The sequence below is a fragment of the Microbispora triticiradicis genome (assembly GCF_005864065.1).
GTDB lineage: Bacteria > Actinomycetota > Actinomycetes > Streptosporangiales > Streptosporangiaceae > Microbispora > Microbispora triticiradicis.
This window is the reverse complement of sequence record NZ_VANP01000008.1, coordinates 57,672-288,357: the sequence shown is the minus strand read 5'-3', so window position 1 is coordinate 288,357 and position 230,686 is coordinate 57,672. Positions and strand designations below refer to the sequence as shown.

198 protein-coding genes, 4 tRNA genes and 2 pseudogenes (2 of these 204 only partly in view) are annotated in these 230,686 nt (G+C 71.7%); 116 read left to right on the top strand and 88 right to left on the bottom strand.

Annotated elements, in window-relative coordinates:
* The 8 genes from FED44_RS22105 to FED44_RS22070 form a co-directional block, all read right to left on the bottom strand.
* A protein-coding gene (locus FED44_RS22105; protein WP_138461897.1) for an SH3 domain-containing protein crosses the window boundary here: on the bottom strand, positions 1 to 621 show its 5' portion. The gene continues 66 nt to the left of window position 1, outside the view; only the first 621 of its 687 coding nucleotides appear in the window; the start codon lies at positions 619 to 621; the stop codon falls past the left edge of the window.
* 152 nt (positions 622 to 773) lie between these two features.
* The gene (locus FED44_RS22100) at positions 774 to 2,918 is read right to left on the bottom strand and encodes a multicopper oxidase family protein (protein ID WP_138461896.1); all 2,145 of its coding nucleotides are present in this window, start codon (positions 2,916 to 2,918) and stop codon (positions 774 to 776) included.
* Entirely contained in the window at positions 2,915 to 3,373 is a 459-nt protein-coding gene (locus FED44_RS22095; RefSeq protein WP_133306013.1) for a DUF6220 domain-containing protein, read from the bottom strand. The genes FED44_RS22100 and FED44_RS22095 overlap by 4 nt, the downstream gene beginning before the upstream one ends.
* 263 nt (positions 3,374 to 3,636) lie before the next feature.
* Complete coding sequence (locus tag FED44_RS22090) at positions 3,637 to 4,188, bottom strand: hypothetical protein (RefSeq protein ID WP_138461895.1); 552 nt, start codon at positions 4,186 to 4,188, stop codon at positions 3,637 to 3,639.
* Between the two features lie 172 nt (positions 4,189 to 4,360).
* Entirely contained in the window at positions 4,361 to 5,410 is a 1,050-nt protein-coding gene (locus tag FED44_RS22085) for a glycosyltransferase family 9 protein (RefSeq protein ID WP_138461894.1), read from the bottom strand.
* A gap of 97 nt (positions 5,411 to 5,507) precedes the next feature.
* Positions 5,508 to 6,344, bottom strand: coding sequence for a glycosyltransferase family 2 protein (locus FED44_RS22080; protein WP_138461893.1), 837 nt, complete (start codon positions 6,342 to 6,344; stop codon positions 5,508 to 5,510).
* An 82-nt stretch (positions 6,345 to 6,426) separates the two neighbouring features.
* Positions 6,427 to 7,575: a cation diffusion facilitator family transporter gene (locus tag FED44_RS22075; protein WP_244302137.1), complete on the bottom strand. Its 1,149-nt coding sequence runs from the start codon at positions 7,573 to 7,575 to the stop codon at positions 6,427 to 6,429.
* Positions 7,568 to 7,975, bottom strand: coding sequence for an ArsR/SmtB family transcription factor (locus FED44_RS22070; RefSeq protein ID WP_244302135.1), 408 nt, complete (start codon positions 7,973 to 7,975; stop codon positions 7,568 to 7,570). Before FED44_RS22070 ends, FED44_RS22075 begins: the two co-directional genes overlap by 8 nt.
* A gap of 189 nt (positions 7,976 to 8,164) precedes the next feature.
* Between FED44_RS22070 and FED44_RS22065 the strand changes: the two genes are divergently transcribed.
* Positions 8,165 to 8,929, top strand: coding sequence for a lytic polysaccharide monooxygenase (locus FED44_RS22065; protein ID WP_111701068.1), 765 nt, complete (start codon positions 8,165 to 8,167; stop codon positions 8,927 to 8,929).
* 72 nt (positions 8,930 to 9,001) lie between these two features.
* On the opposite strand, the gene FED44_RS22060 is transcribed toward FED44_RS22065, so the two are convergent.
* On the bottom strand, positions 9,002 to 9,634 hold the full coding sequence (locus FED44_RS22060) for an Ohr family peroxiredoxin (RefSeq protein WP_208759118.1): 633 nt from the start codon (positions 9,632 to 9,634) through the stop codon (positions 9,002 to 9,004).
* Between the two features lie 127 nt (positions 9,635 to 9,761).
* Here FED44_RS22060 and FED44_RS22055 point away from each other — a divergent pair, with 127 nt between their 5' ends.
* Complete coding sequence (locus FED44_RS22055) at positions 9,762 to 10,712, top strand: Gfo/Idh/MocA family protein (RefSeq protein ID WP_138461892.1); 951 nt, start codon at positions 9,762 to 9,764, stop codon at positions 10,710 to 10,712.
* Between the two features lie 53 nt (positions 10,713 to 10,765).
* Here FED44_RS22055 and FED44_RS22050 read toward each other — a convergent pair whose 3' ends face one another.
* From FED44_RS22050 to FED44_RS35925, 3 genes are all read right to left on the bottom strand, one after another.
* Complete coding sequence (locus FED44_RS22050; RefSeq protein ID WP_138461891.1) at positions 10,766 to 11,545, bottom strand: class I SAM-dependent methyltransferase; 780 nt, start codon at positions 11,543 to 11,545, stop codon at positions 10,766 to 10,768.
* 188 nt (positions 11,546 to 11,733) lie between these two features.
* Positions 11,734 to 12,327 (bottom strand): TetR/AcrR family transcriptional regulator, encoded by a 594-nt coding sequence (locus tag FED44_RS22045; protein ID WP_111701070.1) that lies wholly within the window; start codon positions 12,325 to 12,327, stop codon positions 11,734 to 11,736.
* A 128-nt stretch (positions 12,328 to 12,455) separates the two neighbouring features.
* Entirely contained in the window at positions 12,456 to 12,593 is a 138-nt protein-coding gene (locus tag FED44_RS35925) for a hypothetical protein (protein ID WP_167521557.1), read from the bottom strand.
* Between the two features lie 232 nt (positions 12,594 to 12,825).
* On the opposite strand from FED44_RS35925, the gene FED44_RS22040 reads away from it, so the two are divergent.
* From FED44_RS22040 to FED44_RS22010, 8 genes are all read left to right on the top strand, one after another.
* Positions 12,826 to 13,623 carry a class I SAM-dependent methyltransferase gene (locus FED44_RS22040; protein ID WP_138461890.1) on the top strand — a complete coding sequence of 266 codons (798 nt, stop codon included), beginning with the start codon at positions 12,826 to 12,828 and terminating at the stop codon, positions 13,621 to 13,623.
* A gap of 137 nt (positions 13,624 to 13,760) precedes the next feature.
* Positions 13,761 to 14,576 carry a glycerophosphodiester phosphodiesterase gene (locus FED44_RS22035; protein ID WP_138461889.1) on the top strand — a complete coding sequence of 272 codons (816 nt, stop codon included), beginning with the start codon at positions 13,761 to 13,763 and terminating at the stop codon, positions 14,574 to 14,576.
* Between the two features lie 61 nt (positions 14,577 to 14,637).
* Entirely contained in the window at positions 14,638 to 14,760 is a 123-nt protein-coding gene (locus tag FED44_RS38170) for a hypothetical protein (RefSeq protein ID WP_259402575.1), read from the top strand.
* Between the two features lie 88 nt (positions 14,761 to 14,848).
* Positions 14,849 to 15,994, top strand: coding sequence for a YcaO-like family protein (locus FED44_RS22030; protein WP_167521556.1), 1,146 nt, complete (start codon positions 14,849 to 14,851; stop codon positions 15,992 to 15,994).
* Positions 15,995 to 16,099: 105 nt separating this feature from the next.
* Positions 16,100 to 18,217 carry an NACHT domain-containing protein gene (locus FED44_RS22025; protein ID WP_138461887.1) on the top strand — a complete coding sequence of 706 codons (2,118 nt, stop codon included), beginning with the start codon at positions 16,100 to 16,102 and terminating at the stop codon, positions 18,215 to 18,217.
* Entirely contained in the window at positions 18,214 to 19,341 is a 1,128-nt protein-coding gene (locus FED44_RS22020) for a zinc metalloprotease (protein WP_208759117.1), read from the top strand. The genes FED44_RS22025 and FED44_RS22020 overlap by 4 nt, the downstream gene beginning before the upstream one ends.
* 4 nt (positions 19,342 to 19,345) lie before the next feature.
* Complete coding sequence (locus FED44_RS22015) at positions 19,346 to 19,654, top strand: hypothetical protein (RefSeq protein WP_138461886.1); 309 nt, start codon at positions 19,346 to 19,348, stop codon at positions 19,652 to 19,654.
* Complete coding sequence (locus FED44_RS22010) at positions 19,651 to 21,753, top strand: S1 family peptidase (protein WP_244302133.1); 2,103 nt, start codon at positions 19,651 to 19,653, stop codon at positions 21,751 to 21,753. Before FED44_RS22015 ends, FED44_RS22010 begins: the two co-directional genes overlap by 4 nt.
* Here FED44_RS22010 and FED44_RS22005 read toward each other — a convergent pair.
* Both FED44_RS22005 and FED44_RS22000 read right to left on the bottom strand, forming a co-directional pair.
* The gene (locus FED44_RS22005) at positions 21,741 to 22,808 is read right to left on the bottom strand and encodes a spore photoproduct lyase family protein (RefSeq protein WP_138461885.1); all 1,068 of its coding nucleotides are present in this window, start codon (positions 22,806 to 22,808) and stop codon (positions 21,741 to 21,743) included. The genes FED44_RS22010 and FED44_RS22005 overlap by 13 nt on opposite strands.
* Positions 22,809 to 22,846: 38 nt before the next feature.
* Positions 22,847 to 23,602, bottom strand: coding sequence for a DNA-formamidopyrimidine glycosylase family protein (locus FED44_RS22000; protein WP_138461884.1), 756 nt, complete (start codon positions 23,600 to 23,602; stop codon positions 22,847 to 22,849).
* A 150-nt stretch (positions 23,603 to 23,752) separates the two neighbouring features.
* Here FED44_RS22000 and FED44_RS21995 point away from each other — a divergent pair, with 150 nt between their 5' ends.
* The 3 genes from FED44_RS21995 to FED44_RS21985 all read left to right on the top strand — a co-directional run bounded on the left by FED44_RS21995 (position 23,753) and on the right by FED44_RS21985 (position 25,552).
* The gene (locus tag FED44_RS21995) at positions 23,753 to 24,163 is read left to right on the top strand and encodes a histone-like nucleoid-structuring protein Lsr2 (RefSeq protein WP_111701080.1); all 411 of its coding nucleotides are present in this window, start codon (positions 23,753 to 23,755) and stop codon (positions 24,161 to 24,163) included.
* A gap of 198 nt (positions 24,164 to 24,361) precedes the next feature.
* Complete coding sequence (locus FED44_RS21990) at positions 24,362 to 24,775, top strand: hypothetical protein (protein WP_138461883.1); 414 nt, start codon at positions 24,362 to 24,364, stop codon at positions 24,773 to 24,775.
* A 171-nt stretch (positions 24,776 to 24,946) separates the two neighbouring features.
* Positions 24,947 to 25,552, top strand: coding sequence for a DUF1707 SHOCT-like domain-containing protein (locus FED44_RS21985; protein ID WP_111701138.1), 606 nt, complete (start codon positions 24,947 to 24,949; stop codon positions 25,550 to 25,552).
* 127 nt (positions 25,553 to 25,679) lie between these two features.
* Here FED44_RS21985 and FED44_RS21980 read toward each other — a convergent pair whose 3' ends face one another.
* The 3 genes from FED44_RS21980 to FED44_RS21970 form a co-directional block, all read right to left on the bottom strand.
* Positions 25,680 to 27,086, bottom strand: a complete 1,407-nt coding sequence (locus FED44_RS21980; protein ID WP_138461882.1) for an AMP-binding protein — start codon at positions 27,084 to 27,086, stop codon at positions 25,680 to 25,682.
* A 312-nt stretch (positions 27,087 to 27,398) separates the two neighbouring features.
* Entirely contained in the window at positions 27,399 to 28,475 is a 1,077-nt protein-coding gene (locus FED44_RS36535; RefSeq protein ID WP_187405975.1) for a hypothetical protein, read from the bottom strand.
* Between the two features lie 256 nt (positions 28,476 to 28,731).
* Positions 28,732 to 30,882, bottom strand: coding sequence for a peptidase domain-containing ABC transporter (locus tag FED44_RS21970; protein ID WP_138461881.1), 2,151 nt, complete (start codon positions 30,880 to 30,882; stop codon positions 28,732 to 28,734).
* 244 nt (positions 30,883 to 31,126) lie between these two features.
* Between FED44_RS21970 and FED44_RS35920 the strand changes: the two genes are divergently transcribed.
* The 4 genes from FED44_RS35920 (at position 31,127) to FED44_RS21960 (ending at position 33,664) form a co-directional block, all read left to right on the top strand.
* A complete protein-coding gene (locus tag FED44_RS35920; RefSeq protein ID WP_165900703.1) occupies positions 31,127 to 31,282 on the top strand; it encodes a hypothetical protein in 156 nt (51 codons plus the stop codon).
* A 12-nt stretch (positions 31,283 to 31,294) separates the two neighbouring features.
* On the top strand, positions 31,295 to 31,447 hold the full coding sequence (locus FED44_RS35915) for a hypothetical protein (RefSeq protein ID WP_165900704.1): 153 nt from the start codon (positions 31,295 to 31,297) through the stop codon (positions 31,445 to 31,447).
* A 134-nt stretch (positions 31,448 to 31,581) separates the two neighbouring features.
* A complete protein-coding gene (locus FED44_RS21965) occupies positions 31,582 to 32,571 on the top strand; it encodes an MvdC/MvdD family ATP grasp protein (protein WP_138461880.1) in 990 nt (329 codons plus the stop codon).
* Between the two features lies 1 nt (position 32,572).
* Positions 32,573 to 33,664 carry a TIGR04500 family putative peptide maturation system protein gene (locus tag FED44_RS21960; RefSeq protein WP_138461879.1) on the top strand — a complete coding sequence of 364 codons (1,092 nt, stop codon included), beginning with the start codon at positions 32,573 to 32,575 and terminating at the stop codon, positions 33,662 to 33,664.
* 171 nt (positions 33,665 to 33,835) lie between these two features.
* Here the strand turns inward: FED44_RS21960 and rox are convergent, their stop codons facing one another.
* The gene (gene rox, locus FED44_RS21955) at positions 33,836 to 35,263 is read right to left on the bottom strand and encodes a rifampin monooxygenase (protein WP_138461878.1); all 1,428 of its coding nucleotides are present in this window, start codon (positions 35,261 to 35,263) and stop codon (positions 33,836 to 33,838) included.
* 381 nt (positions 35,264 to 35,644) lie between these two features.
* Between rox and FED44_RS21950 the strand changes: the two genes are divergently transcribed.
* A complete protein-coding gene (locus tag FED44_RS21950; RefSeq protein WP_208759116.1) occupies positions 35,645 to 36,385 on the top strand; it encodes a dienelactone hydrolase family protein in 741 nt (246 codons plus the stop codon).
* A gap of 137 nt (positions 36,386 to 36,522) precedes the next feature.
* Here the strand turns inward: FED44_RS21950 and FED44_RS21945 are convergent, their stop codons facing one another.
* The gene (locus FED44_RS21945) at positions 36,523 to 37,806 is read right to left on the bottom strand and encodes an MFS transporter (RefSeq protein WP_138461876.1); all 1,284 of its coding nucleotides are present in this window, start codon (positions 37,804 to 37,806) and stop codon (positions 36,523 to 36,525) included.
* A gap of 44 nt (positions 37,807 to 37,850) precedes the next feature.
* On the bottom strand, positions 37,851 to 39,107 hold the full coding sequence (locus tag FED44_RS21940; protein ID WP_111701090.1) for an ATP-grasp domain-containing protein: 1,257 nt from the start codon (positions 39,105 to 39,107) through the stop codon (positions 37,851 to 37,853).
* 516 nt (positions 39,108 to 39,623) lie between these two features.
* On the opposite strand from FED44_RS21940, the gene asnB reads away from it, so the two are divergent.
* The 10 genes from asnB (at position 39,624) to FED44_RS21890 (ending at position 53,240) form a co-directional block, all read left to right on the top strand.
* On the top strand, positions 39,624 to 41,444 hold the full coding sequence (gene asnB, locus FED44_RS21935; protein ID WP_138461875.1) for an asparagine synthase (glutamine-hydrolyzing): 1,821 nt from the start codon (positions 39,624 to 39,626) through the stop codon (positions 41,442 to 41,444).
* 48 nt (positions 41,445 to 41,492) lie between these two features.
* On the top strand, positions 41,493 to 42,371 hold the full coding sequence (locus tag FED44_RS21930; protein ID WP_111701092.1) for a TauD/TfdA dioxygenase family protein: 879 nt from the start codon (positions 41,493 to 41,495) through the stop codon (positions 42,369 to 42,371).
* Positions 42,368 to 44,050 (top strand): GMC family oxidoreductase, encoded by a 1,683-nt coding sequence (locus FED44_RS21925; protein ID WP_138461874.1) that lies wholly within the window; start codon positions 42,368 to 42,370, stop codon positions 44,048 to 44,050. Before FED44_RS21930 ends, FED44_RS21925 begins: the two co-directional genes overlap by 4 nt.
* Positions 44,047 to 45,306 (top strand): ATP-grasp domain-containing protein, encoded by a 1,260-nt coding sequence (locus tag FED44_RS21920; protein ID WP_111701094.1) that lies wholly within the window; start codon positions 44,047 to 44,049, stop codon positions 45,304 to 45,306. Before FED44_RS21925 ends, FED44_RS21920 begins: the two co-directional genes overlap by 4 nt.
* 29 nt (positions 45,307 to 45,335) lie before the next feature.
* A complete protein-coding gene (locus FED44_RS21915) occupies positions 45,336 to 46,703 on the top strand; it encodes a hypothetical protein (protein WP_138461873.1) in 1,368 nt (455 codons plus the stop codon).
* 28 nt (positions 46,704 to 46,731) lie between these two features.
* Positions 46,732 to 47,427, top strand: a complete 696-nt coding sequence (locus FED44_RS21910; protein ID WP_138461872.1) for a class I SAM-dependent methyltransferase — start codon at positions 46,732 to 46,734, stop codon at positions 47,425 to 47,427.
* A gap of 15 nt (positions 47,428 to 47,442) precedes the next feature.
* Complete coding sequence (locus FED44_RS21905; RefSeq protein WP_138461871.1) at positions 47,443 to 48,735, top strand: diaminopimelate decarboxylase; 1,293 nt, start codon at positions 47,443 to 47,445, stop codon at positions 48,733 to 48,735.
* Entirely contained in the window at positions 48,732 to 49,559 is an 828-nt protein-coding gene (locus FED44_RS21900; protein ID WP_111701098.1) for a 2,3,4,5-tetrahydropyridine-2,6-dicarboxylate N-succinyltransferase, read from the top strand. The genes FED44_RS21905 and FED44_RS21900 overlap by 4 nt, the downstream gene beginning before the upstream one ends.
* Positions 49,556 to 52,162: an aminotransferase class I/II-fold pyridoxal phosphate-dependent enzyme gene (locus FED44_RS21895; protein WP_138461870.1), complete on the top strand. Its 2,607-nt coding sequence runs from the start codon at positions 49,556 to 49,558 to the stop codon at positions 52,160 to 52,162. Before FED44_RS21900 ends, FED44_RS21895 begins: the two co-directional genes overlap by 4 nt.
* A 79-nt stretch (positions 52,163 to 52,241) precedes the next feature.
* A complete protein-coding gene (locus FED44_RS21890) occupies positions 52,242 to 53,240 on the top strand; it encodes an RNA polymerase sigma-70 factor (protein WP_138461869.1) in 999 nt (332 codons plus the stop codon).
* On the opposite strand, the gene FED44_RS21885 is transcribed toward FED44_RS21890, so the two are convergent.
* Positions 53,156 to 54,076: an SDR family oxidoreductase gene (locus FED44_RS21885; protein WP_111701101.1), complete on the bottom strand. Its 921-nt coding sequence runs from the start codon at positions 54,074 to 54,076 to the stop codon at positions 53,156 to 53,158. The genes FED44_RS21890 and FED44_RS21885 overlap by 85 nt on opposite strands.
* Before the next feature lie 376 nt (positions 54,077 to 54,452).
* On the opposite strand from FED44_RS21885, the gene FED44_RS21880 reads away from it, so the two are divergent.
* The 3 genes from FED44_RS21880 to FED44_RS21870 all read left to right on the top strand — a co-directional run bounded on the left by FED44_RS21880 (position 54,453) and on the right by FED44_RS21870 (position 58,124).
* Entirely contained in the window at positions 54,453 to 54,656 is a 204-nt protein-coding gene (locus tag FED44_RS21880) for a cold-shock protein (protein WP_111701102.1), read from the top strand.
* A 174-nt stretch (positions 54,657 to 54,830) separates the two neighbouring features.
* Entirely contained in the window at positions 54,831 to 56,264 is a 1,434-nt protein-coding gene (locus FED44_RS21875; protein WP_138461868.1) for an AAA family ATPase, read from the top strand.
* Between the two features lie 369 nt (positions 56,265 to 56,633).
* A complete protein-coding gene (locus FED44_RS21870; RefSeq protein WP_138461867.1) occupies positions 56,634 to 58,124 on the top strand; it encodes a non-reducing end alpha-L-arabinofuranosidase family hydrolase in 1,491 nt (496 codons plus the stop codon).
* A gap of 127 nt (positions 58,125 to 58,251) precedes the next feature.
* Here FED44_RS21870 and FED44_RS21865 read toward each other — a convergent pair whose 3' ends face one another.
* Positions 58,252 to 60,006: a glycoside hydrolase family 15 protein gene (locus FED44_RS21865; protein WP_138461866.1), complete on the bottom strand. Its 1,755-nt coding sequence runs from the start codon at positions 60,004 to 60,006 to the stop codon at positions 58,252 to 58,254.
* Positions 60,007 to 60,191: 185 nt separating this feature from the next.
* Between FED44_RS21865 and FED44_RS21860 the strand changes: the two genes are divergently transcribed.
* From FED44_RS21860 to FED44_RS21810, 11 genes are all read left to right on the top strand, one after another.
* Positions 60,192 to 60,566, top strand: a complete 375-nt coding sequence (locus FED44_RS21860; RefSeq protein WP_138461865.1) for a DUF488 domain-containing protein — start codon at positions 60,192 to 60,194, stop codon at positions 60,564 to 60,566.
* Between the two features lie 440 nt (positions 60,567 to 61,006).
* A complete protein-coding gene (locus FED44_RS21855) occupies positions 61,007 to 62,065 on the top strand; it encodes a ketoacyl-ACP synthase III family protein (RefSeq protein WP_138461864.1) in 1,059 nt (352 codons plus the stop codon).
* A complete protein-coding gene (locus tag FED44_RS21850) occupies positions 62,065 to 63,057 on the top strand; it encodes a 3-oxoacyl-ACP synthase III family protein (RefSeq protein ID WP_111701108.1) in 993 nt (330 codons plus the stop codon). Before FED44_RS21855 ends, FED44_RS21850 begins: the two co-directional genes overlap by 1 nt.
* Positions 63,058 to 63,110: 53 nt before the next feature.
* Positions 63,111 to 63,998 carry a Phenylacetic acid catabolic protein gene (locus tag FED44_RS21845; protein WP_138461863.1) on the top strand — a complete coding sequence of 296 codons (888 nt, stop codon included), beginning with the start codon at positions 63,111 to 63,113 and terminating at the stop codon, positions 63,996 to 63,998.
* The gene (locus tag FED44_RS21840) at positions 63,999 to 65,102 is read left to right on the top strand and encodes a Phenylacetic acid catabolic protein (RefSeq protein WP_138461862.1); all 1,104 of its coding nucleotides are present in this window, start codon (positions 63,999 to 64,001) and stop codon (positions 65,100 to 65,102) included. It begins immediately after the preceding gene.
* A complete protein-coding gene (locus tag FED44_RS21835; protein WP_111701111.1) occupies positions 65,099 to 65,584 on the top strand; it encodes an iron-sulfur cluster assembly protein in 486 nt (161 codons plus the stop codon). The genes FED44_RS21840 and FED44_RS21835 overlap by 4 nt, the downstream gene beginning before the upstream one ends.
* On the top strand, positions 65,581 to 66,321 hold the full coding sequence (locus tag FED44_RS21830; RefSeq protein ID WP_111701112.1) for an SDR family NAD(P)-dependent oxidoreductase: 741 nt from the start codon (positions 65,581 to 65,583) through the stop codon (positions 66,319 to 66,321). Before FED44_RS21835 ends, FED44_RS21830 begins: the two co-directional genes overlap by 4 nt.
* Positions 66,318 to 67,118 (top strand): enoyl-CoA hydratase/isomerase family protein, encoded by an 801-nt coding sequence (locus FED44_RS21825; RefSeq protein ID WP_138461861.1) that lies wholly within the window; start codon positions 66,318 to 66,320, stop codon positions 67,116 to 67,118. Before FED44_RS21830 ends, FED44_RS21825 begins: the two co-directional genes overlap by 4 nt.
* A gap of 5 nt (positions 67,119 to 67,123) precedes the next feature.
* A complete protein-coding gene (locus FED44_RS21820) occupies positions 67,124 to 68,827 on the top strand; it encodes an AMP-binding protein (protein ID WP_138461860.1) in 1,704 nt (567 codons plus the stop codon).
* A 294-nt stretch (positions 68,828 to 69,121) separates the two neighbouring features.
* Positions 69,122 to 70,420, top strand: coding sequence for an MFS transporter (locus tag FED44_RS21815; protein ID WP_167521555.1), 1,299 nt, complete (start codon positions 69,122 to 69,124; stop codon positions 70,418 to 70,420).
* 61 nt (positions 70,421 to 70,481) lie between these two features.
* A complete protein-coding gene (locus tag FED44_RS21810) occupies positions 70,482 to 71,714 on the top strand; it encodes a cytochrome P450 family protein (RefSeq protein WP_111701115.1) in 1,233 nt (410 codons plus the stop codon).
* Positions 71,715 to 72,229: 515 nt separating this feature from the next.
* Here the strand turns inward: FED44_RS21810 and FED44_RS21805 are convergent.
* The 10 genes from FED44_RS21805 to FED44_RS21760 all read right to left on the bottom strand — a co-directional run bounded on the left by FED44_RS21805 (position 72,230) and on the right by FED44_RS21760 (position 84,589).
* Complete coding sequence (locus FED44_RS21805) at positions 72,230 to 73,534, bottom strand: flavin-containing monooxygenase (protein ID WP_138461858.1); 1,305 nt, start codon at positions 73,532 to 73,534, stop codon at positions 72,230 to 72,232.
* A gap of 25 nt (positions 73,535 to 73,559) precedes the next feature.
* Positions 73,560 to 74,549 carry a zinc-binding dehydrogenase gene (locus tag FED44_RS21800; protein WP_208759115.1) on the bottom strand — a complete coding sequence of 330 codons (990 nt, stop codon included), beginning with the start codon at positions 74,547 to 74,549 and terminating at the stop codon, positions 73,560 to 73,562.
* Between the two features lie 18 nt (positions 74,550 to 74,567).
* Positions 74,568 to 76,061 (bottom strand): aldehyde dehydrogenase family protein, encoded by a 1,494-nt coding sequence (locus FED44_RS21795; protein WP_208759114.1) that lies wholly within the window; start codon positions 76,059 to 76,061, stop codon positions 74,568 to 74,570.
* Entirely contained in the window at positions 76,058 to 77,590 is a 1,533-nt protein-coding gene (locus tag FED44_RS21790) for a GMC family oxidoreductase (RefSeq protein ID WP_138461856.1), read from the bottom strand. Before FED44_RS21790 ends, FED44_RS21795 begins: the two co-directional genes overlap by 4 nt.
* A gap of 24 nt (positions 77,591 to 77,614) precedes the next feature.
* A complete protein-coding gene (locus FED44_RS21785) occupies positions 77,615 to 78,823 on the bottom strand; it encodes an MFS transporter (RefSeq protein WP_208759113.1) in 1,209 nt (402 codons plus the stop codon).
* Entirely contained in the window at positions 78,820 to 79,911 is a 1,092-nt protein-coding gene (locus FED44_RS21780; protein WP_167521554.1) for a cytochrome P450, read from the bottom strand. Before FED44_RS21780 ends, FED44_RS21785 begins: the two co-directional genes overlap by 4 nt.
* A gap of 248 nt (positions 79,912 to 80,159) precedes the next feature.
* The gene (locus FED44_RS21775) at positions 80,160 to 81,509 is read right to left on the bottom strand and encodes an aspartate kinase (RefSeq protein ID WP_133306016.1); all 1,350 of its coding nucleotides are present in this window, start codon (positions 81,507 to 81,509) and stop codon (positions 80,160 to 80,162) included.
* Between the two features lie 41 nt (positions 81,510 to 81,550).
* Complete coding sequence (locus tag FED44_RS21770; RefSeq protein WP_111701122.1) at positions 81,551 to 82,663, bottom strand: 3-dehydroquinate synthase II family protein; 1,113 nt, start codon at positions 82,661 to 82,663, stop codon at positions 81,551 to 81,553.
* A gap of 45 nt (positions 82,664 to 82,708) precedes the next feature.
* A complete protein-coding gene (locus FED44_RS21765) occupies positions 82,709 to 83,545 on the bottom strand; it encodes a 2-amino-3,7-dideoxy-D-threo-hept-6-ulosonate synthase (protein ID WP_111701123.1) in 837 nt (278 codons plus the stop codon).
* 30 nt (positions 83,546 to 83,575) lie between these two features.
* Entirely contained in the window at positions 83,576 to 84,589 is a 1,014-nt protein-coding gene (locus tag FED44_RS21760; RefSeq protein ID WP_167521553.1) for a ParB and winged helix-turn-helix domain-containing protein, read from the bottom strand.
* 257 nt (positions 84,590 to 84,846) lie between these two features.
* Between FED44_RS21760 and car the strand changes: the two genes are divergently transcribed.
* Positions 84,847 to 88,308, top strand: coding sequence for a carboxylic acid reductase (gene car / locus FED44_RS21755; protein ID WP_208759112.1), 3,462 nt, complete (start codon positions 84,847 to 84,849; stop codon positions 88,306 to 88,308).
* Here the strand turns inward: car and FED44_RS21750 are convergent.
* Positions 88,305 to 88,940: an HAD family hydrolase gene (locus FED44_RS21750; RefSeq protein ID WP_208759111.1), complete on the bottom strand. Its 636-nt coding sequence runs from the start codon at positions 88,938 to 88,940 to the stop codon at positions 88,305 to 88,307. The two genes, car and FED44_RS21750, sit on opposite strands and share 4 nt — an antisense overlap.
* 95 nt (positions 88,941 to 89,035) lie before the next feature.
* Here FED44_RS21750 and FED44_RS21745 point away from each other — a divergent pair, with 95 nt between their 5' ends.
* On the top strand, positions 89,036 to 89,623 hold the full coding sequence (locus FED44_RS21745; protein ID WP_165900708.1) for a TetR/AcrR family transcriptional regulator: 588 nt from the start codon (positions 89,036 to 89,038) through the stop codon (positions 89,621 to 89,623).
* On the opposite strand, the gene FED44_RS21740 is transcribed toward FED44_RS21745, so the two are convergent.
* Both FED44_RS21740 and FED44_RS21735 read right to left on the bottom strand, forming a co-directional pair.
* Positions 89,624 to 90,730: an acyl-CoA dehydrogenase family protein gene (locus FED44_RS21740; protein WP_138461853.1), complete on the bottom strand. Its 1,107-nt coding sequence runs from the start codon at positions 90,728 to 90,730 to the stop codon at positions 89,624 to 89,626.
* A complete protein-coding gene (locus FED44_RS21735) occupies positions 90,727 to 91,743 on the bottom strand; it encodes a ScbA/BarX family gamma-butyrolactone biosynthesis protein (protein WP_167521552.1) in 1,017 nt (338 codons plus the stop codon). Before FED44_RS21735 ends, FED44_RS21740 begins: the two co-directional genes overlap by 4 nt.
* A gap of 240 nt (positions 91,744 to 91,983) precedes the next feature.
* On the opposite strand from FED44_RS21735, the gene FED44_RS21730 reads away from it, so the two are divergent.
* Together FED44_RS21730 and FED44_RS21725 are read left to right on the top strand one after the other, a co-directional pair.
* Positions 91,984 to 92,634: a ScbR family autoregulator-binding transcription factor gene (locus FED44_RS21730; protein ID WP_165900710.1), complete on the top strand. Its 651-nt coding sequence runs from the start codon at positions 91,984 to 91,986 to the stop codon at positions 92,632 to 92,634.
* A gap of 36 nt (positions 92,635 to 92,670) precedes the next feature.
* Positions 92,671 to 93,684 (top strand): aldo/keto reductase, encoded by a 1,014-nt coding sequence (locus FED44_RS21725; RefSeq protein ID WP_138461851.1) that lies wholly within the window; start codon positions 92,671 to 92,673, stop codon positions 93,682 to 93,684.
* A 19-nt stretch (positions 93,685 to 93,703) separates the two neighbouring features.
* Here FED44_RS21725 and FED44_RS21720 read toward each other — a convergent pair whose 3' ends face one another.
* Entirely contained in the window at positions 93,704 to 96,505 is a 2,802-nt protein-coding gene (locus FED44_RS21720; RefSeq protein ID WP_138461850.1) for an ATP-binding protein, read from the bottom strand.
* Between the two features lie 179 nt (positions 96,506 to 96,684).
* On the opposite strand from FED44_RS21720, the pseudogene FED44_RS38315 reads away from it, so the two are divergent.
* Positions 96,685 to 97,005, top strand: a pseudogene (locus FED44_RS38315) (GntR family transcriptional regulator); the annotation flags it as partial.
* 1,284 nt (positions 97,006 to 98,289) lie between these two features.
* On the opposite strand, the gene FED44_RS38165 reads toward FED44_RS38315, so the two are convergent.
* Positions 98,290 to 101,142 (bottom strand): ATP-binding protein, encoded by a 2,853-nt coding sequence (locus FED44_RS38165; protein WP_138461848.1) that lies wholly within the window; start codon positions 101,140 to 101,142, stop codon positions 98,290 to 98,292.
* A gap of 265 nt (positions 101,143 to 101,407) precedes the next feature.
* Between FED44_RS38165 and FED44_RS21705 the strand changes: the two genes are divergently transcribed.
* Positions 101,408 to 102,235 (top strand): hypothetical protein, encoded by an 828-nt coding sequence (locus tag FED44_RS21705; RefSeq protein WP_138461847.1) that lies wholly within the window; start codon positions 101,408 to 101,410, stop codon positions 102,233 to 102,235.
* A 37-nt stretch (positions 102,236 to 102,272) separates the two neighbouring features.
* On the opposite strand, the gene FED44_RS21700 is transcribed toward FED44_RS21705, so the two are convergent.
* From FED44_RS21700 to FED44_RS21680, 5 genes are read right to left on the bottom strand one after another with little or no spacing between them, the layout of a single operon-like run.
* Complete coding sequence (locus tag FED44_RS21700; protein WP_111701440.1) at positions 102,273 to 102,878, bottom strand: response regulator transcription factor; 606 nt, start codon at positions 102,876 to 102,878, stop codon at positions 102,273 to 102,275.
* Positions 102,875 to 103,978, bottom strand: coding sequence for a sensor histidine kinase (locus tag FED44_RS21695; RefSeq protein ID WP_167521551.1), 1,104 nt, complete (start codon positions 103,976 to 103,978; stop codon positions 102,875 to 102,877). The genes FED44_RS21700 and FED44_RS21695 overlap by 4 nt, the downstream gene beginning before the upstream one ends.
* A gap of 10 nt (positions 103,979 to 103,988) precedes the next feature.
* The gene (locus FED44_RS21690; protein WP_167521550.1) at positions 103,989 to 104,747 is read right to left on the bottom strand and encodes an ABC transporter permease; all 759 of its coding nucleotides are present in this window, start codon (positions 104,745 to 104,747) and stop codon (positions 103,989 to 103,991) included.
* On the bottom strand, positions 104,744 to 105,505 hold the full coding sequence (locus tag FED44_RS21685) for an ABC transporter permease (protein ID WP_138461844.1): 762 nt from the start codon (positions 105,503 to 105,505) through the stop codon (positions 104,744 to 104,746). The genes FED44_RS21690 and FED44_RS21685 overlap by 4 nt, the downstream gene beginning before the upstream one ends.
* Positions 105,502 to 106,428: an ABC transporter ATP-binding protein gene (locus tag FED44_RS21680; protein WP_138461843.1), complete on the bottom strand. Its 927-nt coding sequence runs from the start codon at positions 106,426 to 106,428 to the stop codon at positions 105,502 to 105,504. Before FED44_RS21680 ends, FED44_RS21685 begins: the two co-directional genes overlap by 4 nt.
* Positions 106,429 to 106,592: 164 nt before the next feature.
* On the opposite strand from FED44_RS21680, the gene FED44_RS21675 reads away from it, so the two are divergent.
* Complete coding sequence (locus FED44_RS21675; RefSeq protein ID WP_138461842.1) at positions 106,593 to 107,924, top strand: penicillin-binding protein; 1,332 nt, start codon at positions 106,593 to 106,595, stop codon at positions 107,922 to 107,924.
* A 167-nt stretch (positions 107,925 to 108,091) separates the two neighbouring features.
* Complete coding sequence (locus FED44_RS21670; protein WP_138461841.1) at positions 108,092 to 108,508, top strand: hypothetical protein; 417 nt, start codon at positions 108,092 to 108,094, stop codon at positions 108,506 to 108,508.
* Positions 108,509 to 109,112: 604 nt separating this feature from the next.
* On the opposite strand, the gene FED44_RS21665 is transcribed toward FED44_RS21670, so the two are convergent.
* Positions 109,113 to 109,185: transfer RNA gene (locus tag FED44_RS21665), tRNA-Arg, on the bottom strand.
* Between the two features lie 156 nt (positions 109,186 to 109,341).
* On the opposite strand from FED44_RS21665, the gene FED44_RS21660 reads away from it, so the two are divergent.
* Positions 109,342 to 109,857 carry a hypothetical protein gene (locus tag FED44_RS21660; protein WP_138461840.1) on the top strand — a complete coding sequence of 172 codons (516 nt, stop codon included), beginning with the start codon at positions 109,342 to 109,344 and terminating at the stop codon, positions 109,855 to 109,857.
* Positions 109,858 to 109,994: 137 nt separating this feature from the next.
* The gene (locus FED44_RS21655) at positions 109,995 to 111,110 is read left to right on the top strand and encodes a D-alanyl-D-alanine carboxypeptidase family protein (RefSeq protein WP_138461839.1); all 1,116 of its coding nucleotides are present in this window, start codon (positions 109,995 to 109,997) and stop codon (positions 111,108 to 111,110) included.
* A gap of 13 nt (positions 111,111 to 111,123) precedes the next feature.
* On the opposite strand, the gene FED44_RS21650 is transcribed toward FED44_RS21655, so the two are convergent.
* From FED44_RS21650 to FED44_RS21630, 5 genes are all read right to left on the bottom strand, one after another.
* Positions 111,124 to 111,717, bottom strand: a complete 594-nt coding sequence (locus tag FED44_RS21650; protein WP_138461838.1) for an SAF domain-containing protein — start codon at positions 111,715 to 111,717, stop codon at positions 111,124 to 111,126.
* A 13-nt stretch (positions 111,718 to 111,730) separates the two neighbouring features.
* Positions 111,731 to 112,534 carry an S-methyl-5'-thioadenosine phosphorylase gene (locus tag FED44_RS21645; RefSeq protein ID WP_138461837.1) on the bottom strand — a complete coding sequence of 268 codons (804 nt, stop codon included), beginning with the start codon at positions 112,532 to 112,534 and terminating at the stop codon, positions 111,731 to 111,733.
* Between the two features lie 71 nt (positions 112,535 to 112,605).
* Positions 112,606 to 112,947, bottom strand: a complete 342-nt coding sequence (locus tag FED44_RS21640) for an FmdB family zinc ribbon protein (RefSeq protein WP_138461836.1) — start codon at positions 112,945 to 112,947, stop codon at positions 112,606 to 112,608.
* A 128-nt stretch (positions 112,948 to 113,075) separates the two neighbouring features.
* A complete protein-coding gene (locus FED44_RS21635; RefSeq protein WP_244302131.1) occupies positions 113,076 to 114,581 on the bottom strand; it encodes a potassium/proton antiporter in 1,506 nt (501 codons plus the stop codon).
* Between the two features lie 31 nt (positions 114,582 to 114,612).
* Positions 114,613 to 115,188 carry a 5-formyltetrahydrofolate cyclo-ligase gene (locus FED44_RS21630; RefSeq protein ID WP_138461835.1) on the bottom strand — a complete coding sequence of 192 codons (576 nt, stop codon included), beginning with the start codon at positions 115,186 to 115,188 and terminating at the stop codon, positions 114,613 to 114,615.
* 24 nt (positions 115,189 to 115,212) lie between these two features.
* On the opposite strand from FED44_RS21630, the gene galU reads away from it, so the two are divergent.
* The 10 genes from galU (at position 115,213) to FED44_RS21580 (ending at position 122,310) form a co-directional block, all read left to right on the top strand.
* A complete protein-coding gene (gene galU, locus FED44_RS21625; RefSeq protein WP_111701425.1) occupies positions 115,213 to 116,118 on the top strand; it encodes a UTP--glucose-1-phosphate uridylyltransferase GalU in 906 nt (301 codons plus the stop codon).
* Between the two features lie 5 nt (positions 116,119 to 116,123).
* Complete coding sequence (gene glp, locus FED44_RS21620; protein WP_138461834.1) at positions 116,124 to 117,308, top strand: molybdotransferase-like divisome protein Glp; 1,185 nt, start codon at positions 116,124 to 116,126, stop codon at positions 117,306 to 117,308.
* Positions 117,305 to 117,841 carry a cyclic pyranopterin monophosphate synthase MoaC gene (gene moaC / locus FED44_RS21615; RefSeq protein ID WP_262367129.1) on the top strand — a complete coding sequence of 179 codons (537 nt, stop codon included), beginning with the start codon at positions 117,305 to 117,307 and terminating at the stop codon, positions 117,839 to 117,841. Before glp ends, moaC begins: the two co-directional genes overlap by 4 nt.
* On the top strand, positions 117,795 to 118,325 hold the full coding sequence (locus tag FED44_RS21610) for a MogA/MoaB family molybdenum cofactor biosynthesis protein (protein WP_138461960.1): 531 nt from the start codon (positions 117,795 to 117,797) through the stop codon (positions 118,323 to 118,325). The genes moaC and FED44_RS21610 overlap by 47 nt, the downstream gene beginning before the upstream one ends.
* A gap of 61 nt (positions 118,326 to 118,386) precedes the next feature.
* Positions 118,387 to 119,028 carry a GNAT family N-acetyltransferase gene (locus tag FED44_RS21605; protein ID WP_111701422.1) on the top strand — a complete coding sequence of 214 codons (642 nt, stop codon included), beginning with the start codon at positions 118,387 to 118,389 and terminating at the stop codon, positions 119,026 to 119,028.
* 113 nt (positions 119,029 to 119,141) lie between these two features.
* The gene (locus FED44_RS21600) at positions 119,142 to 119,711 is read left to right on the top strand and encodes a hypothetical protein (RefSeq protein WP_138461833.1); all 570 of its coding nucleotides are present in this window, start codon (positions 119,142 to 119,144) and stop codon (positions 119,709 to 119,711) included.
* 20 nt (positions 119,712 to 119,731) lie between these two features.
* Positions 119,732 to 120,298, top strand: a complete 567-nt coding sequence (locus FED44_RS21595; RefSeq protein WP_138461832.1) for a hypothetical protein — start codon at positions 119,732 to 119,734, stop codon at positions 120,296 to 120,298.
* 350 nt (positions 120,299 to 120,648) lie between these two features.
* Positions 120,649 to 121,386, top strand: coding sequence for a divisome protein SepX/GlpR (gene sepX, locus FED44_RS21590; RefSeq protein ID WP_138461831.1), 738 nt, complete (start codon positions 120,649 to 120,651; stop codon positions 121,384 to 121,386).
* A gap of 50 nt (positions 121,387 to 121,436) precedes the next feature.
* Positions 121,437 to 121,513 (top strand) — tRNA-Ala (locus FED44_RS21585).
* A 527-nt stretch (positions 121,514 to 122,040) separates the two neighbouring features.
* A complete protein-coding gene (locus tag FED44_RS21580; protein WP_341868637.1) occupies positions 122,041 to 122,310 on the top strand; it encodes an IS3 family transposase in 270 nt (89 codons plus the stop codon).
* Between the two features lie 1,060 nt (positions 122,311 to 123,370).
* On the opposite strand, the gene FED44_RS21575 is transcribed toward FED44_RS21580, so the two are convergent.
* Positions 123,371 to 124,147, bottom strand: coding sequence for a helix-turn-helix domain-containing protein (locus tag FED44_RS21575; RefSeq protein WP_138461829.1), 777 nt, complete (start codon positions 124,145 to 124,147; stop codon positions 123,371 to 123,373).
* A 515-nt stretch (positions 124,148 to 124,662) separates the two neighbouring features.
* Here FED44_RS21575 and FED44_RS21570 point away from each other — a divergent pair.
* Positions 124,663 to 124,896 (top strand): hypothetical protein, encoded by a 234-nt coding sequence (locus FED44_RS21570; RefSeq protein WP_138461828.1) that lies wholly within the window; start codon positions 124,663 to 124,665, stop codon positions 124,894 to 124,896.
* Positions 124,897 to 125,336: 440 nt separating this feature from the next.
* Positions 125,337 to 126,140, top strand: a complete 804-nt coding sequence (locus FED44_RS21565; RefSeq protein ID WP_138461827.1) for a GNAT family N-acetyltransferase — start codon at positions 125,337 to 125,339, stop codon at positions 126,138 to 126,140.
* A 99-nt stretch (positions 126,141 to 126,239) separates the two neighbouring features.
* Here the strand turns inward: FED44_RS21565 and FED44_RS21560 are convergent, their stop codons facing one another.
* Entirely contained in the window at positions 126,240 to 126,782 is a 543-nt protein-coding gene (locus tag FED44_RS21560; protein ID WP_138461826.1) for a hypothetical protein, read from the bottom strand.
* 241 nt (positions 126,783 to 127,023) lie between these two features.
* On the opposite strand from FED44_RS21560, the gene FED44_RS21555 reads away from it, so the two are divergent.
* From FED44_RS21555 to FED44_RS21545, 3 genes are all read left to right on the top strand, one after another.
* Positions 127,024 to 127,647: a TetR/AcrR family transcriptional regulator gene (locus FED44_RS21555; protein ID WP_244302129.1), complete on the top strand. Its 624-nt coding sequence runs from the start codon at positions 127,024 to 127,026 to the stop codon at positions 127,645 to 127,647.
* Positions 127,644 to 128,018, top strand: coding sequence for a VOC family protein (locus FED44_RS21550; protein ID WP_138461825.1), 375 nt, complete (start codon positions 127,644 to 127,646; stop codon positions 128,016 to 128,018). Before FED44_RS21555 ends, FED44_RS21550 begins: the two co-directional genes overlap by 4 nt.
* A gap of 160 nt (positions 128,019 to 128,178) precedes the next feature.
* Positions 128,179 to 129,030: a cellulose-binding domain-containing protein gene (locus FED44_RS21545; RefSeq protein ID WP_111701410.1), complete on the top strand. Its 852-nt coding sequence runs from the start codon at positions 128,179 to 128,181 to the stop codon at positions 129,028 to 129,030.
* A 56-nt stretch (positions 129,031 to 129,086) separates the two neighbouring features.
* On the opposite strand, the gene FED44_RS21540 is transcribed toward FED44_RS21545, so the two are convergent.
* Positions 129,087 to 130,424 (bottom strand): hypothetical protein, encoded by a 1,338-nt coding sequence (locus FED44_RS21540; RefSeq protein WP_111701409.1) that lies wholly within the window; start codon positions 130,422 to 130,424, stop codon positions 129,087 to 129,089.
* A 102-nt stretch (positions 130,425 to 130,526) separates the two neighbouring features.
* Positions 130,527 to 132,134, bottom strand: a complete 1,608-nt coding sequence (locus tag FED44_RS21535) for a dolichyl-phosphate-mannose--protein mannosyltransferase (protein ID WP_111701408.1) — start codon at positions 132,132 to 132,134, stop codon at positions 130,527 to 130,529.
* Positions 132,135 to 132,278: 144 nt separating this feature from the next.
* On the opposite strand from FED44_RS21535, the gene rsmI reads away from it, so the two are divergent.
* Positions 132,279 to 133,106, top strand: a complete 828-nt coding sequence (gene rsmI / locus FED44_RS21530; RefSeq protein ID WP_111701407.1) for a 16S rRNA (cytidine(1402)-2'-O)-methyltransferase — start codon at positions 132,279 to 132,281, stop codon at positions 133,104 to 133,106.
* Here rsmI and FED44_RS21525 read toward each other — a convergent pair.
* The gene (locus FED44_RS21525; protein WP_187405974.1) at positions 133,076 to 134,572 is read right to left on the bottom strand and encodes a hypothetical protein; all 1,497 of its coding nucleotides are present in this window, start codon (positions 134,570 to 134,572) and stop codon (positions 133,076 to 133,078) included. The two genes, rsmI and FED44_RS21525, sit on opposite strands and share 31 nt — an antisense overlap.
* A 293-nt stretch (positions 134,573 to 134,865) precedes the next feature.
* Here FED44_RS21525 and FED44_RS21520 point away from each other — a divergent pair, with 293 nt between their 5' ends.
* The 5 genes from FED44_RS21520 (at position 134,866) to FED44_RS21500 (ending at position 140,937) form a co-directional block, all read left to right on the top strand.
* Entirely contained in the window at positions 134,866 to 136,095 is a 1,230-nt protein-coding gene (locus tag FED44_RS21520) for a glycosyltransferase family 2 protein (protein WP_208759110.1), read from the top strand.
* A 123-nt stretch (positions 136,096 to 136,218) separates the two neighbouring features.
* Complete coding sequence (gene metG / locus FED44_RS21515; RefSeq protein ID WP_111701405.1) at positions 136,219 to 137,805, top strand: methionine--tRNA ligase; 1,587 nt, start codon at positions 136,219 to 136,221, stop codon at positions 137,803 to 137,805.
* Positions 137,806 to 137,807: 2 nt separating this feature from the next.
* Positions 137,808 to 138,665, top strand: a complete 858-nt coding sequence (locus FED44_RS21510) for a TatD family hydrolase (protein ID WP_111701404.1) — start codon at positions 137,808 to 137,810, stop codon at positions 138,663 to 138,665.
* Between the two features lie 155 nt (positions 138,666 to 138,820).
* On the top strand, positions 138,821 to 139,693 hold the full coding sequence (rsmA, locus tag FED44_RS21505; RefSeq protein ID WP_111701403.1) for a 16S rRNA (adenine(1518)-N(6)/adenine(1519)-N(6))-dimethyltransferase RsmA: 873 nt from the start codon (positions 138,821 to 138,823) through the stop codon (positions 139,691 to 139,693).
* 206 nt (positions 139,694 to 139,899) lie between these two features.
* A complete protein-coding gene (locus FED44_RS21500) occupies positions 139,900 to 140,937 on the top strand; it encodes a M4 family metallopeptidase (RefSeq protein WP_111701402.1) in 1,038 nt (345 codons plus the stop codon).
* A 17-nt stretch (positions 140,938 to 140,954) separates the two neighbouring features.
* On the opposite strand, the gene FED44_RS38310 is transcribed toward FED44_RS21500, so the two are convergent.
* A complete protein-coding gene (locus tag FED44_RS38310; RefSeq protein WP_138461824.1) occupies positions 140,955 to 144,092 on the bottom strand; it encodes a serine/threonine-protein kinase in 3,138 nt (1,045 codons plus the stop codon).
* A gap of 187 nt (positions 144,093 to 144,279) precedes the next feature.
* On the opposite strand from FED44_RS38310, the gene FED44_RS21490 reads away from it, so the two are divergent.
* From FED44_RS21490 to FED44_RS37525, 3 genes are all read left to right on the top strand, one after another.
* Entirely contained in the window at positions 144,280 to 145,206 is a 927-nt protein-coding gene (locus FED44_RS21490; protein ID WP_138461823.1) for a 4-(cytidine 5'-diphospho)-2-C-methyl-D-erythritol kinase, read from the top strand.
* Positions 145,207 to 145,264: 58 nt separating this feature from the next.
* The gene (locus tag FED44_RS21485) at positions 145,265 to 147,100 is read left to right on the top strand and encodes an ABC-F family ATP-binding cassette domain-containing protein (protein ID WP_138461822.1); all 1,836 of its coding nucleotides are present in this window, start codon (positions 145,265 to 145,267) and stop codon (positions 147,098 to 147,100) included.
* A gap of 481 nt (positions 147,101 to 147,581) precedes the next feature.
* Complete coding sequence (locus FED44_RS37525; protein WP_244302128.1) at positions 147,582 to 149,150, top strand: trypsin-like serine peptidase; 1,569 nt, start codon at positions 147,582 to 147,584, stop codon at positions 149,148 to 149,150.
* 128 nt (positions 149,151 to 149,278) lie between these two features.
* Here the strand turns inward: FED44_RS37525 and FED44_RS21475 are convergent, their stop codons facing one another.
* From FED44_RS21475 to FED44_RS21460, 4 genes are all read right to left on the bottom strand, one after another.
* On the bottom strand, positions 149,279 to 149,665 hold the full coding sequence (locus tag FED44_RS21475) for a VOC family protein (RefSeq protein WP_111701397.1): 387 nt from the start codon (positions 149,663 to 149,665) through the stop codon (positions 149,279 to 149,281).
* A 132-nt stretch (positions 149,666 to 149,797) separates the two neighbouring features.
* A complete protein-coding gene (locus FED44_RS21470; protein ID WP_244302127.1) occupies positions 149,798 to 151,315 on the bottom strand; it encodes a trypsin-like serine peptidase in 1,518 nt (505 codons plus the stop codon).
* 526 nt (positions 151,316 to 151,841) lie between these two features.
* A complete protein-coding gene (locus FED44_RS37520) occupies positions 151,842 to 153,512 on the bottom strand; it encodes a trypsin-like serine peptidase (RefSeq protein WP_244302126.1) in 1,671 nt (556 codons plus the stop codon).
* A 325-nt stretch (positions 153,513 to 153,837) separates the two neighbouring features.
* On the bottom strand, positions 153,838 to 154,374 hold the full coding sequence (locus FED44_RS21460; protein ID WP_111701396.1) for a MarR family winged helix-turn-helix transcriptional regulator: 537 nt from the start codon (positions 154,372 to 154,374) through the stop codon (positions 153,838 to 153,840).
* A gap of 82 nt (positions 154,375 to 154,456) precedes the next feature.
* On the opposite strand from FED44_RS21460, the gene FED44_RS21455 reads away from it, so the two are divergent.
* Positions 154,457 to 155,215 carry a trans-aconitate 2-methyltransferase gene (locus tag FED44_RS21455; RefSeq protein ID WP_187405973.1) on the top strand — a complete coding sequence of 253 codons (759 nt, stop codon included), beginning with the start codon at positions 154,457 to 154,459 and terminating at the stop codon, positions 155,213 to 155,215.
* Positions 155,216 to 155,323: 108 nt separating this feature from the next.
* On the top strand, positions 155,324 to 156,784 hold the full coding sequence (locus tag FED44_RS21450; RefSeq protein WP_138461821.1) for a CYTH and CHAD domain-containing protein: 1,461 nt from the start codon (positions 155,324 to 155,326) through the stop codon (positions 156,782 to 156,784).
* A 12-nt stretch (positions 156,785 to 156,796) separates the two neighbouring features.
* Here the strand turns inward: FED44_RS21450 and FED44_RS21445 are convergent, their stop codons facing one another.
* The 4 genes from FED44_RS21445 to FED44_RS21430 form a co-directional block, all read right to left on the bottom strand.
* Positions 156,797 to 157,666: an NUDIX hydrolase gene (locus tag FED44_RS21445; RefSeq protein ID WP_138461820.1), complete on the bottom strand. Its 870-nt coding sequence runs from the start codon at positions 157,664 to 157,666 to the stop codon at positions 156,797 to 156,799.
* 32 nt (positions 157,667 to 157,698) lie between these two features.
* Positions 157,699 to 159,795 (bottom strand): RNA degradosome polyphosphate kinase, encoded by a 2,097-nt coding sequence (locus FED44_RS21440; protein ID WP_138461819.1) that lies wholly within the window; start codon positions 159,793 to 159,795, stop codon positions 157,699 to 157,701.
* Positions 159,796 to 159,920: 125 nt separating this feature from the next.
* Complete coding sequence (locus FED44_RS21435) at positions 159,921 to 160,937, bottom strand: TetR/AcrR family transcriptional regulator (RefSeq protein WP_111701444.1); 1,017 nt, start codon at positions 160,935 to 160,937, stop codon at positions 159,921 to 159,923.
* A gap of 169 nt (positions 160,938 to 161,106) precedes the next feature.
* Positions 161,107 to 162,045: an acyl-CoA desaturase gene (locus FED44_RS21430; RefSeq protein WP_138461818.1), complete on the bottom strand. Its 939-nt coding sequence runs from the start codon at positions 162,043 to 162,045 to the stop codon at positions 161,107 to 161,109.
* A 427-nt stretch (positions 162,046 to 162,472) separates the two neighbouring features.
* Here FED44_RS21430 and FED44_RS21425 point away from each other — a divergent pair.
* From FED44_RS21425 to FED44_RS21415, 3 genes are all read left to right on the top strand, one after another.
* Positions 162,473 to 162,546 (top strand) — tRNA-Gln (locus FED44_RS21425).
* A gap of 166 nt (positions 162,547 to 162,712) precedes the next feature.
* Positions 162,713 to 164,188, top strand: coding sequence for a bifunctional UDP-N-acetylglucosamine diphosphorylase/glucosamine-1-phosphate N-acetyltransferase GlmU (glmU, locus tag FED44_RS21420; RefSeq protein WP_138461817.1), 1,476 nt, complete (start codon positions 162,713 to 162,715; stop codon positions 164,186 to 164,188).
* A gap of 234 nt (positions 164,189 to 164,422) precedes the next feature.
* Positions 164,423 to 165,400, top strand: coding sequence for a ribose-phosphate diphosphokinase (locus FED44_RS21415; RefSeq protein WP_111701391.1), 978 nt, complete (start codon positions 164,423 to 164,425; stop codon positions 165,398 to 165,400).
* A gap of 58 nt (positions 165,401 to 165,458) precedes the next feature.
* Here FED44_RS21415 and trpS read toward each other — a convergent pair whose 3' ends face one another.
* Entirely contained in the window at positions 165,459 to 166,547 is a 1,089-nt protein-coding gene (trpS, locus tag FED44_RS21410; protein ID WP_138461816.1) for a tryptophan--tRNA ligase, read from the bottom strand.
* 429 nt (positions 166,548 to 166,976) lie between these two features.
* Here trpS and FED44_RS21405 point away from each other — a divergent pair, with 429 nt between their 5' ends.
* Both FED44_RS21405 and pth read left to right on the top strand, forming a co-directional pair.
* Entirely contained in the window at positions 166,977 to 167,576 is a 600-nt protein-coding gene (locus tag FED44_RS21405) for a 50S ribosomal protein L25/general stress protein Ctc (protein ID WP_111701389.1), read from the top strand.
* Positions 167,577 to 167,655: 79 nt separating this feature from the next.
* Positions 167,656 to 168,267 carry an aminoacyl-tRNA hydrolase gene (gene pth, locus FED44_RS21400; RefSeq protein ID WP_111701388.1) on the top strand — a complete coding sequence of 204 codons (612 nt, stop codon included), beginning with the start codon at positions 167,656 to 167,658 and terminating at the stop codon, positions 168,265 to 168,267.
* A 52-nt stretch (positions 168,268 to 168,319) separates the two neighbouring features.
* On the opposite strand, the gene FED44_RS21395 is transcribed toward pth, so the two are convergent.
* The 6 genes from FED44_RS21395 to FED44_RS21370 all read right to left on the bottom strand — a co-directional run bounded on the left by FED44_RS21395 (position 168,320) and on the right by FED44_RS21370 (position 177,439).
* On the bottom strand, positions 168,320 to 169,651 hold the full coding sequence (locus tag FED44_RS21395; protein WP_111701387.1) for a UDP-glucose dehydrogenase family protein: 1,332 nt from the start codon (positions 169,649 to 169,651) through the stop codon (positions 168,320 to 168,322).
* A 122-nt stretch (positions 169,652 to 169,773) separates the two neighbouring features.
* Positions 169,774 to 170,976 carry a right-handed parallel beta-helix repeat-containing protein gene (locus tag FED44_RS21390; RefSeq protein ID WP_208759109.1) on the bottom strand — a complete coding sequence of 401 codons (1,203 nt, stop codon included), beginning with the start codon at positions 170,974 to 170,976 and terminating at the stop codon, positions 169,774 to 169,776.
* A gap of 3 nt (positions 170,977 to 170,979) precedes the next feature.
* Positions 170,980 to 172,941, bottom strand: coding sequence for a right-handed parallel beta-helix repeat-containing protein (locus FED44_RS21385; RefSeq protein WP_167521548.1), 1,962 nt, complete (start codon positions 172,939 to 172,941; stop codon positions 170,980 to 170,982).
* Positions 172,938 to 175,253, bottom strand: coding sequence for a right-handed parallel beta-helix repeat-containing protein (locus tag FED44_RS21380; RefSeq protein ID WP_138461814.1), 2,316 nt, complete (start codon positions 175,251 to 175,253; stop codon positions 172,938 to 172,940). The genes FED44_RS21385 and FED44_RS21380 overlap by 4 nt, the downstream gene beginning before the upstream one ends.
* The gene (locus FED44_RS21375) at positions 175,254 to 176,471 is read right to left on the bottom strand and encodes a glycosyltransferase family 2 protein (RefSeq protein WP_208759108.1); all 1,218 of its coding nucleotides are present in this window, start codon (positions 176,469 to 176,471) and stop codon (positions 175,254 to 175,256) included. It abuts the gene before it with no gap.
* A 365-nt stretch (positions 176,472 to 176,836) separates the two neighbouring features.
* Entirely contained in the window at positions 176,837 to 177,439 is a 603-nt protein-coding gene (locus FED44_RS21370; RefSeq protein WP_138461812.1) for a 3'-5' exonuclease family protein, read from the bottom strand.
* Between the two features lie 350 nt (positions 177,440 to 177,789).
* On the opposite strand from FED44_RS21370, the pseudogene FED44_RS21365 reads away from it, so the two are divergent.
* The 7 genes and pseudogenes from FED44_RS21365 to FED44_RS21335 all read left to right on the top strand — a co-directional run.
* A pseudogene (locus FED44_RS21365) lies at positions 177,790 to 178,431 on the top strand (sugar transferase); the annotation flags it as partial.
* A gap of 2 nt (positions 178,432 to 178,433) precedes the next feature.
* Complete coding sequence (locus FED44_RS21360) at positions 178,434 to 179,207, top strand: 3'(2'),5'-bisphosphate nucleotidase CysQ (RefSeq protein ID WP_117409262.1); 774 nt, start codon at positions 178,434 to 178,436, stop codon at positions 179,205 to 179,207.
* A 10-nt stretch (positions 179,208 to 179,217) separates the two neighbouring features.
* Entirely contained in the window at positions 179,218 to 180,132 is a 915-nt protein-coding gene (gene cysD / locus FED44_RS21355) for a sulfate adenylyltransferase subunit CysD (RefSeq protein ID WP_117409245.1), read from the top strand.
* The gene (gene cysN / locus FED44_RS21350) at positions 180,132 to 181,394 is read left to right on the top strand and encodes a sulfate adenylyltransferase subunit CysN (protein ID WP_117409246.1); all 1,263 of its coding nucleotides are present in this window, start codon (positions 180,132 to 180,134) and stop codon (positions 181,392 to 181,394) included. The genes cysD and cysN overlap by 1 nt, the downstream gene beginning before the upstream one ends.
* Before the next feature lie 173 nt (positions 181,395 to 181,567).
* Positions 181,568 to 182,491 (top strand): sulfotransferase, encoded by a 924-nt coding sequence (locus tag FED44_RS21345; RefSeq protein ID WP_244302125.1) that lies wholly within the window; start codon positions 181,568 to 181,570, stop codon positions 182,489 to 182,491.
* Positions 182,488 to 183,408 (top strand): glycosyltransferase family 2 protein, encoded by a 921-nt coding sequence (locus tag FED44_RS21340; protein WP_117409247.1) that lies wholly within the window; start codon positions 182,488 to 182,490, stop codon positions 183,406 to 183,408. Before FED44_RS21345 ends, FED44_RS21340 begins: the two co-directional genes overlap by 4 nt.
* Positions 183,408 to 184,274, top strand: coding sequence for a WecB/TagA/CpsF family glycosyltransferase (locus FED44_RS21335; protein ID WP_208759107.1), 867 nt, complete (start codon positions 183,408 to 183,410; stop codon positions 184,272 to 184,274). The genes FED44_RS21340 and FED44_RS21335 overlap by 1 nt, the downstream gene beginning before the upstream one ends.
* A 62-nt stretch (positions 184,275 to 184,336) precedes the next feature.
* Here the strand turns inward: FED44_RS21335 and FED44_RS21330 are convergent, their stop codons facing one another.
* The 6 genes from FED44_RS21330 to FED44_RS21305 form a co-directional block, all read right to left on the bottom strand.
* Complete coding sequence (locus FED44_RS21330; protein WP_117409249.1) at positions 184,337 to 184,585, bottom strand: hypothetical protein; 249 nt, start codon at positions 184,583 to 184,585, stop codon at positions 184,337 to 184,339.
* A gap of 154 nt (positions 184,586 to 184,739) precedes the next feature.
* Positions 184,740 to 185,096 carry a hypothetical protein gene (locus FED44_RS21325; RefSeq protein ID WP_117409250.1) on the bottom strand — a complete coding sequence of 119 codons (357 nt, stop codon included), beginning with the start codon at positions 185,094 to 185,096 and terminating at the stop codon, positions 184,740 to 184,742.
* The gene (locus FED44_RS21320; protein ID WP_117409251.1) at positions 185,093 to 185,554 is read right to left on the bottom strand and encodes a prevent-host-death family protein; all 462 of its coding nucleotides are present in this window, start codon (positions 185,552 to 185,554) and stop codon (positions 185,093 to 185,095) included. The genes FED44_RS21325 and FED44_RS21320 overlap by 4 nt, the downstream gene beginning before the upstream one ends.
* Positions 185,555 to 185,653: 99 nt before the next feature.
* Entirely contained in the window at positions 185,654 to 186,508 is an 855-nt protein-coding gene (locus FED44_RS21315) for a bifunctional 5,10-methylenetetrahydrofolate dehydrogenase/5,10-methenyltetrahydrofolate cyclohydrolase (RefSeq protein WP_117409252.1), read from the bottom strand.
* A complete protein-coding gene (locus FED44_RS21310; protein ID WP_244302124.1) occupies positions 186,505 to 187,152 on the bottom strand; it encodes a cyclodeaminase/cyclohydrolase family protein in 648 nt (215 codons plus the stop codon). The genes FED44_RS21315 and FED44_RS21310 overlap by 4 nt, the downstream gene beginning before the upstream one ends.
* A gap of 67 nt (positions 187,153 to 187,219) precedes the next feature.
* On the bottom strand, positions 187,220 to 188,182 hold the full coding sequence (locus FED44_RS21305) for an EamA family transporter (protein ID WP_138461811.1): 963 nt from the start codon (positions 188,180 to 188,182) through the stop codon (positions 187,220 to 187,222).
* Between the two features lie 97 nt (positions 188,183 to 188,279).
* Between FED44_RS21305 and FED44_RS21300 the strand changes: the two genes are divergently transcribed.
* The 4 genes from FED44_RS21300 to FED44_RS21285 all read left to right on the top strand — a co-directional run bounded on the left by FED44_RS21300 (position 188,280) and on the right by FED44_RS21285 (position 191,249).
* A complete protein-coding gene (locus FED44_RS21300; protein ID WP_138461810.1) occupies positions 188,280 to 188,780 on the top strand; it encodes a MarR family winged helix-turn-helix transcriptional regulator in 501 nt (166 codons plus the stop codon).
* A gap of 107 nt (positions 188,781 to 188,887) precedes the next feature.
* Positions 188,888 to 190,186: a Fic family protein gene (locus tag FED44_RS21295; RefSeq protein WP_208759106.1), complete on the top strand. Its 1,299-nt coding sequence runs from the start codon at positions 188,888 to 188,890 to the stop codon at positions 190,184 to 190,186.
* A 26-nt stretch (positions 190,187 to 190,212) separates the two neighbouring features.
* A complete protein-coding gene (locus tag FED44_RS21290) occupies positions 190,213 to 190,773 on the top strand; it encodes a flavoprotein (RefSeq protein ID WP_138461809.1) in 561 nt (186 codons plus the stop codon).
* Between the two features lie 110 nt (positions 190,774 to 190,883).
* Positions 190,884 to 191,249, top strand: coding sequence for a hypothetical protein (locus FED44_RS21285; protein ID WP_138461808.1), 366 nt, complete (start codon positions 190,884 to 190,886; stop codon positions 191,247 to 191,249).
* On the opposite strand, the gene FED44_RS21280 is transcribed toward FED44_RS21285, so the two are convergent.
* From FED44_RS21280 to FED44_RS21250, 7 genes are all read right to left on the bottom strand, one after another.
* The gene (locus FED44_RS21280; RefSeq protein WP_138461807.1) at positions 191,239 to 192,531 is read right to left on the bottom strand and encodes a hypothetical protein; all 1,293 of its coding nucleotides are present in this window, start codon (positions 192,529 to 192,531) and stop codon (positions 191,239 to 191,241) included. The two genes, FED44_RS21285 and FED44_RS21280, sit on opposite strands and share 11 nt — an antisense overlap.
* A 232-nt stretch (positions 192,532 to 192,763) precedes the next feature.
* Entirely contained in the window at positions 192,764 to 193,678 is a 915-nt protein-coding gene (locus FED44_RS21275) for a sulfotransferase (RefSeq protein ID WP_138461806.1), read from the bottom strand.
* On the bottom strand, positions 193,675 to 195,195 hold the full coding sequence (locus tag FED44_RS21270) for a lipopolysaccharide biosynthesis protein (RefSeq protein WP_187405972.1): 1,521 nt from the start codon (positions 195,193 to 195,195) through the stop codon (positions 193,675 to 193,677). Before FED44_RS21270 ends, FED44_RS21275 begins: the two co-directional genes overlap by 4 nt.
* Positions 195,196 to 195,262: 67 nt before the next feature.
* Positions 195,263 to 196,120, bottom strand: a complete 858-nt coding sequence (locus FED44_RS21265) for a sulfotransferase domain-containing protein (protein ID WP_138461805.1) — start codon at positions 196,118 to 196,120, stop codon at positions 195,263 to 195,265.
* Between the two features lie 67 nt (positions 196,121 to 196,187).
* The gene (locus FED44_RS21260; protein ID WP_117409260.1) at positions 196,188 to 197,420 is read right to left on the bottom strand and encodes a hypothetical protein; all 1,233 of its coding nucleotides are present in this window, start codon (positions 197,418 to 197,420) and stop codon (positions 196,188 to 196,190) included.
* Positions 197,417 to 198,970 carry a hypothetical protein gene (locus tag FED44_RS21255; RefSeq protein ID WP_244302123.1) on the bottom strand — a complete coding sequence of 518 codons (1,554 nt, stop codon included), beginning with the start codon at positions 198,968 to 198,970 and terminating at the stop codon, positions 197,417 to 197,419. The genes FED44_RS21260 and FED44_RS21255 overlap by 4 nt, the downstream gene beginning before the upstream one ends.
* Positions 198,967 to 200,313, bottom strand: coding sequence for a Wzz/FepE/Etk N-terminal domain-containing protein (locus tag FED44_RS21250; RefSeq protein ID WP_138461804.1), 1,347 nt, complete (start codon positions 200,311 to 200,313; stop codon positions 198,967 to 198,969). The genes FED44_RS21255 and FED44_RS21250 overlap by 4 nt, the downstream gene beginning before the upstream one ends.
* 295 nt (positions 200,314 to 200,608) lie before the next feature.
* Here FED44_RS21250 and FED44_RS21245 point away from each other — a divergent pair, with 295 nt between their 5' ends.
* The 4 genes from FED44_RS21245 to FED44_RS21230 all read left to right on the top strand — a co-directional run bounded on the left by FED44_RS21245 (position 200,609) and on the right by FED44_RS21230 (position 205,277).
* Complete coding sequence (locus FED44_RS21245; protein ID WP_244302122.1) at positions 200,609 to 201,772, top strand: glycoside hydrolase family 26 protein; 1,164 nt, start codon at positions 200,609 to 200,611, stop codon at positions 201,770 to 201,772.
* A gap of 166 nt (positions 201,773 to 201,938) precedes the next feature.
* Positions 201,939 to 202,799 (top strand): alkaline phosphatase family protein, encoded by an 861-nt coding sequence (locus FED44_RS21240; protein WP_117410527.1) that lies wholly within the window; start codon positions 201,939 to 201,941, stop codon positions 202,797 to 202,799.
* Positions 202,800 to 202,803: 4 nt separating this feature from the next.
* Positions 202,804 to 204,231, top strand: a complete 1,428-nt coding sequence (locus FED44_RS21235; RefSeq protein ID WP_138461803.1) for an MFS transporter — start codon at positions 202,804 to 202,806, stop codon at positions 204,229 to 204,231.
* Between the two features lie 23 nt (positions 204,232 to 204,254).
* Positions 204,255 to 205,277 (top strand): TolB family protein, encoded by a 1,023-nt coding sequence (locus FED44_RS21230; protein WP_138461802.1) that lies wholly within the window; start codon positions 204,255 to 204,257, stop codon positions 205,275 to 205,277.
* 89 nt (positions 205,278 to 205,366) lie between these two features.
* Here the strand turns inward: FED44_RS21230 and cysC are convergent, their stop codons facing one another.
* A complete protein-coding gene (gene cysC / locus FED44_RS21225) occupies positions 205,367 to 206,590 on the bottom strand; it encodes an adenylyl-sulfate kinase (protein WP_341868636.1) in 1,224 nt (407 codons plus the stop codon).
* Positions 206,591 to 206,901: 311 nt separating this feature from the next.
* Here cysC and FED44_RS21220 point away from each other — a divergent pair, with 311 nt between their 5' ends.
* On the top strand, positions 206,902 to 208,026 hold the full coding sequence (locus FED44_RS21220) for a carbon-nitrogen hydrolase family protein (RefSeq protein WP_138461800.1): 1,125 nt from the start codon (positions 206,902 to 206,904) through the stop codon (positions 208,024 to 208,026).
* A 69-nt stretch (positions 208,027 to 208,095) separates the two neighbouring features.
* Here FED44_RS21220 and FED44_RS21215 read toward each other — a convergent pair whose 3' ends face one another.
* Complete coding sequence (locus FED44_RS21215; RefSeq protein ID WP_165900950.1) at positions 208,096 to 208,827, bottom strand: methyltransferase domain-containing protein; 732 nt, start codon at positions 208,825 to 208,827, stop codon at positions 208,096 to 208,098.
* Positions 208,828 to 209,056: 229 nt separating this feature from the next.
* Here FED44_RS21215 and mfd point away from each other — a divergent pair, with 229 nt between their 5' ends.
* From mfd to FED44_RS21170, 9 genes are all read left to right on the top strand, one after another.
* Positions 209,057 to 212,566: a transcription-repair coupling factor gene (gene mfd, locus FED44_RS21210; protein WP_117410522.1), complete on the top strand. Its 3,510-nt coding sequence runs from the start codon at positions 209,057 to 209,059 to the stop codon at positions 212,564 to 212,566.
* 53 nt (positions 212,567 to 212,619) lie between these two features.
* Positions 212,620 to 213,258, top strand: coding sequence for a SurA N-terminal domain-containing protein (locus FED44_RS21205; protein WP_133306213.1), 639 nt, complete (start codon positions 212,620 to 212,622; stop codon positions 213,256 to 213,258).
* 34 nt (positions 213,259 to 213,292) lie between these two features.
* On the top strand, positions 213,293 to 214,282 hold the full coding sequence (locus FED44_RS21200; protein ID WP_138461799.1) for a nucleoside triphosphate pyrophosphohydrolase: 990 nt from the start codon (positions 213,293 to 213,295) through the stop codon (positions 214,280 to 214,282).
* Between the two features lie 82 nt (positions 214,283 to 214,364).
* Positions 214,365 to 215,645: a phosphopyruvate hydratase gene (eno, locus tag FED44_RS21195; protein WP_117410519.1), complete on the top strand. Its 1,281-nt coding sequence runs from the start codon at positions 214,365 to 214,367 to the stop codon at positions 215,643 to 215,645.
* Positions 215,646 to 215,783: 138 nt separating this feature from the next.
* A complete protein-coding gene (locus FED44_RS21190; protein WP_244302121.1) occupies positions 215,784 to 216,257 on the top strand; it encodes an FtsB family cell division protein in 474 nt (157 codons plus the stop codon).
* A gap of 109 nt (positions 216,258 to 216,366) precedes the next feature.
* On the top strand, positions 216,367 to 216,930 hold the full coding sequence (locus FED44_RS21185) for a DUF501 domain-containing protein (protein WP_138461947.1): 564 nt from the start codon (positions 216,367 to 216,369) through the stop codon (positions 216,928 to 216,930).
* Positions 216,927 to 217,853, top strand: a complete 927-nt coding sequence (locus FED44_RS21180; RefSeq protein ID WP_138461798.1) for a Ppx/GppA phosphatase family protein — start codon at positions 216,927 to 216,929, stop codon at positions 217,851 to 217,853. Before FED44_RS21185 ends, FED44_RS21180 begins: the two co-directional genes overlap by 4 nt.
* A gap of 214 nt (positions 217,854 to 218,067) precedes the next feature.
* On the top strand, positions 218,068 to 218,397 hold the full coding sequence (locus tag FED44_RS21175; RefSeq protein ID WP_117410517.1) for a PadR family transcriptional regulator: 330 nt from the start codon (positions 218,068 to 218,070) through the stop codon (positions 218,395 to 218,397).
* Positions 218,394 to 219,476: an HAAS signaling domain-containing protein gene (locus tag FED44_RS21170; RefSeq protein WP_138461797.1), complete on the top strand. Its 1,083-nt coding sequence runs from the start codon at positions 218,394 to 218,396 to the stop codon at positions 219,474 to 219,476. The genes FED44_RS21175 and FED44_RS21170 overlap by 4 nt, the downstream gene beginning before the upstream one ends.
* A gap of 4 nt (positions 219,477 to 219,480) precedes the next feature.
* Here FED44_RS21170 and FED44_RS21165 read toward each other — a convergent pair whose 3' ends face one another.
* Positions 219,481 to 220,686 carry a cytochrome P450 family protein gene (locus FED44_RS21165; RefSeq protein ID WP_182883334.1) on the bottom strand — a complete coding sequence of 402 codons (1,206 nt, stop codon included), beginning with the start codon at positions 220,684 to 220,686 and terminating at the stop codon, positions 219,481 to 219,483.
* A gap of 230 nt (positions 220,687 to 220,916) precedes the next feature.
* On the opposite strand from FED44_RS21165, the gene FED44_RS21160 reads away from it, so the two are divergent.
* The 8 genes from FED44_RS21160 to FED44_RS21125 all read left to right on the top strand — a co-directional run bounded on the left by FED44_RS21160 (position 220,917) and on the right by FED44_RS21125 (position 227,903).
* The gene (locus tag FED44_RS21160) at positions 220,917 to 221,717 is read left to right on the top strand and encodes a uracil-DNA glycosylase (protein ID WP_138461795.1); all 801 of its coding nucleotides are present in this window, start codon (positions 220,917 to 220,919) and stop codon (positions 221,715 to 221,717) included.
* Positions 221,718 to 221,880: 163 nt separating this feature from the next.
* Entirely contained in the window at positions 221,881 to 223,239 is a 1,359-nt protein-coding gene (locus FED44_RS21155; protein ID WP_117410464.1) for an NAD(P)/FAD-dependent oxidoreductase, read from the top strand.
* Positions 223,240 to 223,514: 275 nt separating this feature from the next.
* Positions 223,515 to 223,587 (top strand) — tRNA-Leu (locus tag FED44_RS21150).
* A gap of 353 nt (positions 223,588 to 223,940) precedes the next feature.
* Complete coding sequence (locus FED44_RS21145) at positions 223,941 to 224,909, top strand: Clp protease N-terminal domain-containing protein (protein WP_138461794.1); 969 nt, start codon at positions 223,941 to 223,943, stop codon at positions 224,907 to 224,909.
* Complete coding sequence (locus FED44_RS21140) at positions 224,906 to 226,009, top strand: asparaginase (RefSeq protein WP_244302120.1); 1,104 nt, start codon at positions 224,906 to 224,908, stop codon at positions 226,007 to 226,009. The genes FED44_RS21145 and FED44_RS21140 overlap by 4 nt, the downstream gene beginning before the upstream one ends.
* Before the next feature lie 126 nt (positions 226,010 to 226,135).
* The gene (locus FED44_RS21135; RefSeq protein ID WP_316246846.1) at positions 226,136 to 226,978 is read left to right on the top strand and encodes a Bax inhibitor-1/YccA family protein; all 843 of its coding nucleotides are present in this window, start codon (positions 226,136 to 226,138) and stop codon (positions 226,976 to 226,978) included.
* Positions 226,979 to 227,210: 232 nt separating this feature from the next.
* Positions 227,211 to 227,429 carry a DUF4287 domain-containing protein gene (locus tag FED44_RS21130; RefSeq protein ID WP_117410461.1) on the top strand — a complete coding sequence of 73 codons (219 nt, stop codon included), beginning with the start codon at positions 227,211 to 227,213 and terminating at the stop codon, positions 227,427 to 227,429.
* A gap of 63 nt (positions 227,430 to 227,492) precedes the next feature.
* The gene (locus FED44_RS21125) at positions 227,493 to 227,903 is read left to right on the top strand and encodes a PPOX class F420-dependent oxidoreductase (RefSeq protein ID WP_117410460.1); all 411 of its coding nucleotides are present in this window, start codon (positions 227,493 to 227,495) and stop codon (positions 227,901 to 227,903) included.
* A 51-nt stretch (positions 227,904 to 227,954) separates the two neighbouring features.
* Here the strand turns inward: FED44_RS21125 and FED44_RS21120 are convergent, their stop codons facing one another.
* From FED44_RS21120 to FED44_RS21110, 3 genes are all read right to left on the bottom strand, one after another.
* The gene (locus FED44_RS21120) at positions 227,955 to 229,172 is read right to left on the bottom strand and encodes an acetyl-CoA C-acetyltransferase (RefSeq protein ID WP_138461793.1); all 1,218 of its coding nucleotides are present in this window, start codon (positions 229,170 to 229,172) and stop codon (positions 227,955 to 227,957) included.
* Positions 229,173 to 229,268: 96 nt separating this feature from the next.
* On the bottom strand, positions 229,269 to 230,633 hold the full coding sequence (locus FED44_RS21115) for a PQQ-binding-like beta-propeller repeat protein (RefSeq protein WP_117410458.1): 1,365 nt from the start codon (positions 230,631 to 230,633) through the stop codon (positions 229,269 to 229,271).
* A 47-nt stretch (positions 230,634 to 230,680) separates the two neighbouring features.
* Positions 230,681 to 230,686 carry the final stretch of an SGNH/GDSL hydrolase family protein gene (locus FED44_RS21110; RefSeq protein WP_117410457.1) on the bottom strand. The gene runs 930 nt beyond the window's last position, so 6 of the gene's 936 nt are visible here — the last part of the coding sequence; the start codon falls outside the window, past its right edge; the stop codon is at positions 230,681 to 230,683.

Here is a 230,686-nt window from a genome sequence, read left to right as displayed (position 1 = left end):
CACCCAGCCGTGGTCGGCGGCGCAGGCTCCGGCGATGTTGCCCTGGGCCGGGCTGATCTTCCCGACGGGGACGTGACCGAGCCCCGCGCTCTCGCGGACGTTGAGGTAACCGCCCTTGTGCACGTGTTTCAGGCGGTAGGCGCACGACAGCGAGGGCCGGCCGCTGAGATCGAGCCTGTGCAGGTAACGGGCGGAGGCGAAGCCCGACGCGCCGTCGGCGGCTCTCACCGCGATCCAGCCGTGGGTGACGGCGCAGGCCCCGGCGAAGCCCCCGTCGGACACCCGCAGCCTGCCGACGGGGGCGTGCCGGCGCCCCGCGCCCCCGCGTACGTGGAGAAAACCTCCCGCGCTCACGCCCCGGAGGCGGTAGGCGCACACGCGTCCGGGGGCCTGCCCGGCCTGGCGCGCGGCCTCCTGGCGGGGGCCGGCGGCCGCGTGCCGCCCGGGGCGCTCCGGCGGGCGGACGGCCTCCCGGTGCGGCACGGTGGCCACGGATCCGCCCGGTGCGGGCGGCCGGGCCGCCGTGAAGCCGTACGCGGGATGGCCGAGCCACTCCGCCGAGGCCCACCCCGCCGAGGCCCACACCGCCAGCGCGGGAACGACGATCCTGGCCACTCTCACGATCTCTCCCTTCGGGTCGCGTCGCTCGACGCCCGGCGAGGGGACCCAGGCCTGCTCCACTCACCCGAAGTTGTGATCTGATTACCGTGCGTTTACACCTCGCCCGGCGCTGAGGCCGCATTCTTTACCCGGCTTCGCATCCGGCGCGGTTCTCACCCGCCGTGACCGCCGTGGAAGGGCGTGGTCACCCCTTCGTACGCCAGGTGCAGCATCATCCCCAGGTCGGCGTGGCTGAGGTTGTGGCAGTGGTTCATCCACAAACCGGGGTTGGCGGCGCGGAACGCGACCTCCCACACCTCCCCGGGCCGTACGTCGAAGGTGTCGAGCCACAGAGGGCTCCCGGTGGGGGCGCGGCCGTCACGCGCGAGCACCAGCACCCGGTGACCGTGGAGATGCCAGGGATGGGTGTCCCTGCCCCGGTTGACCACGGTGAGACGGACGAGGTCGCCCTCCGCGACCACCTGGGTGGGCACGTGGGGATAGGCGCGGCCGTTGATCGTGTGCGCGTAGATGGGCAGTCCGTCCCCGAGCGCGAGCCCCCGGTCGAGCACGAGCGTGAACCGCCGGTCGAAGTGGGACCGCGACGTGTACGGCGTGGACGCCGGCGTGCCGTACCGGGTGAGGTCGAGCTCCGGCCACCCGGCCGCCGCCGCGGCGTCCTCGGCGTCCGTGACGTCGCCGGGGTGATCGGAGCGGGCGGTGGGGCCCGCGGTGCGCTCGGCGCCGGGAGCGTCGTCGGTTGCGGGGCCGTTCCCGGCGCCGTTCCCAGTGCCGTTCCCAGTGCCATGACGGGGGCCGTGACCGGGGCCGTTCGCCGTGGTCGTGAGCCGTACGGCCTCGGTGCGGTCGTCCACCCGCAGGACCACCGGGCCGGACGGCATGGTGAAGGCGAGGTCGTACCTGCCGCCCGCCGGGAGCCTCAGCCCGGCCCGGCTCAGCGGGCCCGGTCCGCTCAGGTCCGTGCCGTCCACCGCCACCAGCCGGTAGACCGTGCCGGCCAGGGTGAACCGGTGCGGGGTGTTGTCGGTGTCGACCAGGCGCAGCCGCACCGGTGTGCCCGGCGCCACCTCCTGGAGGACGGGCTTGTCGTGGTCGCCCACCACGGTCGTGCCCGCGAAGGTGTGCACGGGAAGCGTGAGATCCACGCCGGTGGTCGCGGACCCTCTCGGCTTCACGACGAGCATGCCGTAGAGGCCCATCCGTACGCCGATATCGGACACCTCGTGCGTGTGGTACCAGTAGGTCCCCGTCTGGGCGGCGACGAACCGGTAGACGAACTCACCGCCCGGCGGCACGGCCTCCTGGGTGAGCCCCGGCACGCCGTCCTCTCCCGAAGGCACGTCGTAGCCGTGCCAGTGCAGGGTCACGCCCTCCGTGATGTCCGCGTTGCGCAGCCGCACCTCGACGAGGTCGCCCTGTTCGGCGGTGATCGGGGGACCGGGAACCTGTCCGTCGAAGGTCCAGGCGGCCACCTTCCGGCCCGAGGACAGCGTGACCGTCGCCGTCCGCGCCGTCAGCGTGAACCGGCGTACGGTCCCGCCGGGCGCGGGCGCCGACGGTCCGCGCAGATCCGTGACCGGGCGGACGGGAACGGATGCCTGGGTGGACATGTCATGCCCCGGCATGTCGTGGCCGCCCTCGGCGGTGGCCGGGGCGACGGCTCCGGCGGTGGCGGCGACCGGGGTGGCGGCTTCGGCGGTGGCGGCTCCCGGGGTGGCGGCTTCGGCGGTGGTGGCGGGGAGGAACGTGAGGGCCCCGCCGGCCAGGGCGGCGACGACCGTCGCCGCCGTCGCCGCACGCAGCAGCGGGACCCGCGGGGTCATCGCCCGCCAGGTCAGCAGTACGGCCCCCGCGACGACGGCCAGGAGGATGAGAGCGCTGCCGGGCTCCGCCGGGTACCCCAGCAGGAACGTCTGGACGGGGCCGGCCGCCGCCGCGTACCCGGCCCCGAGCAGGGGGACCACCACCGCGGGCGACCTCGCGGCGTCCCGGCCGGCCTCCGAGGCCGCGCGGGACGCGGCCAGCAGACGCGGCCCGGCCGTCACGGCGGCGACGACACTCGCCGTCAGGAGGAGCGGCAGGGCGATCGCGACCTTCTCCTGGACGAACCACCAGCCGGCCCCGGCCAGCGCGAGAACGGACCCGGCCCGGGCCGGTGACGCGACCAAGGCCCCCGCCATCAGGGCCGCGGCCGTCCTCGGGCGTCGGGCGGCGGCCGCCGCCCCCGCGCCCACCCACGCCGCCGCGGCCAGGACCGAGACGAGCAGGTCGAGCACCATGAGCCGGTCGGTGGTCACGACGCGCGCACCGCCGGGCCGTCCACAGCGCCTTCCTCGACCTGCTCGGGGCCGGCCGACGCGAGCCGCCGGGCCCGGCCGAACACCGTGCCGCAGACGCCCAACACCGCCATGCCGTTGAGGGCGTGCAGCCCGAGGATCGCCAGGGAGAGCGGGGTGGTGTTGCCCGCGGCGTCCTCGAACGCGCCGCCGAGCGCGACGATCAGCGCCTGTACGACGACCAGCCCGACCGGCAGGACGGTCAGGCCGATCAGCCGTCCCGGCGCCCGGGCCGCCGCCGCGGCGGCGGTGGCCACCAGCGACAGCACGGGGATGACCAGCATGCCGTTCATGCTGTGTGCGGCGAACGAGGAGTCGTCCTGTGGTTTGTCGAACGCGCCGACTGCCGCGAGGTACATCTGGACGACGGCGGCGGCGAGCAGCAGTCCCGCGAATACGGCGTAGACCTTGCGCACGGCGGTGCTCCCTTCGATGAGCGGACTGTGGGGATCACCGGGATCGTGTCCCATGTCGAACCGGCGCGTCGTCCCTCCGTGAGAGACACGTCGGCTACCGCTCGGGGAGTACGCGGGCGGGTCTTCCGCCCGGCCGCGTACTCCCCGGCGGCGCTCCGATCGTCGTCGCCGGGGGCCGCCCGCGTCGTCGCACGCCGGAAGGCGCTTGCGGCTACCGCCGCCGCATCAGCGGCGCGTCCCACTACCGCTCGGGGAGTACGCGGTCACTGCGGCCAGTTGGCGATGATGCCGGGGGTGATGGCGTCGCTGTGGCAGTTCAGCGTCGCGCGGCGGGCCCGGTCCACGACGCAGACCTTGACGTCCACGCGCTTGATCTGGCCGTCCGACGACAGCCGGAACGTACTCCGGGCCGCGCAGGTCGTCCGCGGCAGGGCCCAGCCGGTGCCGCCGCCGACGTAGTGGAAGCGCGCCCGGACGTAGGCGCAGTGGCCGCCGTGCGCGTCACGGTCGTGGAGGCTGCCGGAGACGACGAAGGTCTCCGCGCTGAACCGGGTGATCCAGACGTCGGCCTTGGCGTAACCGCGGTGCCCGGCCCGCGACCGCACCGGCCCCCAGTGGATGAGCGGCGCCGCGGCGGACCGGGTCCTCGTGGCCGACGCCGTGGTGGTCTGTGCCGGGGCGGCCTGTGTCGGGGCAGCCTGGGTCAAGGCGGCCTGGGTCGCGGTCCTGGGCGTGGCGGCGTGGGCCGGAGCGGCCAGCGGGCCCAGGGCCGACACGGCCGCCAGCAGTCCGCCGATGACGAGGTTCTTGCTCATGTCGGCCGACCCTAGGGCCGGAGCCTTGGAGGGACCTTGCATTCGTCTTGTCCCCGGACAGTGCGGGCCTGCCGCCTCCGCGCACCGGCCCGCGCACCGGCCCGCACGGCTCCCGCGGGCGTCCTCCCGGACGGAGGGCCGGTGTGGACCAGGCGGTGCGGTGACAGGTTCGTCATCCGCCGCGCAGCAGGTCTTCGGCCTGTTCCACCACCTCGTCGACCGTGACCCCGGTCACCCACGACTCGTCGTGCGGGCACCGCCCCGCACGCGGGTCGAGCCCGCTGACGCCGCAGACCGGGCACTCGGCTGTCCAGGACATCAGGGACCGATGCCGGGTGCGGGTGAGCGGCCCGGCGTTGATGAGGTTGCCGCACCAGTAGACGCCCACGGTCGCTGTCCCCACCGCCGCGGCCAGATGCCGCGGGCCGGTGTCGTTGGAGATCACCAGGTCGCACCGTTCGTAGAGCGCGGCCAGGCCGCCGATGCCGAGGGTGCCGACGGCCGTGATGGCGGGCCGCCGCATCGCCGCCGCCACCTTCTCGACCACCTCGCGCTCCGCCTCGACACCGGTGATCACCACAGGCCGGCCGAGCCGGTCGGCGGCCTCGGCGAAGTGACGCGCCGGCCAGCGTCGCCGCGGATCGGTCGCCCCCGGGTGGATGGCCACCAGGCCGGGCGGCGGCTCGCCGTACACGCGGGCCAGTTCGGCCCGGTCGGCGTCGGTCACGGCGATCCGCGGATCGAGCACCTCGGACGTCCCACCGACCAGCGCCGCCACCTCCAGGTAGCGGAGGGTCTCGTGCTGGAAGTAGACGTACGGCACCCAGAGGTCGAGCCGCTCGGCGTCCGGCGAGCACAGCCCGGCCGTGACCCGGGCGCCGATCGCCCTGACGAACGGATTCGAGTAACGGCCGCCGCCGTGGATCTGCACGGCGAGGTCGAACCGCCGCTCGCGCAGTTCCTCGAACAGGCTCTCCGGGGCCGCGTGGCCGCTCGCGGCCGAGGAGACGCCCGAGATGGGCGGCAGGGCGACGACGTCGTCCACCGGCCCTGGCCTGTCCTCCAGGAAACGCGCGTGCCAGGACCTGGCGAGGAGGGTCAGCCGCGCCCCTGGGTAGGCCCGGCGCAGCGCCTCCAGGGCGGGCATGGCGAGGACCAGGTCACCGAGGGCGTTGGCCCGCAGGACCGCGATCCGGCCCACCCCCTCGATCACGCCGCCCATCGCCGTACCCGTCGCCGGGGCCCCGTCTCAGGGCCGATCACCGTCCCCGTCGCGGTGCCGGTCGCGGTGCCGGTCGGCGGGTCGATCGGCGCGGCCATCACCGCGCCCCTGCCGCCGCCTCGAAGACGTAGTCGTAGCACTCGGCGCCGCGGTCGGTGATCGTCGTCGGCAACTCCAGGTGGTAGGCCCGGCTCGGCAGCAGTCCCGCCCCGCCGTACCTCTCCATGACGCGCAGCTGCGCGGCCACGTCCTCACCCGCGTGCCGGGGCGGCACCGAGCGCCAGAAGTCGAACCCGCCGCACTCCAGCAGCCGTTCCCGGTCGTACAGCACGCAGCCGCCGATCCATGCCACCTTGTACGGCCGCCACTCGCGGGGGCCCGGGGCGCCGATGTGCTCCTGCGCGAGGTGCAGCGGATTGGACGCGTTGTGCAGGGTCCACCGCCGCCAGGCCGGCGACTCCCGGCGCACCCGCTCGGGCCGTACGCCGCCGGTCCACTCCTCGTACGGCGCGAGTTCGGCCGGGCGTACGTCGTCGCGGTAGGACAGCCCGTGCAGCGCGAAGCCGACGAACCCGCAGCGCAGGCCGTTCATCGCCGCCAGCAGGACCTCGATCGCCTCCGGCTCCAGCCAGACGTCGTCGTCCAGGTAGAGCGCGAGCCGCCGGTCGGCCCGGTCGAGCAGGAACGCCCGCTGCTCCGCCATGCCCCGCGCGGGCAGGTGACGACGGACGTCCACGGGCCGGTCACGGTGGCCGAGGATCCGCACCTGCGCGGCCACCAGCCGGTCCCCGGCGACCGGCTCCCGCGACTGGTCCGAGATCACGACGCGGAACCCCGGCGCGGTCTGCGCCGCCAGACCCGCCAGCGTGACGGCGAGCGCACCGGGGCGATCCCTGGTGGGCACGAGAACGTCGAGGTCGGACGGGGTGAACATGCGCGGCTGATACCCCTGGGGTCGTACGGCAAACAGCGCCGCCGAGCGGCCGCCCTGCGGACGGACTGAGGGAAGGCGGCGGTCAGGTGGGGTGGTCGGAGAGGCGGTCGGGGCGCCGGAAACTGATCCGGCGGCGTCCCGGGCACCCGTTCGGGCCGCGTTTGCCGGTGGTGTCGTCGGACGGCTGCGGCCGCCCGTTCGTGTGCGCCGGGCCGTGGGCCTCCGCGCAGTGGGGCTCGGCCGGGCCGCCGATGGCCAGCAGGTCCGGAGGGGCGTGGTCGACCTGGAGGGTGGTGTGGGCGATGCCGTACTCGTCGTGGACCATCCGCTGGGCGGCCTGCCGTACGGCGTGGCAGTCGGAGCCGGGGGCGACCAGGATGTGCGCGGACATCGCCGGGTAGCCGGAGGTGACCTCCCAGATGTGGAGGTCGTGCACCTCGACCACGTGCTCCAGGGCGGCGGTCCTGCGGCCGATCTCGGCCGGGCTCATGCCCGCGGGGGCGGCCTCCATGAAGACCCGGCCGGAGTCGCGCACCAGGCCCCACCCCGCCTTGAGCATCAGGGCGGCCACGACCAGCGCGGCCAGGGCGTCGGCCCGGCTCCAGCCGGTGGCCCACACCACCGCGCCGGCGGCCGTGGTCGCGATGAACGCGAACAGGTCGTTCAGGATGTGCTGGAAGGCGCCCTCGACGTTGAGGCTCGACCGGTTCGCCCTGCTCAGCAGCCAGGTCGCGGCGAGGTTGACCACGATCCCGGCGAGACCCGTGGCGACCACGTACGCGCCCGCGACCTCGGGCGGCTCGATCAGCCGGCGTACGCCCTCGTAGACGAAGTAGACGCTGAGCAGCAGCAGCGTGATGCCGTTGATCTGCGCGGAGATGATCTCCGCACGTTTGAGGCCGTACGTGAAGCCGCCCTGGGGCGGCCGGGCGGCGATCCGCATGGCCACGATCGCGAAGGCGATCGCGATCGCGTCGGTGAGCATGTGCCCGGCGTCGGAGACCAGGGCGAGGGAGCGCGCGACGAAACCGATGACGACCTCGACCGCCATGAAGCCGAGGATGAGCACCAGCGCGGCGGTCAGCAGCCGCCGGTCGGCCTCGGCGCTGACCGCGTGACCGTGCCCGTGACCGTGCGCATGCCCGTGCCCTTGTGCCTGTCCCGTCCCGCGCCGGTGTCCCTGCGGGGGTTCGTGCCCTGTGCCGGTTACACCCATGCCGGTCTCACCCATCGTCTCGGTCCTTCTCCTCATGCGTGATGTGCGTGATCGCCAGATCGAACAGCAGTCGCACGTGCGAGTCCGCGAGGCGGTAGTAGGCCATCCTTCCCGTACGCCGTACCTTCACCACGTTGTGGGCCCGCAGCAGGCGCAGGGCGTGGGACGCCGCGGACATGCTGTGCCCGGTGGCCGCGGCGAGGTCGCACACGCACATCTCGCCGCCTTCGAGCAGCGCCGCGATCAGCCGCAGCCGTCCGGGGTCGGACAGCAGCCCGAAGATCTGCGCCAGGTCCTCCATCGTCTCCGGGCCCGGCATGACCCGCCTGACGCTCTCCACCCGGTCCGCGTCGACCACGGGGAGCGCGCAGGAATCGGCGGTCTCGATGTCCACAACGATTGAACGGTCGTTCACATGAAGAAGTTTAGGTGACCGGACCATGCTGTCAACGACGCACCGCCCCGGATGTCCGCTGAAGGGGATGGTGATGGACCGATCCACCCAAGAGGATCTTAATTCCGCAGGTGGTGGCAGCAATTGGGCCTTCACTGTTAGGAAACCTTCTTTTATATTTGCGCCACCCCCAGCAGTGAGGAGCACCACATGCGAAGAGCGCTGACCTTCCTCGCGACGGCGTCGGTCGTCATCGGTGCCACCGTGTTCATCGCCTCGCCCGCTCAGGCGCACGGGTACATCTCGTCGCCGCCGAGCCGGCAGGCGATGTGCGCGCAGGGCCGTGTCCCCAACTGCGGCGACATCGTGTACGAACCCCAGAGCGTGGAAGGACCGAAAGGGCTGCGCAGCTGCAGCGGCGGCAACGCCCGGTTCGCCCAGCTCGACGACGAGAGCAGGCCGTGGCCCGCGACCAGCGTCGGCAACACCGTCACCTTCACCTGGTCGCTGACCGCCCGCCACTCGACGAGCACGTGGGAGTACTACATCGGCGGCACGCGGATCGCCGTCTTCGACGACCACGGCGCGCAGCCGCCGGCCACCGTCAGCCACAGCGTGAACCTCGGCGGCCGCACGGGCCGGCAGAAGGTCCTCGCCGTCTGGAACGTGGCCGACACGACGAACGCCTTCTACGCCTGTGTCGACCTCCAGATCGGTTCGGGCGGGACGCCCAGCCCGAGCCCGTCCCCGACGCCGCCGCGCACCCCCTCGCCCAGCCCGTCTCCCAGCGCCTCTCCCACGCGCAGTCCCTCGCCGACCCCGACCGTTCCGGGCGGCACCTGGGCGGCCGGTACGGCGTACAAGGTGGGAGACCGGGTCACCTACGCGGGCGTGACCTACCGGTGCATCCAGGCGCACACCGCGCTCACCGGCTGGGAGCCGCCGAACGTCCCGGCGCTCTGGCAGCGGGTCTGACCCTGAGCCCGGCTGCTCTGACGCGGACCCGTGCTCCCCGTGGGCACGGGCCCGCGTACGGCCGTACGCGATTCAGGCGACGTGGACGTGGACCTCGGCGCCGTGCGCGAAGGCCCGGGAGTACGGGCACATGCGATGGGTCTCGTCCACCAGCCGCCGGGCGGTCTCGGGTTCGACCCCCGGCAGGCGTACGGTCACGTCCGTACTGATCGTGTAGTCGTCGGCGGCGCCCCGCTTGCGCAGCGTGACGGAGGCGTCGACGGTGGCGTCGGCGGTCCGGGTGCCCTGCCGTCCGGCGACCAGGGCCAGCGAGTTGTGGAAGCACGACGCGTACGCCGCCGCGAGCAGTTGCTCGGGGTTGGTCTCCCCACCGGGCCCGCCCAGCTCCGGGGGCGCCTTGATGCGCACGTCGAGCAGGCCGTCGTCGGAGGCCACCTTCCCCAGGGCGGACGAGGCGCGGGCCGTGTAGAGGCCGTCGTACGATCCGTCGCCCCCGCGCTCGCCCCGCCGCTCCCGCCCCGGCCCGCCTTCCCGGGCCGGTCCCGGCCGCGCCGCCTCGCCGGTCCGCTCACCTGTCCGGTCCTCCGGCCGGTCGTCCGGATGCATGAGCCCGGTGAGCTCCGCCTCCACCCCGGGGCCCGAATAGTCGGGCCCCGGCGCCCGGTCGCCCGGCCGGTGAGTGAATCGCCGTATTTCCTCGCTCATCGCGTTTCCCCCGTCATGGATCGGCGGGTGGCCTACCCCCCTGATCTGCCCAATATCGGAATCCAGGGGCAAAAATTCACCTGTGCTACCGTCCCCGCAGGATCTGGGCGACGAGGAGTGGATCGGTATGAGCGGTGTTCGGTGGGGCATCCTCGGCACGGCGAACATCGCCGCCTGGGCGTTCCTCCCGGCGTTGCGCGAGGCGGGCGGCGGCACGGCCGCCGTCGTGGCGGGTCGCGACCTCGCACGGGCCGAGGCGTTCGCCGGGCAGAACGGTGTCGAGCGTGCCGTGCGCGGGTACGAGGCCGTGATCGAGGACCCGGACATCGACGCGGTCTACGTCCCGCTCCCGAACGCCCTGCACGCGCAGTGGACGATCGCCGCCCTGGAGGCGGGCAAGGCCGTGCTGTGCGAGAAGCCGCTGTGCCTGACGGCCGCGGAGGCCGAGAACGTGATCGACGTGGCTCGCCGGTCGGCCCGCCCGCTCTGGGAGGCGTTCGTCTTCCCGTTCCACCCGCAGACGGCCCGGCTGCGCGACCTCCTCGAACAGGGCGTCATCGGCGACCTGCGGGAGATCTGGTCGTCCTTCCACTTCCGGCTTGAGGGCGCGGAGAACATCCGGCTCGACGCGGCCCTCGGCGGCGGCGCCCTCTACGACGTGGGCTGTTACTCCGTACGGTTCGCGCAACTGCTGTTCGGCCGCGAGGCCGTGGCCGGTCACGCCGCCACCGTCAAGGGCGAGGCAGGGGTGGACATCGAGACCGCCGGAGTGCTCGAATTCGATCCCGGCCGCCTGCTGCTGAGCTGCAGCTTCGACCTGCCGTCCACGACGTACGCCCGGCTGGTCGGCACCGGCGGGGAGATCCGCCTGACCAATCCCTTCCACCCGAAGCCGCACGACGTGCTGGAGGTCTGGCGCGAGGAGCGGCTGGTCGAGCGGCACGAGCCGGGGGAGGGTTCGACGTTCTCCTGGGGCATCCGCCACATCCACGAGGTGCTGCGTGGCGAGGCCGAGCCCCGGCACACCGCCGTCGACGACTCCCTCGGCACCGCCCGCGCCCTGGACCTGCTCCGCTGACCCCACCCTGCCCCGGTCTCGAAGCCGCCTTCACCGCGCCGCCCGGCTGACCGTCAGCCGAGCTTCCGTGCGAGGGCGAGCTGGGTGAGGTAACGCTTGACGATGCGCCCGCCGTAACGGCCGTCGATGAGAGCCGCGATGCAGCCGAGCAGTCCCGTGCGGGCCTCGTCGGGCAGGGCGCGGTGGCCGGAGTAGGTATTGAGCAGGTCGAGATACTCCCGCGTCGTGTAGGCGTGGTCCCACTCGTAGCGATGGAACCGCACCGGCCCGAAGCGGCCGGAGTCGTCGATCTCGCCGCTGTCGTACGGGATGTCGTTCGCGGGCGTCAACCGCAGACCAGGCGGCGTGGCGGGGTCCCACCGCTCGTAGCAGCGCTGCACCTCGGCGAAGAAAGCCTCGCTGCCACCGGCGACGTGCTCGGTCGAGACGACGGCCAGCAGGCCGTCCGCCCGCAACGCGTCGGCCGACCTGCTCACGCGTGTGGCCGGGTCGAGCCAGTGGAAGCTGGTGGCGGCGAAGACGACGTCGAACCGCTCCGGCGGCAGCGGCCACTCCTCGAAGGCCGCGTTGACCACCTCCACGCCGGTGAACCGGGCGAGCTTGCGGCGGGCGAGCGCCGCCATCTCGGCCCCCAGTTCGACCGCCGTGACCGCGCAGCCACGCCCGGCGAGGGCGACCGTGGCCTGACCGGTGCCGCAACCGATCTCCAGCACCCGGCTGCCTTCGGGAATGTGCTCGAACATCGCGGCCGGGTAGCCGGGCCGCGTCCGGTCGTACAGGGCGGCGTCCTCGGTGAAGGTTCGGCGCAGTATCAGCCGGTCGTCGTCGTTCACGCCCGGCTACCAGGGCAACGGGTTTCGCGGTTGAAGAGCGCCGGCCTCGTCACACCAGGTCACGTTACCGGCCACGCTCCTGACGATCACGTGGTTATTCCGGGTGGCACCTTGATCGGCTGCACCGGCCCGGCCGGGGCCCCGAGGCGCTCTGTGCCGACGGCGCGCAGGGCGGGAGGGTTCGCGGCTCAGTCGCGTACGACACCGGCGATGACGGTGTTCACCATCTTGTGCACGGCGTCGGCCTGGGGCGGACCGCCGTCGCGGTCGGCGAACAGCAGGTGTGAGGCGCCGAGCAGCGTGGGAGCGAGCGTGTCGACGTCGGCGTCCGCCGCGATCCGGCCCAGATCGCGCTCGGCGGCGAGGTAGGCGGCGAGCATGGCCGCGGCCTCCGTCAGGAGTGGAAGGCCCTGGCCGGGCCTGGCCTGACGTAACCGGGCGCGCAGGCCGTCCCGGGAGATGATCAGGCCGACTACCGCGACGGCGACCGAACCGAACAGGTCCGTCAGCACGTCGGTGAGGTTGCCGGCGACGGTGCCGGTCCCGGCGGACTCGCGCAGAGCGGCGGCCTGCCGGTCGATCCTGGCGATGCCGTCGAGCACCAACTCGGCGAGGAAGGCGTCGAAGTCGGCGAAGTGCCGGTGCAGGACACCCTTGGCGCAGCCCGCCTCGGTGGTGACCGCCCGGCTGGTCAACCCACTCGGTCCGTCCCTGAGCAGCACGCGCTCGGCCGCGTCGAACAACTGCGTGCGTACGTCGCGGAGGGCCACTCCCGTCGGCACCGTTCGTCCCTCCTCTCCGCCACGATCGACTTTACCGGTGCCGCCTCCTCGGTCTTCGAAGCTGGAGGACCGAGTGTGCGACTCCACCACCGTGGACGGATACGAAGGTCGGGTCGTCGCCGGGTCTGCTACTCGGTGAACAACTCCTGGGCCGAGGTGACGGTGACGGCCCGGCGTACCCAGGTCCGCAACTGGTCCAGATCCTGACAGCGGCGGATCCGCTCGCGGACGTCGTCGGGAACCTCCAGGCCCCGGGCCTCCAGCACGTTGAGGATCGCGTCGCTCTCGCCTTGGCGAGCCAGTGGGAGAAGTGCTTCTCGCCGAGGTGCTCGAAGTCCTGAATGGTGGTCACCATCTCCTCCAGACGCTTGGTCGTCACTATGGGTAGCGAGTTGAATACTTCCCACCCGGGCGGCCGTGAAGGGCGGGTCGGTTCGAAAACAACTCCAAGGGTGAACGCCGTTGACGAGTGGGCATGTGCCCACTATAAGTGGGCACATGCCCACTTTTGAAGGTGCACCCCACAAGGCCAGGCAGATGGCGGAGTCGTTCGGTGAGGACGCCGAACGGTACGACCGCACCCGGCCCGCCTATCCCGAGGCCATGGTGGAGCGGATCGTCGCCGCCAGTCCCGGGCCCGAGGTCCTCGACGTCGGCTGCGGCACCGGCCTCGCGGCACGGCAGTTCCGGTCGGCGGGCTGCCGGGTGCTCGGCGTCGAACCCGACGCGCGGATGGCCGCCTTCGCACGCCGCGGCGGGATCGAGGTCGAGGTGGCGACGTTCGAGGCCTGGCACCCCGCCGACCGGACGTTCGACGCGGTCGTCGCCGGGACGGCCTGGCACTGGGTCGATCCGGTCGCCGGCGCGGTCAAGGCCGCCGAGGTGCTGCGTCCCGGTGGCCGGCTGGCGGCGTTCTGGCACGTGTTCGAGCCGCCGCCCGCCGTGTCGGAGTCCCTCGCCGCGGTCTACCGGAAGGTGTTGCCCGGCTTCCCGCCACAGGACGGCGCGCGTCCGAAGTCGGCCCTCGACGGATACCGGCCGCTGCTGGACAAGGCCGCCGACGGCATCCGGGAGGTGGGCGCGTTCGGCGAGCCCGAGGAGTGGCGGTTCGACTGGCAGCGGTTCTACACGCGCGATGAGTGGCTGGACCAGTTGCCCACGTCCGGCCTGCTGACCCGGCTCCCGCCGGACACGCTGTCGGAGATGCTCGCCGAGGTCGGGGCCGCGATCGACGCGATCGGAGGCGGCTTCACCGTCGCCTACGTCACGGTGGTGGTCACCGCCGCGCGCCTCTGACCCGTACGGCGAAATGTCCGGAGACGGACGTGATGCTCATCGAGACGGCACCCGGCCGCCATCGGGAACTCAACTCGGTGTAATGGCGCGTGGTCAGGTTCGGGTCGTAGGACGCTTCCCGACACCCGAGGAGAACCATGCGCCGGCGACTCGGCCTTATCGTCGCACTCGTCCTGACCCTTCTCACCCTCGTCGTTCCGGCCGCGGCGGCGTCGCGGCCGCTGGTGGTCGCTCATCGCGGCGCGTCGGCGTACGCGCCCGAGAACACCGTCGCCGCGTTCCGGCTGGCCCGTGACCAGGGCGCCGACATGTTCGAACTCGACGTGCAGGAGACCGCGGACCATCACCTGGTGCTGATGCACGACACGACGCTCAGCCGTACGACCGACGTGGAGAAGGTCTTTCCCGGCCGGTCGCCGTGGCGGGTCGGCGACCTCACGCTGGCCGAGATCCGCGGGCTGGACGCCGGCTCGTGGTTCTCCCGGAAGTACGCGGGAGAGCGGGTGCCGACGCTCGGCGAGACGCTGCGCGAGATGCGCGGCAGCGGGCTCGGGTTGCTGCTGGAGATCAAGGAGCCCCGGCTCTACCCGGGAGTCGAGGCCCGGGTGGCCGAGGAGATCGGGCGTGACACGGGCTGGCGGGGCCGGATCGTGGTGCAGTCGTTCGACTGGGAGTCGATGCGCCGGTTCCACCGCCTCGTGCCCGGGGTGCCGATCGGCCTGCTGGGCACGCCGCCGGTCGCGGACCTGCCCCGCCTGGCGGCGTTCGCCGACCAGATCAACCCGCCGTACGCCGGTGTCACGGCCGGCTACGTCCGCCGCGTCCACAGGCTGGGGATGAAGGTCCTCACGTGGACGGTGGACGCGCCCGCCGCCGTACGCCGCCTGACCGGCGCGGGTGTGGACGGCGTCATCACCAACAGGCCGGACGTCGTACGGGAGGTGGCCGGTTGATGGTGTTGGCCTGACCCGGACGCGGGCAGATGTCCCTCCCGCCTGTTGAAGGGAGCAGCCCATGGGACGCGGCGTGGACTTCGCCAGAGCCGAGTCGCTGGACGACGTCGAGCAGGAGCTCACCGAGGCCGAACGCGAACGACTGCGCGAGATCACCGAGGAGCGCGACGAGAACGCCGGTTAGCGCGGAGCGGGTCGTCCCGCTTCCGGAGGCCGTACGCCGGGCCGGTGCGGCCCTCGCGCATCTGGGCCTGACGCCCGACCTGGTGGACATGGGCGAGGGCCGTGAGCCGGCCGCCTGGCACTGCCGCCTGCGGGGGCCGGACGGTGTCCCGGCGCCGTCGGCGGAGGGCATGGGCAAGGGACGGCGCGCGGAGGCCCGTGCCGGCGCCCTGTTCGAGGCGCTGGAGCACTACCTGACGGGCCCGGCGCTGTTCGACCCGGCGGCGGTGGAACCCGTCGAACCGGCCAGGATCGCGGCCGGGCCGCTGCGGGCGGACGCGTCCGCCGTCCTGCTCGACGGCCGATGCGCCGCGCCGCTGGCCTGTAACCGGTACCAGGGACCCGGGGGCGCCGTCCCGGTGCCCCTGTTCCTGTCCGCCCCCTGGTACGTCGAGGCGGACGCGGCGCGGCTGCGCGAGCGGGCCGGTGACGCCCACGACTACACCGGTCTGATGAGGTACAGCTGCAACAGCGGATCGGCCGTGGGCGTCACCGCGACGGAGGCGCTGCTGCACGCCCTCAACGAGACGATCGAACGCGACGCGCTCTCCCTGCTGCTGGTGCGCGCCTTCCTCGGCACGGGCGAACGGCCGTCGGTCGTCGATCCGCGCACCCTGCCGCCCGAGCTCGCCCGCGCCCACGCCGTGGCCGGTCAGGTCACCGGAGCGCCCGTCCACCTGCTTGACATCACCAGCGATTTGATGGTCCCCACCATGCTCGCCTACGTCGCGCCGACGCCGGACCGCCCGCACCGGCGCGGAGCCGGAACCTCCCTGAGCCCCGCTCACGCCGCATGGCGGGCGCTCACCGAGCTTGTGCAGACCACCGTGGGCGAGCGCATCCAGCGCCGGGGGGACGCGGAGCGGCTCGCCCGGTATCCCGAACTGCTGGCGTGCGGGCGTTTCGACCTCACCGAGCATCTGCACGCGGCCCGTACGGTTCCCTTCCCCGAGGACGGAGCGCGGCCGGGCCGTCCCCGGGACCAGCTCCGCGAAGTGGCCGCCCGCCTCGGCGCGCGCGGCTACGCACCGCTCACGCGTACGGTGGCCGTTCTCCCCGGTTGGATAACGGCCGTGCACGTCGTCGTGCCGGGCCTGGAGCGCTTCATGCTGGTCGTGGAGGGCAACCTCGTCCTGCCCGGCCCCCGGGGACGGGCCGCCGTGCGGCATGCCGTACGGGCCGGAGACGGGTGTTGATCTACCAAGGGCTTGACCTCCCCGCGCGCGGGTGTACGAGCACTTTCCCACACTGGGCGGATTCCCTTCTTACGCTTCCGGCAGAGCGGTTCGCATGATGGCCTTGTGGAGAGGTCGAGGTGGCATCGACGGCACCACATGTGGACCTCGGTGGTGCTGGGGGTCCTGCTCCTGGTTCTGGCGGTGCGGCTCAAGTTGTTGGTCGAGGATTTGGAACTGCCGGAACAGGGGGCCCGCAATATATCGATGAACGTCGGGGTGCTCATGACCGCGGCGAACAGCGTCATCGAGCTGATGAAAGGGGGCCTCCAGTTCCTGTCCCAGTGGCGCACGTCCAGAAAGCCTCCGTCGGCCCCCGCCCAGAGCGACGTCGACAACGCCAAGGACGTCCTCGCCGGTCTCGTGGCCGAGCAGTGGAGGGACGAGACGATCCTGCGGTCGCTGGCCGATCCCGAGCCCATCCCGGTGCCGTGGAGGTCTACGGAGCACGCCGAGCTCATGGACCACCCGCGGCTGATCGCCAAGGACTTCGTCAGCTTCCCCAGCCTGAGCGCGGACCTCGCCGGAATGGCGGCCGAACTCCGGGCGCTGCGCAGCCGCCGCCTGGTCATCCTCGGAGGCCCGGGGTCGGGCAAGACGACCCTCGCCGTGCAACTGCTGATGGAACTGCTCCGGACGCGGCTGCCCGGTGAGCCCGTTCCCGTGCTGCTGTCGGCGGCACGCTGGGACGCCGAGGTCCATCCCCGATTACAGGACTGGCTGGCCGACTGCATCGCCGTCGACTACCCGGCGCTGACGGCGGACGAGTTCGGTCCTGACGTCGCGAAGACCCTGACGGCGCGCGGCGGGGTCCTGCCGGTCATCGACGGCCTGGACGAACTGCCGGGACAGGCGCGGGCCGGGATCCTCCTGGCGCTCAACCACTCGATGAGCGACCGCGACCAGTTGATCCTGACCTGCCGTACGGAGCAGTTCGCCGAGTCCGTGGACCTGATCGGAGACGTGCTCACCGCGGCGGCGGTCATCGAGCCGGGGGAGATCACCGCCGAGACGGCCGCCGACTACCTCCAGGCGTGCCTGCCGCCCAGGCCGCACCCCGCCTGGCTTCACGTGCTCGACGCGCTGAGGAAGGGGATCGCGCCCGCCCTGGCCGAGGTCACCGCGACCCCGCTGGGGCTCTGGCTCGTCCGCTCCGCCTATGTCGTCAGCCGCCAGGACCCCGCGCCGCTGCTCGAACTCGGGCGGGCGGACGCGGCCCGTCTCTACGACCACCTGTGCGACCGGTTCATCCCCGCCCTCGTCGGCTCGCGTACCCCCGCCGCGGACGCGGACGAGCCGTTCCGGCCCCGGCACTCCTGGGACCCGGAGCACGTGCGGCACTGGCTCGCCTACCTGTCGGGCCAGCTCCTGACCCCCGGGGAGGACACGCGCAACGTCGCCTGGTGGCACCTGGCGCGGTACGCCTCCACCGGGACGGTCCGGCTCATGGTCAGCGTCGTCAGCGGGGTCCTGGTGGGCCTCTCGATCGCGGCGGTGGCGCACGCGCCGCGCGCCGGAGCGTTGTTCGGCCTGGTGTCCGCGCTCGCCGTGCTGGTCATGACGAGATCGTGGTTCACCGAGCCGCCTGGTCACGCCGAGTTCCAGGTGCGCGGACGGCTGTCCCTGCTCGGCCGCACGCTGGCGGAAGCCGTCGTGGCCGGCCTGCTGGGCGCGCTCGTGGGCGGGCTGATGAGCCACAGGGCCGGCGGGGCGCTCAAGATCGCGCTGCTGTCCGGGCTCACATACGTGCTCACCGTCGGCCTGATCCGGTGGGTCGAGCATCCGACCAGCAGCACGACGGCGCGCTCCCCCCGGTCGACCTGGCGCGCCGACCGCAACCTCACGCTCATCCGGGCGCTGTGCGGGCTGGGCGTCGGTCTGACGGTCGCAGCCGTCGGCCTGGTGGCCAAGCTGAATCCGCCGGCCGTGCTCGCGGGCGGCCTGCTGCTCGGGCCGCTGTTCGGGCTCATACTCGGCAGCCACCACGCCTGGCTCGCCTACACGCTGACGATCCCGCGGCTCGCCAGGCGCGGACGGCTGCCGCTGCGCGCCATGTGCTTCCTCGACGACGCCCACCGCCTGGGCCTGCTGCGCACCGAGGGGCCGTTCTACCAGTTCCGCAACGTCGAGTTGCAGCGGCGCCTGGCGCGTGACCACATATTCGAGCGTAAGGACTCGCCATGACCGAACCGACGAACGCCCGGTTCCCGGCCCGCGACCTGTGCGGGACGATGCTGGTGCACCGCAGGCTGCTCAACGAGAGCATGACCTATCGGGCGCGGCGCGCGGCGATCGAGACCCGGGCCCTGCGGTACGAGCAGGGGCGGCGCGCCCCCGTCCGGACCGAGGTGCTGACCATCCCGGTCGTCGTGCACGTGGTGCACGACCGGGCCGTGCCGGCCGACGACATCGCCGACGAACAGATCCACAGCCAGATCGAGGCGCTCAACCGGGACTTCCGCGCGGCGAATCCGGACGTGGCGAAGGTGCCGGACGTGTGGAAGGCCCTGGTGGCGGACGCCCGGGTGGAGTTCCGCCTGGCCACGCGCGGGCCCGACGGCGAGCCCGCGACGGGGATCGTGCGCGTCGCCACCGACCGGCACGACTTCACCGTGGACGACGGCGTGAAGTCGGGCGCCACCGGAGGGTCGGACCCGTGGCCGAGCGACGAGTACCTGAACCTGTGGGTGTGCCGGCTTCGCGGGGGCCTGCTCGGGTACGCCCAGTTTCCCGGCGGCCCGCCGCAGACCGACGGCGTCGTCATCCTCAACACGGCCTTCGGGACGACGGGCACGGCGGCCCACCCCTTCGACGGCGGCCGTACGGCGACCCACGAGATCGGCCACTGGCTGGACCTCTACCACATCTGGGGAGACGACGACGGCGCCTGCACGAGCGACGACAAGGTCGCCGACACGCCGAACCAGGCGGACGCGAACTACGGGCTGCCGGCTTTTCCCCGCGTCACCTGCGGCAACGGCCCGAACGGCGACATGTTCGTGAACTACATGGACTACACCGACGACGCCGGCATGTTCATGTTCACCCGGGGGCAGGCCGCGCGGATGAACGCCTGCCTGGAGGGCGTGCGGGCCTCTTTCCTCGTCTCGCCGGCGGCGAAGGAGGCACCCGCGAAAGAGGCGCCCGCCAAGGAGGAGCGCCTCACGCGGGCGATGCCGGAGACGTGGCGTCCCAGCCACGACGGGGACGTGGAGCGGCTGCTCCAGGACAGCGAGCGGCTGACCACCGAGGTGCTGAACGACATCCGCGCCGCGATCGGCATGGTCGGCGGCCACACGGACGGGTGAGCCCGTGACGGAACCGGACATCGGCATCGTGGGGGAGTGGCTGCACTCCTACGAGGAGGACACCGGCGACGCGGAGGTCTACCGCCCCGCGCGCCATCCGTTCCGGCCCTCTCGCCGTCCGCGCCGGGGCCTGGAGTTCCGGGCGGACGGCACGTTCGTCGAGCTCCGCCCCGGCCCCGCCGACCGCCCGCGGCCGGTGACGGGCCGCTGGCACGCGCGGGAGAGCGGCGTGCGCGTCGTCTTCCCCGAAGGCGGGCGCACCGACCTCACCGTGCTGTCCTGCCAGGACGGCGTGCTGACGATCGCGAAGTGACGGGAGACGCCGTGGACATCGCCGACGAGGTCCGGGAGAAGGGCCTGCGCCACGCCAGGGCGGCAGCCGTACGGTATCGCCGCAGCGGCACGGTCCGGGACGAGGTGCGCCGCAGGCAGAGTGAGGGCGACGCCTTCCCCGACTCGCCGGACCTGCTCGCGGCCCGTGCCGCCCGGCTCGTCCAGCGTCAGGGAGTGCCGGTCGAGGCAGTGATGGAGGCCACCCGGGGCGTCCGCCTGGACCGGCCCGCGATGCACGAGCGCATCCTCGGCGTCGCCAAGGACCTCCAGGCGTGGAGCTTCCTGCCGCGCGGGGCCCGGGCGGCCCGCACCGTCGCCAGGATCTCGGTGAGCGAGAACGGCCGGGAGCTGCCGATCGGTACCGGCTTCCTGGTCTCGCCCCGGCTGCTGCTGACCAACCACCACGTCCTCCCCTGCCCGGAGGCCGTACGGCAGGCGTTCGCCGAGTTCGACGCCCAGGTCGGCGTGGACAACACGCCTGAGGTGGCCAAGCGGTTCACCCTCGATCCGGACGCGTTCTTCGTGGCCGACGAGGGCCTCGACTTCGCCCTCGTCCTGGTCGCTCCCGAGGCCGGCGGACGGCCGGCGGGGGAGATCTTCGGCTGGAACACGCTCAGCGCGCAGCCGGGCAAGCTCGTCATCGGCGAGCCGGTGAACATCGTCGGCCATCCCGGCGGCCGGTTGAAGGAGATCTCCATCCGGGAGAACCGGCTGGAGGTCCGTCTGGACGACTTCCTGCAATACCAGACCGACACGGAGCCGGGCAGTTCGGGCTCGCCCGTGTACAACGACCAGTGGGAGGTGACGGCGCTCCACCATGGCGGCGTGCCGAGGACCGACGACCAGGACCGCATCCTCCGTCGCGACGGCCAGGTCTGGCAGGCCGGTGACGGCGACGACGCCGTGGACTGGGTGTCCAACGAGGGCGTGCGGGTCAGCTCGATCCTGCGGCACCTGGTCACGCTGCGGCTCGACGGCGCGTGGACGGCGCTGCTCGCGGAGATGGGGCCGGAGTCGGGGCTCCAGGACGGCCGCGCCGCAGGGTCGGCTCCCACCGCGTCACCCGTGACGGCGCCGGCGGGGCCGGCGGAGTCCGCGGCCACGCGGCCGGTCATGCGGGGCTCGTCAGAGGCCACCACGGTGTCTCCTGACGAGCCCGGCACGACGGGGCTCTCCGCGGACTCCGCGGCGTTCGGGGGTGCCCTGCACCTGGTGTTCCTGCACGGCCGAGGCCAGCAGGGACGCGACCCCGAGCACCTGCGCCGTTACTGGACGGCGGGCCTGAACGGCGGGCTGACCCGGGCGGGACTGCCCACGATCACCCCGGGGGACGTCTGCTTCCCCTTCTACGGCGACCGGCTCGCCGAAGCCCTGCGGCCCTCCCGCCCCGCGCCGCACTCCCTTGAGGAGATCTTCGCCGACCCGGTCGACGCGGCGGCTCCCGTGCTCTACGGCACGAGACGGCTGTACGAGCAGCTGATCGTGGAGGCCGCGGCCAGGGCCGGGATGCCCGGAACCCGGCCGACGGGCGGGGAACGGGCGGACCTGGTGCACGGTGGGTTGAGCTGGCTGGCGGCCGTCACCGACCTGGACCGGCTCGCCATCGCCGCGATCTTCGCGGACGTGGCCGCCTACCTGGGTGACGAACGGGTCCGGGAGGCCGTGCTGGACACGGTGCTGCGGGAGACGCCCCGCGGTCCGCTGGTGATCGTCAGCCACAGCCTGGGCACGGTCGTCGCGCTGGACCTGCTCATCCGCCTCGGCCCGGCCGTGAACGTCGGCCTGCTCGTCACCGCGGGCAGCCCGCTCGGCCTCGACACCGTGTACCGGAGCCTGCTCGCCGGCGGCCCGAAGCGTCCCGGCCAGGTGGCCCACTGGTTCAACGCGTGGTGTCCCACCGACCCGGTCACCGTCGGATGCCCGCTCGACGACGACTGGCAGGGCGAACTCGTCGAGACGTGCGTCACCAACCCCTTGAGCCGGGTGCACGACGTGGAGGAGTACCTCGCGCACCCCGAGGTCGCACGCGAGATCGGCGCGGCCCTCCCCGCCGCGTACGCCCGCGGTCAGAAGGCGTAGCGGACCCGGCAGTACGGCAGCCTCTCGGCGATCAGGCCGGTGAGCGCGGTGACGTAGCGGCCCTTTTGGCCGATCTTGTAACGGACGTTCCATCCGCCGGTCTGCGAGCGCTTGGGCTGCTGGAGGTCGGGACGCCACAGCACCTCCTCGGCCTTGGGATGCCAGCCGAGGTTGACCTCGTGCAGGCGGTCGTTGTGGGTGAGGAAGATGACCTCGGCGGCGAGCTGCGCGCGCGCCGCCGGGCCCAGCGCGTCGTCGAGCTGCCCGAGCAGCTCGGCCCAGTCCTCCAGCCAGCCGTCCCGTACGACGACGGGGCTGAAGTTGACGTGCACCTCGTATCCCGCCTCGACGAAGTCGTCGATGGCCGCGATGCGGTCGGCGACGGGCGAGGTGCGGATGTCCAGCAGCTTCGCGTCCGCGGCCGGCATCAGGCTGAACCGGACGCGCGTACGGCCGCGCGGGTCCCAGCCGAGCAGGTCGCGGTTGACGTACTTGGTCGCGAAGCTCGCCTTGGCGTTCGGCAGGTCGCGGAACAGGTCGACGAGGTCGCGCACGTTGTCCGAGACGGTCGCGTCCACCGAGCAGTCGGAGTTCTCGCCGATGTCGTACACCCAGGCGTGCGGATCGACCTGGTTGGGCTCGGGCTTGACGCCCTGCCGTCCCGCGTGCCGGGCGAGATAGCCGGTGATCTTGTCGATGTTCGCGAACACCGTGATCGGGTTGCTGTAGCCCTTGCGGCGCGGCACGTAGCAGTACGCGCAGGCCATCGCGCAGCCGTTCGCGGTGGAGGGCGCGATGAAGTCGCTCGACCGGCCGTTGGGCCGCGCGGTGAGCGACTTCTTGACGCCGAGGACCAGAGCCTCCGTCTTGATCCTGACCCAGCGGGAGACGTTCGACTCGTCCCCGTACAGCTCGGGGATCCGGTGGTGCGACTCGATCTCGACGCGCTCGGCGTCGGGGAACCGCTGGAGGATCTCCTTGCCGCGCGGCAGTCCGGCCGCGGCGGGCTCGACGTAGAGGCGGCGGATGTCCAGGAGCCGGTGGCCTTCGTTCACCTGGGTGTAACAACCTGGCGGTGGCGTGACTTCCCAGGTCAGGGGGCATATGCGGGCTGGTCGAGGGGGCACGCGTACGCCGTCCTCGCGGCCAGCGTCCAGGTGCGGACGGCGGTCCCGCAGCGGCGGCAGCGCTCGCGTTTGTAGACCCAGCGCTCGTCCGGCGCGTCCGGGTCGCTGACCACCTGCCCCGCGTCGCGGCCCAGCGCGAGACAGCGCACGGCGGTGTCCCAGAGCCGCCCCGCCGCCTCCGCGCCGATGCCGGCGGCGCGGGGATCGAGGCCCGTGAGGAAGAGCAGCTCCGCCCGCCAGGCGTTGCCGATCCCGGCCCACACCCGCTGGTCGAGCACGGCCGCGCCGACCGGGGCGGGGGCCGCGAGCAGGCGCCGTACGGCGTCCTCCCGGTCGGCGTCCCCGCGCAGGGGGTCGGGGCCGGTCGCGGCCCTGAGCGCGCGAAGCCTCCCCTCGTCGAGCGGTTCGCACCGCATCGGGGCGATCAGGTCGAACGCCACCTCGCCGGTGGCCAGGCGAAGCCGGGTGCCCCGGCGCGGCTCGGCCGAGGGGTCGTCGTACCGCAGGAAGAGGCCGCGCATGCCGAGGTGGACGTGGATGGGCGGGGCGCCCTCCAGCCAGTAGAGCAGGTGCTTGCCGAGAGCCTCCACGCGCTCGACGGCCCTGGCGTCGTACGGTGCCGCGTCGAACCTGCCCTGGGGACTGGTGGCCCGGACCAGGCGCCCGGCGAGCGCCTCGTGCTGCTCGCGTGCGTGACGATGGACCAGATGCCCTTCCGGCATGCCCTGGCCCTACCCGCCCCGCCTCCGAAGTCACCCCCGGTCGTCCCGCCGGAGAGCGGCGGGCGGCGGGTGACCAGCGCGAGCGGGATACCCCGCGAGTAGGATGCCACGGTCCGGAAAGACGTAGATCCACCTGGGAAAGGGCGGCACGTGGCGCAGAAGGTGATACTGGTTGACGACCTCGACCACTCCGAGGGCGACGACGTGGCGAGACGGGAGTTCCCGCTGCTGAACCGGACCTTCGCCATCGACCTGTGCGACGAGAACCACAAGCGACTGAACGAGGCGCTCGCCTTCGTCGAGGAAGTCCTGGAGAACGCCCGTGAGGTGAAGCAGGCGTCGCGCGCGAAGAAGGCGGCGGACGCGTCGCCGCGCCTGCGCGGTCACACGCTCACCGACGTCCGCGAGTGGGCCCGTGAGCAGGGGCTGGAGGTGCCCGCGCGCGGGAAGGTGCCCGACGAGATCCTCGAACGGTTCGTCGCGGCCCACCCCGGCGCCGCTCCGGAGGAGACCCCGGAGGAGCCGTCCACCCACGGCGCAGATTCGGACATTTCGGGATAAACGACGCATAAGTGGACTTAGAATGCCCCATTGCTCACAATGGGGCATCAAACACGGTAAATCACCGTTTATCGGTCATTCGGCCTGGAAACCATGCAAGCGCGGGGTGATGGCGGCTTAACGGTCGAACTCAACGACATAGCACTCTGGAGTGCATGTCGTGCAATCAGGCAGTTGATCCTTTAGAGGGGGACACGAATGCCCAAGCTCAAGAAGGTCATCGCCGGATTCGCATTCTCCACCGCGCTCGCCGGTGGCGCTCTCGCGGTGAGCGCCGCGGCCGCGGCCGCGGCGACCGCTCCAACCGAATACGGTTACTCGAGCCCGGGCGAAGAACTGTTGTTCAACAACACCTTCGACAACAGCTTCAACAACTGGCGCAACACCGCTCGGAACCCCTGCGGCACCACCGGGTACGGCGACGGCTACACCACCGTGGGTGTCAACAACACCTTCGACAACAGTTTCAACGACTGGCGCAACGCCTCCTCCTTCGGGGAGCCGTGCGGCAGTGTCATTCCCTCCTGGAATGACTGCTGGTGGGACAACTGTCTCTGGGCCAACGCCATCTGGGGACCCGACTGCCGCGAGCGTTGCGGCCGTTGCGACTAGACACCGGTGGAAGGTGCCCCTCCGCGGAGCGCGTGGAGGGGCACCGGCCGCGGGTCGTCCGGTGTCCCGGCACCACGGCGGGGCGTGCGTCGGGCGCCGCGGTTCGGCGGGATCGCGTCGCGCGTACGTCCGGCTCCCTGACGGGGGCCGAGGAGAACTATCGTGACCATCATGGATAACCCCCCCGAGCGTGGCGACTCGCAGATGTCGCACCTGCGTGCCTCGGACAGCAACAGGGAGCAGGTCGCCGCCCTGCTCGGCGAGGCTCTGAGCAACGGTCAGCTGAGTCACGAGGAGTACTCCGAGCGCCTGGACACCCTCTACCAGGCGAAGACCGTGGGAGAGCTCGACGTGCTCACCCACGACCTGCAGGTCGACCGGCGCCGTCCGGCCGCGACCCCGGTGTCCTACCATCCCGACGCGACCTCCGAGCCCGAGAGCGTCGTCGCCGTCTTCGGTGGCGCCGTACGCAAGGGCCGCTGGAGGGTACGGCGGCGGACCAAGGCGCTCGCCGTCTTCGGCGGGGTGCAGTTCGACCTGACCTCCGCCGAGTTCGAGGCGAAGGAGGTCGAGATCACGGTCAACGCGATCTTCGGCGGCGCCGAGATCATCGTGCCCGAGGGGGTCGAGCTGCGCTGCCACGGGACCGGCATCTTCGGCGGTTTCGACGTGCAGAACGGCCCGGACATCGATCCCTCCGCGCCGGTGGTCGTGGTGCGGGGCCTGGCGTTGTTCGGCGGGGTGAGCGGCAGGGCCGGGCGCAGGCGCGGCCGCTGAACCGCGCCTCTCCGGGGAACGGCGGGCCGGCACGGGCCGTCCGCGACGGATCACCGCCTCCCGATGAGGCGGCGGTGATCCCGCCCGGATCCCGCCGGTGCGCTCGCCAGTGGTCCGGCCGGTGTGCTCACCGGCGGCCGAGTTCACCCTTGACGACCTTGCCCAGCCGGTTCTTGGGCAGCTCCGGCACGAAGCGCACCTGCCGGGGCCGCTTGTGGACGGACAACTGGGTGGCGACGAAGTGCACGAGCTCGTCGGCCGGGACCGCGTCCGCCACGACGTAGGCGTGGATCTGCTCCCCGAGATCGTCGTCGGGGGCGCCCACGACGGCGGCCTCGCGCACCGCCGGATGCGCCAGGAGAGCGTCCTCCACCTCGGCGGCGCTCACCTTGAAGCCGCCGGTCTTGATGAAGTCGGTCGACGCCCTGCCCATGATCCGGTGGACGCCGCCGGGCCCGACGACCGCCAGGTCGCCGGTGCGGAACCAGCCGTCGGCGGTCATCGAGGCCGCCGTGGCCTCCGGCGCGTTGGTGTATTCCGTGAACAGGCTCGGCCCCCGCACCTCCAGCTCGCCCAGGGCGGAGCCGTCATGGGGCAGGAGGTCGCCGTCCTCCGCCACCAGCCGCGTCTCCACGCCGGGCAGGGCGGTCCCGACCCAGCCGGGCGTCTGGTGCTCTCCCGCCCGGCCGCTGAGCGTGACCAGGGTCTCGGTCATCCCGTACCGGTTGAGCAGGGCGTGCCCGGTGAGGGCCCGTACGTTCTCGAACAGGGCAGGCCGGAGCGGAGCGCTGCCGGAGACCAGCAGCCTGGCGCCGCGCAGGGCCCGCGCGGACTCCGGGTCCTCGCAGACCCGCGACCACACGGTGGGGACCCCGAAGTAGACCGTCCCCGGCGCCCCGGCGTACGCGCGGGGGGCCGGCCGTCCCGTGTGCACCAGGGCCGAGCCGGTGTGGAAGGCGCCGAGCACGCCGAGGATCAGGCCGTGGACGTGGAACAGCGGCAGCCCGTGGACCAGCGTGTCCTCCTCGGTCCACGCCCACGCCTCGGCGAGCGCGCCGAGGTTGGCCGTGATGGCGCCGTGCGAGATCCGAACGCCTTTCGGGCGGCCCGTCGTGCCGCTGGTGTAGAGCACCAGAGCGGTGGAGCCGGGCTCCGGGCCGGGGAAGGAGGTCTCCGCGCCCGCGACGTCGTCCACGGGGACGACGGGGACGCCGAGGGCGCCCGGGTCCGCCAGCGCGCCCTTCGCCGCCAGCATGAGCGCGGGGGCCGAGTCGCGGAGGATGTGGTCGCGCTCCATGGGCCCGGCGTCGGGGGGCACCGGGACGACCGGGACGTTCGCGAGCAGTCCCGCGACCACCGCGATCACGGTGTCCATGGTCGGCGTGGCGTGGACGGCGACCGCGGAGGCGCCCGCGATCCCGCCGGCCACGGCGCTCGCGGCGCGCAGCAGCTCGGCCGGCGCCAGTGCGTCGTCCCCGAGCCGTACGGCGGCGGCGCCGTCTCTTCCGGCCGCCTGTCGAAGTCCTTCCAGCATGGCCTGCGTCACCTTTCGTCGGTACTTCGAGGGTGGCACGGAAGGCATGCGCCGGGCGGAGTGCCGTACTGCCGAGGGCGGCCGCGCGTCCGCGCGTTCACCGGGATCGTGCCAGTAGTGGGACGGAGGGCCGGAGCCGGGCCGCTGCCGCTCGTGGATTCGCGCCCGCTCCGATCCGCCGGCAGCGGCAGTATAGGCGGCCTCCTCCCGCGCGCCGGGCATGGCGGCCTCCCGGCGTCCGCGGCGTATTCTCGCGCCGGACAGCCGGAGGCCGGCCCTCCCGCGAAGGCGAGGGCCGGCCGTATGGGGTGATCAGGACCCGGACGGGGCCGGGGCGTCGGTGGGCGTCGGCTCAGGGGTGGGAGACACGGTGTCGGCAGGCGTCTCCGCCGGGGCGCTCGGGGTGGTCGGGACGGTCGGGGTGTCGGTCGGGGTGTCGGTCGGCGCCGTGGGCGTCACCGTCGGCGTCGGGCAGGGCTCGGGAGTGCGCCAGGCGGGCTTGCCGGAGCGCCAGTGCGGGAAGTACGGCGAGATCTTGCCGAGGTTCCACAGCTTCTTGCTCGGCCGGGAGAGATCGAAGACGTAGGCGGCCGCCGCGGTCTCCCCCTGAGAGGCGGCGGGTGACGGTTCGGTCTTCGGCGCGACGGTGTCCGCCTGCCCCGGTACGGCGGGGGCCGCCGGAGCCGTCGACGTCTGCGGATCGGGCGTGGGCGTCTCCCCGGGGGGAGCCGGCGTGCTCTCGGGAGGCGTGGGCGTCGCCTCAGGGGGAGTGGGGGTGGTTTCGGGAGGAGCCGGTGTGCTCTCGGGTGGTGTGGGGGTCTCCTCGGGAGGCGTGGGCGTGCTTTCCGGGGGAGTGGGCGTGGCTTCGGGCGGGGTCTGCGGAGCGGGCTCCGCGGCGACCACGGAGACCCAGGCGTCCTGCCGGATCTCGCCACCGCGGCGGCCCGTGAACACCCGCGTCGAGTCGTCGACGGAGTACGACCGCTCGAAGCCGTCCTGGCTCCGGATGGTGACCGAGCCCTCGGCCACGGCGACGGCCTGCCCGGTCTGGGTGAACACCGTGACGGTGTCGCACCTGTTCCTGGCCGGCACGACCATCTGGCCGTGCAGTACGCCGAGGAACGGGCCCACCAGAGGCACCTCGGTGGTGGTCTCGGCCGGGAGGTCCACCGGCGTGGGGGTGATCGTCACGGTGGCCGTCACCACGGGCTCCGGAGCGTCGGCCGGCGGGGTGACGGGAGCGGCGGAGGCCGCCGCCACTCCGACTCCGCCGGTCGCGGTCAGCACGAACGCGGTGGCGAGGATCATGGGGTGGGAGATGCGCCTGCGTGGTCCGCCCGGGCCGGACGATTGTCCTTCCTTCGGGCGGCGGGGGTTGGTCGGCGTCACCGTTCCTCCATATCGTGCGGTGTGATGGTTTCCGCCGGACTGGCGGCGGCCGGAGCGCGTTGCTCCGCTACCCGACAGTGGCGATCGTTGTATTTGTTGTCAAACCGTGTCTCTTCCGTGGGTTTGTGGAGACCTTTCCCATCTAGCCCGAATCCATGCGGACCGATCTGCGGCAGGGCGGCGGGCCGGCGGCTTTTGGGCAGGTCGGAAGGGTGGAAAGCGAAGTGAAAAATCTTCGTACGGCTCTGCCGCCCGGTCACGACTCCGGTGACGCACCGGCCAGGCGCGCGTACGGCCCGCCCGCCCGCAGCAGGTCGGCGTGACCGCCGGCCTCCACGACCCGGCCGGCTTCCAGCACGAGGATGAGATCGGCGTCCAGCACCGTGCTCAACCGGTGCGCGATGACGACGCGCGTCATGTCCAGCCCGGCGAGGTTGGCCTCGATCGCCGCCTCCGTCGCCGTGTCGAGGTGGCTGGTGGCCTCGTCCAGGAGCAGCAGCCTCGGCCTGGACAGCAGGGCCCTGGCCAGGGCGATCCGCTGCCGCTGCCCTCCGGACAGGCCGCCCCCCTCGGCGAGCAGGGTGCCGTACCCCATCGGCATGGCCGTGATGTCGTCGTGCACGCAGGCGAGGCGGGCCGCCTCGGCGATCTCCTCGGCCGACGCGCCCGGGGCGTTCAGTGCGATGTTCTCGGCGATCGTGCCGGTGAACAGCACGGGTTCCTGCGGCACCACCGCGAACTGGCGGCGAAGCGCGCCCGGGTCGAAACGGGAGGCGGGGACGCCGTCGTAGCGGATCTCGCCCTCGGCCGGGGCGAAGAGCCCGAGCAGCACCCGGGCCAAGGTGGTCTTGCCCGAGCCCGACCGGCCAACCAGGGCGACCTTCCGGCCCGCCGGCACCTCCACGCTGACGTCCCGCACCACCCAGGGCGCCTCCGCCGTGTACCGGAAGCCCACGCCCTCGGCGCTGACGCGGCCGCTCACCTCGGTGGTCACCGCGCCCGGGGGGACCGCCTCCGCCTCGGCGTCCCAGACGTCGGCCAGGCGGTCCACGTACGGCCGGGCCGCCTGGAGCGACTGCAGGCCGCTGATCAGCGAGGACAGCAGGGAGAGCGCGACGGCCGCGAGCGCCTGCAGCGCGAGCATCTCCCCCAGGGAGATCTCCCCGCCGACGACCTGCCGCGCCCCGACCCAGACCAGGACCAGCGGGGCCGTGAACCTGATCGCGTCGAACACCGCCTGCTGCAGGCCCTGGGCCCGGCTGCTGCGCCCGGCCCGGCCGACGTACACCGCGAGCAGCTTCGTCCACCGGCTCCGGACGCGGGGTTCGGAACCCGAGGCCTTGATGCTCTCGATGCCCCGCACCACCTCCACGAGCCGGCCCTGGACGTCGCTGCGCGTGTCCGCCTCACGGCGGGCCAGGTCGCTCACGTGCCGCCGGGTGGCCAGCAGCAGGGCGATCTGGGCCGCCGCGAAGGCCAGCAGGCAGACGCCGGTCAGCGGGCTGCGTATGGCCACCGTGACCAGGTATCCCAGCGCCAGCGGGCCGTCGAAGACCGCGAGGAGGGCCTGGCCGATCACGATCTCCCTGATCAGCACGGTGCCCATGACCTTGTTGGACAGGTCCACCGACGTCCGCCCGGCGAAGAACCGGAACGGCGCCGTGAGCAGGCGGGTCGCGGTGATCTCCAGCAGGTCGGCGTCCGCGCGGACGCGCAGGGCCGCGAGCGTGAACGCCCGCAGCACCCCGACCGCCGTGTGCGCGGCGAAGACCGCGAGCAGGCCCGCGCCGAGGGCGGTGATCAGGTCCCGCTCGCCCGAGAGGACCACCCGGTCGACGATCAGGCCGGTCAGGGCGGGCAGGACGAGCCCGAACGCCTGCGTCAGGACGCTGAGCAGGGCCAGCAGGGCGACCAGGGACCGCCGCGCGGCGAACGCCGTACGGAGGAACCGGAGCCACGAGCGGCTCCGCGCGTTCCCGAACCGTCCTCGGGTGAACTCCGGCCCCGGTTCGAAGAGGAGCACCACTCCGCTGAAGGACTCGGCGAACTCCTCGTCGCTGATCCGGTGGCGTCCCGAACCCGGATCGGCGATGGTGACGCGCCCGCGCCCGAGGGCCTCGACGACGACGAAGTGGCGCGACTCCCAGTGAGCCACGGCGGGCAGGGGAACCTGCCGGATCCCGTCCGCGGGCAGCGAGAAGGCACGGGCGGTGAGGCCTCGCCGGCGCGCCGCCCGGATGAGTGAGAGAGCGTTCCCGCCGTCGCGCCCGATCCCCATCTCGTCCGCGAGCGCGCGGACCGTGGTGTGGTGACCGTGCGCGCCGAGGACCATGGCGAGGCAGGCGGCGCCGCACTCGGTCATGGAGTCCTGGAACAGCAGCGGCACCCTCGTGCGATTGAACCTCATGGTTCCCGCAGTGTTCCGTCGCCCACTGCGCGGTGACTTGGATCACCCGGCGTGGGGACCGGCCGCGAGGGCCGGGTTTCCACGCCGCGGGAAGGCCGCGAGAGGGCCGGGCCCGCCCCCCGACCTGTGGTTGCAGCGGTGCTCAGCCCCCCTCCAATCTGCTCGCAAGACGATTCCAAGATCTTCCACCGAGCCTTGAGGCGCGGGAGCCGTCCCGGCTCCCGTACGGAAGGAGGGAGATCAGATGGGCAAGGACCTGCGCACGGAGCTGCGCGACATCTCCGAGATCGGCGCCGAGCTGGACGAGAGCCGGCTCCAGGGGATCAACGGCGGCATGGACCCCGAGGGGGCCTACAGCCACACCGGCCTGTACGCCAGCCGCGACGACGTCTACTGCTAGGGAGACACCGGAATGACTGTGCGGACCGTTCTCGCCGACATCGACGCCGTCGGCGCCGAACTCGACGAGGAGACCCTGCGGGGCATCAGCGGCGGCATGTGGCCCGAGTACAACACGGGCTCGTACGGCGGCAACATGTGCTCCTGGGACGACATCGCCCTCTGAGCGGCCCTTCGAAGCGCTTCCCGAAGCGCTCTGTGAAGCGCCTCTGAATCGCTTCTGAACCGTCGCCGAGGCACGGGGCGGGAGCGCCCGCGGCGGCGCTCCCGCCTTCCACCGTGATCACGAAAGGCCCGGCCTTGCCATCTCCGCACGTTCTCGTCCTCACGGGTGAGGACGATCCCCACGCCGACCGCGTCTGCGCGCTGCTCGCCGGGCGCGGCGCGCGGGTCACCGTCTTCGACCCCGGTGGCTTCCCCGTCTCCTGGAGGGTGGAGGTCGGCTACGCGGCGGACGGCCGCATGACGCCGCGCCTCCTGAGGGGCGGTGCGGAGGAGATCGCGCTCGACACGGTCACCGCGTTGTGGTGGCGCCGTCCCACCCCGCCCGCGCCGCATCCGGAGATAACCGACCCGGCGGTCGCCGCGCACGCGGCCAGGGAGTGCCAGAGCCTGCTCAGCGACCTGTGGGAGCACCTGCCGTGCCCGCAGCTCCCCGCCCGCGAGTCGGTCTGGCGCCGGTCCGGCCAGAAGGCCTCCCAGCTCGCCCTCGCGGCGGAGCTCGGCTTCGCCGTACCGGACACGCTGATCACCACGGACCCGGAGTCGTTCTTCGAGTTCCACGAGCGGCACGACGGCCGCGTCATCACCAAGACGTTCCACATCCCCTTCATCGAGCGCGTCGGCGACGGCCTCACCGTCACGCGGCTCAGCGAGCAGGTGTCGCCCCGCGACCTGGCGTACGCCGACGGGCTGCGGTTCTGTCCCATGATCGTGCAGGAGCGGGTGGACAAGCGCCTGGAGCTGCGCGTCACCGTCGTCGGCCGCCGGATCTTCGCGGCGGAGATCCACTCCCAGGTGTCCAACCGGTCGAGCGTCGACTGGCGGCGCTACGACACGCGGGTCACCCCGCACCGCCCGCACCGCCTGCCGGACGACGTCGCGACCCGGTGCCTCACCCTCATGGAGCGGCTCGGCCTCGCGTACGGGGCGATCGACCTGATCCTCACCCCCGAGGGCCGGCACGTCTTCCTCGAGGTGAACCCCAACGCGCAGTGGCTCTGGGTGGAGCACCTCACCGGCCTCCCGATCAGCGAGGCCATCTGCGAACACCTCCTGCGAGGAGCCTGACGTGGCGCTTTTCCCCGACCACCTGCTGAACGACGCCCTGGCCTTCCTGCGCCGGATCTCCGGCGCCGAGCCGGCCGACGCCAGGCGCCTGCTGGACGACCTGCGGGCCGCGCACCCGAACGTGCCGATGCGCCTCGTCTGGCAGCGCGACCATCCCGGCGGGAGCCACCACTACGACCTGCTGATCCCGGCGCCGGACGGCACGGTGTCGGTCGCCTTCGCGCCGGCGCGGGCCGTACCGTGGCCGCTGCGCGGCAGCCAGAGCGCCGGCGAGCAGGTCGTCGTCCGTGTAGACGGCGCCGACGTCAGGATGGAGCAGGCCATGGCGGTGCTCGACGGGCTGTGGGGGGACAGTTCGCTGGCCGTCCGCCTGGTGAACGCCGCCTTGGTGGAGCAGGAACTGGAGCGGGAACCGGTCGAGCTGACCGCCGAGGAGCTTCAGGAGGCCATGGACGCCTTCCGGCGGGCCCGCGGCCTGCTCACCGTGCGGGCCACCCGTGACTGGATGACGGAGCGCGGGCTGGACCACGCGGCGCTGGAGGTGATCGTCCACCAGGAGGCCGCCATCGCCCGGCTGCGTCGCCGTGTGGCCGGTGAGGACGCCGCCGGGCTGTTCGCCGCCGATCCGGGCGGCCACGACCGCCTGAGCGTGATGCGCCTGCGGTATCCCCACCTCGAAGCCGCCCGGGCGGCGGCCGCGCGGCTGCGGGCCGAGGACGCCCGCGCGGCGATCTTCGCGAAGGCCGCCGAGGAGGCCTTCGAGTACGGCGCGGACGTCCGGCCGGCGCTCGTGTACCGCCGCGAACTCGGCCCGGAGGCCGCGGGCGCCGGGGCCGGGGACGTCGTCGCCGGCAGCGGGCCGGAGCCGCTGGTCACCTGCGTCCTGGAGGTGCGCCCCGCCGTCCTCGACGACGAGACCCGGCAGGCGATCGAGAACCGGATCTTCGACGACTGGCTCGCCCGCAGGCGGGCCGAGGCGAGCGTCGAGTGGATGTGGGGCACCGCGCGGCGGACCGGCTCCGTCACCCGGGCGCTCCGGGTGCCGGACGGATCGCACGGCGCCTCGGAGGCCTCCCCGGCCGCCGGAGGGTGACGATCCCGGGAACCGCCGCGTGACCACCATGAGAGCCTCCACCGGATGCGTCCGGCCGACGTCGCGAGGACCGCCGCCGTCGGCCCGCATGCAGCCCACCGAGGCACTCGGAACAGTCTGAACCAGTCCCGCTTCCGCCCACCGGTCATCCGCGCGAGCCGTACGGGGCGTTCAGCCGCGCGGCGCGCCGAACCACCTGGGCAGCCGATCGAGCAGGCCCGCCTGATCCTCGCCGGCCCACGCCACGTGACCGTCCGGCCGCAGCAGTACGGCGGGCACGTCCAGCTCCTCGCTGACGTCGGCGGCGTAGTCGACCCGATCCGCCCATCCGGCGACCGAGAGCCGGCCGGTCTGGTCGAGCAGCAGTCCGCGGCCGCCGCGCGTGAGCTCGTAGAGACGCCCGCGCTTCAGTGTCACGTCCCGCATCCGTCGGCCGAGCAGTTCGTGCCCCTCGCCGAAGTCGTAGCGGATCCCGATCGCGGTGATCTTCTCGGCCAGGCGCCGTCTCACCTCTTCGAAGTCCATCAGCTCCGACACCAGGCGGCGCACCGCCTGGGCGCCCGGCTCGGTGGACAGCAGCTCCATCTGCGCGCGGGTGTTGTCCAGCACGTCGGCGGCCACCGGGCGCCGTTCGGTCTCGTAGCTGTCCAGCAACCCCTCCGGTGCCCAGCCGGCGATCTCGGCGGCCAGCTTCCAGCCGAGGTTGAACGCGTCCTGGATGCCGAGGTTGAGACCCTGCCCCCCGACCGGCGGGTGGACGTGCGCCGCGTCGCCGGCCAGCAGCACCCGGCCCACCCGGTAGCGGTCGGCCAGCCGGGTGGCGTCGCCGAAGCGGGAGAGCCGGCGGGGGGAGTGCACGCCGAAGTCGGTGCCGGCGACGGCCCGCAGCTGCTGCCTGAAGTCCTCCAGGGTCGGCGGGACCGAACGGTCCTCGGCCACTCCGGCGGCGGGCACGACCACGCGGTACACCCCCTCGTCGAACGGCGCGAGCCCGAACCGCTTCTGGGTGGCGCGGACCTCGGCCACGACGGCGGCCACCGTCTCCGGCGGCACGCCCACCTCCATCTCGCCCAGCAGCGTCTCGACCCTGGTGGGCTCGCCGGGGAAACCGACGCCCAGCAGCTTGCGCACCGTGCTGCGGCCGCCGTCGCAGCCGACGAGGTAGCGCGCGCGCAGCCGCGTGCCGTCGGCCAGTTCCGCGGTCACCCCGTGCTCGTCCTGACTCAGCCCCGCCAGCGCGCGGCCGCGCCGGATCTCGGCGCCCACCTCGGCGGCGTGCTCGCCCAGCAGGCGATCGGTGATGGTCTGCCGGACGCCGAGGACGTAGGGGTGCGCGGTGTCCAGCCGTTCGGGCGAGGGCTTCTCGATGGCGGCGAAGAAACCGCCGACCGGAGATCTGCGGCCGTGCGGGAGGAACCGCTCCAGCAGGCCGCGCTGGTCCAGCACCTCGATGCTGCGCACGTGCAGGCCCAGCGCCCGGACGAACCCGGTCGGCTCCGTCTCCTTCTCCAGCACGACCACCCGCACGCCGTGCAGCCGCAGCTCACCGGCCAGCATCATGCCGGTCGGCCCGCCACCGGCGATGATCACGTCGATCATGAATCCCCCATACGACAAGGTCCCGCTCCCTGTTCGGACGGAGATTCTGCGGTACGACCGGGGTCTTGCCGCAAGCCCCCCGGTGCGCTATAGCTTGAAAGTGGCGGGGGATCGCCTTTCGCGGCCACCCCATTCGCGCCACCCCCCTCACACCGACACGAGTTATCCGGCTGCCCGTATTCGCGGTGAAACGGTTGGGCGGGATGGTCTGGGGCTGGTAGCGTGCGGGTGATCGTGACATGCCGCGAGGAGGTGAGACCCATGAACGTTGTGTCGATGGGGTGCTCCCTCTCGTCATCACGGTCGGGCGACTGACATAAGGAGTCGCCGGGAGCGCCTGGACAACAAGCACTCCCGGAAAGCGACAACCTAATGCCTTCTGTGCATTTCACTTCGGAAGAAACGTCGAACGGCGTCATCGCGCGCGGATTCACCGTGGGCGAGGTCCCCGGCATGCTCTGGTCGCCCGAGTCCGGTTCCGGCCGCGCGCCGCTGGTGCTGCTGGGGCACGGCGGCGGCCAGGACAGCAGGGCGCCGGGGATGGCCGGCCGCGCGGCCCGCCTCGTGGGCGACGGCGGTTTCCACGTCGCCGCCATCGACGCACCCGGTCACGGCGGACGGCCGCGTACGGAGGACGACGAGCGGGAGATCGCCGCGCTCCGGCGGGCTATGGCGGCGGGCGAGCCGGTCGGCCCGATCGTCGTCACCTTCAACGCCGGCATCGCCAGGCGTGCGGTGCCCGAGTGGCGGGCGACCCTGGACGCCCTCCAGGAACTGCCGGAGATCGGCGCCGGCGGGCCGGTGGGCTACTACGGCGTGAGCATGGGCACCGCGATCGGGCTGCCGCTGACGGCGGCCGAACCCAGGATCACCGCGGCGGTGCTCGGTCTCTACTCCTACGACGAGGCCCTGGCCGAGGCGGCGGGACGGATCACGGTGCCGGTCGAGTTCGCGCTCCAGTGGGACGACGAGCTCGTCCCGCGTGAATCCGGCCTCGCCTTGTTCGACGCGCTGGCCTCGAAGGAGAAGACGCTGCACGCCAACGTGGGCGGGCACCACGAGGTGCCCGGGTTCGAGGCCGACAGCGCGGTCCGGTTCCTCACCCGGCATCTGCGGGGGTAGGCACCTCACCGGCCCGAGGGGGCGCGGGATCGGCGGCCGGTCGCCGATCCCGCTTCCCTGTCGTTCCACGCCTGGGACACGTCGGCCGTCGAGGAGCCCGCCGATCCAACCCCGCGAGCCGACTCTCCAAGGTCTCGTCAGTTGAGGTCGGTGGCGGGCCGGGGCGTCGCCCGCGCGGCGGGGGCGGTCTCGTGGGCCGGCGTCCGGACCCCGAACCACATGCCGAAGAACCCGGCCACGCCGAGCCCGGCGCACATGAGCCAGACGAGCGCGCCGTCGTACTGGAAGAGCGCCGTGCCCACGGCGGGTCCCACCGCGTACCCGATGGTGTGGCAGGCGGCGAAGGCGCCGATGTAACGGCTGCGCAGGTGTCCCGGCGCGGCCAGCGCCGGATAGGCGTTCGACGACGGCGCGCTGACGATCTCGCCCATGGTCCAGATCAGCGCGCCGGCGAAGAGCAGCCAGACGCCGGCCGAGACGCCGGCCAACGCGAGCCCCCCGCCGATGAGCAGCGTCCCCACCGAGATCGCCGTCCGCATCGGCAGCCTCTGGACGTACGGGGTCAGCGGCAGTTCGAGCAGGATGACCAGGGCGCCGTTCAGGGCGACGACGGCGCCGTAGACCGCGGTCGGCAGGCCCCGGTCCCTGATCTCCAGGGGGAGGACGGCCTGATACTGCACCTCGGCGAGGGCCGTCGCGAACATCGCGGCGAGGACGAGGAGATAACGGCGGTCCCGCAGGACCGCGCGGTAGCCGCCGCGCGTCCCGTCCTCGTGCCGGACGGCCTGCGCCGCCTCGCGCCCGGGCCGGCCTCCGGGCAGTACGAACATCGCCGCCACCGCGAAGACGACACTCGTGATCGCGTCCGCGAGGAAGACCGCGCGGTAGCCGAATCCGGCCAGCCACACGCCCAGCAGCGGGGCGAGGGTCGCGCCGACGTTGAGCCCCAGGCGGCTCGCCGCCGTGGTGATCACCAGCCGGCGCGGCGGGGTCAGCTCCGACAGCATCGTCGTGGAGGCCGGCCGGTAGAGCTGGGTGACCGCGCCGATCGCCAGGCTGATCCCCAGCAGCGGCAGGTAGCCGGTCACGAAGCCGACGGCGCCGACGCCCACGCCGGACAGCGCCATCGAGGCGACGATCACGTTCCGCGCCCCGAACCTGTCGGTCGCGGCGCCGCCCGTCACCACCCCGGCGATCGCGCCGAGGCCGAACGCCGTGAGCGCGCCGCCCGCCTCGGCCGGGCGGTAGCCGAGCCCGGTGACGTAGAGCACCAGGAAGAGCGAGACGAAGCTGCCCATCCGGTTGACGGCGATCCCGCAGAGGAGGGCGAGCACGGGAGGGGGCAGTTCGCGGAGCGTCCGCAGCACGCCGGCGCGCTCGTCCCCCTGCGGCGCCGCGACGGGGGGCTGGTCCTCGGACACGTCCTCACTCCTCGCTCTCTCCACCGGACGGGCTGTGTCGCCTCTCAGACGGAGACGACCTTCCGGGCGGCGTGCGGGGGGTCGCCCTCGAACCGCGCGGCCCGCTCGGCCCGGTCGAGCACCTCGTCGCACTCCTCCGCCGTACGGCCGCGGGCGATGAGGAAGCCGTACCGGGCGATGGCGCCGTCGGGCGGCAGGATCAGCGGTGTCCCCGGGCCGGCGACCGCCACCGACGCCAGCAGCCCCGCCTCGGGATCGGGCTCGGGCATCTCCACCCGCCGCGCCACGCAGGTCTCCGGCGGATAGAGGAACCGGATGCCGACCGCACCGGCCCCGTGCGCGGTCACGTCGGGCCGCACCCCCAGGGCGAGGTCGGCCGCGACCACCCCGGAGTCGACGCCGTTGGCCAGCAGCCCGAGGTAGGGGATGAGATCGCCGCCGAGCCGGCCGTTCACCTCGATCAGCGCGTAGCCCTCGGAGGTCAGCTTGACCTCGGTGTGCGTCGTGCCGTGGGTGTAGCCGAGGGCGCGGTGCGTGTCCGCCAGCAGCCGCAGCAGGTCCGCGTCCCGAAGCAGCGGCTCGTCGGCCAGCACGACGTGCCCGGTCTCCTCGAAGTACGGCTCGCCGCCCAGGCGCTTGCGGGCGACCAGGTAGGGCAGGTACTCGCCGTCGTGGACCGCCGCGTCGACGCTGATCTCGGGCCCGGCGAGGAACTGCTCCAGCAGGATCTCGTCGTGGCCGGGCATCCCGCTCTGGCGTGCCGTACGGCTGACGCCGACCGCCCAGCCGAGCTCGGCCTCGCCGGCGACCTTCACCACCCCCTGGCTCGCGCCGAGGCCCCGGGGCTTGGCCACCAGGGGGAACCCGATGCGCCCGGCCGCCGCCGCGGCCTCCTCCGGGGTCGCGACGAGCGCGTGCCGGGGCTGCCTGATCCCCGCCCGGTCGAGCAGCCGCCGCGTCGTCGGCTTGTCGCGTACGGCGGTCACGGCCTCGGGGGCGGGCCCGGGGAGGCCGAGCTCGGCCGCCACCCGGGCGGCGGCCTCGATCACCGCCTCGTGGTAGCTGATCACGCCGCGGACCGGTGTCCGCGCGGCCAGCTTCCGGGCCGCGGCGACGACGGCCTCCGGATCGAAGACGTCGACGACGGTGCTGCCCGCGATGTACGGGGTCTGCCAGGAGGGCCGTTCCGTCTCGAAGAGCCAGACCGGCCCGCCGCGCTGCGCGATCGAGGCCAGAAGGTACTCCCTGTAGTGCGGGAACCCACTTGCCATGACAAGGAGCACTCCGTCGGAGTTCGCCATGTCTTCTCCCTGTGGTAGCGGCGTCGGCGGGCGCGCGGTCACGGTCGGCGCTTTATCCCGCGCAGCCCACGATACGAGGACGAACGTACCCGGAGAGAATATCCGTCCGGTTTCCGCTTCCGGCAGGACCGTAATAAATCTAACAATCGCCGTCTGAGCTGCCGCTTCGTCCGGCGTACGACGCGCCTGTGGGTCGTTCGACAGGTGCACTATTCCGCTATCCGGCTTGTACGGAATGCGTGTGACGTGTGTCACTTCGAAGGTCTATTGCGGCCGCTTGTCCGGTACGTATACTTCCGAACGGCGTCATCGTTTTGCGTGATGAACAGATGTCCACTGGCTGCGGCCGGCGATTCATCGTCGTCGGCAGGTTATTGGTCGACGATATTTCCGGCAATTCTCGCTCCGCTATCCGATCGCTCTTTCCGCCTGCACGGTGTCTCTATATTCCGGTAAACCGCCGGCCGCGTTCACGGCCGGTATTCGCCTGCGAATTGACGAGTAAGGAAACATCGATTGAGTGGATTCGTTGGCTGGATGGATTTCAGGCGCGACCTCGGCGCGCAGGAAGACGTCCTCCACGCGATGGCCGACACCATGCAGCACCGCGGTCCCGACGCGAAGGGGCTCTGGCTGTCGCGGCACGCGGCGCTCGGGCACCGGAGGCTCGCCGTGGGCGACACGGCGGGCGGCGCGGCGGGCGGTGACGCCCAGCCCCTGACGGCGGAGATCGGCGGCGAGACGGTGGCCGTCGTCCACGCCGGTGAGATCTACAACGCGGCCGACCTCGGCGGGGGATCCTCAGAAGAGGTGCTGCTGCGCTCCTACCTCCGCTGGGGCGACCGGCTCGCCGAACGGCTCGACGGGATGGGCGCCTTCGCCGTCTGGGACGGCAGGTCGCGGCGGCTGCTGCTGGGCCGCGACCGCATGGGCCTCAAGCCCCTGTACTACTTCGCGTACCCGGGCGGCATCCTGTTCGCCTCGGAGCCGAAGGGCATCATGGCCAACCCGCTGTTCGAGGCGCGCCTCGACCCGGCGGCCCTCCCGATCGTCCTGCAGCCGCGCCTCACCCTGCCCGGCGAGACGCCGCTGGCCGGGCTGCGCGAGGTCCCGCCCGGCCACGTCGTCATCTGGTCGGAGGACGGGCCGTCGCCGCGCCGCTACTGGCGGCTGTCCAGCGAGCCGCATCGGCACTCGTTCGAGGAGACCACCCGCCACGTGCGTGAACTCCTTGAGGACGCGGTCGGCCGGCAGGTCCCCGCCTCGGGGCCGTGCGCCGCCATGCTGTCGGGCGGCGTCGACTCGACCTCGGTCGCGGCGCTCGCCGTCCGCGCCCTGGCGGCCCGGGACGGCAGGAGTCTCGACACCTTCTGCGTCCGGTTCGAGAGCGACTCCGCGCACTTCTCCCCGACCGAGCTGCGGCCCGAGGTGGACGCGCCGTACGCGGCGGACGCGGCCGAATTCATGGGCAGCCGCCACCACACCGTCACCGTCGGCCTGCGCGACCTGCTGGACGCCGTCCCGGCCACCCGCCGCGCCCGCGACCTGCCGGGCTGGGGGCAGTTCGACGCCTCGATGTACCTGCTCTTCCGCGAGATGCGGGAGATCGGCCCGGTCGCGATGTCCGGCGAGGCCGCGGACGAGATCTTCGGCGGATATCCGTACTTCTTCAAGCCGGAACTCGTCAACCGCGACGGTTTCCCGTGGATGGGCGACGGCCCCCGGCTCGCCGACTACCTCTCGCCGGAGATGCGGGAGATGGCCGACCCCGTCGAGGACGAGCGCGCCCGGCTATCCCAGCTCCTCTCGGAGGTGCCGCGGCTGCCCGGCGAGGACCCCGAGAACGCGCGCATGCGCGAGGTGCTCCACCTGGGCATGTCCGGGCCGCTCGCGGTCGTCCTCGACCGCAAGGAACGGATGAGCATGGCGTCCGGCCTGGAGGTGCGCATCCCGTTCTGCGACCACCGGCTCATCGAGTACGTCTGGAACGTGCCCTGGTCGATGAAGTCCCGGGGCGGGCTGAAGGGCCTGCTGAAGGCGGCCATGGCCGACGTCCTGCCACCCGGCACCCTGAACCGGCGGAAGAGCGCCTATCCCCATGTGCACAACCCGGAATACGACCACGCGCTCATCGAGGAGGCGACCTGGATCGTGAGCGACGAGCGCTCTCCGATCGGCCGGATGTTCGACCGGCCGCGCCTCGCGGAGTTCATCCGCGGGATCGCCGCCGACCGGCTCCGGCCGGACCTGCCCGGCGGGACGAGCGCGCCGCACATGCTCATCCAGCTCGTCGAGATGCGCAGGTGGATCGAGGACTACCAGGTGTCGCTCGGCTGACGAGCGCCGTAGCGATGTGAACGCAGGCAACACCGAGGGAGCTGCGCCATGCTCGAACTGGTCCCCATCACCGACTCCATCGGCACGGAGGTCCGCGGCGTCGACGTCACCGGCGACATATCGGCCCGCGACTTCGACCGCATCTACCAGGCCTGGATCGACACCTGCCTCCTGCTGTTCCGCGGCCAGAAGATGACCCCGGAGCAGCAGATCGCGCTCACCAGGCGTTTCGGTGAGATCACGACCTACACCCGCTCGGAGTTCAACGAGCCCGAGCACCCCGAGATCCTCGTGCTGTCGAACATCACCCGGGACGGCAAGCCCATCGGGTCGGCCTACAGCGGCCGCGTCTGGCACAGCGACGGCCACTACCTCTCCGACCCGCCGGCCGGGACGATGCTCTACGCGATCGAGGTCCCGCCGGAGGGCGGCGACACCTGGTTCGCCAACATGATGGCGGCGTACGACGCCCTGCCGGCCGCCATGAAGGAACGGATCGACGACCTCAAGGTCGTCATCAGCCGGGTGCAGTCGCGGCCGTACAACTATCCCGACCGTCCGGCGCCGACGCCGGAGGAGCGGGCGGCGTGGGTGGACATGCGCCACCCGATCGTGCGCCGGCACGAGGTGAGCGGCCGCAACGCCCTCTACAGCGGCGGCAACGTCCCGTGGCGCATCGAGGGGATGCCGGAGGCCGAGAGCGCCCCGCTCGTCACCTTCCTGCAGGAGTTCTCGGTCCAGCCGCGCTTCACCTACTGCCACAGGTGGCAGCCGGGCGACATCCTGCTGTGGGACAACCGCAGCGCTATGCACCGGGCCACCCCCTACGACTACGAGGCGTATCGCCGCCTCATGCACCGCACGACGATCGCCGGTCACCTGTCCACCGGCAGCCCGGTGCCGGTCGGCGAGGCCATCGCCTCATGAAGACGTACGACTTCGTGATCGTCGGCGCCGGGGCGGCGGGCTGCGTGCTCGCCGGCCGGCTGACCGAGGACCCGTCCGTCAGCGTGCTCCTCCTGGAGGCGGGGCACGAGCGGCGCAGCCCGCTGCTGTCGATCCCCGCCGCCGAGACCATCCTGATGGGCAACCCCAGGTACGACTGGTGCTTCGAGACCGCACCCGACCCCACCATCGACGGCCGCAGCGTGCGCATCCCGCGCGGGCGCCTGCTCGGCGGCTCGAACGCGATCAACGGCATGATCTACGTGCGGGGCCAGGCGGAGGACTACGACGACTGGGCGCGGCTCGGCAACCCGGGCTGGTCCTGGGCCGGCGTCCTGCCGTACTTCCGCAGCCTGGAACGCGTGACCGGGATCGGCGGGGAGACGCGCGGCCGGGACGGACTGATCGCCGTCGGCCCGCCGCGCGACCGCGACGAGTTGTGCGACGTCTTCCTCGCCGCGGCGGCCAAGGCGGGCTACCCCGCCAACCCCGACTACAACTCCGGAGACCAGGAGGGCTTCGGCTACTACCAGGTCAACCACGACGGCGGACGGCGGTCGTCGGCCCTGGGGACCTACCTGAAGCTCGCCCGGCTCCGGCCGAACCTCACCCTTCTCACCCGGGCCCACGTCACGGGCCTGCGGTTCGACGGCACCCGCTGCACCGGCGTGACGTACGTGCGGGACGGCGAGACGGAGCGGGCCGGCTGCGCCAAGGAGGTGATCGTCAGCGCCGGCGCGGTGCAGTCCCCTCAGCTCCTGGAGCTCTCCGGGATCGGCTCCCGCGACGTGCTCGGCGGTCTCGGCATCCCGGTCGTGCACCACCTGCCGGGCGTCGGCGAGAACTTCCGCGACCATTTCGCGGCCCGCCTGCGGTGGCGGGTGCGGCGGCCGATCACCTTCAACGAGCGCAGCCGCGGGCTCGCGCTGGCGCGGGAGGTCGCCACCTACCTGACCTCCCGCCGGGGCCTGCTCAGCCTGCCGATCGCGCTCGGCTTCGGCTTCGTCCGCTCCTCGCCGGAGGAGACGCGGCCGGACATCCAGTTCCACTTCGCGCCGGCCAGCTACGGCCCCGGGTCGAGCAGGCGGCTCGACACCGCTCCCGGCATGACGCTCGGCGTCTACCCGCTGCGCCCGGAGTCGTCCGGCTCCATCCACGTCCGCTCGCGCGACCCGATGGCCCCGCCCGAGATCCGCCCGCGCTTCCTGGAGTCCGGCATGGATCGTTCCCGCCTCGTCGCCGGGATCAGGATCGCCAGGGAGATCGTGGAGAGCCCGGTGCTCGACCCGTACCGGGGCGACGAGCTGACGCCGGGGAGCGGCGTGCGGACCGACGACGAACTGCTCGCCTACGCCCGCGCCCACGGCGACACCTCCTATCACCCCGCCGGCACCTGCCGGATGGGCGACGACCCCATGGCGGTGGTCGACCACCGGCTGCGCGTGCACGGGGTGGAGGGGCTGCGGGTGGTGGACGCGTCCGTCATGCCGACGCTGGTCTCCGGCAACACGAACGCCGCGAGCCTGATGATCGCCGAGAAGGGCGCGGCGATGATCCTGGCCGACCACGGGCGCGGCGGCCCGCACGCCGCCTATGAGCGCGAGAGCGCGGCGGACGAGCGCCCGGGCACCGGCCCCCACGTCACGAAGGACACCACATGAGCACGTCACCACGGCAGGTCCTGGTCATCGTCGACGGCTACTCGTCCGGCTCGCAGCTGCCGGGGGTGATGGCGGAGCACGGCTGGGACTGCGTGCACGTGCGGGCGTCGGCGAGCCTGCCCGAGTACTTCCGGGCCACCTACCGGCCCGGCGACTACCTCGCCGAGTTCGACAACGACGGGGACATCGAGGCCCTCGCCCGCGAGGTCGGCGCGTACCGGCCCGCGGCCGTGCTGCCGGGCACGGAGAGCGGCGTGATCGTCGCCGACCTCCTGGCGGCCGCGCTCGGCCTGCCGGGCAACGACCCGTCGTCCAGCGCCGCCCGGCGCGACAAGTACGAGATGCACAATCGCCTGATCGGCGCGGGCCTGCCCGCCATGGACCACTACCTGGCACACGACCTCGGCGGGCTGCTCGCCTGGGCGAAGGCCGGCGCCTGGCCCGTCGTCGTGAAGCCGCCGGCGAGCGCCGGCACCGACTCCGTGACCTTCTGCGCGGACGAGGGCGAGCTGGAGGAGGTCTTCCACCGCCTGCACGGCGCGGTGAACCAGCTCGGCGAGCGCAACGACGCCGTGCTCGCGCAGCGGCTGCTGTCGGGCCAGGAGTACTTCATCAACGGGATCAGCGGAAACGGGCGGCACGTCGTCACCGAGATCTGGCGGACCGACAAGGTGCCGGTGCCCGGCGCGGGCCTGATCTACGACCGCAGCGTCCTGTTCGACCCGGTCGACCCGGAGATGAAGCGGATCGTCGACTACGTGAAGGCGGTCCTCGACGCCCTGGGCGTGCGGTACGGCGCCCACCACACCGAACTGATGGTCACCGACCGGGGGCCGGTCCTCATCGAGTGCGCCTCGCGCCTGTCCGGCGGGCTCAACCGGCCCGCCGCCAACCACGCGGTGGGCGCGAGCATGCTCGACCTGGCCGCCCGCCTGGTCGTCGAGGGCGAGCCGTTCGCCGCGCGGCTCGCCGACGAGCAGAAGGGGCTGCACGCCCCGCTGTGGCAGGTCCAGTTCATCTCGGCCCAGTCGGGGACGGTGACCCGGTCCCACTACGAGGAACTGCTGGGAACCCTGGAGAGCACCACCTGGATCCAGAAGGCGCCGAGGGCCGGTGACACCGTCACGCGGACCACCGACCTCTACTCGAGCCCCGGCATCGTCTTCATGAGCCATCCGGACCCCGAGGTCCTGCAGGCCGACTACCAGACCGTACGGCGATGGGAGCGCGAGGGCCGGCTCTTCACCACCGGCTGACGCGGCAGACAAAGGATGGGAGTGCAACGGTGACCGGACAGCCCCCCGCTGATCGCTTCGACTACACGGCCAACCTCGCCAGGGCGACGACCTACGGCGACCATCGCAACGCCTTCTGGCCGCCGTCCGACCGCTACGAACTGCGGCGGCTCGACCTCGCGGACGCCGCCCCCGCCCTCGGGCCGGCCTTCCTCCGCGACCTGGCCGCGCTCGGCGCGGCCGTGGAGGACGAGTGGCGCACCGTCAAGACCGTGGGCGCGCCCGCCCGGACCCGGCTCCCCGACCCGCTGCCCGTCGCCGAGGCGATGCGCCGGATCGGCGGGCACCTGCCCGGGGAGGTGGACCGCCGGGCGCTCGCCCTGCGGGCGGACGCCGTCCAGCACGGCTACACCGACGACATCCTCCAGGAGCTCGTCGGCGTCGAGGAGGACGTCGCGGTCGTCGCCGGCCAGATCTCCACCTGGTACGGCAAGGACCTGCGGGGGCTGCCGACCGCGTTCGCCTGCCGCCGGGACCCCGAACGCCAGGCCGACGTGGCCGAGGCCCTGACGTACCAGGAGGACGTCGCGAAGTATCTCGCCCGGCTGCACGCCGACCTGCGGCTCGGCGACGTGCCGGCGTTCGCGGCGACCCGGCTGTTCTTCATGGCCGGGGAGGGCGCCCTCCACCCGAAGCACATCGCCTACTTCCTCCCGGAGGACGAGGGGGTGAAGCGCTCGCCGTTCAAGAAGACCTACTACTTCGGCAACACCCACCGGGCCATGGTCGAGGGCTTCTCCGGGCCGCTCGCGGCGCGGCACCTCGACCTGGGCGAGCCGTACGAGCCGGGCGGGGAGCGCTTCGCGCGGATCCCGGCGCTCGGTGTGTTCGGCCACGAGCTGGGGCACAGCGTGCGCCGCCCGGCCACCGCCTACAAGGAGCTGAACGCCGCCGACCGCTGGGCGTCGGTCGTCCTCCAGGAGGTCGCGGCCGACGTCTTCGGCATCCTGATCCTCGCCGACGTGTGGGCGCCCCGCATGGACCTGTCCGGCGCCGACGCCGTCGCCTACTACCTGGGGGAGTGCCTGCGGTACGTCGACCGCGGCCTCGGCCACTTCCCCGACAGCGACGGCATGTTCCTCCAGTTGTCCTACTTCGTGCAGCTGGGCGCGCTCGCCCTGGAGGACGGCCGCCTGAAGGGCGACCCGGAGGTCGTCCTGGCGGGGCTGCGCTCGCTGGCCCGGGTCCTCGCGGACGCGCTGCTCGCCGGCCGGGGCGAGCCCGCCGTCGCGCTGTACGGCGCCTACGGCCCGGCGAACCCCGCGCCACTGCTGCCCCTGATCGAGGAGATGCGCTCGCGTCCCCTCCGTTCCGTCGACTACCTGCAGGAGCACCTCCACGCCCACGGCGACGCCTGACCAGGACGCCTGACCAAGGAGAACGCACATGACCCAGACCCGACAGGCGCTCGACGCGGTGCGCGAGTACTACTGCACGCAGCGCGAGGTCGGCGGGGCCGAGGCCACCATCTACGACATATGGGAGAGCGGCGGCGCGTACAACGACTCCATCACCCCCTCCACGTACGTCCCCGAATACCGCTCGCACATGGTCCTCAAGATCCTGTCGCTGACCGCGGACGGCTCCGGCGTCTTCTCCCTCGGCTGCGGCAACGGGTTCGTCGAGGCCGACCTCGTGCACTGCGACCGGAAGGTCAGGGCGATGGACTACAACGAGGAGGCGGTGCGGCTGACCCGGCAGAAGGGCGTCGACGCCTTCACCGCGGACTACTTCGCGCTGACGGCGGCCGACGTGGGCGACGCCGAGGCGGTCTACGCCGACGGCCTGCTCGGCCACCTCTTCGACCCCGTGGAGGAGCTGCGGCCCGCCCTCGGCAAGCTGGAGAGCCTGGGCCTGCGGTCCGGGACGCGCCTGGTCTTCTCCAACGACGCGCCGCGCGACCGGCACGTCGCCTTCGCGCCGCACGAGCGGGTCGAGGGCTTCTGGTTCGTCTCGAAGGACTACCTCCAGGACACCCTGTCGTCGTTCGGGTTCGAGCCGCTGGAGAGCTACTACTTCCCCTATCTGCGGCCCATCAGCGGCATGCGCAACCGCACCATATGCGTCGCGCGGGTGCCGTGACCGAGGAGGACCAGCGTGCCGATCTCTGACGGGTTCGCCCGCAAGCTCCTGCCCGTGCTCCCGGACGTCGTGGCCGCGTACGGCACGCCGTTCCACATCTACGACGCCCAGGGGATCATCGAGACGTACCGGGGGATGGTGGACGCCTTCCGGGGCGAGCCCTACCGCCAGTACTTCGCCGTGAAGGCCCTGCCGAACCCCGCCGTCCTCTCCCTGCTGCACCGGGAGGGCAGCGGGCTCGACTGCGCGTCCCCGATCGAGCTGGAGCTGGCCGCCCGCGTCGGCGCGGTCGGCGACGAGGTGATCTTCACCTCCAACAACACCCGGCTCTCCGAGTACCGCGCCGCCCTGGAGGCGGGGGCGCTCATCACGTTCGACGACCGGTCGTTCCTCGGCAAGGCGGACGTCCTGCCGGAGACGGTGGCGTTCCGCGCCTCGCCCAACGGGCTCGCGGCGGGCTCGTCCCTCATGGGCGACCCGACCGGCTCCAAGTTCGGCGTGCCCCTGGACGAGCTCCCCGACGCCTACCGCGAGGCCCGGCGGCGCGGCGTGACCCGGTTCGGCATCCACGGCATGACCTGCGCAAACGAGCTGGACGTCGACCGGGCCATCCGGGCGGCGGTGGACGTCGTCGAGCTGGGCGCGCACGTGGCCGAGACCGCCGGAGTCGACATCGAGTACGTCAACGTGGCCGGCGGCCTCGGCATCCCCTACCGTCCGGAGGACAAGCCGCTCAGCTTCACGGCGTACGCCGACGCCATCGTGGCCGCGCGGCGCCGGTGCTTCCCTCAGCGGGCCCCGCGCATCCTCATGGAGTGCGGGCGGTACGTCACCGGGCCCCACGGCGTGCTGGTGACCCGGGTGGTCAACCGCTGCCGCAAGGGCCGCGAGATCGTCGGCGTCGACGCGTCGATGTCCGCGCTCATGCGCCCCGCGATGTACGGCGCGTACCACCACGTCAGCCTGCCCTTCGCCCGGGGGCGGGAGCGGTCGCGGTTCGACGTGGTCGGCTCGCTCTGCGAGAACATGGACAAGTTCGCGATCGACCGGATGCTGCCCGATCCCCGTGAGGGGGACATCGCCCTCGTCCACGACACCGGCGCGCACGGGCACGCCATGGGCTTCACCTACAACGGCCGGCTGCGACCGGCGGAGCTGATGATGACCCCCGGCGGCGACGTCGTCGAGATCCGCCGCGCCGAGACCGTCGACGACTACCTGGCCACGGCCCGCTGGCAGCCGGAGCCGGTGCCGATCGCGCCGCCGGCCGGCCTCCCGAACCACGAGCACGAGGAGCGAAGCCTGTGAACGAAGCCGCGGTGGAGGCCGCCTGGGAACGGCGCGCCGAGCTGACCGAGGCCGAACTGGCGGTCCTCGCCCCGGAGATCGAGGCCGGTCTCGGCGCGCTCGACCGCGGCGAGCTGCGCGCCGCCCGCCCCCTGGGCGAGGAGTGGGTGGTGGACACCTTCGTCAAGAAGCTGATCCTCCTGTCGTTCCTCACCGGCCGGAGCGAGATGGCCGAGGCGGGCCCCGGCCGCCCCCGGACCTTCGACAAGGTGCCCCTGAAGTTCGAGACCTGGAAGGAGCCCGACTTCCAGGAGGCGAGGATCAGGGTCGTCCCCGGCGCCGTCGTCCGCTTCGGGGCGTACGTCGCGCCGGGCGCCGTGCTGATGCCCTGCTTCGTGAACGTCGGCGCGTACGTGGGCCCGGGCACCATGATCGACACCTGGGCCACGGTCGGCTCCTGCGCGCAGGTCGGCGCGCGGTGCCACATCTCCGGCGGCGCCGGCCTCGGCGGCGTGCTGGAGCCGATCGGCGACGACCCGGTCGTCATCGAGGACGACGTCTTCGTCGGCGCCCGCAGCGAGATCGCCGAGGGCGTGCGGGTGCGCCGCGGCGCGGTCGTCGGGATGGGCGTCTACCTGGGCCGCTCGACGCCGATCGTCGACCGGGCCTCGGGCGAGGTGACCTACGGGGAGGTGCCGGAGAACGCCGTGGTGATTCCCGGGGCGCGCACCGACCCGCGCCGGCCCGGCCTCTCGACGTACGCGGCGGTGATCGTCAAGTACGCCGACGAGCGGACCCGGGGCAAGACCGCGCTCAACGACCTCGTACGGGACCTGGACCGGTGACCACCGCCCGGAGCGCGTTCGCCCTGCTGCGCGACCTGCTCGACGGCGTGTCCCCGCCGGCGGACCGGGAACCGGTGCGGCTCCACCTCGGCGAGTCGCGGCTCGTGACGCCCCCGCTCGCGCCCGGCCTGCTGGACGACGCCGAGGGGTGGACCCGCTATCCGCCGCTCGGCGGCACCCCCGAACTGCGGGCCGCCTACCGGGGCTGGCTGGAGCGCCGTTTCGGCGTGCGGCGGGGGGTGGACGACGAGGCGATCGCGATCGAGCCGACCCCCGGCACCAAACAGGCCGTCGCGGCCGCCGTCGGCCTCGCCGTCACGTCCACCAGGGCGCGGGCCCGCCGCGACGGCGAGACGCCCTCGGTCGTCATGCCCAACCCCTTCTACCCGACGTACCTCGCGGGAGCCGAGGCGGCGGGAGCCCGGCCGGAGTTCTTCGCCGGGGGCGACGGCCCGGCCGCCGTCGCGGCGGCCGTGGACGCCGCGCGTTCCCCCGTCGCCGCCCTGATCGTGTGCAACCCCGGCAACCCGGAGGGGGAGATCCTGCCGGAGGAGGCCCTCGGCGAGATCACGAAGATCGCCGCCACGGCCGGCGCGCTGCTCGTCGTCGACGAGTGCTACACCGACCTGTCCACCGGCCGCGAGCCCCCGGGCTACCTCTCGCTGGTGGAGCACGGCTCGGTCGCGCCCGGACGGTTCCTGGTGCTGCACAGCCTGTCGAAGCGGTCCGCGGCGCCGGGGCTGCGCAGCGGCTTCGCCGCGGGTGACCCCGCCACGGTCGCCGCGTACGCCGCCCACAACCGGGCCTGCGGAGTCTCCAGCCCGCTGCCCGTCTGCGCGGCCGCCGCCGCGCTGTGGTCCGACGACGCCCACGTTGCGCGGCTGCGGACCGCGCTGGCCCGCAACTGGGACCTGGCCGACGAGATCCTCGGCGGGCTCCCCGGCTATCGCAGGGCCGAGGCGGGCTTCTTCCTCTGGCTTCCGGTGCCGGACGACGAGGCGGCGGCCCGGGACCTGTGGCGCGACCAGGGCCTGTCCGTCATGCCGGGCCGCTATCTCGCGGCCGAGGGGCCGTACGGCGTGAACCCGGGGGCCGGGCACCTGCGCGTCGCCCTCGTCCACGAGGAGACGGTCATGCGTGCGGCGCTCACCCGGCTGCGCGACGGCCTCGGCCACGGCGGTCTCGCGGGCGACGGTCACGCGTCCGCCGCCGGTCCCGGCCGCGGTGCGGTGGAGGTGGCGACGCGGCGGGCGGAGGAGGCCGCTCCGCCTTCGCCGGGCGAGTCGTCACCGACGGCGACGGCGATCGCGCAGCGGCTGATCAGGTTCCCCACCGTCAACCCCCCGGGCGACGAGGCGGACTGCGTCGGCTGGATCCGCGACCTGCTCGACGCCGCCGGGCTGGAGACGCGGCTGCTCGCGGCGGACCCGCGCCGCCCGAACCTCGTCGCCCGGCTGCCCGGCCGGGGCGCCGAACCACCCCTGCTGCTCCAGGCGCACGCCGACGTCGTCCCGGTGGAGGGGCAGTCCTGGACCCGCCCGCCGTTCGGCGGGGAGATCGCCGGCGGCGAGCTGTGGGGGCGCGGGGCCGTCGACATGAAGGGCCAGCTCGCGATGATGCTGGCGGCGCTGCTGCGCATGCGTGCGGCGGGCGAGGAGCCGCCCGGTGACGTCATCCTGGCCGTCGTCCCCGACGAGGAGGCCGGGAGCACGGTGGGGGCGCGGTTCCTCGTGGGCCGGCACCCGGAGCTGTTCGCCGGGGTCAGGCACGCGATCGGCGAGGACGGCGGAGCCGAGCTGGGCCTCGGCGCGTACGCACGCGTCCATCCCGTCGTGGTGGGGGAGAAACGCACCTGCTGGGTCCGGGCGACCCTGCGCGGGCCGGGCGGGCACGCCTCCCGGGTGCCGTCCGCCGACGGCGCCGTACGCAAACTCGCCCGGCTGCTCGACGCGATCTCCGACGGCGGCCTCGGCGTCCGGCTCACCCCGGTCGTCGACCACATGCTGGGCGAACTCGCGCGGGCGCTGCCGCCCGAGGCCGGCCGCGCCGTCGAGGCGTTCCGGGCCGACCCCGGGAACGCCGCCCTCCTGGCCGGGCTGGGCGACACGGCCTCCCGCTATCTCCAGTCGCTCGTCCGGCACACGGTCACCGCCACCGTGCTGCGCGGCGGCACGGTGACGAACGTGCACCCCTCCGAGATCACGGTCGAACTCGACGGACGGCTGCTCCCCGGCGACTTCTCGACGGAGGACTTCCTCGCCGGGCTGCGCGCCCGCGCCGGCTGCGAGATGGACGTCGAGATCCTCGTGGAGGGCGAGAAGAGCCCGCCACCGCGACTCGGCGGCTTCTACGACCGGCTCGCCGCAGTGCTCAGGGACAGGGACCCGGGCGGCGTCCCGGTCCCCGTGATCACGCCCGCCTCGACCGACGCGCGGGTCTTCCGCGGGCTCGGCATCGAGTGCTACGGCTGGATGCCGCTGCTGCACGGACCCGAGGTCGTCTACCGCGACCGCCTGCACTGCGCCGACGAGCGCGTCTCGGTGCGGGCACTGGAGTTCGGCGCCGACTGCTTCCACACCCTGCTGAAGGGCCCCTGGAGCTGAGGGATCCCCCGTCGAAGCCGCGAGATGGGCGAGTGAAAGGCTGGACGGGTCCATCGCCGGCGGAACGGGAGCCATCGTCATGGGGGACACCGGATCGGGGAGACACGTCCGCGATGTGGACGATCTCGACCAGGCGGCGGCCGTCTTCCAGAGCGTGCGGCCCCGCCTGTTCGGGATCGCGTACCGGATGCTGGGCAGTTCCACCGAGGCGGAGGACCTGCTGCAGGACGTCTGGATGCGCTGGCAGGCCTACGACCGCGACACCGTGGCCGAACCGGGAGCGTTCCTGGCGACGGTGACCACCCGCCTCGCCCTCAACGTCCTGCAGTCCGCCCGGGTCCGCCGCGAGACGTACGTCGGTCCGTGGCTCCCCGAACCCGTCGACACCCGCGACGACCCCCACCTCGGCGCCGAGCGGGGCGAGGCCCTGGGCTTCGCGGTCCTGCTCCTGCTGGAGCGGCTCACCCCCACCGAACGCGCGGCCTACGTGCTGCGCGAGGCGTTCGACTACCCCTACCGGCAGATCGCCGAGATCATCGAGACCAGTGAGGCGGCGGTGCGGCAACTGGTCAGCAGGGCCCGCAAGCACCTCGCCTCCAAGCGCCGGGCGCCGGTGACCAGAGCCGAGCAGCGCAGGCTGCTCGGCGCCTTCGTCACCGCCGCCCGCTCCGGCGACCTCGCCGCGCTGGAGCGGATCCTCGCCGCGGACGTGGTCAGCTACTCCGACGGCGGCGGCGCGGTCCGCGCCTCCCGCATCCCCGTGGTCGGCGCGCTGCGGGTCGCGAAGTACGTCAGGGCGTTCGCGGACCGCTTCTGGGCCGGGGCCGAGGTGGAGTGGGCCGACGTCAACGGGCAGGCGGCGGCGGTGCTCCGCCGTGACGGCGAGGTGTTCACCGTGCTCACCGTCAACGCCTCCGACGAGGGCATCGACCAGGTGCTGTGGATGATGAACCCCGCCAAGATCGCCGCAGTCTCCCGCGCGGACGGGCCGGGTCAGGAGGGGAACTCGACCCCGGCCAGCCGCTCGGAGACGTCCCACAGCCGGGCCGCGTCGGACCCGGGCCGGACCGATCGGTAGAGGGGCAGCTCCGTGGGGCCGCCCGTGAACTGGCCGATGCCGTCGGGGCCGTACAGCCGACCGCCCTGGGCGTCCGGACTGGTGGCCGCGTACAGGGCGGGCAGCAGCCCGGCGCCGACCGGCTGCACGAACAGACCCAACCGCAGGAGCCGGGTCATGATCCGCTCGTACGGCGCGGAGCGGGCGCGGCCGAGGTTCGGCCCGGACGCGTAGAGGTTGGTCAGGGTCGTGCCGGGATGGGCGACGTTGCTCACGACGCCCCACCCGCCGGCCCTGCTGCGCCGGTCCAGTTCGAGCCCGAAGAGAAGGTTGGCCAGCTTCGACTGACCGTACGAGCGGACCGGCGAGTACTTCCGCTCGCTCTGCAGGTCGGCCCAGTCGATCTTCGCCGAGCGGGCGGCGCTGCTGGTCATGGTGGTGACCCGCGCTCCGCGCAGGCGCAGCAGCGGCAGGAGCCGTGCCACCAGCGCCAGGTGGCCGATGTGGTTGGTGCCGAACTGCAGCTCCAGGCCGTCCGCGGTGGTGTGCCGGGAGGCGGGAGCCATCACACCCGCGTTGTTGATCAGGATGTCGATCGGGCGGGCCTCGTGCCGAAGGGCGTCGGCGAGCTTCGCGACCGACTCCAGCGAGGCCAGGTCGAGCTCACGAGTGGAGATCACGGCCTCCGGCGCGGCCGCGTGGATCCTCTGGAGCGCGGCGGCGCCCTTGGCGACGTTGCGGACCGGCAGCACCACCTCGGCTCCGGCCTGGGCCAGGCGTGTGGCCAGGCCGAGACCGAGACCGTCGCTGCCCCCGGTCACCACCGCCAGCTTCCCGCTCAAGTCGGGTACTTCCATTGCGAGCCCCCCTGGTCGCCACGAGATTCCGTTCGCTGAGCAAGGACAGGACGGTCTGCCCGTCTGTGACGCGTGTGTCCGTCATCACAGATCGAGAGGCTCCCTCACCTACGGGCCTGTGCCTTCGGCCGCTGGAGGGGCGCGGCCCGCGGGGCGCGTACGGGGTTTTGCAAAAGGGGGGCGCGAGAACCGCGTCGCGGCGTGTAATGTCGAGACAGAGGTTGTGTCGAAGTACCAGTATGCGTTGAAACGCTTGCTGAGTAGTGACAGCGGGCGTTGCCGTACGGAGCCGAGGCTTTCCCGAGGCGGTCGGTCGCAGCAGCCCGAGGGACCACACCCGTGGCCCTCGAGATCGTCTCATGAAGGAGAAAGCAGTATGGCCCAGGGAACCGTCAAGTGGTTCAACGCCGAGAAGGGCTTCGGCTTCATCGCCCCCGACGACGGCACTCCGGACGTCTTCGTCCACTACTCGGCCATCGACAGCCGCGGCTACCGCTCGCTCGAGGAGAACCAGCGGGTCGAGTACACCGCCGGCCAGGGCGCCAAGGGCCCGCAGGCCGAGCAGGTCCGCCCGCTCTAAGCAGCGCTTCGCACCGCCGATGCCGGGCCCACCGAGGTGAGGCCCGCGCCATCCGACGGCATCCGGCCCCGGGCTCCTCACGGAGTCCCGGGGCCTTCGTCATTTGGTGAAGCACGCCTGATCCGGTGAAGTACGGTTGAGTCAACCGTAGTTCGCTCAAGTACACTTCGACCTGTGCGTAAGCCCCAGCATGTGTTCGACCGTGAGCGAGAGTGGGCGGGCCTGGTCTCGTTCGCTTCGGAAGCGAGCCCGGGAGCTCGGCTCGGCGTGGTGAGCGGCCGCCGCCGCCAAGGGAAGAGCTATCTCCTGCAGGCCTTGGCGAGCAGCATGGGCGGCATCTACTTTCCCGCGCTCGAGGTGACCGAGGCGGTGGCGCTGCGCCTCTTCGCCGATGAACTGATCAGGTTCACCGGCGCTCCTGTTCCGGCCTTCCGCGACTGGATCGACGCCATTCCCTACCTCTTCGGCGCGGTACGAGATCGGCCGGTGCCTGTCGTGCTGGACGAGTTTCCGTACCTCGTCAAGGCGTCTCCAGAGCTTCCCTCGATCATCCAGCGGGAGCTGGGCCCAGGCGGCTCGGGAGCCGGCAGCATGGCCCGGGTACTGCTCTGCGGTTCGGCGATGTCGGTCATGGGCGGGTTGTTGTCCGGTACGGCTCCGCTTCGCGGGCGCGCGGGACTGGAAGTGGTCGTCAGGCCCTTCGACTACCGTCAGGCGGCCCGCTTCTGGGGCATCGGCGACCCGCGTCTGGCGGTCCAGGTCCACGCGGTGGTGGGCGGGACACCGGCCTACCGAAGGGAGTTCGTCCGTGGCGACGTCCCGGCCGGACCCGCGGATTTCGACGACTGGGTGATCAGATCGGTACTGAACGCCGAGGTCCCGTTGTTCAGGGAGGCCCGCTACCTCCTGGCGGAGGAGACGGAGATCCGCGACCCGTCGCTCTACCACTCCGTCCTCGCCGCCGTAGCCGACGGCAACACGACGTCAGGGGGGATCGCCGGCTACGTGGGGCGCAAGTCCAACGAGATCGCGCATCCGCTCCGCGTCCTGGAGGACAGTCATCTCCTGGTCAAGGAACGCGATCTCTTCCGTCCGAACCGGAGTTACTACCGGGTGGCCGAACCGCTCATCACGTTCTACCAGGCGATCATGGTCAGGGAGTGGGCACGGCTGGAGCGTGGGGACGCGGCGACGGTGTGGCGGGGCAGCAGGGCACGTTTCCTGTCGCAGGTCGTCGGCCCCCACGTCGAGGTGCTCTGCCGCGAGTACGCCCTGCATGCCGATGCCGCGGCCGGTGAGGTGGGGAGCGGAGTCGTACCGGATCCGGCCAACCGCACACAGATCGAGATCGATGTCGCCGTCCTGGCACCCGCGGATCACGGACGCCCACGGCGGGTCCTCTCGCTGGGTGAGGTCAAGTGGGACAGGGTCATGGGAGCCGAGCACGTGGCCCGGCTCCGCCGTGCGCGCGACCTGCTCACCGCCAAGGGGTACGACACCCGTGACACGGTGCTCACGTGCTACTCGGGCGCGGGCTTCACCGCGGAGCTCGGCGCCCGATCAGGGGGGGACGTACGCCTGATCACACTCGGCGACCTCTACGATTGATCAGTCGCCTACCCCGTCGCCCGTGGTCCTGGAGCTCACCTTCTGCCCTCCCCGGAGGCGGCCTTCAACAGGACCTGGCGAGGTCGGCGCCGGCGTGGCGCACATGTGAAAGTTTCATCACGAGGCTGTCGCGCATGCTGTGCGGGTCGGGCCGGTAACGCCAGATGAACGCGTCCCTGAAGGCCGAAGCGTCACCGGACCTCTCGATCGGCCTCTTGACGCCACCCGGTGTCCCCTAGTTTGCTCCGCCATTACCACCACCGACATCGACGCCCGTGGACGCGACCTCTCGTGCCACAGAAAATGTTAGCGCTAACAGCACTTCGTACGACCCAGGCCTCCGCCTCGACCCACCCTCAGGAGTAGACGATGCATTCACCCCCCATCCGTTCGGCCGTCGGCCGGTGGCGTTCCCATGTCACCGTGGCGGCGCGTGTGTCCGCCGCGCTGGTGACGGTGCTGGCCGCGGCGCTTGTGTCGGCGGCGCCCGCGTCGGCGGCGGCGGCGCCGCTGGTGGGCGTCGGGTCGGGCCGGTGCCTCGATGTGGTGGGCAACACCGACGCACAGGGAACCGGTCTGCAGATCTACGACTGCAACGGCCAGGCCAACCAGGCGTTCGAGTTCACCTCGTCGGGGGACCTGCGGACGTTCAACGGCACGCGGTGCGTGGACGCCTACGGTCAGGGCACCGCGAACGGCACCAAGGTGGTCATCTGGTCCTGCAACGGCCAGGCCAACCAGAAGTGGCGCCTCAACTCCGACGGGACGATCACGGGCGTGCAGTCGGGCCTGTGCCTCGACGTGAGCAACTACGGCACGGCCAACGGGTCCGCCGTCTACCTGTGGACCTGCCACGGCGGGACCAACCAGAAGTGGACCACCTCTGGCGGCCCGTCCCAGTCGCCGTCCGCGTCGCCGTCCGCGTCGCCGTCTGTGACGCCGACCGGCACGTGCCCGCTTCCGTCGTCGTACCGCTGGACCTCGACGGGCGCGCTGGCGCAGCCGAAGTCCGGCTGGGTGTCGCTCAAGGACTTCACCAACGTCACCTACAACGGCAAGCACATCGTGTACGCCACCACGCACGACACCGGGTCGACCTGGGGTTCGATGGCCTTCAGCCCGTTCACGAACTGGTCGGACATGGCCTCGGCCACCCAGACCAAGATGAACTCCTCCACGGTCGCGCCCACGCTGTTCTACTTCGCCCCCAAGAACATCTGGGTGCTCACCTACCAGTGGGGCGGGACCGCGTTCTCCTACCGCACCTCCAGCGACCCGACCAACCCCAACGGCTGGGGTGCGACGCAGACCCTGTCCACCGCGAACATCGGCGGTGGGGGCACCGGCCCGATCGACCAGACGCTGATCGGTGACGGCCAGAACATGTACCTGTTCTTCGCCGGGGACAACGGCAAGATCTACCGGCAGAGCATGCCGATCGGGAACTTCCCGAGCAGCTTCGGCTCCAACTACACCCAGATCATGAGCGACTCGACCAACAACCTGTTCGAGGCGGTCGAGGTCTACAAGCTGCAGAACCAGAACAAGTACCTCATGCTCGTCGAGGCGATCGGCTCGCAGGGTCGCTACTTCCGCTCGTTCACGGCCGACAGCCTGAGCGGGTCGTGGACGCCGAACGCCGCCAGCGAGAGCAACCCGTTCGCCGGCAAGGCCAACAGCGGTGCCACCTGGACCAACGACATCAGCCACGGTGACCTGGTCCGCAACAACCCCGACCAGACCAAGACGGTCGACCCCTGCAACCTGCAGCTGCTCTACCAGGGCCGCAGCCCCAGCTCCAACGGCGTCGACTACGGTCTCCTGCCCTACCGCCCGGGCGTCCTGACCCTGCAGCGCTAAGGCATTACACAGGTCCCGCCTCCAAGCCCTGACAGGTGAGGGTGGACCTGAAACGGGCGGGCTCGGCACAAACGCCGAGCCCGCCCTCGTCATGTTCAGCCCCAGGTCATCCTGCCGTCGGGCGGTGTCAGCAGAGCGCGAGGGCCGTGTGGATCAGGTGGAGGTGGGTGAACGCCTGAGGGAAGTTGCCCAGATGGCGCCCCTGGACGGGGTCGTACTCCTCGGGGAGCAGGCCCACGTCGTTGGTGAGGGCCAGCAACCGCTCGAACAGGTCCACGGCCTCGTCCTTGCGGCCGACGAGGTCGAGCGCTTCGGCCAGCCAGAAGCTGCAGGCGAGGAAGGCGCCCTCGGCTCCGGGCAGGCCGTCGATCTCGTTGCCCTCGGAGACCGGATAACGCAGCACGAAGCAGTCGGTCATCAGCTCGCGTTCGATCGCGTCGATCGTGCCGACGACCCGGGGGTCCTCAGCGGGCAGGAAGCCGACGATCGGGATGAGGAGCAGCGCCGCGTCGAGTTCGCGAGAGCCGTACGACTGGGTGAACGTGCCGCGTCCGGGATCGAAGCCCCTGTCGCAGACCTCGGCGTGGATCCGGTCCCGCATGGCCCGCCAGCGCCTGAGGGGACCGGTGTGGCCGAGCTCCTCGATCGCCCGGACCTGCCGGTCGGCCGCCACCCACGCCATGACCTTGGAATGGACGAAGTGCCGTCGCGGGCCGCGGACCTCCCACAGGCCCTCGTCGGGCTGGGTCCAGCAGCGCTCCAGGAAGTCCATCAACCGGCAGACGATGGTCCAGGCGTAGTCGTGCGGCGGCATCCCCAGCTTGCGGGCCCGGTAGAAGCAGTTGAGGACCTCGCCGTAGACGTCGAGCTGAAGCTGGCCGGCCGCGCCGTTGCCGATCCGCACCGGCCGGGAGCCCTCGAACCCGGGAAGCCAGTCGAGCGTCTGCTCCGGCAGGCGCCGTTCGCCCGCCACGCCGTACATGATCTGGAGGTCCTCCGGACGGCCGGCGATGGCGCGGAGCAGCCAGTCGAGCCAGGCGCCGGCCTCGGTGACGTATCCGGACTCGGTCAGGGCGTCGAGTGTCATCGCGGCGTCGCGCAGCCAGCAGAATCGGTAGTCCCAGTTGCGTACCCCGCCGAGATGCTCGGGCAGTGACGTGGTGGGAGCCGCCACGACGCCGCCGGTCGGACTGTAGGTGAGCGCCTTGAGCGTGATGAGGGAGCGGATCACGGTGGCGCGGCAGCGGCCCGGGAGCCAGCAGCGGGAGGCCCACTCCTTCCAGAACCGGCTGGTCTCGACGAACTGCTCGCCGGGGTCGATGATGCCGGGTTCCGGCTGGTGCGAGGGGTGCCACGTGAACACGAACGACCGGCGTTGCCCGGCGGCGATCGTGAAGACGCCGGTGTGCCGGCCGCCGCTGCCCTTCAGGTGGACGGGAGTGTCGATCCAGACGGAGTCGGGCCCGCCGATGGCGTGGAGGCGGCCGCCCAGGCGGCGGGCCCAGGGGACGATGCTGCCGTAGTCGAACCGGATGCTGATCTCCGTGGTCATGCGCACCGTCCCGGACAGGCCCTCCACGATCCGCACCAGGGCGGGGTTGGCGTGCCGGGGAGGCATGAAGTCGATGACCTTGACGGTCCCCGTGGAGGTCTCCCACACGGTCTCGAGGATCAGCGTGTCGCCGGCGTACGCGCGCCGCGTCGCCATCTCGTGCCCGGCGGGGGCCAGCCGCCAGAACCCGTTGGACTCGTCACCGAGGAGCTTGGCGAAGCATGCGGGGGAGTCGAACCGGGGAAGGCAGAGCCAGTCGATCGATCCGTCGCGACCGACGAGAGCGGCCGACTGCGTGTCCCCGATGAGGGCGTAGTCCTCGATCCGCATGTGGACCACGCTACTCGCCGGGTGGCGCGTCACCCTCCGGGCGTGTCCTCGTCCTCTTGTGAGGGACCTGTGCCACCGGACGTCATGTCTTCGTGAACAGTGCGGGTCCGCGGCCTGGTTGCAAGACGATCCCGTCGCGACGTCAACTGACTCATATGGGTGCCGGCCGGCCGGGGAGCACTGCCATGAGCAAGGACATCACCTACCGCAGGATCTACGAGGAGTCCTCACCCGAGGACGGCAGAAGGGTGCTCGTCGACCGCGTCTGGCCTCGGGGGATGCGCAAGGCGGACGCGCATCTCGACGAGTGGCTGCGTGACGTCGCCCCCTCCACCGAACTGCGCCGCTGGTACGGACACGAGCCCGGCCGCTTCGCGGAGTTCCGCCGGCGCTACCTCGCCGAGCTGCGCGAGCCCGCACGGCGGCAGGCCGTGGACCATCTGCGGGACATCGCCGGCCACGACAGGCTGACGCTGCTGACCGCCACCCGCGACGTCGAACACAGCCAGGCCGCCGTGCTCGCCGAGTGGCTGACCGACCCCGGGAGCTCCAGGGCCTGACGCGATCGTCCGGGAGCACGGCGTACCGCACCGGTGCCCGTGCCCTGTTAACCGCCACGACGCAAAAAATACCATCCGACAGGTATTTTCGCGGCTGGGACGGCATGGCTCCCCGTTGTGCAAGTGAGGATGTCCCCCAGTTACACACTTCCGAGGCCAGTGGTGCCTGTCAGGCCAGCGTAGGCCGCCTGTCGGTCCCGGGTGACGCCGTTCGCAAAGTTACATACCTACGCGAAGGTATGCGATAGTGAGCGAGAAACCACCGGTGACTCAGGGCACCAGTGTCAGCTCCCAAGTGGTGAACGACCGCGCACACCGCGCTCCGTCAGGCACGGCGCGCCCACATCCCCCGGCCAGACGAACCGCCGGCCAGCCCCCGGCGTCCGCCTGCCCGAAAACCCCCGATCACCCCACGGATCCCGAGCTTTCGAAGGAACCTGATGAAATTCGGAAACAATCTGCGGATCAAGACCGCCACCTCGTGGCTCCCGCCGGGCCACGAGACCGTCGAGGACGCCGTCACGGCGGGCAAGCTGGCCGCCTCGGACGTCGAGCGGCTCGGACTCACCCAGCTGCCGGTCTCGGCCCAGTGGTCCGGCCCCGAGATGGCGGTGGCCGCCGCCCGCGACGCGATCAGCCGGGCGGGCTGGAGCCCGTCCAAGGTGGGCCTCGTGCTGCACACCTGGATCTACCACCAGGGACACGACATGTGGTCGCCACCGCACTATGTGGCGAACGAGCTGGGCACTCCCGACGCCCTGTCGTACGCCGTCCAGCAGGGCTGCAACGGCGGCGCGATGGCCCTCCAGGTGGCCGCGATGCACCTGGCCGCCGACCCCGGGCTCGGCGCCGCGCTCATCACCACCGGAGACCGATTCCTGCCGCCCGGTTTCGACCGCTGGGCCTGCGACTACGGCTTGGGCTTCGGTGACGCGGGGTCCGCGGTGCTGCTGCATCACGGCGACGCGGGACCCGACGACTACGCGCTCGTGTCCATGGCCACCGAGACCGCCGCCGAACTCGAGCTGATGCTCCGGCACGGCGACGACTTCAGCCCCACGCCCTTGTGGCACAACGAGTACATCGACCTGCGCCGTCCGAAGAAGTCCTATATGGCGGTGCACGGCAAGGAGAGGTTCAGCGAGATCGCCAGCCGGTCGATCCGCAAGGTGATCGTGGACAGCGTGCACGACGCGGGGCTGCGGCTCGACGATCCCCGGATCAAGTACATCGCGCTGCCGCGGCTCGGAACGGGCCTGCTGGACGGCATCTACATGCCGGTGCTGGACGAGGTGCTGAAGGCCGAGGCGCTGTGGTTCGGCGCGGTCACCGGCCACATGGGCTGCGGGGACTTCCTCGCGAACCTGGCCGACCTGCGGGACCAGATGCCGCTCGAGCCGGGCGACTTCGCGCTGGTGATCAGCGGCGGGGCGGCCTGGACCTGGGCCTGCGCCGTCGTGCAGGTGCCGGAGGAGCGGATACCGGAAGGGGACGTCTGATGGCTCTGGGGCTCCTCGGCCTGGGCGGTCATGTTCCGCCGGTGGTCGTCGCCAACGCGCAGGTCGCCGAGTGGGCCGGCGTGGACGAGAACTGGATCGTCGAGCGGACCGGCATTCTGGAACGCAGGTACCGCGAGCCGGGCACCGCCACCTCCGACCTCGCGTTGAACGCCGCCCGTGAGGCGCTGGCCGTACGGCCCGGGGCGGCGGATCGGCTCGGGCTGATCATCGTGGGCACCTCGACGCCCGACCAGCCGCAGCCCTCCACCGGAGCGATCCTGCAGGACAAGCTCGGGCTGTCCGGTTTCCCGGCGTTCGACGTCAACGCGGTGTGCTCCGGCTTCCTCTACGCACTGGCGGTCGCCGACTCGATGATGTCGGCGCGGCTGTCCGGGCAGGGCGGCGAGTACGCCCTGGTGGTCGGCGCGGACGTCTACTCCTCGCTGATGGACCCCGCCGACCGGCGCACCGTCAGCCTGTTCGGCGACGGGGCCGGGGCGGTGCTGCTCGGTTCCGTGCCCGAGGGGTACGGCGTCCTGGACTGGCGCCTGGTCACCCACGGCGAGTACCGCGATCTGGTCGAGGTGACGGCCGGCGGCACCCGCCGGCCGCTGGACGCTCAGGCCCGGGAGGCGGGGGAGCACCTGTTCCGGATGAAGGGCCGTCCCGTACGCGAGTACGCGATGCGCACCCTTCCCAAGGTGATCGGCGAGGCGCTCGACTCGGCCGGGCTGCGGCTGGAGGACGTGGACCGCCTCATCCTGCACCAGGCCAACACCCGCATGGTCGAGGAGTGCTACCGCGAGCTGGGCGTCGACCCCTCCCGGGTACCGCTCACCGCTCCGCGGTTCGGCAACACCGCCGCGGCCTCCATCCCGCTCACCCTCCGCACGGAGCACGAACGCCGTCCCTTCAGGCGCGGCGAGCTCCTGGTGCTGGCCGGTGTGGGCGGCGGCATGACCGCTGGAGCCGTCGTCGTCCGCTGGTACTGAGCCCGCCGGACCTCCGCCGGAAACCGGGCAAGCGCTGCGAAAAGGAGAGAGATATGCCGATGGCGACCGCGGCGGGGCACCGCTGCTACGAGCTGTGGGATCCGATGCCTGACGAGGTGCGGGAGGGCGCCAGGCGGTTCGCCGCCGTACAGGCGCTCAACGAGCTGGTGGGCGTGCTGCAGTACGTCGAGTGGCTGGACCGCGCCCCCAGCCACACCAGGCGGCAGATGCTCATGGCCAAGATCCAGGACGAGGTCGGTCACGGGCACGTGGTCGCGCGCGTCGCCGAGGACCTGGGCATGCCGCGCGAGCAGATCCTCCTCGACTACCTGGAGGGCCGTACGCGGATCCACAACATCTTCCATTACTCCTTCGCGACCTGGGAGGAGGTCGGCCCCGGGCTGCTCCTGACGAACTCGGCCGCGATCACGCAGTTCCAGTCCCTGGCGAAGGGCGTGTACCTGCCGTACGCCCGGGCGCTGCGCAAGGTCGAGCGCGAGGAGTCCTTCCACTACCAGCACGCCCTGGACCTGACCCACGAGATCCTGACGCACGGTGACGCCGAGCAGCGCCGCCGGGTGCAGGAGGGGTTCGAGCTGTGGCTGCCGCGAATCCTGGCCTACCTCGGGCCGCCCGACACCGACACCCTGCACACCAACCGGATGTGGCAGGTCGGCCTCAAGCCGGACGGCAACGACGAGGTACGCCAGGCCTGGCTCAACAAGATCATCCCGGTGGTCCGGAAGCTCGGTCTGCACGTGGACCCATCGTTGGTCCGTCAGGCGCCCTCGGGCGAGTGGGAGTTCGAGATGCCCGACTGGGCCCAGGTGAAGAAGGTCATCGCGAACGGCGGGCCGTCGTCGCAGCGGCGGCTGGACTGGGTGCGCAACGCCCTGGACCGCAACGCGCCGTACCGGCGCGCGCTGCAGGGGGTGGCGTGAATGCCGCACATCCCGACCGACTCCGACGTCTACGAGGTGTTCGCGCAGAGCGGCCACGGCACGGCTCTCAACCATGTCGGTTCCATCGTCTCGCCGCGCCCGGACGCCGCCTGGCACCTGGCCAAGGAGACCTACGGACGCCGCGACGACCTCGTCAAACTCTGGGTGGTCCGCCGCACCGACATGATCGTCTCCAGCGCCGGCGACCGCGATCTGCTCGCCGCCAAGACCCGGATGCCGTACCGCCAGCCCGGCTTCCCCACCGCACGCCGCCGCGACCGCTCCGCCGCCCCGCCTGCCGTCGCCGCCCCGCCGGAACGCCGCGACAGCGGTCTGACCGAGCGCCGCGACGACGCACGCGAGCCCGGGCTCACCGACCTGTGGCTGGCGCTCGCCGACGACCTGTTCGTCCTGGGCAACCGGCTGGGCGAACGCATCGTCGACTACATCGACCTGGAGGAGGCGCTGGCGGTCGGCTCCATCGGGCAGGAGGCGCTGGCGCACGCCGGGACGATCCTGGTGCTGTGCGGCTTCGACCAGCCTGCTGTGGATGCCCGGTTCTTCGACCGGGCGCAGGCGCAGTGGCAGGTGTCGCGCGTCGTCGAGCGGCTCACCGACTGGCCGTCCCTGGTGGCCGGCGGCCTCGTTATCGCCGCGGCCGTCGCCGTACTCGCCGAGCGGACCGCGGAGGCCGAGCCCGGCGCGGAGTGGCTGCCCGCGATCAGCGCCATCCGCGATGAGCAACTGGTCCACCTGGACCACTGGCGGCGGTGGGCGCGGGCGCTGGCCGCCTGGCCCGAGACCCGGACGGAGTTCGCGCGTGCCTACGCCGAAGTGACCGAGTGCGCCGGCGACATGTTCGGTGCCCGGCCGCAGTCGCAGGGACAGGGAGTTCCGGCGGCCGCGCCGCCCGCCGGTCCGGCTCTGGCCGTGACACTGCACGAGCGTCTCGCCGCGCTGGTCGGCGACAACGGCGGACCCGGATCGCGCCTGCCGGACGGCCCGCGGACGCGGACCTGGGGCGTGGGCGGGAGCGCACTGGCCGACTCCCTTTCCCGTGGTCGCGCAATCCGTGACCACTACGCCCCGGGGGTGTTCAGTTGAACGCCGACCAGCTCGCCGACGTGGTCGCCGGCGTGAGCGATCCGGAGATCGACGTGGGTCTGCGCGACCTCGGAGTGCTGCGCTCGGTGTCGCTGACCGACGGCCGGATCCGCGTCCACCTGACCCCCACCCGGCTCAGCTGTCCCGCCGTCGGTGAGATCGCCCGGCGGGTGCGGGCCGCGCTCGCCGAGGCGGCACCGGGGCACGGGATCGAGGTCGTGTGGGAGCGCGGCGCGTGGCAGCCCGCGGCGGTGACCGCCGCCGGCCGGGACGCGCTGCGCAGGGGCGGCTATCGCGTGGCGGGCACCGCTCCCAGGTGCCCCTACTGCGACAGCGAGGACGTCGAGCAGGCCGGCCGCTTCGGCGGAGCGGTGTGCAAGGTCCCCTACGACTGCCGCGGCTGCGGCTCGACCTTCGATGTGATCGGCACGGCCGGCTGCAACGCCATGCTCCCCACCCCCGTGAGAGGAGGGTCACGATGAGACTCAGCGGAAAGACCGCCGTGATAACCGGGGGCTCCCGGGGCCTCGGCCGGGCGATCGCGGAACGCTACCTGCAGGAGGGGGCGCGGGTGGTCTGCGCCGCCCGCAACCCCTATGACATCAAGGAGGTCCTCGATCTCGCACCCGGCCGCTGCGCCTACGTCCCCGTGGACGTCACCAGTGACGAGTCGGTCGCCGCGCTGATGGACGAGACCGTCGAACGCTTCGGAGGCATCGACATCCTGGTGGCCAACGCCGGCGTGAGCCGGGACGGGCGGGTGGACCGGCTGCCGGTGGCCGACTGGCAGGACATGGTGACGACCAACCTGACCGGGGTCTTCCTCTGCACCAGGGCCGCCGTCCCCCACCTGGAGCGCAGCGGCGCCGGCCGGATCGTCAACGTCTCGTCCAGCATGGCGACCCGGGTCGCGATCGGCGCCGCCGGATACTGCGCCACCAAAGCCGCGGTGGAGATGTTCACCAGGGTCAGCGCGATCGAGCTCGCCCCACGCGGCATCCTCGTCAACTCCCTGGCCCCGGGAATCCTCGACGAGGGGATGGGCCAGCAGCTCACCGGCAACGACCGGATCTGGTCGCGCTACAAGACCAGGCTGGCGCTCGGCCGGCCCGGCCACGCCGACGAAGCCGCCGACGCGGCGGTCTTCCTGGCCGGACCCGAGTCCTGCTACGTCAACGGCCATGTGCTGGAAGTGAACGGAGGCCTGCTGTGGTCATGACGTTCACTCCCGAGGTCGAGCACCCCGCCGTGTGGCTGGACGTTGACGGCGCGGTGGGCGTCATCCGTCTCGACCGGCCGCCGCTCAACGTGCTCGACCGTGCGGCACAGGCGGCGTTGCGCCTCGCCGCCGAGCGGGCCGCGACCGACGAGCGGGTCCGCGCAGTGGTCGTGTACGGCGGGCCCACGGTCTTCTCGGCGGGGGCCGACATCAAGGAGATGGCCGCGATGACGCACGCCGAGATGGTCGGCCACGCGGCGGTGCTCCAGGCGGCCTTCGACGCGGTCGCCGCCATCCCCAAGCCGGTGGTGGCCGCGATCAACGGGCCCGCTCTCGGCGGCGGCTGCGAGCTGGCCCTGACCGCCGACGCGCGCATCTGCGGCAGCGAGGCGCGGCTCGGGCTCCCCGAAGTCCTGCTCGGCGTCATCCCCGGAGCGGGCGGCACCCAGCGGCTGCCCCGGCTGATCGGTCCGGCGAGGGCCAAGGAGCTGATCTTCAGCGGGCGCCAGGTGGGCGCGAAGGAGGCGCTGGAGATCGGCCTGGCGGACCAGGTCGTGCCGACCGACCAGGTACTGGACAGCGCACTGCGCTGGGCGCGGCGCTTCGAGACGGGCCCGGCGCTGGCCCTCCACGCGGCGAAGACCGCCATAGACGCGGGCCTGGCGACCGATCTGGCCGCCGGGCTCGCCATCGAACGGTCGGTGTTCGCCGGACTGTTCGGCACCCAGGACCGTACGAGCGGCATGCAGGGGTTCATCACCGAGGGCCCTGGCCGCGCACGCTTCACCGGGAGGTAGTCACCATGAATCCAGCGACCGTCGAGTTCCAACGCGCCCGCGACCACCTGCTGTCCTCCTACGGGGACCTGCCGCGCGCCCGGGCCTTCCCCAGGCCCGAGGTGGGACAGGATTTCAGCTGGGTCGCGGACTGGTTCGATGTGATCGCCCAGGGGAACGACGCCGTCGCGCTGCGCGTGGTCGACCTCGACCAGCGGGGAGAGGTCGTCGCCGACACCGCGCTGAGTTTCGCCGAGCTGGCCGAGCGCTCCCAGCGGGCCGCCCGGTGGCTGCGGGCGGCCGGCGTACGGCGGGGTGACCGCATGCTGCTGATGCTCCCCAACCGGGTGGAACTGTGGGAGTGCCTGCTGGCCGCGTTCCGTCTGGGCTGCGCCGTGATCCCCGCGTCCGTCCAGCTCACGCCCGACGACCTGGCCGACCGGCTGGAACGCGGTGGCGTGGGGCACGTCGTCGCCGAGGCCGGTCTCACCCCCAAGCTGGCACGTCTGAGCGGCGGACGCACGTGCATCGCCGTCGGCGGCCAGGTGCCGGGCTGGCTGGACTACCAGGGGGCCTATGCCGCCGAGCCGCTCCGGGAGGCGGTGCGGACCCGGCCCGAGGAGCCCTCGCTCATCTACTTCACCTCGGGTTCGACCAACCGTCCCAAGCTGGTCGGGCACACGAGCGTGAGCTATCCGATCGGCCACCTGTCGACCATGTACTGGATCGGCATCCGGCCGGGCGACGTGCACCTCAACATCTCCTCGCCCGGGTGGGGAAAGCACGCCTGGAGCAACCTGTTCGCCCCCTGGAACGCGCAGGCGACGGTCATGGTCGTCAACCAGCCGAGGTTCGCCGCGCGTCCGCTGCTCGAAATGATGTCGCGCTACGCCGTGACCACCTTCTGCGCGCCGCCCACCGTCTGGCGAAGCCTGCTCCAGGAGGACCTCACGCAGTGGCCGATCTCGCTGCGCGAGGCGGTGGCCGCCGGGGAACCGCTGAACGGGGAAATCGTGCGCCGCGTCCGCGAGGCGTGGGGGGTGACGGTACGGGACGGCTACGGGCAGACCGAGACCACCGCCCAGATCGGGACTCCGCCGGGCATGGAGAGCGTCGACGGGGCGCTGGGCTGGGCACTGCCGGGCTACGAGGTGGCGCTGCTGGACCCGAACACCGGCGCTCCCATCCCGGACGGCCCCGGGGAGGGCGAGATCTGCCTGCCGCTGGCCAGCCGCCCGCTCGGCCTGATGAGCGGATATCTGGGCAACTCCGAGGCGACCGCATACTGCACGCGCGGCGGCTACTACCACACCGGCGACATCGCCACCCGGGACGCCGACGGCCTCTTCCGCTACACCGGGCGGGGCGACGACCTCTTCAAGGCGTCCGACTACCGGATCTCCCCCTTCGAGCTGGAGAGCGTGCTGCTGCGGCATCCGGCCGTCGCCGACGCCGCCGTGGTGCCCTCACCCGAACCGCTGCGACTGGCCGTGCCCAAGGCGTACGTGGCGCTCGCCGCCGGCTACCGGCCGGAGGCCGAGACCGCACAGCTCATCCTCGCCCACGCCCGCGACCAGCTCGCGCCGTACAAGCGGATCCGCCGCATCGAGTTCGCCGAACTGCCCAAGACCGTCACCGGCAAGATCCAGCGCACCGAGCTGCGGCGGCGGGAGGAACAGCGGAGTTCGCGGTCGGCGCAGGAGTGGTGGGAGGAGGACTTCCAGAACTAGGTCGTGTCTGACAAATCAAGCCCTGCTACGCGTGGCCCAGGCGGCGCCTCGCTGCGTTGTCGTCGTCGCCGATAACGCTGTTATCGGCTCCTCCTCCGCCTTGCGATGCATCCACCTGGATCCCCGCTCGCGACGGGCAGCATTTGTCAGACACTCCTTAGCCCCCCGGCGACGTGAGCGGGCTGTGCGACGGGCGCGCGTTCCCCCGCACAGCTCGCCCGCCCGGGCCGACTACTCCCCGGAGACGAAATGAATGCCGTCATCATAAGCAGGGGCCAACGCAGACGAGCCGTGTTGAGCAGCCTCATCGGGAACAGCATCGAATGCTATGAATTCCTCGTCTACGGCACCTTCTCGACGCTCTACTTCAACAAACTGTTCTTCCCTTCGTTCGACCCCGCCACCGGCACCCTGCTGTCCCTGTCGACGTTCGCGGTCGCCTTCGCGGGACGGCCGCTCGGTGCCTTCGTGTTCGGGCACTTCGGAGATCGGATCGGCCGCAAGGCGACGCTGGTCACCACGCTTGTCATGATGGGCGGCGCGACGGTCCTGATCGGCCTGCTGCCCACCTACGCCACCATCGGTGTCGCCGCCCCGATATTGCTGAGCGTCCTCCGGTTCATCCAGGGATGCTCCCTCGGCGGAGAGTCGAGCGGTGGGTTCCTGATGGCGCTGGAGAGCGCTCAGCCGAACAGGCGGGGCTTCCTCACCGCCGTCGTCGGCACCGGCAACGCCTGGGGACTGCTGCTGGCCAACGGCGCGCTCCTCCTCGTCACCGCGTTGCCGGACCGGCAGGTGCTGTCGTGGGGATGGCGACTGCCGTTCATCTTCAGCGCCGTGCTCGTGGGTGTCGCCCTCCACGTCCGGACGCGGCTCGCGGAAACCCCCGAGTTCGAGCGGTCGAAGGCCGAGGGCGCCGTCAGGAACCGGCCGGCGATCGACGTTCTGTCACGGTACGGTCTGATCACTCTGGGCGCGTCGCTGTCGATGCTTCCCATGTTCCTGGTGTTCTACCTCGGGTCGGTGTTCTCGCTCAAATACGGCGCGGCCATCGGTGTGGGCCGGCCCGTCATGCTGGTGCTGCTCGTCGCGTCGTGCGTCTTCCTGATCGTCGCCATGCCGTTCTTCGGCTGGCTCAGTGATCTCTTCAACCGCAAGGCGGTCTTCGTCGGCGGCGTCGTCGCCATGACGGTGGCACCGTTCGCCTGGTTCCCCTTGCTGGACACCAGGTCCTTCCCTCTGATGGCTCTCGGTTTCCTGCTGCTGTTCGCCGGGTTCGCCGCGAGCTACGGCGTGCAGGGGGCGTTCTGCGCCCGGCTGTTCCCCACGGTCGTGCGGTATTCCGGCATGTCCATCAGCTACAACGTGGGTGGGCTGCTCGGCGGCGCCGTCAGCCCGATCATCGCCGCGGCACTGCTCGACAGGTTCCACAGCTGGACGCCGATCGCCGTCTACATGGCAGCCGCCGGCGTGATCGCTCTGGCCGCTTCGGCGTTCCTGCGGGAACGCTCCGACAGCACGGCCGTACGGCGTGCCGCCGTACCACCACCTGCGACCGCCACGTCCCCCGGCCTCACGACCGCCAGAAGCTGATTCCACGCCTCAGGCGGAACCGGTGGAGGTCTCCGTGCAATCTCCAGTGAGGGAGTACCGCATGTCGTCCTTGTCCGCTCCCAGATGTCCTGTTCTCGATCCCACCGGCGCTTCGGTGCACGCCGAGGCCGCCGCGTTACGCGCCGAAGGGCCGGCGGTGCTGGTGGAGCTTCCCGGCCCCGTCCGCGCCTGGGCGATCACCCGGCACAGCGTCATCCAGGCGCTCACGAACGACCCGCGCGTCTCGCGCGACTCCCGCCGGCACTGGCCCGGTCTGGCCGACGTGCCCGAGGGCTGGTCGCTCGCCGCGCTCACCATGCAGGAGAGCTTCTTCAACTTCTACGGAGAGGAGCACCGCAGGTCCCGGCGCCGCGTCGCGCCCTCGTTCTCGCCGCGGCAGGTCGAACGGATGCGTCCGCGGGTCCAGGCGACCGCGGACCGCCTGGTCAAGGCGCTGGCCGCCCTGCCCCCCGGGGCCACCGCCGACGTGCGCCACGCCCTGGCGCTGCCGCTGACCATCACCGTCATCTGCGACCTGTTCGGCGTCCCCGAACACATGCGCGCGGGGATCGGCAGCGGAATCGACGGGGCGCTGAACTCCTCGCTCGACGCGGAAGAGGCGGTGGCCGCCCACACCGCGCTGTACGACCGGCTCGGCGAGCTGCTGCGGTACAAGAGGGAGCATCCAGCCGACGATCTGACCAGCGACCTGCTCCTGCCGGCCGAGCCCGGCGCGGAGCCGATGTCCGAGGCCGAGCTGCTCGGCACCCTCTTCCTCATGATCGGCGCGGGTCATGAGACCACCGTCAACCTCATCACCAGCGCCGTCCAGGCCCTGCTCACCCATCCCGAGTACCTCACCCGGATCCACGAGGGCGCCATCGGCTGGCAGGACGTCATCGAGGAGACGCTGCGCATCGAGGGGCCGGTCATGCACATGCCCATGCGCTCCGCGCTGGAGGACATCGACCTCGGTGAGGGCGTGGTCATCCGCAAGGGCGACGCGATCACCATCGGCTTCGCCGCCGCCGGCCGCGACCCGGAGCTTCACCCGCACTGCCCGGAACGCTTCGACCCCACACGGGACGGCAAGGAACACCTCGCGTTCGGCCACGGACCCCACTTCTGCCTCGGCGCGCACCTCGCCCGCCTGGAAGCGGAGGTCGCCCTGACCACGCTGTTCAACGAGCTGCCCGATCTCACCCTCGCCCACCCCGGAGAGCAGCCCGCCCGCCTGACCTCGTTCATGATCAACGGCCCCGTGGGCCTGGAGGTCGTCCCCCACCCGGCGTGACCGCACGGACTCCGGCCGCCGGAGGCGCACCGCGCCTCCGGCGGCACAGTCATGCCGTCACCCGTCCCGCCCAGCCTTGTCGTACGTCGCGCCGGAGGCGTGCATGGGAGCTCGTGCCGGAGGCGCGCGGGGAAACGTGCGCCGAAGCCGTGGGGAAACGGGGCCGGCACAGTGGCACCCGCGCGGTGGCAGAGGAACGCGGACCCGGTCCCGGATGGGGAGACCTGTCGGCGTCGGCGCGGTCCGTGCGGAGAGCTCGGCGGCGGACCAGCGCTGGGAGGCCGGGGGGTTCCTGCCGGGGACGAGAGGCGTCAGCGGGAGCGTGGGGCGTCGGTGGGAACGCGAGGCTTCGGGCAGGGAGCGTGGGGCGTCGGTGGGAACGCGAGGCTCCGGGCGGGGAGCGCCGGGTGTCGGCGGGAGCATGGGGCGGGAACGCGAGGCTTGGGCAGGAACGCGAACGAGGCGGCGATCTGGTCGATCGCCGCCTCGTTCACCCTCGTCGCTCTGCCGATACGTCAGGTCCACAGCCCGCCGATCGCCATGGGCGAGCGGTGGCGCAGGGTGTTGTCCATCTGGATGTGCCGGGCGACGCGCTCGGCCTGGTTGCGTGTGGCGGCGATGAGCAGCGGCATCACCGACCCGGCCTCGGGCAGGCCCGCGTAGTACAGGCCCGGCAGGGTGCCCATTCCCCTGCGGTGCACCGGCAGGCCGTCCTGGTCGAGCGCCTCGGCGGGCAGGATTCCGTAGTCGGGCACGAAGCCCGTCGCCCAGATGATCGTCGTGATGTCGTTGGCGACCAGGTCCAGCGTGCCGCCGTAGTCCTTGATGAGCGAGGGGTCGTACTCGGGGGAGGGATCCGCCGCGGGAACGACCAGCCCGCGCTGCTCGATCGCCGCGTCGATGGCCTTCAGCAGCTCGCTCTCCTTGTCGGCGGCCGCCTGCGCCACGGCGCGGACGTTGTCCTCCAGCACCAGCACACCGCCCTGCGCGCCGCGGACGGAGCCGACGAGCGTGACGCCCTTCGCCGCCAGGATCGGCAGGCTCAGGTCCTGGCCGCCGTCCTTCCCGCTGAGCACAGACACCCCGGGCAGCACGGGGGAGTCACCGCGTCCACCCGACGCGGTCTCGAGGTTGCCCTCCGGCAGCAGCAGCTGCAGCCAGTCGAGGATCTGCGCGCCACGGTAACGCCGGGGCGCGGTCTTGTGCCCTCCGACCGCGAGGTACACGTCCCGGCCGGCGTCGCGGAGGTCGTCCGCGATCTGCTGGCCGCTGTTCCCCGCGCCCACGATGAGAACCGCGCCGCTCGGCAGGGACTCCGGGTTGCGGTAGTAACGCGCGTGCAGCTGGGTGACCGAGAGGTCCACGCCCGCGGCCACCTCCGGCACACGTGGCGAGGAGTACCCGCCGAGCGCCGCGACGACGTTGCGGGCTTCGACGACGTCGCCGTCGTCCAGGCGGACACGGAAGCGCGCGCCCTCGTGGAGCGCCTCGTCGATCGGGAACTCGACCATCCGGACACCGGTGTGCTCGCGGACCTGAATGCCCATCGCGGCCACGTAGCTCCGGAGACGTCCGGCCACCTCCCGGGCCGGCATGTACCCTTCGGGATCGTCCCCGTCGTACGGCCAGTCGGGAAAGGCGACCGTCCTGTTCGGCGTGTTGACGCGCAGGCTGTCCCAGCGCTCGTTGGCCCACGCCTGGCCGATCTCGCCGCGCTCGATCACCAACGCCTGGTAGCCCAGCCGGGAGAGCGCGCCCGCGACCGAGCATCCCTGCTGACCGCCGCCTATCACCACTGTCTCGGCGAACTCCGTTCCCATCCGTCCATTCCTCTCCGCAGCGAAATCAGAACTTGGTCCCGGGCAGCACGACGACCTTCCCGGTCGCCTGGTCGTTCTCCATGTGCCGGTGCGCCTCGACGATGTCGTCGAGGGCGAAGACCCGGTCGATGTTGGGCCGGTAGACGCCGGCCTCGACCTCGCCGACGACCCGTTGCAACACCGGCGCACCGGCGGCGCCCTTGAGGCTGTCGCTGTGGAAGGCCGTGAGTCTGGTACCCGGCGGGATCATCGCGATCGGTTCGAACTCCCGGATCAGCCAGCCGCTGAGCGAGCCGGCCACGCACACCGTCCCGCCGCGGCGCACCAGTTTCAGTGAGTCCGGCACCGTGGCCGTTCCGATCAGGTCCAGGACGTAGTCCGGGCCCTCGGGCCAGACCCTGTGCACGACGTCCGCCAGTGATCCTCCGTCGTCCAGGAGCACGTGGTCGACGCCGACCGCTCTCAAGGCGTCCATCTTCTCCGTACGCCGGGTCGTGGCCGCGGTGCGGAGACCGTGGGCGGAGGCGATCGAGGCCGCCGCCATGCCGACCGACGAGGTCCCGCCGCGGATCAGCAGGCGGCCGGGCGCGCCGGGCACGACGCCCAGCGCGTCCAGCGAGCCCTGCGCGGTCAGGTACGTCTCCGGCAGCGCGGCCAGCACGTCCCAGGGCAACGTGGTGGAGATCGGCATGAGCAGCGAGTTCGGCAGCAGCGCGTACTCCGCGTATCCGCCGTCGAACTCACGGCCCATCTCGCCCATCACAGCCGCGACGGTCTGGCCGACCGGCAGCGCGGCGTCGGTCGAGTCCGCCACCGTTCCCACGCACTCGATCCCGAGCACCCGCGGGAACTTCACGTTCGGCGAATGCCCCTGACGGGTCCTCAGCTCGGATCGGTTGAGACCCGCGCCCTCCACCCGGACCAGGCTCCAGCCGTCGCGGACCGGAGGCATCGGCAGTTCGCGGATCTCGAGTACCTCCGGGCCGCCCGCCCGGACACAGACCGCTGCGCGCATCGTCGTGCTCATTTCGGTTCAGCCTTCGGTGAGGACCTCGAGCGACGGCGCCCAGCGCGGAATCTCACCGCGGCCGGAGGGCAGTCGCAGACTGCGAGCGTAGCTGTACTCCTGCAGCGTCTCGATGGCGTGCTCGCGGCCGTATCCGCTGGCGCCCACGCCGCCGAACGGGGTGCCGGTGAACGAGCGGTTGTAGTGGTTGACGAACACGATGCCCACGCGCAGCTCCCGGCTGAACCGCATGGCGCGCTCGGTTTCGCGGGTGAACACGCCGGCGACCAGGCCGAACTCGGTGCCGTTGGCGATGCGGACCGCCTCGGCCTCGTCCCGGAACGGGATCACGCATACGACGGGGCCGAAGATCTCCTCCGTGGCGATGCGCATGTCCGGGGTGACGCCGGTGAACAACGTGGGCGGGACGTAGTAGCCGTCCGCCAGCTCCGGGTCGGCGGGCAGCGCCGCCTGGGCCGCGATCGTGGCGCCTTCGCGGACGCCGAGGTCGATGTAGTCCAGCACGCGCTGCCGCTGCTCGGGGGTCACGAGCGGTCCGACGTGCGTGCCGGCGTCCGCGCCGTCGCCGACCTTCAGCCGGTTCACGGCGGCCGTGAGCCGCCGGACGACCTCCTCGTAGCGGTCGACGTGGACCAGCACGCGCGAGGCGGCGGTGCAGGCCTCGCCCTGGTTGAAGTAACCGCCTTCCACCGCCCACGGCACGGCCGAGTCGAGGTCCGCGTCTTCGAAGATCACCAGGGCGTTCTTGCCGCCGAGCTCCAGCAGAGTCGGCGTGAGGTTCTCCGCGGCGGTCCGGATCACGGCCTGGCCCGTGGTGGGCGCGCCGGTGAAGGAGACCTTGCCCACGAGCTTGTGTCCGGCGAGCCGCGCCCCGACCGCACCGGTGCCGGGCACGATGTGCACGACGTCATCCGGGAGGATGGACTGGGCGATCTCGGCGACCCGCATCACCGACAGCGGCGCCTGCTCCGGCGGCTTGATGACCACGGCGTTGCCGGCCGCGAGCGCGGGGGCGAGCTTGCCGGCGGTGTGCAGCGGGGGCCAGTTGAACGGGATGATGGCGCCGATGACGCCGAAGGGCTCGCGCAGCGTGATGTCGATCATGCTGCCCGAGTCGCGCGCCTGGCTCGGGATCGCCTCGCAGAGGCCGGCGAACATCTCGAAGATGGTGGGTGCGCCTTCGAGGTCGAAGTTCCGCGCCTGGGTGAAGGGCTTGCCGTTGTCGCTGGACTCCAGCGCGGCGATCTCGTCGGCGTTCTCGCGGATCGCCTGGGCGACCTTCCACAGCCACTTGCCGCGCTCGCGCGGCGTGCGGGCCTTCCACGCGAAGTGCGCCTCGTACGCGGCGCGGACCGCCTGGTCCACCTGCTCCGCGCCCGCACCCTGGATGACGGCCAGCGGCCTGCCGGTCGCCGGATTGTGCACCGTGAACCGGTCCGCCTCGTCCTGCGAGGACCAGCGCGTCCGCACGATCTGAGCGGTTTCGAACGTCGTAGTCACGACAGCCTCTCTTTCAGCACCGAGGCGATCCGCTCGGCGATCACGATGGTCGGAACGTTGGTGGCCACGCGCGGCATCGCCGGGAACACCGAGGCGTCCGCGACGGTGAGTCCCTCGACGCCGTAGACGGCGCCGTCGGTGTCGACGACGGCGTCCGGATCACGGTGCGGACCCATCCGCATCGTGGAACTTCCGTGGTTGTAGTGCGCCGGCGCGCGCCGGACCGCGTCCGCGAGCTCCTCGTCGCTCACGCCCGGACCCGGCACCCGCTCGTCCACCAGCAGGTCGGCGAGCGGCTGGGTGCGCGCGATCCCGCGGGCGATGCGCACGGCGTCGGCGACCCGTTCGGCGTCGTCGGCGACCGTGTAGAGCCCGAGATCGATGATCGGCGCGTCCTCCGGGTCGCGTGAGGCGAGCCGCACGGTGCCCCGCGAACGGGGCTGGACGCAGGAGACGAAGAAGACCATGTCCCAGCCGGTCGGGTGGTTCTCGACCGGCGGAACGATCATGGCGGGCAGGCTTCGGGTCGGCACCGCCGCCGAAGGCAGGATCTGCACGTCGTAGTCCGGCTCGCCCGGTCCCGCGGCGACGCTGAGCACGCTGCCGAACATCTGCCGCGCGCCGTCCCGCGGCGGCTTCGCGACGTGGATGTTCCAGAAGGCGGGGTGTTCGGTGAGGTTGCGCCCCACGCCCGGGAGGTCGGCCAGCACGTCGATGCCGTGCGCCGCGAGCTCGGCGCGGTCTCCGACGCCGGAACGCATGGCGATGAGCGGGGTGCTGTAGGCGCCGGCACTGAGCACGACGTGCCTGGCGTCGATCTCCTCCCCGGAGGCGAGCCGGACCCCGCGGGCCCGGGTGCCCCGGAAGAGCACCCGGTCGACCGGCGCGTCGCCGCGCACCCGCAGGTTCGGCCGGTGGCGGACCGGGTTGAGGTAGCCGACGGCCGTGCTCAGCCGCAGGCCGTCGGCCGCGCTGAGCGGAGTGTGCGCGAAGCCCGGCGCGCCCGGCGCGTTGAAGTCGCCGACCGTCGGATATCCGAGCCGTGCGCTCGCCTCTCCCATCGCCGCGACGTGCGGGCCCAGGTCCGCCGCCGTGCTCAGCGTGATGCGGTACGGCCCGCCGAGGCCGTGGAACTTCTCCTCGCCGTACGGGTAGTGCTCCATCTTCTTGTAGAAGGGGAGCATCTCCGGGTAGCCCCATTCGGGCCCGGCCAGGTCCGCCCACGCGTCGTGATCGGACGGCCGGGCGCGCATCGCCACGCAGACGTTGACGGAGGAGGATCCGCCGATGATCCGGCCACGGGGGACCGGCACCTCGTTGCCGAACTCGTCCGGGACCGATCGATAACCCCAGTCGTAGGAGTACGGCGCGTAGTGGGCGTCGGCGACCTCCGCCGGCAGTTCCTCGACGGTCGCGAAATCGGGTCCGGCCTCCAGGAGCAGGACGGACAGCCGCGGATCCGCGCTCAGCCGGTTGGCGAGGACGCAACCGGCGGATCCGCCGCCGATGACGATGACGTCGTAGGTCATGATCACTCCTCCGTCGACGCGGTCCTACACGTACCGGGGGCGGCCGACGACGAACCCGAGGACCAGGTCGACGGCGAAGACCACGGTGAGCATGACCATCGGGACGGCCCAGCCGCCCGTGGAGCCGTGCAGCACGCCGAACAGGAACGGGCCGCCGATGGCGATCAGGTAGCCGAAGCCCTGCGACATGGCCGAGATCCCGGCGGTCTCGGCCGCGGTGCGGGTGCGCAGCGCGAACAGGCCGAGCGCGATCGGGAACACGCCCATGCCCGCCCCCCACAGGAGCGACCACAGCCACGGCACCGACGTCGGCGAGACGAGCATGCCGATCGTGCCGACGATCTCCAGGCCCACGAGCCCGGCGATCCACCAGGACTGGCTGCGGCTGCGCATCGCGGCCGGCACGACCACCATCGTGACGGGCAGGGCGGCCGCGACCAGCAGGGCGAGCAGCAGACCCGACTCCTGCTTGCTGATGCCCGCGCCCGTGAACACGTTCGCGGCCCAGCCCATCAGGACGTAGGAGCCCGCCGCCTGCAGCCCGAAGAACCCGGTGATCAGCCACGCGAGCGGGCTGCGCAGCAGCAGCGTGCGCTCCGCCGGTGCGGCCGGGCTCGCGCCGAGCAGGCCGGTGCGGCGCGTTCCGGCGATCCAGACCAGCAGCGCGCCGATGGACAGCAGCGACCACGCGGCCAGGGTGACCCGCCAGCCGCCGATCTGTTCCTGCAGCCAGGGGGTCGCCGCCGCGCCCACCCCGCCGCCGACCATCAGGGCCACGGTGTAGACCGTGGTCAGCAGCGGGATCCGCTGGGGGAACGCCTGCTTGACCACGACCGGGATGAGCACGTTGCCGATGGCGATGCCGGACGCCGCGACGAACGTGCCGGCCAGCATCACCCACGGGCCGCCCACGACCCGCAGCAGCAGTCCGGCGGTGAGCACGACCAGACCGGCGCCGACCGCCCGGGCCAGGCCGAGCTTGCGGGCCGCCAGCGGTGCCGCCGCGGCGGCGATGCCGAAGCAGAGGGTGGGTACGGCGGTGAGCACGCTCGCCCAGAGCAGGGAGGCGCCGAGCGACCGGCGCACCTCGTCGAGCAGCGGGCCGACGGTGGTGATGGCGGGACGCAGGTTCGCCGCCGCCAGGGCGACGCCCACCATCAGTAGCGGCGTCCCGACCATGGCGGCGTTCCTCTCGACCGCCACCGGCGCGACTTCTTGTTCCTGCGTAGTCACAGTGTTGCCTCCTTTACTTGCGATACGTCCCATTGCAGGTGGAGCTCGTCGAATCCACGCGCGATGACCAGCCGCTCCCGGCTGCGCGCGTTCGCGGGCCCCAGACGCAGTCCGGGCAGGCGGTCGAACAGCAGTGGAATGGCGATCTGCAGCTGGAGCCGGGCCAGCCCGGCGCCGAGGCAGGTGTGGATGCCGCGGCCGAAGGCCAGCATGTTGCGGCCGGCCCTCGGCCTGATGTCGAACGTGTCCGGGTCGGCGAGCACGCGCTCGTCCCGGTTCGCGGCGCCGAAGTGCACCATCACGCGGTCGCCGGGCCGCAGCCGGCGGCCGGCGAGCTCGGTCTCCGCCGTGACGGTGCGGAAGAGGCCCTGGACCGGAGACTCGAACCGCAGGATCTCCTCGACCATCGCCGCGGGTGTCACCTCGCCCTCGCGCAACGCCGCGAGCTGAGCCGGATTCTCCAGCAGGCTCACCAGGCCGTTGCCGATGGAGCGGGTGACCGTGACGTGCCCCGCGATGATCAGGTTCATCACGATGCGCATGAGCTCGACGTTGTCGAGGCCGTTCTCGCCGTGGTCGGCCGCGAGCGACGCGATGAGCCCGTCGCCGGCCCGCCCCGGGTCCAGCAGCATCCCCATCACGTGGTTCTGCATGGCGATGACGTCGCGGGCGCAGGCGGCCCGCTCCGCCACGTCGCCGCCGCCGACGGACAGCTTCAGCCAGCTGTGGCTCCACTGCCGCAGCAGCGGCACGTCGCCGGCCGGGACGCCGAGGATCCGCGCCATGACGGACAGCGGCAGCGGCCACGCGTAGTTCTCGATGATGTCGGTGGAACCGGCGGCGGCGAACCGTCCGATCAGCTCCTCGCCGGTCGCCCTGATGAAGGGTTCGAGCTCGGCCACCCGCCGCGGCGTGAAGACCCGGTTCACCGCCACGCGCAGCCGGGTGTGCTCCTCGCCGTCGCTCTCGGTGAGATTGGGCGTCAGCGACCAGCCTTCGGCCAGGATCTGCTTGACCTCGTCGGCCTCCGGCCCCGCGGTCGCCTTCACCGCGCTCTCGGAGGAGTACGTCTCCGGATCGTGGGCCACGCGTACGACGTCTTCATGCCGTGTGACGACGAAGACATCCAGATTCTCGTCATGGAATACAGGGCATCGATCGCGCATCTGCGTGTACGTCGGATACGGGTCGGCCAGTTGGCTGTCAGATGTGGGGTCGAATGTCGGCATAGTCATCGGGGTCGCTCCGCTTGGTGGCTTCTCGTCCGGGCACTGCTCGGCCGGGGTGCTGGGCCGGCCGGTGGGGGGGACCGGCCGGCCCAGTCGCGGGGTGCGGTTCAGTCGGCCGCGGCCAGCGCGGGCACGTTGGCACTCAGCTGTCTGCGATCGGTGGCCCACAGGGGGGTGCTGTGCATCTCGGGCACCGCGGGTTCGTGGACGAAGGTGTCGTGCACGCTCTGGGTCGCCTCGGCCAGGCCGCTCTCCCCGGTCAGCACGCTGAGCCTGTTGGACGTGACGAGCAGATCGGTGCGCGCGGCGCCGACCGACCGCAGTGCTTCGAGCAGTCGCAGCGGCGAGCCCGGCAGCTGGCCTATTCCGAGGCCGACGACCGAGAGCCGGGCCAGGTTGGAGGTCCAGTGCACCTCGTCCAGGCGGCTTCCCCGGTAGGCCTCGGCCAGCAGCGCGCGCGCCTCCTCCACGCTCTCCGCGGGCAGGGTGATCGCGAGGTCGCCGGCGTCCTCCGTCCCGAGACTGCCGTAGCGGCGCAGTTCGACCTCGATCTCGCGTTCGGCGAGTCCGCGCAGGATCCGCACCGCGTGGTCCGCGGTGATCTGGCGCAGCACGCAGCGCACGAGACCGGTCTTGGTGGCCACCCCCGCGATCGCGGGGACCTCGCCGAGTGCGGCCGGTGTCCAGGAGTCGCCGGACACCGCCATCGCGGCGGTGCGGCGGCGATATCCGACCCAGGTCTCCGGGCCGCAGGCGGTGTGGTTGGACCGCACCTTCAGGTCGACGCCGTGGGTCCGCGCGTAGTCCACGGAGTCCGCGGCGAGCACCTTGGCTCCGCTCACCGCGAGCTCGGCCATCTCCTCGTAGAGCAGGGCGGTGTGGCGCCGGGCGCCGTCGACCTTCCTGGGGTCGGCGGTGTAGACCCCCGCGACATCGGTGACGATCTCGCAGTGGTCCGCGCCGAGCGCCGCCGCCAGGGCCACACCGGTGGTGTCCGAGCCGCCCCGGCCCAGGGTGGTGCAGGGCCCTCCGGCACCCGCCTCACCCTGGAAGCCCGCGACGACGGGGATCGCTCCCTTGCGGAGATCCTCCTTGAGCCTCCGCGGATCCACCTGCTGGATCGTCGCCCGGCCGTGGCGGTCGTCCGTACGGATTCCCGCCTGGGCGCCGCTGAACGACCTGCTGGGTGCGCCCTGGCGGTTCAGCGCCATCGACAGCAGCGCGGCGGACACGGCCTCGCCCGTGCTGAGCAGGGCGTCGAGCTGGGCGGGATCCGGCCGGTCGGACACCGAGGAGGCCAGTTGCAGCAGCCTGTCGGTGGTGCCGCCCATGGCGGACACGACCGCGACGACCTCGTGCCCGTCCGCCCGCGCCGCGAGGATCTGCCGTGCCGCCTCGAAGACCTTCTCGGGCGTGGCGACCGAGGTTCCGCCGTACTTTTGCACAATGAGCGCCATCTCACGCACTCTCTTCCTTCGGAGCGGAGCCGGCTCGGGCCTTACTGCTCGTGCAGGAACTCACGGATCGCGTATCCGACGTGCCGCTGGTCGGTCATGGTGTGCCCGAGGATGTGGTCGCCGGGGCGCAGCTCGGTGAAGTTGTGGACGCTGCCGCCGGCGCCGAGGGCGCGCACGTGCCAGTCGTCCTGGCCGACCATGTTCACGACGTCGCCGGACGCGGTGCGGGCCTCGATCTGCAGCATCGGGCGGGTCTCCATCTTGATCCGGCACACGATCACCCGGCGCACGCCGCCGTTGGTGTTGACGGCCAGGATCTCCGAGCCGCAGCGCAGTTCGGACAGGTAGCGGGTGCGGTTGCCGGGCGTCAGGGTGTAGGAGCTGAGGGCGGCCGCGTTCACCCGGAAGGGGCGGGTCGGCATGTACGGCAGCGGGTGGGTCTCGCTGCTGACCAGCATCAGGCCGGTCGAGTACGAGCCGACCAGGATGCCCTCGTTGGGCTGCATGTGGGAGCAGGTGTCCACGCACACCCGGTCGCCGAGCCCCAGGTGCGTGAGCTTGACGATCTCCAGCGGCTCCAGCTCCAGCGTCTCGGCCTCGCCCTGGCACACGCGCACCAGCTCGGAGGCGTCGCCGACCCGCCGCGGGGCGAGCAGCACCGCGTCGGAGCCGCGCTCCAGGACGCCGATGGTGACCATCGCGTCCTCGACGTCCTCGACCACGGTGACGATCGAGCCCTTGGCCTTGTCGGCGGCCGCCAGCAGGATCTCCAGCGGGATCTTGCTCGGGTCCTGGCGGAACTCGACCAGGGTCAGCTCCGCCTCGTTCGCTATCTTGCAGGCGAGCTGCAGCGTCTCCTCGCCCAGCACCTTGACCAGGACGCCGGTGCGCAGGCCGGGCCGGACGCCCTCGAACTTCTCGGCGATGCTGTGGTCGGCGATCAGGATGTCGACCACGCCGACGAGCTGGTCGATCAGGGTCGTGGGGGTCTCGCCGGTGACGACGGCGGCCTTCTCCAGGGTCGGCGGGACCTTCGCGGCGAGCTCGGGGTCGTCCAGCACGACGGCGCCGATGCCGAGATGTGTGCTCTCTTCGATGACGGCGGTGGCGAGTTCGGAGGAGAGGCCGCGGAGGTCGATCCACGCTGTTTTCATGTTCGCACCTTCGGTCGTTAGTCGGTCGTGAGCGGGTGGTGCCTGTCAGGCCACTGTCGCGCCGGCCAGGGCCAGGTCCAGGGGAGTCAGGGTCTTGCGGGAGCCGAGTCCGGCGTGGACTCGCTGGGCGACCGACCGGGCCAGCTTCCCGGGGTCGGTGGCGCGGAATATGTTGCGGCCGACCGCGACTCCGAGCACGCCGGACTCCATCACGCGGTCGATCAGGGTGAGAAAGGCGTCGGTGTCGCCGACCACGCCGCCGCCGGCGGTCACCACCGGGATCGGGCTCGCCTCCACGACCTCGCGCATCGTGACGGGCGAGCCGGTGAACGGGAGCTTCACGATGTCGGCGCCGAGGTCCGCCGCGACGTTCGCCGCGTGCGCCAGCAACGTGGGATCGGCCGGGTCCGCGATGCGGGGGCCGCGCGGGTAGATCATCGCGAGCAGCGGGACGCCCCAGCGTGCGCACTGGTCGGCGACCAGGCCGAAGTCGGCCAGCTGCTCGGCCTCGTTGCTCGAACCGAGGTTGATGTGCACGCTGACACCGTCCGCGCCCAGCGCCACGGCCTCGGCCACGGCGCCCACCAGGGTCTTCGCGTCAGCGTCCGGCGCGTGCCTGGTGCTGCCGCTCAGGTGCACGATCAGGGCCAGCCGCCCGAGCAGCTCGGTGGGAAGGAAACGGACCCGGCCCTTGTGGACGACGATCCCGTCCACGCCGTTCGCGGCCATCGCCGTGACCAGCCCGGTGAAATCGGCGGCGGACGACACCGGCCCGTCCGCCAGTGAATGATCGAGCGGAACCAGGAACGCCGTCCCGGAAGCCGAGTGCAGAATCCGCTGGGTCCGTAGGTTCTTTCCAGACCAACCGTACGCTTCTGCCATCTCTTGACACCCCATTTCCAGTTCGGGAATTCATTTGGAGCCGGCGGCCGCGCACCGTCGCTCTGCCAGGCGTTTCGCGAGTTCCTGCCAGGCCTGCCCGCTCGCCTCCGCGAGTTCCGCGACGAATTCGACGCAGTGGTCCGGCAGGTCGCCGACGAGGCGTTCCCGCGTCCGCGCGTCCATCTCGGCCACCGCCAGAACGCTCAGCAGCAGCCGGCCGGACTCGTTGAACCGCAGCGACGGGTCGGAGCGGAGCGCGCGCAGCATCGCGCCCGTCCGGTCCGGCCCGGCGGGCCGCGGAGTGGCGCCCCGAGCGCGTCGTGGATCGGGGTTCTGCTTGGGCGACGCGGCTCGCTGCTCCGCGGCCCGCTGTTCCGGGATCAGCGCCGTGGCCTGCTCGTTCAGTTGCATCCGGACGGCCCGTACGGTGCCCGGGGACACCCCGGCCGCCGCGCTCACGGTGCGCAGCGAGGAGGTGGGATCGCGCAGCAGGATCTCCCTGGCGCGCTCGCGCCCGGAGGCCGCGCTGACCGGGCGCACCCGGCCGTCCCGGCCGATCCTGACCTCGGCCACCGGCGCTCCGCACTGGCCGCGCAGCGCGCCGACGGTCTTGGGCGAGAGCCCCACGACCTCGGCCACCGCCCGGTTCGACCAGCCCGGGTGCTCGCGGAGGATGCGCAGCACGGCCGATTTCCGGTCGGCCAGCGAGAGCGGCAGCCCGTGCCGCACGTTCAGCCGCACCGCCAGCACGAAGGCGCCGGCGTCGTCGCCGTCGAAGTAGCGGGCTCGGATCGCCCGCTCTCCGCGCAACTGCGCGGCGCGCACCCGGTGCATCCCGTCGATCACCCGGTTCGTGCCCCGCTGTACGACGATCGGCGGCAACTCGGCCTCCGGCTCCAGCTCCGCGAGAGCCAGCGCGTGATCGGCGTCCTCTCCCGCGGATCGGGGTGAGCCCCTCAGGACGAGCTCGGCGATCGAGATCCACTCGACGTCGGAGCCGATGTCCGTCTCCCGCTCGCAATTGATCGCATCCCCGCTTACCACGTGACTCACCCCTCGTCATCAGCGGGCCTGGCGTGTCCTTGAGAGCACTCTGTCGCAAAATCATACCTTACACAAGGTATTTTTTTATAAATGGCCTTTCACCTGCGATTACACGCGAAGCGTGCTCATGATCATACCTTTGCTACGGTATGTTTCTGACTGTGCAAGCGAGGATCGTCCCCGGTTGCACAAGGCCGCCAGGAGCTGCGCCGGCCGCCCGCACGTACAAGAGGTCTCGGTCGTCTGAAGGGGTAACCATGGGGAACGACCTGCGAGCTGACACCACCCGCGCCCGACTCGAGGCGAACCGGAACCGGCGCGTCGAGATGCTGCGGACCGAGCCGGAGCTCGCGGACCGGATGCCGCTGCGCGAAGTCTTCGAGAGCGCCGCGGAGCCCGGACTGCGGCTTGCCGAGATCGTCAAGCGCACCTTGACGGGATACGGCGACCGGCCCGCGCTCGCCGAACGCGCCAAGCAGTTCGTCTCCGTGGCCGGACGCACCGAGCTGCGGCGACTGCCCAGGTTCGACACCGTCTCCTACGGCGAGCTGTGGTCCCGGCTGAGCGCCGTCGCCGCCGACTGGTACCACCACGGCGAGCACCCGCTGCGCGCCGGGGACTTCGTCGCGATCCTGGGCTTCGCCGGCGTCGACTACACCACCGTGGACCTGGCGTGCGGTCAGGTCGGCGCGGTCGCCGTGCCGCTGCACAACACCGCCACGGTCGCCCACATCCGCCACCTGGTCGGCGAGGCCGCTCCGCGCGTCTTCGCCACGAGCGCGGAGCGGCTGGGCACCGTGCTCGAAGCGCTGGCCGGGGAGACGTCCGTCGTCCGGCTGATCGTGTTCGACCACTGTCCCGAGCTCGCCGAGCACCGGGAGAGCGTGGCGGACGCGCGCCGGCTGCTGGCCGAGACCGCCTCGCCGATTTCGCTGGAGCTGCTGTCGCGCGTCATCGAGCGCGGGAGTGCGTTGCCGCCCGCGCCGGACCTGCCGCCGGTCGACGACGCGGGAGAGGTGCTGTCCTCACTGATCTACACCTCGGGCAGCACGGGCACTCCGAAGGGCGTCATCTTCCCGGAGTCGACCGTCTCCCTGATGTGGCGGCCGCCCGAGCAGCGTCACCCGATGATCACAGCCAACTTCCTGCCGCAGAGCCATCTCGTCGCCAGGCGGCTCGTGATCAAGACGCTCGCACTGGGCGGCACCGCGTATTTCGTGGCCGACAGCAATCTGTCCACGCTGCTGGAGGATCTCGCGCTGATCCGGCCGACGGAGTTCGCGATGGTGCCACGCGTCTGCGAACTGCTCCACCAGAGCTATCTGAGCCTGCTGGACCAGTGGAACGCCGAGGAGCTGCGGCGGCATTTCCGGGACGTGGTTCTCGGCGGCCGTGTCATCCACACCCCCTGCGGCTCCGCCCCGCTCGCGCCGGAGCTGGCCGCTTTCGTCGAGTCCTGCCTGGACGTCCCGTTCTTCGACAGCTACGGCACCACCGAGACCGGGCTCGTCATGCTGGACCACCGCGTGCAGCGGGCGTTCGTGCTCGACTACAAGCTCGTCGACGTGCCCGAACTCGGCTACTACACCACCGACACGCCGTATCCGCGGGGCGAGCTGCTGGTCAGGACCAAGCTGATCACCCCCGGCTACTACCGGCGCCCGGACGTCACCGCGGAGGCCTTCGACGACGACGGCTACTACCGCACCGGCGACATCATGGCCGAGGTCGAGCCCGACCGGCTTTACTACCTCGACCGGCGCAAGAACGTGCTCAAGCTGTCCCAGGGCGAGTTCGTGGCGCTGGCGAAGCTGGAGGCGGTCTATGTCGCCAGTCCGCTGCTGCAGCAGATCTTCCTGTACGGCAACAGCTCCCGCCCGTACCTGCTCGCCGTGGTGGTGCCGACCGCCGAGGCGCTCGACCAGGCGTCCGACGAGGCGGCGCTGAAGGCGGCGATCCACGAGTCGCTGCAGCACATCGCGAAGCGTGCCGACCTCAAGCCGTACGAGATCCCGCGCGATCTGCTCGTCGAGACGGTGCCGTTCAGCCAGGAGAACGGACTGCTGTCCGACTCGACCAAGCAACTGCGTCCGCGGTTGAAGGAGCACTACGGCGAACGGCTGGAGCGGCGTTACGCCGAGCTGGCCGAGGAGCAGATCGACGGCCTGCGCGGTCTGCGGCACGACGAGAACCGCCCGGTCGTGGAGACGGTCGGCCGCGCCGTGCGGGCGCTGCTCGGAGCGTCCGCCGGCGAGCCGGGTCCGCGGACGCGCTTCACCGACATGGGTGGAGACTCGCTGACCGCGCTGTCGCTCTCGAACCTGCTCAAGGAGATCTTCGGCACCGAGGTCCCGGTCGGGACGCTGCTCGGCCCGGCCAACAGCCTGGGCGAGATCGCCGGCCAGATCGAGCGGCTACGTGATCCGTCGGCGCAGCGGGCCACGTTCGCCGGTGTGCACGGCGACCAGGCCACCGCGGCGCGGGCCGGGGACCTCGTGCTCGCCAGGTTCATCGACGAGGCGACGCTGACCGCGGCCACGGCCCTTCCCCAGCCGACCGGCGCTTCCACCACGGTGCTGCTCACCGGAGCCAACGGCTATCTCGGCCGTTTCCTGTGCCTGGAGCTGCTGCAGTCGCTGGCCCGCAGCGGCGGCACACTGATCTGTCTCGTGCGCGGCGCCGACGACGCGGCCGCTCGCGCGCGGCTGGAGGACTCGCTGGACAGCGGGGACGTCGAGCTCAAGCGGCGGTTCGCCGAGCTGGCCGGCGCCGGCGCGTTGCAGGTGCTGGCCGGCGACGTCGGCGCGCCGAACCTGGGCCTGTCCGAGCGGACCTGGCAGCGCCTGGCCGCGACGGTGGACGCCGTCGTGCACGCGGCCGCGCTGGTGAACCACGTGCTGCCGTACCGGCAGCTGTTCGGCCCCAACGTCGCCGGCACGGCCGAGGTCGTCCGGCTGGCCGTCACCACCCGGCTGAAGCCGGTCGGCTTCCTGTCCTCCGTGGCCGTAGCGTCGCACGGAACCGGCATGGACGAGGGCGCCGACATCCGCGTGGCCAGTCCCGTGCGGCCGATCGACGAGAGCCACGCCAACGGCTACGCCACCAGCAAGTGGGCGGGCGAGGTGCTGCTCCGCGAGGCGCACGACCTGTGCGGGCTGCCGGTGACCGTGTTCCGTTCGGGCATGATCCTGGCGCACGGCCGTCACACCGGGCAGCTGAACGTGCCGGACGCGTTCACCCGTCTGGTGCTGAGCCTGATCGCCACCGGAATCGCGCCCGGGTCGTTCTATCGCGGCGGTGACGCGAGCCGGGCCCACTACGACGGCCTGCCCGGGGACTTCGTCGCCGCCTCGGTGGCCGCCCTGGGAACCGGCGCGGCCGGATATCGCACGTTCAACGTGGTCAACCCGCACGACGACGGAATCTCACTGGACACCGTCGTCGACTGGCTGGCCGATTCCGGGATCGCGATCCGCCGCGTCGGGGACTACCAGGAGTGGCGCGAGCGGTTCGAGGCCGCGCTGCGAGAGCTGCCGGACAAGCAGCGGCAGCACTCGCTCCTCCCGCTGATGCGCGCCTGGCGGGAGCCCGCGACGCCCCGGGCCGGGTCGGCGTTTCCCGCCGAACGGTTCCAGGAAGCCGTGGGGGACATTCCGCACCTGTCCCGGACGCTGATCGAGAAGTACGTGTCGGATCTACGGCACCTGAGCCTCCTCTAGGCGGGCAGCACGGGCCAGCCGTGGCGTCTCGCCCACGAGGCCAGCACCGGGTCGTCGCCGACGACCCTCGGACTGCCGACGAACGTCAGCAGGTCCAGGTCGCTGGAGTGGTCGCCGTACGCGAAGCAGACGGCGGGGCTGACTCCGAGACTCCGGAGCAGCTCCGCGGCGGCCTCGGACTTGGCGGGGCCGATCATCGATCTGGCCACCTCGCCGGTCAGCAGTCCGTCGCCACCGACGACGAGTTCCGTGCACAGCACCTCGTCGCCACCCACATCCGCGGCCAGCGGATCGAGCACCGCCCGGCACGAGCCGGAGACCAGCACGACCAGGTCTCCGGCCGCTCGATGTCCGGCCAGCGCCGCCACGGTGGAGCCCACGAAGGCGTCAGGCCTCTGACGATGCCGCGCGTACCAGCGACTGCCCGCCTCCGCCAGCGTCGCGCTGGGGACGCCGGCGAAGAGCCGGTAGTAGGCGCGGTTCGCGGCCGCCCTGCCCTCCCGCTCCGCCACCGCTCCCAGCTCGGCCACGGCGCCGAGGAAGGCCGCGTCGTCGCGGCCCAGCCAGTGCCGCAGGAACTCGACCATGCTCTTCCCGGCCAGCAGCGTCTCGTCCACATCGAAGAAGGCCACCCGAAGGGGGGGAACGCTCAGCCTTTTCACAGCAAGATCCCAGTAACATACCTTCGCAAAGGTTTTTTCCTAGGATTCACCCAAGCGAGGGCAGAGTGGCTCAGGAGCGCGCGGTTCAGACTCGGGCACTGGTGCTCGCCGCGGCGGCGGAGGAGTTCGCCGCGAACGGCTACGACGGCACAAAGCTGCTCAACGTGGTGGAACGCACCAGTATGACGAAAGGTGCGCTGTACGGACATTTCTCCTCCAAAGAAGAGCTGGCGGCCACCCTGATCGAGGAGGCCGGGAACGAGCTGATCGCACGTGTGGAACGGCGCGCCGAGGGCACGACGGCGCTGCTGGCACTGCGGGAGACGATGCTCGATCTCACCCGGCACCTGCGCCGGGACGCGCTCGCCAGGTCCGCGTTGCGGCTCGCCGTGGAGGCCCCGCACCTGGACCGGCACGCTCACGGGCTGGTCGGGCGGATCTCCCTGTCACTGGCCCGCGCCGTGGCCAGGGCGCACGCGGAGAGCCGGGTGATGGGCAGGCATCCCCCCGACACCGTCGCCCGGCTCCTGATGTCGCTGTTCTTCGAGATCCCGCATCCCGCACCCCGTGACGACGCGGATGCCGCGCGCCGGTTCGACGACCTGTGGAAGGCCGTGTCCGGACCTCGGGACGGTGGTTCGGACACGGTCTAGTCAGCCGAGGCCGAGGAGGGCCTTCGCGTACGCGTCCGCCGCCGGGGCGAACCGCAGCGCGCCGTGACCGGCGCCGGTGTGGACGTCCCGCCACCGCCGTTGCACCGGATCGTCCTCGGCCAGCCCGTGGCCGCCGCACGCGGCGAACAGCCGGTCGACGGCGCTGACGCAGAGCTCCGCGGCGGCCGCCGCGTCGCACCGGTTCTGCGCGACGGTCCGCGCGTCCACCATGCCCCGGTCGGCGCGGTCGGCGGCCTCCCGGAGCAGCAGGCGGGCGGCGGACGCCTCCGGCGAGGACCGGGCGAGCGCCTGCCGGGCGTCCGGATCCGGCGACAGACGCGCGGCTCGCGTGGAAACACACTCCGCCACCGCGCCCAGGGCGGCTCCGACCAGGGGGGCGGCGAACATCACCGCCGCGACCAGTGTGTAGGGCACGTTGTGGCACCGTGCCTGCCGGGCGCTCCGGGTGCCGAGCAGTTCCGGCAGCGCGACCGTGCGGTGCTCGGGGACGAACGTGTCGCACAGAACCACCGTGTTGGTCCCCGTCCCCCGCATGCCGGCGGCCTGCCAGGTGTCCTCGACCACGAAGTCCCCGGACGGGACGGCGAAGATCCGCACCGTCTCCCCGTCGCCGTCCGGCACCGTGCTGGCGAGCAGCACCCAGTCGGCGAAGTCCACCCCGCTGGCCCGGCCCCACTCGCCCCGAAGCAGCCAGCCACCCGGCACGGGCGTGGCCCGGCCCGACGGCGGCATGACGGACGCGGAGATCAGGGTGTCCGGGCCCGAGCCCCAGATCTCCTCCCGCGCCTGCTCGGGCAGGTAGGCGGCGATCCGTCCGTGCGCGGCGAACAGAGTCGCGCACCACGCGGTCGAGGGGCAGCTCTCGCCCACGGTGATCGCCGCCTCCACCAGCGGCGCGAAGCCTCCGGCCGCCCCACCCCACCGGCTGGGGACGAAGTGCCGGGGGAATTCCGCCTCCACCAGCGCGGCCACCGACTCCCGCCGAAGCCGGCGCGAACCGTCCACCTCGGCGGCGTACCGGGCCGCGCGGTCCACGAGTTCGGTCACGTCCAGACGGTGGTCCGGAGACACCGAGGTCAGCGTCATCGGCGGTCCTGTCCGCTGCTCGTGTCAGGGCCCAGCCTGAGCTCGACCGTGCCGGCGGCGACCTCGTCGCCGTCCTGCTCGGCGACGACGCGGACCACCATCCGGTCCGCGTCGCCACAGCCGGGCCGCGGCCTGGCGGTGATCCGGACCGGGGTGTCGAGTTCGCAGAAACTCGCGAACTCGCTCCGCAGACCGGTGACCGTGGCCCGGTGACCGGCCGGTGGGTGGGTCACGGCGAGCGCGGCCTGCCGGAACGCCTCCAGCACCACCATGCCCGGCACGTGGTCCACATGGTGGTCGACCATCTCGGTGTTGCTGTCGTCGAGCCGCAGCAGCCAGCCGTCGGCGTTCCCGTCGTCGGCCAGCAGCACGTCCTCCTTGCGCTGGCGCCCGACCTCGCCGGGCGAGAGCGGGCAACCGATGAAGGGCACGGACTCGTGCAGTGGGGGCGCCGCCTTCCGGCCGCGGATCGCCTGGTACACGCGCGGATCCACCGCCTGCGAAAGAAGGCTGCCGTGCCCGCAGACCACCCCGGCCACGCTGACCTCGACCTCCAGGCGCATGCACAGCCGGCGGCAGGTCCACTTGGCGGTGGGAGCGCAGGTGACCCGCAGGTTGACCGGGAGCCACGGCGTGCGGGAGAGAGGCGCGGTGCCGTCGATTTCGAGCGTGACCGCGCCGAGAATGAACTTGTGCGTCTCGGGCACCCCGTAGAAGCGGTGCTGGATGTAGTAGCCGGCCTGCCGGAGCGCTTCTGTCGGCAGCATCGGGTCGGTCCAGCCGGAGTCGTCCTGCTGGTAGAGGCAGTGGTCGCGCGGCAGCATGGCCGCGATGATGAAACTGTCCGGCGTCTGCCGGACTCCGTCGGTGAGCAGCACGCGCTCGGCCGCGGACTTGTGGACCAGTTCGCGGGACACGAAACGCGGGCCGGGTAAGTGCGCGTCACCGGCGGGCTCTGGCATTGCGTCCCAGCCCCAGGTGAACGGGGACGACGACTGCCAGGTAGTCGGCATGGTGACGTCTTCTGCCGATAGTTGAGCACTCATCTCTGATCCCTTCCGATCTGGACCTTGCGCGATCGCGTGCGATGGTGTCCTAGGTCACACACGGAGCAAAATATACGTCCGTGAAGGTATATTTTGGAATGGCTCGGAGGATCGAGGCGCGAGTTGACGAGGTGATCAGTGAACAGAGGTGAAACATACCTGGGAGGCGGTACGCTGAGGGGGAGCCCCACAGAACGGATCACGCGTGTGAGTAAGATCGGCACTCCCAGAACCACCATCACGCACCGAGCGCAGCCGCGCAACGCGCCGCAGCAGGCACGGGCCGCGCAGACCCGGGCCCAGGTGCTCGCCTCGGCGGCCGAGCTGTTCGCCGACCGCGGCTATCCGCACACCTCCATCGACCACATCGCCAAGCAGGTCGGCATGACCAAGGGCGCGGTGTACTTCCACTTCCGCGACAAGAAGGACATCGCCGCCGAGATCGTGCGCGAGCTGTACAACCGGTGGCGCGTTCGCATCGACGAGGCGCAGGCCATGGGCCTGCCGCCGATGGAGACGGTCGAGGCGCTGCTGAAGAACGCCGCCGACAAGTTCTTCGAGGACGACATCGTCAAGGCCGGAGCCAGGATCCAGGCCGAGCGCTCGCTGTCCGACACGACCCTGCCCGAGCCCTACGTCGAGTGGATCGCCACGCTCTCGACGCTGCTGGCCAAGGCGAGCGGCGCCGGTCAGCTCCGCGAGGGCATGGACCCCGAGTCCGCCGCGTACATGCTCGTGTCGGCGTTCTTCGGCCTGCAGCACGTCTGTGACGTCCTCAACCAGCGTGCGGATCTGCCCCGCCGCTGGGAGGAGATGAGCCGCCTGCTCTTCGCCTCCATCGCCGCCTCCCCGCAGTAGGACGACCGCCGGGAGCCCACCCAAGGAGACCTTCGCATGTCTGCTTCGATCCTCCCGGCAGTTCCCCTCGGCACCGGCGGTCCGCTGGTCGGCGCCCAGGGCCTCGGCTGCATGGGCTTCAGCGAGTTCTACGGGCCCACGGCGCCGGCCGAGGCCCAGGAGACCCTGCGGATCGCCCTCGCCCTGGGCGTCACCATGTTCGACACCGCGGACCTGTACGGAGACGGCGACAACGAAAGGTTCCTCGGCCCCTTCGTCCGCGCCCACCGCGACCGGGTCTTCCTCGCCACCAAGTTCGGCATCGTCCGGCGGGCGGGCGAGAAGTCCTGGAGCGAGGTCCGCGGCGACCGCGCGTACGTACGCCAGAGCGTCGACGCGAGCCTGAAGCGCCTCGGCATCGACGAGATCGACCTCTACTACGCGCATCGCCGCGACACGTCCGTCCCCATCGAGGAGACGGTCGGCGCCATGGCCGAGCTGGTGCGGGAGGGCAAGGTGCGGCACCTCGGCCTCTCCGAGGTGACCGGGGCCGAACTGCGCGCGGCACACAGCGTGCACCCGATCGCGGCCCTGCAGTCCGAGTGGTCGCTGTTCACCCGCGACATCGAGGCGTCCGTGGTCCCGGCGGCAGCGGAGCTCGGTGTGGCACTCGTCGCCTACTCGCCCCTCGGCCGGGGCTTCCTCACCGGAGCGTTCACCGGCGCTCAGGGGCTGAGCACCGGCGACGTCCGGCTGAAGATGCCCCGGTTCACCGGCGACCACGCCGACGCGAACGCCGCGCTCCTCGAACCGGTCCGCGACATCGCCGCGCGCCGCGAGGTCACCCCCGCGCAGGTCGCGCTCGCCTGGGTTCACCAGCGTTCCCGGGTCCACGGCCTTACGGTTCTACCCATTCCCGGCACACGTTCTCCCGCCCGACTCCGGCAGAACGTCGCGGCCGCGACGATGACCTTGTCGGACGGCGAGCTCGCCGCGCTGGAACCGCTGGCGGCGAAGGTGGCCGGTGCGCGTTACCCGGACATGAGCTCCACGGCCACCGCCCGCGAGTGATAAGCGCCGGCGGCGCGGTTCAGTCCGGGCGGTCGAGGTCGGTGGCGGCCAGCGCCCGGGCCATCGCGGTGCGGTTGCGGACGCCGAGCTTGCGGTAGACGCTTCCGAGGTGCGTCTCGACCGTCTTGGGCGTGACGTTCAGCTCCTGGGCGATCTGGCGGTTGGTCCGGCCCCGGGCCGCCAACCGGGCCACCCGCCATTCTCCGGGGGTCAGCCCGGTCCCGTGCGGCTCCGGCGGCCGCGTACCGGCCTCGCTCAGTGCGCTCCGCGCCCGCCGCGCGAGCCCTGCGGCTCCGCACTCCTCCGCCAGCCGGAGAGCCTCGGTCAGGGCGGCCTGCCCGGCCTGGGGGTGACGCTGCCACGTGCGGCGGCCGAAGGCGTGCAGGGCCGTGGCGAGCTCCAGCCTGGCCGGGCCCGTTCGCAGTACCCTTACCGCCTCCTCCAGCAACTCCGGCTCGGCCCGGCCTCCGGTCACCGTCGCCGCCACCCGAAGCGCTCGGCCGAGGGTGCGTGGGGCGCCCCACCGGCGGGCCAGGTCGAGATCCTCGGCGGCCAGCGCCAAGGCCGCGTCACGGGTACCCAGGACGTGCTTGCCCAGTGCGGCGACCATCCGCCACGGATGCGAGGCCGGGTTCAACCAGCCGTCCGCGAGCAACCGGCGGCCCACCTGCTCCGCCTGCCGGACCGCCTGCTCGGCCCGCCCATGGGCGAGATCCACCCGGGCGGCCAGCAGGTCCAGCCGGCAACGCAGGGCCTTGTAGGGCGGGACTTCGGCGGACGCTCCGGCGAGCGCCTCGGCCGCGGCGGCCAGCCGCCCCTGTGCGAGGTGCGCCTCCGCCAGGATCTCTCCGCCGTAGACCGGGGCCAGCGGGACCGGCACCCTGCCGATCAGTCGTACCGCCTGCCGGATACCGGCCTCGGCCTCGGCGAGGTGACCGCGCGACAGCAGCGCGTGCACCCTGAGGTAGCCGATCGGCGCGGCCAGGTACGACGAGCCCGCTTCCCGCGCCGCGGACCAGTCGTGGTCGAGATGCCGCAGCGCGTCGTCATGGTCGGCGTCGATCAGGACCAGGTAGGGAAGCGACGACGACGCGTCCTGGTAGGCCATGCCGGACGAGCGCAGCCGCAGCACCCGCAGCGCCGCGGAGACGGCCGCGTCCCGGTCGAGATCGATGACGGCGGTCCGGAACGCGGTGAACGCGTCGAGCTTGCACCGCACCTCGTCGCTGAGCCTCGGCGCGGCCGAAAGCACCGCCAGGTGCTGCGCACCGGTGTGCCGCAGGTCCAGCTCGGCCACCGCCGCCGCGATGATCTGCGTCCGCAGCCGGTGCTCCAGCTCCGCGTGCCCGTCGCCCAGCTCGGTGAGGGCGTTCTCCAAAAGGGCGATCGCGTCGGCGTTGCGGCCGTTGAGGATCACCGCACGACCGAGCAGCTCGGTGATCTCGGCGCGCCCGGCCGCGTCCGGGGCCAGCGCGGCGGCGCGTCGCAGATAGCCGATCGCGGCCGGCCAGTCGAACCAGTACGCGATGCGGCCGGCCATCCGTACCAGCTCGGCGGTCGCCTGCGGGGTGGGCGGCTCCTGCAAGGCCCGCTCCAGGAACGCCAGAGCGGACCGTGGCACCCCCCGGCTGGACGCGTGGTTCGCGGCGGCCACCAGCGTGTCTACCACCCAAGAGTCGCCTGAGGGCAGGGTTTCGAGCAGGTGGGTGGCGACCAGCGGTGCGGGCTGCCCGGCGGCGAGCAGCTCGGCCGCTCGCCGATGCAGGCGGCTGCGCTCCACCACGGCGATGCTGGAGTACACGGCGTGCCTGGTCAGGGCGTGCACGAACTCGGGCCGCCCGCCGCCGCGCAGGACGCCCGCGGCCACCAGTTCGTCCTGGCCCCGGGTGAGTGTCTCCGGGCCGCCCGCGAGTTCGGCGACGAGCTGCGGGTCGGCCTCCTCGCCCAGGACGGCGCATATCTGCGCGACCCGCACGGCGTCGGGGGTGAGGTGCGCGAGCACGGCGCCCATCCACTGGCTCAGCGCCGGCCCGCCGAGCGCACGCAACGCCTCCTCGTCGCCCTCGGCCGCCGTGCCGCCCGCGGCAGCGGCGGCTGCCGCCAGCTCCCGTACGAACAGCGGGTTGCCGCCGGTCAGGCGGTGGCAGGCCGCGCACAGCCGGGTGTCCGCCGCCTCGCCGTTGACGGCGCGCACCAGGCGGGCCGTGGCGGCCGGCGTCAGCGGAGCCGGCCGCAGCACCGTCACGGCCGGATCGGCGGCGAGCTCCGAGCACGGCCCCGGCGCGGCGGCCGGCCGACCGGCCAGCACCATCGCCAGCGGCAACTCGCCAATGCCGGGGAGCATGTGCAGGAACACGCGCAGCGAGGGGTCGTCGGCCCAGTGCACGTCGTCGACGACCAGTGCCACCGGGCCGGCCTTGGCGACGTTCACCAGCAGCCGGTACAGCACGTGGAACGCCCCCGGGTCACCGGGCGCGGGCCCGTCGAGGTGCGAGTCGAGCAGCGCGAGCGCCCGGTGGGCGGGACCACGCAGCAGCCGCACCCGTTGGGCGGTGTCGGCGCCGAGCAGCACCGGTTCGACCAGCTGACGCAGCACGCCGTAGCCGGACCGCTGCTCCAGCCGGCTGCCGCGGGCACCGAGCACCCGGCAGCCCGCCGTCCTGCCGAGGCGGCGGGCGGCGCCGGCCAGCGCGCTCTTGCCGATGCCGGCCGGGCCCTCGATCAGCACCACGCCGCCCTGTCCGCGGGCCGCCGCGGCGAACAGCGTCCGCATCCGCCCCACCTCGGCGTCGCGCTCCAGCAAGGACGGTCCGTAGTCCACCCCGGCAAGTCTGCCAGCCGGGGATGATAAGGCGATATCGGATGGACCGCCTCGGGGATTTCCCTAGAAATGGCGTTGAATCCGCCGGCGTCCGGGCGCCGAAGGCGCCCGGACGGCATCTCTGAGCTGCGGTGACGCGCCGCCGACGGAGACAGGGGGTGACACTGGGGGGGACCCCGATGCCCCGGGGCCGCCGGTTGGCCGATCTTCTGATGGCGGCGCCCACACGGGGCGGGCGTCCGCCGGCAGAAGGAGGGCGCATGGTCACGGCAGAAGGGCTCGCCGCTTACCTCGACATTCGTCGCGATTCGCGTGGACACCTGCCGCAGCAGCTCATGGAGCAGCTGGCCGAGGCGATCCGCGCCGGCCTCCTGCCCGCCGGGACGCGGCTCCCGTCCACCCGGGCGATGGCCCTGCTGCTCGGGGTGTCCCGCGGGGTGGTGGTGTCGGCCTACGAGCTGCTGCTCGCCCGTGGCTTCGTCGAGGGACGGCCCCGCTCGGGCACGTACGTCACGGGCGAGCCGTCACCGTATCGCCGGAGCATCCCCTCGCCGCCCGTCCGCCCGGTCGTGGCGGACTTCACTCCCCGAGCCGCCGCGCCCGGCGCCTTCCCGCTGGCCGCATGGCGGTCCGCCTGGCGCCAGGCCAGCTACCTGCCGCCGAACGGCGAGGCGGCTCCGCTGGGGTCGGCCGCCCTCCGCGAGGCCGTCGCCGAGCATCTGCACCGGACCCGCGGGCTCGGTGTCGAGGCCCGTGACGTGGTGGTGGCCGTCGGGCTGCGGCAGGCCTGCTGGTTCCTGTTCGAGGCGATCGGACAGCTGATCGGGCAGCGGGAGGCCGGAGCGGCGGCGGTGGCCGTCGAGCAGCCGGCGCCGGAATATCCCGTGCGGGCCGCCCGGCAGGCCGGATGGACGACCCACGCGCTGCCGGTCGACACGGAGGGCGCACGGGTGGACCTGCTGGACGGGGCGGACGGGATACGCGCCGCCGTCGTGTTCGCCGAGGGCAACCATCCGTTCGGCGCGGTGCTGTCGCAGCCCCGCCGGCGGATGCTCGCCGCGTGGGCGCAGCGGACGGGCGGATATCTGGTGGACATCTGCACGGAGCAGACCGGAGCAGGGGACAGGCCGCTTCCGTCCCTGCTCGACCTGGCGAGCGGGCGGGTGGTCCTCGCGGGGACGCTGGGCGACGGCCTCGCCCCGCCCGGGTTGGCGTACCTGGTGCTGCCGCGTCCACTGGTGCCGCTGGTCGCACGGGTCGCGGGTGGTGACGACGGGCGGCTCGGCGGGACGGCGGAGGCGGCGTTCGCCCGGCTGCTCGGTGACAGGACGATCGCCCAGCACGTCAGGCGCGCGTCGCGGCTCCACGTCCGGCGGCGCGAGGAGGTACGTGCCGCGCTGGCACCCGTCGGACGATCCGCGCGGCTGGTTCTCGGCCCCCGGGGTGCCAGTGCGGCACTGCTGTTGCCCCGCCAGACCGTCGATCCCGTGGTGACCGAACTCGCGGGCCGCGGTGTGACCGTGGGCCGTCTGTCGGACCTGTACCAGGTCCGGGCGGGCGACGATCCCGACGGAATCGTCCTCGGTTTCGGCCACCTGACCGACGAGGAACTGCACCACGGCCTTCTGGCCGTCCGCACGGTGCTGGCCGGCCTGACCAGGGCGCGGGCCGGCCGGGGCGTCGACGGTGTGCCCGCGCACCCGCGTCCGGCACGGCCCGCGTCCGGACGCCGCCCGCACGGCGGCGGCGACACCGAGCTCACTCCCGGCGCGCCGAGGCCTCGGTCATCGGCGGGTCCGCGGCGGTCTGGCGGTCCCCGCCGCAACGCGGTCCAGCGCGTGGACCAGCTCGACCCGGCCGCCGATGCGCAGCTTGCGATAGGTGTTGGTCAGATGCAGCTCGACGGTCTTGGGAGTGACGAACAGAGTCTCGGCGATCTCGCGATTGGACAAGCCTGTGGCTGCCAGCTCGGCGACCCGGCGCTCTGTTGAGGTCAGCGCGGTGGCGCCGGGCCCGGCCGAGGCGGTCCGGGACCCGGCCGCCCCCGACATGGCGTCCACGCGCTCGCGCAACGGGGGACAGTCGCACTGGGCCGCGAGCTCGGCGGCGTCGTCGAGCAGTTCGCGCGCCCAGCCGCGCCGGCCTCGCCTGCCCGCCGCCGCGGCCAGGTCCACCAGCGCCTTGGCGTACTCCAGCCGGGCAGGCGATCCGGCGAGCACGTCGACCGCCTCGGCCAGCAGCGGGAAGCCGTCCCGTGCGCCGAGCACGACGCCGGCGACCCGCAACGCGCGGCCCAGCGGCCGGGGCGCGCCCCAGCGGCGGGCCAGGGCCACCTCGGCCAGCGCGAGCTCCGCCGCCCGGTCGCCGTGACCCAGCCGGTGCAGGGTGCGGGCCGCCTCGGTGCGCCAGGGCATGAACGCGGGGTTGTCGCCGCCGAATCGGGCGAAGAGGCGGCCGGCGTCCAGCGCCGCGGCCACCGCCCGCTCACCGCCCACCGTACGGCGCAGCAGCCGCGCCCGCGTGTCGGCGTAGAAGTACATGGGACCGGCAGGCGGCGGCTCCTCCGGCAGACCGGCCCAGGCCAGCGCGGACCGCGCGCCGGCCAGGTCGCCGCGCTCGGCCAGAATGTCGGCCAGGAACGGGGCGACGAACGGCCGGCCGAGCCGTACTCCGGAACGCTCGACGGCCTCCACCGCCGTGCGCGCCTCCCGCTCCGCCTCGGCGAGATTGCCGCGCCACAGTTCGTGGAGCGCCGCCAAGGCGTGCACCGGCCCGTACGCCCGGACGCTGCCGCGGCGGTACGCCTCCCGCCGGGCGTGGTCGATACTCGTGCCGACCAGGTCGTCCTCGGCGGCCAGGAGCGCCAGCCAGCCGCACACGAGTGGGCTGTCCCCGGTGCCGAGGCGCACCAGCAGCCCGTCGGAAAGGCCGCGGCGGGCGGCCGGCGCCGCCTGTGGACGGGCCTCGAACGCGGCCCGCAGGGCGAGCACGCAGTCCAGCGCCCGCCCGCCGGCGCTCGGCGGCTCGTCGTCGCCCGCGGCCTGCCCCACCTCGTCGATCAGGTGCAGCTGACCGGGTTCCAGCACGGTCACATTGACCAGGTACGCGTCCAGATGCCGGCGCAGCCCGGCGTCGTGGGGAGGGGACGCCTCGCCCAGCGCCTGCCGCGCGTCACGCCAGGCCCGTATCGCCGCCTCCGTGTCGCCGCCGAGCAGCAACGCCTCCCCGAGCCGTAGACCGGCCACCGCCCGGGCGGCGGGCTCGACGGCCGACGCCAGGGCCTGTTCGCCGTAGCGCGCGGCGGCCTCGACGTCGCTGTGCAGCGCGACATCGGCGAGCTGGTCGACCAGGACCTGACGGTCCTCGTCGCCGGTCGCCTCGGGCAGCGCCCGCCGCAGATAGGTGTACGCGCTGTCGGGGGAGCCGCGGAACAGCGCCGTCTCCGCGGCCCGCCGCAGGTATCCGGCCGCGCCCGGCACCACGCCCGGAGGCACCTGCAGGATCTGGGCGGCGATCCGCTCCGGCTCCGCGCCTGTGGCGGCCAGGTGCAGCGCCGCCGCCCGGTGTCCCCGTATCCGGCGGGGGGTGTCCAGGTACTCGTAGGCCGACCGCTGCAACAGCTGGTGCGGGTAGCCGAACCGGCCGCCGGGCGCGCGGACCAGTACGTGACTCCGGATCAGCCGATCGACGGCGGTCGCGGTGGCCTCGACGCCGAGGCCGGAGACGGCCGAGATCGCGGGCAGATCCGCTTCGTTGCCCAGAAGCGCGACGGCATGCGCCACATCGACGACGTCCTGCGGCATGTTTCCCAGGTGGGGCCTTATCCGGCACGGCAGGAGCACCGTGTCCAGCAGGGTGGCGTTGCCGCTCGTGGGTGCGATGCCCTGTTCGACGCAGCCTCGGGCCAGCTCGGTCAGCAGGAGCGGGTTGCCGCCGCTGGAGTCGTGACAGGCGGCGACGAAGGCGTCGTCGGGCCGGGTGCCGAACATCGTCGCGAGCACGGCGGCGGTGCCGGTCGGTCCGAGCGGGCGCAGCCGTACGAACTCGGTGCTGGGCGTGCGCAGGATCTCGGCCAGCAGGTCGGGGACCGGCGCGCCGGACGTCAGCGCCAGCATCACGGTCAGCGGCAGGCCGTCCAGCCGGGGCAGCAGGTAGGCCAGCAGCCGCAGAGAGGGCGAGTCCGCGTACTGGACGTCGTCGACGACGAGAGTCAGCGGTTCCGCCGTGCACGCGTTCACGACCAGCCAGTACAACCCGTGCAGGACCGCGAGGTCGCCGACCGGCCGGATCGCCTCCACGGTGAACACCGACGCGGCCTGCGCGGCGGCGCCGGCGAACAGCGGACCCCGCCCGAGTTCGGCCTCCGCGGTCAGCATCGGCTCGAACAACTGCCGCGCGACGCCGTAGGCGAACTCGCGTTCCAGCGGCGAACCCGCGGCCCGTGCGACTGGTCGGCCGTCCTGACGCAGCCGCTCGCGCACCTCGGCCAGCAACCGCGTCTTGCCGATCCCGGGAGGACCCTCGACGACGAATATCCGCCCGCCCGCATCAGGAGTAACGGCACGCGCCGCGTCGACCAGGATGGAGACGCCCTCGTCCCGCTCCTGTAGGGGCGGGTGCGCTGATCTCGGGACCATCCTGCGTTCGTGGTAGGGCGGTGGACTGGCCGGCGAGTGCGACGCCGACGGTTTCACCGCGGTGGCGGACCGCGATTAACTTCTCACAGCATAACAAAATGGGTGGTTATTGCGCACCAAATTACCGGATGCGGCGATTACTGGTCCATGGAATGCGACGGCGAAGTGGTCCATTACGGACACCGCGCGGCGGCGATCCTGACATGGAACACGAAGGGTGCACATCAGGCACCCAGAAGCACGCACGCAACACAAAAGGGGCATAATGTCGACGATTTTCCGTCCCGTCCGTTTCCGTCCCACGTCGCGGAGCCTCGTGCCCGTCGGCGCGACGCTGGTCGCGGCGGTGACCGGCGCCCTGCTCACCGCCTCGCCGGCCCAGGCCGCCGATGGAGCCGGCATGTCGGCCTCGTGGAACTACTACCGGTCGGACGCGTTCCAGGTCGGCGCGACGCTGCCGGGCGTCAAGCTGACGGCATTCGGCAGCGACCAGAGCGGCTCCCGCAACCTCCACGGAACGATCGAGCACGTCGCCGACGACGGCCGGTGCTCCCGGGTGGTGATCCGGGCGATCAATGTGAGTTCCGATCTCGTCAACGAGACGACCTGCGGGAACGGCACCTACAAGACATTCAGCACCGGATCCGGCAGCTTCGACGATGGCCTTCTGGTGCTGGTCTACCGGACCATTCCCGGCACCACGAACGCCGACAAGTCACTTTTCGTCGCCATTCCGAGTTCGGCGACCGATGCCGGGGTGCGTACGACGGGCACCGGAGCGAGCTGGTCCTATTACACGGCGACGGACTACACGTACTCGCTCGTGCGTCCCGGTGTGCGGCTCACCGGCTACGGCTCCGACGACGGCGGCCGGTCGACGCTGAACACCCTGGAGAAGACCGCGACCGGTTCCGGTTGCGCCTCTGCCAACGTCAAGGTGGGAGACGTGAACACGAGCGGGTCGACCTGCACCGGCACCGCGGCCTATTTCTCCCGCTGGAATCTCGACGGCGGCCTCACCGCGAAGGCCTGCTACAAGCCGACGAGCGCGGCCGAAGCGTGCCTGTCGACCTACCTGCCGAAGCCCGTGTGATTCCCGGCCTGGTCGCGGTCGCGGTCGGAAGTTGGGATCACAGCCAGCCCGCGTCCTCGGCGATGCGGACGGCGTCGATCTTGTTGCGGGCGCCGGTCTTGGTGATCGCGCCGGTGAGGTAGTTGCGTACGGTGCCCGCCGACAGGTGCAGGCGGGCGGCGATCTCCTCGGCGGAGGCCCCTCGGGCGGCTTCGCGGAGGACCGTGGCCTCGCGTGGGGTGAGAGGGCTCTCTCCGTACTCCATCGCCGAGGCCACCAGCTCCGCGTCCAGCACCCGCAGCCCGGCCGCCGTACGCCTGATCGCGTCGGCCAGGCGGTCGCCGGGGGCGTCCTTGACCAGGAACGCCTCGATGCCCGCCGACAACGCCCGCCGTACCTGACCCGGCCGGCCCATCGCGGTCAGCACCAGGATGCGGCAGGAGGGGAGCACCTCCCGCAGCCGGGCGGCGGCGGTGATGCCGTCCAGCACGGGCAGGTCGATGTCGACGATCGCCACGTCCGGCCGCACCCGCAGCGCGGCGGGGACGATCTCGTCCCCGCGCGTCACCTCGGCCACCACCTCCAGGTCGGACTCCAGGCGCAGCAGGGCGGTGAGCGCGGCCCGGATCATGTGCATGTCCTCGGCCAGGAGGACGCGGATCACGCGGGCACCTCCATCGTCAACCGGAAGCCGCCCTCGGGCGTGTGCCCGGCCTCGACCGTGCCCCCTGTCTGCGCGGCCCGCTCCACCAGCCCGGTCAGTCCGCCACCGAAAGGCCTGACGGTTCGCGCGTCGTCAGGTGCGAGGCCGTTGTTGACGATCTCCAGGCGGGTGCGTCCCGCGCGGTTCGACGTGGTGATCGAACAGGTGGTGGCGCGGCTGTGCCGCAGGATGTTCGTGACACCCTCGCGCACGGCCCAGGCGAGCGCCTCGTCCTGCTCGCGGAGCGGGGTCATCTCGGCGAGGTTGACCTGGCAGCCGATTCCGGACGACTCCAGCAGCGCCGTGGCGCGGTGCACCTCGTCGGCGAGCGTCATCCGCCGGTAGCCGCGAGCCACCTGACGCACCTCCAGCGCGGTCTCCCTTGCCACCTGGACCAGCGCGCCGACCTCGGTCCTCGCGGCGGGGAGATCGCGGTCCATGAGCCGGGCGGCCAGGTCGCCCTTCAACACGATCGCGGTGAGGCTGTGGCCCAGCCCGTCGTGCAGGTCACGGGAGATCCGCAACCGCTCCTTCAGCACCGCCGCCTCCGCCAGGTCGGCTCGCGCCTGCTCCAGTTCGGCGGTAACCCGGACCAGCCGTACGACGACGTAGATCATGGCTCCGGTGATGACGATGGTGAGGGCGTAGAAGTACGAGCCGGTCACGTTGTGGAAGATCCCCTGGAGCCACCAGAACTCCGCTGCCGCCATCGTCGTCACCAGGACGCCGCCCCAGCGCAGCGGGAGCAGCAGGAGCACCGGCCCGGCCAGGAGCGGCGCGGTCCCGGCCGACCAGCCGGTGAACCCGAGGACCTCCGGCAGGTAGGCGGCGACCGCCTGCACCGCCAGTGTGGCGGGGAGCCATCGGGATCGGGCGCCCGTGAACGCCTGCCGTACGTGAAGGAAGTGCGGCCAGTAGAAAGCGGCCAGCAGCACGAGCAGCCGGGCGTTGACCGACGCGGAGGCCGTCGCGAGGGAGGCCACCAGGGGGATGATCGTGTAACCGACGGAGACCAGGACGATCAGCGCGATTCCGAGCCGTCGCGCGGAGGTGGAGTTCATGACCGGCCCATTATGACTTCCGGGTCTCCCAGCGGAACCACCTCCTGATCGAGAGCAGCGCGACCCCCGCCCACACCGCCAGGACCAGAGCCGGTACGGCTGCCGCCGCCAGGTCGGAGCCGAACGTGCCCGGCCCATAGGAGGCGCGGACCGCGTCCACCACCGCGCTGGTGGGCAGGGCGGCGAGGAACGGGTGCAGCCAGGAGGGCAGCAGGTCCACGATCGAGCCCATCGCCCCGGACGCGAGGCCGGCCAGGAAGAAGAAAGGCAGCGTCATGGGCGCCGCGAGCTCCCCGCGCGGGATCGCCGCCGTCCACGCCACCCCCAGCGTCGCCATCACCGCCGAACCGGCGACCGCGAACACCGCGAAGAGCACCGGATTCCTCGGCAGCGGCACATCGGCCAGGAGGTGTACGGCCACGGCTGAGACGATCATGAGGAAGACCGTCTGCGTGACGGTGTTCGCGACCTCGCCGAGGAGGATCTGCCGGTCGGTGAGCCGGGTGGCGCGCAGCCGTTTGAGCAGGAGCTGGTCGCGCCGCATGGTCAGGGCGACGGTGATGTTCAGGAACGCGGTCCCCGACAGGATGAGCGCGAGCGTCCCCACGAACATCTGCGCCGCGGCCGTGACGCCGCCGGCCGTGACGTTGCGCATCAGCGTCGGCATCCCGATGGCCAGCCCCAGCGGGGTGATCACGGAGGCGGGCAGCGTGCCCTTGTCGCGCCAGAACAGCCGGGCGCTCAGCTTGTAGGTGGCCGTGAGGCTCATCGGCGTGGATCCCATCGGAAGAGGAAGCGGACGGCGACCAGGGCGAGGAGGGCCCAGACGGTCAGGTTCAGGACGGGCCCGGTCAGCGTCGCGAGCTCGCCGCCCCTGTAGGCGAGCCCGGCGATCTCGACCATCGCTCCGGTCGGCAGGAGGTCGAGTGCCCACCGGACCCAGCCGGGGAGGAGGCCGGTGACGAACGGCCCGTACGCTCCGGCCCCGAGCGCACTGGCCAGCAGGAACGGGATCGTGGCGGGGGCGTTCAGGTCGGGGCGGCGGGTCACGATCGAGAAGACGACGCCGATCAGCGCCAGCACCCCGGCCACCACGACGACGCACGCCGCGAACAGCAGCGGCAGCTCGGGTGGCGGCAGGTAGGTGAAGGTGTAGAGGATCACCGAGACGAGGGCCGACAGGAGAGCGGCCTGCGTCACCATGTTGACCAGTTCGCCGCCGACGATGGCCCGCCCGCGCAGGCCCGAGGCGCGTAGCCGCTTGAGAACCAGCGACTCCCGCCTGGCCGACAGCGTCACGGCCGTCTGGGTGGTCGCGACGATGGTCAGGAGCGTGGCGAGCATGCCGAGATGCATGCCGAGCACCACCTCCACGTCGCGGTTCTTGAGCGCGGCGGCGATCAGCAACGGCAGGCCCGCGCCCAGGCAGACGCCGAGCACCGCGACGCCGCCGACGGCCCGTCCGTCGCGCCAGAAGAGCCGCCCACCCAGCCGCGCCACGGCCAGCACGTCACGCACGGGCGTCACCGGTGGTCGCCTCGGTCAGGCGTGCCGTTCTGGGCCATTTCGCCGTTTTGGGCCAGCTCCAGGAACAGGTCTTCCAGCGAGGCCGTACGGACTTCCAGGCCGCGCAGGCGCAGGCCGCGTTCGCTCGCCCAGCCCAGCAACGTCTGGGCGGCCAGGTCGGGATCGGCGGCCTGGACCATGGCGAGTCTGCCCCGCATAGTCGCGGGCAGCGGCAGCTCCCCGGGCTGAATCACGGAAGGCAGCTCGAACGAGACCCGCCCCACCCGCGCGGCCAGCGTCTCGGCCATGTCGCCGCCGACGACGATCTGACCCCTGTCCATGATGGCCAGGTTCGTCGCGAGTTGCTGGGCCTCCTCCAGGTAGTGAGTGGTCAGCAGCACGGTCGTACCCCGGGCGGCGAGGTCGCGGACGACCTCCCAGATGTTGCGGCGGGCCTCGGGATCCATGCCGGTCGTCGGCTCGTCCAGGAACAGCACATCGGGCCGGCCCAGCAGGGCCAGCGCCAGGTCCAGGCGGCGTTTCTCACCGCCGGACAGCTGCCGCACCTTCGTCTTCGCCTTCGCCGTCAGGCCCGCCAGCTCCAGCGCCTCGCTCGCGGGGCGCGCGGCGGGGGTGAAGTCACGCCAGATCTCGACCGTCTGCCCGGCCGTCAGGTCGGGGAAGAACCCGGCCTCCTGCAGCATGATGCCGACGTTGCCGCGCACCTGGGCGCGGTCCCTGATCGGGTCGAGGCCCAGCACCCTGACCGAACCACTGTCCGGCTTCTGGAAGCCGGTGAGCAACTCGATCGTCGTGGTCTTGCCCGCGCCGTTGCGGCCGAGCAGGGCGAAGACCGTACCCGCCTCGACCTCGAACGAGATGTCGTCGACCGCCTGGAAACTGCCGTAGCTCTTGCTGAGGTGGTTCACCTGAATCGCTGCCACGCCTCGATCCTTGGCCAGGGGCGGCGGCGGAAACAGTGAGCAATTCACAACTTCGCGCCCTTGCCGAGGGTGCCGTCCGGAAGGCCGCCGTCGTCATTCCCGGTTGTCCGAGCCGTGCCATTCCCCGATGATCCATACAAAGGGTGAGGCGCCGAAGGGCAACCATGAAGGCATTGCTGATTTTCCTGTGCGTCGCCGCGGTGGGCGCGTTCGCCGCGGTCCTCCTGTTGTTGCGAAGCTCGGAGGACAGCGGCCGGGAGCCCGTCGCCTCAGACTCCGGCGTCACGGCGGCGGCCTCACCCGTGACCCGGAAGAGCGTGCTCCTCGATGCCGAGGGCGCCGTCATCGAGGAGTTCTCCGGCGACTGCGCGGGCAGCGCGTACCCCTACCTCTGCCGGTACGTCGGCGAGCGGCTTCTCGCCGAGGACCCGCGGCTGCTCACTCACGACAGCCTGACGATCCGTACGACGATCGACCAGCGGCTCCAGCGGGCGGCCCAGCAGGCCGTCGACACGTACGTCGACCGCGACGACCCACAGCTCGCCACGCAGGTGATGATCGTGCCGGGCGAAGGCGCCATCAGGGCCATGGCCGCCAGCCATGACTACGGCGACGGGCCTGCCTTCCAGCAGGGCACAACTTCGATGCCCTACACCCTGGCCGCGGCGCTCGCCGCCGGCATGCGGTACGGCGACGGCTTCGCCGTCTCCGACGAGTACCAGGCCCAGGGCTACGCGACGGTCAAGAACTGCGCGGGCCAGGGTGCCGCCGAACCGACTGTCGTCATCCACAATCGGGAGAAGGGCGGGAAGCGGTTCGTCACCCTGCGGTCGGGCACACGAGGCGCGGTCAACACCTTCTACATGCGCGTGCAGGAGAAGGTCGGCCTGTGCGAGACCGTCAGGATGGCCGAAGGGCTCGGGCTCAGGAGCGCCGACGGAAAACCGCTCCGGGAGATAGAGACGTTCACGCTGGGTCCCACCGAGGCCGACCCCGTCTCGGTGGCCAACTCCTACGCCAGCCTCGCCGCCCGTGGCCGCTTCTGCGAGCCTATGGTGATCACGGAGATCCGTGACGGCTCGGGCACCACGCGTTCCTTCCCGCCGCAGTGCCGGGAGGTCCTGGACCCGGCCGTCGCCGACGCGGTCACCGGGGTGCTGTCGGATGTCCTGGCGAAGAGCAGGCTCAAGGGCATCGGCCGCGAGGCGGCGGGCATGCCCGGCGAGGGCGACGCGCACCGCTCCGCCTGGTACGCCGGTTACACCCCTGATCTGGCCGCGGCCGTCAGCCTCGGCGACCCTCGCGGTGCTTACCGGTACCCCCTGGTCGACGTCACCATGGGCGGCCACCACTATCGACAGGTGGACGGTACGTCGGTTCCCGGCCTGATCTGGAAGCAGGCGATGACCGAGGCGACGCGGGGGACGCGGGAGACCCGCTTCACCCGCCCGGACATCGGGCGCTTCGGCGGCTGCCACGACGCCTGCCCGAACTGACCGCCACCCGGGGCATGCTGCGGAACAGCGACAAACCGGGAGAAGTTTGTGTCGCCCAGGCACTCGCGGTCACGGGCGAGTCGGCACATGATGGCGCCTACGACGTCGTGGGAAACCGGAAACACAACTTCAGAGACGAAGAGTGACAGCACGGATACGATCCGACCGTGACCGGCTACGTCCGCACCATTCGTCGGGCCATACGCGAGAACCCGGACCCGACCTGGATGGATCTGCCGCTGGCAGGAGAACGCCTTTCGGAGATCGTTCTATTCGGTCATGGGAAGGACGCCGATGTGATGGTCGAACTGCTCGATGGCCGGCGGTTCGTCCTGGGGCTCGGCGGCATGCTGCGAGTGCGCGGGTGCCCTGCCATGCGATCGGAGGTGATCCGGTGGGATGACCGTTCTCTCATCATCAGGTATCGCGGAGATAACCTGAAGATCGCCGCCTTCCGGATCGAAATCCCGAGTTGGAACGACGACCTGGAGACGTTCCAGGCCATGGTCCGCAAGTGGCTGGCCAAAGGCGGTACTGAGGACCTCACCTGGTGCCTGTCAATGGATATCGAGGTCACAGCATGAGCAGGGGCGCGAGGAAGCCGGTCGGTCCTTAATGTTGAGCCGGCAAGGGGAGCTGCCCGGCCAACCCTCGCCAGGCGGGGGCGCTACTCGCCGCGGTTACCTACGTCGGCCGCTCACGGGGCCGCGCATGATGGCCCTGGGCGCCTGCATGTACTACGCCGTGCTTTGCCCTGAGGAGGCCGCGGGCCTTTGGCGGGAGAACTGCCAGTTGCCCGAGAGGGCTGGTGGGGCATGCTGACGCTGGAGAAGGCTCGGCCACAGGCGAACGAGCGCTATACCAACTGGGGGAGGTGCACGACGAGCGCGGCCTGAAGCACCGCGCCGAGCGCGAGACGCGGCCGATCCCCATTCCGCCGGTCCTGCAGGCGATCCTGAGAGAGCACATCAAGCGGTACGGCCTTGCCGACGATGGCCGACTGTTCCGCACCGCCAAGGGCGGCCCCTACACCGCCTCGGCCAACTCCCACATCTGGCAGAAGGCGAGAGCGATCGCATTCCGGCCGGAGCAGGCGACGTCCCCTCTAGCCGCGCGGCCATATGGACCTGCGGGACGCCGCCGTCTCGCTCTGCCCCAGGTGGGAGCCTGTTAGGCCTGATCGAAGAGTGCCCCCGGCAGGATTCGAACCTGCGGCACCCGCTTTAGGAGAGCGGTGCTCTATCCCCTGAGCTACGGAGGCAAGTGTGCGGTAGTAAGCCTAGCGAAAGGTTGGGGCGCTCGCGCCTCCACCCGGGGGTGCGGTGGAGAAGTCGGTGGTCATCGGTCGGCCGACCTGGGGTAAAGGCATGGCAACTCGGCCCGCTTGCACCAGGGAGGCTCCTTACCGTCGCTGCCTGTGACCGTAATGCGACGCGGATCCCTGCGGCGGCGATCGATGACGCTCGTCGCGGCGATGATCGCGCCGTCGATCCTGGCTTCGGGCCTGCTCGTGGCCGATCTCGCGGGCTACGGGGAACATACGCGGAGCAGCCTGGCGGATGAGGCCAAGGGCGTGCCCACCGATCCTGTCGGGGGCGTACGGAGTGCTGGGCCGGGGCTGTCCGCGGAGGCGCCGTCGGGAGCGCGGCCGTTCGCGGACACCGGCCGGGCCGCGCAGACGGCAGAAACGGTGCTGGACCCGACACCGGTGCCGGAGCCGTACGGGCCGGCGCGCCGCTATGAGGGGCTGGTGCGGCTTCCCGCTGTTCCCGCGCCGGTTGTGGGGCGGGTCTGGAAGGCCGTCCCCCGGAGTGCCCCGGAGAAGGAGAAGAGGCGGCCCATCAAGGAACCCCGGGAGGAGCGCCCGGCCTGTGCTCCGGAGTGGGAGGGCACGTGGCTCTGGGACGCCTGCAGGGAGGGCGGCGGGCAGTAGGCGCATGAGCTGGAAAGGCGCAAACGCGACGTGATCGGTCGATAGCGCTTGAGCGAACCAGGGCACCGGCCCACCGGACGCTGTAGTAACGTGCGTCCCTGACCCAGGTCACGAGTTCGCAAACGGGGGAGTCGAGCGTGTCATCTCCTCGGTCGGCCGGGCTGATCGCGGTCGTCACGGTGATGACTTCGCTGGCCTCGACGACCGGAACGGCCGCGGCTGCCTCGGTGCCCATGACGGCCGGCGCGAGTGCCCGTACGGACGCCGCCGTGTGGGCGGGCGGCAAGGAGCCCACGTCCCTGACGGAGCTGCGGCGTGAGGCCCAGAAGGCCTACAAGTCGATCGAGGACGCGAACCGGGCGCTGGTGGCGCGGCAGAAGAAGTTCGCGGGGGTGGAGAAGGAGCTCGCGAGCAAGCTCACCAGTCTCCAGCAGGCCACGGCCGAGCTCAACAGGCTGCGCAAGCCGTTGTCCGACCTGGCGGCGTCGCTCTACCAGGACCCCTCGGTCGGGGGCCTCAGCCCGTTCATCGCCGGCGGGGACGGCACGGCCATTCTGCGCAGGATGAGCGACATGCAGCATCTGGTCGCCGGGCACAACACCGTCCTCAGCGAGGCGTCGAAGCTGCTCGAAGGTCAGCAGCGGCTCGCGCAGGAGGCGCAGGAGCTGCGCGCGGCCAGCCTTCTCCAGGAGGCGCAGCTCAGCGCGCAGGTCACCCTCATGCGCAAGCGCTCCACGACCCTGGTCCGGTCGCTGACCAAGGCACTGGTCAAACTGGGCGTGAAGATCGGCCAGGGGACGGAGGGTGCGGGCGGCTGCGATCCCACCCGGATCGCCCAGGCGGAGCAGTATCCGAACGGCCTTCTCCCCAAGAACATCCTGTGCCCGCTCCCGCAGCGCGGGGAGACCCTGCGCGCGGACGCGGCGATCGCCTTCGCCGACCTCAACATCGCCTACAAGAAGCGCTTCGGCACGCCGATGTGCATCTCCGACAGCTACCGCAGCCTCGGCGAGCAGCAGGCCGTCTACTACCGGCGGCCCGGGTTCGCGGCCACGCCGGGCAAGAGCAACCACGGGCTCGGCCTCGCCGTCGACCTCTGCGGCGGCGTGCAGAGCTTCCGGTCCGCCCAGTTCAACTGGCTTGAGGCCAACGGCAAGAAGTACGGCTGGTTCCACCCCGACTGGGCCTACCACAGCCCCTTCGAGCCGTGGCACTGGGAGTACGACCCCAAGCTCGGCTCGCTGCTGCCTTAGCGACGCGGTGAACCTAGCGGGGGTGGATGGTCACCGAGAGCCTGCCCTGCGCCTGGGCCTGGGCGAGCCCGGCGGCCTGGGCGGGAGTCGTGGCCAGCACCAGCAGTCCGCCGCCGTCCGTGGAACCGGGCGGCCGGGCGATCACCCGCACTTCCTGGGCGACCGTCCGGGCCTCGAAGGGGCCGTCCTCGTAGGCCGCCAGGACGTCGATCACATCCCCTGGTGACAGCAGGCGGGCGGCGCCCGGGTCCGCGATCCGAACCGGCGTCGCGACCGACTCCGGTGATCCGGAGAACCGGAACAGGCCCGGGCCGAGGAGGCGCGCGTCGGTGAGCGGCTCACCCCGGCGCAGTGGGCCCGCGACCACCCTGCCGGTCACCGGGGAGCCGGCCGCGTACGCCCCGGCGGGCACGGCGTCGGGCGGCAGCCGTACGACCATGACATCGGAGGCGGCGAGCCTGCCTCCGGCGAGGTCGCGGGCGGCGGCGAGAACCTCCACGCCCCCCGGCGCCCGTACGGCCGACAGCGCGCACGCCGCCGCGACCCCGGCGAGGACCGCGGCGGCCGCACGGCGCCGACGCACCGGGAGCCGTTTCAGGGCGCGCATGACGACCTGACCATCAGGGGAGCTCGATCGGGAGCTTGATGCCGTCAAGGACGTTGCCGCAGGGGCAGGTTCGCTCCTCCGGCAGGGCCTCCACCACCTGGGAGACCAGCGTGCGCATCCGCTCCACGTTGGCCGCGAAGAAGGCCAGCACCTCGTCGTGGGTGACCCCCTCGCCCGCCTCGACACCGGCGTCGTGGTCGGTGACGAGGGAGAGCGTCGTGTAGCAGAGGGCCAGCTCACGGGCGAGGACGGCCTCGGGGTGCCCGGTCATGCCGATGATCGACCAGCCCGCGCCCGCGTACCACTGCGACTCGGCGCGGGTGGAGAAGCGGGGGCCCTGGATCACGACCAGCGTGCCGCCGTCGACCGTGTCCCAGCCTGCCTCGCGTGCCGTGGCTGTCGCGGCGGCCCGGCCGGAGGGGCAGTAGGGGTCGGCGAACGACACGTGGACGGCGCCCGCGTCGAAGAAGGTCTGCTCGCGTCCCTGGGTGCGGTCCACGATCTGGTCGGGGATCACGAGGGCGCCCGGGCCGATCTCGGGGCGCAGGGACCCGACCGCGCTGGGCGCGAGGATCTGCCGGACGCCGAGTGACCGCAGGGCCCACATGTTCGCCCGGAAGGGGATGCGGTGCGGAGGGTATGTGTGGCCGCGGCCGTGCCGCGGGATGAACGCGACGGATCTGCCGCCGATGCGGCCCACGGAGATCGAGTCACTGGGCGGGCCGTACGGCGTCGTCACGTCGACCTCGTGGGCGTCCTCCAGCAGGGAGTAGAGCCCGGATCCGCCGATGACCCCGATGTCTGCGCGATTGACCATGGGGCCGACCCTAGCGAACGGCGCCGTGCCTCCGGCGCGGTCCGGCGGCCCCTGTGGACAACCTCGGAACCTCAGGCGGCGGCGGTCGATCCCGACGAGGAGGTGCTCGTCGACGTGCTGGTCGAGGCGGTCTCCTTCTTCCCGGAATCGCCGGAGCCGTTGGAGCTCCCCGAGCCGGCGGAGTCGGCGGACTTCGACGGCGTCGTCGTGGTCGACGTGGTCGTCGACGAGCTCGACGAACGGCTGTCGGTCCGGTAGAAGCCGGAGCCCTTGAACACGATGCCGACGGCGGAGAACACCTTGCGCAGCTTGCCCTGGCAGGCCGGGCACTCCGTGAGCGGGTCGTCAGAGAACTTCTGAACGGCCTCCAGCTGCTCCCCGCAAGCGGTACAGGCGTACTGGTAGGTGGGCACTCGCTCCTCCTGAGACTGGCACTCGACCGGGTCGACTGCTAATGGTAGTCAGTCAAGAAGCGCAAACGCCACTCCAGCCCGGTTTATTGCCCCCCGGTGTCCCGTTCGCCCACAACCCCTACAGCAGGTCAGCCGCCGCGTTCGCCGTACCAGCCGGCCAGCTTGCCCTTGCGGCTGACCGCGCGCAGGCGGCGTTCGACCGTCTCCCGCTGCGCGGCCGTGGTGACGACGAGAAGCTGATCGCCCACCAGAAGCTGGGTCGTCGGCCCGGGCACGAACGACCGCCCGTTCCGTACGACGAGGGTGACCATGGTGTCGGTCGGCAGCCGCAGCTCGAAGATCTCCACGCCGTGCATGAGGGACCCGCGCGGGATGCGGACCTGCAGCAGGTCGGCCTTCAGCTCCTCCAGCGGCGCGGCCTCCACGTCGAGGTCGCGCGCCTCGCCCTCGGCGGCCAGGCCGAGCACCCGCGCGAGGTACGGCAGCGTCGGCCCCTGCAGGAGCGTGAACACGATGACGATGACGAAGACGTCGTTGAACAGGCCCTTCGCCCCCGGCACCCCCGCGCTCCAGGGGATCGTGGCGAGCACGATCGGCACCGCGCCGCGCAGCCCGGCCCACGACAGGAAGATCTGTTCGCGCCACGGCATCGAGCCGAGGCGCAGCAGCCACACGACCGCGCTGGACACCAGGACCGACGCCGGCCGGGCGACCAGGACCAGCAGCACCCCCGACACCAGGGCGGGCACGATCACGACGGGCAGTTCCGCGGGGTCGGCCAGGATGCCGAGCATCACGAACAGCCCGATCTGGGCGAGCCACGCCGCGCCCTCCGCGAAGCCGCGGGTCGCGGCGCGGTGGGGAAGGCGGGCGTTGCCGAGGATCAGCGTCGCGACGTACACCGCGAGGAAGCCGCTGCCGTGCAGGAGCGCCGCCCCGCTGTAGGCGACGAACGCCAGCGCCAGCACCGCGATCGGATAGAGGCCGGAGGCGGGCAGGGCCACCCGGCGCAGCGCGTACGCCCCGGCGGGGCCGACCGCGAGGCCCACGATCGCGCCGATGGCGAGTTCGGCGGCGGTGTCCAGCAGGGTGGCCGGCAGCGAGAGCGTCAGCGTCGAACCCACGCTCAGTGTCATCACGAGGATGACGGTGGGCGCGTCGTTGAAGCCCGACTCGGCCTCCAGGATCCCGGCGAGCCGAGGTGGCAGCGGCAGCCGCCGCAGCACCGAGAACACGGCCGCCGCGTCAGTGGAGGCCAGCACGGCGCCGAGCAGGAACGCCGACCGCCAGTCCAGGCCGAGCAGGGGTGCGACGGTCGCGGCGAGCACGGCGACGCTGACCGCGATGCCCACCGTGGCGAGCACGAGCGCGCTCGGCACGGCGTCGCGTACGTGACTCCAGTTGGTGGTCAGGCCGCCTTCGGCGAGGATCACCGCGAGTGCGATCAGGCCGAGTTCCTGGGCGAGGTGCGCGTTGTCGAAGTGGATGCCGCCGAGGCCGCGCTCGCCGAGCAGCAGGCCGAGGCAGAGGTAGATGAGCAGGGTGGGCAGGCCGGTGCGGTGCGCGATCCGTACGGACGCGATGGCCGCGATGACGACGGCGGCGGACAGCAGCAGCCAGACGTTCAGACCCACCGCTCCCTTCGCCGCGCCTGCGTCAATCTTGTCACATCTGCACCAACCGGACGATTCCGCTTGGAAGGGCAGCGAACCGTACATGCTGATCATGCGGCTCCGCGGGAACGCCCTCGATCAGCTCGCCCTCGTGCAACAGCGCCACCGTCGGCACGTTCGGCCCGACGCGGGTCAGCGCCCGGTCGTAGAAGCCGCCGCCCCGGCCGAGCCGTACGCCCGTCACCCGGTCGACGGCGAGGGCGGGGACGAGGACCAGCGCGGCCGTCCTGATCGCGTCCACCCCGCGCCGGACGTCGACCGGCTCCATCACCCCGTACGGCCCCAGGGCGAGCGAGTCCGGGCCGTCGTACACCGCCCAGTCGAGCTCGCCGTCGGGCCGCTGCACCGGCAGGATCACGGTCGCGCCGTGCTTCCACATGGCCAGGATCAGCCCGTGCGTGGACGGTTCGGCCCCGATCGACCAGTAGCAGGCGACGAGCCCGGCCATCTGCGCCCACGGCTGGTCGAGGAGCGTCTCACGGATCGCGGCCGAGGACGCGCGCAACGTGCGTTCGTCGAGCTCCGACCGGTCGCGGAGGATACGGCGACGCAGGTTCAGCTTGTCCACAGCCCGCTCCGTTAGTGTTCAACCATGGCTGACTTCGATCCCGTGACCAAAGCCGTTGTGCCCGCCGCGGGTCTGGGCACCCGTTTCCTTCCCGCGACGAAGGCGACCCCCAAGGAGATGCTGCCCATCGTCGACAAACCGGCCATCCAGTATGTGGTGGAGGAGGCCGTCTCCGCCGGGCTGCTCGATGTCCTGATGGTGACCGGCCGCAACAAGCGTTCGATCGAGGATCACTTCGACGTAGCGTACGAGCTTGAGGACGCGCTGCGCGCCAAGGGCGACGAGGAGCGGCTCAACCAGGTGAAGGAGCCGGTGGACCTCGCCACCATGCACTACGTGCGGCAGGGCGAGCCGAAGGGCCTCGGCCACGCCGTCCTGTGCGCCAAGCAGCACGTCGGCGACGAGCCGTTCGCCTGCCTGCTCGGCGACGACCTCATCGACCCCCGCGACCCGCTGCTCAGGCGCATGATCGAGGTGCGCGCGACGTACGGAGGCAGCGTCGTCGCGCTGATGGAGGTGCCGCGCGAGCACGTCTCCCTGTACGGCGCCGCCGCCATCGAGCCGACCGACGAGGACGACGTCGTCCGCGTCACCGACCTCGTGGAGAAGCCCCCGGCCGACGAGGCCCCCTCGAATTGGGCGATCATCGGCCGGTACGTGATCGACCCGGCCGTGTTCGAGGTGCTGGAGCGGACCCCGCCGGGGCGTGGCGGCGAGATCCAGCTCACCGACGCGCTGCGCACGCTGGCCGCGACGGCCCCCGGCGAGGGCGGGCCGGTGCACGGCGTGCTGTTCCGGGGCCGCCGTTACGACACCGGCAACAAGCTGGAATATCTCCAGACCGTGGTGCAGTTCGCCGCGAACCGGGGCGATCTCGCGCCCGAGTTCCTGCCCTGGCTCCGGCAGTTCCTCGACACGATCGAGTCCTGAGCGACATGAAGCCCGTCGACCGCCATCTCGCCGACATCCTCGCGGTGGTGCGCCCGCTCGCCCCGCTGGAGGTCGAGATCGACGCCGCCCTCGGCGCCGTGCTGGCCGAGGACGTCGTCTCGCCCGTGCCGCTGCCGCCGTTCGACAACTCGGCGATGGACGGCTACGCCGTACGGGCCGAGGACGTCGCGGGGGCGCCCGTCACGCTGCCCGTGATCGGGGACGTGGCGGCGGGCGACGGCGGGCTGAACGCCGTCGGGCCCGGCCTGGTCGCCCGCGTCATGACCGGCGCGCCGATGCCGGCCGGGGCCGACGCCGTCGTCCCGGTCGAGTGGACGGACGGCGGCACCGCCCGCGTACGGATCGACAGGCCGGCCCCGCCGGGCAACGCGATCCGGCGGGCGGGCGAGGACGTCCTCGCGGGGGAGACGGTGCTCCGCGAGGGCGCCCGGATCGGCGCCGCCCAGGTCGGGATCCTCGCCGGAGCCGGCCGGCGGCGGGTGCGGGTGCGGCCCCGGCCGAGGGTCGTCGTGCTGTCCACGGGTGCCGAGCTCGCCGAGCCCGGCACCCCGCTGGGCGCGGGCCAGATCTGGGAGTCCAACAGCTTCATGCTGACGGCCGCCGTACGGGAGGCCGGAGCGGAGGCGTTCCGGGCCGGTTCGGTCTCCGACGACCCCAAGGAGTTCCTGGACGTCCTGGACGCCCAGCTCCTGCGGGCCGACGCCGTGATCACCAGCGGCGGCGTCTCGATGGGGGCGTACGAGCCGGTCAAGGAGGCCCTCTCGCCGCTGGGCACGGTGGCCTTCGAGAAGGTCGCGATGCAGCCGGGGATGCCGCAGGGCTTCGGCGTCGTCGGGCCCGACCGCGTGCCGATCTTCACGCTGCCCGGCAACCCCGTGTCGTCGTTCGTGTCGTTCGTGCTCTTCGTGAGGCCGGCCCTGCGGGCCATGCAGGGCCTCCCGGCGGGGCCGCCGGAGGCCGTGCGGGCCACCGTGACGGCGCCGCTGCGGTCGCCCGCCGGAAAGCGGTCCTATCTGCGGGCCGTGCTGACCGGGCGGACCGTCGCGCCGGTCACCGGCCAGGGCTCGCACCAACTGGCCGCGCTGGCCGCGGCGAACGCGCTGATCGTGGTTCCGGAGGACGCGACCTCGCTGCCCGAGGGCGCCGAGGTGGAGGTGATCCCGCTGTGAAGCTGACCCACGTCGACGAGACCGGCGCCGCCCGGATGGTCGACGTCTCCGAGAAGGACGTGACCGCCCGTACGGCCGTCGCGACCGGCCGCGTCCTGCTGTCGCCGGAGGCGGTGACGGTGCTGCGTGCGGGAGACGTGCCCAAGGGCGACGCGCTGGGGGTGGCGCGCATCGCCGGGATCATGGGGGCCAAGCGCACCCCCGACCTGGTGCCGCTCTGCCACCCGATCGCCCTGACCGGCGTCAAGGTCGACCTGTCCGTCGTGGACGAGGGCGTGGAGATCACCGCCCGGGTCCGTACGGCCGACCGCACGGGCGTCGAGATGGAGGCCCTCACGGCCGTCACCGTCGCGGCGCTCGCCCTGGTCGACATGATCAAGGCGGTGGACCCGGCGGCGGTGATCACCGGCGTCCGGGTGGAGGAGAAGACGGGCGGCAAGACGGGCCACTGGGACCGCGACGCCGGCGACGTCCGTGACGCCCGCGATGTTCCCGGCGCTCACGGCGCTCCCGGCGCTCGCGATCGGAGGTGAGGGCGGCGTGCGCGCGCTGGTGGTGACCGTCTCCAACCGGGCGTCCGCGGGCGTGTACGAGGACCGTTCCGGGCCGCTGCTGGCCTCGCTCCTCAAGGAGGCGGGCTGCGACCCGGTGGACGGCCCGCGGGTGGTCCCGGACGGCGAGCCCGTCGAGGCGGCGCTGCGCGAGGGAGTCGGCGAGGGGTACGACGTGATCGTGACCACCGGCGGCACCGGCGTCACACCCCTCGACCTCACGCCCGAGATGACCCGCCGCGTCCTGGACCGGGAGATCCCCGGCATCGCCGAGGCCGTACGGCAGGTGAACCGCGAGAAGGTGCCGACGTCGATCCTGTCCCGCGGCCTCGCCGGGCAGGCGGGCCGGACGCTGGTGGTCAACCTCCCGGGGTCGTCCGGCGGCGTACGGGACGGCATGGCCGTGCTGGCCCCGATCCTGGCCCATGTGGTGGACCAGATCCGCGGCGGCGACCATGTTCGCTGACCGCTCGATGCCGGGCGCCCCCACGTGGCGCGTTGACCGTTCTCCGGTGGATGATTGACGGATGGATCGACTTCGCGGCTGGCCGGTGTCCCTGACCGAGGGACCCGTGGGGCTGCGGCCGCTGCGCCTGCGTGACGTCCGTGACTGGCGCGACACCCGGCTGCGCAACGCCGAGTGGCTCCGCCCGTGGGAGCCGAGCAACCCGGAGACCCCGCTGTTCCGCACCGGTCTCGGGCCGTACGTCTCGATGGTCGGCACGCTGCGCCGCGAGGCCCGCCAGGGGATGGCCATGCCCTGGGTCGTCACGTACGAAGGGCGGTTCGCCGGGCAGCTCACCGTGGGGGCGATCGTGTGGGGATCGGCCCGTTCCGCCCAGGTGGGCTACTGGGTGGACGGCCGGCTGGCCGGGCGGGGCATCATCCCGACCGCGCTCGCCATGGCCGTGGACCACTGCTTCTTCACCACCGGTTTACACCGTCTGGAGGCCAACATCCGGCCGGAGAACCAGGCCAGCCGCCGGGTCGTGGAGAAGCTCGGCTTCCGCGAGGAGGGCATCCGCCGGCGTCAGCTGCACATCGACGGCGCCTGGCGCGACCACATCTGCTACGCGCTGACCGTGGAGGACGTGCCCCGCGGGCTGCTCGTGCAGTGGCGCCGCACGATGAACTCGGCCGCCCGCCGCAGCGAGCCCAGCCCCGGTTAGGGCGTCGGCGGGTGTGCCTCGCCGCCATCTCAACCGAGACACAAGTGGATCACCAGTGGGCCCCGTGATGCTTCGTGGCCGTAAGCGAAACCGCATCACGGGGAGACATCCGTATGAGGAAAAAGGCGTTATCCACCGCGGCGGCCGCTCTGACCGCCATGGCGGCCATGAGCGCGGCGGCTCCCGCACCCGCGTCCGCCGCGCCGGTGCGGATCGAGATCGTGACCGCCCACAGCGAGACCGTGCGGGAGTGGATCGACCCGTTCACCTGCCCGACGAACATGGTTCTCACCGCCCGCTCGCACTACGGCGACGAGAACGCCCCCACCAGCTACTCCTGCGGCTTCATCCTCATCGAGGGCGAGCAGGCCCGGGTGTACATCGGCGACTGGACCTCCCGTCAGAAGGAGAGCAAGTCCGACTACAGCGCTCCCGACCACCAGGCCGTGGTCGGCAGGTGGCACGAAGGCGACGAGAACGGCTACACGAGGTACCGCACCGCCACCGTGTACTGGCGGGGCCAGCGGGTGCTGCTGACCAGCGGGGACATCAGCGTCGCGTACCGGGAGAGCAACCACACCTGGCAGGCGCAGGGGACCGGGGTCATGACCGGCCGTAAGCACAGCGGGGACGAGAACGGCAACACCTGGTACCGATTCGCCAACGTGACCGTCGCGGGCTGACAGGAAAGGCACCGAAGACTGTGAGAACGTTCAGCAAGGCTCTGTCCGTCGTCGCCGCGGCCGCCGCTCTGTCCGCCACCGTCTCGGCCTCGCCCGCCTCGGCGGCCGTGACGATCAAGGTGGAACAGGTCTTCAGCCAGACCGTGTGGGAGTGGACGGGCGTCCAGTTCACCTGCCCGCAGAACCAGGTGCTCACCGGCCGTTCGCACTACGGGGACGAGAACGCCAAGACCACCTACTACTGCAGCCGGATCCTGATCAACGGCCTGCAGGTCGAGGTGCACGCCGGAGACTGGACCTCCCCGCAGCGGGAGAGCAAGTCCGACTACAGCGCCCCGAACGACCAGGTGATCGTCGGCAGGTGGCACACGGGGGACGAGAACGGCGAGACGAGGTACCGCAGCGCCGCGCTGTACTGGTCCACGCGGCAGATCAGGCTGATCGACGGGGAAGTGAGCGGTCAGTACACCGAGAGCAGCCACACCTGGCAGGCCAGGGCCGGCAAGGTCATGACCGGTCGTACGCACTACGGGGACGAGAACGGCAAGACCACGTACCGGTCCGCGACCGTGTACTTCGAGGAGTGATCTTCCGCAGCGCACCGGCCCGCGTACCGTCAGCGCCCTGGTGCGGCTGAGGCACTGACCGTCCGGGCCGGGACGGCCGGCCGGGTACGCCGCGGGACCACCGCGACCCGGCCGGTCGGCCCGGGGGCCGCCTGGTCCGTGCGGGACCACGCGGCTTCCGCGGGATCGAATTACATGAACAGCTTTGACGATCTCGCGACACACCGGACCGAATGCTCGTCATTCATCGACACGCGGTCCTACGGTGCGTGACGTGAACACCTCTCAGACGACACGAGCGCAGGGACGTGTTCACCATGCCCCCAAACCCGCCCGTACGGCGTTCCGGAGGCTGATCCGGAGGTGGGCGCGTGGGTAGCGCCGTGCTCTACCTCGCCATCGTCGTCATGTGGCTCAGCGTCCTGCTGCCCATGTGGCTGCGCCGCGACCGGCACACCGACGACGACCTTTTCGAGGACCCGGCGGCGGAGGCGACCACGCTGTCCGAGCGGCCCGCCGCCTCGGCCGGCCCAGAATCCGACCTCGAAGCCGACCCCGAAGACGGTTCCGCTCCGGGCGCCGAGGACGGCGCCGAGGAGAACGACGCCGACACGGTCGTCACCCCGCCGGTAAGGGCCACCTCGTCCCCGGACTCCGCAGCCTCGGCGTCCGCGGTTTCGGCCGACTCCGCGGACCAGGCCACCGCGGACCAGGTGGCGGCCGAAAGGCACGCGCGGGCACGCAGGATGGCCGCCCATCGCCGCGCCCGGATCCTCGCGCGGCGCCGCAGGCGCCTTTTGTGGAGCGTTCTGCTCGTCCTGGCCTCCGTGGTCACCGCGGCCGTCCGCGTGATGCCCTGGTGGGCGGTCGCGCCCTCCGGCGTGCTCCTCGTCGGCTATCTCGCCGTGCTGCGCGTGGCCGTACGCGCGGACCGGGAGCAGCGGGAGAAGGCCGCGCGGGCGCGGGCGGCGTACCTGCGCAGGCAGCGGGAGCGCCGCCGCGCGCTGGCCGCCCTGACCCGCGAGGCGGAGATCATCAAATTCGAGGCGCGCAAGCGTTCGCAGGTCTTCGACCAGTACGCCGACGGGCGGCGCGCGGCCGGAGACTGATCCGGTGGCGCGAACACCCCGCGGAGTTTGCTAATCTAGTCGAGGTCGTTGGGGCTATAGCGCAGTCCGGTAGCGCACTTCGTTCGCATCGAAGGGGTCTGGGGTTCAAATCCCCATAGCTCCACCACGACAGAGGCCGGTTCCGCCCAGCGGGACCGGCCTCTTTGATCTTCTGGATGGCTGAAGCGCTCCGGCATCTGCAGAGGCTTGTTTCCCTGAGAGGATCGGGTCATGGCAGCCAAGTCTCCCTACCCCGCGGAACTGCGTAAGCGCGGCGGTGCGGATGGTCGCCGAGGTCCGTCCGGGCTACCCGACCGAGTTGGCGGCGATCAACGCCGTCGCCGTCAAGTTCGGCATCGGTACCGCCGAGACCCTTCAAGCGGGGCCCAAGCTCAGGTCGACGACGGCGCCCGACCGGGTACGACCAGCGATAAGTCAGCCGAGCTGAAGCGGCTGCGGCGGGAGAACGCCGAACTGCGCCGAGTGAATGAGATCCTGAAGGCCGCCTCGGCTCTCTTCGCGGCCGAGCCGGACCGACCACAGAAGCGCTCGTGAGCTTTATCGGCGAGCACCGCGAAGCGTGCTGAGCGAACACGGGCTTCCCCCTCCCCAGCACCTACTACGTCGCCAAGAGGCGGCCGCCCTCGCACCGCTCTGTCCCGCGACGCTGAACTAGGTGAGCACACCCAGCGCATCCACGCTGGCAACTACAGCATCTGCGGGGTGCACAAGGTCTGGCGGCCACTGCTGTGGGAGGGCCATCAGGTTGCCCGCTGGACCGTCGAGCAGCGGATGCGCGCCCTGGGCCTGCACGTAGCCCGCCGCGGCAAGAAAATCCGCACCATGGTGCCCGAGTCCGGTCATCAGCGGGCCGCCAACCTGGTCAAACGGGACTTCACCGAAACCGGTTCGAACGCCGTATGAGTCGCCGGCTCCTCTTACGTTCACGCCTGGTGCGGCTATGTCTACGGCTATTCCCGGGCAATCGTCGGCTGCGATGTCCGAACGCGCCATGCTGGTACTGGACGCCCTAGACATGGCGTTTTCGCGGCGCGACGCGCCGGACATCCCGCCGCCCCCGGCCTCATCCATCACTCCGATGTTCGCAGTCAACACATCTATTTCCGCCTCACCGCCCACCTGATGACCGCCCGTATCGACCACTCGATCGGCACGGCCGGGGACGCGCTGGACAACGCGCTGATGAATCGCAGATCGGTCTGTGCAGGATCAAACTCATCACCCCCGCGGGCCGTGGCGCAGCTTGGCCGAAGTGGAACTGGCCACCACTGAATTGGTCGAGTGGTGCAACACCACCCTCTCCGGGGCGGTTTAATGCTGGCTTAAGGGCCTCCACGAAATTCGGAGTGGTTCAACAGGAGGTCCCATAAGGCAAACTAAGTGACCAACAGGCGCAAAGATTTGGCTCAGCCTTCCTATTGCTGCCCAAGGCAGTACGTGCCAAACGACTGAACAATGCATGGTGGATCGGGTACTGGCAGCGAAGAAGACCTGGAAGGCCTCAGCAATGGCACTGACCGTCCGCTGGTATCCTGCGAGAGTCCTCGCAACTACTAGGCAAGGTCTTCACAGTGCTCCGCTGAGAGAATCCTGGCGGCGCACATAGCCCAGGCCCTGCACCTTTGCCTCGAGGAACTGAACAAGTACGTCTTCGGACTAGTGCCAATACCCGTAACCGCAGTTCGAGGTAGCGGACAGACAAGCCCGCCTGTGCTTCAACCCGAGACGTCGGGCTTCCGCGCGTTGGGCGGGAGCCCAGAGCCGCCTCATCGCCGGCCTCTGACGATGCGTTGCTTTACGGCAGCGAAGTACAGCAACCAGACCACGCAATGTCCACGGGGAGAGGCCCTTCCACACGGTCCTTTAGAGGTATCGGCAGAAATGCTAGTTCCGGTTCCTCGGGTAGAAGATGATAGCTTCGAGCTGGCATATGACTGCTCTCCCTTGGTGTTGGGCATCGGTATTATCTGCGCGGGTGACGCTTGCGCTCATCCAGGCTGTCTTCGGCCTTGCGTTGAATGCCGTATGCATCTAAAGCGCGGTAGATAGTATCTCGCGCCAGGCCGGTAAGCAGACTTAGTCTGCGGATGTTCCTTTCCCCTTGCTCGTATAGTCGTGCTGCAATCTCTTTTCGTAGCGCTGCAGATGCTCCAATCGTGCGAGCTTCTATTGCCCTGGCTTCCAATGATGCGCGTCCAGACTGTCCCTCGGGAGTTAAAAAAGGTTGGCCCTGTGGAATGGTTGCCCCCGTAAGCCTAAGAGTATCGCGGTAGATATGCCCAAGCAGTTCCTGTAGGTCGACCAGTTGGGATGGTGAGGCCTTCTCTTCGCTCGCCTGGAATGCGGTTCCCAGCACATATAAATATGCGGCAAGGGCGCCATCCGCGTCCTCGTACAGAAAGGAGGCAGAGGAGTCGATGATGCGGCCTCTCTGCTCAACTTCCCATAGCGTCGCTAGGTGATCCTTGCCGCTTACCGTCGTGAAATATGAGCCTGTGGGGGTGTCTGTAACTTTGTAGGCATTGCCGTAGACCGGCAATGCTTTGCTTTTTCTGGTCCAGGTACGACTAAGGACATATCGACGCACTATGACGAATTGCTGGCCGTTGCTGATCTCTGCGTGGGAGATGTCGACAGTGTCAGCCGTTTTTATCGCGTTTATGGCGGTTGGTGACAGTATAGGCGAATTGCGTGCTGCCTTAACCCTTGCCCTAAGGAGTTCAAGATCGGCTACGTCCACGTAGTTCGCCTCCCCAATATCATAATGAGAGCCTTAAGTCTACCCCGGGGGTGAGTGTCGATAATCGACACCGTCTGTGGGTGGGGGAAAGAGATTTCTCCTGGGGGATGAGCTTTGTAATCCTGACTCGCATACTTCTCACCCGCAACGCGCTTGACACCGTATGGCCGGGTTTGCGGAATGCCGCTAGGGTGGGCTCGGTTGGTCGCCCTACCGCGGGGAGGTAAATCACGTAAAGGGCTATCCAAAGGTCGTTGGGCTATTCAGGGAGTAGCCATGGTGGGCGGACGGTGTGGATCTAGCTTGCGACGCCGAGCCACACCGTCCGCCTCAATCGCTGCCGCCGGTAAGGTCGTTGCTCAAGGGCAACGACCCGGTGCAGACTGACAGCAGGCTAGTCGCTTATGTGGGCGTATGCCAGCCGAGGCCCAGAGGAAGTTGCTCGAGGATCGGCATACCCCCGATGTCCTGCTCGCGTCAGTCAGTCCTGGCTTAGCTCACGTGTTCGTACTCGTATGTACAAGTTTCTACACGAGAGAGATATAGCCATGAAAGACCGTTTCGTATGGCTGCGCATAGTGATCGCAGCCCTGTTAGTGATCCCCCTCCTCATGGTGGTACTCGCGTTCGTCCCTGCTCTGCTCTTCTGGCCGATGCTGAAGGAAGACCGTAGGGCATGGCTCCTTCAGGTCTTCGACTACTTCATCAAGTGGGTCGTAGCCCTCGTTGGCGGAAACAAGGAGAAGTAGACGCTCCCACCACGGCCCGCTTCGACTCAGCGACCAAGTGAGCGACAACCGTCCCGAGGCTCAAACTAAGACGGACGGTGGCGGAAGGAAGCTGCTGCTACAGAGGTGCAACGGGGCAGCTCTTGGCTGCTTCTAGCTGAGGGGTCTGGGGTTCAAATCTCCATAGTTCCACCACGACGGAGGCCCGTTAGGTGATCCACCTGGCGGGTCTTGTCGCTGTTCAGGGCCGTGCTGCTTCGTTTCGCCGCCGAGACCGGGTAATACGGCTACCGCACCCAACGGGGAAGGCGGGTGACAACCGTGGGAAGCTCGGCCGCCAGGACGGCTGAGACGCTGGTCACTTATGTCCCGGGCACGCACATGGCCGAGGCGGCCGAGCGGTTCGGCGGCCTGGTCATAAGCCTTTGAGACACCGTGGCGCGCTGGCTAGTCTGCCGTCCATGATCCCCCTCGCGAGGCAGCGCCTGACCCCCGCCGAAACCGGTCCGGCGCTGCGCGCGCTGTGCGAGTGGACGCCGGGCGACGCCCCGGGCGGCGGCCTCCATCCCGGAGACGTGGGGTGGCACCTGCGGTTCGACGACGCGGCCGTTCTTCTTTGGACCGCTGAGGTGGCGCCGGTTGCCGTCGGCTTCCTCGACGGCCCTGTGCTGCGCGTGACCCCGGCGCCCGGCGCCGATCTCGGGGCGCTCGCGGCCGAGGCCGAGCAACTGCTCGAGCCCGGCAACGACCGGTCTGATGGTCTGCCTGTGCTCGGGTGGGAGCTCGACCAGGAGGAGCCCTGGCTCGTCATGTCGTGGAACCCGCGGCCCGTGTCGAGCCGTGCCGAGCCGGTCGGTGCGGCCGGTGCCGCCGACCGGGTGCTGGTGCAGCGGTGCGCCTTCGCGGGGTCCACGTTCACCGTCGAGCGCTGGCGCACGATGAAGCGGTCGCCGGCCGGCGGGCTGGCCGTGGAGGCGCTCGTACGCACGCTCGCGGGGGAGCCCGCAGCCGCCGCGACCGGATGGTTGGCGGGTGCGGGCCGGTGCGGGCTGCTGGAGCCGGTCGGCACCCATCCGGACCATCGCGGGCACGGCTACGGGCGCGATGCCGTGCTGGGCGCGTGCGCGGCTCTCGCCCATCGGGGCGCGAGCGCGGTCGCCGTCGCGACGCCGTCCGCGAACGACGCCGCGGTGGCGCTCTATCGATCGGCCGGATTCACCGTCGTGCGCGAGGATCGCCATTGGGTTCGTTCTCGACGAGCGTGAACAGAGCCGTCACCTCGCCCGTGCCCGCAAGCGCTCCACGTGCCGTAGCGGGTTGAGATCCCTGGCCGGGAGCTTCGTCGACCGATCAGGACGTGATGGTCAGGAGGAGGCGGCCGCCAGGCCGACCACGATCAGGACCAGGGACAGGGCGGCGACCACCGATCCCGCGATCACGGCGGTCCTGCGGCCCCGCCTGACCTTGAAGACGTACAGCAGGACGTAGGGCAGGAAGGCCAGCGCCGCGAGGCCGGTGGCGGGAAGCGCCATGGCCCGCAGGACGCCCTTCGTGCCGGACGGCAGCGCCCGGTCGCCCTCGGGGGTCAGCTGGGCCCGCGTCACGTCCCCCGCCTCAGAGTCGGGCGAGGCGGCCACCGCGACCGCGTCTCCGCCGCCGTCGGGGACGAACCTGCCCTTGCAGTCGTACCGTCCCTGGCCGAGGGAGACGCAGGAGACGACGGTGAGGGTGCCGGGGGTGCCGATCTTCCCGGTCGCCAGCCGGAAGTCCGGCACCGCGGCCACGAACGGCAGCACGCCGAGCGCGAGCCAGCAGATCAGGAGGATGCCCATCCCGATCTTGCCCGGCATGCGGCGCCCCGGGGTCACGGTCGTGGTGAGTCCCTCGAAAGCCTCGGTCAGGTCCATGACGCCAGCATGGCGTCGCGCACTTGGGACTGACCTGGAACAGGCTTGCCAGGGCGTCCTGTGACCAGCCCGCCCTGGCCGTGCGACGCGACCTGAGCGCGCTAACAGCCGAGTCGCGGCGGCAGGCAGGGGTGCTACCGAGAGAGGCGGCGGGCCCTCGGCGACGACGACCGTATGCGGGTTGGGAACATCGGCGTAATTCCCTTGACGGAGTGAGTACTCACTCCGCACCATGGATCACATGACAGAGACGACGACACCACGCCGGCGAGCCCCGGCGATGAGCACCGGGCAACGCAGAGAGATGATCGTGGCCGCGGCGCTTCCCCTGGTCGCCGACCACGGCGCCGCGGTCACCACCAGCCAGATCGCCCGCGCGGCCGGCATCGGGGAGGGCACGATCTTCCGGGTGTTCACCGACAAGGACGAACTCCTCGACGCGTGTCTCGTCGAGGCGATGAACCCGGGTCACGTGCTGCGCGAACTGGCCTCGATCTCCCTCGACGAACCGCTGGCCGATCGGCTGACTCAGGCGGCGGAGGCGCTGCGCGCCCACCTGGGCCGCATGGGGACCGTGATCGGCGCCCTGCACGGCACCGGACACCGCCGCGAGCGAGGTTCCGGAGAGCGGCAGGCGCCCGGCGGCAGGGAGGCGTCGATGAAGGCGACCCACGAGGCGATCGTCGAGCTGATCGAGCCCGACCGGGCGTCGCTGCGCCTGGAGCCCGGAAAAGTCGCATCGGTCTTCCTGGGGATGCTCTTCACCCGGCCCCTTCCCGCGTCCGGCGACCTGGGCTCGTCTCCCGGGGAGCTCGTCGACATCCTGCTGCACGGCATTCTCGGGGCCCCTGGGAGCGCGGCATGACCATCACGTTGAACCACACCATCGTGCCCGCCGTGGACAACCGCGAGGCGGCCCGCTTCTTCGCCTCGGTCATGGGCCTGGAGGAGATGCCGCCCGCCGGCCGCGACGGCCACTTCGCGCCCGTACGGGTGAACGACACGCTGACCCTGGACTTCATGACCGTGGACGACCCCGTCGGCGTGCATCTGGCCTTCGACGTGGACCCGGCCACGTTCGACCGGATCCTGGCCCGGCTGCGGGAGGCCCGGGTGCCCTACGGCAGCGATCCGGCCCACCCCGACAACGGCCGGATCGACCACCCGCTGTGCCCGCGCGGGCTGTTCTTCGTTGATTCGGCGCGCAACCTCTACGAGGTCATGTCCCCCGCCTGACCGCGGCCGGTGATCCGGACGGGGGACTCCGGATGAAAGTTGCAGGGCCGTGCGGCGTTCGTCCCGCGCGTACGGCCCCACGCGCCCGCGTTTCATTGACCACGAGTCCACATTCACGGACGATCCGGGGCAAGGGGGCCGGCCGACACAAGGAGTGGGGATGACACGGAGCAGAACGGGGACGGGCGCCTGGATCACGGCGGCCCTGCTGGCGGGGGCCGCGATCGTCGCGCCCGCGGCGGCCCGCGCGACCGCCGGGACCACGGTGGCCTACACGACGTTTCCGCCGAGCCCGTCGCCGACGGCGAGTCCCACTCCCTGCCCGGCGATCCAGCCTCCGTCGGAGCAGAACACGCCGCCGACCGCCCCGGGAACGCCGACGGACGTCCAGGTCTTCATGACGCAGGTCATCCTGCGCTGGGCGCCGGCCACCGACGCTGACGGCATCGCCTGCTACCAGGTGCGCGAGGTGTGGAACGGCGCCGAAAGGGTCGTGGGGACCTTCGCGGGCACGGTCGCCGGGGGCTCCCTCTACCTGCCGTGGCCGCCCGGCACGACCCCCTCCCAGGTCCACCAGCTGTACGTCGTGGCGGTGGACACGAAGGGGGCGGTCAGCCCGCCGTCCGGCTCGGTCTCCGTGACGATCTACAACGACATCGTCACCCCGCCCTCGCCCTCGGTCTCACCGGCCGTGGTCACCTGCCGGGTGACGGTCAGCTCCTCCGACTGGTGGAGCGGGATGAGCACGAGCCTCACGATCACCAACACGACCGAGACGCCCGTGAGCGGATGGCGCCTCAAGTTCATCTTCCCCGACCCCGGGCAGAAGCTGACCACGGGCTGGTCGGCCACCTGGTCGCAGGCCGGCTCCGAGGTGACGGCGGCGAACCTCGACTGGAACAAGACCATCGCGCCGGGCAAGTCCGTGACCATCGGCTTCCTCGGCAGCCACACCGGCTCGAACCCGGCGCCGGCGAGGTACTCCCTCAACGGCGCCTCCTGCGCCTCCTGACCGCCACGGTTCCCGCCGTCCCCGGCACAGAGGGACGGCGGGAACCCGGGCGAGGCTCAGCCGAGTCCGGCGTACTGGCGGGGGCGCAGCGCCTGCGCGCGCAGCGCGGCCAGCGCGGCGCGGCGGCCCGTGCCGGTGAGCCGCCAGACGTACGCGTCCCGGGCGGCCGGCCCCGAGCCGCCCGAAGCGCCGCCCGAGAGGCCGAGGGCGTCGAGACGGTGCCGGAGCCGGGCCAGCGGATGGGAGAGGTCAACGCCGGTGACACGTCCGCCGTCGGCCGAACGCCAGCCCTCGCCGTTGACCACCTCGGCGACCCGGTCGCCCAGGTCGCCGTCCGGTACGGCGTCGCCGTCCACCAGGATCATCAACGCGGACTCGCGGATGGAGATCTCGAAGTCGTGTTCGCCGGGGGCGGGGACGAGCAGGGTGGCCGCGGCGGCCTCCCACAGGGCGGCGGGATCGTCCAGGAGGTTCCGGCCGGTGGTCGTGAGCACCAGCCTCCTCCCACTGCGCCGCAGCGCCCCGAGGTCGTGGACGGCGATCCGCCTGAGCTCGGTCATGGCGGGCACGTCGGCCTCGCCGCGCACCGCCCGCGACTCCGCGCCCGGCCTCGTAGGGGAGGCCCAGCCGAAGCGGTCCGCCGCCTCCGCCGCCACGGCCCGCCCGACGTTGAGCCGTTCGGTCAGGCGGACGCCCGTGCGGGCCAGGTCGAGCAGCCAGCGCAGCGGCTCCAGGTGAGGCTCGGCCGGCGCCTCGATGGGCGCGTGCAGCCGTACCTCGAAGGGCTGGGCGAGCTCGCGGCGGGCGGTGCCGCGCCCGAGCACCCAGCGGTTCAGCCGCTCGCCGTGCACCCGGTGCAGCCAGCAGTCGCCGCCCAGCTCGGCCCGGGGGGCGGTGAGCCAGCGGCGGGTCAGCTCCTCGCGGTCCACCGGATCGCCGGCGACGATGGCCAGCTCCAGCGCGGCGGCGCAGGCGACGTGCGCCCCGAGCTCCTCCGGGCCCATGATCGAGCTCCAGGACAGCTCGGGGACGTCCGGGGGCAGCACCCCCGTCGACTCCAGCTCACGGTGGTAGGCCGAGGTCCCGGCCTCCTCGCCCTCCCTGGCGTACGTGAGCAGGATCCGGGCGGTGGCGGGGGAGTCGCACAGGGCGGCGTACCGCTCCATCCCGGCGAGCCGGAGCAGCTTGCCGAGCGCGCGTGCGATGGTCGCCTGGTCGCCCGGGACCTTGATCGGCAACGTGTACCAGAGGAACTCGCACACGTCGAACTGGCTGATCGTCTCCAGCGCCTCGCCGCCGGCGAGCCATTCCACCGCGACGCGGGCGGGCTCGGCGATGTCCGGTTCGGAGCGCTCCAGTTGGGCCAGGAGCGCGGCGACGTCAGGTGCGGGCATGACCCGCAGTCTGCCGTATCGACCCCATCGTTGACGACGACCCGGTATCACTGACGACCACCCCCTCTGGGCGCAACGGTACGGCCCAACCATACGGGGGTGTCAGATCCAGGAGTCGAACAGCATCCTCGCGTGCCAGGAGTCGTACGGGATGACCTCGGCCGCGACCACCGGATAGAGCCAGCCGAAGTTCACCAACGCGAGGAGGACGAACGCGCCGACGACGGCGGTGCCGACCACGCGGCGGTTCGGCCGGGCCGGGTCGGCCCGCCCCATGATGAGCCCGCAGCCCAGCACGATCGCCAGGATCATGAACGGCACCATCGGCATCGCGTAGAACGCGAACATCGTCCGGTTGTCGGAGATGGAGAAGTAGAACCACGGCAGCCATCCGGCGGCGTAGCCGAGCAGCACCGAGCCCGCGCGCCAGTCCCGGGTCGCGACGTACCAGGCGATCATGCCGATCAGCGCGAGGAGTCCGGCGAACCAGATGATCGGCGTACCGGTGCCGAGGATCGAGTAGGAGCAGCTGGGGGCGCCGCACGTGGTGGGCGACTCGTAGAAGAACGCCACCGGGCGCAGCAGCAGCGGCCACTGCCAGGGTCTCGACTGGTACGGGTGGGTCTGGGCGAGGCCCGTATGGAAGCTGAGCACCTGGTGCTGGTAGTCGAACCACGACCGGAGCGAGTCGATGACGAAGTAGGCGGGGCCGTTCGCGGTGGCCTGATCCCAGTTGCGCCCGTAGCCCTTGTCGGTGACGAACCACCCCGTGAACGAGACGAGGTAGGTGAGGGCGGGGACGACGGCCATCCAGGCCGCCGCGAGCGGCAGATCGCGCACGACGACGCCGCGGAAGGGGCGGGGCACCCCGGCGGTCCGCCGCGCGCCCAGGTCCCACAGCAGCACCATGACCGCGAACGCGGCGATGTAGAAGGCGGCGGTCCACTTGGTGGCGAGGGCCGCGCCCAGGCAGAGCCCGGCGCCGAGGAGCCAGGGCCGCAGGCCCGTCCGCGGGCCGTCGTCCGGCGAACCCGCCTCGTGCCAGGAGACCAGCCGGGAGCGGAACCAGTCGCGGTCGGCGACCAGGCAGGCGAACCCGGCGACCACCCAGAACATCAGGAAGATGTCCAGCAGGGCCGTACGGGACAGCACGAAGTGGAGGGCGTCGAGGGAGAGCAGCAGGCCGGCCACGCAGCCGAGCAGCGTCGAACGGGTCATCCTGCGGGCCGTGCGGGCGAGGATCAGGATCGACAGCGAGCCGAGCAGCGCGGCGGCGAACCGCCAGCCGTACGGGTTCGGGCCGAAGAAGACCTCGCCGAGACCGATCATCCACTTGCCGAGGGGCGGATGCACCACGTACGAGGCGCACTCGCCGACCGTCGGGCACTGCTTGAAGATGTGGTCGTTCCCGGCGAGCAGGAGCTTGTCCGCACCGTCCACGAACTGCCGCTCGGCGCCGTACCTGACCGTCGCCCAGGAGTCCTTGGCGTAGTAGGTCTCGTCGAAGACGACCGCGTGGGGCGTGCCCAGCCGGAAGAAGCGCAGGAACGCGCCGAACAGGGCGATCACGATGGGGCCGACCCAGCCCCACATGACGCTGCCGGGCATGGGCGGCACCAGCCGGTCGCGAAGGGACACTGCGGGAGCTTCGCCCTCAGGTTCCTCTTCCGGCTGCTCGAACGCCTTGTGGGAATAGTCGGTCACGGCCACCCCGACAGATTACTGGTGAGTCCCCGCGGAGGACACGATTCGCGCTGGGATCGGGGCCTGCGAGCCTCTCACCGTGAATGTTTCACACCCTGGGCGGACGAGGGACGTCGCGGGGCCGCCGCGCGCCGGTCATAGGGTGGACGGGTGCTCGTTCTCGCCGCGGCGCCCATCGGCCAGCCCAAAGACGCCTCCCCCCGGCTCCGCGAGGTGCTCGCGACGGCCGACGTGATCGCGGCGGAGGACACCCGCCGGCTGCGGCGGCTCACGGCCGACCTGGAGGTGACCCCGGCGGGCCGGGTGGTGTCCTACTACGACGCGAACGAGAGCGCGCGGGCCGCCGAACTGCTGGAGGCGCTGCGCGAAGGGCGCACCGTCGTCGTGATCACCGACGCGGGCATGCCCGGGGTGTCCGACCCCGGCTACCGGCTGACCCGCCTCGCGGTCGAGGCCGGCCTGCCGGTGACGGCGCTGCCCGGCCCGTCGGCGGTGACGACGGCACTCGCCGTGTCCGGGCTGCCGAGCGACCGGTTCTGCTTCGAGGGCTTCCCGCCGCGCAAGCCGGGGGAGCGGGCCCGGCGGCTCGCCTCGCTGGCCGCCGAGGAGCGCACGATGGTCTTCTTCGAGGCGCCGCACCGCCTGCGGGCGACCCTGGAGGCGATGGCGGAGGCCTTCGGCCCCGGACGGCCCGCCGCCGTCTGCCGCGAGCTGACCAAGACGTACGAGGAGGTGCGGCGCGGCGGCCTGGGCGAGCTGGCCGGATGGGCGGCCGGCGAGGTCAGGGGAGAGATCACGCTCGTCGTGGCCGGACGGACGGCCGAGGAGGCCGCGCCCGGCATCGACGAGCTGGTCGAGGAGGTGGCCCGGCGCGAGACCGCGGGAGTCCCCCGCAAGCAGGCCATCGTCGAGGTGGCCAAGGCCGCGGGCGTCTCCAGGCGCGACCTCTACAACGCCGTCCACACCTCCTCCCCCTGACCGCTCTCCCCCCGGTCGCTCCGCCGCTCCGCCCGCGCTCCGGCCCGGCGCCGTACGAGGTCACGCGCGGTTATGGCGGCGGCGAGGCAGGCGAGCGGGACGGCGGGCAGCAGGTAGCGGTAGTCGAACTCGGCGGTCGCCGCCGGCGCCAGGATCAGGCCGGCCGACGCCAGCCAGGGCAGCAGCACGGGCCCGCCGAGCTCGCGCCAGCGCCGCACCACGCCGTACAGGCCGAACAGCAGCAGCAGCCCCAGCACGAGGCCCGGCAGCCGGACGACCTTCTGGTAGGCGATCATGAAGTTCGACCAGGGCGAGACGATCCGTGTCGCGGCCGGCCCGTTCTCGTACGCCTCGGCGTCCTTGTCGGTGGTGCTGTGGTAGGAGCTCCACTTGGGCAGCTTGCGCGTGTACTCGTTGGAGAACTCGTACTGCTTGTAGGTCTTGGCATCCGGGAAGCGCGGGCGGCCCCAGTGGAAGGCGCGGAAGAAGTCCTTGGCCACCGCCGCGAGGTAGTCGCCGGGCTGGGACAGGATCGCCTTCTTGGCGAACGCGCTCGCGTTCGCGTTGATCTCCGGGGTGAACTTCATGCCCGAGCCGAACACGTGGAGCTGGTTCTGGTCGTCCCACCACAGGTACGCCTGGGAGTAAGGACCGCGCTTGTCCGGCGGCGTGTTGATGCACAGCAGAGCCAGTTCCAGCTCACGCCGCTCGTCGATGTCCATCTTGTGGCAGTCGGCGAACAGCGACGTCCGCATGTAGAGGATGACCCCGTCGCTGTTGGTCATCGCGAACTGCCCGTTCACCGCCTTGAACCAGCCCATGTACGCCAGGACGGGCAGCGCGCAGGCGACGACCATGGCGGCGATCGGCCGCCACCCCGCCCGCTTGATCACCAGGTACGCGACGACGAGCGCGAGGATCGGCAGGCCGATGCTCCGGGTCAGCGCCGTCACCGCGAGCAGCAGCCCGACGGCGGTCCCGCCGCGCCAGGTCATCCTCTCCCGCCACAGCACGAGCGTCACCACGCCCACCACGAGCAGGATGAACATGCCGTCCGACATGACCAGCTGTTCGAGCTGGATCTGGTAGGCGTCGAACAGCACCGGGGCCGCCGCGAGCGTGGCGCCCCAGCCCGGCATCCCGAATCTCCTGGTCAGCAGCGCGTAGATCAGGACCGCCGCGGCCAGTCCCATCAGGTGCTGGGTCAGGATGACGAGCGAGAAGCTGTGGAACGGCCTGAGCAGGAGCAGCCAGAAGCTGTATCCGTCCGGGCGGATCGGGTGCGGCCGGGGGCGCAGCGCCACCGACACGTAGTCGTAGGAGTCGTTGAACCACATCGCCGGGCCGAAGCCGAGCATCGTGACGATCCGCAGCACGAAGCCCACACCGAGGGTGACCGCGAAGACCCGGTGCCGGCGCAGCAGGGCGGCCGCGCGGCCCCATCGGCCGAGCGGGACCGCGTCCACCGAGGGAGGATCCGCGATCGCGACCATCAACGTCGCGCGGGGACGACCGGCTGCCTGAGCAGGCGGGCGGGTCCCCGCTTCCTCCCCTCGGATCTCGTCGGTGATGTCTTCCGATTTCCGGTGCCGGGCCCGTCCTCTGCGTCGCCGTCCGGGCGGTGACGCGGGCCGCCCGCCGCTCCGGCGGTGGGTGGAGTCACGGTTACAGAATGCCAGCCGTTTCGCCGACTTGACTCGGACGCTACCGGGAAGCAGGCATCATTGGTGTCCTGCCGTCATATGCAAGGAGTTGCGACGTGGAACTTACCGTTGTCATGCCATGCCTCAATGAGGCCGAGACCGTTGAGATCTGTGTCCGCAAGGCTCTCACCTGCATGCGGGAGAACGGTGTCGACGGCGAGGTGGTCATCGCCGACAACGGCAGTACGGACGGCTCGCAACAGCTTGCCCGCGACGCGGGCGCCCGGGTGGTCCACGTCGACGCGAAGGGCTACGGCAACGCCCTGATCGGCGGCATCCGCGCCGCCCGCGGCAGGTACGTCATCATGGGCGACGCCGACGACTCCTACGACTTCACCAACCTGATGCCCTTCGTGGAGCAGCTCCGGGACGGCGCCGAGCTGGTCATGGGCAACCGGTTCCGCGGCGGCATCGCGCCGGGCGCCATGCCCCCGCTCCACCGCTACCTGGGCAACCCGGTCCTGTCCTTCATCGGGCGGCTGTTCTTCCCCAGCGAGATCGGCGACTTCCACTGCGGCCTGCGGGGCTTCCGCCGCGACTCGATCCTGCGGCTCGGGCTGCAGACCGGCGGCATGGAGTTCGCCTCCGAGATGGTCGTCAAGGCGACCCTGCAGGGGCTCGACGTCCGCGAGGTGCCGACGACCCTGTCGCCCGACGGCCGCTCCCGCCCGCCGCACCTGCGCTCCTGGCGGGACGGCTGGCGCCACCTGCGCTTCCTGATGCTCTACAGCCCGCGCTGGCTGTTCTTCATCCCCGGCTTGGTGCTGATGACCCTCGGCCTCGTGGCCGGCGCCGCGCTCACGTTCGGCCAGGTGCGGATCGGCAAGCTCGCCTTCGACGTCGACACGCTGGTCGGCGCGTCCGCGATGGTGGTGATCGGCTTCCAGGCCGTGCTGTTCGCGCTGTTCACCAAGGTGTACGCGGCCGAGGAGGGCTTCCTCCCCGAGGACCGGCGGGTCAGGAAACTGGTCGACATCGTCACGCTGGAGCGGGGCCTGCTGGCCGGTGGCGCGCTCGCGGTGGCCGGTCTCGCCGGCCTGGTGGCCTCGCTGTCCCACTGGGGCGGCCGCGGCTTCGGCGAGCTGATCCCGGCCGAGTCGCTGCGTCTCGTCGTGCCGTCGGCGACCGCGTTCGTCATGAGCTTCCAGACGATCTTCGCGTCGCTGTTCATCAGCATCCTCGGCATCCGCCGCTCGCGGGAGACCCCGGCCGACATCGCCGCGTCCGCCGCGGAGGAGGCCGCCGAGGCCGTCAACCAGGACGTCAACCGCGAGTCCGTGGCCTGATCCCGGCCTTGGCCCCGGCCTGATCCCGGGCCTGATCCCGGCCTGATCGGGAGCTCGCGCGGACCCGTGTGCCGCCCCCGTTATCCAGGGGAGGCACCGGTCGCGGACCGATAGGATTTGCGCATGGCGGCTACAGGAACGACAGCATCCGGGGAGTCGGCGTACTACGTGACGACGCCGATCTACTACGTCAACGACGCCCCGCACCTGGGCCACGCCTACACGACCGTCGCGGGCGACGTGCTCACCCGCTGGCACCGCCAGCGCGGCGAGAAGGTGTGGTACCTCACCGGCACGGACGAGCACGGTCAGAAGGTCATGCGCACGGCCGAGGCGAACGGCGTCACACCCCAGGAGTGGTGCGACAAGCTCGTCGAGGACGCCTGGAAGCCGCTCTGGGAGCACCTCCAGATCGCCAACGACGACTTCATCCGTACGACCGAGCCGCGCCACACCGACCGCGTGCAGGAGTTCGTGCAGGACCTGTACGAGAAGGGCGAGATCTACAAGGGCGGCTACGAAGGGCCGTACTGCGTCGCGTGCGAGGAGTACAAGTCGCCCGGCGACCTGCTGGAGGGCGACCTGTGCCCGATCCACAAGCGCCCGGTGGAGTGGCTGAAGGAGGAGAACTACTTCTTCCGGCTCTCCGCGTACGGCGAGCGGCTGCTGGAGTTCTACGAGCGCAACCCCGACTTCATCCGGCCCGCCTCGGCGCGCAACGAGGTCGTGTCGTTCGTGAAGCAGGGCCTGCAGGACCTGTCGATCTCGCGGTCCACCTTCGACTGGGGCGTCCCGATCCCCTGGGACACCAAGCACGTCATCTACGTGTGGATCGACGCCCTGCTCAACTACGCCACGGCCGTCGGGTACGGCTCGGACCAGGAGAAGTTCGACGCCACCTGGCCGGCGAACATCCACCTGGTCGGCAAGGACATCCTCCGCTTCCACGCGGTGATCTGGCCCGCCATGCTGATGGCGAACGGCCTGTCGCTGCCGCGCGGGGTCTTCGCCAACGGCTGGCTGATGGTCGGCGGCGAGAAGATGAGCAAGTCCAACCTGACCGGCATCTCGCCGCGTGAACTGACCGAGCACTTCGGCGTGGACGCCTACCGCTACTACTTCCTGCGGGCGATCCCGTTCGGCCAGGACGGCTCGTTCTCCTGGGAGGACTTCTCCGCCCGCTACACCTCCGAACTCGCCAACGACTTCGGCAACCTGGCGTCCCGGGTGGCCGCGATGGTCGGCAAGTACTTCGAAGGCACGCTTCCCGAGGCGACGGACGCCGGTCCCGCCGAGCAGGCGATCGCGGACGGCCTGGCCGCCGCGGCGGCCCAGGCGGACACCCTGATCGGCGACAACCTGGACTTCTCCGCCGGCATCGGCGCGATCTTCGAGTTCGTGAAGCAGGTCAACGGCTACCTCAGCGACCAGGCGCCCTGGAAGGTCGCCAAGGACGAGTCGCCCGAGGGGCAGGCGCGGCTCGCCACGATCCTCTACACGGCGGCCGAGTCGCTGCGCGCGATCGCGGTGCTGCTGCACCCGGTCATGCCGGGCACGAGCGCCAAGCTGTGGGCGTCCCTCGGGGCGGAACCCCACCTCGGCGCGCTCGCGGACCAGCGGATCGCCGACGTCGCCACCTGGGGCGGGCTTCCCGCCGGGGCGCAGGTCGTCAAGGGAGAGATCCTCTTCCCGAGGCTGGAGAACGCCTGACCATGTCGCGAGAGCGTCCGGCGCCGCCCGAGGCGCTGCCCGCAGAGGTGTTCGACAGCCACTGCCACCTCGACATCATGGTCGGCAACCGGCAGGCGTCCTCGGGCGACCCGGTCGCGCTGGCGGCCCAGGCGGCCGGGGCGAACGTCGAGTCGATCGTGGCCGAGGCGCGAGCGGTCGGCGTGACCCGCCTGGTGACCGTCGGGTACGACCTGCCGTCCTCGCGCTGGAACGCCGCGGTGGCCGCCGGGCACCGCGACGTGTACGCCGCCGTGGCCATCCACCCCAACGAGGCGCACGCGTCCACGCCCGAGGTCCTCGCCGAGATCGAGGACCTCGCCCGGCGGCCGGACGTGCGGGCGGTGGGGGAGACCGGGCTCGACTACTACCGCGACTGGGCCTCGAAGGAGGACCAGCACGCGAGCTTCCGCGCGCACATCGAGATCGCCAAGCGGACCGGGAAGGCCCTGGTGATCCACGACCGGGACGCGCACGACGACGTGCTCGCCGTGCTCGCCGACCAGGGCGCCCCGGACGTGGTCGTCTTCCACAGCTTCTCCGGGGACGCCGAGATGGCCAAGCGGTGCGTGGACGCCGGCTACTACATGTCGTTCTCCGGCCCGGTGACGTACAAGAACGCCGGGTATCTCCGCGAGGCGGCGGCGGTGGCCCCGCCCGAGCTCGTGCTGGTCGAGACCGACGCGCCCTACCTGCCGCCGACGCCGCACCGGGGCAAGCCCAACGCGCCCTACCTGATCCCGCTCACGCTCCGCTGCCTCGCCGAGGTCAAGGGCATGGACGTCGCCGATCTCGCGGCCCGGGTCTCCGCCAACGGAGAGGCGGCGTTCGGCGCCTGGTGAAGGCCCCGGTGACCGGTCCCGGTCATCGGCGCCGGTCTTGAGTGCCGGTCGTCGCTGCCGCTGGTCGGTCCCGGGCGGCGGCACAGGTGGGAGGCACAGGCCGGCGGCGCCCGTCGGTGGTCCGGGCCGGCGCGGGGATGCCCGACACTGGAGGCATGAGTCTGCTCGGGCCGGTCGAAGTGCGTGTGCTGGCGGAGAAGCTGAACCTCCGCCCGACGAAGAAGCTGGGGCAGAACTTCGTGATCGACGGCGGCACGGTCCGCCGGATCGTCCGGGTCGCCGAGGTCGCCCCGCAGGACGTGGCGATCGAGATCGGCCCCGGGCTCGGCTCGCTCACCCTGGCGCTGCTGCCGGAGGTCGCCCAGGTCGTCGCCGTGGAGATCGACCCGGTGCTGGCCGGGCAGTTGCCGCTGACGGTCGCGCAGCGGGCCCCCGAGGTGGCGGACCGGCTGACCGTGGTGCACGCCGACGCGCTCAAGGTCGGCCCCGCCGACCTCCCGGCCGAGCCGACCGTGCTGGTGGCCAACCTGCCGTACAACGTGTCGGTGCCGGTCGTGCTGCACCTGCTGCGGGTGCTGCCGTCGCTGCGGCGCGGGCTGGTGATGGTGCAGGCGGAGGTCGCCGACCGCCTGGCCGCCGCTCCGGGCTCGCGCGTCTACGGAGTGCCCTCGGTGAAGGCCGCCTGGTACGCCGACGTGCGCCGGGCCGGCCCGGTGGGCCGCAACGTCTTCTGGCCCGCGCCGAACGTCGACTCCGGCCTGGTCTCCCTCGTACGGCGCGAGCCGCCGGCGACGACGGCGACCCGCGAGGAGGTCTTCGCCGCTATCGACGCGGCCTTCGCCCAGCGCCGCAAGACGCTGCGCGCCGCGCTCGCCTCCTGGGCCGGCACGCCCGCCGCCGCCGAGGAGGCGCTCGTCGGGGCCGGAGTCGACCCCTCGGCCCGTGGCGAGCAACTGCGCGTCGAGGACTTCGCCCGCATCGCCGAGCAGCGCGCCGCCAGATCCTCCCGCCCCGCGACCACCCCCTGACCCGCCGGGCAGCCTCTCGGCGACAGGGGCGTACGCCCCGGCCGGCCCTGATCTCGCTTCCGCCGCCCGGCGCCGGACTCCCGAACAGCGGGCCGATTTGGATGAACCCGACCGAATTGGATCATTACGGGCAGGCATCGGCTCTTGTGATCACGAGGGGATGTGGCGACGATTCCTCGTATCCGTGTGCCGATTACGGAGGATTCATGCCCCCCAAGCGCTTCCCCGCTCTGGTCGCCGGCCTCGCCGGTGCTCTCGCCGCCGCCGTGGCCGGTGCGGCTCTCACGCCCGGCGCCGCGCATGCCGGCGCCGGCACCGCCACGGCGACCGTCTTCGCGCCCAACCCCGTGCAGCAGCTCGGCCTGCAGGATCTGACCGACGCCAAGGACGCGGACCTGCCCGAGTTCGGACCGGCGTACACGCAGGTCACGCTCACCGACCTCGACGGCTCCGGCACGCTCACCGGCCGCTACGTGCGGGTGAAGAGCACGACCGGCCCCGCCGCGAAGGTGTCCGGCGGCGCCTTCCCGGCCTACCACCGCGACGCGGACCAGTTCGAGCAGATCATGGGCTACCACTGGGTGACCACCGCCCAGCACTACATCCAGTCGCTCGGCTTCGGCGGCACGCTGCGGCCGGTGAACCAGCGGCAGATCGAGCTGCGCATCGGCCAGTACGGCGGCGACAACTCCTTCTTCCGCGACGACAAGGCCAACATCACGCTCGGCAAGGGCGGAGTCGACGACGGCGAGGACGCAGAGGTGATCGTCCACGAGTACGGCCACAGCGTCCAGGACGGCCAGGTGCCCGGGTTCGGCACCACCCTGGAGTCCGGCGCGATCGGCGAGGCGTTCGGCGACTACCTCGCCGTGGCCGTGAGCAGCTGGGCGACCGGCACACCCACCAGGACGGACGAGGCGTGCGTGGCCGACTGGGACTCGGTGAGCTACACCTCGGCGCCGCACTGCCTGCGCCGCCTGGACGGGACCAAGCACTATCCCGAGGACGTCAGGGGCGAGGTGCACGCCGACGGCGAGATCTGGTCCCGCGCGCTGTGGGACATCCGCCGCGCCCTCGGCGACCGCAAGGCGAGCACGCTGATCATCGAGGCGCAGTTCGCCTTCGCCCCCGACACCACGTTCAAGGCCGCCGCGGAGGCGACCGTCACCGCGGCACGCCGCCTGTACGGCGCGAGCGCGGCGAGCGCGGTGACCAAGGCCTTCGGCGACCGCGGCATCCTCTGAGGCCGCGGAGGCGGCGTTCAGCCCGCGACGGCGGCGCCGAAGTCGAGAGTGTCCGCGCCGTCCGGCCCGGGGAGCACCGTCCGCCCTCCAGATCCGGGAGAGGGTTCGAAGCCGGGTGACGCCCCGGCGCGGGAGACCGTCGTATAGATCACCGCGCCCGTCACGCCGCCGTCCGGGGCCCCGGCCAGCACGCGGCCGTCCGCCGTGCCGCTCACGCTCCACCCCAGATGGTCGTACGGCGCAGGGCTGTCCTCCCGGAGCACGGCGCGGCCGGGCGGGCCGGTGAGCCCGATCACGTGGACCGCCCCCGCCTCCGGCACGCCCGGCAGCGCCTGCCCGGGGGCCCCGGCGAGCAGGGACGGCCCGGCCAGCGCCAGGGAGAAGCCGAACCGCCCCCGTTCGCCCGCCTCGGCCTGCGCGCCCAGCAGCCGGACGAATCGCGGCCCGGGACCGGCGGCCTGGAGGAGCAGCACGGCCCCGGCGTCACGGGTGTCGTAGGGATCGGCCCCGGGGGCGCCCACCGCCAGGTACCCCGCGCCGTACGCCAGGGAGTAGCCGAGGCGGTCGCCGGGATGGGACGGCAGGTCGGCGGTGAGGCCGGAGACGCTCCACCCGGCGCCCTGGTAGGCCCACGGCCGGGTCGCCACGTCGTAGATCACCGTGACGGCGCCGGTGTCCGCCTGGCCGTTCTCCTCCTGGTCCTCGAACGGCGCGCCCACAGCGAGGTCGAGCGGCCCGGCTGCGCCGCCCAGCCGCCCGAGGGCGAGCGACCAGCCGAACATGTCGCCCGGCTGTGACCCTCCCGGCACGCCGGGCGAGTCCTGCGTGACGCGCTGTGGCGTGCCGGGGCTGCGGCCGGTGAACCGATAGACGTAGACGGCTCCGGAGTCGACCTCGCCGTCGGCGTCCTCGTGCGGCGCGCCGACCACGACCACCCCCTGCGCGGCCGTCCCGGTGCCGCCATCGGTCGTGCCCGTGCCCGTGCCGGTGTTCGCGGGGGCCGGGGCGGTGAGGCCGTCGGAGTGCCCGCTGCCGGGAGACGTGTCGCTCACGGCGAGCGACCAGCCGAAGTGGGCGTCGGTCCTGGCCTCGGGGGCGCGCAGCTCGGTCCGGGGCGCACCGGGCGTGCCGAAGCCGCGCCCGCCCCAGTAGACGTACGCCACCCCCGCCCCGTGTGCCTGCACCTGCCCCGCGCCCCCGTACGCGTACGGGGTCGAGACCACGAGATCCAGGCACCGGTCGCCGTCGATGTGCGCGGCGCGGGCCGTCCAGCCGGGGGCGGCGGCGTCGAACGCGGTGACCACGGGCGCCGGCTTCGACGGAGGCCCGCCGCGAAGGAGGAACACGCGGCCGGATCCCACCGCCGTGCTGTCCGGGCTCGGGGCCAGCGGGTCGGTGACCACCGCGTCGTCGAAGCCGTCCCCGTCGAAGTCGGCCGCGCCGGCCCGCGCGCAGTCGCCGCCTCCGGCGTCGCCCGAGGGCGTCACCGTCGCCGCGCCGCTCGCCTCCCGGGCGGCGTCCGGCGTCCCTCCAGGGGCAGGACTCCCGGTAGTAGGACTTCCGGAAGCAGAACTCCCGGCGGTGGGACTCCCGGGGGACGGGCTCGCGGGGGCCGGTTCCGGCGCGGCCCGCCGGGGCGCCTCCCCGGGCACCTTCCCGTACGCGTCCCCGGGCGGGGGAAGACGCACGTGGACGGCCGGCGCGTGGGCCACGAACGAGCCGTCGAGGCGGGCGGCCGTACGGCCGGAAGGCAGGGCGTACTCGGCGCTGAGCGTGACCATCGCCCCCGGTGCGAGCGTGCCGGGCGCGGGGTGGGAGGCACGGGGGTGGTGCGGCACGTTCCGGTCGTCGAGAAGGTCGGGCGGGCCGGCCGGTTCGGCGTCAGCGCCGCCCATGTTGAGCATGATCCAGTCGATTCTGCACACCAGGCCGTCCCTGACCACGTCACCGCCGGCCACGCTCGCTCTGACCACGTCGGCTCGCGCCGCGCCACCGTCGACCGCGCCGGAGCCCGTCGGGGCGTGGCAGGCCGGGGGTTCGACGACGACCTGGACGTCCCCGATCTCGATGCGGCGGCCCACGTCGCTCGCCCGGGCGGCGGGCGGAGCGCCGCCGGAGCGGGAGGTGAGCAGCCCCACCGCGAGTCCCGCGACGATGGCGAGAGCCACGGCGGAGGCGACCAGCGCGAGCAGCCTCCCGGTCCTCCGCCGCGGGCGCGGCCCGGACGGATGGGGTGACGGCGCGTCCCACGGGCCCTCGATCACCTGGGTCGTCGGGTCGGGCCGGCTGCCGACGAGGTCCAGCAGCAGTTCCTGCGACGTGGGCCGGTTACGCGGCTCCCGGTCGAGCGCCCGGCGGACCAGGCGGTCCAGCGGCGCGGGCAGCGTACCGAGATCGGGCGCGCTCTCCAGCAGGCGGTGGGCGAGGACCATCGGGTCGCCCTCCCCGAAGGGGTGGCGCCCGCCCGCGGCGTACGCCACCAGGCAGCCCCAGGTGAAGACGTCGGCGGCGGGGGTGACCGGGAGGCCCCGGAGCTGCTCGGGCGCCCACCAGCCGGGGGTGCCGACCAGTTCGTCGGTCCCCGTGTGGCCGTGGGTGGCGTCCACGGCCCGCGAGATCCCGAAGTCGATCACACGGGGCCCGGACATCGACAGGATCACGTTCGAGGGCTTGAGGTCCCGGTGGACCAGCCCGGCCGCGTGGATCGCGGTCAGCGCCGCCGCCACGCCGAACGCGACGCCGTGCAGCGTCCCCGGTTCCAGCGGGCCGTCCGTCGCGATGTGCCGGTCGAGCGGCGTGCCGGGAATGTACTCGGTGACCATGTACGGCCGTCCGTCCGGCGTCTCGCCGTGACCGAGGACCTGGGCGGTGCAGAACGACGCGACGGCGCGGGCGTGCTCGACCTCGGAGGCGAACCGCGCCGTGAAGCCGGGGTCGCCCGAGCGGCCGGCCCGGATCACCTTGACCGCGACGTGCCGCCCCTCCGGGGAGACGCCCATGTAGACCGTGCCCATGCCGCCCGAGCCGATCCGGCCCACCAGCCGGTAGTCGCCGATCGCGCTCGGGTCGCTCGGTGAAAGGGGGGTGACGGCGTCGGAATCGATCAGGGCTCCCAGGGGGCGGTGCCGGGGACGGGCATGACGGGAGGGCGTCACGGGAGGCCGACACGGGGGCGGATCTGAGGTCACCGTACCGGGACGTGTACGGCTTTCGCCCTCGTTTATGAGCTTCTCTTGGCTGGACGGAGAACGGGACCACGTTAGGCTCGGGTCCCATGTCTGGAGCGAACCCGCAGGCCGCCCGCAGGGCCGGCCGCCAGGACGTCCCGCGGGCGGCGGCCCGATGAGCGCGATCACCGTACGCGTGCCCGCGAAGGTCAACCTGCAACTCGCGGTCGGGCCGCTGCGCGAGGACGGTTACCACGACCTCGTGAACGTCTTCCACGCCGTGTCGATCTTCGACGAGGTCACGGCCGCCGAGCCCGGCGACGTGTCGGCGGCCGCGCCGCCGCTGACCGTGCGGATCGAGGGGGAGTCGGCGGGCGAGGTCCCCGCGAACGACGACAACCTGGCCGTACGGGCGGCCCGCGCGCTGGCCGGCCACGCCGGTCGCTCCTACAGGGCCGATCTGCTGATCCGCAAGTCGATCCCGGTCGCGGGCGGCATGGCGGGAGGCAGCGCCGACGCGGCCGCCGCCCTGGTGGCCTGCAACGAGCTGTGGGGCCTCGGCCTGCCGGTTGAGGACCTCATGGAGATCGCCGCCGACGTCGGCAGCGACGTGCCGTTCGCCCTGCTCGGCGGCACGGCCGTGGGCACCGGCCGGGGCGAGCGGCTGTCGCGCCTGGAGACGTCGGGCGCCTTCCACTGGGTCTTCGCACTCGCCGACGGCGGCCTGTCCACCCCCCGGGTCTACGGCGAGTGCGACCGCCTGCGCGAGGAGGCCGGGACGGACCCCGGCCTTCCGGTGGCGAGCGAACCCCTGCTGGCCGCGCTGCGGGAGGGGGACGCCGCGGCCCTCGGCCGGGCGCTGACCAACGACCTGCAGCCGGCGGCGCTGTCCCTGCGGCCGTCGCTCGCGCACACGCTGCACGCCGGCGCCGAGCTGGGCGCCCTGGGCTCGCTCGTCTCGGGGTCGGGCCCGACCTGCGCGTTCCTCGCCGCGTCGGAGACGCACGCCGCGGAGATCGCCGCCGGGCTCAAGAACGCCGAGGGCTGCCGGGCCGCCGTCACGGCCACCGGCCCGGTCCCCGGAGCCGTGGTCGTGGGCTGAGGCCCGCATGCTCGCCGAATAGGTTCGAGGGTCGCGGGGCGGATAGGCTTGTCGGACGATGAACCTGGTCAATCTGGAGTCGGTCTCCCACGCCTTCGGTCTCAAGCCCCTGCTGGCCGATGTCTCCCTCGGCATCGAGCAGGGCGACCGGATCGGCGTCGTGGGCCGCAACGGCGGTGGCAAGACCACGCTCATCTCCATCATCTCCGGCACGCTGCGGCCCGACAGCGGGCGCGTGACGCACACGCGCAACCTGCGGATGGGCATGCTCTCCCAGCGCGACGAGTTCGACCCGGACATGCCGGTGAAGGACATCGTCCTGGCCGGGCGGGCCGAGCACGAATGGGCCGGCGACGCGGCGATTCGGGAGATCCTCGCCCGGCTGCTCGGTGACGTCGACCTGGCGTCCCCGGCCGGCGCCCTGTCCGGTGGCGAGCGCCGCCGTACCGCACTGGCCAGGCTGCTGATCGGCGAGCACGACCTGATCGTCCTCGACGAGCCGACGAACCACCTGGACATCGAGGCCATCGCCTGGCTGGCCGGGCACCTGTCCCGGCGCAGGTCGGCGTTGCTGGTCGTCACGCACGACCGGTGGTTCCTCGACGCGGTGGCCACCCGGACCTGGGAGGTCGTGGACGGCACGGTCGAGCGGTACGAGGGCGGCTACGCCGCCTACGTCCTCGCCAAGGCCGAGCGCGCCCGGCTCGCCCAGGCGGCCGAGGAGCGCAGGCAGAACCTCATGCGCAAGGAGATCGCCTGGCTGCGGCGCGGCCCGCCGGCGCGCACGTCCAAGCCGAAGTTCCGGATCAACGCCGCCGAGGCGCTGATCGCGAACGAGCCGCCGCCGCGTGAGACGGTCGAGCTGCTCAACTTTGCCTCGGCGCGGCTGGGCAAGACGGTCTTCGACCTGGAGGACGTGACGCTCCACGCCGGCGGCCCCGGCGCCGGGCCGCTCGTGCTCGACCACAGCACGTACCAGTTCGGTCCGGGTGACCGTATCGGGCTGATCGGGGTCAACGGCTCGGGCAAGTCGTCGGTGCTGCGCCTGTTGTCGGGCACGGTCACCGAGGACAGCGGCCGGGTCGTGCGGGGCAGGACCGTACGGCTCGCGCATCTGTCGCAGGAGCTGCACGACCTCGATCCGTCGCGGCGGGTGCTGGAGACGGTCGAGGAGGTGCGCAAGTACGTCCAGGTAGGCAAGAAGGAATGGTCGGCCTCCCAGCTGCTCGAACGCCTCGGCTTCCGGGGCGAGGCGCAGTGGAAGGTCGTCGGCGACCTGTCCGGCGGTGAGCGGCGGCGGCTCCAGCTCCTTCGGCTGATCATGGACGAGCCGAACGTGCTCCTGCTCGACGAGCCGACCAACGACCTCGACATCGAGACCCTCACCGAGCTGGAGGACCTGCTCGACGGCTGGGCCGGCACGCTGGTCGTGGTCAGCCACGACCGCTACTTCCTGGAGCGGGTGGCCGACCGCTGTGTGGCCCTGCTCGGGGACGGCAGGCTCTCCATGCTCCCCGGTGGCGTGGACGAATACCTGGAGCGCCGGGCCTCGGGGACCGCGCTGTCCGCCCGCGCCGCGGCGTCGTCGGCCGCTCCGGCCGCCGTACCGGCGGAGCAGAGGCAGGGCGGGGACGGGCAGGGCGCGGACCAGGCGGCCACGGCCGGGCTTTCGGCCAAGGAACTGCGGGAGCTGCGCAAGGAGCTCAACCGGCTGGAGCGGCAGCTCGACAAGCTCGGCGAGCGGGAGGCGGCGCTGCACGCCGACATGGCCGGGGCCGCCGGCGACTTCACCCGCCTGGCCGCTCTCGACGCGGACCTTCGCGAGGTCGGCGCGCAGAAGGAGACGGTCGAGCTCGAATGGATGGAGCTCGCCGAACGCCTCGAAGGCCAGTGACTCCCGTCTCTGCGGCTGCGCGCCCAGGGCACGGAGACCGGCCACAGGGCTCACATCACACCAGGATGCGGGACAAGGCGGCGCGTGGCCCGGGAGGGCCGCGCGCCGCCGCGCTGTCGACGTTCGCCGCCGCGCTGTCGCCGTCCGCGGTCGCGGTGTGCCGCCCGTCGTGTGACGGTCCGTGGGGCCACTCGGACGTATTCACGACGGGTATGGGTTCCATCCCTCGGATGTGACCTTTGTCACATCGCGTCCTGACCCACTGGCTGACAACCATCCCGTCAGGTCCCACATGATCAGCGCAAACACAGCTGACATTCAGGAACCACGGTGACAGGGCGCCACGTATGTCGCGGTTGCCGGCTAATCGCGCTGCAGGATTACCACTTTTTCCCTCCTTTCTTCGTATAACTTTCTCTTCGTTCCTTCACTGACGCATGGGGCGCAAGTGACGCCTCACGACAGACCAGGGAGATTTTCCATGAAGCGCACGCTTGCTCTGGGTGGCATGGCGGCCGGTCTGCTGGCCACCGCCGTTGTCGCCTCCCCGGCCGCCCACGCCGGGAACGATGTTGCCGCCGACTCGCTGGCCAGCACCAACTTGGCCGCTCAGCAGGTCGCGGCGTTCTGGTATGGCGAGAACGCGGCCAACCTGATCAACGCCACGCCGTACGGCGTGGAGACCAAGGTCGTCGCCAAGCACGTCTCCAAGGGCGGGCCGGCGGCCGACAGCAAGCCCGGCGTGGTGCCGGCGATCGGCGACGAGAAGAAGTCGGCCGCGAAGTCGAAGAACGTGAACCTGCCCAAGACCACGGGCAAGGTGTTCTTCATCGGCGGCGACGGCAAGCCGCACTGGTGCACCGCGACCTCGGTGCAGTCGGCCTACCACAACCTGGTCGGGACCGCGGGTCACTGCGTCTACGACACCGAGTCGAACAAGGCCACCCTCGACAAGTGGGTGTTCGTCCCGGGTTACTACCAGGGCAAGACCCCGTGGGGCATCTACGTCGGTAAGACGGCCTACACCCACTACGACTACGACGTGTACGAGGACGGCGACCGCGACTACGCGTTCGTCACCGTGTACAACGGCGTGCAGGTCGACCGTGCCCACCTGTCCGGCGCCCACAGCGACCAGGGCAAGGACTTCGGCACGTACGAGACCTACTTCGACGCGCGCAAGAAGGTCAAGCAGCTCCAGGACGCCAAGGCGTCCGGCGCGTCCGACCTGAAGATCACCCCTGTCGTGACCAGCCAGGCCACCGGCAAGGGCAAGCTGGGTGACCCGAGGAACTTCGGTTCCGAGTGGGTCCAGGTCAACCAGGCCGCTATCAACACCAAGGTGGCGGACGGCGACCTCGGCGACAAGGCTCCGACGGCCTTCCCCGCCGGCACCGGCGTCAAGGTCGCGCCGAGCAGCCAGCAGGCCTTCCAGGCGGCGTACGCCGCCGCTGCGAACGGCAAGAAGGGCTACGAGGGGCAGAACAACGTCAACGGCTGGGCGTGGAGCCCCGACCTGAAGACGCTGTACGTCAAGCGTGGTCTGGTCTACACGACCCGTACCTTCTGGATCAACTACGACGTCGACTACAAGGTCACCGGCAAGGTGCTGTGGATCGGCCTGTCGGACGTCGGTCGCCTGGGCGACAAGGTCGGCGGGCAGGGTCTGGCCTACAACCAGAAGATCGGCCAGCCGGTCTTCGTGTTCGGCTACCCGAGCGGGTCGCACCCGGACGGCAACTACGCCTTCTCCGGCCACACGCTCAAGTGGACGTACGGCAAGACCTTCGCCGCGACCGCTTCGGCGATCAAGGCCGAGGAGCTGCAGGGCGTCAAGTCCTCCTTCACCGGTGAGGGCTCGCTCGGCTCGGCGTGGCTGCTCAAGTACAACAACAGCCGTCGCCTCGGCTACCTGAACGGCGTGACCATCGGTGTCTCCGACACCGACAGCAACGACCGCTACGACACCTCCGTCTCCCCGTACTTCGACGGCGAGACCTACGGCGTCTACAAGGCCGCTGCCAGCAAGTGGTCCGGCAAGATCGTCTGATCTGCCCAAGACTGATCGAGAAGGGGCCCGGCATCCAGCCGGGCCCTTTTTCCGTTCTCACAGCGCCGTTCTCACCGGCCCATGCTCACGGGGCCGGCCCGCCGCTCATGGCCGGGACGTGGTTCCGCTCACGAACGCATGAGGCAGAACTCGTTGCCGTCGGGATCCTGCATCGTGATCCAGTCCTCACGCTCGGCCTGAACCGTCGCCCCCAGCGCGCAGAGCCGCTCGACCTCTGCGACCGCGTCGGTGGTGCCCAGGTCGAGATGAACCCGGTTCTTGACCCGCTTGCTCTCCGGCACGAGCTGGAAGAAGATGCGGGGCAGTCTGCCGGCGGTGTGGACGAGCAGGACCGTGGGGTCGTCCTCCGGGTCGTTGATGCCCATGGAGCGCAGCCGGGCCAGCTCCTCCTCGTCGTACGGCGCGATCTCGTAGCCGTCCAGGACCTGCGCCCAGAATCGGGCGGTCGAAGCCGGATGAGGGCTGTCGAAGACGATGTCCTTGATGGATGCCACAGGACTCCCTTCAGAAGACGGATGACGTCGGAGACGGTGAGCCGAGCCGCCCGGGAGGGGCTGTCCGGGTGACCGGGACGACGGAAAAGGGCCCGGCATGAAGCCGGGCCCTTCTCGTCAGGCGTACGGAGATCAGACGATCTTGCCGGACCACACGTTGGCGGCCGCCTTGTAGACGCCGTAGGTCTCGCCGTCGAAGTACGGGGAGACGGAGGTGTCGTAGCGGTCGTTGCCGTCGGTGTCGGAGACGCCGATGGTCACGCCGTTCAGGTAGCCGAGGCGACGGCTGTTGTTGTACTTGAGCAGCCAGGACGAGCCGAGCGCGCCCTCACCGGTGAAGGAGGACTTGACGCCCTGCAGCTCCTCGGCCTTGATCGCCGGAGCGGTCGCGGCGAAGGTCTTGCCGTAGCTCCACTTGAGGGTCTTGCCGGAGAAGGCGTTGTTGCCGTCCGGGTGCGACCCGCTCGGGTAGCCGAACACGAAGACCGGCTGGCCGATCTTCTGGTTGTAGGCGAGGCCCTGGCCACCGACGTTGTCGCCGAGGCGGCCGACGTCCTTCAGGCCGACCGACGCCGTCTTGCCGGTGACCTTGTAGTCGACGTCGAAGTTGCCCCAGAAGGTGGCCTGGTACTTCTTGCCGTCCTTCTCGAAGGTGTAGACGGTCTGCTTCGTGGCGTCGCTGGAGTTCCAGCCGAGGCGGTAGTAGTGGTGCCTCCGGGCCTCCTTGACCACGGCGCCCCACGTCTTGTCGTCGTAGGTGGACTCGCCGATGTGGCCCTTGGCCCAGTTCTCCAGGGTCGCGCGAGCCGAGTCGTTGGTCTTCGGGTCCACCGCGATCTGGGCGACGCTGGCCGCGACCTTCTTCGAGCCCGAGGTGCCCAGGGCCACCTTGTGGGCGTAGTCCACGACGGACTCGACCTTGAGGCCGGAGTAGCCCGAGTGCGCCTTCAGCTTGCGCAGGGCCCAGGCAGCCTGGCCGTAGGTCTCGTACGCGGCCGACTCGTACTTCTTGCCGTCGGAGGTGACCGTCGGGAGCACGCCGTTGTACACGGTGACGAACGCGTAGTCGCGGTCGCCGTCCTCGTACACGTCGTAGTCGTAGTGCGTGTAGGCGGTCTTACCGACGTAGATGCCCCACGGGGTCTTGCCCTGGTAGTAACCCGGGACGAACACCCAGCGGTCGAGCGTGGCCTTGTTCGACTGCGTGTCGTACACGCAGTGCCCGGCCGTGGCGACCAGGTTGTGGTACTTCGACTGGACCGAGGTGGCCGAGCACCAGTGCGGCTTGTGGTCGGCGCCGATGAAGAACACCTTGCCCGTGGTCTTGGGCAGGTTCACGTTCTTCGACTTCGACGTCGACTTCTTCTCGTCGCCGATCGCCGGCACGACGCCGGGCTTGCTGTCCGCGGACGGCCCGCCCTTGGACACGTGCTTCGCGGAGACCTTGGTCTCCACGCCGTACGGCTTGGCGTTGACGAGGTTGGCCTTGTTCTCGCCGTACCAGAACGCCGCGATCTGCTTGGCTGCCAGGTTGCTGCTGGCCAGCGTGTCGTGGGAGACGTCGTTCCCGGCGTGGGCGGCCGGGGAGGCGACAACGGCGGAGGCCAGCAGGCCGGCCGCCATGCCACCGAGGGTGAGGGTGCGCTTCAAGAGGGGTTCTCCCTTGGTCTGTCGTGGGGCGCCACCTGCGCCCCATGCGTCAGTAAAGGACTGATAAGCAAAGTTATAAGAGAAATGAGGAGGATCAACGGCCTTTGGGTGAGCGCACGGTCGCACTCCGTGATGTTGAGCCTCGGAGTGCCCTCAGGCCGTTTCTGAGAATTTGCTGTGTTTCACCTGTTGGGGGCGTGAATCTTCGGCCGCGCCCGGCGTTGCTCGCAAGATCCATTAGGCGCTCTGAATGTGACCTAAATCACACCAAAGAGACGAAACCAGAAAGCATGGTGATCACGTCTGAGTTGCCCGTCGCGGTGATGCCGGGGTCCGGACGAGGCTCGGACCGTCCCGGAGGGGATGGGCGGCGCCGCTGAGTGGAGACGAGCCCCGAGGGGGTGTTCACACGGGGGGAAGGGCGCGTACGGCCGCCAGGGGCGAGCACAGAGCAGCGGCGAGCAGCCGGAAACACGAAAAGGGCCCGGCTGGATGCCGGGCCCTTTCGGGATCAGTCTGAGACAGATCAGACGATCTTGCCGGACCAGTTGCCGGCCGCGGCCTTGTAGACGCCGTAGGTCTCACCGTCGAAGTACGGGGAGACGCTGGTGTCGATCCGGTCGTTCTTGTCGGTGTCGGCGAGGCCGATGGTCACACCGTTCAGGTAACCGAGGCGACGGGCGCTCTTGTACTGCAGCAGCCAGGACGAACCGATGGCGCCCTCACCCGTGAAGGAGGACTTGACGCCGACCAGCTCCTCGCCCTTGACCGCGGCGGCCGAGGCGGCGAAGGTCTTGCCGTAGCTCCACTTGAGGGTCGCACCCGAGAAGGCGTTGTTGCCGTCGGGGTGGTATCCGCTCGGGTAGCCGAAGACGAAGACCGAGCTGCCGATCTTCTGGTTGTAGGCCAGGCCCTGACCACCGACGTTGTCGCCGAGGCGGCCGACGTCCTTCAGAACGATCAGCGGGCCGTGACCGCCGCCCCGCAGGCTCTTCACGTAGAAGGTCCGCTTGAAGTAGCGGTACTCCCGGTGCCCGGGCCAGCTGGGGGTGGGCGTCGGGGACGGGGAGGCCGAAGGCGTCGCGCTGGGCGAGGTGCTCGGCGAGGCGCTCGGCGACGGGCTCGGCGAGGGGGACTGGTGGTGGCCCTGGCCGAAGCCGGCCACGTCACGGTCGCCGTACTGGCCGTGCCCGTGGTGGTCGTCACCGTGGTGGTCGTCACGACCGCGCACCTCCTTGCGGAAGTACAGGGTCTTGCCGTCCTCGCTGATGTACCAGTCGCGCCGGCTGTCGTACTCGCGGCCGCTGATGTCCTTGGTCACGACACTCGTGCCCTGGGCCCAGGGGCCGTTGCCCGTGAGGTCCTTGCCCTTGTTCTTGGCCTGGAACTCGCGGACGCTGATCTGGCGGACCAGGGTGCGGTCGTCGTGCCCGCGCCCACGGTGGTCGTCACGCCCGTAGCGGTCGTCACGCCCGTAGCGGTCGTCACGGCCGTGGTGGTCGTCGCGCCCGTGGTGGTCGTCACGGCCGTGGTGGTCGTCGCGCCCGTGGTGGCCGTAGCCGTCCTCGACCACGGTGGGCAGCACGCCGTTGTACACGGTGACGAACGCGTAGTCGCGGTCGCCGTCCTCGTACACGTCGTAGTCGTAGTGGGTGTAGGCCGTCTTGCCGACGTAGATGCCCCACGGGGTCTTGCCCTGGTAGTAACCCGGGACGAACACCCAGCGGTCCAGCGTGGCCCGGTTCGACTCGGTGTCGTACACGCAGTGCCCGGCCGTGGCGACCAGGTTGTGGTACGACGACTGCACCGAGGTCGCGGTGCACCAGTGCGGCCTGTGGTCGGCGCCGATGAAGAACACCTTGCCCGTGGTCTTGGGCAGGTTCACGTTCTTCGACTTCGACGTCGACTTCTTCTCGTCGCCGATCGCCGGCACGACGCCGGGCTTGCTGTCCGCGGACGGCCCGCCCTTGGACACGTGCTTGGCGACGACCTTGGTCTCCACGCCGTACGGCGTGGCGTTGATCAGGTTCGCCTTGTTCTCGCCGTACCAGAACGCCGCGACTTCCTTGGCGGCAAGGTTGGTCCCGGCGAGGGTGGCGGCGCGATGGTCGGAGCCGGCATGAGCGGCGGGGGCGGCGACGGCGGCGGAGGCCAACAGGCCTGCCGCGACGCCACCGAGAGCGAGCGTGCGCTTCAAGAGAAACTCCCTGGTCTGTCGTGAGGCGTCACCTGCGCCCCAAGCGTCAGTAAAGGAACGAAATTGAAAGGTATCTGAGAGAATGCTGGGAAAGGGGGTATTTCAGGTGACCAGATTGCGGGCGCCCCGGCGTCGCGCCGGTGTCCGAAGGGCTCTGGCGTGGTCGTTTCCGCTGATCATGACGGGTGGATCCGCTCGCTGATCACGCTCAGTGATGGACCGGTCCAGTAATTGATGTGACGAACATCACACTGGGTGACGAAACCGGTGATCGCTGAAGACCCGTCCGAGATTGCCGTGTCGGCACCGAGAGGAACGGTGCCGCCTACCGGAGCCCGTTGTCGAGCGCGTCGGAGGGGGCGTCGAAGGGCACGAGGAGCGTGCGCAGCAGCCGGGCGAGGGCCTGCTGCTCGTGCTGGTCGAGGCCGGCCAGCAGTTCGCGTTCCCGCCGCAGCAGGTCGGCGAAGGCGGCGTCCACCCGGTCCATGCCGGCGCGGGTGAGCCGCACCAGCACGCCGCGCCGGTCCTCGGGATCGGGGCGCCGGGTGACCAGCCCGGCGGCGGCGAGCCGGTCGATGCGGTTCGTCATGGTGCCCGACGTCACCAGGGTGGCGCGCAGCAGCGCGCCCGGGCTCAGCTCGTACGGCTCGCCGGAGCGGCGCAGCGCCGTCAGCACGTCGAACTCCCACGACTCGATGTCGTGGGAGGCGAAGGCGGCCCGGCGCTCACGCTCAAGATGCCGGCTCAGGCGGGAGACCCGGCTGAGCACCTCAAGCGGTGCCACGTCCAGGTCCGGGCGCTCCTGCTTCCAGGCCGCGACCAGCCGGTCCACCTCGTCCTCGGCGGGCCTCGAGAAGGTCATGGGCCGAGTCTAGCTTTTCTTGACATCGAGATATCTCACGCGATATCGAGTTATCTTGACATCAAGATATCGGGAGGTGGGCATGCCTGCGGACATCTGGGACCCGGAGGTCTACGAGCGTTACGCGGCCGAACGCGGAAGGCCCTTTCACGAGCTCGTCGGCCGGGTGGGCGCCCGGTCGCCCGAGTACGTCGTCGACCTCGGCTGCGGCACCGGGGAGCTCACCGCGACGCTCCTCGCTCGCTGGCCCGGCGCCCGGGTCCACGGCGTGGACGCCTCACCCGCCATGATCGCCAAAGCGCCGCCGGGCCCCGACTTCGAGGTGGCCGACGTACGGGACTGGCGTCCGTCGCGGCCGGTCGACGTGATCGTCTCGAACGCGCTCCTGCAGTGGCTCCCCGAGCGCCGCGACCTGCTGGCCCGGTGGAGGGGCTGGCTCGCCGAGGACGGGTGGCTCGCCTTCCAGATGCCCGGCAACTTCGACGCGCCGAGCCACGCCGTCGTGCGCGACCTGTGCCGTACGACCTGGCGGGCGGAGCTGGGCGACGTGCCGCGTGGCGCGACGGTGGGGGATCCCGAGGAGTACGTCGACCTGCTCGCCGGTCTCGGCCTCACGGTGGACGCCTGGGAGACCACCTATGTCCACGTCCTGCCGGGGGAGGACCCGGTGCTGAACTGGATCAAGGGCACGGCGCTGCGGCCGATGCTCGACCGGCTGCCGCCCGAGCGGCACGCCGCCTTCCTCGCCGACTGCGCGCGCGCCCTGCGGGAGGCCTACCCGCCCCGTCCGTACGGCACCCCCTTCCCCTTCCGCCGCATCTTCGCCGTCGCCCACTCGTGAGGCCACACCCGAGCGATCCGGAGGGGCGCCCCGACGAGCGAAGCGGGTAAAGCTGTTCATTTTGGCGTGGCACTATGACGGCCCGACCGGGAGGAACTTGGGGGAACGGTGGCGCTTGAGATCGAGGACAAGTTCGACGTCCAGGACGACTTCACCCTGCCCGACCTGGGCGGAGTGCCGGGGTGCGCGCGGGTGGCGGAGCCGCTGTCACACCGCCTGACCGCGGTCTACTTCGACACCGCCGACCTGCGCCTGGCCGCCCGGGGCGTCACGCTGCGGCGCCGGCGCGGCGGGGACGACGAGGGCTGGCACCTCAAGCTGCCCAAGGCCGCGGGCGCCCGCGAGGAGATCACCCGGCCGCTCACGCGCAGCGCGAAGACCGTCCCCGCCGAGCTGGCGAGCCTCGTCCTCGCGTACACGCGGGGCGCCCCGCTGGCGCCGGTGGCCCAGTTGGAGACCCGCCGTTCCATCGCGCTGCTGCTCGGTCCCGGGGACGTGCCACTGGTGGAGGTCGCCGACGACCGGGTCAAGGGCACCGTCCTCGGCGACGAGCCGGTGGTGCGGCGCTGGCGGGAGGTCGAGGCCGAGATCAAGGAGGGCGACTCCGAGATCCTCAAGAAGGTGGGCAAGCGGCTGCGCAAGGCGGGCGCCGTCCCCGCCGCCAGCGGGAGCAAGCTCGCCCGGGTCCTCGGCGACCGCCTGCCCGCGCCGCGCCCGGCCACCCGGCCCGAGCCGGGCTCCGTCGGCGAGGTCGTCGTCGGATACCTCCGCGCCCAGGTCGCCGCGCTCGCCGCCCAGGACCCGCGCGTACGGCTCGCCGGGGAGGACGCCGTGCACCAGGCCCGGGTGGCCTGCCGCCGGCTGCGCAGCGCGCTCAAGGCGTTCAAGCGGATCGTCGTGGAGACCGAATCCGTGCAGGAGGAGCTGAAGTGGCTCGGCGAGGTGCTGGGCGAGGCCCGCGACCTGGAGGTCATCCGGGCGCGCTTCGCCGCCCGACTCGACGCGCTCGATCCCCGGCTCGTCACCGGCGAGGCGCGCCGCAGGCTGGGCGACGACCTGCTCGCCAGGGAACACGAGGCGTACGACCGCATCCGGGCCGCGCTCGGCGGCGAGCGTTACTTCGCGCTGCTCGACGCCCTCGACGCGCTGGCGGCCGACCCGCCGCTGACGGCGGCGGCGGGCAAGGACGCGGGCAAGGCGCTGCCGAAGATCGTGGACCGGAACTGGCGGCGGGTGGCCGACGCCTACGACGCGGCCCGCCGGGCGGAGGAGGGCGAGGAGCGCGAGACGGCCATGCACGAGGTGCGCAAGGCCGCCAAGCGCGCCCGCTACACCGCGGAGGCGGCCGGCCTGTCCGGGCCGGCCAAACGGGCCAAGGAGGTGCAGAAGGTGCTCGGCCGCCACCAGGACGGCGTGGTCGCCCAGGACACGCTCCTGGAGGAGGCGGGCCGGGCGAGGGAGGCCGGGGAGGACACCTTCACCTATGGCGTGGTCGCGGGCGTCGAGAGCGCCGAGGCGGCCCGCGCCCACGAGGAGTTCCCCGCCGTCTGGGCCTCCGTCACCGGGTGATCCGCCGGCCGGTCAGGTGACGTAGCGCTCCAGCGTGACCGCCCGGCCGGCCGTGTGGTGGAGGACGGCGAAGCCGCCCTTGGCGAGGGCGAGGTCGGCGGACCGCGTGCGGTGCAGCGCCTCACCCGCCGTGCCCAGCAGTGCGGGCAGCACCTTGCCGTGGCTGCACAGCACCGCCGCCTCCGCCGCCGCGAGCGAATCGCGCACCAGCCGTTCCGCCTCCCGGGGGTCGTAGCCGCTCTCCGACAGCGCCTTCTCCCCGCGCACCTCCAGGCCGTGCCGTTCCGCGTACGGCCCGATCGTCTGCGTGCAGCGCCTGCTGTGCGAGCTCACGAGCCGCTCCGGCCGGTACGCCCCGAGCACCGTGGCCAGGATCTCGGCCTGGGCGAGACCCCGCTCGTCCAGCGGGCGGTGGTCGTCGTCGCCCTGCCACTCCTGCCGCGAGCCCGCCAGAGCGTGCCGCAGGAAGATCAACGGGGTGGTCGTGAGGGGCGCGGCGCCGACGGCCCGCAGCAGGCGCCTGTCCCAGTCGTAGGTGAGGCGCCGCGCCGCCTCCTCGATCGGCAGCCAGACGACCTCGTCGACCTCCTCGCCGTCGCCGCCCGCCGCCCGCCCGTCGCCGGGATCGCGGGCGAGCCAGTAGTCCACCCGCTTGAGCCGGCCGTCCTTCAGGTAGTGCACGGGCGGGAGCGCGCGGCCGAGCACGACCCGGAGGCCGGTCTCCTCCCGCACCTCGCGCAGCGCCGCGGCGATCACGTGCTCGCCGTGCCTGAGCTTGCCCTTGGGCAGGCTCCAGTCGTCGTACGCCGGCCGGTGGACGAGCGCGATCTCCGGATCGGTCTCCTCGCCCCGCCACACGACCGCGCCGGCCGCTCTGATCACGCGGGCCTCCCTGAGCACACCGGTCGTCGTCGTCACTCGGCACCGTCGTCCACGGTCCGCCAGCGGCGGCTCGCGATCAGGTGGTGCTGGAGGTCGGTCTCGCCCCGGTGGCGCAGCCACTTGCCGTCGGAGTGCAGCGTCCAGGCGGTGGTGGTGTCCTCGAACGCCAGGTCGAGCAGGTGGGCGAGGTACCTCCGGTGCTCCGGGCTGCTGACCTTGACCAGCGCCTCCACCCGCCGGTCCAGGTTGCGGCGCATCAGGTCGGCGCTGCCGATCCAGATCTCCGGCCGCCGTCCTCCGCCGAACTCGAACACGCGGGAGTGTTCGAGGAACCGGCCGAGCACGCTGCGTACGCGGATGGTCTCCGACAGCCCCGGCACACCCGGCCGGAGCGTGCAGATGCCGCGGACCCACAGGTCCACCGGCACGCCCGCCTGCGAGGCGCGGTACAACGCGTCGATGACCGGCTCGTCCACCATCGAGTTCGTCTTGATCCGGATGCGGGCCGTGCGGCCGGCCGCGCGATGGGCGATCTCCTGCTGGATCCGGTCGAGCAGGCCCTGGCGCAGCGAGTCCGGCGCGACCAGCAGCCTGCGGTAGTCGGACTGGTGGGAGTAGCCGGTCAGGTGGATGAACAGGTCGGTCACGTCCTCGCCGACCTGCGGGTCGGCGGTGAGCAGGCCGAAGTCCTCGTACTGCCGGGCCGTCTTCGGGTTGTAGTTCCCGGTGCCGATGTGGCAGTAGCGCCGCAGTTCGCCGCCCGCCTCCTGGCGGACCACCATGGCGAGCTTGCAGTGCGTCTTGAGGCCGAGCACGCCGTAGACCACGTGGCACCCGGCCGTCTCCAGCTTGCGGGCCCAGGAGATGTTCGCGTGCTCGTCGAACCGCGCCTTGATCTCCACCACGACCACGACCTGCTTGCCCGCCTCGGCCGCGTCGATCAGCGCGTCGACGATGGGCGAGTCGCCGCTGGTGCGGTAGAGCGTCTGCTTGATGGCCAGCACGTCGGGGTCGGCCGCGGCGTCCTCCACGAACCGCTGCACGCTCGTCGCGAACGAGTCGTACGGGTGATGGACGAGGATGTCGCGCTCGCGCAGGGTGACGAACAGGTCGTCCTCGGCGCTGATCGCCTCCGCCGGGACGAACGGCCGGTAGTGGAGCTCCGGGCGGTCGAGGTCGGCGATGGCGTGCAGCCCGGTCAGATCGAGCGGTCCGGGCAGGCGGTAGATCTCGTTGTCGGCCACGCCCAGCTCGTCCACGAGCAGTTCCAGCACCTGGGGGGTGATCGTGTCCTCGACCTCCAGCCGCACCGGCGGCCCGAACCGGCGGCGCAGCAGCTCGCGCTCCAGCGCCTTCATCAGGTTTTCGGTGACGTCCTCGTCGACCTCCAGGTCCTCGTTCCTGGTGACCCGGAAGACGTGGTGCTGCACGATCTGCATGCCCTTGAACAGCTCGCCCAGGTGCGCCGCGATCACGTCCTCCAGCGGGACGAACCGGTTCGGCGAGGCGGTCACGAACCGGGGGAGCTGCGAGGGCACCTTCACCCGTGCGAACACCGTGTGGCCCGTCACCGGGTTGCGCACGGTGACCGCCAGGTTCAGCGAGAGCCCCGAGATGTACGGGAAGGGGTGGGCGGGGTCGACGGCCAGCGGTGTCAGGACCGGCCGGATCCGCTCGCGGAAGAGCTTGCGCAGCGCCGTCCGCTCCTCCCTCGCGAGGTCGTCCCAGCGGACGATCGCGATGCCCTGCTCGGCCAGCTCCGGGCAGATCCGGTCGTGGAAGACCGCCGCGTGCCTGCGGGCGAGGTCGTCGGCGACCGACGCGATCCGGGTCAGTGCCTCGCTCGGCTTGAGCCCGCCCGGCGTCCGCAGCAGCAGCCCGGTCGCCATCCGCCGTTTCAGCCCGGCCACCCGTACGCGGAAGAACTCGTCCAGGTTGCTCGCGAAGATGGCGAGGAACCGCACCCGTTCGAGCAGCGGCACTGCGGGGTCCTCCGCGAGCTCCAGGACCCGTTCGTTGAACTGGAGCCAGCTCTCCTCACGATTGAGGAACCGGTCGTTCGGCAGCGGGGCGGGCACGGGGAGGTCGGCCTCCTCCGGCTCAGGCGAGGGGGAGCTTTGGGCGGACATATAACGAAATATGCCCCATAACGTTGAACAGAACGTTAACTTCGCAGCAACGAAACCGTCAGCCCGGTTCACCCCCGCCGGCCGTGTCACCGGCCGTCCCGCCGGTCGTCTCGCGGGGGCGCCCCTCAGATCTCCCCGGGCTGCTGCCGTTCGAGCTCCCTGGACCGCTCGCGCTGCTCGCGTTCCTTGGCCTTCTCCAGCTCGCGCTGGCGGCGTTCGAGCTCCTTGGCGCGTTCGCGCTGCTCGCGTTCGCGGGCCTTCTCCTGCTCGCGGCGGAGCTTCTCCTGCTCCTTGAGCTGCCGTTCGAGCTCCCTGGACCGCTCGCGCTGCTCGCGCTCCTTGGCCTTCTCCAGTTCGCGCTGGCGGCGTTCGAGTTGCCTGGCGCGTTCGCGCTGCTCGCGTTCGCGGGCCTTCTCCTGCTCGCGGCGGAGCTTCTCCTGCTCCTTCGCCTCGCGCTCGGTGGGCCGCGGCGTACGGGTCTCGGCGGCGGGGGTCAGGATCATCCCGCGGGTCGCGCCGGTGAGCCCGGGGTTGGCGTCGAGGCCCTTCAGGCCGTTCCAGGACAGGTTCACCAGGTGGGCGGCGACCTCCTCGCGGGCGGGCCTGCGCACCTCGAGCCACCACTGGCCGGTGAGGGCGGTCATCCCCACGAGCATCTGCGCGTACATCGGCGCGAGCTTGGGGTCGTAGCCGCGTTCCCTGAACTCGTCCGCGAGCACGTCCTCGACCTGGCTCGCGATGTCGCTGATCAGGCTGGCGAAGGTGCCCGTCCCCGACGCGGCGTGGGAGTCGCGGACCAGGATGCGGAAGCCTTCGCTGCTCTCCTCGATGTACTGCAGGAGGGCGAGCGCGGCGCGCTCCAGCTTGACGCGGGCGTGCGAGGCGGAGAGCGCCTGGGTGACCAGGCTCAGCAGGCGCTGCATCTCCCGGTCGATCACGACGGCGTAGATGCCTTCTTTGCCGCCGAAGTGCTCGTACACCACAGGCTTGGAGACCTTGGCGCTGGCCGCGATCTCCTCGACCGACGTGCCGTCGAAGCCCTTGTCCGCGAACAGGGCCCGGCCGACCTGGATCAGCTGCTCGCGCCGCTCCGCGCCGGTCATGCGTCTTCGCGTTCGGGAGGACTCGGTCACAGGTTCCATGATGGCGGTTGCCCCGGCCGGAACCCGGCCCGGGACGGATAAGGGGAGCGGCGCCGGTGCGGACGTCACCGCGGCGGACGTCACCGCGGCGGACGTCATGGGAGAGATGGTGGGAGACAGGGCCGCCGCCTGTGCGAAAGCGGCCCCGCCATCCGCGCCGACGGGAACGTCAGGCAATGCGCTTCGCCGCCAGCCGCTCCGGTGTCGGCCAGCGCACGTCGCGGGCCCAGCCGGCCTTCTCGAACCAGCGGATGAGGCCGGCGCTCAGGTCGATCTGGCCCTTCAGCGCGCCGTGCCGGGCGCAGGTGGGGTCCGAGTGGTGCAGGTTGTGCCACGACTCGCCGAACGAGGGAATCGCCAGCCACCACACGTTGCGGGACTTGTCACGCGACTCGAAGACCTCCTCGCCGAAGACGTGGCAGATGGAGTTGATCGACCAGGTGACGTGGTGCAGCAGGCCGATCCGGATGACCGTGCCCCAGAAGAACGCGGTCACCGCGCCCTGCCAGGACCACGTGATCAGGCCGCCCAGGATCGCCGGGAGCAGCAGGGAGGTGATCGCCAGGGCCGGGAAGGCCCGGTGCAGCTTCATCACGTCCGGGTCCTTCATCAGGTCCGGGGCGTACTTGGCGCGGTTGACCCGCTCGGACTCGAACAGCCAGCCGATGTGGGCGTACAGCAGGCCCTTGCACATGGACTTGAAGCCGGGGCCGAAGCGCCACGGCGAGTGCGGGTCGCCCTCCTTGTCGGAGAACTTGTGGTGCTTGCGGTGGGCGGCCACCCAGTCGAGCACGGACATCTCCAGCGAGAGGCTGCCGGCGATGCCGAGGGCGATCTTCAGCGGCCGGTTCGGCTTGAACGATCCGTGCGTGAAGTAGCGGTGGTATCCGACGGTGACGCCCAGGCCGGACACGACGTAGAACACCGCGGCGATCGCGACGTCCGTCCAGCCCAGGCCCCAGCCCCAGGCGAACGGCACCGCGGCGAAGAGCGCCAGGATCGGCGCGCCGACGACGATCGCGAAGACAACCAAGTCGGCCTTGCTCTTGTCCTGCGGTTCGAAGTCCGGCTTCGGCTGTGGTGCGGCGCGGTCGGTGACGACGGTCATGGGCTACCTCACGGGTGTTGGGAAGATTGTCTGGCTACGCGACCGTAACTTACGCCATCGTAAGTTAGGAACCCCTAAGAGCGAATGTGTGGAAGGTGACGCGCGGGGCCACATCTGGTGGCGAATCCACGTCTTGCACCAACTCTCGGCAATCTGGTAAAGCCCGATGCCCCACCTCAGAGGCTCGTCGCCGGCCGCGCGAGGTCTACGGCGCCCTGCCCGAAATGTGGCTTAGATAACATCCGAGGCCCGCTGTCGGGTGGTCCGGCTCCGGTCGCGGACCACGGCTCCGGTGCAAGGGGGTCGGGTGGAGCGAGGCCGGGCCGATGGGCGTCGTTTTTTGGGGGCGCGCGCGAGGGGTCGGCTCTGTATCCTGAGGTCGGATTCCGGCGCCTGTTGGAATCGGACAAACGGGGCTTTGGCCCATTCCCGGGTCGTCTAGGGGCAAGACTACAGATTTTGGTTCTGTCAACGGAGGTTCGAATCCTCCCCCGGGAGCCAGCCCGTCCGTCCGTCGTGCGCCCCCGGGGGGCCTGGTTCCCACTCGGGAGACGGCAGGTAAGCTCACCTTGTCGAGCGGGTGACCATGCGGTTCCGGGGTAGTGGACGCGTGGAAGCCGCGCCACGTTTCGTGTAGTAAGCCGCGACGCCGAGGGAGCCTCAGTCCGTGAGTGTGCCGCGCCCGGCAGCCGTGATCGTCCTCGCCGCCGGCGAGGGCACCCGGATGAAGTCGAAAACCCCCAAGGTCCTCCACGAGGTCTGCGGCCGTGCGCTCGTGGACCACATGCTCGCCGCCGCCCGCGGCCTCACCCCCGAACGGCTGGTCGTCGTCATCGGCCACGCGCGCGAACAGGTCGGTCCCCACCTGGCGGAGACCGCGCCGGACGCCCGCACGGTCGTGCAGGAGAAGCGGAACGGCACCGGCCACGCCGTGCGCACCGCGCTGGAGGCCGAGGGCCCGATCGAGGGCACCATCCTGGTGACGTACGGCGACACGCCGCTGCTGCGCGCCGAGACCCTGGCGGCGCTGCTGGAGCGGCACGCCGCCGACGGCAACGCCGTCACCGTGCTGACCGCCGTGGTCCCCGACCCCACCGGCTACGGCCGCATCGTGCGCGACGGGAGCGGCGCGGTGCTGGAGATCGTCGAGGAGAAGGACGCGTCCCCCGAGCAGCGCGCGATCAGCGAGATGAACTCGGGCGTGTACGCCTTCGACGGCGCGCTGCTGGCCGACGGCCTGCGGCGGATCGGCGCCGCCAACGCCCAGGGCGAGGAGTATCTGACCGACGTACTGGCCATCCTCCGCGAGGACGGCCACCGGGTCGGCGCCCACGTCGCCGCCGACCACGCGGAGGTGGAGGGCGTCAACGACCGCGTCCAGCTCGCCTTCGTGCGGCGGGTGCTCAACGACCGCATCCTGGAGGCGCACATGCGCGCCGGGGTCACCGTCGTCGACCCGGCCGGCACGTGGGTGGACGCCGGCGTCGTCATGGAGCCCGACGTCGTGATCCATCCCGGCACCCAGCTCAGGGGCGCCACGAGGATCGGGGCGGGGGCCGAGGTGGGGCCGGGCAGCACGCTGACCGACACCGTCGTCGGCGAGGAGGCCGTCGTACGCAACACCGTGGCCGACGGCGCGGAGATCGGCGCCGGCGCCACCGTGGGCCCGTTCGCCTACCTGCGCCCGGGCACCGTGCTCGGCCGGGGCGGCAAGATCGGCGCGTACGTCGAGACCAAGAACGCGCGGATCGGCGAGGGATCCAAGGTCCCGCACCTCACGTACGTCGGCGACGCGACGATCGGCACCGGCTCGAACATCGGCGCCGCCTGCGTCTTCGTCAACTACGACGGCGTGGGCAAGCACCACACCGTGGTGGGCGACCACGTCCGCGTGGGCAGCGACAACATGCTCGTCGCACCGGTCACGATCGGCGACGGCGCCTACACCGCCGCCGGCTCGGTGATCACGTCCGACGTGCCGCCCGGGGCCATGGCGGTCGCCCGCGGCAGGCAGCGCAACATCGAGGGCTGGGTGGCGCGCCGCAGGGCCGGCACCCCCTCCGACGAGGCGGCCCGGCGGGCGCTGGCCGCCCCGGAGAGCGGCGCGGCCGAGCAGGGCGGCGGGGACGTCGCCGCGCGGTAAGGACCACCCACGGCACGCGCCCCAGCGTGCCGCGCGGGGACAGGGAAGAGTACGAGGCGCGGTTGCCCGACCGCGTAGCGCCGAAGGGCCAGGCCAGGAGGACACCGTGACCGACCACATCGACGGGGCGAAGGGGTTCGCGGGCCCCGGGCGAGGCGAGGGCACCGCGGACCGGCCGGCCCGGCCACAGCAGGCCCGGCACGGCCGACAGGCTCGACACGCGAGGAGCGCGGCATGAGCGGCAAGAAGACGACCGGCGAGCGGAACCTCATGTTCTTCTCCGGCCGGGCCCACCCCGAGCTCGCCGAGGAGGTCGCGAAGGCCCTCGGTGTCGAGATCACGCCGACCGCGCTGCGCGACTTCGCGAGCGGTGAGATCTACGTGCGCTACCTGGAGTCGGTGCGCGGCTGCGACGCCTTCGTGATGCAGAGCCACACCGCGCCGATCAACCAGTGGATCATGGAACAGCTGATCATGGTGGACGCGCTCAAGCGGGCCTCGGCCAAGCGGATCACCGTGATCATGCCGTTCTACGGCTACGCCCGCCAGGACAAGAAGGGGCGCGGCCGCGAGCCGATCACCGCCCGGCTGGTGGCCGACCTGTTCAAGCAGGCGGGCGCCGACCGGATGATGTCCATCGACCTGCACACCTCGCAGATCCAGGGCTTCTTCGACGGCCCGGTGGACCACCTGTTCGCGATGCCCGTGCTGATCAACTACCTGCGCGGCAAGCTCGACCCGGCGACGACCACGATCGTCTCGCCCGACACCGGCCGCGTACGGCTCGCCGAGCGCTGGTCCGACAGCCTGGGCACCCCGGTGGCGTTCATCCACAAGCGGCGCGACCTCGACGTGGCGAACCAGGTGAAGGTGCACGAGGTGGTCGGCAAGGTCCACGGCCGGACCTGCGTGCTGATCGACGACATGATCGACACCGGTGGCTCGATCTGCAAGGCGGCCGACGCCCTGTACGAGCACGGCGCGACCGACGTCATCGTGGCCGCCACCCACGCGGTGTTCTCCGGGCCCGCCGTGGACCGTCTGAAGAACTCCCGGATCTCCGAGGTGGTCGTGACCAACACGCTGCCCATCGAGGAGGAGAAGAGGTTCGACAGCCTCACGGTGATGTCGATCGCCCCGCTGATCGCCCGGGCCATCACCGAGGTCTTCACCGACGGCTCCGTCACCAGCCTCTTCGAGGGCGACGCCTGACCCGCTCAGGGCCCCCGGACGTACCCGGGGGCCCGCGCGGGTCGCCTGGGAGCGGTGGTCAGTAGAGGGCGCCCATCGCCGTACGCACCTCCGCGAGGGTCGCGGCGGCGACGGCCGCGGCGCGTGCGTTGCCGTCGCGGAGCACCCGGCGGACGTGGCCGCGATCCCCGGCCAGCTCGGCCCGCCGCGCCCGCAGCGGCGCGAAGTGGTCGTTGATCGCATCGGTGACCAGCGCCTTCAGCGCGGCGGCCCCCCGGCCGCCGATCCCGGCGGCGACCTCGTGCGGGTCCCGGCCGAGGCACAGCGCGGCCAGGAGGACGAGGCTGGACACCTCGGGCCGGGCGACCGGGTCGTAGGTGATGTGGCGCTCGGCGTCGGTCTTCGCGCCGCGGATCAGCCGGGCGGTCTCGTCGGCGGTCGCGGCCAGGGCGACGGCGTTGCCCCGGCTCTTGCTCATCTTGGCGCCGTCGGTCCCGAGCAGCAGGGGCGCCGCGGACAGCAGCGCCTCGGGCTCGGGGAACACCGGGTTCGAGGGGGTGCCGTAGCGGTTGTTGAAGCGGCGCGCGATGACGCGGGCGACCTCCAGGTGGGGCAGCTGGTCCTGCCCGACCGGGACGATCCCGGCCTTGCAGAACAGGATGTCGGCAGCCTGGTGCACGGGATAGGTGAACATCAGCCCGCTGACCGCCGACTGCCGCGAGTGGGCGATCTCGTCCTTGACCGTGGGGTTGCGGCCCAGCTCCGCGACCGAGACCAGGCTGAGGAACGGCAGGAGGAGCTGGTTGAGCGCGGGCACGGCGCTGTGCGTGAAGATCGTGGCCCGGCCGGGGTCGAGGCCCGCGGCCAGGTAGTCGAGCACCAGGTCCTCCACGCGCTCGGTGAGCCGGTCGGCGACGTCCCGGTCGGTCAGGACCTGGTAGTCCGCGACGAGCACCATCATCTCCACGCCCAGGTTCTGCAGGCGGACGCGGTTCTGCAGGGTGCCGAAGTAGTGCCCCAGATGCAGCCGGCCGGTCGGCCGGTCCCCGGTCAGCGCTCGGAACGTCCCGGGCCGCTCCCGTATCGATCTCTCCAGCTCGGCGCCGCGCCGTCGCGCGCCCGCCACGCCGAGGTCGTCGGACGGGCCGCTGTCCAGAGTGGTCGTCATGCGATCTCTCCCTTGGCAGGTGGTCCGCCGCCGGTGGCGACCCCTCGTCCAGGGAGCACGAAAAAGGGCCGTCCATCCGAACGGCCCGGTCGTACGCGTGAGATGGCCGCTCCTACCCGGAGCGCCACCAGCCCTGACACGACGTACGTTGCATCCCGCCACTTTACCGGCCACCGAGCCACCGCAGAAGAGACCGAGCGAGCCGGAGGGGCGCGCCGCCGGTCTGGACTGAGGAGCGAGGGACGAGCGACGAGGGCTGTGTTGCTGGCGCGCCTCCGGCACGCCCAGGCGGACGTGAGCGCCCCGACGAGCGACGCGGGGAACACTGCGGGAGACACGATAGGCTTTAGAGGTTGCGCTCGTAACGCCTTCCGCTAGGGCGGGTGAGGGGGAGCGCGTCATCCGTCGAACATCCCTAGGAGATGTGCCGTGTCCGAAGTACGCATCGCCGCCGAGCTCCGCGACGAGTTCGGCAAGGGCGCCGCCCGCAAGATCCGCCGGGCGAACAAGGTTCCCGCCGTCCTCTACGGCCACGGCACCGAGACCAAGCACCTGACCCTCCCCGGCCACGAGCTGCTGCTCGCGCTGCGCACGCCCAACGTGCTCATCCGCCTGCACGGTGAGGGTGTGGACGAGATCGCGCTGCCCAAGGGCGTCCAGCGCGACCCGATCAAGGGCTTCCTGGAGCACGTCGACCTGCTTCTGGTCAAGCGGGGCGAGAAGGTCACCGTCGAGATCCCGGTCACCGTCGTCGGCGAGACGGTCGGCAGCGCCATCGTCGACCAGCCGCTGAACACGCTCTCGGTCGAGGCCGAGGCGACCCACATCCCGACCGGCGTCGAGATCGACGTGGACGGCAAGGAAGAGGGCTACACGGTGCTCGCGGGCGACCTGAAGCTGCCGGAGGGCACGACGCTGGCCGGCGACCCCGAGGCCCTGGTGCTGCACGTGATCGGCGCTCCGTCGGCCGGGCTGCCCGAGGAGGGCGAGGCCGCCGCCGAGGGCGAGACCGCCGAGGCCGCCGAGTAGGACCGATTCGTGAGAGAGTCCTCCGCGGGGTGTCCCGCGGAGGACTCTTCCATATGTGGAGACAGTGGAGGAGACAGCGATGTCCGACACGGCCGCGGAGCGGTGGCTGGTCGTGGGCCTGGGCAACCCCGGGCCGGAGTACGCCGGGAACCGCCACAACGCGGGCTTCATGGTGCTCGACGAGCTGGCGGCCCGGGTGGGCGGGCGGTTCAAGGCGCACCGGTCGCGGGCCGAGGTGGTCGAGGGTCGTCTGGCCGCGCTGCCCGTGGTGCTGGCCAAGCCGCTGTCCTTCATGAACCTGTCCGGCGGGCCGGTCAAGGCCCTGGCCGACTTCTACAAGATCACACCTGACCGGGTCGCCGTGGTCCACGACGAGCTGGACATCCCGTACGGCGCGCTGCGGGCGAAGCTCGGCGGCGGCGACAACGGGCACAACGGCCTGAAGTCGATCACGAAGTCGCTCGGCACGCGCGACTACCCGCGCATCCGGTTCGGCATCGGCCGCCCGCCGGGCCGGATGGACCCGGCGGCGTTCGTGCTGCGCGACTTCGCCACGGCAGAGCGCAAGGACCTGCCGTTCCTGGTGGACCGGGCCGCCGACATGGTGGAGTCGCTGATGACGGCGGGCCTGGAGGCGACGCAGAACCGGTTCCACGCCGGCGACCTCAACCCGGCCAAGCCGCCTCGCTGAGGGTCCCGCCGCCGGGAGCGCGAGGCTCCCGGCGCGGGTGACCCGCGGAGTGTCAGGGGCGGCCGAGGGCGCGGTACTCCCAGCCCGCCGCCCGCCAGGTGTCCCGGTCGAGGGCGTGCCGGCCGTCCACGATCCGCCGGTGCGCGACGACCTCCGCCAGCGCCTCGGGCTGGATCTCGCGGAACTCGGCCCACTCGGTGAGCAGGACCACCACGTCCGCGTCCCTGGCCACGTCCATCGCGCTGGTGCCGTACCTGAGCTCCGGGTAGGTGCGACGGGCGTTGTCCAGCGCCGCCGGGTCGTAGACCCGTACGTTGGCGCCCAGGCCGTGCATCGTCCGGGCCACGTCGAGCGCCGGGGCGTCCCTGATGTCGTCGGAGTTGGGCTTGAAGGCGGCGCCGAGGCAGGCCACCCGCTGGCCGTTGAGGTGGCCGCCGAGCAGCTCCCTGACCAGGTCGATCGTGCGGGAGCGCCGGCGCCGGTTGATGGCGTCGACCTCCCGCAGGAAGGACACGGCCTGGCCGACGCCGATCTCCTCGGCCCGGTGGGCGAAGGCCCGGATGTCCTTGGGCAGGCAGCCGCCGCCGAACCCGAGACCGGGCTGGAGGAAGCGGCCGCCGATCCGGTCGTCGTAGGCGAGGGCCTGCGCCAGGTCGTGTACGTCGGCTCCGGTGGCCTCGCAGATCTCGGCCATCGCGTTGATGTAGGAGATCTTGGTGGCCAGGAAGGAGTTGGCGGCGACCTTGACCAGTTCGGCGGTGGCGAGGTCGGTGACCACGGTCGGGGTGCCGAGGTCGAGGATCGGCGCGAACGCCGCGGCCAGCCGCTCCCGCGCCCACTCCGTGGCGACGCCGAAGACGAGCCGGTCGGGCCGCAGCGTGTCGTCGACGGCGAAGCCCTCACGCAGGAACTCCGGGTTCCAGGCCAGCTCCACCTCCTCGCCGGCCGGGGCCAGTTCGGTCAGCAGGCCGCTCAGCCGGGCCGCGGTGCCGACCGGCACGGTCGACTTGCCGACGACCAGGCAGCGCCGGGTCAGGTGCTGGGCCAGGCCCCGGACGGCGGCGTCGACGTAGCTGAGGTCGCAGGCGTCCAGGCCGGGCTGCTGGGGGGTGCCCACGCAGATGAAGTGGACGTCGCCGTGCTCGGCGGCCTCGGCGTAGGAGGTGGTGAACCGGAGCCGTCCCGACTCCAGGGTCTTGGCCAGCAGTTCGGGCAGGCCCGGCTCGAAGAACGGCACCTCCCCGGACTGCAGTTTGCGGATCTTCCCGGGGTCCACGTCGAGCCCGACCACGTCGTAGCCCAGCGAGGCCATGCAGATGGCGTGTGTCGCCCCGAGGTAACCGGTCCCGATCACCGTCAGCCGGGGGAGTTCGGCGTCGCTCATGTCAGTATCCCAATGAGTGTCGGCGAGTCGCCGTCCGGCGGACTCGGTGCCTGGTGACCGCCGGCGGGGTGTGCCGGACGGCCGGAGAGTCGGTCTCCGGCGGGGGTCCCGCCGGGCCGTGGTCAGGAACAGCCACCCTTCTTGGTCAGCGCTCCGCCGGTGACCTTGTTGTCGCAGGAGATCGTGTTGCCGCCGGCGGTGTCGTTGACGCCGTAGCCGCCCGAGCCGCCGAGGTCGATGACGTTGGCCCGGAACACGTTGCCGGTGCCCCAGCCGTCCACGATCCGGTGGGTCTGGAAGCCGTCCTCGCTGGTGCCGCTGCCGGTGTTGCGCTCGATGACGTAGCCGTTGCCCTTGACGTCCACCCAGGAGTCGTTGTGCTTGGACCCGCCCAGGGTGGAGCCGTCGAAGACGTTGCCGACGATCCGGCCGTCGGAGGTGCCCTCCTTGACGTCCACGGCCTCGGCGGTGGCGCGGATGACGTTGCCGCGCACGACGTTGCGGTCGCTGCGGTCCATCTTCCCGCCTGAGAAGGACGCCCAGTTGCTCTCGGCGGTGCCGAGGTAGACGCCCTCGCCGTACCTCTCGCGGCGCAGGCCGGTCGCGTAGACCGTGTTGTACTGCACGGTGTTGTCGCTGCTGAAGTTGCGCAGGTGGATGGCCTCGTCCCCGATGTCGTGGACGGTCAGGCCCTGGACGATCGTGTGTGAGGTCTGGTCGGCCATCACGCCCTTCTGGCCGTTGCGGACGTCGAAGCCGATCAACCGCCAGTGGCTCACCTGGTTGAGGTGGAAGGCGTAGCCCTTCTTCACCCCGCCGCCGTCGAGGACCGCGTCGGCCGGGCCGCAGACGAAGATCGGCTCGGAGGCGGTGCCGGAGACCGTCGCCACGAACCTGCCGACGTACACGCCGGGCTCCAGCCTGATCACCGCGCCCGGCTCGGCGGTCTTCAGCGCCTCGGTCAGCCCGGCCGCGTCGCCGACCGTCACCGTGGCCTCGGGGCAGTCGATCCTGCCCGGTCCCTCGGGGACCGGGACGGCGGGCGGGTCCTGCGTCGGGACGAACGGCACCGCCTCGTCCCCGTCCAGCGGCGCGTCCTGGTCCTCGACCTTCCCGCCGTCGTCGGGCCGGGAGTTCTGGAGGTCCTGGGAGCCGTCGTCCATCGCCCCCGGGGGCTGGGTGTTCCCGCCCACCGGGCGGATGTCCTCGACGGGCGGCTCCGAGCCCCCGCCGAACAGCCCGCGCAGCAGCACCACGACGACTATGGTGAGGGCCGCCCCGACGAGCATCCCCACCAGGGTCCTGCGGTCGATGTAGCGGTCCACCGCTCAGTCCCCCTTCCCGGCGGCCGCGACGGCGGCGGCCCGCAGTTCCCTGGCCGGCCGTTCCTCCAGCACCGCCTGCTTCTCGTACGGGTCGACGAAGCGGCGGCCGGCCCGGGGGCCGTCACCGTTCAGCGCCCGGATCGCGGCGATCACGATGAGGAGGATCACGCCGAACCAGATCAGGTTCATCGGCTTGGCGATCCGCTTGACCATGGTCCAGAAGCCGGCCGTGTCCTGCCAGCCGCCGGTGTTGTTCCGCGCGACGGTCAGCGACCCGGTGGCCCGGGCGGTGTCCAGCGCGCTGCGGCCGGCGCCGCCCAGGGTGTTGCCGGTGATCTCGCTGCCCCCGGCCGCGCCGAGCACGGAGATCGCGTGCAGCGAGGCCGACTGCACGGTGTTGGCAGTGACCGTGACCCGGGCGTTCCTGACGTAGATCGCGGTCGGGACCTCCCTGACGATGTTGCCGCTGACGCGGGCCGACACGACCCCGTCGCGCAGCACGATGCCCTGGCTGCTCTGGCCCCTGACCCGGTTGCCGGAGACCTGCGCGCCGGTGGCGTCCTTGCTCACGACGATGCCCATCTCCCCGCCGACGACCTCGGTGGTCTGCACGACCGGCCGGATGCCGCCCTGCACCTCCACGCCGTACCGGCCGTTGTCGCGGGCGGCGCTGCTGAGCAGCGAGTCGCCGCCGAAGCTGCGCAGGGACTCGCCGGACGCGGAGGGGCCCTGGGCCAGCGGGAGGCCGCTGATCGTGAAGCCGTTGCCCGCGTTGCGTTCGGCCGTCGAGCCGGTGATCGTGACGTTCTGCGTCCCCCGGGACAGCACGAAGCCGTCGCCCCGGCTGCCGGTCACGGTGGTGTTCTCGATGGAGGCGTTGCGCGCGAACCGGTGCAGCAGCACGCCGTGGATCAGGCTGTCGCCGATCGTGACGTTGGTGATGCGGGTCTGGTCCGACGCGCTGATGAAGATTCCGTACGCGTTGCCGACGACCGAGGTGTCACTGATCTCACCGGTGACCAGGTTGGCCTGGGGCATCTGGTAGGCGACCTTGCTGCCGCCCGCGCTGTCGGTGATCTCGACCTCGTCGTCGCCGCCCCGGCTCGGCACGAGCAGGCCGTTGGGCAGGAGCGTCTTCCGCTCGTCGTCCTCCCTGCCGGCCGGCTTCCTGCCGGACCCCGAGGTGCCGGGAGCGGCGGTGGCCGCCACGCCCGGGCGTACGGGGACCCGCTCGGCGGTCTCGGCGGGCCGGTCGGTGCCCGTCAGCGCCAGGCCGCCGGTCGGGCCGCTCCAGAAGCCGAGGTACTCGACCCGGGCGTGGCTCATCCTGAGCTCTCCGCCGATGGCCCGCAGGTACGCGCGGCCGTCGGAGACCTGCGTGTCCGCCGTCCTGGTGTGGGGGTTCCAGCTGGTGATCCGCACCGGGTTCTGGGCCGAGCCGTTGACCCGGATGCTCGCGTCGAAGCCCACGATCGAGACGAAGGCGCCGGGTTCGCTGCGCATCCGGATCACGAGCGGGCCCTGCGCGTTCTGCAGCACCAGCTTGGCTCCCGGACCGAGGAACACGTTGATGCCGAGCACGAAGGAGCCGTCCGACTGCTTCTGGAACTGCTCCAGGCCGAGGCGCTCCAGGTCGGCGATGCGGTACGGGTCGCGCCGCTGGGGCAGCACCAGCGTCTGCCCGTTGGCCGAGCTGGAGATGTGCGGCACCCGGGCCTGCGCCGCGGCCGGCCCGCCCCGCGCGAGCGCCGAGGACAGCGTCGCCCGGGTCTGCATGACCCGCAGCGACTCCTGGTCGACCAGCGTCGACTGCTGCTGGGCCTCCGCCTGGGGCACGTCGTTGATCGCGGGTGGGGGCTCGGCTCCGTCGGTGTAGGCGAGGTACGCCCAGGTGCAGGCGGCGACCAGGCCCAGCACCAGGATCATGAGCAGGGCGCGGCTGCGGGGCCGGGGGGTGTCGCTCATGACGTCAGGCCTCCCGTCGCGGGCGCGGCCGGGGCCGGGGCCGGATGGTGGATCGGCAGCGACGGCTCGCGGTGCCATGGACGGTCCCCGCCGTACGCGGAGCGGGCCGGCGCGGCCCCGGCGGGACGCAGCGCGAGGACGGGCCGCTCCTCCAGCACCCGCTGGCGCGAGTAGGGGTCGCCGATGGCGGTACGGCGTCGCCGGCGATCGGCTCCCGCCTGGCGCGACCGCAGCGCCGACACGATGACGAGGAGGATGACCGCGGCCCAGATCAGGTTCATCGGCTTGACGTAACGCTTGGCCTTGACCCAGAACGTCGAGGTGTCGTGCCAGGCGTCCTCGACGTTGTCGTGCTCGTTCACCCGGTGGGCGGACCGCGAGACGCTGATCGCGCTGGTGCCCGAGCCGATGACGGTGTTGCGGGTGATCTCGGTGGCGCCGACGTCGCCGACCATGGTGATCCCGTGGGCCCGGGGCTTCACCAGGGTCGTGATCTTGTTTCCCACCACCTTGGCGTTGGAGTCGCGCAGGTAGATCCCGGTCAGGGTGTCCGTGATCGTGTTCCCGGCCACGTGGCCGGCGGTCGCGCCGTCGCGCAGCGCGATGCCCTGCCGGGCCTGGCCGGACAGCTTGTTGCCGGAGATCTGCACCTCGCTGGCGCCCTCGCGGACCACGATCCCCATGTCGCCACCGGTGATCTCGCTGGTGTAGACGGACAGGCGGCTGCCGCCGAGCACCTCGACGCCGTACCTCCCGTTGTCGCGGGCGACGCTGTCGTTGACCGAGTTGTCGCCGTAGACGGCCAGCGACTCGCCGCTCGCGGACGGGCCCTGCGCGAGGGCCTGCCCGTTGAGCGTGAAGCCGTTGCGGCCGTTGCGCTCCGCGAGGCAGTCGGTGATCTGCACCTTCTCGGTCGCCCGCGACAGCACGAAGCCGTCGCCGCCGCTGCCGATCACCTTGGTCGACTGGACGGTCGCGCTGTTCACGAAACGGTGCAGGAAGACACCGTGCGCCAGGCTGTCCCTGATCTCGTCGTCGACGATCTGCGTCTGGTTCGACCCCGAGACGAACAGCCCGTACGCGTTGCCGGTGATGACGCTGTGCCTGATCGACCCGGACACCAGGTCGTCGGCGAGCACGTGCGTCGCCGTGCCGGGGCCGATCGGGATGGTCTCCACGTCGCCGAAGCTGCTCCCGCCCCGCTGGCTGCCGGCCTTGGACAGGCGCTCCGCCTTGTCCTGGTGCCGCTGCGTCTTGGTGCGGTGCCGGTAGACGCTCGCCGGCCGCTCGGTGCCGGTGAGCGCGATGCCCCCGGTGCGGCCGCTCCAGAACCCGAGGTCGGAGACCTCGGCGTATGACATCTCGAACTTGCCGCCGACCGCCCTGATGTAGGCGCGGCCGTCGGTGGTGGTCAGGTCGGGCTTGCGCGTGCGCACGTCCCAGCTGGTGATCCGGACCGGCTTGGCGGCGGTGCCCTTGATGTCGATGTCGCCGCCGAACGAGATGATCGAGCTGAACGACCCCGGCAGGCTGCCCATCCGCAGCGTCAGCGGCCCGCGCAACTGCAGGCTCGCCCCGTCGGCCACGAAGACCTGCACGCCGAGCAGGTAGGAGCCGTCCTTCATCCGCCGCAGGTAACGGCCCTTCTCGACCGCCGCGATGTCACGCAGCGTGTAGGGGGCCGTGGTGTCGTTGCGCGCGGGCAGCACCAGGGTCCTGCCGTACGCCGAGACGAAGACCTGGGGCCGCTTGCGCTGGGCCGCGGCAATGCCGCCGGCCTGCAGCAGAGCCGTGAGCGCGGCCCGGGTCTGGATAATGCGCTGGTCCTCGACGTCCACCAGCCGCGCCTGCGCCTCGGCGTCGGCGGAGATCAGGCCGGCCTTCAGCGTCTCGTCGTCGGCCATGACCGCCTTCTCCAGCGGCGGCGGCTCCTCTTCCTCCTTCGGCTCCTCCCGCGTGGGAGTCGGCAGGCTCTGGCCACCCGAAGGAGTCGGCCGCGCCGTCCCGGCCGTGCCGGTCCCCGGCGTACGGGTGGCCTCAGGAGACCGGGCGGACGAGCGGGTGGGGCGGGACGACGGGCTCCGCTTGGGGGTGGGGGACGGCCGGGAGGTCTCGGTCGGCGTCGGATCGGGCGAGGGAGTCGGGCTGTTCTCCCGGTCGGACGGGGGCGCCGCCGGGTCCACGAGATCCACCGGCGTCGGCTCCGCGGCCGCCGCGAGCCCGCCGCGTACGGGGGCGGCCGCGGCCGCCGCGCCGCCCATGCCGAGCGTGAGGGCCGCCGCCGTCAGAAGAGCGGGCAGCGACCGCCTCACTCAGGCCACCCCCTTGAGGGTGGCCGCGGTCTGGCCCGCCCCGCCCATCTGGTTGGACGAGCGGGTCAGCCATCCCTGCTTGTTCATGGTGACGAACGCGTACAGCTTGATCGGCAGCGCGATCATGATGACCACCAGGCAGACCAGCGGCAGGAGCCAGATCTCCCCGGGGTGGCGGCGCAGGTGCGACCAGCCGCGGACGCCCCGGCTGAGGAGCACCCAGCCGACGGCGAGCGCGATGCTCGGCAGGGTGGGCTGGAGCCTGCTGAAGAACAGGTAGGCCAGCGTGATGCCCATGGTCACCGGGGTGAGCAGGATCTGCAGCACGGTCACCTTGGTCACCAGCGGCGTCTTCCACAGCCACCCCTTCCACAGGGCGGTGAGGTAGCAACGGTAGGAGTTGCGGCTCCATCGGACGCGCTGCTTGACGAAGGCGCGGAAGGAGGAGGGGAACATCGATATGGCCCGCGCGGTCGACTGGTGCACCGTCTTGTAGCCGGAGGCGAGGACCAGCCAGGTGAGCCGGCCGTCGTCACCGGCGATGCAGCGGCGGCCGAGGAAGAACTCGTTCTCCAGGTGCTGGACCACCGGGAGGATGGCCGCGCGGCGGTAGGCCGCCGTACGGCCGGACAGGCAGGCCACGCCGCCCCTGCTGCCCATCGCCGGCACATAGTCGTAGTAGCGGAGGTTGACCAGCCAGTCCGCGACGCGCCGCCAGACGCTGGTGGTCCGCTGGTAGACGTTCTGCTGGGTGCCCACGCCGCCGACGGCCGGGTCCTCGAAGGGCATCTGCACCGCGTCGAGCAGGCCGGGCTGCCACCACGTGTCGGAGTCGGCGAAGACCACGACCTCGCCCTGCGCGGCCCGGATGCCGACCCCGAGCGCCGAGCGCTTGCCCGCGTGCTCGTAGATGAGGACGTGCAGCCGGGGGTCCTCCACCTTCGCGAGCCTGGCGTGGCACTCGGTGTCGGCGACGTCGACGACGATGATCACTTCGAGCGGGTCCTGGGCCAGCCAGCTCTCCAGGCAGCGCACCAGGATCTCGGGATCCTCGCGATAGGACGGGACCACCACGGAGACCGTCGTCCGGTAGCCGTTCACGATCGGCCTGGCCAGCCGGGACAGCACCACCCGGTAGATCCACAGTCCCCACACGAGCAGTCCGGCCAGGCCCAGCGGGATCAGATTGCGCCAGGAACCATCCGTTCCGGTGCGCACCAGCCATTCATAGGCGGTATCGAGCCAATTCGAATCTGACCCCACGGATCCTCCCCGACATTTATCCGCCTGCCCACGTGCGTGGGGCGACGTGCTCGCTTGGCGACAGGTAGAGAAGATACGTGGCGATATGCCTGGCTTGCCTGGAACGATCCATCTGTTATCAGAGTGAAATATGTTTCATCTAGGGCAGATGGAGTGTTTGAGGTGACGCGAAGTAAACTTGTAGGTAACTAGATATGTCCGCACGAAAAAGTAGAAATGACTTAGTACGGTCATTTCTCGCCTTTAAAGGATACCCGAAACCCCCAAAGCGGACAAACGGCGTGTCGGATAGTGAGATGACTCAGAAATTGACTGAATTGTCAGAGTCGGCTTTCCTTGCGATTCCTGTCGGAAGATCGCCACTCCATGAGGTTCTGCAGCAGCTCGGCCTGCTCGATCGCGTCGTCGAGCGCGTTGTGGGTGTGCCGCCGGCTCGACCGCACCTCGCGCGGCATCTGCCGCTTGGTGGCCCAGGCCACCGGCACGGCGGCCTTCGCCGCGTACAGCGTCTTGATGTCGATGCACCGGGAGTGGCCGAACGGCGACTCGCCCGTGAAGCGCAGGAAGTACCAGTACATCCACATCCAGTCGTACGACAGCGGGAAGGCCGCGAGCACCGGGAGGTCCGCCCCGCAGACCTCCCGGACCCAGGCGGCCGCGGCCGTCATCGCCTCCGCCGGATCGCGCCCCTCGCGCAGCAGCGTGCCGCGGTCGAGGCCGCTCACCGCCAGCGCCTCCGGCACGAAGTCGTCGCTGATCGGCCGCAGTTCGGCGTAGAAGGTCCGGGTCTCCGGATCGGTCCGCTCGAAGTGCCGTCCGATCATCCGGCCCGCCACGGTCATGCCGAAGCTGACCATCGAGTACGGGCCCGGGATCGGGCCGTCCGCCTCGATGTCAACCGATATGTACGTCTCGGCTTTCACCAAATCTCCCTGAGGGCCGGGGCGCGGCGGCTAGCATTCCATCACGTTCAGTAGCAAGACGATCGCGGGGGGTGAGAGTGCTGGACGGCGACATGTCCCGGGTCGCCGCCGGCGCGTCGCGGGGCGCACCCGGCCGTCCGGCCGCGCGGCCGGCGAGGTGGGCCGTGCGACACCGGCTCGCCGCCGCCGTCTGCGCCATCGCGGGCGCCCTTCTCGCGGGGATCACCGCCGTCGTGATCCGGTCCGGCGAGGTTACTGCGTCCGTGGCGCCGTACGTGATCGCGCTGCCGCTCGCGGCCGTGCTCACCCTCTGCGCGCGGTACGGCCCGTGGCGCGGGCCGCGCCGGCGCCGGACCGCGGCCGGGGGCCGCGCGGGGCCGCCGCACGCAGGGCCGGCCGGGTGGCAACGGCTGGTCAAGGCCGTCTTCGACCGGCTGGTGGCCACCGTGGCGCTGGTCGTGCTGGCCCCGCTGCTGACCGCCGTCGCGATCGCCGTACGGGTGAGCGGGCCGGGCCCGGCCCTGTTCCGGCAGCGGCGGGTGGGCCGGGACGGCGCCGAGTTCACGATCCTCAAGTTCCGCACGACGCACCGCGACGCGGAGGCCCGCAAGGTCGAGCTGACCAGCGACGCCCGAGGCGTGCTGTTCAAGGTGCGCCGGGATCCCCGTGTCACCCCGCTCGGCGCCCTGCTGCGGCGTTACTCGATCGACGAGCTGCCGCAGCTCCTCAACGTGCTGCGCGGGGACATGTCGCTCGTCGGGCCGCGCCCGCTGCTGCCGGAGGAGGTCGCGCGGTACGGCGGCGTACGCGGGAGGCTGCCGGTGCGCCCGGGGATGACCGGACTGTGGCAGGTTAACGGCCGATCTGACCTGTCATGGGAGGAATCGGTACGGTTGGACCTGCGTTATGTCGAGAACTGGTCTCTCAGGCTGGATCTGCAGATCCTATGGAGGACATGGGCCGCGGTCGCACGCGGGGCGGGAGCGTACTGAAGATGACGATGCGGGACGACCATTCCCTCGCGGGGGAACTGGCGTCGGAAGCGGGGGAACGGCTCCTGGAGCTGCGCGCCCGCCTCGGGTTCGAGGACGGCCGGGCGTTGAAGGACGCCGGTGACCAGACCTCGCACCGGTTCCTGATGGACGCCCTGCGGCGGCTCCGCCCGGACGACGCCGTGCTGTCGGAGGAAGCGACCCGCGAGGAGCGGATGGATCCCCGGCGGCTGTCGGCCGAGCGCGTCTGGATCGTCGACCCCCTCGACGGCACGCGCGAGTTCTCCGAGGAGGGCCGCGCCGACTGGGCCGTCCACGTCGCGTTGTGGGAGCGGGGCTCCCTCGGCGCGGGCGCCGTCGCCCTGCCCGCACAGGGTCGTACGCTCACGACGGCGGCTCCTCCGGAGCTGCCGGAGAAGGCGCGCGAGCCGTTCCGCGTCGCGGTCAGCCGCACCCGGCCGCCGGAGTTCGTCCGCGACCTCGCCGCCCGCCTCGGCGCGGAGCTCGTCCCGATCGGCTCGGCCGGCGCGAAGATCGCCGCCGTGCTCACGGGAGAGGTCGAGGCGTACGTCCACGCCGGAGGTCAGTACGAGTGGGACTCGGCCGCGCCTGTCGCGGTCGCGCTCGCGGCGGGGGCCCACGCCAGCAGGATCGACGGCTCACCCCTGACCTACAACCAGGGTGACCCCTCACTCCCCGATATCCTGGTCTCCCTACCGGATCTGGCGCCAACGTTGCTCGCCGGAATCCGTGACCTGCATCGCCAGACTCCCTGAAGGAAGCCGAATGCTTCAGCGTGACTACACCACGTCGCAGCTCGACGTGCTCGAGGCCGAGGCGATCCACATCATGCGTGAGGTCGCGGCCGAGTTCGAGCGCCCCTGTCTGCTCTTCTCCGGCGGCAAGGACTCCATCGTCATGCTGCGGGTCGCGGAGAAGGCGTTCTGGCCGGCGCCGATCCCCTTCCCCCTCATGCACGTCGACACCGGGCACAACTTCTCCGAAGTGATCGACTACCGCGACCGCCGGGTCGGCGAACTCGGCGCACGGCTGGTCGTCGCCTCGGTCCAGGCGTCGATCGACGCCGGGCGGGTGGTCGAGGAGACCGGTCGGCGGGCCTCCCGCAACCGGCTGCAGACCACGACCCTGCTGGACGCCATCGAGGAGCACGAGTTCGACGCGGTGTTCGGCGGCGCCCGGCGCGACGAGGAGAAGGCCCGAGCCAAGGAGCGGGTGTTCTCCTTCCGCGACGACTTCGGCCAGTGGGACCCCAAGAACCAGCGGCCCGAGCTGTGGAACCTCTACAACACCAAGATCCGCCGCGGTGAGCACATCCGCGTGTTCCCGTTGTCGAACTGGACCGAGCTGGACGTGTGGCACTACATCCGGCGGGAGGGCATCGAGATCCCGTCGATCTACTTCGCCCACTCCCGCACGGTCTTCGAGCGCGACGGCATGCTGCTGGCCGACTCCGAGGTCGTCCAGCGGGGCGAGGACGAGCCGGTGTTCGACGCGGTCGTCCGCTACCGCACGGTCGGCGACATGACCTGCACCGGGGCGGTCGCCTCCACCGCCACGACCGTCGAGCAGATCATCGACGAGATCGCCGCCACCCGGATCACCGAGCGCGGTGCGACCCGCGCCGACGACCGGGCGTCCGAGGCCGCCATGGAAGATCGCAAGAAGGAAGGCTACTTCTGATGGACATCCTTCGTTTCGCGACGGCGGGCAGCGTCGACGACGGCAAGTCCACGTTGATCGGGCGGCTGCTGTTCGACTCCAAGGCGATCTTCGAGGACCAGCTCGAGGCGGTCGAGCGGACCTCCCGCGACCGGGGCACGGAGTACACCGATCTGTCGCTGCTGACCGACGGCCTGCGGGCCGAGCGCGAGCAGGGCATCACGATCGACGTCGCGTACCGCTACTTCGCCACGCCCAAGCGGAAGTTCATCATCGCCGACACCCCGGGGCACATCCAGTACACCCGGAACATGGTCACCGGCGCCTCCACCGCCGACCTGGCGATCATCCTCATCGACGCACGCAAGGGCGTGCTGGAGCAGTCGCGGCGGCACGCCTTCCTGACGACGCTGCTGCGTGTGCCGCACCTGGTCCTGGCGGTCAACAAGATGGACCTCGTCGACTACTCCGAGGCCCGCTTCGACGAGATCCGCGAGGAGTTCACCGCGTTCGCCAGCAAGCTGAACGCGAGCGACCTCACCTTCATCCCGATCTCGGCGCTGCACGGCGACAACGTCGTCTCCCGCTCCGAGAACATGCCGTGGTATGAGGGCTCCTCGCTGCTGCACCACCTGGAGCACGTGCACATCGCCTCCGACCGCAACCTGGTCGACGTGCGCTTCCCGGTGCAGTACGTCATCCGCCCGCACAGCGCGACCAGCCAGGAACTGCACGACTACCGGGGGTACGCCGGGCAGGTCGCGGGCGGCGTGCTCAAGCCGGGGGACGAGGTGCTGCACCTGCCCTCGGGCCTGACCACCACGATCGCCGCGATCGACACCTTCGACGGGCCGGTGGAGGAGGCGTTCCCGCCCATGTCGGTCACGCTGCGCCTGTCCGACGACATCGACATCTCCCGTGGCGACATGATCTGCCGGCCGAACAACCAGCCGCAGGCCGCCCAGGAGATCGACGCGATGATCAGCTGGATGGCCGACGGCGTGAAGCTCCAGCCCAGGTCGAAGCTGATCATCAAGCACACCACCCGTACGGCCCGGGCACTGGTGCGCGACCTGCACTACCGGCTCGACGTCAACACCCTGCACCGCGACGAGTCGGCCACCTCCCTCGGCCTGAACGAGATCGGCCGGGTGTCGCTGCGGACCACCCAGCCGCTGTTCGTGGACGACTACGCCCGCAACCGCCTCACCGGCGGCTTCATCCTGATCGACGAGGCCACCAACGGCACCGTCGGCGCCGGCATGATCGTCGACGCGCACTGATCCGGTACGTCCGAGTTCCATCCTGAACGGCCCCCGAGCGCGATTGCGCCGGGGGCCGTTCGCGTACGGAAGGCGCCACCCCGCCCGCCGGTAGATCCTTTGGGGATCGCCGGTCGGGGGATTACTCTACGCGCTAGGGTCGTCACGTTTCGCATCCGTTTCGTGGAGGACACGTGGCCGACGCTCAGCCGGTGATCTTCGTGGGCGGCCTGGGACGCAGCGGAAGCACCCTGATCGAGCGCCTGCTCGGCGAGCTGCCGGGGGTGGCGCCGCTCGGCGAGGTGGTCCATCTGTGGGACCGCGGGGTGCGGGCCGACGAGCCCTGCGGCTGCGGGCAGCCGTTCTCCCGGTGCCCGTTCTGGACGAAGGTGGGCGAGCACGCGTTCGGGCAGTGGCGGCAGAGCCAGGCGGGATGGCTCCCGAGCCTGCGCATGCGGGTCGACCGGACCCGGCGGCTGCCCGTCCTCGCCCTCGGGCTCCCGAGCCGTGAGGCCGAACTGGCCGAGTACGTGCGGTCGTACTCCCGCATCTACGCGGCGGCGGCCGAGGTGGCCGACGCCCGGGTCGTCGTCGACTCCAGCAAGCACGCCTCGCTGGCGTACTGCTTGGCCTCGATCATGAAACTCCGGGTCGTGCACGTGGTGCGCGACCCGCGGGCGGTGGCCGCGTCCTGGCGCCGCAGGGTGCGCAGACCCGAGAACGGGCGGCCGATGACCCGCTGGACGCCCGCCAGGACCGCCGTCCACTGGCTGGCCCAGAACCTCGCCTTCGAGATCCTGCGCCGCAGGGGCGTGCGGGTCGTCCGGGTGCGGCACGAGGACCTGCTGCGCGACCCGCGCACCACCGTCGTCCGCCTGGCCGCACGGCTCGGGCTGTCCGCCGGCGGGCTCGACTTCCTCGACGGCCGCCACGCGCGCCTGGGCGTCGCCCACACCGTCTCCGGCAACCCGATGCGTTTCTCCGTCGGCCCGGTCGAGCTGCGCGACCGTCCCGCGCCGCTGCCGCGTGCGCAGCGGTGGCTGGTCACCGCGCTCACCCTTCCGCTGCTCCTCTGGTACGGCTACCGCCTCGCCCAGACCTCGGGAGCCCGGCGATGACGCCGTCGGTCGGGGTCGTCATCCCCACCAGGGGCGACCGGCCCGGCCCGCTCCGCGCCGCGCTGACCGGGGTGCTCGGCCAGGAGTACGGCGGCGAGGTGCGCGTGGTGGTCGTGGCCGACGGCATCCCTGCGCCGCTGGTGGCCAGGCAGATGCCCGGCGTGGCCGGGCCCGGGAGCGGAGGCCCGCGCGGCGTCCGGGTGCTGGGCAACCGGCGCACCCCTGGGCTGCCCGGCGCCAGGAACACCGGGATCGGCGTGCTTGACACCGATCTCGTCGCCTTCTGCGACGACGACGACCTCTGGCTGCCGGGCAAGCTGGCCGCCCAGGTGGCCGCGCTCGCGGAGGAGCCCGCGGCGGCCTTCGCGAGCTGCGCTGTCGAGGTCGAGTACGGGACGCGGCGTGTGCCGCGGCTGGCCGGCACCGACCGGGTCGCCCACCACCACCTCACCCGCTCGCGGATGATGATGGTCCACTCCTCGACGTTCCTGTTCCGGCGCGGCTCGGTGTGGGTGGACGAGAGCGCCCCCGGCGGCCAGAACGAGGACTGGGACCTCGCGCTGCGGGCCGCCCGGCGGCACCCGATCGTCCACGTCGACCACCCGCTCGTACGGGTGCGCTGGGGATCGTCGCACTACGCGGCACGGTGGGCGGACCGGATCGCGGGGCTGGAGTGGATGCTCGCCCGGCATCCGGGCCTGACCTGCGAGCCACGCGGCGCGGCCCGCGTCTACGGGCAGCTCGCCTTCTGCCACGCCGCCCTCGGGCGGCGCCGCGAGGCCGCCCGGTGGTCGTTGCGGGCCTTCTCCGCCCGGCCGGGCGAGCCGCGCGCGGCGGTGGCGCTGGCGATCGCCGGAGGCCTCCTCACCCCGCGCGCCGTACTGCACGCCCTCCACCTGCGCGGCCACGGCATCTGATGGCCGACCCCACATCGATCCCCACGGCCGCTCTGGACCCGGCGTTCGCGGCCGGGATCGGGGCGGCCGGGCCTGGGATGGACAGAGTTCCGGTGGCCGGGGTGCTGCTCGACCCGTTCACCGAGGCGCGGGTGGTGGCGCACATCATGGCCGCGCTGGAGCGCGGCGAGGGCGGTCACCTGGTCACGCCGAACGTCGACATCTGCCGGGCCGCCGCCCGCGATCCGTCGCTGCGTGAGCTGATCGACGCGGCCGAGCTCGCGGTGGCCGACGGCATGCCCCTGGTCTGGGCGTCGCGGCTGCTCGGGCGTCCGCTGCCGGAGCGGGTGACGGGAGCCGACCTGATCTGGTCGCTGACCGGAGCCGCCGCGGCGCGCGGCCTGCCCGTCTATCTGATCGGGGGACCGCCGGGCGTCGCCGAGGCGGCGCGCGACGCGCTGTGCGGGCGGCATCCGGGCCTGGTGGTGGCGGGCGTCCACGCTCCGCCGTACGGATTCGAGACCAGCCCGGCGGCGCTGGCGGAGATGCGGGGGCAACTCGTCGCCACGCGGCCGTCCCTGGTCTTCGTGGGTCTCGGGTTCCCCCGGCAGGACCGGCTCATCACGCGGCTTCGGCCCGACCTGCCGGGCACGTGGTTCGTCGGCTGCGGCGCGGCCATCGCCTTCGCCGCCGGTTCGGTGCGCCGCGCCCCCGGCTGGATGGGCGACCACGGGCTGGAATGGCTGTTCCGCCTGATCAGCGAACCCCACCGCCTCGCCCGCCGCTACCTCGTCGACGACCTCCCCTTCGCCCTCCAACTCCTCACCCGCGCCCTCCTCCACCGCGCACTCACCGGTCGCCCACCAGGAGGCCGGCGCTCACCCTGACGGCGCCGAGGAGCATGATCGTTCCGCAGGCGGAGACCTCTGGTTCGTCGTTCTGCTCGGTTCTACGCTGCGGTCATGTCCATCGAGCGCTTCGAGCCCTTCCCCGGCTCACTTGATCCTGGCAGCGTGTCCGCCCGCCGCTGCACCTGGCACACGCCTGGCAACCAGCCGTGCCCCGAACCACCCCGCAATGGAGCATGGTCCGGATCCGGGCACAGCAGTTTCGTGACGTGTTCCTTGATTTCTTCGGCCTGCTGGGCAGTCGCATAAACGCCAAGCCGGATCTCCCAGATGGTCGGTTCCTCAGACATCGGCACATGTCCTTCCCGGCGGCGCCGCGCCCCCGCCGCAGAGAAGAGGAGGTGACTTGGTCCCGCCTCCCTTGGGGGACGCCACTGAACACACTGAACACGTTTCGTGTTGGAGTGGCGCTTGTGGTGGCCCTGCGGGCCGGGAATGTCGCGGTCAGGCGTCGGTGTCCTTGGGATGGCGAGTCGAGGCGTAGACGAGGTAGACGGTGCGCCGGGACTCGTCGACCAGGTAGCGGACGCGACCGCCCGCGGTGACCTCGTACTCCCATTGGGGATAGTCGCGGCCGCCGAGCGACCCCGTCGCGAGGCGGCCACGCAGGCGATGCTGCCGGTCGGGGTCGTTCTGTGACAGCGGGTCGGCGCGTAACGCCTCGAAACAGCGCCGGGTGTTCCCGGCCGCGTCCGTACACAGGTCGCTCCAGCCTTTGGCGGCCTCGCTGGTTGCGAAGCGAAGATGCCATTCGTCGCCCACCGGTGGTGGGGCCACCGCGTCTCCGCGCTTGGGGCTCACGGCGCGAGCACCTCGCCGTGGTCCTCGTCGGGAAGCTGCTGAGTGAGCTGTGCGGTAAGCGCTGGGTTCGCCAGTATCCGGGCTGTGGCCCGCCACTCCACGATGACCCGGTGCAGTGTCGCGTGTACGTCCAGATCTATCGCGTCATGAGTGGCGTCGAGAAGGTCCTGAATGAACTGCTGCCTCTCGTCGCCGGACAGGTGCCTGACCCAGGGGAAGACGCGGGGCAAGGCGTGCAGAACGACCTCCGTGCCCTCTTCGCTGGACAGGAGCGCAGAGACCATGCGGGCCGCGACCTCGGCGGTCTCCTCACGTTCGCGGTCGTGGCGAGCGGTGGAGATGAACAGGTCCTCCCCGTCACGCCTCTTGATGTGCACGCGGTGAACCCGCTCCACTGTCTCGGCGACGCGCTTGGAGTGCTTCGACAAGTCGGAGAACGGGACAGTCGGCATGGTCATGCCTAATGCTACTTCGGAACACATTCCGAAGTGAAGAGTTGCCGGCGTGGCGCCTTACCTCCCGGACGGTCGTGTGGATCCTGCGCGACGACGGCCTGATCAGCGGGTACGGGCACGGTCGGCGGCGTGGACGGTGTGGCGCAGCAGGAGGGCGGTGGTCACCGGGCCGACGCCGCCGGGCACGGGCGTGAGCGCCCCGGCGCTGTCGGCGACCGCGACCGCGTCCACGTCGCCGACCAGGCCGCCGTCCTCGGTGGGATTGGTGCCGACGTCCACCACGACCGCTCCCGGGCGTACGTGCTCGGCCGTGATTAGACCGGCGCGGCCGACCGCGGCGACGACCACGTCGGCCGCGGAGGTGACGGCGGCCAGGTCCCTCGTACGGGAGTGGCAGACCGTCACGGTGGCGTTCCGGTCCAGCAGGAGATGGGCGGCGGGCTTGCCGACGACGGTTGAGCGGCCCACCACGGCGACGTGCCGACCGGCCAGGTCGATCCCGTGGTGGTCGAGGATCGCCACGACCGCCTCGGCGGTCGCCGGGGCGAACGCGGGCAGCCCCGCGGCCAGACGGCCGAGCGACAGCGGGTTCGCGCCGTCGACGTCCTTCTCGAACGCGATCGCACCGGCCAGATCCTCAAGCCTGGCCCCCTGCGGCAGCGGGGTCTGGAGGATGATCCCGTGGACGGTGTCGTCGGCGCTCAGCGACGCCAGCCTGTCGCGGATCAGGGCGGGGTCGGCCTCCGCCCCGAGGTCGACGATCTCGCAGACGATCCCGGACTTCTCGGCGGCCCGGGCGATCGAGCGGACGTACCAGGCGCTGGACTCGTCCGCCGTGGCGACGACGACCGCGAGCTTCGCCGGGGTCCCGGCCGCCGCGAGTCCGGCGGCCTGCCCGGTGGCCTCGGACCGGATGGACGCGGCGAGTTCCTTGCCGGAGAGCACGCGGGCGCTCACTTCGCGATCTCCTCGCGTACGGCGGCGGTGACCTGCTCGGCACGCGCGGCGACGTCGTCCACCTCCGCGGCCTCGGCGGCCAGTCCGGCGCGGACCTTCTCGTCCTTGATCCCGCCCAGGTTGATCTCGATGTTCACCCGGGCGGTGGCCGCTGCGGCCCGCGCGGCCTCGGTGGCGGCGGCGACGTCGGAGACGACGTTGCGGTTGGCGACGGGCAGCAGTTCCTCGGCGATCTCGACGGCCCGCCGGGCGACGGCCACCACCTTCGCCGGCACGGTGCCCGCCCCCACCAGCGCCCGCGCGATGGCGGCGGACCGGACGTCCTTCGCCTCGTCGGTGTCCTTGGGCAGCTTGTAGGCCTCGGCGACCGCCCCGAAGGCCGCCGCGTCGTCCTCGGCCAGGCGCAGCGCCTCCGACCGGAGCACGTCGGTCTCGCCGATGATCCGTTCGACCAGGGAGGTGTGCTCGGCGTACTTCTCGCCGGTGCTGTAGCGCGCGACCATCCCCAGCAGCGCCACGGCCTGGGCGGCCTGCAGGGCCGCGGCGGCGCCTCCGCCGGGCGCCGGCACCCGGTCGGCGAGGTGGAACAGGAAGTCGCCGATCGTCTCCTCGCGCATCGCGCCGCCCTCCGCTCGTCGCAACACAACGTGGAAATCCTCCCACGCCAGTCCGAACGCCCGGCCACCGTGCACGCGTGTCGCCTGCGGAGAGTCAGGAGGCGACGGCCTTGCACGGGAGATCGTTCAACGGGACGGAACCACCGCTCGGAGCGGCGGGCCGTACGGGAGGCCGGTGGGGAGAGGACGCGGAGGCCTGGCCGAGCAGCGTGCCGGCGAGGGCGAGGGCCATGCCGACCAGTTGGATCGGGGTGAGGGCCTGGCCGAGCGCCGCCCAGCCGATCACGGTGGCCGACACCGGGCTGAGCAGGGCCAGGAAGGCGACCGAGGTCGCGGGGAGCCGGGAGATGCCGCGGAACCAGATCCAGTACGCGCAGGCGGTGCCGACGATCCCGAGATAGGCGTAGCCGAGGATGTTCTCGGTGGTCAGCGCGGGCGGCGCCCCCTCGATGAGCAGGGCGACCGGGAGGAGCAGCAGCCCGCCCGCGGTCAGTTGCCATCCCGTGAGCGCGAGGGCGCCGACGCCCTCGGGACGGCCCCAGCGCTTGGTCAGCACGGTTCCGGCGGACATGGAGGCGGCCCCGGCGAGCCCGGCCAGCACTCCGACCGTGTCGAGCGCCGCGTCGGCGCGCAGGACGACCAGGCCGACACCGGCCAGCCCCACGAGACCGGCGAGCAGTTTCCGGCCGGTCGGCCGTTCGGCGAGCAGGGCTCGGGCGAAGGCGAGCGCGAACAGCGGGCCCGCCGCGCCCAGTACGGCGGCGACACCGCCGGGCAGCCGGTACGCCGCAAGGAACAGGAACGGGAAGAACGCCCCGATGTTCAGCACGCCGAGCAGCGCGGCCCGCCAGACCCACATACCGCGCGGCAGCACGCGGGTGACGGCGAGCAGCCCGAGCCCGGCCGGTAACGCCCTGGTCAGCGCGGTGAACAGCGGCCGGTCCTGCGGCAGGAACTCGGTCGTCACGGCGTAGGTCGAGCCCCAGACCAATGGGGTGAGCCCGGTGATGGCGAGCGTTCCCGCGATCGACAGGGATGTGCGGTTCGAGGCTCCCATGGTTACTCCTCCGTTGATAATCTCAACGTTGAGATAAAAACATCGACGAAGCTTCAGCGTCAAGTAAACGAACGTTGAGATATCTGGAGGGGTGTCGGTGGGCGATGCGGTGGACCTGTTGCTGGATCAGTGGCGGCGGGAGCGGCCGGACGTGGACCCCTGGCCGATGGGCGTCGTCGGCCGGGTCTCGCGGCTGGCCAAGCTGCTGGACCGGGAACTCAAGGAGTTCTTCGCCTCGTACGGGCTGGAGCACTGGGAGTTCGACGTGCTCGCGACGCTGCGCCGCTCGGGCCCGCCGTACGAACTCGCGGCCGGCGCCCTGGTCAAGGCGGCGATGGTGACCTCTGGCGCGATCACCAACCGGATCGACCGGATGGTGGCCAAAGGGCTGGTCGACCGTCTGCCGGACAAGGAGGACCGCAGGTCGGTCCGGGTGCGGCTCACCGACCGCGGGGTCGCGCTCGTGGACGAGATGCTGGCACCGCACGTCGCGAACGAGGAGCGTCTGCTCGCGGCCCTCGACCCCCGCGACCGCGACCACCTGGCCGACGCCCTGCGCACCCTCCTCGCATCCCTCGGCGACACGACACTCGGCTAGCGAGCCGAGATCCCACCTGGCAGCCGTATCCTTTCATGCCGATCCCTACCGTGAAAGGATACGCGTTATCCTTTCACGATCATGCCCCGCGTGAAAGGATAACGCTCGTGGCGGGATACGTGGAGGCGTCGTGGCCAATGGCCTGGGCCGCCCCGAGCAAGCGGGAGAAGCGGGGCGGCCTTTACCGCCCCTACCGGCCGGACCCGCTCGTCGGTCGCCCGCTTCTCATGCCGGCCGGCATCGCCGAGGAAGCCGCCGCGGTGGAACGATTCGTACGGCGGCTCATCGCCCATCCCGCAGGTCACGGCATCGATGGCCTGGCTCGGTTCCTGCTGAGGTCCGAGGCCATCGCGTCCTCCCGGATCGAAGGGCTCCAGGCGTCCCCGCAGCAGGTCGCCCTCGCCGAGCTGGCAGACCAGGACACCGGCGTGTCGAAGGGCTTCACCGCGACGGCAAGACTGGTCGCCAACAACGTGACCGCGTTGCGGCATGCGGTCACCGATCTGGTGACGGTCGACGCGGTCTCCGTCGCCCGCATCATCGCTCTTCACCAGGCGCTGCTGCCCGAGGAACGGCACCACGGGCTCCGGGAAGTGCAGAACTGGGTCGGCGGGAGCGAGTGGCATCCGCTGGACGCCGAATTCGTCCCGCCTCCGCCCGAGGACGTCCCTTCGCTCCTGGAGGATCTGTCGTCCTACATGAACGGGGCTGAGCACGCGGCCATCGTCCAGGCCGCTCTGGTTCACGCCCAGTTCGAGACCATTCACCCCTTCACGGATGGCAACGGCCGGGTGGGCCGAGCGCTCATCCACACGGTCCTCACCCGGCGAGGCCTGACGCCCAGCGCGATCCTGCCGATCAGCCTCGTCCTGCTCACGCGATCTGACGAGTACGTCTCGGGCCTCATGGCCTACCGCTATGCGGGGGACAGCACGTCCGCCGAGGCGCAGGCCGCCGTCGGCGCCTGGTTGCGTACCTTCCTGGCGGCCACGCGCACGGCGGCCGAACAGGCCGAGAAGTTCGCCGACGAACTGAGCCGACTACACGAGGAGTGGGTGGAGCGTCATCACCGTTTCCGCGAGTCCCAAGGTCTGCGCGCCGCTCCTCGTTCGGACTCGGCGGTCGCACGTCTTCTGGACCTGTTGCCAGCAGTGCCGGTCGTCACGGCGCGGACGGTCGAACGCCTGCTCGCGGTCACGCACCCCGCCGCACGCCAGGCTCTGGAGGAACTCGCGGGAGCCGGAATCCTTCATCCCAAGCAGGTTGAGAGGAATGCGCGTGGATACCTGGCGCGGGAGGTGTTCGACCTGCTCACCCTCACCGAACGCCGCCTGGCCAGTACGCGGTGGGACACGCGCGATTCAGCCCCCCGGCGCGTCGTGCCCGCCCGGCCGCAACGAGACTGACGAAACGAGACGGAGAACGGCGGGATATGGCAGAAGGCAAGCCGGTTCTGTATGTGATCGCGTGCGGGGGCCGGCCGGCGGGTGACCTCCCCGCCTTCGTCGAGCGCCTTCAGGCGGACGGCTGGACGGTCTGTGTGATCGCGACGCCGTCAGGCATGAAGTTCGTCGACGCCGAGCGGCTCAGCGCGCTCACGGGTTATCCCGTCCGGTACGACTACAAGCGGCCCGAGGAACCGGACGTGCTGCCTCCGGCCGACGCCATGGCGGTCGTCCCGGCGACCTTCAACACGACCAACAAGTGGGCCCAGGGCATCAGCGACACCCTGGCACTGGGCTTGCTGAACGAGGCCATCGGCCTCGGCCTGCCGATCGTCGCTGTGCCGTGGCCCAACCACGCGCTCGCGAGGCACCCCGCCTTCCCCGTCAGCGTGGCCCGGCTCAAGGAATGGGGCGTGCGAATGGTTCTCGACTGGGACCGGCTCCCCGCGCCCGATTCAGGCGTACCCGGAGTGGGTTCCTTCCCCTGGGACGATCTGCACGACGCTTTGCACGCCACGCGCGGCACGTTCGGCTCTTCGTCCGGTTGACACCTGCAGCCCTCGATCCGCTGCTCGACGCCGTCACCCCGTGCCCCGTCGGGCAGTCGCTGAGGCGGGCTCGACTTCCAACGCGCCGTCCAAGGAAGGACACCGGCACCATGACACAACCCGGCGACTACGGCCTGCCTGGGTCGCTGAACCGAGTGCTGAGCGACGTGGCAGCCGAACGGGCCGCCCAGGATGCGATGTGGGGAGTACAGGACCACGCCGACGGCACCGGTCCCGGGTACGGACCCGAGGCCGACCTCGCCAAGCGCGCCGTGACCGACGCCGCGGCCGAAGGCCGGCTGACCTGGCGGCACATCCTGCACGAGGAGGTGCTCGAAGCGTTCGCCGAGGACGACGCCGGCCGCCTGCGCGATGAGCTGATCCAGGTCGCCGCGGTCGCGGTCAAGTGGGTCCAGGACCTCGACAGACGCACCCGCTCGCAGGAGGCACCAGCACCACCACCGGTCACGGGCTGAGCCGTCTGCCCGAGTTCTTCTCCGTGAACGGGTTGAGGGAGGTCAGATCGCGGACGGCGGCCAGATGAGTGGGGAAGTTCGGATCGAGGAGACCCAGGAGGAGGACGACGGCCCAGGCGAGGGCGGCGATCAAGGCGCCGTCGTCGAAAGGAGACGGGAGCGTGAGGCCCAGCCGGTGGACGACGAGAAGAACGGCGAGGGGGACCAGGGCGATTATCAGGGTTCGGGTGGTCTCCACGACACGGGCGTGCCAGGTGCGGCGCGTGGCCTCGGGGGTGGTTTCGCGGATGGGGAGCCGGTCGTACTCGCCTAGGAGGATGGTGCGGGTCAGCTCGGCGATGCGGGTGCGGAAGTCGTCGTGGCTGGTCGGGGACGGCAGCGCGATCCAGAGTTGGAGGTCGGCGACCGCTTTCGAAGCCTCGATCGCACGGGCACGGACGACGGCCCTGGTCAGAGAGGTTCCGCCGCGGGCGGCGGCCGGGATCCCTGCCCGCAGGAGGACGGCGACCTTGGCCAGCAGGGTGAGGATCTCCTGACGAGCTTTGGGCGGGAGCTGACCACGACGGTCGGGTTCGGTGCGGGCGAGGATGGTCGTCAGGTGCTCGAAGAGGGGCTCGGCGGGAAAGGTGGGGGACTCGCGGTCCCACAGCCGCATCGCCCCCTGAACCGGAGCCCACGCGAGGATCAGTCCCACGCAGAAGACGCCGATGCTCTGGACGATCGGCATCCACCACCGGCCCGCCAGGTCGATGGCCGATGCTGGGCCGCTCGCGTAGCGGCCGTACAGGGCCACCGGAAAGCAGCCAAATCCCACCACGTTGACCAGCGGGTTGATGAGGAAGCGGAAGAGCAGGCGATGCCGGCGGTTCTCGGCCCAGGCGACGATCCCGAAGAAGACCACGAGGCCGCCGACGGCCGATCCGAGCTCCTGCCAGGAGTCGACGGAGAAGATCGTAACCAGGACGGTGCAGGCCACGGCGAACATCAGTAGCAGGGCGAGCAGAGACACATACCCATCGACGTTTCTCCGTCGGATCGACCAGCGGGCGGTGGACACCGCCGCCGACCGGTAGCGGCCGCGCAGGCGTGCGGGGTCGGTGGCGGGATCCAGGCTCCGGGCGAAGAGTGGCCAGGTGCCGTCCAGCTTCTTCGCCAGGCCGAACACCTCCGCGAGGTAGGGCCTCTCGTCCTCCACAGGGTCGGCCACAGAGCCGGCCACAGTGGCGGGCGCCGTGGTGGACGCGACGGGTTCGACAACGGGGGGTACCGCTTCTTCGGTCATGAGGTGGTCCTCACGGTGAGCGGATCAGGCAGGTGGCGGGACCTGTGGGAGGAGCGGCCCACCACACGCGGGTCGGACTGTCTGCAGACAGTACAAAGCAAGGAGACGTCGCGGTGGATACAGGATCGTGTCGGATGCGCGGTCATCGTCCCTCTCCGAGGAGGACGACTGGTGGCATCGGCTCATCGCGGGCCACACCGGTAGAGGTCGCGTTTCTGGAACACGCCGGGCATCACACGTCGGTCAGGGCCCGTACGCGGGCGGCGTCCTCGGCGGGGAGGGAAGGCGGAGCGAGGGCCTGGCGGGAGTCCATGGGGCGGTAGGCCGTACGAGACAGGCCGGTCCAGGTGAACGCGGACCGGGCCGGAGCCCGGCGGGACGTGCAGGCGGCCGCGACGCGGCGAGCGGCGCGATCGGTCCAGGGCAGGCCGCACCATGCGTACAGGTCGCGGAAGCCGTCGAGCGGTGCCGCGCACAGGTCCTCGTAGCGCACGACGCTGATGCCGGCGGTACGGCCGGCCACCGTGCGGACGACCTGGTGGGCGACCCGCCACAGCGTGGCCGTCCCCGCGATGACGTCCTGACCGCCGACGACGGACTCCAGCTCGGCGACGTACGGATGGTCGCGGACCAGGAGCGGCTGGCTCAGCAGTTCGCGGACGTCCACCGACCAGCCGAGCCGTTGCCAGCTTCCGGCGAACGACACGGGGTCGCGGACCACGACGACCACCCGGCAGCCGAGGCGGCTCGCGAACCATTCGGTGGACAGCAGCGCGAACGGGTCGTCGAGCAGCGCCCGCCGCGCGACCAACCGGCCGAGGGTGAAGGCGGTGCCGTATTTGGCCATTCTGGAGAGGTCGCCGGGCCGGTGGTTGCGGCGGATCTCGGCCCGCCAGTTGTAGCGCAGCGCGACCGTACGGGAGAACGCCGTCAGCCAGGGCGTCTCGTCGTCCGGGCAGACGTACTGGAACCGGTGCGTGACGGACGCGTCGAGCACGCCGGGGGAGCGGCCGGGCGGGCGCTGCGGGTTCAGCGGCTCGTTGACATAGACCAGCCGCCCGCTCGCCGTGAGCATCCGGCCCACCCAGCTCGTGCCGCTGCGGGGCAAGCCGGTGACCAGCACGGGCGGCCCGGCCGGTGTTGTCATGACGCCGCCCTCCCGGCGCCGCGCGTGTTCCCCGCCAGGCAACCGGCCGCGAGGGGCCTCTCGGTGAGGCGGCCCACGCCGAAGGGGCGCAGGCCGTAGCGGCGGGAGACCTGTACGGCGGGCAGCAGGTTCTTCACGAGCACGCCGCCCGACCATCCGAGCGCGGCTCCCAGCGCGCCGTGCGAGGGGACGAGCAGCACGTCGAGGGCGATCGTCACGGCGACGGCCGTGGTCACGTTGGCCAGGCTGGCGGCCGTACGTCCACCCGCGACGAGCACGACGTCGACCATCCCGCAGGCCGTGGCGACCATCATCGTGGCCGACAGGACGAGCGCGATCGCGACACCTCCCGCGTACGCGGGCCCGAACAGCGACAGCGCCCACGGCGCGAGCGCCGCGTACCCCAGCCAGAGCGGCCACGTCAGCCCGACCAGCCATCTTGTCGTGGTCCGGTACACCCTTCCGGCGGTGCCGAGGTCGCCCTCCGCCAGGGCCATGACCAGGCGGGCCTGCGCGGCCTGGGCAAGCCCCTGCCCGGCGAGCTGTCCCACCACCTTGAAGCGGGTCGCGGCGGTGTAGACGGCTGCGGCGGCAGGCCCGGCGAGCAGCGCGACCACCACCACGTCGAGCCGCTGGAACACCGACTGCACCGCCGCCGCCGCCGACCGGGGCGCGGTATGCCGCCAGAAGGCGCGCACGTCCCCCACGTCGTACGGCCCGAGGCCGCGCAGCCGTACGGCGGCGAGCGCCGCGCAGGCCACGGAGGGCAGTGCCCAGGCCGCCGCCAGCGCAGTCGGCGGAGCCCCGGCGAGGACGGCCGCGGTGACGAGGGCGAGCTGGCCGATCGGCTGGACGACCCCGGAGATCAGCAGCGTCGGCCGCATCGTGCCGAGGCCGCGGGTGGCACAGACCAGCACGTCGGACAGGACCACGAACGGCAGGGCGGCGGCCAGCACCGCCCAGACGCCGGGGGACACGCCGGTCAGCCCGGCCAGCGGGCCGGCCGCCAGCCAGACCCCGGCCGCGGCCACGCATGCCAGCGCCGCCACCGGAGCCAGGACCCCCCGCAGCAATCCCGCCGACGCTGCCGGAGGCATCCGTCGATGCGGTGCGCCTGCCGACACCCCCCGCGCCGATCCCGGCGACGCTGTTGGATGTGGTGTCCGTTGACGCGGTGCGCCTGCCAGGACTCTCTGCTCCGGTCCCGGTGACCCGGCGTTCAGCGTGGGCAGCGTACGGCTCCCGGCGAGAGCGTGGACGAGGCCGTTGCCGGTGTCGAGGCGTACGACGCCCGCGAGCATCAGGCACGCCGTGGTGGCCGTGAAGAACGCGCCGGCGGCGCGTGGTTCGAGCGTCCGCGTCACCACCAGCACGATCGCGAACTGCCCGGTCGCGGCCGTTGCGGCGGCGGCCAGACCGGCGGCGCCGTGCCGCGCGAGCCCATGCCGGAACAGCTCCCGGCGGAGCCGGCCAAGGCGGAACAGCCAGCGGTTCGGCTCCCCGGTCAGCGTCGCCACAACGGCACCGCTACCAGCCGTGTCGGGAGCGTCGCCTTCCCGCCCGCTCCGCCTGGCCGCGGCACGGTCAGCGTCGCCATGACGGGTCGGCTCCCAGCCAGCGGACGAGCAGGGTGTCCCACGGCTCGAAGTGCTCGTTCAGGCGGCGGCGCACCGACTCGGGCACGACGCCCGTACGCGGGCGGGCGTTGTGCCGTGCGAACTCCACGCCGCCGATCCGGGGCAGGTCCAGGAACTCCAGCACCCGGTCGTACGCGGAGGCCGGGTCGTCGAACATGCGCCCGCTGTCGAGCACGAGGATCCGGTCGCGGCCCAGGAGGGGCTCCAGCCGGGCCAGTTGCTCGGCGTACCGGCCACGGGCGAGATAGGCGTGGTGCCGGTGGGCGGCGCTCACGTAGCCGGGCACGTCGCGCAGTCGTTCGACCTCCCCTGCGAGGCGGAGCGGTTCGAGTTCGACGGCGCGCTCGAAGCTCGGCTCGGTTTCGTAGCCCCGGGCCAGTTCGTGCGCGTGGGCGGAGCAGGCCCGCTCGACCGGGTCACGGACCAGGACGATCAGCTTGACGCCGGGCAGGTCGGCGGCGATCCGGGCGCCCGCGAGGGGATGGAAGAGGTAGTAGGGGGTGGATTCAAAGGCCTGAACGCGGCCGCCGTGCCTGCGGCCCAGCGCCCTGGCCGTGGTCACCAGCGGGAAGTGGGCGCGATACCAGGGGAGGCCCCGGTCGTAGGCCATGTCGAAGTAGTGGACGCCCTTGCGCAGCACCGGCTTCATGACGAGCGGGTGGCGTGACAGGGCGCGGTAGAGCGAGGTCGTGCCGCACCGCTGTGCCCCGGCGATGAGGAACGAGGGGAGCACCCGCGCCTCCGTGGTGAGCCGTCCTGCGGCGAACGAGACCGCGTGGGCCGAGCGCTTCAGTACGGACGTCATGGTCGCCCCTTCCGTCGTCCCGGGACGGAAGAAGCTTTCCCGCGCGATCGGGCGCGTCCGACAGGATTCACAGGAGGCACTCCAGGTGGTCGATGACGGGGTTGAGCCAGCTGGCGGGGGACCCGAGCGGCTCGTGGCCGTCGCGGCGGTGCCGCTCGGCGAGGGTGATCAGGTAGTGGGCCGCCGTGCGACGCGCCGCGGTGGCGTCGGCGCCGAACGGCTCCAGGATCCGGCCCGCCTGGGCCAGGCAGGCGCGGGCGGCGACCGGGGGAGACATCCGGCGCAGCGCCCGGTGGAAGAAGTGGTGCAGCGCGTCGAAGCCCACGGGTACGCCGACGGCGAACCGCTCCCAGTCCCACACGAGCAGCCGTCCGTCCGCGCCCGCCGCCGTGTTCCACGGAGTGAAGTCCCCGTGCCACGCCGCCGTCCGGCCGCGGTCCGCGTACGGGCCGGCGTGCGGGTCACTGCGCAGATCGCTGTGCAGGTCACCGGGCGGGCCGTCGTGACGCATGGGTATGGGGCCGCCTGTGGCCTGGCGGGTGATTGGGCCGAGGGCGGCGATCTCCTGTACGGCCGAGGCGAGCAGGCCGGCGGGCACTCTGCGAGAGGTGACGAGGCGGGAGCTGACGGAGCGGAAGCGGACGGGGCGAGAGCTGACGGGGCGGGAGGTGACGGGCAGGGGTGACAGCGCCAGCACCTCCAGACCTCGCCACACACCCTGATGCAGGACGGTGGGCGGCACGACGACCTTGAGCGGCCGGTCGGCGAGCCCGCGCAGCACCTCGCCCTCGTGCCGCACCAGTTCACGCGCTCGCTCGGAGTCGCCGATCTTCACGAACGACACGAGCCCGGAGGCGTCGTACGCCTCCAGGACCGGCTTGCGGTTGGCCCGGCGGGCGGGCCTGACGTGGACGACGACGCGCACGCGGCGGCCGAAGACCTCGCTCAGGTGTGTCTCGATCGTGCCGGACGCCCCGCCGGTCAGCAGGCCGCGGCCCAGCGCCGCGTGCCACCAGGCACGGGGGACGACCCGCCGGGGGACGAGGCGGTGCGGCAACACGGTGCGCGCCGTCACCCCGGGGGGCCAAGGGCCGTCCGATCTCCCACCGGCCAGGTAGCGGCCGTGTCCCGGAGGGGCCGGGAAGCGGTCGCGTGCCTCACCGGCCGAAGAACGGGCGCGTCCCTCGCCGGACAGGATGCGGTCGCGTTCCCCGGCGGCCGGGATGTTTTCCCCGGCGGGCGGGAACAGCGCTTCCAGCACCTCGTCGAGGTAGCGGAGCCGGATGGTCGCGTCCCTCATGGCCGCCGCCGATCGCCGGGGAACGCACCGGTGGCCGTCGTGGCTCCGTTGCGCCAGAGGAGGGCGAAGGAGATCAGGTAGAGGGTCAGGGCGCTCACCAGCCCGTCGTAGACGACCATGTAGAGCAGCACGAGGATCATCACGAGCGTCCCCGCCTTGCCGATGGGCGACCGGTCGGCCCAGTAGCGCCGCACCGCTCCGGCGAAGAAGGCGACGTAGAGAAGCGCCCCCGTGAAGCCCTGGCTGATGAGCAGCAGCCACAGGTGCCCGTCGCTCCCGAGCGGGGGATGGCCGCAGTCGGGGCACCACGCGCTGCGGCCCGTCGTGGCCGTGCGGTGACTGCCGTACGCGGTGCGGGTGTTGCCGTAGCCGATGACCGGGGACGAGGTCGCGACCCGGACCGTGGTCGCGATCGTGAAGGCCCGGATGCCGTTGCTCTGTGGATTGTCCAGGCGCTGCGCGACGATCCCGCTCAGCGGCGACAGCAGGAACGCGACCCCGGCGACGGCCGCGACCAGGCCCGCGAGGAGAGGACGCCCACCCCGGACGGCCAGGTACGCCGCCGAGACGCCGAGCCCGATCCACAGGCCCCGGTTGAGCGAGTAGACGACCGGGACGGCCGCGACGGCGAGCAGCAGCACGGCCGCCGCCCGCCGGTACGGCCCGCCGTAGGTCCACCAGCCCACCACGAACCAGATCACCAGCACCGAGACGTCGCTGCCCCAGGCGTTGGCCCACTCGAAGGGCGCCTCCGGGCGCGGCGAGGCGTGCCCGAGCACGTGCTGCACCTGGGCCGCCGTCGGATGGATCAGGTTGGCGACGAACGGGTTGCCGCCGAGCCACGACGGCAGCGCCATCTCCAGTGGCGAGGTGAACTCGAAGCGCGGGACGAGTACGCCGAGCAGGCCGCCCGCGACGGCAGTCAGGAACAGCGCGCCGAGCCACCTCACCAGCGTGCGCTGCGGCAGCTCCGCCACGCTCAGGTTGCCCAGATAGAGCACCATGATCAGAAGGGCGACGTAGACCGCGAGCCGCATCAGGTAGCCGATGACCCGGCCGGTGCCGAGCTCGCCGTAGGTGCCGTCCGGGGTCTCGGCGAGCGTGAGCGCGCTGACGAGGTAGCCCACGAGCAGCAGCGCCCACAGGCCGAACCCCTTCGGCACCCTTATCGGCCGCCTGCGCCACAGCACCACCGCCATAGGCACGGCCAGCACCACCACCGACAGGGCCCCCAGGCCGAGCGCCCACCAGAGCGGATAGCCCAGCAGGAGCGCCCCGATCGGCCACGCCGCCGCGGACGTCCGCCCTGGTCCTGTCGCCGGTCCTGTCGCCGGTCCGCTCATCGGCACGCGGTGCCTGCCACGCGCCGGTTCATGTTCCGGTGCGGGTGGCGGGGCGTCCGCGGACTCCCGGCGCTTCGCGTGCGCGGGCTGGGCCGCGGGCAGCCGCCCGTTCCCGCCCAAGCCGTACGGCGCGGGGCCGGGAGACGCGGCGTACGGCGGGGGATCGATACGGCCGGGGAAGGCGGCGTGTGGCGTCGGTGACGTCAAGCGCTCCACCTCGTGGGCTCGGTGACGGGCTCGGGAACGGGCGGGGTGAATCCCTGAGGCACGGTGACCACCCCGAGAACCCGCGCTCCCTGCCGCCCGAGCTGCCGTACGGCCCGGGTGACCTCGGTGGAGGTCGTCCGCCTGAGACCGACGATCAGCAGGGCGGCGTCCGGGTGGGCGGCGCGGCCGGTCACGACCGTCACCGGCACGAGGTGGGCGAGCGCGGCGCCGAGTCCCCTGGCGAGCTGCCTGGCGGCGCCGTCCGCCCCGGCCCGCCTGGCCCCGCTGTCGGTCCCCGCCCGCCTGGCCCTGCCGCCGTCCCCGCCCCGCCGAGGTCCGGTGTCGGTCCCGACGCCCTCGATGAGCAGCCGGTGCGGTCCGCCGCCGAGAGACGTGGCGATGGTGGCGGCCATCTCGCCGAGGAGCTCCGGATCAGGTCTGACCGGCAGTTCGGCGAGCAGGGGCAGGCCGCACATCCGCTCGACGTCCGCACAGGTGCGCAGTCGCCGGTCCGTGTGGTCGCGGGCGAAGGCGGCGCCCGCCCCCGCGAGTATCCCGAGGAACAGGCCGCTGCCCAGATAGAGCGGAGGGCTGGGACTGCCGGGCCGCGCGGGCGGCCGGGCCGGGCTGATCACCGTGCCCGGCGTGACCGCGACCGTCCTGAGCGCGTCGTAGCGCAGGGTGAGATCCGACACCTGGCGGGCCAGCACGGCCTGCCGCCGGGCCGCTCCCAGCCGGGCCGTGGGATCAGCCTGCCCGGCCGTACGCGCGGTCTGACCAGTCTGCCCGGTCTGCGCGGCCGTCTGAGCGGTTCCGGCGGCCTCGTCCAGGTCGTCCTCGACCTGGCGCAGCCGCGCGGAGATGAGCTTGAGCTGGGCGGCGAGCGCGTCCTCGGCCGAACGGGCGCGATTGCGCAGGTACGCCTCCGCGTACGCCTGGGCGCCCGCCGCCGCGGCCCTGGGATCGTACGCCGTGTAGGAAATGGAGAGAACAGCGGAATTGGGTGGCACGTCCACCATGACGTGTTCCCGTAATTCCTCCGGATCCTGATATTTCAGAGTTCTGGCGGCAAGGGTGGATACGACCGCCGATCGGGCGACCTGTGATTCGGTGTCGAGATTGAGTGGTTCGCGTTGCCGGGTGCTCGGTGTGTTGAGTTGTTCCTGTACGCCGGTCGGCAGCACCTGCACCTGGGCGACCGCCGTGTACCGCGCGGGGGTCGCCGCCAGCGCCGCGGCCCCGCCGCCCACTCCGGCCAGCAGGCAGGCGGTCACGATCAGCCGCCTGCGCCGGAGCACCGATCCGTACTCCCCGATGTCCCGGCTGTGCGGCGGCAGGCTCATGGACCTCTCCGTGCGCTCGTTCGTCACCCCGCCGCGGTCGCGGCACAGCGGCGGCACGCCGTCGGAGACGGGCGCGTCCGCGGTCCCGGCGGCCCTCCGGCGTGACCCGATTTAGAACTATAGGCGGCGGCGGGCTTTCGCCCCCGGCTATTGCTGAATTTCCTCAGGACAATGACCGCCAATTAGCTACTTAAAACCCGCTATTTCGGTACACGTGAGATCGAGAAAACGGCCTCGGAATTCGGGGAATCGGTGGGATGGTGTTCACCCATCCATTGCGGGGACAGGGGGCGCGATGAGACGGATCGCCGGCATGGCCGTACTGGTGGCGGGGGCGTGCCTGACCGCCTGCGGGGGCACCGCGACGGGCGGCACCACCACAGGGGGCGCGGGACCGGGAGACAGCACGGCTCCGGGAGACAGCCGCGGGCCGGGAGACAGCCGCGGGCCGGGAGACAGCCGCGGGCCGGGAGACGACGCCGGCTTGGGCGGCATCGTGGGGCCGGGCAAGCCGGGGAACGGCGCCGCGCGGACGCAGGCCGCCTGCGCGGTCACGGACAAGCTGATCCCGACGTGCGGGGCGTGGTGGGGGATAGCGCCCGACGTCTTCTCCGGGCGCGGCCCGGTCCGGGCGATCGAGCTCGCCGAGAGGCGGATGGGCCGCAGGGCCGACATCGTGCACGTCTACCACCGGGGCGGCGAGCTCTTCCCGACCGCCGAGGAGCGGGAAGTGGCGAAGGGACCCCGGCTGCTGCTGGTCAACTGGAAGCCCGCGCTCGACCACACCTGGGCGGAGGTCGCCCGCGGCGACGTGGACGGGCGGATCGACCGGCTCGCCGACCACGTCAGACGCACCTTCCCCGGCCGGTTCTTCCTCACGATCCACCACGAGCCGGAGAACGACGTGCGCGAGGGCGGAGGATACTCGGCGGCCGACTACACCGCCATGTTCCGCCACGTCGTGACCCGTCTGCGGGAGCGGGGCGTACGCAACGCGGTGACCGTGATGACCTACATGGGCGCGCCCAACTGGGCGGCCAGGCCGTGGTTCGGCCGGCTCTACCCGGGTGACGACGTGGTCGACTGGGTGGCGTTCGACCCCTATGCCGACGGCCGGGTGGGCGACTTCGCCGCACTGGTCGACAAGACCCGTCCCGACGTGCCGGGCTGGCCGGGGTTCTACCGGTGGATGCAGGCCAGGTTCCCGGCAAAGCCGATCATGGTCGCCGAGTGGGGAGCGTTCGAGCGGCCGGACGCGCCGCACTTCAAGCGCGACTTCTTCGACTCCGTCGCCCGCCAGATCGGGAACTATCCCCAGATCAAGGCGCTGGTCTACTTCGACTCGCCGCTGGCGCCCCGGGGGGACACCCGGTTCGACACCACGCCCGGCGCCACCCGGGCGTTCGCCCAGCTCGGCCGGGACCGCCGCTTCACCTCCACGCCGGTGCCGGCCTCCTGACCCGCCCGCTCCACCGGCCGCGGCGGCGCTCCCCCGCGAGGCGCCGGAATCGGGCGACATGGGTCTTCACTCACCGTTCGGCCGATCTTCACGTCGGGCGTGCGGTCCGCGTCACGACGCGTTCCTAGCCTGAGCTGGTCGCAGACACCCCCTGTGGAGGACAGCCATGCCGTCCCGCCGGATCACCGCTCTCGCCGCCGCCCTCACGCTGTCCGCCGCCTCCCTGGGCCTGTGGGCCGCCGGAGGCCTCAGCGCCCAGGCGGCCACGTTGCCGACGCCCGACCACACGGTGGTCGTGGTCTTCGAGAACCACGCCTACTCCCAGATCATCGGCAGCTCCAGCGCGCCGTACATCAACTCGCTGAAGAGCGGCGGGGCCAACCTGACCGCGTTCTACGCCGAGACCCACCCCAGCCAGCCCAACTACTTCGCCATGTTCTCCGGGTCGACGCAGGGCATCACCGACGACTCCTGCTACACCCCCGGCTTCAGCTCCAAGCCCAATTTGGCGTCGGAGCTGATCGCGGCGGGCAGGAGCTGGGCCAGCTACAACGAGACGCTGCCCAGCCAGGGCTCGACCACGTGCAGCAGCGGAAACTACGCCCGCAAGCACAACCCCTGGTTCGGGTTCTCCAACGTGCCGACGTCCACCGCGTACACGTTCGCCCAGTTCCCCACCGACTTCACCAAGCTGCCGACGGTGTCGTTCGTCGTCCCGAACCTGTGCAGCGACATGCACGACTGCTCGGTGTCCACCGGTGACACCTGGCTGAAGAACAAACTCGGCGCGTACGCGACCTGGGCCAAGACCCACAACAGCCTGCTCGTGGTCACCTTCGACGAGGACAACCGGCTGAGCGGCAACCGCATCGCCACCGTGCTGTACGGGCAGCCGGTGCGGGCGGGATCGTCCTCCGGGACCACCTACAACCACTACAACCTGCTGCGCACCATCGAGGACATGTACGGCACCGCCCACGCGGGCAACGCGGCGTCGGCGTCGGCCGTCTCCGGCGTCTGGAACTGACCGCGTGTACCTCGCGGACAGTCGCGGCGCGCCCGCCGCCGTCGAGCACCGGGGACGGCGGTGGGCCGCGGTTCCGGGAACCGTGCTGGCCCTGGGCGCGGTGAGCCTGATCACGGACGTGTCGGCGGAGATGGTCACCGCCGTGCTGCCGCTCTACCTCGTCTCGGGACTGGGGCTGTCGCCGCTCGGCTTCGGCGTGCTGGACGGCGTCTACAACGGGGTCGGCGCCCTGGTGAGGCTGGCCGGAGGCCACCTCGCCGACGGCGGGGGCGGGCGGCACAAGGCGGTCGCCGTGGCCGGCTACGGACTGTCGGCGCTGTGCAAGCCGCTGCTGCTGTTCGCCCACACCCTGCCGGTGATCGGCGCGGTGCTGGCCCTCGACCGTACGGGCAAGGGCCTGCGTACCGCGCCCCGGGACGCCCTCATCTCCCTGGCCACCCCGCCGGAGCGCCGGGGGCGCGCGTTCGGCGTGCACCGGGCGATGGACACCACCGGGGCCCTCTGCGGGCCCGTCCTGGCGTTCCTGGTGCTGGGAGTGGCGGCGGAGGGCTATGACGCCGTGTTCACCGTCAGTTCCTGCGTCGCCGTGCTGGGCGTGGTGGTGCTGGTGCTCTTCGTCCCCGGCCGTCCCGCCCGTGCCGACGCGAACGTCAGCGCCGCCGCCGGCATCGAGGCCGACGTCAACGCGAACATCAACGCCGCCGACACCGCCGCCCACACCACGAGCGCCGCCGACGCCGCCGACGCTCGCGGGACCGCGGCGTCCTCCGGTCCGCTCCGGGTGACCGCGCTCCTGCGGATGCCCGGCGTACGGCGGCTTGCGGCGTGCGCGGTGCTGCTGGGGCTGACCACGGTGAGCGACTCCTTCGTCTACCTGCTGCTGCAGCGCAGGTTCGAGGTGCCCGCGCAGTGGTTCCCCCTGCTGCCGCTCGGGACAGCGGCAGCCTTCCTGCTGCTGGCCGTGCCCGCCGGCGTGGTCGCCGACCGGATCGGGCGGCGGCGGTTGTTCCTGCTCGGGCACCTGGCGCTGCTCGGTGCGTACGGGCTCGTGCTGGCGGCCCCCGGCGGGCCGCTGCCGGCGGTGGCGGTGCTCGTCCTGCACGGCGCCTTCTACGCGGCGACCGACGGCGTGCTGGCGGCCGCGGTGACCGGCCTCGTGCCGGAGGCGCTGCGGGCGAGAGGGCTGGCCCTGGTGGGCACCGGCCAGGCCCTCGCCCGGTTCGCCTGCTCGATCGCCTTCGGCGCCGCCTGGACGGCCTGGGGCGACGGCCCGGCGCTGGCCGTCGCGGCCGCGGGGCTGGCGATCTCCACCCCCGCCGCGATCGCCGCCCTGCGCCCGTCAGCGGGCCCGTCTGTGGACCCGTCTGCGGGCCCGTCTGGGGACCCGTCCGCCGGCTCCTCCGCGAGCCCCTCCCGGCAGCGGGCGACCTGAGCGTGCGACGAGAAGGGAACCCAGTGCCCGTCCCGCGCCGTCTGACGGTCCTGCTGGCCGCGGTCCTGCTCCTCGGGGGCCTGTCCGTCTGGGCGGTGGTGCATGCCGCCGCCCGGGCGGAGAGCCGGAGCCTGCCGCGGGCGGGGGAGCCCGCCGCCGGACCGGGAGCGGTCACGCTCGCGGCGGGACACGAGCGCAGGATGCTCTTCCGGACGATGGCGTGGGGTCCGCACCGCGACGAGGTGGTCTCCGTGCCCGCGGACGACCCGGGGGCGCCGCGCGTCTCGGCGGGGGTGCGGTGCCTGCGCTTCCACGCCTCGTCCGGCACCGGCGCCTGTCTCCAGGCCGTGCACGGCTCGCTGGGCGACACCTACCGGGCCGTGGTGCTCGACGCGCGCCTGCGGGAGCGGCGCGCGTTCCCCCTCGCCGGCATCCCCACCCGCACGAGGGTCTCGCCGTCCGGCCGCATGGCGGCGTGGACCGTCTTCGTGAGCGGCGACTCGTACGCGGGGACGAACTTCTCCACCCGCACCTCGATCCTGGACACGCGCACCTGGTCCCTGCAGGACAACCTGGAGACCTACCGCGTCGTCAAGGACGGCCGTCCCTATCACGCGGCCGACGTCAACCTGTGGGGGGTGACCTTCGCCGACGAAGGCCACTTCTGGGTCACCCTCGCGACCGGGGGCCGGACGTGGCTGGCCCGCGGTGACGTCGCCGCCCGCACCCTGACCACGGTCCGGCGGAACGTGGAGTGCCCGTCGCTCTCCCCGGACGGCACCCGCGTCGCGTTCAAGAAGCGGGTGCCCGGCCTGCCCGAGGACGCGCCGTGGCGGCTGTACGTCCTCGACCTCCGGACGATGCGGGAGACCCCGGTCGCCGAGCGGCGCAGCGTCGACGACCAGGCGGTGTGGCTCGACGCCCGCACGCTCGGCTACGCCCTGCCGGGGGACTTCGGCGCCGACGTCTGGACGGCGCCGGCGGACGGCTCGGGCGCCCCGCGCCGCCTGCTCACCGCGGCGCTCGCGCCCGTCGTCGTCGAGTGAGCGCCGTCGTCGAGTGAGCGCCGTGGTCGGAGTGAGCGCCGTGGTCGAGTAAGCGTCGCCACCCTCGCCGGAAGCCCGGCGAGGTGCGGCTAACGGATCCAGCCGCCCGAGGTGACGAGGTTCAGCACGGACCCGACCGCGCGTTCGACCGTCATGCCGGTGGTGTCGAGGACGAGGTCGGCGTCCTCCGGCTCCTCGTACGGGTCGGAGACGCCGGTGAACTCGGGGATCAGCCCGGCCCGCGCCTTGGCGTACAGGCCCTTGCGGTCGCGCCGCTCGCACTCCTCCAGCGGCGTGGCCACGTGGACCAGCAGGAAGTCGCCGCCGACCTCCGCGACCATCGCCCGCACCTCGTCCCGGGTCGCGGCGTACGGCGCGATGGGCGCGCAGATCGCCAGGCCGCCGTGCCGGGCGACCTCGGCGGCGACGAATCCGATCCGGCGGATGTTCAGGTCGCGGTCCTCCCGCGAGAACGTCAGCCCGGCCGACAGCAGGCGGCGCACGACGTCGCCGTCGAGGTAGGTGACGGTGCGCCCGCCCCGCTCCAGCAGCGCGTCGCGCAGCCCCCGCGCGATCGTCGACTTGCCCGAGCCGGACAGCCCGGTGAAGAACACGACGAGGCCCCGCCGGTGCGGCGGCCCGGGGATCGTGACCGGCGCGGGGCCGGCGTAGTGCTCGGTGGCGCCGTAGTTGCGGGCCACGTGCTCACGGAGTTCGAGGTCGATCTCGGCGTCCTCGCGCGGCGCGAGCGGCACCGCGACCACCATCGCCCCGGGCAGCCGCTCGGCCGCCTTGAGCGCGGCCCGCACCACCGCGGGGCCTGCCTCGCCGAAGACCAGGGGCATCAGGAGCACGGCCGCGTCCAGTTCCTCCGCGGTCGCCGCGACGTCGTCGAGCGCGGCCGAGTCGAGCGGCCCGCGCATGGTCACCGCGAGGACCTCGCCACCGTCCGGCAGGTCCTTGCGCACCTCCTCCGGCGTACGGCGCAGCCGCGAGAACGGGCCGTAGACGGGGGCGTCGAGCGCCTCGACCGGCCCGGCCGCGTGGTGCCCGTCGCGCTCGGTGACGGTCAGCACCGCGACCGCCGCGCCTTCGGGGTCCTTCAGCGTCACCCGGTCGCCGGGCCCGATCTCGTCGGGCAGCGCGATCGTGACCGGGTCGGGCCAGGGGGCGCCGCCGGGCAGCCGCCCGCGCCCGGCCACGCTCTCCACCTCCGCCGCGGTGAGGAAGCCGGTCAGCGGCGCGTACGCCCCGGACAGCAGCAGCTCAAGGTCGGCCAGCTCACGCGCGTCGGGCGTCCACTCGATCATGATTTCCGCTTCGTGGGTCGGTGGGTCGTCGGATGGTCAGGAAACCTTACCCCGGAGTACGGCGGACCGCCCGTGCCCGTTGCCCTGCTCGTTCCCCTGCCCGTTCCCCGCACGTCTTCCCCGCGCCTCGCGATCGATTCCGCGGCGCATTTCCTTCGCGCCGACCTTATTCGCATAACACAACTATATGTGCAAATCAGATCATTGTAGATAAATCTACACATAGTGGCTCTGCTGTGAAAGAGGCTCTTTTAGTGGGACGGAATTCGGTCTAATGTCTGTCGGGCGGAGCGGAAGAAGGAAAAGGAGTGACTGTGGCGAACAAAGGACGCGCGTTCATGTCTGCCGGGATGCTGCGGGCGACGATGCAGCTGGCCCTGGTCAAGAATCCGGTCACCGTCTACCGGAACTTCAGGCGCACCTACAAGACGATTTCCACCGTCCGGCTCGGCCCCTACCCGAAGGCGATCTATTCCCTCGATGCCGGCCGGTCGGCAGTGAGTCACTACTTCTCGGTCATGCGGCAGATCAACGCACTCGACAAGCCCGACGACGACCTGTGCGTCATCCTCTTCCCGGAATTCGCCTTCAACGGGGAGGTGATCGAACACAAGGAGTCGGGCGACGGCACGACCAGCAGCCAGCTCGTCCACTCGGCCGCGAACCCGCACAGCGAGGAAACCGTCCGGGCCATCTTCGACGAAATCCACGCGCAGCTCTCCAAGTTGTCCCCCGGATTCGTCGTGGCGGCGGGCGGAATCGCCGTCGACACCGGTGAGACGCTCCCCAGTGGCAAGAAGAAGGGGATGAACGTGGGGGCCGTGCTGGAATCGCACGAGCAGGCGCGTGTCTACTTCTCCAAGCACAACGAGAGCGGCATCGACGGCTGGGACTCCAATCGGTACGAGGTGCAGCCGGGCAAAGGTCCGATCGCGCGGACCGTCAAGGACCCGTCGGGTGGCCGGTCCGCCACCTTGGGCGCGATCATCTGCCTCGACATGGTCAAGGGCCCCTTCTCGGAGGAATTCCGCGAACTGGACCTGGTGGCCGTGTCATCCGCGGGAACCCCCGACTGGAGGCAGATGTGGATCGAGAATTCCCCGGTCGGTGCGCAGACCGAGATCGCGGTGGCCGACTCCGTGATCGGCGGGCTGATCGGAGGCGGGCTCTACGTCCGGGGCGAGTCGCCGAAACACCCCTACCTCAAGGGACTGCACACGCTCGCGGGCCGGGGGCTGCTCGGCGACATCCTGCTCGCGGCCTACGACTTCTTCCTCGCCGTCAGGCCCGGCGACGCGCTCGGCAGCCGGCCCGACTACGTCATCCGGGGCGAGAAGCGGTATGAGGTCGACGGCATCCTCGTCTGGACCAGCGACCCGCGTGAACTGCCCGAACTGCCGCGAGTGGTGAAGCATCTGGACGAGAACACCGACACATGATCCTCACGAGGGCCGGACATCGGCGGCGACGTCCGGTCCTGGTGTTGTCGATCCCGCGACGGGTGCGGGTCAGATGAGGCGGGCGAAGTGGTTCTGGGGCCGCCGGATCACCATGGTGATCTCGTCCTCGGTGCCGTTGAGCCCGCCCCGCGAGAGCGCGGCCACGGCCCGGCAGGCCAGGGCGACCAGGGTGGGGTGCGGACCCCGCCGGGCCGAACCGCTCACCGCCGAGTAGTCCTCCGCGATCATGAGCCCGCGCATCAGGCAGTACGCCTGGACGCCTTCGCGCGAGGCCAGCGGCTCGTAGACCGCCGGCAGCGGTCCCACGGACCCGGCCGGGGCGAACGCCCGCCACACCGTCCGCCGGAACCAGCCGGGGATCGTCCGGTCGCAGAAGCCGTACGCCGACCTGCGGTCGCGCATCTTGAGCAGCAGCAGCCCGCCGGGGCGCAGCCCGGCGACGAGCCGGTCGAGGACGAGCTCGGCGTGGCGGATGCGTTCGAGCAGGAACGACACGTAGACGACATCGAAGGAGCGCGGCGGGATCGGCACCAGGCGCAGGTCGCCCAGGTAGGACGCCTCCAGGTCGTCGCGGGCGGCGGTGCGCGCCCGCAGGGCCGGGAGGTCCTCGTCCACCCCCGTCATCCTGGGCTCGTACCGTCCGACGTCGAGCACGCCGCCCCGGCCGCACCCGGCGATGAGGATGTCGAGCCGCCGCCCGAGCTGGTCGGTCCACTGTTCGCGGATCCGCTGACTGAACACGTCGTCCTGGTCGGCGGACGACACCCGAACCTCTGTCATGACACCGAGAGTAATGACTCGGCGACTCATCGTTGCGCATTTGCCGTCGTCCGTCGCGGGAGGCGAGGGCTCCGCGGACCGCGAACCCCGGGCGCCCCGAGCGGCCGGACGGAGCGAGCCGGATAAACCGGGGTAGCCTTGGTAGCCGCGGCCCGGTCGAAATCGTCTCGCGGATCGGGCCCGTGTCCGCACGCCGGCTGTCTTTGTCACGGGGCTTTTGAAGGCATCGATGTCTCTTTCCGGACTGCTCGACCTCGTTTCCACCGAACCAAGGCTGGCCGCCGCGCTCGACGCCGCCGGGCAGCCCGCCGATCCGCGCGCCCAACTGGGCGCCGACCTGGTGGCGCCGCCCGCGCTGCGGCCATTCGCCGTGGCCGCGCTGTCCCGCGTACGGCCCGTGCTCGCCATCACGGCGACCGAGCGTGAGGCGGAGGACCTCGCGGCGGCGCTCACGAGCCTGATCGACGAGAGCACGGTGGCCGTCTTCCCCGCCTGGGAGACGCTGCCGCACGAGCGCCTGTCGCCCCGCAGCGACACGGTCGGCCAGCGCCTGGCCGTCCTGCGGCGGCTGGCCCACCCGATCGAGGGCGACCCGGCCGCCGGACCGCTGCGCGTCGTGGTGGCCCCGGTCCGCTCGCTGCTGCAGCCGATCGTGTCCGGCCTCGGCGACCTCGCGCCCGTACGGCTGCACGCGGGCGACGACGCCGACCTGGACGACGTGGTGGTCCGGCTGGTGCAGAACGGCTACCACCGGGTGGACATGGTCGAGAAGCGCGGCGAGGTGGCTGTGCGCGGCGGCCTGCTCGACGTGTTCCCGCCGACCGAGGAGCACCCGCTCCGGCTGGAGTTCTGGGGCGACACGATCGAGGAGATCCGCTGGTTCAAGGTGGCCGACCAGCGCTCCCTGGAGGTCGCGCGCGACGGCCTGTTCGCCGCGCCCTGCCGTGAGCTGCTGCTGACCGACGACGTCCGGCGGCGGGCCCGCGAGCTGGGGGAGGAGCACCCGGCGCTGAAGGACGTGCTGGACCAGCTCGCCGAGGGCGTGCCGGTCGAGGGCATGGAGGCGTTCGCGCCCGTGCTCGCCGGGTCGATGGACCTGCTGCTCGACCACCTGCCGGTGCGGGCGGCCGTGTTCGTCTGCGACCCCGAGCGCATCCGCGGCCGGGCCGTCGAGCTGGTGCGTACGAGCCAGGAGTTCATGGAGGCGTCGTGGATCGCCGCGGCGGCCGGCGGCGAGGCCCCGATCGACCTGGAGGCGGCCTCGTTCCGGACGCTGGAGGAGGTGCGCGACCACGCCCGTGAGCTCGGCCAGCCGTGGTGGAGCATCGCCCCCTTCGGGGAGGGCGTCGAGCTGGAGGCCCAGGACGTCGAGGCGTACCGGGGCGACACGCAGCGCGCGCTCGCCGACATCAAGGGCTGGCTCGGCGCGGGCCGGGCCGTGGTGCTGCTGAGCGAGGGACACGGCCCGGCCGAGCGGATGGTCGAGCTGCTCCGGGGCGTGGACGTGGCGGCGCGGCTGGTGCCGTCCCTCGACGGCCCGCTGCCCGCCGACGTCGTGCAGGTCACCACCGGGCGGATCGACCACGGGTTCATCGCGCCCGGCGTCGCCGTGCTGACCCATCTCGACCTGGTCGGGCAGAAGGCCTCGACCAAGGACATGCGGCGGCTGCCGTCGCGCCGCCGCAACATGGTCGACCCGCTCCAGCTCAAGGTCGGCGACCACGTGGTGCACGAGCAGCACGGCGTGGGCCGCTACATCGAGATGGTGCAGCGCACTATCCAGGGCGCGACCCGGGAGTACCTCGTGATCGAGTACGCCAGGGGCGACCGGCTGTACGTGCCGACCGACCAGCTCGACGAGGTCACCCGTTACGTCGGCGGCGAGGCCCCCACGCTCAACCGGATGGGCGGCGCCGACTGGGCCAAGGCCAAGACCCGGGCCAAGAAGGCGGTCAGGGAGATCGCGGGCGAGCTGATCCGGCTCTACTCGGCCCGGATGGCCTCCCCGGGCCACCCCTTCGGCCCCGACAGTCCGTGGCAGCGGGAGATGGAGGACGCCTTCCCGTACGCCGAGACGAACGACCAGCTCGAAGCGATCGACGAGGTCAAGCGCGACATGGAGCGGGCGGTCCCGATGGACCGCCTGATCTGCGGCGACGTGGGCTACGGCAAGACCGAGATCGCGGTGCGGGCGGCCTTCAAGGCGGTGCAGGACGGCAAGCAGGTCGCCGTGCTCGTGCCGACGACGCTTCTGGTGCAGCAGCACCTGTCGACGTTCGGCGAGCGGTTCGCGAGCTTCCCCGTCACCGTGAAGCCGGTCTCCCGGTTCCAGACCGACGCCGACGTGCGGGAGACGCTCGACGGCCTCCGTACGGGCGGGGTGGACGTCGTGATCGGCACCCACCGGCTGCTGTCGCCGGAGGTCAGGTTCAAGGACCTCGGCCTGATCATCGTGGACGAGGAGCAGCGGTTCGGCGTCGAGCACAAAGAGGCCATGAAGCACATGCGCACGCAGGTGGACGTGCTCGCCATGTCGGCCACGCCGATCCCGCGGACGCTGGAGATGGGCCTTACCGGCATCCGTGAGATGTCGACGATCCTCACTCCGCCGGAGGAGCGGCACCCGATCCTCACCTTCGTCGGGCCGTACGACGAGAAGCAGATCGGCGCGGCGATCCGGCGCGAGCTGATGCGCGACGGCCAGGTGTTCTTCGTCCACAACCGGGTCCGCACGATCGACAAGGTGGCCGCGCGGCTGCACGAGCTGGTGCCGGAGGCGCGCATCGCGGTAGCGCACGGGCAGATGAACGAGAGCCAGCTCGAAAAGATCATGGTGGACTTCTGGGAGCGCAACTTCGACGTGCTCGTGTGCACCACGATCGTGGAATCGGGCCTGGACGTGCCCAACGCCAACACGCTCATCGTGGACCGGGCCGACAACTACGGCCTGTCGCAGCTCCACCAGCTGCGGGGCCGGGTGGGCCGGGGCCGCGAGCGGGGGTACGCCTACTTCCTCTACCCGCCCGAGTCGCCGCTGACCGAGACCGCGCACGAGCGGCTCGCCACGATCGCCCAGCACACCGAGATGGGCGCCGGCATGTACGTCGCGATGAAGGACCTGGAGATCCGCGGCGCCGGCAACATCCTCGGCGCGGAGCAGTCCGGGCACATCGCAGGCGTTGGCTTCGACCTTTATGTCCGGATGATGGCCGAGGCCGTCCAGGAGCAGAAGGCCAAGCTCACGGGGGGCACGCAGACGGAGGAGCGGCCGGACGTCAAGGTCGAGCTGCCGATCAACGCCCACGTGCCGCACGACTACGTCACCTCCGAGCGGCTGCGGCTGGAGGCGTACAAGCGGATCGCGGCCATCGGCTCGGAGGACGACATCGCGGCGGTCCGCGACGAGCTCACCGACCGGTACGGCAGGCCGCCGCAGGAGGTGGACAACCTGCTGGAGGTGGCGCGCTTCCGGATCAACGCGCGCCGGGCCGGGCTGACGGACGTGACGCTGCAGGGTCAGCAGATCAGGTTCGCCCCGGTGGAGCTGAGGGACTCCCAGCAGGTGCGGCTGCAGCGGCTCTATCCCCGGTCCCTGTGGAAGCAGGCCACCGGGATCCTGCTCGTGCCGGTGCCCAAGACCAAGCCGATCGGCGGGCAGCCGCTGCGCGACCTGGACCTGCTGAAATGGTGCGGGGACCTGGTCGAGGCCCTGTTCCTGGAGCCGATGCGGGTACAGTGACCCGCGAAATCGTCAATACCACGCCTGGCCGGTGTCGTTCGGGAGGATTGTCCGTGAAGTCGTATCGAGTGCGCGTCGCCGTGACGCTGGCGGCGGCCGGTATCGCCATGACCGCCTGCGGCGGCCCGGTGCAGGCGGGTTCCGCGGCCATCATCGGCAATGAGCGCATCACCTCCAGCCAGGTGAACGACGAGGTGCGCGCGCTGCGTGCCGACCTCGCCGCGAACAAGATCCCCGAGGAGCAGCTCCAGCTCCCCGCCTCGCTGCCGCAGATGGTGCTGCTCAACATGACCTTCAGCAGGCAGTTCGAGGAGCTCGGCCGGCGCAAGGGCGTCGCCGTGAGCGACCGGGACATCGACGACCTCGCCACGGCCCAGGGCGGCTGGACGCAGTTCGACAAGGTGCTGCTGGCCAACGGCATCCCACGGGACCAGAGCCGTGCCTTCCTCCGCGCCTACATCATCCGGTCGAAGCTGGCCCAGCAGGCCGGGGCGGGCCAGGACCAGGAGAGCCAGGCCGCCGCGGGGCAGAAGGTGCTCCAGGAGGCCGACGCGACGGTCCCGGTGAAGTACAGCCCGCGGTACGGCAAGTACGACCCCCAGCAGGGCTTCGTGGCCGACGACCGCTTCGGCGCCTACACGCCCGTCGCGCCCCCCGCGAACCCCGCGGAGGCGCCGCCGGCCGCCGGCTGAGCGGTGGCCGCTCACCGGTCGTTAGGGTGAGGGCATGTCGTTGATCGTGGTGACCACCTCGCCCCGGGTCGCCCCGGGCCTGCTCGCTCCCGCGGCGTGGCGGGCCCTCACCCGGGGCCGGGTGCTCACCGGCAGTCCGGATCATCCTTGTCTGCCCTATCTCGACGAGGCCGGCGTTCCGGTCGAGGTGGTGACGCCCGACCCGGGGGCGCTCGCCCGCGAGAGCCGTACGGGGACGGTGGTGTGGCTGGCCGCCCAGGACGGCGACGAGGACCTCATGCGCGCCGTCGGCCACGCCGCGATCTCCCTGGACGACCCGCCGGAGATCGAGGTGGTCCCCGGCTCCTACGACCTTCCCGGCGCCCGGGTGCTCGATCTCGTCCAGGTCATGGACCGGCTGCGCCGCGAGTGCCCCTGGGACCGCAAGCAGACCCACGAGTCGCTCGCGCCCTACCTGGTCGAGGAGGCCTACGAGGTACTCGAGACCATCGACCAGGGTGACTACCCCGCCCTCCGGGAGGAACTGGGCGACCTGCTGCTCCAGGTGATGTTCCACTCCCGGGTGGCCCAGGAGCGGACGGCCGAGGGCGGCGGCTTCGACGTCGACGACGTGGCCGCCGGCATCGTGGAGAAACTGGTGCGCCGGCATCCCCACGTCTTCGGTGACGTCCGGGTGACCGGGGCCGGAGAGGTCAGCGACAACTGGGAGACGATCAAGGCCGCCGAGCGCGCCGCCAAGGGCGAGACCGCGTCGGCGCTCAGCGGCGTGCCGATGGGCCAGCCCGCGATCTCCCTGGCCGCCCAGCTGCTCCGCCGGGCCGGCCGGGCCGGAGCGCCCGCCTCGCTCGCCGACGGCCTCACCGCGGGCGCCGGGGCCCGCCTGTTCACGCTCGTACGGAAGGTCCAGGAGGACGGGCTCGACCCCGAGGCCGAGCTCAGGGCGGCGGCCAGGGAGTACCGGCGGCGCGTCGAGCAGTGGGAGGCCGGCGAAGGGCAGGACGGGGAGCCGCGGGACACGCCGTGAACCCGAGCCCCTCCGCGATGCGGGGTGGTGGAGACCGATAGGCTCTGGTCGCAAACCGCCCGTCTTTTTGCTAGGAGCGTTCGTGGCTGCCATCGAGGCCGTTACCGCCCGCGAGATCCTCGATTCCCGTGGGAACCCCACGGTCGAGGTCGAGGTACTGCTGGACGACTACAGCACCGGCCGCGCCGCCGTTCCGAGCGGCGCCTCCACCGGCCAGTTCGAGGCCGTCGAGCTGCGTGACGGGGACAAGAGCCGCTATCTCGGCAAGGGTGTCGAGAAGGCCGTCCTCGGCGTCACCGACGAGATCGCCGACGAGATCATCGGCTTCGACGCCGAGGAGCAGCGTCTGATCGACCAGACGATGATCGACCTCGACGGCACGCCGAACAAGGCCCGCCTCGGGGCGAACGCGCTCCTCGGCATCTCGCTGGCCGTCGCCAAGGCCGCCGCCGACAGCGCCGACCTGCCCCTGTTCAGGTACATCGGCGGCCCGAACGCGCACATCCTGCCCGTGCCGATGATGAACATCCTGAACGGCGGCGCGCACGCCGACACCAACGTGGACATCCAGGAGTTCATGATCGCGCCGATCGGGGCCGAGACGTTCTCCGAGGCGCTGCGCATGGGCGCCGAGACCTACCACACGCTCAAGGGCGTGCTGAAGGAGAAGGGCTACGCCACCGGCCTCGGCGACGAGGGCGGCTTCGCGCCGAACCTGCCGTCGAACCGCGACGCGCTCGACCTGATCCTGGTGGCGATCGAGAAGGCCGGATACACCCCGGGCCAGGACATCGCGCTCGCGCTCGACGTGGCGGCGAGCGAGTTCCACAACGACGGCGTCTACACGATCGACGGCAAGGGCGTGTCGTCCGCCGAGCTGATCTCCTTCTACGAGGACCTGGTCCGCTCCTACCCGCTGGTCTCCATCGAGGACCCGCTGAACGAGGAGGACTGGGAGGGCTGGAAGGCCATCACCACGTCCCTCGGCGCGAAGGTCCAGCTCGTGGGTGACGACCTGTTCGTGACCAACCCCGAGCGGCTCGGCCGCGGCATCGGCGAGGGCGCGGCCAACGCCCTGCTGGTGAAGGTGAACCAGATCGGCACGCTGTCGGAGACCCTCGACGCGGTCGACCTCGCCCACCGCAGCGGCTACCGCTGCATGATGAGCCACCGCTCCGGCGAGACCGAGGACACCACGATCGCCGATCTCGCCGTGGCCACCAACTGCGGTCAGATCAAGACCGGCGCCCCGGCCCGCTCCGACCGCGTGGCGAAGTACAACCAGCTCCTGCGCATCGAGGAGCTGCTCGACGACGCGGCGCGGTACGCCGGTCGCTCCGCCTTCCCGCGCTTCAAGGGATAACGGCGGCGTGACGGGGTAGCCTGCGGCGAACGCGGGCGGCCCGGCCCGGCATCGTACGGACGGGCGGCGCGGCACCCCGCCGCGCCGCACCCGGCGTGACCGGGCCTGTGCGAGCACCGACCGGGAGGGGTGGTTTCGGTGGCGGCGACGCGGCCGCAGCTCACCGGGCGCGCGGCGATCCTCGCGGTCGTCGTGTGCGCCATCGCCATGAGCCTGGCCTACCCCGCCCGGGAGTACGTCGCCCAGCGCCGGCAGATCGCCCAGCTGGAGGCGCAGCAGGCGAACGCGCTGAGCAAGCTCCAGAAGCTGGAGGAGCGGCGCCGCCGGCTGGAGGACCCGGAGTACATCAAGCGCCTGGCCAAGGAACGGCTCTTCTACTGCGAGCCGGGGGCCGACTGCTACCAGGTGCTCGACGAGGAGGCGGCCGGCTCCACCGCCGCGAAGGCCGGGAGCAGGCAGCCGGAGCGGCCCGCGTGGTACGTCACGCTCTGGCGGTCCTTCGAGGCGGCGGACAGAGGGTCTGACAGGGGACGGCCCGCCGCACCGGCGGCGCGGCCGAGTCCCGCGACGTCCGCGGGGCGGCAGCAGAGCCCGGCTCCGTCGGTGGGATGAGACCGCGGACGGCGTCCGGACCGGCGCGCGGGCACCGCGGCCGGAGCACGGTGCCGGAGCACCGCGGCGAAGCACCGTGGCGGGCATCGGGGCGGGCATCGGGGCAGGCATGGTGAAGGGCGAGGAGATCGACGTGGCGGACCAGGTGGACCAGGCGGACCTGGCGGCGGCGCGGGCGCAGCTCGGGCGTCCCCCGCGCGGGGTGCGGGCCGTCGCGCACCGGTGCCCCTGCGGGCTGCCCGACGTGCTGGAGACCGCGCCGCGGCTGCCCGACGGCACGCCGTTCCCGACCCTGTTCTACCTGACCTGTCCCAAGGCGGCCTCGGCCATCGGCACGCTGGAGTCGTCCGGGCTGATGAAGCGGATGCAGGCCCGGCTGGCCGAGGACCCCGAACTGGCCGAGGCGTACCGGGCGGCCCACGAGGACTACCTCGACCGCCGCGACCGGGCGGCCGGCGAGGAGGGCATGGAGCCGCTGCCCCGCGACATGCAGAGCGCGGGCGGGATGCCCGGCCGGGTCAAGTGCCTGCACGCGCTGGTCGCGCACGAACTGGCCGCGCCCGGCGTCAACCCCTTCGGCCGGGAGGCCCTGGACGCGCTGCCGCGGTGGTGGGCCGACGGACCCTGCGTGACGGACGAGGAGACGCACACCGACGGGGGGACCCGGGTATGAGGCGGGTTGCGGCGATCGACTGCGGGACCAACTCGGTCCGGCTCCTCATCGCGGACATCTCCGGTGACGACCTCACGGACGTCGAGCGCCGGATGGAGATCGTCAGGCTCGGCCAGGACGTCGACAGGACGGGACGGCTCGCGCCCGAGGCGCTGGAGCGCACGTTCACCGCCATGCGCGGGTACGCCAAGCTGATCAGGGAGCACGCCGCGGGCGAGGCGGTGCCGGTCCGAGTGGTCGCGACTTCGGCGACCCGGGACGCCGCCAACCGGGCCGACTTCACGGCCGGCGTGCGGGAGATCTTCGGTGTGGAGCCCGAGGTGGTCTCCGGCGACGAGGAGGCCAGGCTGTCCTTCACCGGCGCGACCCGGGGCCTTGCCGGCGCCGCCGCCGAGACGCCGTACCTGGTGGTCGACATCGGCGGCGGCAGCACCGAGTTCGTCGTCGGCTCCCGGAGCGTCGAGGGCGCGCTGTCCGTGGACATCGGGTGCGTACGGCTCACGGAGCGGCACCTTCGGGCCGATCCTCCGGCGGACGGGGAGGTGACGGCCGCCGTCGCCGACATCGAGGCGGCCATGGACCGGGTGGAGGAGCACGTCCCCGTCCGTACGGCGCGGACGCTGGTCGGCCTGGCCGGTTCGGTCACCACGGTCGCCGGGATCGCGCTGGACCTGCCCGCCTACGACCCCGAGCGCATCCACCACTCGCGGATCCCCGCCGAGCGGGTCCACGAGGTGTCCGCACGCCTGCTGCGCATGACCCACGACGAGCGGGCGGCCGTACCGGTCATGCATCCGGGCCGGGTGGACGTGATCGGGGCGGGCGCGCTGATCCTCGACCGGATCGTCCGCCGGTATGGCTTCGCCGAGGTCGTGGTCAGCGAGCACGACATCCTCGACGGGATCGCCTGGTCGCTCGCCTGACCGGCATGTGTGCCGCGCATGCCTGACCGGCGTGTGCGCCGCGATGTCTGCGCGTCCCTGACCGGCGCGTGCCCGGTGGGCGCGGGGCCTGACCGCTCACGCCGCCCGCACAGGCCGCCGCGGCGCACGGGTCGCTCCGGCATGCACCGGTTGCTCCGGCATGCGCAGGGCTCGATCTTGTAGCTATTACGCATTGCGTAGTACTCTGCGGTGCGTGGACAGCAGTCAGCTTCTCAAGGGGGTCCTCGACCTGGCCGTCCTCGCGGTGCTCGCCGAACGTGACAGCTACGGCTACGACGTCGTACGCCGCCTGCGCGAGGCGGGGCTGGAGGACGTCGGCGACGCCTCCGTGTACGGGACCCTGCGGCGGCTCTTCAAGGCCGGAGCGCTCAACTCCTACGTGGTCGCCTCCGACGAGGGGCCGCACCGCAAGTACTACGGCCTGAACGACGTCGGCCGCTCGCTCCTCCGGAACTCGGCGACGACCTGGACGTCGTTCGCCGCCACCATGAACGACCTGCTGAAGGAGGTCGCATCGGCATGAACTCCCCCCTGACGCCCAAGGCGTACGCCGACGCCGTGCGCGAGGCACTGGCCGATCTTCCCCCGGAGGACCGGGAGACCCTGCTGGAGGACCTCCACGACCACATCTCGGAGGTCGCGGCCGAGCCGGGACTGTCCCTGGAGGACCGCCTCGGCGCCCCGGAGGCGTACGCCGCCGAGTTGCGCGCCGCCTACGGCGGCCGGCCGGCGGGCACCGCGACCACCCGGCGCGGCCGGCTGCGCTCCAGGACGGCCGGGGCGGCCCGGCGCGCCCACACCCGGATGCTGGGCCTGCCGCCCTACCGCCAGGCGGCCGCCTTCCTCCCCGAGTTGCGCCCGGCCTGGTGGGTGCTGCGCGGCTACGCGATCGCACTGGCCGTGCTCGCGGCCCTGACCTCGCCCGGGCTGGTCCCCGGCGACTTGGTGGCCTGGGTGTTCACCCTCACCGTCGTCTGGGCCTCCGTCTGGCTGGGCCGGCACGCCCGCAGCGGGCCGAGGGGCTGGGGGCGGACGCTGCTCGCCGGGGCCAACGTGCTGGCGGTGGTCCTCGTGATCTCCGCCATGGCCGACGCGTCGAGCACGTCGCCCCGGAGCGTGTCCTTCGACTATGGTCCCGCCCCGGCCATGGGGCCGGGGGGAAGGGTCATGGTCGAGCGTGTCGCCACCCTGGACTCCGGTCCGGTCTACAACATCCTTCCGTACGCCGCGGACGGCACTCCGCTGCACGACGTGCGCCTCTACGACCAGGACGGCAGGCCGCTCACCCTGCGGCCGGAGGACTTCGGGCAGATGCTCGTCATTCCCTGCGCGGGGGAGCCGCCGCTCCGCAACGCCTACCCCCTGCCGCTGACGCCGTTCGACCCCCGGGCGGCCCGGGAGCGCGACTGCGCCCCCAACGCCGCCTCCGACTCCGCCACCGCCGCGCCGGGTCCCACCGCGACCGCCACGCCGGGTCCCACGGTCACGGCGACCCCGGGCGACGGCGGCACGGGCGAGGAGGCGACCCCGACACCCGAACCCTCCGCCGCGTCACCGGCCCCGTCCCCGACGAAGCCGAAGCCGGGCCGCCAGGAGGACTGACCGGTCAGGCGCGCAGCCGGACCGGCAGCGAGAACAGGCCGCGCATGATCATGCTCGGCCACCACCGCAGCTCGGCCGGGTCGACGGCGAGGGTCAGATCGGGGAAGCGCTCCAGCACCCTGCCGATCGCGGCCTCTCCTTCGACCTTGGCCAGGGCGGCGCCGATGCAGTAATGGGGGCCCCGGCCGAAGGCGAGGTGCGGCTCGCCGATCCGCCCTGGCGCGAACGTGTCCGGGTCGGCGAAGGCGCCGGGGTCCCGGTTGGCGGCCAGCAGGGAGACGAGGATCGGCTCTCCGGGCCGCATCTCCTGGCCGCCGATCACCACCGGCTCGGTGGGGAATCGCCAGGTGGCGTTCCGTACGGGGCCGTCGTAGCGCAGCATCTCGTCGATGTAGTCCGGCAGCAGGGCGGGATCGTCGCGCAGGGCCCGGGCCTGGGCGGGATGCCGCAGCAGCGCGAGGAGGCCGTTGCCGATCAGCGCCACCGTCGTCTCGTGACCCGCGACGAGCAGCAGGAACGCGGTCGAGGTCAGCTCGTCCTTGTCGATCTCGCCCTCGTTGGACCGCCGGACGAGGTCGGTGAGCAGGTCGTTGCCCGGCCTCGACCGCTTGAGCTCGACCAGGTCGTCCAGGAACGCCTCCAGGCCGTCGGTGGCCCGGGCGATCTCCTCCACCTCGGACGCCGCCGCGGAGTCGATCACGGAGGCGTGCCGGTGGAAGACGGCCCGGTCCTCCTCGGGCACTCCGAGCAGGTCGCAGATGATCGCGATCGGCAAGGGATAGGCGAGGCCGGTGACCAGGTCCGCCTCCGGGCCGTCAAGACGGTCGAGGAGGTCGTCGGTGATCTCCAGTGCCCGGGCCCGCAGCCCCGCGATCCGCCGGGGCGTGAAGGCCGCACTCACGAGACGGCGCAGCCGCGCGTGGTCGGCCCCGTCCGCGTTGATCATGTGCCGGGCGAGCGACGGCCGGTGATCGAGGGGCAGGCCGAGACCGGCCGCCTGCCACTCCGGCGAACCGGCGGCCGGATCCTTGGCGAGCGACGGGTGGGTCAGCGTGGCGACGGCGTCCTCGTACCGCGTGACCAGCCATGCCTCGCAGCCGGGCAGCGGCACGCGGCTGATCGGCGCGTTGCGCCGCAGCCAGTCGAAGGCGGGGTAGGGGTCGGCGTCGAAGGCGGGGCCGAACAGCGGGGGGCATGAGTCGGTGGACACGGGCCGATACGTACCCACCTCCGCCGCCGCGAAAAAGATCGGAATCTTGCTCGGTGCGCGACCTCCTGAACCCGCGCTCACGCGGGCCGAGCGTGCCGGTTCCCAGGCGTCGCGCCCGGCCGTCCCAGGCGTCGCGCCCGGCGGTCGCGGGCGTCGTGCCTGGCGGTCGCGGGCCTCGTGAGAGCTCGCTTCTGACCGACGCATGCCCGTCCACCTGGCACGATCGGTTCATGAGCTTCGTTCCTCCCGGTTCCGGCTGGCCGGGCGACCCTGCCGGCCCCGGCACCCCCGTCGCCCGTGACGCCCACGAGGTCGCCAAGCTGGCGGCCGAGAGCCGTACGCTCGCGGACCTGACGGCCATGCAGTCGGTGTGCCGGGCCTGCCCCCGGCTCGTCGAATGGCGGGAGGAGGTCGCCGACGTCAGGCGGCGGGCGTTCGCGGACGAGACCTACTGGGGCCGGCCGATCGCGGGCTGGGGCGACGACGCGCCGCACACGCTCATCGTGGGCCTGGCCCCCGCCGCGCACGGAGGCAACCGTACCGGGCGGATCTTCACCGGCGACCGCAGCGGCGACTGGCTGTTCGCCTCGCTGCACCGCACCGGGCTCGCCTTGAAAGAGACCAGCGTCCACGCGGGCGACGGCCAGCGGCTGATCGGGGCCCGGATGATGGCGGCCGTGCGCTGCGCGCCGCCCGCCAACAAGCCGACCCCCGAAGAGCGCGACACCTGCTTCCCCTGGCTCGCCGCGGAACTGGCGCTGGTCGCGGGAACGACCCGGGTGGTCGTGGCCCTTGGCGGCTTCGCCTGGCAGGCGGTCTGGCCCGCGCTGCGCGCGGCGGGGTTCACCCTGCCGTCCCGCAGGCCCGCGTTCGGGCACGCAGTGGAGGTGCCGCTCGTCCACGGCGCGGCGCCCGTCACGCTCATCGGCTGCTACCACCCCAGCCAGCAGAACACCTTCACCGGCCGGGTCACGGCGGAGATGCTCGACGCGGTTTTCGCCCGCGCCGCCGCACTCGGCGCCACCGCCTGATCAGGCCTTGTGAACGGATTCACGAGTGTGAACCGGCTCACTCCCGGAATTTCACGGGAATTTTTGCCGCAACATCGCCAGTGAGTGACCAAGTGGGGAAAATCACTCGACCTTCGGCCCTTGCGCATTGGCTTCGTGGCCAACCTGTGACGTAAGCTTGTGAATGGTTTCACAAGCCTTGGAGGGCATCGTGGCAGACCGCAAGCCGCAGCACATCGTCATCGTCGGCGGTGGATACGTGGGCCTCTACTCGGCTCTTCGTCTCCAGCGCACGCTCCGCCGTGAGCTCCGTGACGGCAGCGTGCGGATCACGCTCATCGACCCGCAGTCGTACATGACCTACCAGCCGTTCCTGCCCGAGGCCGCGGCCGGCAACATCTCGCCGCGCCACGTCGTGGCGCCGCTGCGCCGGGTGCTGCCGAAGGTCCGCATCCTCAACGGCAAGGTCTCCAAGGTGCACCACGAGGCCCGTACGGTCACCTTCGAACCCCCGGCGGGCGAGTCGAGGGAGATCGAGTACGACGTCATCGTCATGGCCGCCGGGTCGATCTCGCGGACGCTGCCGATCCCCGGCCTGGAGGACGCGGCCATCGGCTTCAAGACGGTCGGCGAGGCCATCGCGCTGCGCAACCGGGTCATCTCCCTCCTCGACCGCGCCGACTCGGCCGAGGACGAGGACGTGCGCCGCCGGGCGCTCACCTTCGTCGTGGTCGGCGGCGGCTTCGCGGGCATCGAGGCGCTCGCCGAGCTGGAGGACATGACCGAGGACGCGATCAGGTACTACCCGGGCATCGACAAGAAGGACCTGCGCTGGGTCCTCATCGAGGCATCCAACCGCATCCTCCCCGAGGTCGGCCCCGAGATGGGCGAGTGGACCGCCGAGCAGCTCCGCGAGCGCGGCATCGAGCTCAAGATGGAGACGTTCCTGCAGTCCTGCGAGGGCGGCCTGGTCAAGACCTCCGACGGCGACGAGTTCGAGTCGGCCACGATCGTCTGGACCGCGGGCGTCAAGCCCAGCCCGATCGTCAACTCCACCGACCTGCCGCTCGACGAGCGCGGCCGGATCAAGACCACCACCCGCCTGACCGTCGCGGGCGTCAAGGGCGCCTTCGCCGCCGGTGACATCGCGGGCGTGCCCGACGTGACGAACCCCGGCCAGTTCTGCGCCCCCAACGCCCAGCACGCCGTACGGCAGGCCCGGGTCCTGGGCGACAACATCACCGCGTACCTGCGCGGGGAGGAACTGAAGGACTACCGGCACAAGTACGTCGGGTCGGTCGCGGGCCTGGGCCTCCACCGGGGCGTCGCCAACGTCTACGGCATCAAGCTGCGCGGCCTCCCCGCCTGGTTCATGCACCGCACCTACCACCTGTCGCGGGTGCCCACCGTGAACCGCAAGGTCCGCGTGGTCATGGACTGGACGCTGTCGCTGTTCTTCAGGCGGGAGACCGTCTCCCTGGGCGAGATCGAGCACCCGCGCGACGAGTTCCGGGCCGCCGCCAAGAGCGGGCTCAAGCGCTGAGTCCCCGGCCGGGCGCCGCCACGGAGGCGCCCGGCCCTCGGTGCGGTACGGCCCGGCGCTCACCGCCGGGCCGTTTTCGCGATCTCCACGGCCACGACAGGTGGTGTCATGGAGGCGTGACCGCGGCCCGATCGCGGCCGGGCGCTCCCGGAGGCTCTCCCGTTCCTTGACCGGCAGGCGGCCACGGGCGCCGTTCACCGGCCGTGGAAAGGGGGACAAGCCGCGTAAGACGTAACTTGCTTACAGAGGAGTGATCCGTGACATATGATCGCGGCGCCCCCGTAGCCCAATGGCAGAGGCAAGCCCCTTAAAAGGGCTGTGGTGTGGGTTCGAGTCCCACCGGGGGCACCGAGTGCCGCCTCGCCCAACAAGCCCGTGACCTGCGGGAGCGCGCCCACGGGCCGATCGTCACCGCCTGGCCGACTTCGGCCGAATTCGAACGTCCACACAGAAGCCGTGCCCCTGGTGTGCCCGCGTCGGCGCGAACTCTTGAGTAGACAAATCCTCTGGGCCGGAATGCCGCTGGGTATCCGCCCTTCCCCTGTAATCAGGTGGTCGCGGTGAACCAGACGGTTCCTTTCGGCAGTTCCTCTTCCAGCAGACCGAGGCGGAACGCCGGCCCCGCCTCAGACGGTCTCCACCCACGGGCCAGGGCGTTGCTCGGGGTGGACATGTAACCCCTATGGGGGTACAAGGGGGTTATGCCGAAAATCAATGTGTATCTGCCCGATGATCTGGCGGAGGCGGTGAAGGAGGCCTCCCTGCCGGTGTCCGCGATCTGCCAGCGGGCACTGGAGCAGGCCGTACGGCGGGTGACGGCCATCCGGGAGAGCATCCTCGGCGATCTGGAGATCGACGATCCGCGGTTGTCGCACTTCACGCCGCGGACCCGCGCGGTCTTCCGGCTCGCGCTGGAGCGCGCCCGGGGTGAGGGCGCCCCCGGAGTCGGTACCGAGCACCTGCTGGCGGCGATGCTGGCCGAGGGCACCAACCTGGCGCTGCACGTCCTGCGGGCGATGGAGATCGAGCCCGCGCTGGTCGAGCGCGACCTGGCGGCCCGCCGCCCCGCCGTACGCTCCGGGGCCGGGCAGGCCGGGGAGAGCGGGCCCGAGACGGGTGAGGAGCCCGCGCGGGAGGAGGGCGGTGAACCGGCCGCCGGGCCCGGCCGGTTCGACGCCCTGGCGGCAAACGCCCTGGAACTGGCGGTCGCCGAGGCCCAGTCGCTCGGGCACAACTACATCGGGTGTGAGCACCTGCTGCTCGGCCTGGCCGCCGAGCCGGAGGGGATCGCCGGGGAGGTGCTGCGGGCGCGGGGAGCCGAGCCCCGCCTCACCCGCCGTACGGTCGTCGCGGCGCTCGCCGGCTACGTCCACCTGCGGGCGCAGGCGCAGGAAGCCGCGGGCTCCGTACAGGGCGGCACGGGACAGGGCGGTGCGGCGGCACAGGGCGGTGGCGCGGCGGCAGGTGGTGCGGCGCAGGGCGGTGGCGCGGGGGCAGGTGGTGCGGCGCAGGGCGGTGGCGCGGCGGCAGGTGATGCGGCGCAGATCCGGGAAGCGGTCCAGATGGTGGCGGCCATGGTCCGCCGGGAGATCGCGCCGCTCCTCGAACGCGTCGAACGTCTGGAGCGGCACGCCGGTGTGGCCGAATCGGCCGAGGACGAGACGCCGTGACCGCACGGGTGTTGCTGGTCGCCACAGGCGACGTCATGGCGTACGCCCGGCGGACCTCGCGGCCGGGACTGGCGACGGCGGACGACCTGCTGGCCGCCGTGTCCCGCGGCCTCGGCGCGGATCCCGGCGCGAATCCCGCGACCGACCCCGGTGCCGACCTCGCGCGCGGCAGCGCCGGGGACCTCGGTGCGTACCTCGGTGCGGATCTCGGCGCAGGCCCCCGCCCGGATCTCGGTGCGGATCTCGGCCTGGAGGTCGTCACCGAGGACGTGCGGGCCGAGCCGAGCTGGGACACCTCGCCCGCCACGATGCTGTCGCTGGCCCGGCGGGTGCGTACGGCCCTGCTCGACGAGGGGTTCGACGGCGTGGTCGTCACCCACGGCCTGGACACCGTCGAGGAGACCGCCTTCCTCACCGACCTCCTCGCGGGACAGGCCGCGCACCGGGGCGGCATCGTGTTCACCGGGGCCGTACGGCCGCTCGACGCGTTGTCGAGTGACGGACCGCGCAACCTCGCGTCGTCCCTGGTCGCCGCGGCCGACCCCGCTCTGCGAGGCGTGGGCGCGGTGGTGTGCGCCGGTGACGAACTGCACGCGGCCCGCTGGGTGACCATGGCCGACGCGACGGCGGTGACGGCTCTTTCGTCCGCTCCCGCGCCGGTGCTCGGCCGGGTCGCGGACGGCGGGGCCGAGATGTGCGCCGCGCCGCCGCCCCGGCCTCCGGAGCCGGAGGGGGAGCCGGAGACGAACGTGGCACTGGTCAAGACCTACCCGGAGATGGATCCGGTGCTCCTCACGGCCGTCGTGGACGCCGGGGCCAGGGGGGTCGTGCTGGAGGGCACCGGCGCCGGGAACGTCCCCGTCGGGCTTTTCACGACGATCAGCGAACTGGCGGAGTGGGACATCCCGGTGGTGGTCGCCTCGCGGTGCCGCACCCGGGCGGTTCCCCTGGAGGCCCTGCCGCCCGGCTACGGGCTCGCGGCGAAGGTCGGCGCGATCGGAGCCCGGGGGCTCGCACCGGTCAAGGCACGGTACGCGCTGATGGCGGCGCTCGGCGGGGGAGGGCGGCAGGCCGTACGGGACTGGTTCGCCCGGCTCTGACCCGACCGGGAGTCCCGGCTTTTTTCCTTACCAGGTGGCGGGAACCCCGCCGGGGGGCCGAACGTTGCCATTGTGGCGGGGTGGCGTTCCATGCGAGACACGTTCGAGGAACACCGCTCCCCGGGCATGTCCCCACTGGCCGCCCCAGCGGCTGATCGGCAAGTCGCGTCCTGGAGGAAGCGGATGGAGAGCAAGAACCCGATATTCAGTCGGCGCGGTCCGGCTGGTCAGCAGACGTGGACCGGCCCGACGCCCAGCGTGCACGAACTGAACGACATGTACGCCGCCCCCTCCTACGCTCCGCCGGCGGCGCGCGCCATGACGATTGACGACGTCGTGATGCGCGGCTTCATGACGCTCGGCACGCTCGTCGTCTCGGCTGCCCTGGCGTGGTACTTCAACGTCGGCTGGGGGCTCGCGGCACCCGCGATGATCGTGGGCCTGATCCTCGGGCTCATCGTGTCGTTCAAGCAGAGCACGAACCCGGCGCTGATCCTCGGCTACTCCCTCTGCTACGGCATCGCCATCGGCGTGCTGAGCCACATGTACGAGACGGTGTACAACGGCATCGTCCTGCAGGCGGTGCTCGGCACTATGCTCGCCTTCGGCGGCACGCTCGCGGTGTACGCGCTGAAGATCTTCCGGCCGACGCCGAAGTTCGCCAAGTTCGTGGTCGCCGCCGCGTTCGGGGCGATCGGCCTGATGCTGATCAACTGGATCGCGAGCATCTTCGTCAGCGGTGGCCTGGGCCTGCGCGAAGCCGGCCCGCTGGGCTACGTCTTCAGCGTCGGCATGATCCTGCTGGGCTGCTTCTTCCTGCTGCTCGACTTCAGCGAGATCGAGCAGGGGGTGCGGGCCGGCGTGCCGGAGCGCTACTCCTGGCTGATGGCGTTCGGCCTGACGCTGAGCCTCGTCTGGCTCTACCTGGAGATCCTCCGGTTCATCAGCTACTTCACGAACAACGACTAGCCGGTGTCCGCGGGACCTGCCGAAGGTCCACCGGGCACCTCCCGATCGCGGGGTGAGCAGGGCGCCGTTCCTCCCGGAGCGGCGCTCCCTTTTTGGTGCTATAGCAGGATTCGGTGATCGGTTCTGTAAGTTTGGATCAACATCCTGTAACAAAACGATGCCGTTGGGGGCTTGTCAAGCGCGGACCGGTGATGCACTGTGACACAAAGCAGCCTTTTCCGTGGAGGTGCCCATGTCGTTGAACCACTCACCGGAGACCCAGACCAAGCTGATCGCCCGCGTCCCGTCCATAACCGGGCGTGAACTCCCCGAGTGGTTCGAAGCCATCGACAACGGTCCGTCGTTCCTGCGCTGTGAGGAGCGGGCCAACTGGCTCGCCGACGAGCACGGGCTGAGCCACGGCTACGCCGCCGCGATCGTCCGCGAGCACGAGCGGCGCCGGCGCTTCTAGCGATCGGCCCGCACAAGCAGAAACGCGCCCGCACCGGTCAGGTGCGGGCGCATCATTGTCTTCATGGATCTCGACAAGGCGCGTGAGTTCGTCAGGAACAACCACCGAGCGGTCATGCTGACCTGGCATCCGGACGGACGCCCGCAGACCTCCCCGGTCACCGTCGGCTGTGACGAGGACGGCCACATCGTGGTCAGCAGCCGCGAGACCGCCGTGAAGACCCGCAACCTCCGCAACAACCCCCAGGTCGTGCTGACCGTGACGACCGACGCGTTCTTCGGCGCGTGGATCCAGATCGAGGGCAAGGCGGAGGTCGTCCCGCTGCCCGAGGCGATGGAGCCGCTGGTCCGGTACTACCGCGACATCAGCGGGGAGCACCCGGACTGGGACGACTACCGCGAGGCGATGGTCCGGGACAAGCGCGTGATCATCCGCATCGAGCCCACCCGCGCCGGTCCCGACCACCACGGCTGACCACCCCGTGTGGCCGCCCGCGCCGGGCCGGTCCCGGCGCGGGGGTCACGTTCAGGACAGCCGCTCCAGCACCATCGCCATGCCCTGGCCGCCGCCGACGCACATGGTCTCCAGGCCGATCGACCTGTCGTGGAACCGCAGGCTGTTGACCAGCGTGGAGGTGATGCGGGCGCCGGTCATGCCGAACGGGTGGCCCACCGCGATCGCCCCGCCGTTGACGTTGAGCCGGTCGATGTCGATGCCGAGCTCGCGGTAGGAGGGGATCACCTGGGCGGCGAACGCCTCGTTGATCTCGATCAGGTCCACGTCGTCGATCGACATGCCGGCACGGGTGAGGGCCTGGCGCGACGCCTCGATCGGGCCGAGGCCCATGATCTCGGGGGACAGGCCCGTGACGCCGGTCGACACGATCCGGGCGAGCGGCGTGATGCCCAGCTGGGCCGCCTTGACGTCACTCATGACGATCACCGCGGCGGCGCCGTCGTTCAGCGGGCAGCAGTTGCCCGCCGTCACCGTGCCGTCCGGCCGGAAGACCGGCTTGAGCTGCGCGACCGCCTCGTACGTCGTGCCGGCCCTGGGGCCGTCGTCCTTGCTCACCACGGTGCCGTCGGGCAGCGTGACCGGCGTGATGTCGCCGTCCCAGAAGCCGTTGGCGATGGCCTTCTCCGCGAGGTTCTGCGACCGCACGCCGAACTCGTCCTGCTCGCGCCGCGAGACGCCCTTAAGGGCGGCCACGTTCTCGGCGGTCTGTCCCATCGCGATGTAGACGTCGGGCAGCGCGCCGTCCGCACGCGGGTCGTGCCACACCGGGCCCCCGCCCTTCGCGGTCTCCTCCGTCCGGGCCTTGGCCTCGTCGAACAGCGGGTTCTGCGCGTCGGGCAGGTCCGAGCTGCCGTTCCCGAAGCGGGAGACGGTCTCGACGCCCGCCGAGACGAACACGTCGCCCTCTCCTGCCCGGATGGCGTGGAACGCCATCCGGGTCGTCTGGAGCGAGGAGGAGCAGTAGCGGGTCACGGTGGTGCCCGGCACGTTGTCCAGGCCGAGCAGCACCGACACCACCCGGCCCAGGTTGTGGCCCTGCTCGCCGCCCGGAAGACCGCAGCCCAGCATGAGGTCGTCGATGTCGGCCGGGTCGAGCTGCGGCACCTTCGCCAGCGCGGCGCGGACCATCTGCACGGTCAGGTCGTCGGGACGGATGTCCTTGAGTGACCCCTTGAAGGCGCGGCCGATCGGCGACCGCGCGGTCGCCACGATGACTGCCTCGGGCATGTGACTCTCCTGCCTGAACTCGTGCCCCTGCACCCAGGGTTCGCGGGGCCTCCTTCCCGGAGGTTACCCTCCGGTACGCCGCCCGCCACGCCCCGCCTACCCGTACATGCCGGGGGCGGTGGTGGTGTGGTCGTTGACGGCGTGGAGGCCGCCCTTCTCGTCGCGCCACAGGCGCCAGCCGTTCTGGCTGCCGGTGAACCAGGAGGGCGGCGCGGCGGAGGAGCTCTTGCGCCGGCCCGTGGCGAGATCGAACTCGCACAGCGCCGCGATCGAGTAGAACCCCGGGATCATGCCGCGCAGCGGCAGCGGCTTGGGGTCGGTGACGCAGAACGACCACCCGCTCGCGCCGCTGACGGGGGTCGGCTCTCCGGTGCTGAGGTCGAAGACCGAGCCTGGGGCGTCGCGCTTGAGGAAGCCGAGCCGGTCCATGTCCCGGGGGAAGGCCAGCCACCAGCCCGATCCCGGCACCTGGGCGGGGGTGATCTGCCCCAGGACCCGCCCGCTCTCGGCGTCGAGCCGGGCGAACCCGCCGTACTGGCCCTGCTCGTCCACCGGCCGGACGATCGGCGCGTACGCGGGGTTGCCGCTGGGGTAGACGCGGACGACGGACGGCCGCATCCAGTCGACGGCCCCGTCGGTGAGGCGCGCCGAGAACAGGCCGAACGCCGAGGTCTGCTTGGTCTGCGGGTTGGTGTACGGCGCGACGTACCCGACGATCTTGTCGCCGGTCGCGCCGAAGGCCCAGCCTCCGCTCAGGTCGACGCCGGGGCCGAGGGCGTCCTCGATCGGCAACTGCCAGACGGCCTTGCCGTCCTTCAGCGTGCGCGCCTCCAGCACCGGATGCGAGGCCAGCCTGAGCAGCACCACCCTGGTCGGGTCGGACCACTCGACCTCGGCGATGCCGGGCAGGCGCCACATCAGCGCGCCGTCGCGCGGGTTCAGCACCACGACGCGGGCCGAGGCGAGCTCGGTGTCCTCGGAGACGCAGACGTACGGCCCGCAGCGCTGCGGCCCGAAGGTGGACCGCATCGGCCTGGTCCACTTCTGCCGCCCGGTGCGCCCGTCCCTGGCGACGAGGACGGCGTTCTTCCCGCCGGAGGGGTCGAGCGTGACCACCACGGCCTGGCCGACGCCGGTCTCGACGGTGGCGGGGGCCTGCACCCCCATCCCCGGCAGCCGTCCGACCATCGTCGCCGGGTGCGTCCACAGGCGACGGCCGGTGGACAGGTCGAGGGCGACGGTCTCCAGCGTGCCGTCGGGCCGCATGGAGGTGGCGGCCGCGACGCCGCCACCCGTGGTGGCCCGGCTGACCGCGTTCACCTGCGTGTTGTGCCAGGCCGGACGGTCCTTCGCGGCGGCGTCGCCGCCGCCGGAGCAGCCGGTGAGGGCGGCGCCGGTCAGCAGGGCGCTCGCCGCGAGCGCCAGAGCGGGTCTCAGGTGGGCTGGCTGGGGCCGGATCATTTCGCTCCTACAGGGGGTGATGGCCCGGCCGCAGGAGGTGACCGGCCCTAGGC

Excerpts from the sequence above, each read along its gene's own strand:
- FED44_RS21360 (WP_117409262.1), top strand. The coding sequence starts at position 178,434 with ATGACGATGCGGGACGACCATTCCCTCGCGGGGGAACTGGCGTCGGAA.
- FED44_RS22040 (WP_138461890.1), top strand. The coding sequence starts at position 12,826 with ATGCCCACTTTTGAAGGTGCACCCCACAAGGCCAGGCAGATGGCGGAG.
- FED44_RS21320 (WP_117409251.1), bottom strand. The coding sequence starts at position 185,554 with ATGACCATGCCGACTGTCCCGTTCTCCGACTTGTCGAAGCACTCCAAG.
- FED44_RS21440 (WP_138461819.1), bottom strand. The coding sequence starts at position 159,795 with ATGTCCGCCCAAAGCTCCCCCTCGCCTGAGCCGGAGGAGGCCGACCTC.
- FED44_RS21240 (WP_117410527.1), top strand. The coding sequence starts at position 201,939 with ATGCCGTCCCGCCGGATCACCGCTCTCGCCGCCGCCCTCACGCTGTCC.
- FED44_RS21695 (WP_167521551.1), bottom strand. The coding sequence starts at position 103,978 with ATGAACTCCACCTCCGCGCGACGGCTCGGAATCGCGCTGATCGTCCTG.
- FED44_RS38165 (WP_138461848.1), bottom strand. The coding sequence starts at position 101,142 with ATGGTCCCGAGATCAGCGCACCCGCCCCTACAGGAGCGGGACGAGGGC.
- FED44_RS21250 (WP_138461804.1), bottom strand. The coding sequence starts at position 200,313 with ATGAGCCTGCCGCCGCACAGCCGGGACATCGGGGAGTACGGATCGGTG.
- FED44_RS21860 (WP_138461865.1), top strand. The coding sequence starts at position 60,192 with ATGAGCAAGGACATCACCTACCGCAGGATCTACGAGGAGTCCTCACCC.
- FED44_RS22065 (WP_111701068.1), top strand. The coding sequence starts at position 8,165 with ATGCGAAGAGCGCTGACCTTCCTCGCGACGGCGTCGGTCGTCATCGGT.
- FED44_RS21130 (WP_117410461.1), top strand. The coding sequence starts at position 227,211 with ATGTCGTTGAACCACTCACCGGAGACCCAGACCAAGCTGATCGCCCGC.
- FED44_RS21770 (WP_111701122.1), bottom strand. The coding sequence starts at position 82,663 with ATGAAAACAGCGTGGATCGACCTCCGCGGCCTCTCCTCCGAACTCGCC.
- FED44_RS21990 (WP_138461883.1), top strand. The coding sequence starts at position 24,362 with ATGCCCAAGCTCAAGAAGGTCATCGCCGGATTCGCATTCTCCACCGCG.
- FED44_RS22020 (WP_208759117.1), top strand. The coding sequence starts at position 18,214 with ATGACCGAACCGACGAACGCCCGGTTCCCGGCCCGCGACCTGTGCGGG.
- cysD (WP_117409245.1), top strand. The coding sequence starts at position 179,218 with ATGCTTCAGCGTGACTACACCACGTCGCAGCTCGACGTGCTCGAGGCC.
- trpS (WP_138461816.1), bottom strand. The coding sequence starts at position 166,547 with ATGACGACCACTCTGGACAGCGGCCCGTCCGACGACCTCGGCGTGGCG.
- FED44_RS21610 (WP_138461960.1), top strand. The coding sequence starts at position 117,795 with ATGTTCCCGGCGCTCACGGCGCTCCCGGCGCTCGCGATCGGAGGTGAG.
- FED44_RS21285 (WP_138461808.1), top strand. The coding sequence starts at position 190,884 with ATGACACAACCCGGCGACTACGGCCTGCCTGGGTCGCTGAACCGAGTG.
- FED44_RS21275 (WP_138461806.1), bottom strand. The coding sequence starts at position 193,678 with ATGACAACACCGGCCGGGCCGCCCGTGCTGGTCACCGGCTTGCCCCGC.
- FED44_RS21115 (WP_117410458.1), bottom strand. The coding sequence starts at position 230,633 with ATGATCCGGCCCCAGCCAGCCCACCTGAGACCCGCTCTGGCGCTCGCG.
- FED44_RS21280 (WP_138461807.1), bottom strand. The coding sequence starts at position 192,531 with ATGACCGAAGAAGCGGTACCCCCCGTTGTCGAACCCGTCGCGTCCACC.
- FED44_RS21260 (WP_117409260.1), bottom strand. The coding sequence starts at position 197,420 with ATGAGGGACGCGACCATCCGGCTCCGCTACCTCGACGAGGTGCTGGAA.
- FED44_RS22000 (WP_138461884.1), bottom strand. The coding sequence starts at position 23,602 with ATGCCGGAAGGGCATCTGGTCCATCGTCACGCACGCGAGCAGCACGAG.
- FED44_RS21415 (WP_111701391.1), top strand. The coding sequence starts at position 164,423 with ATGAGCGGCAAGAAGACGACCGGCGAGCGGAACCTCATGTTCTTCTCC.
- FED44_RS21395 (WP_111701387.1), bottom strand. The coding sequence starts at position 169,651 with ATGAGCGACGCCGAACTCCCCCGGCTGACGGTGATCGGGACCGGTTAC.
- FED44_RS21870 (WP_138461867.1), top strand. The coding sequence starts at position 56,634 with ATGCATTCACCCCCCATCCGTTCGGCCGTCGGCCGGTGGCGTTCCCAT.
- FED44_RS21885 (WP_111701101.1), bottom strand. The coding sequence starts at position 54,076 with ATGGAAGTACCCGACTTGAGCGGGAAGCTGGCGGTGGTGACCGGGGGC.
- FED44_RS21185 (WP_138461947.1), top strand. The coding sequence starts at position 216,367 with ATGGTGAAGGGCGAGGAGATCGACGTGGCGGACCAGGTGGACCAGGCG.
- FED44_RS21455 (WP_187405973.1), top strand. The coding sequence starts at position 154,457 with ATGCCTGCGGACATCTGGGACCCGGAGGTCTACGAGCGTTACGCGGCC.
- FED44_RS21565 (WP_138461827.1), top strand. The coding sequence starts at position 125,337 with ATGATCCCCCTCGCGAGGCAGCGCCTGACCCCCGCCGAAACCGGTCCG.
- FED44_RS21120 (WP_138461793.1), bottom strand. The coding sequence starts at position 229,172 with ATGCCCGAGGCAGTCATCGTGGCGACCGCGCGGTCGCCGATCGGCCGC.
- FED44_RS21385 (WP_167521548.1), bottom strand. The coding sequence starts at position 172,941 with ATGAGCGACACCCCCCGGCCCCGCAGCCGCGCCCTGCTCATGATCCTG.
- FED44_RS21485 (WP_138461822.1), top strand. The coding sequence starts at position 145,265 with ATGAACCTGGTCAATCTGGAGTCGGTCTCCCACGCCTTCGGTCTCAAG.
- FED44_RS21865 (WP_138461866.1), bottom strand. The coding sequence starts at position 60,006 with ATGCGGATCGAGGACTACGCCCTCATCGGGGACACGCAGTCGGCCGCT.
- FED44_RS21245 (WP_244302122.1), top strand. The coding sequence starts at position 200,609 with ATGAGACGGATCGCCGGCATGGCCGTACTGGTGGCGGGGGCGTGCCTG.
- FED44_RS21735 (WP_167521552.1), bottom strand. The coding sequence starts at position 91,743 with ATGCCGACTACCTGGCAGTCGTCGTCCCCGTTCACCTGGGGCTGGGAC.
- FED44_RS21690 (WP_167521550.1), bottom strand. The coding sequence starts at position 104,747 with ATGAGCCTCACGGCCACCTACAAGCTGAGCGCCCGGCTGTTCTGGCGC.
- FED44_RS21545 (WP_111701410.1), top strand. The coding sequence starts at position 128,179 with ATGACACGGAGCAGAACGGGGACGGGCGCCTGGATCACGGCGGCCCTG.
- FED44_RS21790 (WP_138461856.1), bottom strand. The coding sequence starts at position 77,590 with ATGACCTACGACGTCATCGTCATCGGCGGCGGATCCGCCGGTTGCGTC.
- FED44_RS38170 (WP_259402575.1), top strand. The coding sequence starts at position 14,638 with ATGGGACGCGGCGTGGACTTCGCCAGAGCCGAGTCGCTGGACGACGTC.
- FED44_RS21855 (WP_138461864.1), top strand. The coding sequence starts at position 61,007 with ATGAAATTCGGAAACAATCTGCGGATCAAGACCGCCACCTCGTGGCTC.
- FED44_RS21500 (WP_111701402.1), top strand. The coding sequence starts at position 139,900 with ATGCCCCCCAAGCGCTTCCCCGCTCTGGTCGCCGGCCTCGCCGGTGCT.
- FED44_RS21330 (WP_117409249.1), bottom strand. The coding sequence starts at position 184,585 with ATGTCTGAGGAACCGACCATCTGGGAGATCCGGCTTGGCGTTTATGCG.
- glp (WP_138461834.1), top strand. The coding sequence starts at position 116,124 with ATGAAGCCCGTCGACCGCCATCTCGCCGACATCCTCGCGGTGGTGCGC.
- FED44_RS21825 (WP_138461861.1), top strand. The coding sequence starts at position 66,318 with ATGACGTTCACTCCCGAGGTCGAGCACCCCGCCGTGTGGCTGGACGTT.
- FED44_RS21170 (WP_138461797.1), top strand. The coding sequence starts at position 218,394 with ATGAACTCCCCCCTGACGCCCAAGGCGTACGCCGACGCCGTGCGCGAG.
- FED44_RS21940 (WP_111701090.1), bottom strand. The coding sequence starts at position 39,107 with ATGGCGAACTCCGACGGAGTGCTCCTTGTCATGGCAAGTGGGTTCCCG.
- FED44_RS21215 (WP_165900950.1), bottom strand. The coding sequence starts at position 208,827 with ATGACAGAGGTTCGGGTGTCGTCCGCCGACCAGGACGACGTGTTCAGT.
- FED44_RS21135 (WP_316246846.1), top strand. The coding sequence starts at position 226,136 with ATGTCCCCACTGGCCGCCCCAGCGGCTGATCGGCAAGTCGCGTCCTGG.
- metG (WP_111701405.1), top strand. The coding sequence starts at position 136,219 with ATGGCGGCTACAGGAACGACAGCATCCGGGGAGTCGGCGTACTACGTG.
- rox (WP_138461878.1), bottom strand. The coding sequence starts at position 35,263 with ATGATCGACGTGATCATCGCCGGTGGCGGGCCGACCGGCATGATGCTG.
- FED44_RS21510 (WP_111701404.1), top strand. The coding sequence starts at position 137,808 with ATGTCGCGAGAGCGTCCGGCGCCGCCCGAGGCGCTGCCCGCAGAGGTG.
- mfd (WP_117410522.1), top strand. The coding sequence starts at position 209,057 with ATGTCTCTTTCCGGACTGCTCGACCTCGTTTCCACCGAACCAAGGCTG.
- FED44_RS21850 (WP_111701108.1), top strand. The coding sequence starts at position 62,065 with ATGGCTCTGGGGCTCCTCGGCCTGGGCGGTCATGTTCCGCCGGTGGTC.
- FED44_RS21890 (WP_138461869.1), top strand. The coding sequence starts at position 52,242 with ATGGGGGACACCGGATCGGGGAGACACGTCCGCGATGTGGACGATCTC.
- FED44_RS21845 (WP_138461863.1), top strand. The coding sequence starts at position 63,111 with ATGCCGATGGCGACCGCGGCGGGGCACCGCTGCTACGAGCTGTGGGAT.
- FED44_RS21925 (WP_138461874.1), top strand. The coding sequence starts at position 42,368 with ATGAAGACGTACGACTTCGTGATCGTCGGCGCCGGGGCGGCGGGCTGC.
- FED44_RS21840 (WP_138461862.1), top strand. The coding sequence starts at position 63,999 with ATGCCGCACATCCCGACCGACTCCGACGTCTACGAGGTGTTCGCGCAG.
- FED44_RS21920 (WP_111701094.1), top strand. The coding sequence starts at position 44,047 with ATGAGCACGTCACCACGGCAGGTCCTGGTCATCGTCGACGGCTACTCG.
- FED44_RS22035 (WP_138461889.1), top strand. The coding sequence starts at position 13,761 with ATGCGCCGGCGACTCGGCCTTATCGTCGCACTCGTCCTGACCCTTCTC.
- FED44_RS21645 (WP_138461837.1), bottom strand. The coding sequence starts at position 112,534 with ATGGTCAATCGCGCAGACATCGGGGTCATCGGCGGATCCGGGCTCTAC.
- FED44_RS21930 (WP_111701092.1), top strand. The coding sequence starts at position 41,493 with ATGCTCGAACTGGTCCCCATCACCGACTCCATCGGCACGGAGGTCCGC.
- FED44_RS21125 (WP_117410460.1), top strand. The coding sequence starts at position 227,493 with ATGGATCTCGACAAGGCGCGTGAGTTCGTCAGGAACAACCACCGAGCG.
- FED44_RS21290 (WP_138461809.1), top strand. The coding sequence starts at position 190,213 with ATGGCAGAAGGCAAGCCGGTTCTGTATGTGATCGCGTGCGGGGGCCGG.
- FED44_RS21765 (WP_111701123.1), bottom strand. The coding sequence starts at position 83,545 with ATGGCAGAAGCGTACGGTTGGTCTGGAAAGAACCTACGGACCCAGCGG.
- FED44_RS21555 (WP_244302129.1), top strand. The coding sequence starts at position 127,024 with ATGACAGAGACGACGACACCACGCCGGCGAGCCCCGGCGATGAGCACC.
- FED44_RS21740 (WP_138461853.1), bottom strand. The coding sequence starts at position 90,730 with ATGACGCTGACCTCGGTGTCTCCGGACCACCGTCTGGACGTGACCGAA.
- galU (WP_111701425.1), top strand. The coding sequence starts at position 115,213 with ATGGCTGACTTCGATCCCGTGACCAAAGCCGTTGTGCCCGCCGCGGGT.
- pth (WP_111701388.1), top strand. The coding sequence starts at position 167,656 with ATGTCCGACACGGCCGCGGAGCGGTGGCTGGTCGTGGGCCTGGGCAAC.
- FED44_RS21970 (WP_138461881.1), bottom strand. The coding sequence starts at position 30,882 with ATGAGGTTCAATCGCACGAGGGTGCCGCTGCTGTTCCAGGACTCCATG.
- FED44_RS21600 (WP_138461833.1), top strand. The coding sequence starts at position 119,142 with ATGAGGAAAAAGGCGTTATCCACCGCGGCGGCCGCTCTGACCGCCATG.
- FED44_RS21830 (WP_111701112.1), top strand. The coding sequence starts at position 65,581 with ATGAGACTCAGCGGAAAGACCGCCGTGATAACCGGGGGCTCCCGGGGC.
- cysN (WP_117409246.1), top strand. The coding sequence starts at position 180,132 with ATGGACATCCTTCGTTTCGCGACGGCGGGCAGCGTCGACGACGGCAAG.
- car (WP_208759112.1), top strand. The coding sequence starts at position 84,847 with ATGGGGAACGACCTGCGAGCTGACACCACCCGCGCCCGACTCGAGGCG.
- FED44_RS22085 (WP_138461894.1), bottom strand. The coding sequence starts at position 5,410 with ATGGGCGGCGTGATCGAGGGGGTGGGCCGGATCGCGGTCCTGCGGGCC.
- FED44_RS21570 (WP_138461828.1), top strand. The coding sequence starts at position 124,663 with ATGTACAAGTTTCTACACGAGAGAGATATAGCCATGAAAGACCGTTTC.
- FED44_RS21980 (WP_138461882.1), bottom strand. The coding sequence starts at position 27,086 with ATGCTGGAAGGACTTCGACAGGCGGCCGGAAGAGACGGCGCCGCCGCC.
- FED44_RS21910 (WP_138461872.1), top strand. The coding sequence starts at position 46,732 with ATGACCCAGACCCGACAGGCGCTCGACGCGGTGCGCGAGTACTACTGC.
- FED44_RS21490 (WP_138461823.1), top strand. The coding sequence starts at position 144,280 with ATGAGCGCGATCACCGTACGCGTGCCCGCGAAGGTCAACCTGCAACTC.
- FED44_RS35920 (WP_165900703.1), top strand. The coding sequence starts at position 31,127 with ATGGGCAAGGACCTGCGCACGGAGCTGCGCGACATCTCCGAGATCGGC.
- FED44_RS21805 (WP_138461858.1), bottom strand. The coding sequence starts at position 73,534 with ATGGGAACGGAGTTCGCCGAGACAGTGGTGATAGGCGGCGGTCAGCAG.
- FED44_RS21560 (WP_138461826.1), bottom strand. The coding sequence starts at position 126,782 with ATGGACCTGACCGAGGCTTTCGAGGGACTCACCACGACCGTGACCCCG.
- FED44_RS21430 (WP_138461818.1), bottom strand. The coding sequence starts at position 162,045 with ATGACCGTCGTCACCGACCGCGCCGCACCACAGCCGAAGCCGGACTTC.
- FED44_RS35915 (WP_165900704.1), top strand. The coding sequence starts at position 31,295 with ATGACTGTGCGGACCGTTCTCGCCGACATCGACGCCGTCGGCGCCGAA.
- FED44_RS22090 (WP_138461895.1), bottom strand. The coding sequence starts at position 4,188 with ATGAGCAAGAACCTCGTCATCGGCGGACTGCTGGCGGCCGTGTCGGCC.
- FED44_RS21180 (WP_138461798.1), top strand. The coding sequence starts at position 216,927 with ATGAGGCGGGTTGCGGCGATCGACTGCGGGACCAACTCGGTCCGGCTC.
- FED44_RS22055 (WP_138461892.1), top strand. The coding sequence starts at position 9,762 with ATGAGCGGTGTTCGGTGGGGCATCCTCGGCACGGCGAACATCGCCGCC.
- FED44_RS21705 (WP_138461847.1), top strand. The coding sequence starts at position 101,408 with ATGTCGACGATTTTCCGTCCCGTCCGTTTCCGTCCCACGTCGCGGAGC.
- FED44_RS21145 (WP_138461794.1), top strand. The coding sequence starts at position 223,941 with ATGCCGAAAATCAATGTGTATCTGCCCGATGATCTGGCGGAGGCGGTG.
- FED44_RS22060 (WP_208759118.1), bottom strand. The coding sequence starts at position 9,634 with ATGAGCGAGGAAATACGGCGATTCACTCACCGGCCGGGCGACCGGGCG.
- FED44_RS21340 (WP_117409247.1), top strand. The coding sequence starts at position 182,488 with ATGACGCCGTCGGTCGGGGTCGTCATCCCCACCAGGGGCGACCGGCCC.
- FED44_RS21810 (WP_111701115.1), top strand. The coding sequence starts at position 70,482 with ATGTCGTCCTTGTCCGCTCCCAGATGTCCTGTTCTCGATCCCACCGGC.
- FED44_RS21335 (WP_208759107.1), top strand. The coding sequence starts at position 183,408 with ATGGCCGACCCCACATCGATCCCCACGGCCGCTCTGGACCCGGCGTTC.
- FED44_RS21775 (WP_133306016.1), bottom strand. The coding sequence starts at position 81,509 with ATGGCGCTCATTGTGCAAAAGTACGGCGGAACCTCGGTCGCCACGCCC.
- FED44_RS22075 (WP_244302137.1), bottom strand. The coding sequence starts at position 7,575 with ATGGGTGAGACCGGCATGGGTGTAACCGGCACAGGGCACGAACCCCCG.
- FED44_RS21550 (WP_138461825.1), top strand. The coding sequence starts at position 127,644 with ATGACCATCACGTTGAACCACACCATCGTGCCCGCCGTGGACAACCGC.
- FED44_RS22080 (WP_138461893.1), bottom strand. The coding sequence starts at position 6,344 with ATGTTCACCCCGTCCGACCTCGACGTTCTCGTGCCCACCAGGGATCGC.
- FED44_RS21160 (WP_138461795.1), top strand. The coding sequence starts at position 220,917 with ATGAGCTTCGTTCCTCCCGGTTCCGGCTGGCCGGGCGACCCTGCCGGC.
- FED44_RS21540 (WP_111701409.1), bottom strand. The coding sequence starts at position 130,424 with ATGCCCGCACCTGACGTCGCCGCGCTCCTGGCCCAACTGGAGCGCTCC.
- FED44_RS21725 (WP_138461851.1), top strand. The coding sequence starts at position 92,671 with ATGTCTGCTTCGATCCTCCCGGCAGTTCCCCTCGGCACCGGCGGTCCG.
- FED44_RS21155 (WP_117410464.1), top strand. The coding sequence starts at position 221,881 with ATGGTTTCACAAGCCTTGGAGGGCATCGTGGCAGACCGCAAGCCGCAG.
- FED44_RS21880 (WP_111701102.1), top strand. The coding sequence starts at position 54,453 with ATGGCCCAGGGAACCGTCAAGTGGTTCAACGCCGAGAAGGGCTTCGGC.
- FED44_RS21200 (WP_138461799.1), top strand. The coding sequence starts at position 213,293 with ATGTCGTTGATCGTGGTGACCACCTCGCCCCGGGTCGCCCCGGGCCTG.
- FED44_RS21605 (WP_111701422.1), top strand. The coding sequence starts at position 118,387 with ATGGATCGACTTCGCGGCTGGCCGGTGTCCCTGACCGAGGGACCCGTG.
- FED44_RS21800 (WP_208759115.1), bottom strand. The coding sequence starts at position 74,549 with ATGCGCGCAGCGGTCTGTGTCCGGGCGGGCGGCCCGGAGGTACTCGAG.
- rsmA (WP_111701403.1), top strand. The coding sequence starts at position 138,821 with ATGAGTCTGCTCGGGCCGGTCGAAGTGCGTGTGCTGGCGGAGAAGCTG.
- FED44_RS21435 (WP_111701444.1), bottom strand. The coding sequence starts at position 160,937 with ATGGAACCTGTGACCGAGTCCTCCCGAACGCGAAGACGCATGACCGGC.
- FED44_RS21305 (WP_138461811.1), bottom strand. The coding sequence starts at position 188,182 with ATGGGAGCCTCGAACCGCACATCCCTGTCGATCGCGGGAACGCTCGCC.
- FED44_RS37525 (WP_244302128.1), top strand. The coding sequence starts at position 147,582 with ATGAAGCGCACGCTTGCTCTGGGTGGCATGGCGGCCGGTCTGCTGGCC.
- FED44_RS21460 (WP_111701396.1), bottom strand. The coding sequence starts at position 154,374 with ATGACCTTCTCGAGGCCCGCCGAGGACGAGGTGGACCGGCTGGTCGCG.
- FED44_RS21985 (WP_111701138.1), top strand. The coding sequence starts at position 24,947 with ATGGATAACCCCCCCGAGCGTGGCGACTCGCAGATGTCGCACCTGCGT.
- FED44_RS21265 (WP_138461805.1), bottom strand. The coding sequence starts at position 196,120 with ATGACGTCCGTACTGAAGCGCTCGGCCCACGCGGTCTCGTTCGCCGCA.
- FED44_RS21675 (WP_138461842.1), top strand. The coding sequence starts at position 106,593 with ATGAAGGCATTGCTGATTTTCCTGTGCGTCGCCGCGGTGGGCGCGTTC.
- FED44_RS21820 (WP_138461860.1), top strand. The coding sequence starts at position 67,124 with ATGAATCCAGCGACCGTCGAGTTCCAACGCGCCCGCGACCACCTGCTG.
- FED44_RS21650 (WP_138461838.1), bottom strand. The coding sequence starts at position 111,717 with ATGCGCGCCCTGAAACGGCTCCCGGTGCGTCGGCGCCGTGCGGCCGCC.
- FED44_RS22030 (WP_167521556.1), top strand. The coding sequence starts at position 14,849 with ATGGGCGAGGGCCGTGAGCCGGCCGCCTGGCACTGCCGCCTGCGGGGG.